This is a genomic window from Mongoliibacter ruber (assembly GCF_003003005.1).
Classification (GTDB): domain Bacteria; phylum Bacteroidota; class Bacteroidia; order Cytophagales; family Cyclobacteriaceae; genus Mongoliibacter; species Mongoliibacter ruber.
In genome coordinates, this window is the sequence record NZ_PVTR01000006.1 from 1 (window position 1) to 220,703 (window position 220,703).

182 protein-coding genes, 7 tRNA genes, 3 pseudogenes and 1 riboswitch are annotated in these 220,703 nt (G+C 39.4%); of the genes and pseudogenes, 88 read left to right on the forward strand and 104 right to left on the reverse strand.

Going from position 1 to position 220,703, the window contains the following annotated elements; all coding sequences use genetic code 11:
- Positions 1-943: 943 nt before the first annotated feature.
- The 8 genes from CLW00_RS10665 to CLW00_RS10695 form a co-directional block, all read right to left on the reverse strand.
- Positions 944-2,461, reverse strand: coding sequence for a M20/M25/M40 family metallo-hydrolase (locus CLW00_RS10665; RefSeq protein WP_106133684.1), 1,518 nt, complete (start codon positions 2,459-2,461; stop codon positions 944-946).
- Positions 2,462-2,940: 479 nt separating this feature from the next.
- Positions 2,941-3,645, reverse strand: a complete 705-nt coding sequence (locus CLW00_RS10670; RefSeq protein ID WP_106133685.1) for an SIMPL domain-containing protein — start codon at positions 3,643-3,645, stop codon at positions 2,941-2,943.
- Between the two features lie 259 nt (positions 3,646-3,904).
- Positions 3,905-4,753: a prephenate dehydrogenase gene (locus tag CLW00_RS10675; RefSeq protein WP_106133686.1), complete on the reverse strand. Its 849-nt coding sequence runs from the start codon at positions 4,751-4,753 to the stop codon at positions 3,905-3,907.
- A 2-nt stretch (positions 4,754-4,755) separates the two neighbouring features.
- Complete coding sequence (locus tag CLW00_RS10680; RefSeq protein WP_106133687.1) at positions 4,756-5,919, reverse strand: pyridoxal phosphate-dependent aminotransferase; 1,164 nt, start codon at positions 5,917-5,919, stop codon at positions 4,756-4,758.
- Positions 5,920-5,928: 9 nt separating this feature from the next.
- Entirely contained in the window at positions 5,929-6,744 is an 816-nt protein-coding gene (locus tag CLW00_RS10685; protein ID WP_106133688.1) for a prephenate dehydratase, read from the reverse strand.
- Between the two features lie 187 nt (positions 6,745-6,931).
- Positions 6,932-9,025, reverse strand: a complete 2,094-nt coding sequence (locus CLW00_RS10690; protein WP_245917238.1) for a S9 family peptidase — start codon at positions 9,023-9,025, stop codon at positions 6,932-6,934.
- Between the two features lie 87 nt (positions 9,026-9,112).
- Positions 9,113-9,280 (reverse strand): hypothetical protein, encoded by a 168-nt coding sequence (locus CLW00_RS21390; RefSeq protein WP_170073209.1) that lies wholly within the window; start codon positions 9,278-9,280, stop codon positions 9,113-9,115.
- A 231-nt stretch (positions 9,281-9,511) separates the two neighbouring features.
- Entirely contained in the window at positions 9,512-10,855 is a 1,344-nt protein-coding gene (locus CLW00_RS10695) for a DUF418 domain-containing protein (protein WP_106133690.1), read from the reverse strand.
- Positions 10,856-11,086: 231 nt separating this feature from the next.
- On the opposite strand from CLW00_RS10695, the gene CLW00_RS10700 reads away from it, so the two are divergent.
- The gene (locus CLW00_RS10700; protein ID WP_106133691.1) at positions 11,087-11,545 is read left to right on the forward strand and encodes a nuclear transport factor 2 family protein; all 459 of its coding nucleotides are present in this window, start codon (positions 11,087-11,089) and stop codon (positions 11,543-11,545) included.
- On the opposite strand, the gene CLW00_RS10705 is transcribed toward CLW00_RS10700, so the two are convergent.
- Positions 11,542-12,120 carry a flavodoxin family protein gene (locus CLW00_RS10705; protein ID WP_106133692.1) on the reverse strand — a complete coding sequence of 193 codons (579 nt, stop codon included), beginning with the start codon at positions 12,118-12,120 and terminating at the stop codon, positions 11,542-11,544. The genes CLW00_RS10700 and CLW00_RS10705 overlap by 4 nt on opposite strands.
- A gap of 215 nt (positions 12,121-12,335) precedes the next feature.
- Between CLW00_RS10705 and CLW00_RS21640 the strand changes: the two genes are divergently transcribed.
- Together CLW00_RS21640 and CLW00_RS21645 are read left to right on the forward strand one after the other, a co-directional pair.
- A complete protein-coding gene (locus CLW00_RS21640) occupies positions 12,336-12,443 on the forward strand; it encodes a GIY-YIG nuclease family protein (protein WP_245917240.1) in 108 nt (35 codons plus the stop codon).
- Positions 12,444-12,476: 33 nt separating this feature from the next.
- Entirely contained in the window at positions 12,477-12,623 is a 147-nt protein-coding gene (locus tag CLW00_RS21645; RefSeq protein WP_245917242.1) for a GIY-YIG nuclease family protein, read from the forward strand.
- 11 nt (positions 12,624-12,634) lie between these two features.
- Here CLW00_RS21645 and CLW00_RS10715 read toward each other — a convergent pair whose 3' ends face one another.
- From CLW00_RS10715 to CLW00_RS10770, 12 genes are all read right to left on the reverse strand, one after another.
- On the reverse strand, positions 12,635-16,366 hold the full coding sequence (locus tag CLW00_RS10715; RefSeq protein ID WP_106133693.1) for a hypothetical protein: 3,732 nt from the start codon (positions 16,364-16,366) through the stop codon (positions 12,635-12,637).
- A gap of 613 nt (positions 16,367-16,979) precedes the next feature.
- Positions 16,980-18,239 carry a DUF418 domain-containing protein gene (locus tag CLW00_RS10720; protein WP_106133694.1) on the reverse strand — a complete coding sequence of 420 codons (1,260 nt, stop codon included), beginning with the start codon at positions 18,237-18,239 and terminating at the stop codon, positions 16,980-16,982.
- Between the two features lie 59 nt (positions 18,240-18,298).
- A complete protein-coding gene (locus tag CLW00_RS10725) occupies positions 18,299-20,023 on the reverse strand; it encodes an amidohydrolase family protein (RefSeq protein ID WP_106133695.1) in 1,725 nt (574 codons plus the stop codon).
- A 241-nt stretch (positions 20,024-20,264) separates the two neighbouring features.
- Positions 20,265-21,002, reverse strand: a complete 738-nt coding sequence (locus CLW00_RS10730) for a hypothetical protein (RefSeq protein ID WP_106133696.1) — start codon at positions 21,000-21,002, stop codon at positions 20,265-20,267.
- A gap of 11 nt (positions 21,003-21,013) precedes the next feature.
- Positions 21,014-23,110 (reverse strand): M3 family metallopeptidase, encoded by a 2,097-nt coding sequence (locus CLW00_RS10735; RefSeq protein ID WP_170073210.1) that lies wholly within the window; start codon positions 23,108-23,110, stop codon positions 21,014-21,016.
- A gap of 10 nt (positions 23,111-23,120) precedes the next feature.
- Positions 23,121-25,217 carry a M3 family metallopeptidase gene (locus CLW00_RS10740; protein WP_106133698.1) on the reverse strand — a complete coding sequence of 699 codons (2,097 nt, stop codon included), beginning with the start codon at positions 25,215-25,217 and terminating at the stop codon, positions 23,121-23,123.
- A 48-nt stretch (positions 25,218-25,265) separates the two neighbouring features.
- Positions 25,266-26,555 carry an agmatine deiminase family protein gene (locus CLW00_RS10745; protein WP_106133699.1) on the reverse strand — a complete coding sequence of 430 codons (1,290 nt, stop codon included), beginning with the start codon at positions 26,553-26,555 and terminating at the stop codon, positions 25,266-25,268.
- 228 nt (positions 26,556-26,783) lie between these two features.
- A complete protein-coding gene (locus tag CLW00_RS10750; RefSeq protein WP_089239324.1) occupies positions 26,784-27,671 on the reverse strand; it encodes a hypothetical protein in 888 nt (295 codons plus the stop codon).
- Between the two features lie 242 nt (positions 27,672-27,913).
- The gene (locus CLW00_RS10755) at positions 27,914-29,200 is read right to left on the reverse strand and encodes a type II toxin-antitoxin system HipA family toxin (RefSeq protein WP_106133700.1); all 1,287 of its coding nucleotides are present in this window, start codon (positions 29,198-29,200) and stop codon (positions 27,914-27,916) included.
- Positions 29,194-29,538, reverse strand: coding sequence for a helix-turn-helix domain-containing protein (locus CLW00_RS10760; protein ID WP_106133701.1), 345 nt, complete (start codon positions 29,536-29,538; stop codon positions 29,194-29,196). The genes CLW00_RS10755 and CLW00_RS10760 overlap by 7 nt, the downstream gene beginning before the upstream one ends.
- Positions 29,539-29,711: 173 nt before the next feature.
- Positions 29,712-30,893, reverse strand: a complete 1,182-nt coding sequence (locus CLW00_RS10765) for an ATP-binding protein (protein ID WP_106133702.1) — start codon at positions 30,891-30,893, stop codon at positions 29,712-29,714.
- Between the two features lie 96 nt (positions 30,894-30,989).
- The gene (locus tag CLW00_RS10770) at positions 30,990-31,202 is read right to left on the reverse strand and encodes an agmatine deiminase family protein (RefSeq protein ID WP_170073211.1); all 213 of its coding nucleotides are present in this window, start codon (positions 31,200-31,202) and stop codon (positions 30,990-30,992) included.
- Between the two features lie 182 nt (positions 31,203-31,384).
- Between CLW00_RS10770 and CLW00_RS10775 the strand changes: the two genes are divergently transcribed.
- A complete protein-coding gene (locus tag CLW00_RS10775; protein WP_106133704.1) occupies positions 31,385-32,947 on the forward strand; it encodes an amidohydrolase family protein in 1,563 nt (520 codons plus the stop codon).
- A gap of 17 nt (positions 32,948-32,964) precedes the next feature.
- Here CLW00_RS10775 and CLW00_RS10780 read toward each other — a convergent pair whose 3' ends face one another.
- Entirely contained in the window at positions 32,965-34,239 is a 1,275-nt protein-coding gene (locus CLW00_RS10780) for a dipeptidase (RefSeq protein WP_106133705.1), read from the reverse strand.
- An 87-nt stretch (positions 34,240-34,326) separates the two neighbouring features.
- Positions 34,327-35,220: a hypothetical protein gene (locus CLW00_RS10785; RefSeq protein ID WP_106133706.1), complete on the reverse strand. Its 894-nt coding sequence runs from the start codon at positions 35,218-35,220 to the stop codon at positions 34,327-34,329.
- Between the two features lie 153 nt (positions 35,221-35,373).
- Here CLW00_RS10785 and CLW00_RS21650 point away from each other — a divergent pair.
- Positions 35,374-35,617, forward strand: a pseudogene (locus CLW00_RS21650) (helix-turn-helix transcriptional regulator).
- 164 nt (positions 35,618-35,781) lie between these two features.
- Here the strand turns inward: CLW00_RS21650 and CLW00_RS10795 are convergent.
- The 6 genes from CLW00_RS10795 to CLW00_RS10820 all read right to left on the reverse strand — a co-directional run bounded on the left by CLW00_RS10795 (position 35,782) and on the right by CLW00_RS10820 (position 42,415).
- Positions 35,782-36,159 carry a GxxExxY protein gene (locus tag CLW00_RS10795; RefSeq protein WP_106133707.1) on the reverse strand — a complete coding sequence of 126 codons (378 nt, stop codon included), beginning with the start codon at positions 36,157-36,159 and terminating at the stop codon, positions 35,782-35,784.
- A 205-nt stretch (positions 36,160-36,364) separates the two neighbouring features.
- The gene (locus CLW00_RS10800; RefSeq protein ID WP_245917244.1) at positions 36,365-36,850 is read right to left on the reverse strand and encodes a YceI family protein; all 486 of its coding nucleotides are present in this window, start codon (positions 36,848-36,850) and stop codon (positions 36,365-36,367) included.
- A gap of 153 nt (positions 36,851-37,003) precedes the next feature.
- Complete coding sequence (locus CLW00_RS10805; protein WP_106133709.1) at positions 37,004-38,554, reverse strand: hypothetical protein; 1,551 nt, start codon at positions 38,552-38,554, stop codon at positions 37,004-37,006.
- Positions 38,555-38,892: 338 nt separating this feature from the next.
- Complete coding sequence (locus CLW00_RS10810; protein ID WP_106133710.1) at positions 38,893-39,522, reverse strand: response regulator; 630 nt, start codon at positions 39,520-39,522, stop codon at positions 38,893-38,895.
- Between the two features lie 409 nt (positions 39,523-39,931).
- Entirely contained in the window at positions 39,932-41,947 is a 2,016-nt protein-coding gene (locus CLW00_RS10815) for a tetratricopeptide repeat-containing sensor histidine kinase (protein WP_106133711.1), read from the reverse strand.
- A 6-nt stretch (positions 41,948-41,953) separates the two neighbouring features.
- A complete protein-coding gene (locus tag CLW00_RS10820) occupies positions 41,954-42,415 on the reverse strand; it encodes a YybH family protein (RefSeq protein ID WP_106133712.1) in 462 nt (153 codons plus the stop codon).
- A gap of 607 nt (positions 42,416-43,022) precedes the next feature.
- Here CLW00_RS10820 and CLW00_RS10825 point away from each other — a divergent pair.
- A complete protein-coding gene (locus tag CLW00_RS10825) occupies positions 43,023-43,379 on the forward strand; it encodes a hypothetical protein (RefSeq protein ID WP_106133713.1) in 357 nt (118 codons plus the stop codon).
- A gap of 87 nt (positions 43,380-43,466) precedes the next feature.
- On the opposite strand, the gene CLW00_RS10830 is transcribed toward CLW00_RS10825, so the two are convergent.
- Positions 43,467-44,972 carry a S10 family peptidase gene (locus CLW00_RS10830; RefSeq protein WP_106133714.1) on the reverse strand — a complete coding sequence of 502 codons (1,506 nt, stop codon included), beginning with the start codon at positions 44,970-44,972 and terminating at the stop codon, positions 43,467-43,469.
- 229 nt (positions 44,973-45,201) lie between these two features.
- On the opposite strand from CLW00_RS10830, the gene CLW00_RS10835 reads away from it, so the two are divergent.
- From CLW00_RS10835 to CLW00_RS10845, 3 genes are all read left to right on the forward strand, one after another.
- Complete coding sequence (locus tag CLW00_RS10835) at positions 45,202-45,552, forward strand: single-stranded DNA-binding protein (protein WP_106133715.1); 351 nt, start codon at positions 45,202-45,204, stop codon at positions 45,550-45,552.
- A 378-nt stretch (positions 45,553-45,930) separates the two neighbouring features.
- Positions 45,931-46,905, forward strand: coding sequence for a 6-phosphofructokinase (pfkA, locus tag CLW00_RS10840; RefSeq protein ID WP_106133716.1), 975 nt, complete (start codon positions 45,931-45,933; stop codon positions 46,903-46,905).
- Between the two features lie 4 nt (positions 46,906-46,909).
- Positions 46,910-47,287 (forward strand): hypothetical protein, encoded by a 378-nt coding sequence (locus CLW00_RS10845; protein WP_106133717.1) that lies wholly within the window; start codon positions 46,910-46,912, stop codon positions 47,285-47,287.
- A 6-nt stretch (positions 47,288-47,293) separates the two neighbouring features.
- Here the strand turns inward: CLW00_RS10845 and miaA are convergent, their stop codons facing one another.
- The gene (miaA, locus tag CLW00_RS10850; RefSeq protein WP_106133718.1) at positions 47,294-48,211 is read right to left on the reverse strand and encodes a tRNA (adenosine(37)-N6)-dimethylallyltransferase MiaA; all 918 of its coding nucleotides are present in this window, start codon (positions 48,209-48,211) and stop codon (positions 47,294-47,296) included.
- Positions 48,212-48,262: 51 nt separating this feature from the next.
- Here miaA and CLW00_RS10855 point away from each other — a divergent pair, with 51 nt between their 5' ends.
- Genes CLW00_RS10855 through CLW00_RS10875 form a run of 5 tightly spaced genes read left to right on the forward strand, consistent with a single transcriptional unit; the run spans position 48,263 to position 52,009 of the window.
- Complete coding sequence (locus CLW00_RS10855) at positions 48,263-49,015, forward strand: response regulator (RefSeq protein WP_106133719.1); 753 nt, start codon at positions 48,263-48,265, stop codon at positions 49,013-49,015.
- Complete coding sequence (locus CLW00_RS10860; protein WP_106133720.1) at positions 49,012-49,389, forward strand: response regulator; 378 nt, start codon at positions 49,012-49,014, stop codon at positions 49,387-49,389. Before CLW00_RS10855 ends, CLW00_RS10860 begins: the two co-directional genes overlap by 4 nt.
- Positions 49,390-49,401: 12 nt before the next feature.
- Positions 49,402-49,680 (forward strand): hypothetical protein, encoded by a 279-nt coding sequence (locus CLW00_RS10865; RefSeq protein WP_106133721.1) that lies wholly within the window; start codon positions 49,402-49,404, stop codon positions 49,678-49,680.
- On the forward strand, positions 49,677-50,441 hold the full coding sequence (locus CLW00_RS10870; RefSeq protein ID WP_106133722.1) for an MBL fold metallo-hydrolase: 765 nt from the start codon (positions 49,677-49,679) through the stop codon (positions 50,439-50,441). Before CLW00_RS10865 ends, CLW00_RS10870 begins: the two co-directional genes overlap by 4 nt.
- Positions 50,441-52,009 carry an NFACT RNA binding domain-containing protein gene (locus tag CLW00_RS10875; RefSeq protein WP_106133723.1) on the forward strand — a complete coding sequence of 523 codons (1,569 nt, stop codon included), beginning with the start codon at positions 50,441-50,443 and terminating at the stop codon, positions 52,007-52,009. Before CLW00_RS10870 ends, CLW00_RS10875 begins: the two co-directional genes overlap by 1 nt.
- A gap of 3 nt (positions 52,010-52,012) precedes the next feature.
- On the opposite strand, the gene CLW00_RS10880 is transcribed toward CLW00_RS10875, so the two are convergent.
- From CLW00_RS10880 to CLW00_RS10910, 6 genes are all read right to left on the reverse strand, one after another.
- On the reverse strand, positions 52,013-52,378 hold the full coding sequence (locus CLW00_RS10880) for a hypothetical protein (RefSeq protein WP_106133724.1): 366 nt from the start codon (positions 52,376-52,378) through the stop codon (positions 52,013-52,015).
- 5 nt (positions 52,379-52,383) lie between these two features.
- Positions 52,384-53,154, reverse strand: a complete 771-nt coding sequence (locus CLW00_RS10885) for a LytR/AlgR family response regulator transcription factor (protein WP_106133725.1) — start codon at positions 53,152-53,154, stop codon at positions 52,384-52,386.
- Positions 53,105-54,157 (reverse strand): sensor histidine kinase, encoded by a 1,053-nt coding sequence (locus tag CLW00_RS10890; protein WP_106133726.1) that lies wholly within the window; start codon positions 54,155-54,157, stop codon positions 53,105-53,107. The genes CLW00_RS10885 and CLW00_RS10890 overlap by 50 nt, the downstream gene beginning before the upstream one ends.
- Positions 54,158-54,281: 124 nt before the next feature.
- Positions 54,282-55,727, reverse strand: coding sequence for a fasciclin domain-containing protein (locus CLW00_RS10895; RefSeq protein ID WP_106133727.1), 1,446 nt, complete (start codon positions 55,725-55,727; stop codon positions 54,282-54,284).
- A 345-nt stretch (positions 55,728-56,072) separates the two neighbouring features.
- Entirely contained in the window at positions 56,073-57,503 is a 1,431-nt protein-coding gene (gene pyk, locus CLW00_RS10905) for a pyruvate kinase (protein WP_106133729.1), read from the reverse strand.
- Positions 57,504-57,516: 13 nt separating this feature from the next.
- Positions 57,517-57,945: an IPExxxVDY family protein gene (locus CLW00_RS10910; RefSeq protein WP_106133730.1), complete on the reverse strand. Its 429-nt coding sequence runs from the start codon at positions 57,943-57,945 to the stop codon at positions 57,517-57,519.
- Between the two features lie 152 nt (positions 57,946-58,097).
- Here CLW00_RS10910 and CLW00_RS10915 point away from each other — a divergent pair, with 152 nt between their 5' ends.
- Genes CLW00_RS10915 through CLW00_RS10935 form a run of 5 tightly spaced genes read left to right on the forward strand, consistent with a single transcriptional unit; the run spans position 58,098 to position 63,411 of the window.
- Positions 58,098-58,334, forward strand: a complete 237-nt coding sequence (locus tag CLW00_RS10915) for an acyl carrier protein (RefSeq protein WP_008629501.1) — start codon at positions 58,098-58,100, stop codon at positions 58,332-58,334.
- Between the two features lie 21 nt (positions 58,335-58,355).
- Positions 58,356-59,609 (forward strand): beta-ketoacyl-ACP synthase II, encoded by a 1,254-nt coding sequence (gene fabF, locus CLW00_RS10920; RefSeq protein WP_106133731.1) that lies wholly within the window; start codon positions 58,356-58,358, stop codon positions 59,607-59,609.
- Between the two features lies 1 nt (position 59,610).
- Entirely contained in the window at positions 59,611-60,351 is a 741-nt protein-coding gene (gene rnc, locus CLW00_RS10925) for a ribonuclease III (RefSeq protein ID WP_245917262.1), read from the forward strand.
- 45 nt (positions 60,352-60,396) lie between these two features.
- Entirely contained in the window at positions 60,397-62,244 is a 1,848-nt protein-coding gene (nadE, locus tag CLW00_RS10930) for an NAD(+) synthase (RefSeq protein ID WP_106133733.1), read from the forward strand.
- A 42-nt stretch (positions 62,245-62,286) separates the two neighbouring features.
- A complete protein-coding gene (locus tag CLW00_RS10935; RefSeq protein ID WP_106133734.1) occupies positions 62,287-63,411 on the forward strand; it encodes a prolipoprotein diacylglyceryl transferase in 1,125 nt (374 codons plus the stop codon).
- On the opposite strand, the gene yidD is transcribed toward CLW00_RS10935, so the two are convergent.
- On the reverse strand, positions 63,393-63,614 hold the full coding sequence (gene yidD / locus CLW00_RS10940) for a membrane protein insertion efficiency factor YidD (RefSeq protein ID WP_106133954.1): 222 nt from the start codon (positions 63,612-63,614) through the stop codon (positions 63,393-63,395). The genes CLW00_RS10935 and yidD overlap by 19 nt on opposite strands.
- 71 nt (positions 63,615-63,685) lie before the next feature.
- Here yidD and CLW00_RS10945 point away from each other — a divergent pair, with 71 nt between their 5' ends.
- Positions 63,686-65,128 (forward strand): BamA/TamA family outer membrane protein, encoded by a 1,443-nt coding sequence (locus CLW00_RS10945; protein ID WP_106133735.1) that lies wholly within the window; start codon positions 63,686-63,688, stop codon positions 65,126-65,128.
- Positions 65,129-65,217: 89 nt separating this feature from the next.
- On the opposite strand, the gene CLW00_RS10950 is transcribed toward CLW00_RS10945, so the two are convergent.
- Entirely contained in the window at positions 65,218-65,940 is a 723-nt protein-coding gene (locus CLW00_RS10950; protein WP_106133736.1) for a class I SAM-dependent methyltransferase, read from the reverse strand.
- Between the two features lie 292 nt (positions 65,941-66,232).
- Between CLW00_RS10950 and CLW00_RS10955 the strand changes: the two genes are divergently transcribed.
- The 4 genes from CLW00_RS10955 (at position 66,233) to CLW00_RS10970 (ending at position 72,675) form a co-directional block, all read left to right on the forward strand.
- A complete protein-coding gene (locus CLW00_RS10955; RefSeq protein ID WP_211300186.1) occupies positions 66,233-67,060 on the forward strand; it encodes a PorV/PorQ family protein in 828 nt (275 codons plus the stop codon).
- Positions 67,057-69,156, forward strand: coding sequence for a helix-hairpin-helix domain-containing protein (locus CLW00_RS10960; RefSeq protein WP_106133737.1), 2,100 nt, complete (start codon positions 67,057-67,059; stop codon positions 69,154-69,156). The genes CLW00_RS10955 and CLW00_RS10960 overlap by 4 nt, the downstream gene beginning before the upstream one ends.
- 65 nt (positions 69,157-69,221) lie before the next feature.
- A complete protein-coding gene (locus tag CLW00_RS10965) occupies positions 69,222-71,666 on the forward strand; it encodes a zinc-dependent metalloprotease (protein WP_106133738.1) in 2,445 nt (814 codons plus the stop codon).
- Between the two features lie 232 nt (positions 71,667-71,898).
- A complete protein-coding gene (locus tag CLW00_RS10970) occupies positions 71,899-72,675 on the forward strand; it encodes a hypothetical protein (protein WP_146131410.1) in 777 nt (258 codons plus the stop codon).
- Positions 72,676-72,697: 22 nt separating this feature from the next.
- Here the strand turns inward: CLW00_RS10970 and CLW00_RS10975 are convergent, their stop codons facing one another.
- The 4 genes from CLW00_RS10975 to CLW00_RS10990 form a co-directional block, all read right to left on the reverse strand.
- The gene (locus tag CLW00_RS10975; RefSeq protein WP_106133740.1) at positions 72,698-72,844 is read right to left on the reverse strand and encodes a DUF2256 domain-containing protein; all 147 of its coding nucleotides are present in this window, start codon (positions 72,842-72,844) and stop codon (positions 72,698-72,700) included.
- Positions 72,841-73,356, reverse strand: a complete 516-nt coding sequence (locus CLW00_RS10980) for a hypothetical protein (protein ID WP_211300187.1) — start codon at positions 73,354-73,356, stop codon at positions 72,841-72,843. Before CLW00_RS10980 ends, CLW00_RS10975 begins: the two co-directional genes overlap by 4 nt.
- Positions 73,357-73,433: 77 nt before the next feature.
- Positions 73,434-73,778 carry a nucleotide pyrophosphohydrolase gene (locus CLW00_RS10985; RefSeq protein WP_211300188.1) on the reverse strand — a complete coding sequence of 115 codons (345 nt, stop codon included), beginning with the start codon at positions 73,776-73,778 and terminating at the stop codon, positions 73,434-73,436.
- Positions 73,775-74,848, reverse strand: coding sequence for a mannose-1-phosphate guanylyltransferase (locus CLW00_RS10990; protein ID WP_106133742.1), 1,074 nt, complete (start codon positions 74,846-74,848; stop codon positions 73,775-73,777). The genes CLW00_RS10985 and CLW00_RS10990 overlap by 4 nt, the downstream gene beginning before the upstream one ends.
- A gap of 390 nt (positions 74,849-75,238) precedes the next feature.
- On the opposite strand from CLW00_RS10990, the gene recQ reads away from it, so the two are divergent.
- From recQ to CLW00_RS11010, 4 genes are all read left to right on the forward strand, one after another.
- Positions 75,239-77,419: a DNA helicase RecQ gene (gene recQ, locus CLW00_RS10995; RefSeq protein WP_106133957.1), complete on the forward strand. Its 2,181-nt coding sequence runs from the start codon at positions 75,239-75,241 to the stop codon at positions 77,417-77,419.
- Positions 77,420-77,433: 14 nt separating this feature from the next.
- Entirely contained in the window at positions 77,434-78,732 is a 1,299-nt protein-coding gene (gene purD / locus CLW00_RS11000) for a phosphoribosylamine--glycine ligase (RefSeq protein WP_106133743.1), read from the forward strand.
- 130 nt (positions 78,733-78,862) lie between these two features.
- Positions 78,863-80,176 (forward strand): PSP1 domain-containing protein, encoded by a 1,314-nt coding sequence (locus tag CLW00_RS11005; protein WP_106133744.1) that lies wholly within the window; start codon positions 78,863-78,865, stop codon positions 80,174-80,176.
- Position 80,177: 1 nt separating this feature from the next.
- The gene (locus CLW00_RS11010; RefSeq protein ID WP_106133958.1) at positions 80,178-80,624 is read left to right on the forward strand and encodes a gliding motility lipoprotein GldH; all 447 of its coding nucleotides are present in this window, start codon (positions 80,178-80,180) and stop codon (positions 80,622-80,624) included.
- Positions 80,625-80,626: 2 nt separating this feature from the next.
- Here the strand turns inward: CLW00_RS11010 and CLW00_RS11015 are convergent, their stop codons facing one another.
- Positions 80,627-84,565, reverse strand: coding sequence for an AAA domain-containing protein (locus CLW00_RS11015; RefSeq protein ID WP_106133745.1), 3,939 nt, complete (start codon positions 84,563-84,565; stop codon positions 80,627-80,629).
- Positions 84,566-84,569: 4 nt separating this feature from the next.
- On the reverse strand, positions 84,570-85,382 hold the full coding sequence (locus CLW00_RS11020) for an SDR family oxidoreductase (RefSeq protein ID WP_106133959.1): 813 nt from the start codon (positions 85,380-85,382) through the stop codon (positions 84,570-84,572).
- Positions 85,383-85,547: 165 nt separating this feature from the next.
- On the opposite strand from CLW00_RS11020, the gene rlmD reads away from it, so the two are divergent.
- From rlmD to CLW00_RS11045, 5 genes are all read left to right on the forward strand, one after another.
- Entirely contained in the window at positions 85,548-86,960 is a 1,413-nt protein-coding gene (rlmD, locus tag CLW00_RS11025) for a 23S rRNA (uracil(1939)-C(5))-methyltransferase RlmD (protein WP_106133746.1), read from the forward strand.
- Entirely contained in the window at positions 86,957-87,334 is a 378-nt protein-coding gene (locus CLW00_RS11030; RefSeq protein WP_106133747.1) for a hypothetical protein, read from the forward strand. Before rlmD ends, CLW00_RS11030 begins: the two co-directional genes overlap by 4 nt.
- A 550-nt stretch (positions 87,335-87,884) precedes the next feature.
- Positions 87,885-88,814: an RraA family protein gene (locus tag CLW00_RS11035; RefSeq protein ID WP_106133748.1), complete on the forward strand. Its 930-nt coding sequence runs from the start codon at positions 87,885-87,887 to the stop codon at positions 88,812-88,814.
- Between the two features lie 37 nt (positions 88,815-88,851).
- Positions 88,852-90,330, forward strand: coding sequence for a mandelate racemase/muconate lactonizing enzyme family protein (locus tag CLW00_RS11040; RefSeq protein ID WP_106133749.1), 1,479 nt, complete (start codon positions 88,852-88,854; stop codon positions 90,328-90,330).
- A gap of 382 nt (positions 90,331-90,712) precedes the next feature.
- Positions 90,713-91,798 (forward strand): bile acid:sodium symporter family protein, encoded by a 1,086-nt coding sequence (locus CLW00_RS11045; RefSeq protein WP_106133750.1) that lies wholly within the window; start codon positions 90,713-90,715, stop codon positions 91,796-91,798.
- 588 nt (positions 91,799-92,386) lie between these two features.
- Here CLW00_RS11045 and CLW00_RS11050 read toward each other — a convergent pair.
- The 7 genes and pseudogenes from CLW00_RS11050 to mce form a co-directional block, all read right to left on the reverse strand.
- Positions 92,387-93,508, reverse strand: a complete 1,122-nt coding sequence (locus CLW00_RS11050; RefSeq protein WP_106133751.1) for an amidohydrolase family protein — start codon at positions 93,506-93,508, stop codon at positions 92,387-92,389.
- Between the two features lie 165 nt (positions 93,509-93,673).
- Positions 93,674-93,844, reverse strand: coding sequence for a helix-hairpin-helix domain-containing protein (locus CLW00_RS11055; protein WP_106133752.1), 171 nt, complete (start codon positions 93,842-93,844; stop codon positions 93,674-93,676).
- 18 nt (positions 93,845-93,862) lie between these two features.
- Positions 93,863-94,357 (reverse strand): annotated as a pseudogene (locus CLW00_RS21850) (ERCC4 domain-containing protein).
- A gap of 89 nt (positions 94,358-94,446) precedes the next feature.
- A complete protein-coding gene (gene thiL / locus CLW00_RS11070) occupies positions 94,447-95,475 on the reverse strand; it encodes a thiamine-phosphate kinase (protein ID WP_106133960.1) in 1,029 nt (342 codons plus the stop codon).
- Positions 95,476-96,020: 545 nt separating this feature from the next.
- Positions 96,021-96,611 (reverse strand): outer membrane beta-barrel protein, encoded by a 591-nt coding sequence (locus CLW00_RS11075; RefSeq protein WP_146131411.1) that lies wholly within the window; start codon positions 96,609-96,611, stop codon positions 96,021-96,023.
- A 33-nt stretch (positions 96,612-96,644) separates the two neighbouring features.
- Positions 96,645-97,226, reverse strand: a complete 582-nt coding sequence (locus CLW00_RS11080; RefSeq protein WP_106133756.1) for a hypothetical protein — start codon at positions 97,224-97,226, stop codon at positions 96,645-96,647.
- Positions 97,227-97,368: 142 nt separating this feature from the next.
- Entirely contained in the window at positions 97,369-97,767 is a 399-nt protein-coding gene (mce, locus tag CLW00_RS11085; RefSeq protein ID WP_106133757.1) for a methylmalonyl-CoA epimerase, read from the reverse strand.
- Between the two features lie 243 nt (positions 97,768-98,010).
- Here mce and CLW00_RS11090 point away from each other — a divergent pair, with 243 nt between their 5' ends.
- The 12 genes from CLW00_RS11090 (at position 98,011) to CLW00_RS11150 (ending at position 113,185) form a co-directional block, all read left to right on the forward strand.
- Positions 98,011-99,360: an FAD-dependent oxidoreductase gene (locus CLW00_RS11090; RefSeq protein WP_106133758.1), complete on the forward strand. Its 1,350-nt coding sequence runs from the start codon at positions 98,011-98,013 to the stop codon at positions 99,358-99,360.
- Between the two features lie 176 nt (positions 99,361-99,536).
- Entirely contained in the window at positions 99,537-99,863 is a 327-nt protein-coding gene (locus tag CLW00_RS11095; RefSeq protein ID WP_106133961.1) for a HesB/IscA family protein, read from the forward strand.
- Between the two features lie 376 nt (positions 99,864-100,239).
- A complete protein-coding gene (locus tag CLW00_RS11100; protein ID WP_106133759.1) occupies positions 100,240-103,287 on the forward strand; it encodes a SusC/RagA family TonB-linked outer membrane protein in 3,048 nt (1,015 codons plus the stop codon).
- Positions 103,288-103,299: 12 nt separating this feature from the next.
- Positions 103,300-104,640 carry a RagB/SusD family nutrient uptake outer membrane protein gene (locus CLW00_RS11105; protein ID WP_106133760.1) on the forward strand — a complete coding sequence of 447 codons (1,341 nt, stop codon included), beginning with the start codon at positions 103,300-103,302 and terminating at the stop codon, positions 104,638-104,640.
- A gap of 110 nt (positions 104,641-104,750) precedes the next feature.
- The gene (gene gcvT, locus CLW00_RS11110; RefSeq protein ID WP_106133761.1) at positions 104,751-105,848 is read left to right on the forward strand and encodes a glycine cleavage system aminomethyltransferase GcvT; all 1,098 of its coding nucleotides are present in this window, start codon (positions 104,751-104,753) and stop codon (positions 105,846-105,848) included.
- Positions 105,849-106,090: 242 nt separating this feature from the next.
- Positions 106,091-106,804, forward strand: a complete 714-nt coding sequence (locus tag CLW00_RS11115) for a 2-phosphosulfolactate phosphatase (RefSeq protein WP_106133762.1) — start codon at positions 106,091-106,093, stop codon at positions 106,802-106,804.
- 122 nt (positions 106,805-106,926) lie between these two features.
- A complete protein-coding gene (locus tag CLW00_RS11120) occupies positions 106,927-107,853 on the forward strand; it encodes a ribose-phosphate pyrophosphokinase (protein WP_106133763.1) in 927 nt (308 codons plus the stop codon).
- Positions 107,854-107,895: 42 nt separating this feature from the next.
- A complete protein-coding gene (locus CLW00_RS11125) occupies positions 107,896-108,468 on the forward strand; it encodes a 50S ribosomal protein L25/general stress protein Ctc (RefSeq protein ID WP_106133764.1) in 573 nt (190 codons plus the stop codon).
- An 82-nt stretch (positions 108,469-108,550) separates the two neighbouring features.
- Positions 108,551-109,111, forward strand: coding sequence for an aminoacyl-tRNA hydrolase (gene pth / locus CLW00_RS11130; RefSeq protein ID WP_106133765.1), 561 nt, complete (start codon positions 108,551-108,553; stop codon positions 109,109-109,111).
- Positions 109,112-109,567: 456 nt separating this feature from the next.
- Positions 109,568-109,666: riboswitch (SAM riboswitch) on the forward strand.
- A 335-nt stretch (positions 109,667-110,001) separates the two neighbouring features.
- Complete coding sequence (locus CLW00_RS11140; RefSeq protein WP_106133767.1) at positions 110,002-111,171, forward strand: trans-sulfuration enzyme family protein; 1,170 nt, start codon at positions 110,002-110,004, stop codon at positions 111,169-111,171.
- A 97-nt stretch (positions 111,172-111,268) separates the two neighbouring features.
- Entirely contained in the window at positions 111,269-112,504 is a 1,236-nt protein-coding gene (locus CLW00_RS11145) for a serpin family protein (protein ID WP_106133768.1), read from the forward strand.
- A gap of 3 nt (positions 112,505-112,507) precedes the next feature.
- On the forward strand, positions 112,508-113,185 hold the full coding sequence (locus CLW00_RS11150; protein ID WP_106133769.1) for a hypothetical protein: 678 nt from the start codon (positions 112,508-112,510) through the stop codon (positions 113,183-113,185).
- 122 nt (positions 113,186-113,307) lie between these two features.
- On the opposite strand, the gene CLW00_RS11155 is transcribed toward CLW00_RS11150, so the two are convergent.
- Positions 113,308-113,574 (reverse strand): ribbon-helix-helix domain-containing protein, encoded by a 267-nt coding sequence (locus CLW00_RS11155; RefSeq protein WP_106133770.1) that lies wholly within the window; start codon positions 113,572-113,574, stop codon positions 113,308-113,310.
- Positions 113,575-113,733: 159 nt separating this feature from the next.
- Between CLW00_RS11155 and CLW00_RS11160 the strand changes: the two genes are divergently transcribed.
- The 5 genes from CLW00_RS11160 (at position 113,734) to CLW00_RS11180 (ending at position 119,334) form a co-directional block, all read left to right on the forward strand.
- Positions 113,734-114,612: a phytanoyl-CoA dioxygenase family protein gene (locus CLW00_RS11160; protein WP_106133771.1), complete on the forward strand. Its 879-nt coding sequence runs from the start codon at positions 113,734-113,736 to the stop codon at positions 114,610-114,612.
- Between the two features lie 12 nt (positions 114,613-114,624).
- Positions 114,625-116,631 carry an alpha-ketoacid dehydrogenase subunit alpha/beta gene (locus CLW00_RS11165; RefSeq protein WP_106133772.1) on the forward strand — a complete coding sequence of 669 codons (2,007 nt, stop codon included), beginning with the start codon at positions 114,625-114,627 and terminating at the stop codon, positions 116,629-116,631.
- A 97-nt stretch (positions 116,632-116,728) separates the two neighbouring features.
- Positions 116,729-117,457 (forward strand): lysophospholipid acyltransferase family protein, encoded by a 729-nt coding sequence (locus tag CLW00_RS11170; RefSeq protein ID WP_106133773.1) that lies wholly within the window; start codon positions 116,729-116,731, stop codon positions 117,455-117,457.
- Positions 117,458-117,605: 148 nt separating this feature from the next.
- Entirely contained in the window at positions 117,606-118,937 is a 1,332-nt protein-coding gene (locus CLW00_RS11175; RefSeq protein WP_245917246.1) for an alpha-L-fucosidase, read from the forward strand.
- 184 nt (positions 118,938-119,121) lie between these two features.
- Complete coding sequence (locus CLW00_RS11180; RefSeq protein WP_211300189.1) at positions 119,122-119,334, forward strand: hypothetical protein; 213 nt, start codon at positions 119,122-119,124, stop codon at positions 119,332-119,334.
- 38 nt (positions 119,335-119,372) lie between these two features.
- Here the strand turns inward: CLW00_RS11180 and CLW00_RS11185 are convergent, their stop codons facing one another.
- On the reverse strand, positions 119,373-120,731 hold the full coding sequence (locus CLW00_RS11185; protein ID WP_106133776.1) for a transglutaminase-like domain-containing protein: 1,359 nt from the start codon (positions 120,729-120,731) through the stop codon (positions 119,373-119,375).
- Positions 120,732-121,114: 383 nt separating this feature from the next.
- Here CLW00_RS11185 and CLW00_RS11190 point away from each other — a divergent pair, with 383 nt between their 5' ends.
- On the forward strand, positions 121,115-121,531 hold the full coding sequence (locus tag CLW00_RS11190) for a rhodanese-like domain-containing protein (protein WP_106133777.1): 417 nt from the start codon (positions 121,115-121,117) through the stop codon (positions 121,529-121,531).
- 30 nt (positions 121,532-121,561) lie between these two features.
- Here CLW00_RS11190 and CLW00_RS11195 read toward each other — a convergent pair whose 3' ends face one another.
- From CLW00_RS11195 to CLW00_RS11210, 4 genes are all read right to left on the reverse strand, one after another.
- On the reverse strand, positions 121,562-122,293 hold the full coding sequence (locus CLW00_RS11195) for a 3-keto-disaccharide hydrolase (protein ID WP_106133778.1): 732 nt from the start codon (positions 122,291-122,293) through the stop codon (positions 121,562-121,564).
- 2 nt (positions 122,294-122,295) lie between these two features.
- The gene (locus tag CLW00_RS11200) at positions 122,296-122,724 is read right to left on the reverse strand and encodes a c-type cytochrome (protein ID WP_106133779.1); all 429 of its coding nucleotides are present in this window, start codon (positions 122,722-122,724) and stop codon (positions 122,296-122,298) included.
- Between the two features lie 15 nt (positions 122,725-122,739).
- Positions 122,740-123,792 (reverse strand): sugar phosphate isomerase/epimerase family protein, encoded by a 1,053-nt coding sequence (locus CLW00_RS11205; protein WP_106133780.1) that lies wholly within the window; start codon positions 123,790-123,792, stop codon positions 122,740-122,742.
- A gap of 107 nt (positions 123,793-123,899) precedes the next feature.
- A complete protein-coding gene (locus tag CLW00_RS11210) occupies positions 123,900-125,069 on the reverse strand; it encodes a Gfo/Idh/MocA family protein (protein ID WP_106133781.1) in 1,170 nt (389 codons plus the stop codon).
- Positions 125,070-125,337: 268 nt separating this feature from the next.
- Here CLW00_RS11210 and CLW00_RS11215 point away from each other — a divergent pair, with 268 nt between their 5' ends.
- Genes CLW00_RS11215 through CLW00_RS11235 form a run of 5 tightly spaced genes read left to right on the forward strand, consistent with a single transcriptional unit; the run spans position 125,338 to position 130,700 of the window.
- Positions 125,338-126,588 carry a nucleoside permease gene (locus tag CLW00_RS11215; protein ID WP_106133782.1) on the forward strand — a complete coding sequence of 417 codons (1,251 nt, stop codon included), beginning with the start codon at positions 125,338-125,340 and terminating at the stop codon, positions 126,586-126,588.
- Positions 126,585-127,457, forward strand: a complete 873-nt coding sequence (locus CLW00_RS11220; protein ID WP_106133783.1) for a hydroxypyruvate isomerase family protein — start codon at positions 126,585-126,587, stop codon at positions 127,455-127,457. Before CLW00_RS11215 ends, CLW00_RS11220 begins: the two co-directional genes overlap by 4 nt.
- A gap of 23 nt (positions 127,458-127,480) precedes the next feature.
- Complete coding sequence (locus CLW00_RS11225) at positions 127,481-129,160, forward strand: GMC oxidoreductase (RefSeq protein WP_106133784.1); 1,680 nt, start codon at positions 127,481-127,483, stop codon at positions 129,158-129,160.
- A 20-nt stretch (positions 129,161-129,180) separates the two neighbouring features.
- Positions 129,181-129,741, forward strand: a complete 561-nt coding sequence (locus CLW00_RS11230) for a gluconate 2-dehydrogenase subunit 3 family protein (RefSeq protein ID WP_106133785.1) — start codon at positions 129,181-129,183, stop codon at positions 129,739-129,741.
- Positions 129,742-129,797: 56 nt separating this feature from the next.
- A complete protein-coding gene (locus tag CLW00_RS11235) occupies positions 129,798-130,700 on the forward strand; it encodes a sugar phosphate isomerase/epimerase family protein (RefSeq protein ID WP_106133786.1) in 903 nt (300 codons plus the stop codon).
- A 172-nt stretch (positions 130,701-130,872) separates the two neighbouring features.
- Here CLW00_RS11235 and CLW00_RS11240 read toward each other — a convergent pair whose 3' ends face one another.
- From CLW00_RS11240 to CLW00_RS11265, 6 genes are all read right to left on the reverse strand, one after another.
- Complete coding sequence (locus CLW00_RS11240) at positions 130,873-131,520, reverse strand: hypothetical protein (protein WP_106133787.1); 648 nt, start codon at positions 131,518-131,520, stop codon at positions 130,873-130,875.
- 674 nt (positions 131,521-132,194) lie between these two features.
- Positions 132,195-132,278: transfer RNA gene (locus CLW00_RS11245), tRNA-Lys, on the reverse strand.
- A gap of 243 nt (positions 132,279-132,521) precedes the next feature.
- Positions 132,522-132,594 (reverse strand) — tRNA-Lys (locus CLW00_RS11250).
- A gap of 51 nt (positions 132,595-132,645) precedes the next feature.
- Positions 132,646-132,719 (reverse strand) — tRNA-Arg (locus CLW00_RS11255).
- A 12-nt stretch (positions 132,720-132,731) separates the two neighbouring features.
- Positions 132,732-132,805, reverse strand: a tRNA-Pro gene (locus tag CLW00_RS11260).
- Positions 132,806-133,122: 317 nt separating this feature from the next.
- Positions 133,123-133,195 (reverse strand) — tRNA-Lys (locus CLW00_RS11265).
- 184 nt (positions 133,196-133,379) lie between these two features.
- Here CLW00_RS11265 and CLW00_RS11270 point away from each other — a divergent pair.
- The gene (locus CLW00_RS11270; protein WP_342747908.1) at positions 133,380-133,997 is read left to right on the forward strand and encodes a hypothetical protein; all 618 of its coding nucleotides are present in this window, start codon (positions 133,380-133,382) and stop codon (positions 133,995-133,997) included.
- On the opposite strand, the gene CLW00_RS11275 is transcribed toward CLW00_RS11270, so the two are convergent.
- From CLW00_RS11275 to CLW00_RS11315, 8 genes are all read right to left on the reverse strand, one after another.
- A complete protein-coding gene (locus CLW00_RS11275) occupies positions 133,998-134,624 on the reverse strand; it encodes an LON peptidase substrate-binding domain-containing protein (protein ID WP_106133789.1) in 627 nt (208 codons plus the stop codon).
- A gap of 26 nt (positions 134,625-134,650) precedes the next feature.
- The gene (locus CLW00_RS11280) at positions 134,651-135,331 is read right to left on the reverse strand and encodes a hypothetical protein (protein WP_106133790.1); all 681 of its coding nucleotides are present in this window, start codon (positions 135,329-135,331) and stop codon (positions 134,651-134,653) included.
- A gap of 119 nt (positions 135,332-135,450) precedes the next feature.
- Entirely contained in the window at positions 135,451-136,458 is a 1,008-nt protein-coding gene (gene gap / locus CLW00_RS11285; RefSeq protein ID WP_106133791.1) for a type I glyceraldehyde-3-phosphate dehydrogenase, read from the reverse strand.
- 360 nt (positions 136,459-136,818) lie between these two features.
- Positions 136,819-139,053 carry an NADP-dependent isocitrate dehydrogenase gene (locus tag CLW00_RS11290; RefSeq protein WP_106133792.1) on the reverse strand — a complete coding sequence of 745 codons (2,235 nt, stop codon included), beginning with the start codon at positions 139,051-139,053 and terminating at the stop codon, positions 136,819-136,821.
- Positions 139,054-139,275: 222 nt separating this feature from the next.
- A complete protein-coding gene (locus CLW00_RS11300; RefSeq protein WP_106133794.1) occupies positions 139,276-140,082 on the reverse strand; it encodes an amidohydrolase in 807 nt (268 codons plus the stop codon).
- A gap of 69 nt (positions 140,083-140,151) precedes the next feature.
- Positions 140,152-140,706, reverse strand: coding sequence for a peptide deformylase (gene def / locus CLW00_RS11305; protein WP_106133795.1), 555 nt, complete (start codon positions 140,704-140,706; stop codon positions 140,152-140,154).
- On the reverse strand, positions 140,703-141,116 hold the full coding sequence (ruvX, locus tag CLW00_RS11310) for a Holliday junction resolvase RuvX (RefSeq protein ID WP_106133796.1): 414 nt from the start codon (positions 141,114-141,116) through the stop codon (positions 140,703-140,705). Before ruvX ends, def begins: the two co-directional genes overlap by 4 nt.
- Positions 141,116-141,877, reverse strand: a complete 762-nt coding sequence (locus CLW00_RS11315; protein WP_106133797.1) for a hemerythrin domain-containing protein — start codon at positions 141,875-141,877, stop codon at positions 141,116-141,118. The genes ruvX and CLW00_RS11315 overlap by 1 nt, the downstream gene beginning before the upstream one ends.
- Before the next feature lie 158 nt (positions 141,878-142,035).
- On the opposite strand from CLW00_RS11315, the gene CLW00_RS11320 reads away from it, so the two are divergent.
- Together CLW00_RS11320 and CLW00_RS11325 are read left to right on the forward strand one after the other, a co-directional pair.
- Entirely contained in the window at positions 142,036-143,673 is a 1,638-nt protein-coding gene (locus CLW00_RS11320; RefSeq protein ID WP_106133798.1) for a S41 family peptidase, read from the forward strand.
- A 156-nt stretch (positions 143,674-143,829) separates the two neighbouring features.
- A complete protein-coding gene (locus CLW00_RS11325; protein ID WP_106133799.1) occupies positions 143,830-144,276 on the forward strand; it encodes a VOC family protein in 447 nt (148 codons plus the stop codon).
- A gap of 42 nt (positions 144,277-144,318) precedes the next feature.
- On the opposite strand, the gene CLW00_RS11330 is transcribed toward CLW00_RS11325, so the two are convergent.
- A complete protein-coding gene (locus CLW00_RS11330) occupies positions 144,319-146,280 on the reverse strand; it encodes a M1 family metallopeptidase (RefSeq protein ID WP_106133800.1) in 1,962 nt (653 codons plus the stop codon).
- Positions 146,281-146,446: 166 nt separating this feature from the next.
- On the opposite strand from CLW00_RS11330, the gene CLW00_RS11335 reads away from it, so the two are divergent.
- Positions 146,447-148,294: a TonB-dependent receptor plug domain-containing protein gene (locus tag CLW00_RS11335; protein ID WP_106133801.1), complete on the forward strand. Its 1,848-nt coding sequence runs from the start codon at positions 146,447-146,449 to the stop codon at positions 148,292-148,294.
- A 193-nt stretch (positions 148,295-148,487) separates the two neighbouring features.
- Here CLW00_RS11335 and CLW00_RS11340 read toward each other — a convergent pair whose 3' ends face one another.
- The 7 genes from CLW00_RS11340 to CLW00_RS11370 form a co-directional block, all read right to left on the reverse strand.
- Entirely contained in the window at positions 148,488-149,102 is a 615-nt protein-coding gene (locus tag CLW00_RS11340; RefSeq protein WP_106133802.1) for a hypothetical protein, read from the reverse strand.
- Positions 149,103-149,300: 198 nt separating this feature from the next.
- On the reverse strand, positions 149,301-149,552 hold the full coding sequence (locus tag CLW00_RS11345) for a GIY-YIG nuclease family protein (protein WP_106133803.1): 252 nt from the start codon (positions 149,550-149,552) through the stop codon (positions 149,301-149,303).
- A 44-nt stretch (positions 149,553-149,596) separates the two neighbouring features.
- Positions 149,597-149,671, reverse strand: a tRNA-Val gene (locus CLW00_RS11350).
- Positions 149,672-149,931: 260 nt separating this feature from the next.
- Positions 149,932-150,006 (reverse strand) — tRNA-Val (locus CLW00_RS11355).
- A gap of 125 nt (positions 150,007-150,131) precedes the next feature.
- Positions 150,132-151,676, reverse strand: a complete 1,545-nt coding sequence (gene amaB, locus CLW00_RS11360) for an L-piperidine-6-carboxylate dehydrogenase (protein WP_106133804.1) — start codon at positions 151,674-151,676, stop codon at positions 150,132-150,134.
- Positions 151,677-151,951: 275 nt separating this feature from the next.
- On the reverse strand, positions 151,952-152,983 hold the full coding sequence (locus CLW00_RS11365) for a DUF4421 domain-containing protein (protein WP_106133805.1): 1,032 nt from the start codon (positions 152,981-152,983) through the stop codon (positions 151,952-151,954).
- 675 nt (positions 152,984-153,658) lie between these two features.
- Entirely contained in the window at positions 153,659-154,861 is a 1,203-nt protein-coding gene (locus CLW00_RS11370; protein WP_106133806.1) for a pyridoxal phosphate-dependent aminotransferase, read from the reverse strand.
- 129 nt (positions 154,862-154,990) lie between these two features.
- Between CLW00_RS11370 and CLW00_RS11375 the strand changes: the two genes are divergently transcribed.
- The 4 genes from CLW00_RS11375 to CLW00_RS11390 all read left to right on the forward strand — a co-directional run bounded on the left by CLW00_RS11375 (position 154,991) and on the right by CLW00_RS11390 (position 157,799).
- Positions 154,991-155,851 (forward strand): toxin-antitoxin system YwqK family antitoxin, encoded by an 861-nt coding sequence (locus CLW00_RS11375; RefSeq protein WP_106133807.1) that lies wholly within the window; start codon positions 154,991-154,993, stop codon positions 155,849-155,851.
- Between the two features lie 82 nt (positions 155,852-155,933).
- Complete coding sequence (locus tag CLW00_RS11380; RefSeq protein WP_106133808.1) at positions 155,934-156,365, forward strand: MarR family winged helix-turn-helix transcriptional regulator; 432 nt, start codon at positions 155,934-155,936, stop codon at positions 156,363-156,365.
- Positions 156,366-156,461: 96 nt separating this feature from the next.
- The gene (locus CLW00_RS11385) at positions 156,462-157,466 is read left to right on the forward strand and encodes an NAD(P)/FAD-dependent oxidoreductase (protein WP_106133809.1); all 1,005 of its coding nucleotides are present in this window, start codon (positions 156,462-156,464) and stop codon (positions 157,464-157,466) included.
- Between the two features lie 12 nt (positions 157,467-157,478).
- The gene (locus tag CLW00_RS11390; protein ID WP_106133810.1) at positions 157,479-157,799 is read left to right on the forward strand and encodes a 2Fe-2S iron-sulfur cluster-binding protein; all 321 of its coding nucleotides are present in this window, start codon (positions 157,479-157,481) and stop codon (positions 157,797-157,799) included.
- A 191-nt stretch (positions 157,800-157,990) separates the two neighbouring features.
- Here CLW00_RS11390 and CLW00_RS11395 read toward each other — a convergent pair whose 3' ends face one another.
- The 8 genes from CLW00_RS11395 to CLW00_RS11430 all read right to left on the reverse strand — a co-directional run bounded on the left by CLW00_RS11395 (position 157,991) and on the right by CLW00_RS11430 (position 169,333).
- A complete protein-coding gene (locus CLW00_RS11395; RefSeq protein ID WP_106133811.1) occupies positions 157,991-159,310 on the reverse strand; it encodes a sensor histidine kinase in 1,320 nt (439 codons plus the stop codon).
- Between the two features lie 7 nt (positions 159,311-159,317).
- Positions 159,318-159,992, reverse strand: coding sequence for a response regulator transcription factor (locus CLW00_RS11400; protein WP_106133812.1), 675 nt, complete (start codon positions 159,990-159,992; stop codon positions 159,318-159,320).
- On the reverse strand, positions 159,989-160,828 hold the full coding sequence (locus CLW00_RS11405) for a TorF family putative porin (RefSeq protein WP_211300190.1): 840 nt from the start codon (positions 160,826-160,828) through the stop codon (positions 159,989-159,991). The genes CLW00_RS11400 and CLW00_RS11405 overlap by 4 nt, the downstream gene beginning before the upstream one ends.
- A 54-nt stretch (positions 160,829-160,882) precedes the next feature.
- On the reverse strand, positions 160,883-161,368 hold the full coding sequence (locus tag CLW00_RS11410; protein ID WP_106133814.1) for a hypothetical protein: 486 nt from the start codon (positions 161,366-161,368) through the stop codon (positions 160,883-160,885).
- A 185-nt stretch (positions 161,369-161,553) separates the two neighbouring features.
- Complete coding sequence (locus CLW00_RS11415) at positions 161,554-163,713, reverse strand: cation:proton antiporter (protein WP_106133815.1); 2,160 nt, start codon at positions 163,711-163,713, stop codon at positions 161,554-161,556.
- 60 nt (positions 163,714-163,773) lie between these two features.
- Positions 163,774-165,660, reverse strand: a complete 1,887-nt coding sequence (locus tag CLW00_RS11420; RefSeq protein ID WP_106133816.1) for a DUF389 domain-containing protein — start codon at positions 165,658-165,660, stop codon at positions 163,774-163,776.
- Between the two features lie 131 nt (positions 165,661-165,791).
- Positions 165,792-167,918 carry a methylmalonyl-CoA mutase gene (gene scpA, locus CLW00_RS11425; protein WP_106133817.1) on the reverse strand — a complete coding sequence of 709 codons (2,127 nt, stop codon included), beginning with the start codon at positions 167,916-167,918 and terminating at the stop codon, positions 165,792-165,794.
- Positions 167,915-169,333 carry a methylmalonyl-CoA mutase family protein gene (locus CLW00_RS11430; RefSeq protein ID WP_106133818.1) on the reverse strand — a complete coding sequence of 473 codons (1,419 nt, stop codon included), beginning with the start codon at positions 169,331-169,333 and terminating at the stop codon, positions 167,915-167,917. The genes scpA and CLW00_RS11430 overlap by 4 nt, the downstream gene beginning before the upstream one ends.
- Before the next feature lie 131 nt (positions 169,334-169,464).
- Between CLW00_RS11430 and CLW00_RS11435 the strand changes: the two genes are divergently transcribed.
- From CLW00_RS11435 to dnaA, 3 genes are all read left to right on the forward strand, one after another.
- A complete protein-coding gene (locus CLW00_RS11435) occupies positions 169,465-170,217 on the forward strand; it encodes a 5'-nucleotidase C-terminal domain-containing protein (protein WP_170073213.1) in 753 nt (250 codons plus the stop codon).
- 1 nt (position 170,218) lies between these two features.
- On the forward strand, positions 170,219-171,130 hold the full coding sequence (locus CLW00_RS11440; RefSeq protein WP_106133820.1) for a bifunctional metallophosphatase/5'-nucleotidase: 912 nt from the start codon (positions 170,219-170,221) through the stop codon (positions 171,128-171,130).
- 116 nt (positions 171,131-171,246) lie between these two features.
- Positions 171,247-172,668 carry a chromosomal replication initiator protein DnaA gene (gene dnaA / locus CLW00_RS11445; RefSeq protein WP_106133821.1) on the forward strand — a complete coding sequence of 474 codons (1,422 nt, stop codon included), beginning with the start codon at positions 171,247-171,249 and terminating at the stop codon, positions 172,666-172,668.
- On the opposite strand, the gene CLW00_RS11450 is transcribed toward dnaA, so the two are convergent.
- Genes CLW00_RS11450 through CLW00_RS11460 form a run of 3 tightly spaced genes read right to left on the reverse strand, consistent with a single transcriptional unit; the run spans position 172,662 to position 174,873 of the window.
- On the reverse strand, positions 172,662-173,420 hold the full coding sequence (locus tag CLW00_RS11450; RefSeq protein WP_106133822.1) for a DUF3298 and DUF4163 domain-containing protein: 759 nt from the start codon (positions 173,418-173,420) through the stop codon (positions 172,662-172,664). The two genes, dnaA and CLW00_RS11450, sit on opposite strands and share 7 nt — an antisense overlap.
- A gap of 1 nt (position 173,421) precedes the next feature.
- The gene (meaB, locus tag CLW00_RS11455) at positions 173,422-174,420 is read right to left on the reverse strand and encodes a methylmalonyl Co-A mutase-associated GTPase MeaB (RefSeq protein WP_106133823.1); all 999 of its coding nucleotides are present in this window, start codon (positions 174,418-174,420) and stop codon (positions 173,422-173,424) included.
- A 36-nt stretch (positions 174,421-174,456) separates the two neighbouring features.
- Positions 174,457-174,873, reverse strand: a complete 417-nt coding sequence (locus CLW00_RS11460) for a hypothetical protein (RefSeq protein ID WP_245917247.1) — start codon at positions 174,871-174,873, stop codon at positions 174,457-174,459.
- 37 nt (positions 174,874-174,910) lie between these two features.
- Here CLW00_RS11460 and CLW00_RS11465 point away from each other — a divergent pair, with 37 nt between their 5' ends.
- From CLW00_RS11465 to CLW00_RS11475, 3 genes are read left to right on the forward strand one after another with little or no spacing between them, the layout of a single operon-like run.
- Complete coding sequence (locus CLW00_RS11465; RefSeq protein ID WP_106133824.1) at positions 174,911-175,447, forward strand: CopD family protein; 537 nt, start codon at positions 174,911-174,913, stop codon at positions 175,445-175,447.
- An 18-nt stretch (positions 175,448-175,465) separates the two neighbouring features.
- The gene (locus CLW00_RS11470; protein WP_106133825.1) at positions 175,466-176,140 is read left to right on the forward strand and encodes an SCO family protein; all 675 of its coding nucleotides are present in this window, start codon (positions 175,466-175,468) and stop codon (positions 176,138-176,140) included.
- Complete coding sequence (locus CLW00_RS11475) at positions 176,133-176,576, forward strand: c-type cytochrome (protein ID WP_106133826.1); 444 nt, start codon at positions 176,133-176,135, stop codon at positions 176,574-176,576. The genes CLW00_RS11470 and CLW00_RS11475 overlap by 8 nt, the downstream gene beginning before the upstream one ends.
- A gap of 6 nt (positions 176,577-176,582) precedes the next feature.
- Here CLW00_RS11475 and CLW00_RS11480 read toward each other — a convergent pair whose 3' ends face one another.
- Positions 176,583-177,017 carry a hypothetical protein gene (locus CLW00_RS11480; protein WP_106133827.1) on the reverse strand — a complete coding sequence of 145 codons (435 nt, stop codon included), beginning with the start codon at positions 177,015-177,017 and terminating at the stop codon, positions 176,583-176,585.
- A gap of 230 nt (positions 177,018-177,247) precedes the next feature.
- Between CLW00_RS11480 and CLW00_RS11485 the strand changes: the two genes are divergently transcribed.
- Complete coding sequence (locus tag CLW00_RS11485; RefSeq protein ID WP_106133828.1) at positions 177,248-178,069, forward strand: aminotransferase class IV; 822 nt, start codon at positions 177,248-177,250, stop codon at positions 178,067-178,069.
- Between the two features lie 14 nt (positions 178,070-178,083).
- Here the strand turns inward: CLW00_RS11485 and CLW00_RS11490 are convergent, their stop codons facing one another.
- Genes CLW00_RS11490 through CLW00_RS11510 form a run of 5 tightly spaced genes read right to left on the reverse strand, consistent with a single transcriptional unit; the run spans position 178,084 to position 185,073 of the window.
- Positions 178,084-178,521 (reverse strand): hypothetical protein, encoded by a 438-nt coding sequence (locus CLW00_RS11490; RefSeq protein ID WP_106133963.1) that lies wholly within the window; start codon positions 178,519-178,521, stop codon positions 178,084-178,086.
- 31 nt (positions 178,522-178,552) lie between these two features.
- The gene (locus tag CLW00_RS11495; RefSeq protein WP_106133829.1) at positions 178,553-179,779 is read right to left on the reverse strand and encodes an ABC transporter permease; all 1,227 of its coding nucleotides are present in this window, start codon (positions 179,777-179,779) and stop codon (positions 178,553-178,555) included.
- Positions 179,776-180,408: an ABC transporter ATP-binding protein gene (locus CLW00_RS11500; RefSeq protein ID WP_106133830.1), complete on the reverse strand. Its 633-nt coding sequence runs from the start codon at positions 180,406-180,408 to the stop codon at positions 179,776-179,778. Before CLW00_RS11500 ends, CLW00_RS11495 begins: the two co-directional genes overlap by 4 nt.
- Positions 180,409-180,410: 2 nt before the next feature.
- The gene (locus tag CLW00_RS11505; protein WP_106133831.1) at positions 180,411-181,589 is read right to left on the reverse strand and encodes a hybrid sensor histidine kinase/response regulator; all 1,179 of its coding nucleotides are present in this window, start codon (positions 181,587-181,589) and stop codon (positions 180,411-180,413) included.
- A gap of 52 nt (positions 181,590-181,641) precedes the next feature.
- Positions 181,642-185,073, reverse strand: a complete 3,432-nt coding sequence (locus CLW00_RS11510; RefSeq protein WP_106133832.1) for an ATP-binding protein — start codon at positions 185,071-185,073, stop codon at positions 181,642-181,644.
- Between the two features lie 128 nt (positions 185,074-185,201).
- Between CLW00_RS11510 and sucD the strand changes: the two genes are divergently transcribed.
- The 4 genes and pseudogenes from sucD (at position 185,202) to CLW00_RS11530 (ending at position 187,868) form a co-directional block, all read left to right on the forward strand.
- Positions 185,202-186,083 (forward strand): succinate--CoA ligase subunit alpha, encoded by an 882-nt coding sequence (gene sucD / locus CLW00_RS11515; protein WP_106133833.1) that lies wholly within the window; start codon positions 185,202-185,204, stop codon positions 186,081-186,083.
- A 297-nt stretch (positions 186,084-186,380) separates the two neighbouring features.
- Positions 186,381-186,539, forward strand: a pseudogene (locus CLW00_RS21655) (DUF4160 domain-containing protein); the annotation flags it as partial.
- A 34-nt stretch (positions 186,540-186,573) separates the two neighbouring features.
- On the forward strand, positions 186,574-186,849 hold the full coding sequence (locus CLW00_RS11525) for a DUF2442 domain-containing protein (RefSeq protein ID WP_106133834.1): 276 nt from the start codon (positions 186,574-186,576) through the stop codon (positions 186,847-186,849).
- Between the two features lie 149 nt (positions 186,850-186,998).
- Positions 186,999-187,868 (forward strand): carboxypeptidase-like regulatory domain-containing protein, encoded by an 870-nt coding sequence (locus CLW00_RS11530; RefSeq protein ID WP_170073214.1) that lies wholly within the window; start codon positions 186,999-187,001, stop codon positions 187,866-187,868.
- A gap of 35 nt (positions 187,869-187,903) precedes the next feature.
- Here CLW00_RS11530 and CLW00_RS11535 read toward each other — a convergent pair whose 3' ends face one another.
- On the reverse strand, positions 187,904-188,176 hold the full coding sequence (locus tag CLW00_RS11535) for a hypothetical protein (RefSeq protein WP_106133836.1): 273 nt from the start codon (positions 188,174-188,176) through the stop codon (positions 187,904-187,906).
- A 164-nt stretch (positions 188,177-188,340) separates the two neighbouring features.
- On the opposite strand from CLW00_RS11535, the gene CLW00_RS11540 reads away from it, so the two are divergent.
- Entirely contained in the window at positions 188,341-189,981 is a 1,641-nt protein-coding gene (locus CLW00_RS11540; RefSeq protein WP_106133837.1) for an ABC-F family ATP-binding cassette domain-containing protein, read from the forward strand.
- Positions 189,982-190,509: 528 nt separating this feature from the next.
- Here the strand turns inward: CLW00_RS11540 and CLW00_RS11545 are convergent.
- The gene (locus CLW00_RS11545) at positions 190,510-191,805 is read right to left on the reverse strand and encodes a serine hydrolase domain-containing protein (RefSeq protein ID WP_106133838.1); all 1,296 of its coding nucleotides are present in this window, start codon (positions 191,803-191,805) and stop codon (positions 190,510-190,512) included.
- A gap of 118 nt (positions 191,806-191,923) precedes the next feature.
- Here CLW00_RS11545 and CLW00_RS11550 point away from each other — a divergent pair, with 118 nt between their 5' ends.
- Positions 191,924-193,711 (forward strand): glycoside hydrolase family 9 protein, encoded by a 1,788-nt coding sequence (locus CLW00_RS11550; protein WP_106133839.1) that lies wholly within the window; start codon positions 191,924-191,926, stop codon positions 193,709-193,711.
- Positions 193,712-194,176: 465 nt separating this feature from the next.
- Here CLW00_RS11550 and CLW00_RS11555 read toward each other — a convergent pair whose 3' ends face one another.
- Both CLW00_RS11555 and CLW00_RS11560 read right to left on the reverse strand, forming a co-directional pair.
- On the reverse strand, positions 194,177-195,673 hold the full coding sequence (locus CLW00_RS11555) for a Do family serine endopeptidase (RefSeq protein ID WP_106133840.1): 1,497 nt from the start codon (positions 195,671-195,673) through the stop codon (positions 194,177-194,179).
- 179 nt (positions 195,674-195,852) lie between these two features.
- Entirely contained in the window at positions 195,853-196,281 is a 429-nt protein-coding gene (locus CLW00_RS11560; RefSeq protein ID WP_106133841.1) for an Hsp20/alpha crystallin family protein, read from the reverse strand.
- Positions 196,282-196,491: 210 nt separating this feature from the next.
- Here CLW00_RS11560 and CLW00_RS11565 point away from each other — a divergent pair, with 210 nt between their 5' ends.
- Entirely contained in the window at positions 196,492-198,987 is a 2,496-nt protein-coding gene (locus CLW00_RS11565) for a mechanosensitive ion channel family protein (RefSeq protein WP_106133842.1), read from the forward strand.
- A gap of 169 nt (positions 198,988-199,156) precedes the next feature.
- Here the strand turns inward: CLW00_RS11565 and rlmB are convergent, their stop codons facing one another.
- Together rlmB and CLW00_RS11575 are read right to left on the reverse strand one after the other, a co-directional pair.
- Positions 199,157-199,933 (reverse strand): 23S rRNA (guanosine(2251)-2'-O)-methyltransferase RlmB, encoded by a 777-nt coding sequence (gene rlmB / locus CLW00_RS11570; protein ID WP_106133843.1) that lies wholly within the window; start codon positions 199,931-199,933, stop codon positions 199,157-199,159.
- Entirely contained in the window at positions 199,906-201,156 is a 1,251-nt protein-coding gene (locus CLW00_RS11575; protein WP_106133844.1) for a GWxTD domain-containing protein, read from the reverse strand. Before CLW00_RS11575 ends, rlmB begins: the two co-directional genes overlap by 28 nt.
- Before the next feature lie 49 nt (positions 201,157-201,205).
- Here CLW00_RS11575 and CLW00_RS11580 point away from each other — a divergent pair, with 49 nt between their 5' ends.
- A complete protein-coding gene (locus CLW00_RS11580; protein WP_106133845.1) occupies positions 201,206-201,982 on the forward strand; it encodes a class I SAM-dependent methyltransferase in 777 nt (258 codons plus the stop codon).
- A 53-nt stretch (positions 201,983-202,035) separates the two neighbouring features.
- On the opposite strand, the gene CLW00_RS11585 is transcribed toward CLW00_RS11580, so the two are convergent.
- Positions 202,036-205,017, reverse strand: coding sequence for a glycosyltransferase family 117 protein (locus CLW00_RS11585; RefSeq protein ID WP_106133846.1), 2,982 nt, complete (start codon positions 205,015-205,017; stop codon positions 202,036-202,038).
- Positions 205,018-205,164: 147 nt separating this feature from the next.
- Here CLW00_RS11585 and trxA point away from each other — a divergent pair, with 147 nt between their 5' ends.
- The 9 genes from trxA to CLW00_RS21395 all read left to right on the forward strand — a co-directional run.
- Entirely contained in the window at positions 205,165-205,485 is a 321-nt protein-coding gene (gene trxA / locus CLW00_RS11590) for a thioredoxin (RefSeq protein ID WP_106133847.1), read from the forward strand.
- Between the two features lie 84 nt (positions 205,486-205,569).
- Positions 205,570-206,991: an MBL fold metallo-hydrolase gene (locus CLW00_RS11595; RefSeq protein ID WP_106133848.1), complete on the forward strand. Its 1,422-nt coding sequence runs from the start codon at positions 205,570-205,572 to the stop codon at positions 206,989-206,991.
- 123 nt (positions 206,992-207,114) lie between these two features.
- The gene (locus tag CLW00_RS11600) at positions 207,115-208,506 is read left to right on the forward strand and encodes an OprD family outer membrane porin (RefSeq protein WP_106133849.1); all 1,392 of its coding nucleotides are present in this window, start codon (positions 207,115-207,117) and stop codon (positions 208,504-208,506) included.
- A gap of 25 nt (positions 208,507-208,531) precedes the next feature.
- The gene (locus CLW00_RS11605; RefSeq protein WP_106133850.1) at positions 208,532-209,113 is read left to right on the forward strand and encodes a YeeE/YedE family protein; all 582 of its coding nucleotides are present in this window, start codon (positions 208,532-208,534) and stop codon (positions 209,111-209,113) included.
- A gap of 11 nt (positions 209,114-209,124) precedes the next feature.
- Complete coding sequence (locus CLW00_RS11610) at positions 209,125-209,607, forward strand: DUF6691 family protein (protein ID WP_106133851.1); 483 nt, start codon at positions 209,125-209,127, stop codon at positions 209,605-209,607.
- 336 nt (positions 209,608-209,943) lie between these two features.
- On the forward strand, positions 209,944-211,116 hold the full coding sequence (locus CLW00_RS11615) for an MFS transporter (RefSeq protein WP_106133852.1): 1,173 nt from the start codon (positions 209,944-209,946) through the stop codon (positions 211,114-211,116).
- A gap of 76 nt (positions 211,117-211,192) precedes the next feature.
- Complete coding sequence (locus CLW00_RS11620; RefSeq protein WP_170073215.1) at positions 211,193-211,909, forward strand: acyl-[acyl-carrier-protein] thioesterase; 717 nt, start codon at positions 211,193-211,195, stop codon at positions 211,907-211,909.
- Between the two features lie 78 nt (positions 211,910-211,987).
- Positions 211,988-213,223 (forward strand): helix-turn-helix domain-containing protein, encoded by a 1,236-nt coding sequence (locus tag CLW00_RS11625; protein WP_106133854.1) that lies wholly within the window; start codon positions 211,988-211,990, stop codon positions 213,221-213,223.
- A gap of 412 nt (positions 213,224-213,635) precedes the next feature.
- Positions 213,636-220,703 (forward strand): MBG domain-containing protein (locus CLW00_RS21395; RefSeq protein ID WP_245917249.1); only part of this gene is annotated, 7,068 nt, incomplete at its 3' end.

The window sequence follows — 220,703 nt, forward strand, 5'->3', positions numbered from 1 at the left end:
TACTTTCATGGAAGAGTACCTAAAACTATTAGAAAAACATGAGGTAGAATTTGATCAACGTTATATTTTTAAGCCTATTGAGTAATATCCTGTACCTAAAGGTACAGCCCCCATTATTTTGACTCTTTTCTACTACCCATATTTTGTCCCTAAAGGGACTAAACGAACCTTGATACTGAAAATGGCCTTCAAAATTATACCAAGAGTCCATAATCGGAACTAACCTAAATATTGAAACTGGCCTTCAAAATAATTCATCGGGTCCCTTTAGGGACTTGAGGTGGGTAGAACCATTGAATTATGAAAAACCTCCGTGCCTTTAGGTACGGAATCCTCTAGCCTGGCTTTTTTTATATCCTGTACCTAAAGGTACAGTACCCCAATATTCAGATAATTTTCTACCCATATTTTGTCCCTAAAGGGACTGAACAAACCTCAATACTGAAACCTATCTTCAAAATAGCACCTCAAGTCCCTAAGGGAACTAACGAACCTTGATACTGAAAATGGCCTTCAAAATTATACCAAGAGTCCATAATCGGAACTAACCTAAATATTGAAAATGGCCTTGAAAATAATTCATCGGGTCCCTTTAGGGACTTTAGGTGGGTAGAATCCTTGAAATATGAAAAACCTCCGTGCCTTTAGGTACAGAATCCTCTAGACTGGCTTTTTTATATCCTGTACCTTAAGGTACAGTAACCCATTAATCTGATAATTTTCTACCCATATTTTGTCCCTAATGGGACTGAACAAGCCTTAATACTGAAACCGGTCTTCAAAACAACACATCAAGTCCCTAAGGGAACTAACAAACCTTAATACTGAAAATGGCCTTCATAATAATGCCAAGAGTCCCTTTAGGGACTTGAGGTGGGTAGAACCATTGAATTATGAAAAACCTCCGTGCCTTTAGGTACGGAATCCTCTATTCTGGTTTTGATTACAAAGGTTGCGTCAATATTGACAGAGCGGTTAAAATCCCCTCTTTATAATTGCCCAACCTGATATTTTCATTGGGACCATGTTGGTTGTTGTCGGAATTAACCGTCGTGACTGTAACTGCAGGAATATTGTCTAAGGCTTCCACAAATGGCGCAATAGGCAAGGAACCTCCGCTTATTCTTTTTCGGATCGGGTCTTCTCCAAATGCCCTTACATAGGCTTTATTTAACCAAATACCTGGCTCAGAATCAAAGGGAGTCCTGAAAGCTTGGTAGGAAATACTTCCCTCCCATTTGATTAATTTAGGGTACTTTACCCGCTCCTCATCTGTTGGTTCTGCGTCCAAAATGTGATACCCCTGATCTTCTATATGTTTTCTAATCAAGGCAAACAGACGTTCGGGGTCAGATTCAGGCACCAATCTTATATCAATCTCAGCAGTGGCATCCGCAGGAACTATTGTCCTTACTTCGTCTCCTACCCATCCCGAAGATAAACCTCTTATGTTTAGCGAAGGGTATTGCAAAGATTCTTGATAGGTATTCCCTACTTTATCAGTGGTTCCTATCCCTATCTTCCTTTTGATTTCATTTTCGTCATCGGGCACTTGAGCAAGGATATCCTTTTCTACTTGGGTAAGGTTGATGCCGTCATAATAACCAGGGATAGTCACCCTGCCCTCATCATCTTTCATGGAAGCCAGCAATTGTGACATTCTAAATGCTGGGTTGGGTGCATAATTCCCGTAGTGGCCGCTATGTTGGGCAGCTCTTGGACCGTAAGTAGTCAAGGTTATCTGTGAAATCCCCCTTGCACCAAAACTAATCGTAGGCATGTTACTCAAATGACGAGGTCCATCCATGATCAACATCATGTCGGCTTTCAAGTCTGCCTTATATTTGTTAACCGCTGCTCCTAGATTTGGTGATCCAATTTCTTCCTCAAAGTCCAAAATGACTTTAACATTGTAATTAGGCATCATTCCCTGTGCTACCATCGCATCCCAAGCAGTTAAAAACATAGCAAAGGGACCTTTATCATCGGAAGCAGATCTTGCAAAAATCCTCCAATCTGCATCATAGCTCTCATCTAATGAAGACATCGGTATCTGCTCCCATTTCCCTTGCGCGTTCATTTTTTTCAGGACTGGCTTGTATGGATCTTCCTGATCCCACTTTTTTCTATCTACAGGCTGCCCATCTATGTGAAAATAAAAAAGCACGGTCTTTTGTGCATTGGGAACATATTTTTGCCCCAAAAGCAATGGAGATGAAGACGTTTCCAATTGCTTTGTAGTCCATTCTCTATTTTCAAGATTTTCCTTACACCATGCCACATTTGCAACCAATTGCTCAGGTATATTAGAATCATTTGGCATGCTTAGGATTTCATTGAGAATGCTTACTCCGGCAGGAAAATGATCCTCAGTGACCCTCTTCAGGTCTATACTGTTTTGGGCAAAAAGCTGCACGTGTAAAAAAACAGCAGATAATAATAAAAGAAATGTCTTTTTCATTGGGATTAATATTAGGGTTAGATTAACCAAAGAAATTTAAAGCTTGTATGCTATATTAAAAAATGGATTTGATAAACGGTATGAGTGAAAAAGGAGAAACGGGCAGTTGAAAAAATAATCAATTAAATCCTGCCCAAGGTTTTTCTATTCTTTAGAAAAAATTGTCTGAAAAGTTGCTTAATCACCCGATGTAAAAATACTGCCCCTCATCATCAAAAAAAATACCCTGTACAGGGTATTTTTTCATTGAATTCGGGCTAAATTTTAATAGAAATTAAAGTATTTCAAGATGAATTGCACTCCTCAAAGGCATGAAAAAATTTCTTTCCTTGTTTTTCTTTGTACCCTTCGCTCCTTTATTGCTAATCTTTTTTATCTCAAAATCACAAAAAGAAGCTCATCAATGAGTTCAAAGTTTCACTGATTTTCAATTTTTCATTAAACAATAACGCCAGTTGATAAGCCTACTAGTTGCAGCATTAATTTTCGAAAGCAAAAGAAACAGTGATACTCTCATTGATTTTTCTTTCTTCAGGCCTGAAAATGGCTTCCGATCTATCTTCCGCCACATCCATTGCCATCATCATTTTGGACTCTCTGGCCATAGGGAAAAAGTCCTTCTGAGTATTGCCATAGCTGACCCGATGAACTTTGATGTCTGAAATCCCCAAGGCACTCGCTATGATTTGGGCTTTGGTTTTGGCATCGGCCACAGCCAATTCAATCAATTCCTTTTCGGAATTTTTGCGGAGTTGGTCAGAAACTGAAAATTGTATGTTAAAACCCATATTACCTGACTGATGGAGGGTTTCGGTTATTTTCACAAGATCATTCCCCAAATCTGAAACCTTTACCCTTACTGACTGAGAGGCAACATACCCACTGTCCTTGCTGGAATTACGGGCGTAAATCCTGTTGACTCCAACATGGTAGTTGTCCACATAGAATTCATAAGTTTTCAATCCTGTCTTTTTGAGGGCATCCTCTATAGATTTGGTTTTCTTGTTGAGAGCATTGGTAGCATCCGACACCTTCATTGATTTTTCGGATATAGAAAGTTGGATCAATGCTTCATCTGGAAGAATTCGGAGCTCACTTTTCCCTTCTACTTCAATCACTTGATTCTGAGCTATAAGCCCAAAGGCAAGCAACATCATTGGCAATAAGATCAAGATCTTTTTCATAACATCTAAATTTTAATTTTTAAACTAAAAGAACTATTCTTTCCCTAGACGCAACTTATTTCAAAAAGTCCTCCACTTTTAATTTGTTTGCAAAAATTAACTTAAACCCAAATTCTTATTTTCAAATCCAAGCGCTGCATAAACCGAGTAAACATCAACACCTATTGTCAACAAGTACCAAATATCAATTCCCTAGATCTTGTATTAATAGTCTGATTCATTAATACAAGATCTTGGTCAATTCATAGAATGAAATTCTCTATTTACCCAAATCAAGAATGTCTCCAATCTTGTTGATACCATTCATTTCTTCCAGCAACTCTGTTCCGTTTTCTTCTGAAATTTTATTTCGAAAGGATTGTAGATTTTGGATATAAGCATCTAATGATTCCAATATGTTTTCTTTATTGGTCACCATAATAGGTGCCCACATAGCTGGCGAACTTTTGGCGAGACGAACGGTAGAAGCAAAACCACTACCTGCCATGTCAAAGATATTTTTATCGTCTTGCATTTTGTCCAAAACTGTTTTACCAAGCATAAATGAGGAGATATGGGACAAATGAGAAACGAAAGCAAGCTGCTTGTCATGCTCTTCTGGATCCATAAAGCGCAATTTCATATTCAAAGCTTCAAAAATATCATAAGCCATACCTTTCAAGTGAACATCTGTTTTTTCCATTTCACAGATGATAAACACCTTTTTGTCCAGAAGATCTTCTTTGGCAGCCTTCGGGCCTGAGTATTCAGTTCCAGCAATAGGGTGACCGGCAAGAAATTGAGCTCTTTTGGGGTGATCAGCAACTGATTTACACAAGGATTCCTTGGTGGATCCAAAGTCGATCACCAAAGTTTGATCGCCGACTTTATCCATTGCTTTGAGGAGAAGACTGTCTAGTGTGTCTACAGGAGTAGCCAAAATAACTACATCAGTATCCTGTGGAATCTCTTCAGAAGATTGGTCAATCATCCCCAAAGTAAGGGCGTCTTCGAGGTTTTTTGTACTAGCATCAAAACCAGTAAATTTTAATTCGGGCTTTGCTTTCCTTAAAGCGAGTGCAAACGAACCTCCTAATAGGCCCAATCCAATGATGTGAATATTTTTCATTTTTAGTATGTAGGTTTGATTGATTTTATTCTATTGATGGCTTCCAGAATCTTTTCCTCCGGCAAGCATAAGGAAAATCGGACATATCCTTTGCCTTGTTCTCCAAAAATTTCTCCCGGGGCAATAAATAGATGCTTATTTTCAAGTAAATCATCTACAAATTCAAGGCTATTCGTTCCTTTAGGAAGCTTGGCCCAGACAAACATGCCTGCACTTTCTTTATCAAAATCCAAATTAAGCAAAGAAACCAGTTCCCAAACGAGCTGCCTTCTGTTGTTATATATTTGGTTGAGCGATTGGTACCAATCACTTCCTAGCTTCAAGGCTTCAATCGCTCCTTTTTGTAAACCAAGAAACATCCCTGAGTCCATGTTGCTTTTGACTTTGGTCACTTCTTGAATCCAGTCCTTCCTACCAAGCACCATCCCTATACGCCACCCAGCCATATTGGCTGATTTGCTCAGTGAATTGAGTTCCAGCGCCACCTCTTCGGCACCACTGACCTGAAAAATGCTCTTTGGCTCATTTTCAAGTACAAAACTGTAGGGATTATCATGGATCAATACGATTTGATGCCTTTTGGCAAAGCGAACCAAATTCTCAAAAACCCTTAAATCTGCCCTTGCCCCACTGGGCATATGAGGATAATTACACCACATAAGTTTGACTTTGGAGAGGTCAAGTTTTTCCAATTCATCAAAATCAGGATACCAATTGGTCGCTGCAGAAAGTGGGTAAGTAATAGCCTTGGCACCCAGCAGTTTGGTCACCGAACTGTATGTAGGGTAGCCTGGATCAGGAATCAATACTTCATCACCTTCCTCCAAAAAAGTCATGGAAATATGCATGATTCCTTCTTTTGACCCCATCAAGGGCAATATTTCTGACTGAGGATCCTTTTGAACACCGTAATGCATGCTGTAAAATGACCCCATAGCATGCCTAAGCTCTGGAATCCCCTGATATCCCTGATACCCATGGCTCCCACTTTGGCCAGTAGCTCCTTGAAGTTCTTTGATGACATCAGGATGAGGTGGAAGGTCTGGGCTGCCAATCCCCATATTGATAACAGGATTACCTGCTTCAATCAGTATCTTCACCTCTTTCAACTTCCTGGAAAAGTAGTATTCTGACACCTCAGCTGTCCTCTTTGCAAATCCTTTCATGTCGTCAATTTATTTTCCACTTTGGTATTCCCCAAAGACTTTTACTTCGCCCCCGCTTTTGATAATCGATTCAATAGCTTTTAGGTATTGTTCATAATTATCAAACTGGGTATCTATAAAAAATGAATAATTCCATGGATTTTCAATGACTGGGATAGACTGAATTTTGGAAAGATTAAGTTCCAAATCACTCATTTGAGCAAGTAATTTTGCCAGGCTACCCCTTTCATTGCTGATGGTTACCTTGATTGAGGCTTTGTTGGGAATTGAGGTAGGAACTGACTTGTCTTTTTGCAATAGGATGAATCTTGTAAAGTTATTTTGGACTGTCTGAATATCCCTTGCCAATATTTCTAGGCCATAAATTTCTGCCGCAATACTGCTTGCAATAGCACCTACACCAATTAATCTCTCTTCCTTGATTCTCTTCGCCACAGTAGCTGTATCCACATCGTCGATCAGGCTAATAGACGGGTAATCCTGGAAAAACTTTTTACACTGTAAAAGGGCCATTGGATGTGAGCGAACTACCTTCAGGTCTTCCACTTTTTGACCTGAGAGGCAGAGTAAGTTATGGGAAATTGGCAGATAGAACTCATCAAATATATGCAGGCTATAACGGTCAATTAGGTCATAATTAGGTAAAATTGCTCCAGCTATCGAGTTTTCAATTGCCATAACACCAAATTGTGTCCCTCCTGTCCGAACACTTTTGGCTACTTCCTCAAAAGTCTTAAAACTTTCCACCGAAGCATCTTCTCCAAAATATTGAATAGCTACTTGATGGTGAAAAGAACCCGGAATTCCCTGAATCGAAATTTTCATTTTTATTTAAGATAAAATAGATGGTTAGCTCCAAAAACCTAAACCTTTTCAGTATAGCTTTGGCGCTTTCATTTCTTGAAAAATAATTGTGTAAAAACCATAAACACTTTAATATGATTACCTATCGCTTTGCTTTTTGCTCCCCCTAAAGTAAAACATAATCGTGGCTCCACATATTTTTACAGCTTTATTTTGTGATACCCAAAATATCAAAAACAAATGCATATTCCCTTGCCACTTCTTTGAGTCTTTCGAACCTACCACTTGCTCCACCGTGTCCTGCATCCATATTTGTGTGTAGAAAAAGGTTGTTTCGATCCGTTTTAAGAGTTCTCAATTTGGCCACCCATTTTGCAGGTTCCCAATATTGGACCTGGGAATCATGTAAACCTGTTGTCGCCAAGATATGTGGATACTCTTTAGCTTCCACATTGTCATAAGGGGAATAGGAAAGCATATATTCGTATTGCTCCTGAATATTCGGATTGCCCCATTCGAGCCACTCGAAAGTCGTCAATGGGATAGATTCATCCATCATGGTAGTCACCACATCCACAAAAGCCACCGCAGCGATCACTCCTCTGTATATTTCAGGCGCCATATTGAGGATACCTCCCATCAGCAATCCACCGGCACTGCCCCCTGAGGCAAAGAGTTTGTCTTTGGCCACATAGCCATTTTCCTGGAGCCACTTAGAACAATCGATAAAGTCATAGAAAGAGTTCTTTTTATTCATCATCTTCCCATCTTCATACCAGTCTCCGCCCATTTCTTGGCCGCCTCTAATGTGCGCAATGGCATATACCATACCTCTATCTAGCAAACTCAGCTTCGAGGTACTGAATGTAGCATCCATAGAATAGCCGTAAGAACCATAAGCGTAAATCCAACCAGGCATGCTGCCATCTTTTTTGAATTTATCCTTTCTATAAACTATAGACATCGGTACACTTTTACCATCTCGGGCGGTAACCATGACCCGCTCAGTTTTGTAATTTTCTTTGTTGAAATCCCCCAAAACAGGCTGTTCTTTCATCAAGTCCTGCGTTCTGGTTTCCATATTGTAGTCATAGACAGAATTTGGAGTAGTCATTGAGGTATAAGAATACCTTACCACATCAGTTTCAAAAGCCGGATTATATCCCAATCCAGCAGAATAAGCAGGTTCTTCGAATGCAATCGAATGTTCTGAATTCCCTTCATACTTGATGATTCTGATTTTTGCCAATCCTTCTAATGTTTCCTGAACAGCCATATACCCCTTGAAATAATCTACATTTTCAAGAAACACATCAGCCCTATTGGGGATCACATCTTCCCAGTTAGAACTTTCGGTAAGAGTTATCGGTGTTTTTACCAGTCGGTAATTGACTGCATTTTTATTGGTATGAATAAAGAATTCATCTCCACCTGCATGGTCCACACTGTATTGCACATTGTCTTCAAGAGGTGCTATGAGTGTAGGTTTGCCCGGATTTTTAGCATCTATGTATAAGGCATAAGAAGCATCTGTCCTCCCTGAACCTATGATGATATATTCTTTGGATTTAGTCATACCGACCCCACAACTCAAGGTCTGATCTTTTTCTTCAAAAATCACTTCGTCTTGGGAAGCATCCTGTCCGAGGACATGTCTTTTGACTTGATAATTTCTCAGCGTGACTGGATCTGGAATAGAATAATAAAACGATTTATTGTCTTCTGCCCATACTGCACTGCTTCTGATGTTTTCGATTTTGTCTGGCAACATCTCTCCAGTACTGAGGTCTTTGATTGTTATAGTATAAAAATTTCGCCCTTGTGTATCTTTGATGATAGCTGCTAGCTTATGGTCATGACTCACTGATGTGAAAAAATTCAAAAACGACTCTCCCTTGGCCAATTCATTGCCGTCCATGATAATTTCTTCCTCAGCATCAAGAGAACCTTTTTTCCTGGCATAAATCGGATATTCTCCCCCTTCAACGTATCTGGAATAGTAGTAATAATCATCCAACTTGTACGGAACCGAAGCATCATCTTCCTTGATGCGGCTTCTGATTTCTTTGAAGAGTTGGTCCTGGAAACCTTTAGTATGTGCCAACATGGTATCCATATAAGCATTTTCTGCATTCAGGTAGTCAATGACTTCCTGATCTTCACGGTCATTAAGCCAATAGTAATTATCCACCCTGATGTGACCATGCTTGGCTGTGAGCTCAAAAGGCTTGACAGCGGCTACTGGAGCTTGAACATCTGGATATTGAAAATCTGATTCTTTTTGCGAACATGCTATACTCATTGTGAGACTTATAATTAGGAGGTTTTTGATTTTATTTTTCATAGACTGTCAACTCTTGCAAGTCAAATTTGGAACAAATGTAATGTATTAATCCTGCATGATGTCTAGAAATTCGTCTCTGCTCATTTTCTCTGATTTGACATTTTCATAAAATAAATTAATCTCTTCAGTTACAGCAGCCACGTAGGCCTCATTGATAATGGGGTGAATTGGATTCTTGATTAAAAACCCATGTTCAATTAATAAATTGAACAAAAAGAATGCTGCATTGACTTGTCGGGTTTTTGAGTAATAATAAATCCAAGGAGAATAAAAGGACTGCGATTCTGATTTATGGAATTTTTTTCTTTTGCTGTTTTTGATTTACTTTTTGCCATAAAATAGAAATAAGGATTACAAGTTAGAGCCAAAGTCAGACTTTTGAAACTAAAGTTCAAAATCAATAAAGTCTTTTATCCAGAAGTCAAAAGAAACAATTCCAATGATTCATTTCCTCACAAAAGGCTGAATCCTGCCATAAGTCAAACATCTCCATAACCACTCAAGAGGTCCAAACATGAAATACCTTAACCATATTGGGCTAACGACCAACTGGAAAATCCAAATTCCAACCACTAAATAGTAAAGCTGGTAATATTCCCATTCGGCATATTGATTTAGGCCATAACCGAAAAAAACCAAGGTGCAGATTACCGAATGCATAATGTAATTGGTGAAGGCTGTCTGACCGACTGCCCTTAAACCATTCATCAACTTGGTAAAATATCCTTTTTGGTACAAAACCATCACCAAAGCCACATGGGCCATCATGATCAATATCCTTTGAAAGTCATAAATCAGAGAAACCCAGTTGATGGAGTGGGTTTCAAAAAACGCCAAAGCAGTTTCTACATTGGGAAAATGAATCGTATTATAGATAAAGGAAAAAATCACCAATGGCAAACCAACACCATAGCCTATCCAAATCGTTTTGATATACTGAGCTTGTGTCCATTTTAAAGTCAGAAATCCCCATTTGTACAAAGCAATACCCAAAAGCATCAAGGCCAACATATCCCAGATTGAAAAAACCAAATACTTAAACTGCCCATCCCAAGCCTTGGGACGGATATGACTGGCCACATCAGCGTAACTTCCTTTCATCAAAGCTGTATTTTCTACTACTTCTTTTTTATTTGGTATCATCTCTTTGCGGATTTCTTCCCAAGCTCCCAACGCCGCCATTTCCTTTTCGCCCAATTCATTACCTGACTCCTGCAAAGCAATGGCTTCCTTGTAATCCAAATATTTCTCCCTGATATTTTGCATAAACAAAGTGTTGGCAATAAATCCTATGACTGCTACTATTGGAACACCTAAGGCCAGGTATTTTGGTTTCATTTTCCTAAACACAAAAGCCAACATCCCAATCAGGCCATAGAAATAAAGTATGTCTCCTATCCATAAAATCAAATGAGCATGGGCAAGACCAAACAAGGTCAGCCAAATCATCCTCTTGTAAAAAAGCCAGGTAGCCGATCTACCTGACTTTTCTTTATTGCTTGTAAAAAGGACAATTCCAGCACCAAAAACCATTGAGAATAGCGCTCTCATTTTTCCTTCAAACAAAATAACATTGATGGCGTGCACCCAAAAATTAGTACTTGAAGTATCTTGATTCCAAGACTCAGAAGAATACTCCTCCATGGAGAAATAAGGAATATTTAAAATAAGAATTCCCAATAGAGCAATTCCTCTGATGATATCAATGATATCTATTCTGTTCACAAGGGCAGAAGGCTTAGAAGCTGGATCGATTTGTTCGACTTCGGTAGTTGTAGGTAAGGACATAGGTTTGGATTTAGGAAAAAGTATCCATAAAAGTAACTATAAATCAGCGGGTTTACTATACCCTAATGATGTGACAACCTCATATGTCCCAGGGATACATTGCCTTTTACAGAGTAGGATTTAAAAGCCACACCAAACTATTCAATCTATCAATTTTTTGTGGAATTTTAAGTAAAGTTGTACCATTCCCTTCCTAATGATTAATTTGAAAGTCAATCAAAACCAACAGAAATGAAAAACTATACTTTCGCATTCATATTGATAATCAATTTCTGTTTTCAGGGATTCTCACAAACGATTGACAAGGAGACAGAAACCTTGGTGCGGGAACTTTCTACAAAAGAGATAAGCGCTATCTTAAACCATGACCATGAAGCCCTAAAGGATATCTGGGCCGAAGATTTTATGGTTAACAACCCTGCAAATATGGTCATCAATGGCAGGTCAATCGTGTTTGAAAGAATGAAAGAAGGCACTATCAATTACAGCGCGTTTGAAAGAGAAATTGAGGGTCTGATGCTTATGGAAAATTCGGTAGTCGAAATGGGGTTGGAAACGGTACACCCGAAAGAAGGGGCTCCTATGGCAGGCCAAAAAGTTCTGAGAAGATATACCAACTTTTGGATAAAGGAAGAAGGTCGATGGATAATAAAGGCCAGGCATGCCAATGTTATTTGCGGAAGCAATTAGTTGTTGGTTTTTAGCACCAACTCCCCAACTCTTCTTCCCAAACCTTCCGCTTTCTTCAGGAAAATATCCTGCACTTCTATTTCTGCAAAATCCCCTTCTCCAGTGATGGCTGAGGCTCCAAAAGCGGCCTCCAATTCATCTCCTCCTACAATAATCATCCCGTGGATCATCATGGCCCTGATCATACCGAACATCACCGCCTCTTCCCCGATAGAAAAACCTCCACCAGTGACGAAAACAGCACCCAGTTTATTTTTCAGGGGTCTTCCTTCGAAAGGCAAGGAGTTGATAAATTCTTGCATTTGTGCAGTCATATTGGCATTGTAAACCGGTGATCCAAGAATAATGGCTGATGCATTTAGCAATTCCTCTTCCAACACTTCAGCTATAGGTTTGAGGATATATTCAACTCCTTGGACTTCTTTTACTCCCTTAGCTACTGCTTCGGCCATGGCTAGGGTTTTACCGGATTCGGAGTGATAGGTGATGAGTATGGTGGAGGGAGATTGGGCGAACAAGTCTTGTGACAAGCCTAGTACAAGGTTCAAAAATAAATAAGTGAATAGTATTTTCATTTACAGCAGATTAAATAGGCACTAAAAACAATAAAAATACCCACTTTTTACGAATTAAAGAAACTCTCAAAAGGGCCTCGGCAAGTTGGACCAGTGGAGCGTTTTTAATTTAAGGAAGAGGGGGGAGGAAATGCGGTCACCAAGCTCGGTTAGTGAGCTTGCCGAACTATGCCGATGTGTATTGTTTTTTTTAATGTAAATAAATTTTTCAAATCATGAAAGCATACACGTACATCTTACTTTGTGGGAACAGTCAATATTATGTTGGCAGTACAAAAAACCTAGAAAAAAGACTTGATGAACATCAATTGGGTTTAGGTTAAAATTTCACAAAAAAGCATCTTCCAGTAAAGTTGATGTATTTTGAAGAATATGATGGTATTGCCCTTGCATTTATAAGAGAGAAACAAATCCAAAACTGGAGCCAAGCAAAAAAGGAAGCTTTGATAAAAGGTGACATTGCTATGTTAAAGAAATTATTCTCTGGTATTTCATTTACTTAAGAATTAAGTCTTTAAGCCTTTACCTCATTATTCTTCCAGAATTTACTTCTGAAAACGGAATACAAACCTCCAATTGTGCCGATGATACCTGTCACATAGGTAGTGGCTTGATCCAGAAAACTTTTATCAAAATAGCTGATCAAGGCTACTGAAATCAACACGAAACTAAACACTGCTATTTGAATGGAATCAGCATTCCCCGTCTTGAATTCAAGGTTTTTAAAGTCATTTTTTTCCTCTCTTGAAATATGCAGCAAAATAAAATACCGGAAAGTGTCACTGAACAAAGTGAACCTGTCTTTGCCGGATTCATAAACAATTACTCCTTTTTGAATGAGCTCTATAATGATAGGTGCTGCTGCATAATTGAGAAATTCATGGACAGCAAACTCATAGGTAACCTTTTTTTCCTCAGTGCTCAATTCAGCCCAAATATTGGTATAGTCCGCTTTAAAAAAACGTTGTCGCAAAAGCAGTTTGGTTTCTAAATCATTTTTGATGACTTCATTTTCATCAATGATTTGGCTGACACGGTCAAAATCCCCTTTAAAATCTCTACTCTTTATGGGAATGTAAGCAAAAACAAAAGAACTGAAAATCTCCGAATAATACAGTTTATCATTTTCATCAATAAGTTTGGAAAGTAAATGCTTCCAAGATACACCCGTGATTAACACTAAGGTTACTTGATTGTCCTGGCAGAACTTCATAAGAGAGGAAAGCCTTTCCAATAGTTTGCTGCCATCAGCTATACAATGCAAATTCTCAATCAGAATGATGTTTTTTGAAACAAGCTCTTCTTTAAGCTCCGCTGATCGGGAGGGCTCAAAATGGTCTAAAACACCAGAAATCTTGCCATCGTAACTGCGTATTTTATCTCTATCTACCCTTAGCAAATCAGCAACAAGTGCTTTATTCTGATCAGAAATAAGGCGGTGAAGAAAAATGAACTTGCACATGTCTTTTGCTTCTGTCCGCTCACCTTCAACCCCTCCAAGTAATCTGCCTTGGACTTCTGCTATGGTTTCTCCCAGTTTCGGGTTAATTCCACCTACAAAAAACATTTTTCGGGCAATGGTTTTGTTTAGCCAGTATATAAGCCAAATCAATAAAATGAGTAAGACAATGCTGACCACGATCAGTATGTTGGCTTCTTTAAAAATCCTATATCCATTTTTGGCAAAAGTTAAAAAATCCGGATTTCTATCCATTTTAGTAAGGATTACCTGCTCAACATGAGCTGTTGGGGGACTGATAAATTCAAGTAATTCTCCTTCTTCTCTAACAGGAATTGTGGAAAAGAGATTTCTCCTCCACTTACCATATTCGCTTGTCCAATTAGAGAAATCAGCAATAGATGTTTCAAAGGACTCTGATTTGTTTTGCCACAGTTCCTTTTCATGAAAAAATGTTTTTGAAAAAAGCATAAATCCCGGGAAGAATCCTATCAAGGTGATCCATACCACAAAAAACCAGGCATAGAGGTGATTGGTTTGTAACCATGGGATCTGTCGTTTGAGCCATGAAACACCTTCGTTGTTCTCAAATTTTGCAAAATACTTTTCAAATCGGATTTTTATTAAAAAACTGATTAAGCAGAATAAAATAAGCAAAATCACAATTAGGTATGCGGAAAATGGATTCCTCATGGCACCATTTAATATGATGGCCAACAAGCCCATAACCAATGAAGTAATACTTAAAAATTTGATAGCATAAAAACGGTTGTTTCTTTCTTCAGTATCTATTTTTTTGGCCTTTATATCCCATTTCATTTCCAAAAAAATAAAATTTAACTGGGTAGATAGAATCAAAAAACAAAGGGCGGAGAAATACAAAGTAAAAACGCTGACTAAAGGATTATGATACAGGCCTAGCATGATCAACATCTGAAGCAAGAACAATAAGATTAATATCAGATAATTTGATCTGTTTTGCTGAGATGGAACCAGATATTTATACTTGAAATCTTCCCATAATCCATAAGGTGACTTTGGTTTGATGGACCATCTTGCAAAATATAAAATGGTCAAAACAAAAAAGTATCCAGCCAAAAGAACTAAAAACTCCATCACGACCAACATAGAAAAAGAATGTTCCAAATGCTCATCTTGCAGATAAATTAACCATATGGATTTGTCGAAATTTTTGATGTCGGGTTTTTGAAGATTCAGTTTGTAAGAATAACCATCAACATATAGAGATAAACCCCAAAGGCCATTTGGAGATTCATTGCTGTTAGCTTGCATAATTCTTTTAAGCAAAAGCCATTTTTCGTTGGATAACAATTGAGACAAATTATCAAATGGTGCCTTTATGAGGTCACTTTTAAAAATGACATCCCCATTGTCCTTCACTAAGACAAATCGATGATTCTTAGATAATGGCCTTAACGTTTCCCAATCAAAAGTTACTGCCCGTACTTCTTCTTTCTCACTGTCAACTTTACTGAGGACAGTTTCAAGCTTTCCGTTGATTCGGGAATAGTGACTTCCAATAAAACCTTTATATTCAAAGCTCTCCCCTTCTGGATGACGTAATGATCCATTTTCCCAGAAATAATAAAAGTATTCTCGATTTGCCAAATTGATAAAAGAACCTTCACCAGGCAACTCCCTGTCTTCCAACGTCAGGTTTTTCATTCTTCCAAAACTGTCAATCGTAAGGTATTCCAGCAAACCTTCACAGCAGTGAGGATTGTCCAAAAGCCTTGTATTGAGATCAACTTGTGCTTTTATCGCATCACTTATTTGACGCTGATAAGCGTGATGTTGATCAGAGCTAAGAGGATGATGGTCTCGCAAAAATGCAAAGCCAAATCCTATGAGCAACATAAAGCCAAGAACAGAAAATCCCACACTGAAAACTTTAAACCTTGTCAACACGTCCCCTTGTCTAAACCCAAAAAATGAAATGACAGGCAGTGAAAAAATCATCAATGCCAATAAAAATAACAACAAAGCCAAGTACGTGAAGTCAACCCTCAGGCCCAATGATTCAAAGTGAGTTTTGCTGATCAGACCTGCAAGGATCAATTTTTCCCCTTCCACCAAAAAAGGGGTGGAATACAAAAGATAGGACTGGTCTTGATGAAGGATTTCCGATTTGTTTATCGCTAGTCCAAGACCTTCTTTTTCGGTCAAAAGGGAAAGTTTTTTACCTGTTTCAGTTGCAGGATAAAGAATCTCACCATCTTCATCAGCCAACAGGATTTTCTCAAAGAAATCATGTTGGGCTGATAAACTCAGTGCATTTTCCAACTGAATTTGTAATGCAATTTTCGGTTCAATTCTTTGTTCATCTTTGGTTTTATTCTGGGAGTTTTGGAAAAAATTCAAACTCACTGGATGTCCTTCTTTCTTAATCACGTACTGACCTTTGGAAAATATTATCTGAAGAGATGGTTGAATGCTGTCATTAAGTTGCCAAAGCTTAAAATCCTCGTATTGTTCTCCTGTAATTGTTTTGAGACTTTTTGCAAATTCCCACCAATCTTCCCTATTCCTGAGCGTTGTTTGATCCAAAACATTTTCCGTAATCAGGTATCGGATAAATTTATCTTCCTGCTCCGCCAAAAAAGTGTTGTAAAATGAAAAAAACTTGGATTTAACCATCTCTAGATTCCTAATGGCTTGATTATCCAATTGCACTTTATTGTTTTGGGATTGCTGGAAAAGCATAAAACCTACCAATACAATCGCCAACAAGAAAAATATCCATATTTTAAGTTTGCGTGCCCCCATGAAAATCAAGATCAAAAATCAATTTAAATATATGAAAAATACTGAAAATCAGAATGTTTACTATACCCTAATGATGTGATACCAGTCTTTCAATTGAAAACCCAATTCTATCAAAAGTTTTTTCAAGAATTAACCCTCCCTCTTCAAATCCCAAAAACCAACTTGTAAAACCCTTTAACCATATTTTCCCAAATCTACTGAACATCATTTTATATCTACAAGGATTCTATCAAACTACACCTTAGGAGATAGAATCATGAGGAGATATAAAATTTTGAATCAGGAAAACGGTTGATTATGACCGAACAAGTAAATGGAATTTGCAATAGAAATCAGGTGTCGAATTTAAGTACCATTTCTCCAACTCTATTTCCCAAACCTATGACCTTAGATTTTTCATTTACAGCAGATTAAATAGACACTAAAAACAATAAATTACCCACTTTTTACGAATTAAGAAAATTCTCAAAAGGGTCTCGGCAAGTTCGACCAGCGCAGCGTTTTTAACTTAAGGAAAAGGGGGAGGAAATGCTTAACTAAGTACTATGTTGCAGCTAACTAAAGTAGGAATTCGAATATTTATTTTTTTTTTTTTTTTGCTTATTACTGCGCTTCAAACTATAGGTTCGGTGGATGCCCTGACTTTTAATGCCTCCACTTTTCCATAAGTCAGCGTCCTCCAAAGCCACTCTAATGGACCAAACCTATACTTACTCAACCACCATTTGCTAAAGGATATTTGGAAACTAAAAATAGCTAAGACCAATAAGATCCCCTGCCACACTTCAAGTTCTCCAAATAACCCAAAAAAACCTGATCTAAAAAGCAACAAAGCGATCACTGAATGTGAAATATAATTGGTAAGTGCCATTCTCCCAACTGCTGAAAAGCCCGAAAACAGTCCTGCAAACTTCCCTCGATTATACAGCAAAATAAAGCCTGAAACATAGGTAAACATCATCACTATGCCACCTAGAATCCCCGTGGCCCTTCCTATAAATGCCCAAAAATCCAAAGAAGCCGGATTGGCATTGGAGAGAGCAAGTAATAGACCTAAGTTTAACAAAATTCCAAAAGGCAAGGATACCCAAAAGACTTTCTTGAGTTGTTGTTCATACTCATTGGTTCGGGCAAAAAAGCCACTTCTACCTATCAATAAACCCATCAAGAACATCACCATACAGGTGGGATAGAAAATAATAATCCCCGATAATAGGAAAAGCCATTGCTCGATGTTCATCCGAATAACTTCGCTGTAAGATCCGGAATTATATGCTTGATATGCTCTTTGGACTAAATCTTGAGTAGCTGCCAATTGCTCCATACTGCCTTTCTCCATTGCCTGCAATGCTTCGGGGTTGGAAGCTAAAATTTGGGGCATCATGCTAATTAAGCCGACAAAAACAATTGGGATCAATAAAAACACAAGCATCCAGATGATGATTTTCTTGGTAGAAGACTTTCTGAACAGGATCAATAAAAATCCAAAGAGTGCATAGTAAAATAGAATATCCCCTTCCCAAATCAATGCAATATGTAATATGGCTATGATCAAAAGCCAGAAAAGCCTCTTCCGAAACAAACTGATATTCTGTTTGCTTACCTCTTTGTCTTTATGTAAGAACACATAGAACCCAAAACCAAATAAGAGCGAAAACAAGACGAAGAATTTTCCAGTAAAAAAGAAGTAAATAAAACCATTGGAAAGTATCTCAACAGTGCTGTTTCCAAAAGAAGGCAACATGATGAATTCTACGCTTGGTTTGAAAAAGGCAGACATGTTGACCAAGAGAATACCAAAAATGGCAAATCCTCTCAAGGAATCTACCAAGTCGATTCTTCTGGATGGTGACAAAGGGGCAAGTGTTTCCATAGTGTATAGGTTTAGGGTTAAACTTTTCCAAAGTTCAAAACTTTGGAAAGTTGTTGAAGTTAAGGCTTCAATGCCTGCAATCGCTTCTCAATTACCTGATTACAGGGATAGATATCTAATGCTTTTTGGTAGTATTGGATAGCATTGGCGGTATCCCCTTGCATCAAAAAGCCTTCTGCATAGCTATCCCATACATTTTGGCTATATGGATGCATGCGCGTATTTAAAGCAAAAATTTCCATTGCTTGATCCAAATCATTTTCCCCTAAAAGATTATAGCTAGCGTAATTGATCAAAAATTCCAAACCAGACAAGTGATATTTTGTTGACATGCTATCCCATTTGTTTTCCAAAGCCAACAACGCTTGTGACATATCTTGAACGGTTTGAAACCAATCCATCAAAGATGGCAATGCTGCTTTATTTTTAGCCTCTTGAAGCATTTCATCCAATGCGTTGCGATCAAACACTTTTCCTCTAAGTACTACACTTTCAATTTCCCGAATAGCATTGATATCATCCAAAGGGTTACTGTTCAAAAGGACCAAACTTGCCGATTTTCCTTTTTCAATTATTCCAATTCGATCATTATTCATCACTTTGGCTGGATTGAGCGTGGCTGTTTGAAGAGCCTGTAATGGTGTCATGCCTGCCTGAACGTAGATTTCCAATTCATCATGCATGCTAAAACCCGGGAAGGCCCAAGGATTGGGATAATCTGTACCTGCTATGATTTGGGCTTTACTTTCAATTAGGATAGTTAAAATCTGAAAGTCATTTTGATACAATTGCTGCATTAACTCTAAGCTTGGCATCATTCGTTGGCTTCCCATGGTCCTTCTTGGTTTCCAGTCCTCAGTTATATAATTAGGCAAATACGAAATCCTAGGGTCTGATGTGAAAACACTATCCTGCATAGACCTAACCCCTCTGTTGGTAACCATGGTTGGAGAAAACCAATGTTTTGATAAGTCCAATTTTTGAAGCTTTTCTTTCATAGCAGAAGAATCAAAAAATTTCAACCCCTTCTGTAATGCCTCAATACGATTGCCAACCTCAAATAAATTATCTACTTCCTTCAATTCACGTAAAGAATAACCCAACTCCTGCAAGCCATACAGGTGTTCAGAGGTAAGCATTCCCGCCGCTAGGGCGTCAATAATAGAAACTGAATCAGGAACATGGCCTGAAAATGGAACGCCTAATTCTATGGCTGTTTTTCCAATTGTAAAAAAGCAAGCACTGTCCAGCCTAGAATAAACCTTGATAAAATCTGCTCCCTGAGCCACCTGACAGCGGACTAAAGCTTCCGCTTCTTCCAGAGTGGTTACCTCAGCAGAACTTGGCCAAATTTTAGGTGCTCCATCGGTCAATACTCCAGCAGAATAGATGTCGATAATAGGCTTACCAGAGGCTCGTTCTTCATCCATTTTCTTCCTGATTTCCATATCCCCCCACATTTCTCTTGCCCCTACTACACCATTGGCTACTAAGAGGTCATTGGTATCTTCATAGTTCCAGTTATTATGCACATGCATATCCCACAGCCCTGGGATCAGGTATTTCCCTGTTCCACCCACCACTTCAGTTCCTGCTTGGGGCTTGATGGTTTTGGTATAAATGGCTGTGATTTCATCACCGTCAATGGAGACTGTTCGGTTAGGAAGCACTTCGCCCGTGACTACGTCTATGACAGTGACATTGGTGATCAAAAGATCATGGGATGGACTGGAGCAAGCAAAAATGATCCATCCTAAGAGAGTGAAAAGTGAGAGTTTTTTCATGTGTTTTTGGTTTTGGGGTTCACGCGGCGAGCGCAAAGGGAAACGCAACGGACGCAACGATTTAATTATATCATTCAGGTGCACTCTCCCAATTTTGAGGACAAGATTCTCTTTTTTTCGTTGCGCTCTCCCGATGCTCGTGACAAGGTGTGCGTGAAACCATTTTCCTAAATTTCCCTGAAATTCATCACGCTCACAATACCCTAATCATGTGATAGCTAGTATTGAAAGCGAAATTTGTTCACCTCAAATGACTTCTAAAAAGCGCTGTCCAAAATTCAAAAGATGGCAACAGAAAGGTCAAGGTTATCATCATTAGTAGCGCCAACAGCCCCCATAAGGGATACTTGGGAAATTTCTTTTCTTTCACCCAATCGTGTATCACAACGGACAATGGAAATAAAACAAATACCAGCACCGTACCTTCCATAAAAAGTGCAGGAGCCATCCATTCAAACAATCTGCCTGTGGCAGGACCTGTAAAAGCCATGGAAGCAAAAAGCATCATGGTACGGTGTAAACTCTTGTTTTTCCGATTGAAAAATCCAATACCCACCATACCTGAGAAAGTAATCAAAGCCAATAAATCATTCGTCCACATGACATTCTGAAGCCATAGCCTTTCTGCATTATTGACATCCAAAAAACCCAAAGCATGCATCCTTGGCGCAAAGCCCATCATCACAGGAATTGCAAATATGACAGCAAGAATGGCAATCACGCCCAATACCCAGCCCAGCCTCATGTGTAGTTTGATGTTTTTGGTATTCACCAAGGCAGACTGTACCAGGAGCAAAATGTACCACAAAGTCATCAACATTCCATGAAGGATTAAATAGATAGGCAATTGCGCCATTTGCAAATGCCTTGGCTGATCAAAAAATGGGCGCAGATAAAACCTAGGACCAAAGCCTAACAACACCAATAGCAGAAGCAGGATGGTGATAATCAAGTAAAAGCGGGAGTTTAGGTGTTTCATTTAAACCTATTCTATTGATCATCAAAACTCTCCAAAAATGCATTTATACTCATATCCCTTCCCATAAAGTTTTTGAATAACTCCCCTGGATGAACAGTACCGCCTTTCGACAATATCTCCTTTTCAAGTCTTGCGGCAGTTGCAGGGTCAAAAATCCCGTTCTTTCTAAACTCATTGAAAATATCCCATGACATCATGTCTGACCAATCGTAGGTATAGAACCCTGATGCATATCCAGAAGAAAAAATTGAATTGAATGAAGGAATGTAACAAGTCCCCTCCACCCAAGGCAAAAAGGAATAATCCTGCATAAAAGAACTTTCCAAATCGCACAAATTTTCCTCAATGGGATTCTGAATACTATGCAGGGCTATATCAAGCACAGCATAGGGAATTATGAATTCCATCGCAGAAATTGCCCTGCCTTCCTTTTGGTTGCTAATGATTTTATCAATCAAATCCTGAGGAATGGGTTGCCCTGTTTGGTAGTGTTTGCCTACCCTAATTAAAAAGTCAGGCTCATAGGTCCATTTTTGTAACAACATAGAAGGCATTTCAACAAAATCAGAATACCTTAGGCTGACACCTGACAAACTTCTATAAGTTACATCAGACAATATCACATGCAATCCATGGCCAAGCTCGTGTAAAAAAGTTTCCAAATCATATAGCTTTAGCAAAGCCGCGGCATCACCGACGGGATTACTGAAGTTGCACAACAAATTCAGCACAGGTATTTCGTTTTCTCCATTTTCCTTGTGCTGCAAACGAATTGTACTCATTCGGGCACCCCCATCTTTGCCTTCTCTTTCGAAAAGGTCTAAATACATCACCGCTTTAATATTTCCCTTAGCATCGAAAATCTCATAAGAAGTTGCATCAGGGTGGAATTTGGGCAACCTATCATTTATCCTTAAATCCAGCCCCCACATATCTTTGACCATGGTAAAACTCTCTTTAACGACATGATCGACAGGTAAAAAAGGTTTTACTTCATCTGAATTGAACTCATATTTTCCGATTCTGTATTTCTTACTAAAATAACTATAATCCCATTCTTGAATGACATCATCAAAGCCCAATGAAGAAGCAAAAGTCCTTACACTTTCAATTTCCCTTTCAGCAATAGGTTTTACCTTGTCTGTATATTGATTGAGAAAATCTTCAACTTGTTTGGGAGTTTCCGCCATTGTTTCCTCAAGTTCATAATGTGAATAAGAATCGTAACCCAGCAATTGAGCCATTTCCAAACGAAGATTCAATATTTCTTTGGCGTTGTTGAGGTTATTAAATTCATTATCATTGTTGGCTATCTGCATCGATTCTCGAAACAGCTTTTCTCTAAGCCCCCTATTTTCTGAGTAGGTCATAAATTGTCCTGCCAGATTTCCATGATAGGAAAAAGCCCAGCCCTCCACTCCTTTTTTGCCCGCATATTCTGCTGCTGCCTCAATGGCCTCATCCGGCAGTCCTGTCAGGTCTTCCTCGTTTAGGAGGTGAAAAAAGGCGCGGTCCCTGTCCTGGGTTACATTTTGTCCAAAAATGACGCTTAACTCCGAAAGTCGGGTTCTAATTTCTTTAAGTCGTCCCTTTTGTGTATCAGGAAGGTCGTTACCACTACGTGCAAAAGAACTGTAGTTATTTTCCAACAGGGTCTTTTCTTCTTGAGATAAGTTTAAGTCATCTCTCTGCAAATACACAGCTTTCACCCGTTCAAAAAGTTTCGTATTCAAGAGTACTTCATTAAAATAGGCTGCATTAAGCTGATTTACCTCTGACACTATGGAGTTCAGTTCAGGATTACTGTAGGTATGTCCCATCAAACTGACATACCTCGCAATTAAAAATCTTTTTTGGCCTAATCTTTCAAATGCATGGATTGTATTTTCAAAAGTGGCAGGTTGTGGGTTGTCAATTAATTTTTGTATTTCTTCCCTTGCTTCTTCAAGGACAGCATTAAATGCAGGAAGAATATGCTCCAAATCTACCTCTTCAAAAGGGATGATGCCGTGGGGTGTTTCGTAGGGTTCCAACAGTGGATTTTGCCCGAATGATTGGCCTCCAACAAGAATAAACCATAATACCGAAAGTGTCACAATATTTTTCATATAAACTAATTTATTCATTGTCGAAACTCTCCAAAAATGCATTTATACTCATATCCCTACCCATAAAGTTTTTGAATAACTCCCCTGGATGAACAGTACCGCCTTTCGACAATATCTCCTTTTCCAGTCTTTTGGCTGTGGCTGGATCGAAAATGCCATTTTTTCTAAACTCATTGAAAATATCCCAAGACATCATGTCTGACCAAGTATAGGTGTAATAACCGGAAGCATACCCATTGGAAAATATGTGACGAAATGATGGAATATAGCATGCGTCTTCTACCGAAGGAAACAAGGAATAGTTTTGGGTAAAGTCCCTTTCCCAACCGCAAAGATCACCTTCAAAAGGCATACGCATATCGTGAAGGGCAATATCGAGGGCAGCATCAGCAATGGTTAACCGCATTTCTGAAAGTGCCCTGCCTTCCTTTTCATTGCGTATGATTTTATCAATCATTTCTTGTGGCAGCGCTTCACCTGTTTGGTAATGCCTGCCCACCCTGATAAGAAAATCCGGTTCATAAGCCCACTTTTCCAGCAACATGGATGGAACCTCTACAAAATCACTATACTTTAAGTTTGTACCAGATAGATTTCTATAGGTTACATCTGACAATATATAATGCAAGGCATGTCCCAATTCATGCAGAAAAGTACTGAGTTCGCTTAAACTTAAAAATGCCTCATTATCTATGGAAGGATTTCTGAAGTTACACACCAGGCCAATCAAAGGTATTTCATTATGCCCGCTTTCTTTATTCTGTGCCCGAATCGCGCCGGCAAATGCTCCACCTACTTTTCCTGCTCTCTCATAAAGGTCAAGATATAATACCGCTTTTACATCACCATTTGCGTCAAAAACCTCGTAAGGAAGCATTTGGGGGTGCATTTTTGGCAAGCTTTGGTTTTCCCTGAACTCGAGTCCCCACATTTCAGATACCATAGAAAAAGTTTCCTCGATGGCATGTCCAACAGGCAACCAAGGCTTAACCTCGTCGGTGTTAAATTCAAAAATCCCCTCCCTGTATTTCCTGTTGAAATAAGCAAAATCCCAATGTCGAATCACATCATTAAAGCCTTGAGAAATGGCAAATGCATGCAGATTTTCTATTTCCTTTTCTGCTATTGGTTTTACCTTGTCCTTGAATGTGTCAAGAAAAGTCATTACTTGCTCGGGTGTTTCTGCCATACTTTCTTCAAGCACATATTCGGCAAAAGAATTGTAACCTAGCAGTTGCGCCATTTCAAGACGAAGGTTCAATAGCTCTTTGGCAATTTCAAGATTATTGAATTCATTGGGATTATTTCCGATTTGCCACGATAACTTCAAAAGCTTTTCTCTTGATGCTCTATTATCTGCGTACCTCATGAAGTCTCCTGTTGAAGGGCCTGAAATTGGGAAAGCCCATCCATCTGTATTTTTACTCTTGGCATATTCTGCAGCTGAAGTGATTACCCTTTCGGGCAGTCCGGCCAGGTCTTCTTCCTGTGTAAGGTGGAAAAATGTACGGTCCCTATCCTGTATAGCATTCTGACCAAAAATGGTGCTCAGTTCAGTCAAACGACTTCTTATCTCTTTCAGACGCTCTTTTTCTTTTTCTGAAAGATCATTGCCATTTCGGGCAAACCAGCGGTAATAGTTCTCCAGCAGGGTCAGTTCCTCCGGAGTCAATGACAAGCTTTCCTTTTGTAGATAAACCTCCTTTACCCTCTCGAAAAGTTTTTCATTGAAAAGCAATTCATTAGAAAAGGCGCTGCTTAGGTGGCTGACCATGCCTACCGTCTGATATATTTCGGGATTGCCATTGACAGCAGCCATTGCATTTGCATAGCCTGATATCATGCCTGTATTTCTCCCAATCTTTGCATATGCGGCGATGGTATTGTTGAATGTGGCGGTCTCTGAGTTATCAATAATGGCCTGTACCTGCTTCCTGTCTTCTTCCAAGGCAACATTAAAGGCAGGTAAAATATGCTCAGTCTCAACCTTTTCCAAAGGAATGATCCCGTGAGGGGTGTTGAAGGTTTCAAGTAAGGGGTTTTGAGCGAGTGAAGGTTTTATGATTAGCAATAGCCCAAAAATAAGAAATGTAAATTTTGTGTTCATTTTATTAATATTTTATGGTTTTTATCAATTCATTAAAAACTTTGATTCTCAATTAGCTTTAGGTACCTGTTTGGTATAGCAATGTATTCCTCCACCTCCCCAGTTATAAACTGTAGCATCTATCCAGACCAATTGTTTATCAGGGTATAAACTTGAAAAAATCTCTTTGACGCGTCCTTCTTTTTCTGTAGAGCTACCAACTGCCAAATAAGTTGGCAAGAGCACCTTATCATTGGAAATCAAAAAATTGAGGTAAGAGGAAGCAGAAAGGTATTGCAGGGTATCTCCTAATGCCACCTTTTGGTGGGGGAGAAAATACTTGTTCCCAATAGTCGAATCACTTATTGCCCAGCCCTCTACAACAATATTAGGCCTGTACCGCAGATCCGGTAAAGGAACTTTGATGATCTTGAATGGTTTTCCATCCTGATCTTTTGCTTTGACCAAAATATCATACGTTTCCTGTAGCCTTCGGTAGTTTTCAGCATGAACAGGATGTACATCTTTTTCTTCTTCATCCACCCAAGCCAGCAAAATGGTATTCGCATTGGCAAATCGGATATATTCATCGGTATGACCGGCGGTACCAATGGCAACATATCCAGGAACAATGAATTCCGTTGGATCACTATCTTCGACCAAACCTTTTCCTACCCAAATAAAATGATGGACCCCTAAAGTACGCTTGAGTTCCTCTTCAATGCTGAGTTTGGACAATTCCGGATTAACCTTAAACATCCAATCCTCATTCAACAAAATACTTCCTTTCCCATTCACCTCTATTGCACCACCATCTAAATTCAAAGGAGAGACAAGCACCTCTAGTCCCTCTCTTGCAGCTATCAAACTGTCCGTTTTTTGATTTCTGTTGAAAAATGAAGCATCGGCCTTAGCTGTGTCCGGATCCACACCTTTCTCGATTAAAAACCGTTCGAAAAAATCCTGAAATGACCACCTATAGTCCACTGCTTTTGTGTCCCCCAGCCCATTGACCAGATACACCGGGCCAACGTCTCTTAGTGCCACAGCTTGCCATACGGGTAAAGATATAAAAGTATATGCTGCAGTATCTAAGCCATTTTCCAATAGGTATTCTTTGAAAACCACAGGATTTTCACTGGTATCTGATACAAAAATGACTGATGTAGAACCTTCAAGTGCGCGTGCTAGATCTACAGCCAATGGAAAAAACTCCGGTTGCCTTTCCGTCCAACCCATTAACATAGCCTCCTGCGGTTCCCATTCAGCAGGATAGTAAAAAATTGCAGGATCCCTTTGTTCTTGCTTGCAGGAGGCAATGATTACTATCAAAAAGACAAAGATTATTGAGTTTTTCATGGTTTGATGATTTTTGTTTCACACAGCGTGAGCAAAGAAAAGCGCAGAGAACGCGGCGATTATAAAACAATCCCGTTGCGCCCGTTGCGTTTTTATCTTTGCGTCCGTTGCGTGAAACCATACCCCTAAATTTCCCTCAATTTCAAGTTGCCTACAATACCCTAATGATGTGACTCGATTTTTAAAAATATACTAACATTAGCTCCTAATTAATAGAATCAACTATTATCACCACTCTTCCATCAAAACTTTGAAATAGGGATGAACTTCTGAGGTAAGTTTATTTTTCAGTTCATCTTCAAACAGTTTCTCTTGGTATTCCCCAAGAAAATCCCAAAGTTTCTTCATAACCTCTACCCCAGCTTCATCATATAGCTGACTAGCCGCCTGAATGAATCGGAATTGGTACCAACCGTAATTTTGGGGAGCTTCCATTACAATTTTCATTCTATTCTCTTCAAAAGTCTCCAAACTCCTATATTGATGGGGAGCTTTATCATTCGCAACCTGGTAATCGGCCAATACTTTTAACCCACTTACCCACTCGGGTCTTTCTGTTTGTGTATAGGCGAAAGCAGCCAGGTTACAAAATATTTCTTCCAGCCATATCCGCTGCGATTCTCTTTGACCATTAAAAAGCCATAGATGAAACAATTCATGGATAGTGCCCAGATCGAAAAAAAACCTGGCACTCATTCCTCCATTTTCCGTTCCATATGTTTCTTCAAATAACTCCTTGTCAGGAGATTGTAGCGTATTGGGATTTGGCAAATGGGCAGCCCAAAAAAAATTATCATCAGAAGACACGATGATAGCATTGTCTGTACGACGCCAATGGGGCATTCCATAAATCAACTGCTTACTGGTATATATCCCCCAATCGTCCTTGTTTAGGACAAGCAAATTTACTTTCAACTCCTTTTCTCCCAGAGTTTTAGAATAGAACCTATTTGCATCATTGGTCAATACACCTAAAAACAAAGGATTATCTTCTGTTTCATGCGAATAGAAGAGATTGATATTACCAGCTTCATAATATCTCAGGTCGGAAAAATCCTGAGAAAAACTTTGAAGGCTTATCAATACCAGAAAGGGGGGAAAAAGAAGCGTCTTCATGGATATAATTTGTTTTTTAGATTTATTTAAGAAATTAATTGATTTGTGACCATGATTTCCAAGTAGTTGGATTCACACAGCGAACACTATGAATTTAATAAAATCCCGTTACGTAATATCCTTCGTGATCGTCGCGTGAAATATCACCCATAAATTTCCCTGAAATTCCAATAGCTAACAATACCCCAATGATGTGATGTGTGAAGTTTTGAGAAGTAGAAAAATTAATCAAAAAGCAGCCCCTACACCAATTTCACCAAAGTAGCAGCAATCGCCTCAGCAAGCTTTGCATTCACCTTATACTTTCCGGCATACTCTATCCAATTGGAAACAATCTCCTGCACTCCTTGGATAATGCCTTGAGGGTTTCGGATGGAGTTTTGCTTGGCAATGGTCAAAAAATCATCCATCACAAAATCTTTCCTTTTGCCATTGATGCTCAAGCAATGCTGACTGACCCAAACACTATCTGGTCTATACGCATGGCAAATATCATAGGCAGGAGAAAGACTCCATTTTCCCTCCTGATCCATCAGAAAAGCAAAGTTCTTGGTATGGTCATCACAGTTGCGGGCCAATACATTAAATACCATCCTGCGGAACAGCTGCTCTGCTTCGGCGTACGTAAGTCTCAGTTGACGCATGGTCTGAAACAACTGCTCATAGCTGTAGCTACTCACATTATTGAAATCAAAATGCTGCAAAGCACAAAAAGTCTGCATATGAAGCTTATCCGTTCCATTCACTCTATCAAAGCGCTTGGTCATAAAATGCGCCCTGCCCTCTTCTTCAATCAGCCTACTTTGAGCCATTTCAATACCCGCATCTATCGCCATGGCATAGTAGGCCATCTCCACTCGTCCATAACCAAATGTCTCTCCAAACTGCGTGTCATTGACCCCGTCAAACTTGATCAACCAGTGTTCAAACCCAGCCTCCTGCAAAGTCTGTCCAGAGCGGATCATCCCTGTGGATTCATTGTACGCGATGATGGCTTTTGGTCTTGCCCCTCCTGCTGAAGTCCCCATCTTCAATACATTCAGCATGACATCTCGCATACCTTGGTCTGTGTGCATTTCAAATTGCTCCCTACTCTCCAACAACTTTTTGGTAGTTTCGATCAGACTCGATAGCTCCAATAATTGCCCTTGCTCTTGAGCCGGCAGCGTAGAAGGCTCAAACTCCAAAGCACCCAAGCCTCTATTTCCGATGAAACAAAGTAATTCTACAGGATTCAAGGAGTTTTCTGGCCTACCATTGCGGGCAAGCCAGCCATTAATCAATTCATTCCCATAGCGATCAGGTAAGGAATCCGCCAACAAGCCAGGAAGACCTTTGAATGTTGCATTTCTCCTCAATTCCGGGAAGCTGTAAATGCGAGTTCCCAGCGGCATCCGAACAGGGGAGATATCCAGTTTCCCTGAGGCAAACCTTCGGTCGTATTCGAAAAAAGCCAACTCCTGACTTTCATCCCATACCACCGCACCTATGCGCTGACCCCAGAGCTTGACAAATGCCGTCCTTACCATCCCAGATCATCTTTTGGTGAAGACTTTTTGCTTTTGGAAGCCCTTTTCCATTTCACTTCGTCTTCTTTGGCGAGCTGCATAGGACTTATAGGCTTAACCTCTTGAAAATGCTCCAACACATACAGTGCATCCAATACCCGCAAAACTTTCAATAGATTGGTCAGGGCAATATTCTCACCCCTTTCCAGTAAACTAAGCGTAGACCGACTGATCGCAGCCCGCTCTGCCACCTCGTCTTGCGTGAGGTTTTGCTCAATCCTGCGGGATTTGACAAAGCCCCCTATTTTTTTGAGAAGCGCTCCATCACTTATATATGATATGTATGAAAAGTCATTCATTATAATATTAATTTAGCTATTATGACTTATTTTTCATACAAATATATAAATTTTATTCAAATCAATAAAAACAATTTGAGTGATATATCATTCATTAATGTATTAAATTGGTTTTAATGAATGATTTTTCATTCATTAAAACCTTCTATTGAACGTCTGTTTAGAACTCACAATCAGTACAGCATTCCAAATAGCCATAAAGGGATTCTTTTGCCATTTCCACTTTCGATATCAAGGGCAAGGTAAGCGTTGGGGATCCCTTGGATCTGGTCGGTGGTTTTGCTGCCTCCCCCTACCTCAAATACATAAGCATCATCCACCATGAAGTCCCCATATTTTGGACTTGTCACTTTATGGACAGCACTCAGTTGGTTAATAAAAAAAGTTTCACGGACATTTCCCACATTAGCCATAGTTGGCGAAAAGAGATGAATAAAGTTGGGGTTTTGAAGGTATATTTTATCGGGCTTCTGAAGATAGCTGATTCCTTTTGTAGCAGACCTAAGCAGCTTAAGGATTTGGGCTTGATCCAAAATGTCCAACAATCTCAATATAGTATTTCGAGGAGTTTCTAATTTTTCTGCCAACTTGTTGATATTGGGTGTAAACGGAACACTTTCACTTAGGACAACTAGTAGCTTTTTTAAAGTCCGAACTGTACTGTGCTGCAATTCTTCAAAAGGAGCAATATCCGTATCAATCACCAGTTGGATTGTCTCCTGAAGTTTTTGTGAATACCCGATTTTGGATTCCAGAAAGAAAGGGAAATAACCAAATTTCAAATAATCCTGAAAATAGGACTGGACAGGTATATTATCCAACAGTTCAGGAGCCAGAGCATGGTGCTTGGTCAAAATATCATCCAAAGTAAAGCTTGAAAGATCTGTTCGGTACTGAAAATTCAGATACTCTCTAAAAGAAAGACCATGTAAATGATAAACAGATGCCCTTCTTGAAAGATCAGCATTACCTCTGGAAATATCAAGGATAGAGGATCCTGTCGCAATGACTTGAATATCATCATAATCATCGTATAGCTGTTTGAGATCTTTTGACCAAAATGCATACCTATGGACTTCATCCAAAAGAAATAGCCGATATCCTAATTCATAGAGTTCATTCACAAACGCTACCAATCTATGCGTTTCGAAATAAAAATCATCAAGGCTAAGGTAAATACCTTTCTTATCGGAAGTTGACAAATATTGCAGTAAAAGGGTGGTTTTCCCTGAACCTCGGTAACCCAAGATCAAAATCAAACTTTGGGTCCAATCAATTTGATGGTACAAATACCTCTTTTGCTTTTCCTTGACAGACTTTGCTTTCCTTTCAGACTTTTTGATCAGTACTTCCATAAAATAGTTTATACATAAAGCAAATTTACAAAATAGTTTTTACAAAAAGCATTTTTCAAAAATAGTTTTTCAAGAAAGCATGATGTAAGCCCTGCTTTACTTCAACCCTCTCCTTTTGGGTTCCTGTTGTGTACTGCAATGAATGCCTCCACCCTGCCAATTCAGCGGCATGGCATCAACGAACACAATTTCACGTCCGGGAAAAGCTTGTTTGAACAATGCTTCAACCTCTTTTTCCCGCTTGACAGAAGCTTCATCTCTGGCATAGGAAGATGTCGCCACTACGCCATTTGTGACCAAAAAATTCACTTGGCTACCAATACCCTAATGATGTGAGGTGAATTATTCCATCAGGTTAATTCTTAAAATTTTTCAGTTATTTATCGAAATATTTATTATTTTAATGTCGGAAAAATATAAGTATTGAAACCATCAATTCCAGAGCAGTACTTAATATCCCTAATGATTGATATAACTTAACCTTTTTTCCCATGAAAATCCACTTCCCAAACCACGTACTTATTTTATTTTCCCTCCTATTGATATTTGGCTATTGTACACCAAAAGGAGAAAATCATAATGATTTTGATGTTGTAATTTTAAATGGGAGAGTTATTGATCCGGAAACTGAGCTAGATGGAATAAGAAATATAGGAATCAAAAATGGGTCAATTAAAATCATTACAGAAAGCACAATAGAAGGATTAAAAACAATCGATGCGGAAGGGCTGGTGGTAGCACCCGGCTTTATTGATCTCCATGCTCATGGGCAAACTTTAACAGCTGATCGAATGCAGGCTTTTGATGGAGTAACTACTGCCCTTGAGTTAGAGTCCGGCATCTTGCCCGTGGATCCGTGGTACAAACAAATGGAAGAGCAAGGAAGAATACTAAACTATGGAACAGCAGCCGCATGGACTTTTGCAAGAATTGAAACTTTAGAAGATATACCTATGGAGCCAAATTTGAAATGGTTTCAGGAAGCATTTTCATTAAGAAGCTGGGTAAGAGATGCTGCAAGTCCATCCCAAATAGAAAATATTATCCGACTGATAGAAGAAGAAGGGATTAAACAAGGCTCAATTGGTATTGGAATCAATGCTGGTTATGCTCCAGGTGGTGGATTCAAGGAGCTTTTGGCCGTTCATCAATTGGCGTCTGATTATGGTGTCCCAACATTTACACATATCAGCGGAGATTTCCCTAATGATCCCAAATCTGCTGCGGAATATGTTGGGCAAATCATTGCATTTTCTGCTGCTACTGGTAGTCAGAGCCATATCTGCCATCTAAACAGTAGTAGTTTGAGAGATGTGAAAACGACAAAAAGCATGATCATAAGCGCCCAAAACTCAGGACTTCCTATTACCACTGAAAGTTATACATATGGAGCTTCGAGCACAACAATAGGTGCTGCTCTTTTCAACGAAGAGGCAAGAGAAAAAAAAGATATCAAGGCTGAGCAGATTGAATTAAATGGAAAGCCCTTAACTGAGGATGAATTTCAAAAAGTCAGAAATGAAAAACCTGGTTCTGTTGTGGTTTTCAGGTTTTTGTATATGCCGAGAGACGAGTCTATTTTGGATGAATCTGTTTTGTTTCCTGGAGGAGTAATTGCTTCGGATGCTATGCCTTGGGTAGATATTGAGACAGACGACTATTTTGATGATAACATATGGCCCTTAAATGAAAATGCCTTCGCACATCCGAGAAGTGCCGGCACTTACACCAGGTTGTTGAGTCACTATGTAAGAGAAAGAGGGGTCTTGAGTATGATGGAAGCAATTGCCAAATCCTCCTTGTATCCAGCAAAGATTTTAGAGCAATCTGTAGATCAGATGAAATACAAGGGACGAATCCAAACCGGAATGGATGCTGATATCATAATTTTCGATGAAAAAACTGTACAGGATAAGGCAACTTTCACAGAGCCTCAATTGCCTGCTGTTGGAATGAAATTCGTACTTGTGAATGGTGAATTGATCATTGAAAATGGGGATTTGGTGTTAGACGCGAGACCTGGAAAAGCCATAAGAAGAACTGTGAATGAATGATTAATTTAATCCGTAATTTAAGGTACCCTTTGCATTTTTTCAGATGTCACTTTAGCAATTCTAGGCCCTTCAATTTTCTGTAGTTCAGCGGACTTTTGTTCCACTGCTTCAAAGATCCTTAAAAAATTCTCTTGGGTTACCTTTTTCAGCTCCTTTTCTGTCCAACCTCTATTGGCCAACTCCAAAAGGATATTCGGAAATGTACTGGCATCCTCTATCCCCTCAATCAAATAACTCATGCCATCAAAATCACTTCCAATACCTATATGATCTACACCGATCATATTTTTCACATAATCAAAATGATCAACAAAATCCTTGACCGTTACTTTAGGATGTGGATTGGCTGCTTCCCAAGCATCCCATTCAGCATCAGCTAATTCAATCTCTTCGTCAGACATCTGGTCAGGATTAGAGTATTTTTCTTGAAAGGCCTTTCCAATGCTATCGAGCTTCACCAAAAAATAATCATGGGCTTCCTGGGTAGTAAAATAGTTGACCGGTGTCAACATAATCAATCCTCCGTTTTCCTTCAATTTCAAAAGTACCTGATCTGAGGCATTTCTTTCAGTATCGGTAAGGGCTCTTGCATTGGCATGGCTGAATATGACTGGAGCCCTCGTGATTTCCAGTACATCCAGCATTCCTTTTTCTGTAATATGGGAAAGGTCGATCATGATACCGAGGCGGTTCATTTCCAATACCAACTCTTTCCCATAATCGCTCAGACCATCATGAATGGGTTCATCGAAAGCCCCATCCGCAATGTTATTGTTGTTATAAGCCAAAATCACAGAGCGTAAACCCAATCGGTATAATATCCTCAATCTCCCCAGATCATCCACCAATTCATAGGTATGCTCCATGGATGGAATGATGGCAATCTTGCCACTTTTCATCACCTGCCTGACTTCAGAAGAAGTAACTGCTACTTTGAAATCAGCAGCATACTTCTTCTCTATTCTATAGATCAAATCCCAACCTTGCAGATATTCATTCATCTCTTTGCCTCTACCAAAAATATTGGTCAGCAGTGCCCCCACACCTCCTTTTCGAAGTCGGGGAATATCAATATGGCCATCCGAAATGGTATCTAATTTATAGTCATCCAACTCTCTCGGACATGCTTTACACCAGACATAATGGATCAATAAATCATTGTGTCCATCAATAAGCGGAGCTTCCCTCAGTACTTTGGCAACCAGATCTTCATGACTTAGCTCTACATGGCTAGTGCAGGAAATCAAAAGGATTAAAATCAACCAATAAGTTTTAACTTGCTCAAAATTCATAAAACCAATAGTTTTTATTAAGGCAATTGCAAATTTCCTAATTCATTGATAAAGTTTTCAAACTGAATCATTATCTCTAAAATTCGATTACCATTTCTTCAATAAGCTTTCAAAAAAAGGATGCACATCATCACGTAATCCGGACAACAATGCATCATCGTCCAAAGTCTCTTGGTTATTCAAAAGAAACAACCAAAGATTGATTAATACATCTGCCCCACCTTCATTATAAAGCTTCCTAGCAGCATCATGAAACCTGTACTGATACCATGCATAATTCCGAGGAGACTGCGTTCCTATTTCCCAATAATTATCTTGAAACTGTTCAAGGGATCTGAAGGTATAATTGGATTGGTCTTCTTTGGACCAATACATGGGTAAAAGTTCTAAAGCCCCAAGGAATTCTCCTTTTTCTTCCGCAATAAAAGTATGTAGCATCAGGTTACACAGTATCTCTGAAAGCCAGTTTCTTTGGGTATTAAGGCCTGCTTTTGAAGCCCATGCATGCCCGAGTTCGTGGACAGGCAATAAATCAAAAAAGTACCTGCTACTTACTTCATCATTTAGACTATAAGTCATTGGGAAAAGCTCCTTGTAAGGTGAGGATAATGAAGAAAAGTCAGGAAGCTGAATCCTCCAAAATGTATTATCCTCTGCAGCAACTACTAATCTTTTTTCGTTAGGAATAAAGTGAGGCATTCCATAAATCAAATTTGGGTCAGTGTAATGTGACCAATCCTCCTTAGAAAGCACATAGATCTTGAATTCAACTTCCAAGTCCTCTAAGGTTCTTTTGAAAAAACTGTTGGCTTCATAACAGATTTCACCTGAAAACTGGGCAGAAACTTCCTGATCCTGACTGTAAAAAACAGCCATTTCGCCAATACTCCATTCCAAGAGTAAAGGATTATCTTGGGCTTTGCTTAAGGAACAAAATCCCTGCAAAACCAGGTAGAGTATTAAAAACTTATTTTTCATCATCAAGTATTTAAAAGACCTCAAAATTAAAGGGTTAAAACAAGTTTAACCCCCTAAAACTAGTCAATTAAATAGCAATCAAAAATACCCCAATCATGTGATAAACCGAGTTTTATAAATTGAATATAATTGATGAATTTTGTTAGTAATAAAAAAATGAATAGGCTTAAAAACATGCATCAAGGAGAGATTTTAATAGAAGAGTTTCTAATTCCTCTAGAAATTTCTGCTTACAGATTGGCCAAAGAGACATTTATTCCTCAAACGATTAAGCAAGTTCTTCGGAACGAGCCCCAAGTTTAGGCTAAGGTTACAGAATGATTATGATCTTGAGGAAGAACAATACCAAAAAATAAATGAACTGGATAAAATCATTCCAATCGAGGATTCTACTGCTTGAGCTTTTTTGTTTCTCGCAACGGACGCAAAGATAAACGCAGAGGACGCAACGAGTCACATTTTCAACTTCGTTTCGCACTTTGCGTAATTCCATGATGATCGTTACGTGAACTCTTTTCCAGTTTCAAAAGAAATTAAAATGCAGGGTTTAGTTGAACCAATAAACTATAGGTTATTGGCTAACCTATGAATCCCATCTTTCAGGTATTTTACATTAAAATTTAACAGCAATCCCAGCTTCTTAGCTGAAAGTTTCAAATAGGTCAAAGTTTGAGCAAAGTGGACAGGGGCTAAGCCATCATTGGCTTTGACTTCTATGATGACTTTATTTTCTACCAGCAAATCTAAACGAAACCCTGCTTCAAACTTTATTTCTTTGTAAATTAATGGAACCGGCACTTGGGATACTACGAAAACACCAGCCTGAATCAATTCATACTCTAAAGCTTTTTCATAAACAGACTCTAGTAATCCTGGTCCCAAGTTTCTATGAATTTCAAAAGCCTTATCTAAAATTACCTTAGCGATTTCATTTTCTGACATAATTATGAGTGTTTGATATTCATTAAAAAAACAAATCATAAACCAATTAACCAATTTGGTGTAATAGTTTATCCGAATATTTAAACGATTAAATTTTTCTCGCAACGAACGCAAAGATAAACGCAACGGACGCAACGAGTCACATTTTCAACTTCGTTGCGCCCGTTGCGTAATTCCGTAGCGGTCGTTGCGTGAAACAAAAAACCTAAAATTCCACCACCACCCTCACTTCATCCGAAAGCACCAAACTCTTCTCCCCCAACCCATAATCCAAGCGATCAATTGTGAACTCACCTTTAAACATCTGCTGTTTTCCTGTTTGGGATAAAGTAAATGGGATTTCAATTTCTCTTTTCACACCCCTGATCTGCAACTCAAAAATCCCAATAAAAGCATTTTTCCCTTTAGACCGAAAAGACTTTGATTCCAAACTGATGAAAGAAAATTTTTCGATATGAAAATACTCTCGTCCATGTAGGTGCTTGTCCCTTAACTTGATTCCAGTTTGGATACTCTCTGGGTTTGCTTTTCCTCGAATACTCGATTGAGTCAACTTCTTTGGATCAAAATCAACCATTACTTCCCAGTCTGAGATCAATCCATCCACAGTAATCCCTGCGTTTTTGATTTTGAATTGGATGGGATTTTCTGGCTTGAAAGATTGTGCAGAAAGTAGAAACGGTACTATCAAAAAGAATATTAGCGTTAAAATTAACAAACGACTTCTAAAGTCAATTTTCCCACTTAAGTAATTAAAGTTCTCGCGACGAACGCAACATTTACGCAACGATCCCCACGGGGCTACAACAATATCTAAATATCCAATATCCATCAATATCAATGTTTAAAGCGTCAACAAATAAGCAATCAACGCCTTCTTGTCCATTTCATTCAACTCCATCCCAAATTCATGTCCCTTGACCGCCTTGGTCTTCACATCATGGGGCTTGAAGGCTGTAGGTACATAATCATCTTTCAATCTTGCCGAATCAAACAAGTCCTCCAAATTGGCTAAGGAAGCATCATGCAGGAATGGTCCTCTGTACCATAAACCCAATAAAGAAGGTACTTTGTAATAACCCGTCCCTCTTCTGGTCTTCATGGTGTATCCCGGATCTGTACCCACAGAAATACCGAAGATATCATACTTGTCATAATGTGCATCAGGCACCTCAAACCCATCCGTGGGAGTCAGTTTATTGTTGGTAAAAAGCGGTGGGGTGTGACAGGTTACACAACCTTGCTCGGCAAAAATGATTTTACCGCTTTCGCTCAATTCAGATGGTTTATTCGGGTTTTTAGGTGGACTGAGTGAATAAATATATTTGGCTAAAGCATATAGCTGGGCATCTGAGTGCCGGTCATAAGTACCTGGAAAAAAAATAGGTTCTCCGCTATTGAGCCTTTCTTTGGTCAAACCAATTGGATTGTAATCACCATAGAAATTCAGGAAATCCAAAGCCTGGTTCATGGAAATATACCGCATCATGTCCTCAATGTTCCGATGTTGTCCTAGGCCTCCGTGATCCAAGTACTTCCTGTCCTTGACCCCTATCAGGTTTGGCGCCTGGGGAGGAAAGAGGATACTGGTTCCTTGCCTACCAAATGCGCCTTCTGGGACAGCCCTATAAGCTTCCAGGATGGCTTCTTTTCCAGCGGCCAAGAGTTTGCCATGGGGGTCACCTTCGGCAAAAGGACTTGCAAACAAAAAACTGGTGATATTTTGTATAGCCCTTTCAGAAGCACCGTCAGTTTCCAAGGCAAAAGCAAAAGCCTTGTCACCAGGCCAGTTTCCCTGCGCACCTTTGAGTAGTGAACCATCATCCATCACGCGGGTATGGCACATGGCACAAGAGAGATTGCCAAGGTAAACCTTCCCCTTTCCAGCTACTACCCACTGGGCAAATGGCATGATACCCTCAGGAGTCAAGGGCATTTCTGTAGCAGTGTAAAAATCAATATTGCGGACATGCTTTGTACTGATCACTGCACCCAAAGTGTCAATTGGATAATCAAAAAGTAGTTCTCCTGCCTTGATATAATCCTCCTCTGTCAGCAATTTACTTTCATCCAATACAATCTCTGCCTCCTGTTCATGCAACCATTCCCAATACCCTTCCGGTTCATGGTCAGGATGGTAGACAGGATAAGTCTTGTAGATGACCCTTTCAGGGAGATTATAATAAAACTCCTCCGATACTGGCTGTGCTGAATATTCCGGATTTGAATTGGGCAGCTCCCAATCCTTCATGGCTTCATCCGTCCAGATGCGGGGGATATCTGAAAAAGAAAAATAGGAAGCATCTTGTTTGCTCAACCCAAAAGCTAGCAGAGGTAGCAGCATGCAGCCATACAGCCACAAGGGGAGTCTAGAAAGCCATTCTTTGATTTTCATCTTAACACTTTATTTTCAATCACTTACACAAGTTACAGCTTTCAAAAGTCCTTCACAATACCCTAATCAGGGGATTAGACCTGGCAGGTCTCAACCAATACCCTAATCCCGATACTCGGGACAAGTTATCTAATCGTATTTACTCATATCTTTTTTTAATCAATCTCAAACGCCTGCTACTCTTCAAACTTCGAGGTCACAAAAAGACTTCAAAGGTTTGCAGTACCCGACCTTTGGGGTTTCCAAAACCCCGAAGGTCTTATTTAATAAAAATCAACCTTTAGCATTTTGTGTTTCCCGATAAAAACCGTCGAGGTCAAAAAAGACCTCAAAAGTCTTTAAACCAACCCTTCATTAATCGCCTTAGAAACTGCCTCTGTTTGGCAATGTACCTGAAGCTTTTCGTAAATATGCTTGATGTGGGTACGGACGGTATCAATACTGATTTTGCAGTCGGCAGCGATCAGTTTGAAACTATTCCCTTTGCTCAGTGAAAGCAAGACATCCTTTTCTCTCTCTGTAAGCCCATAATTCACCACTTGAGAGGTCCTTTGCATAGATTGAATGACCAACTTGGCCACAGTTGGTGACATAGGTGCTCCACCTTCCAATAACTCCTCAACTGCGGAAAACAGGCGGGTAGAAATGAATTTTTTCAGTAAATACCCGGAAGCCCCAGCTTTGATAGCATTCAGGATATTTTCAGAATCATCAAAAACAGTAAGTATCAAAATCAAAGTCGATGGGTATAGTTGCTTGACAATCTTTGTCGCTTCAATACCTGATCTTCCCGGCATTTCAATATCCATCAAGATCAAATCAGGCATATGGGCCTTCACATCTTCCTCCACATCATTGGCGTGTCCAAATGCTCCCAACAATTCCATATCTTCATTCAGTTTCACCAAACTGACGATGCTTTCCTTTAATAGATCGTTATCTTCGTATAATAAAACCTTAGTAGACATGTTTTCTTTCCTTTAAATGGAAAAATACCTGTGATGAACTAAATGGAAATATGTTTCCCGATGTGAAATTAAATATGCTTTGCCACGTGAGGCAGGTTAGTGAAATGTAAAGAAAATAGGCCAAAGGCGCAGAGTTATTGGTATCTATGGAATGTGTGAAATTGTATTCTACACTTTAGTCACTTTGTTCCTACCCAATTAAAATTGGATTTGCACCCTATTCCCGTCATATTTCACACGGTATATTTCTATCTTTTCTCTACCACTGATCAGCATTATTTCAACTATATTTCTATACTATTTCTACCTTATTTCACGAAGTATATTTCGACCATAATTCCTCTTAATTACAATTTGATGGAACAACCACTAAATATCCTCATTTACATTTTAAAAATAAATCCCCCAATCATGTGATAGGTGCTCTAAGTTGAATTGATGTCCCAGAATTGGGTAAGCTATGAATGATCATGTTACCCCCCAACATTTCAGCTCTTTGGTGCATATTGAAGAGGCCGTTGCCTTTTTTGATTGTATTCATATCAAAGCCTTTTCCATCATCCTTGATGAACAAAACCAATTCTCCATTAACGACTTCGAGTCTAATCTGAAGATGCTTACTTTCAGCATATTTGGCGGCATTGTTTACTGCTTCTTTAAAAATCAGAAATATGCTTCTTCTCCTTTCAGGATCCAATTTCACTTCGGAGGCCCTTTCTGTGATATCAAAAGAATATGCGATTTCTTTGGGTTCTAGAATCTCACCTGCAAACTCCTGCATCTTGTTGAGCAGTTGATCTACATTGTCATTGTTGGGATGAATCGACCACACAATATCTCCCAATTTATCCATCATTGATGCTGTTTGGGTATTGATTTTGGTAAAGATTGTTTTGTTAGAAGCGTCTTCTTTCTGCAATGCCATCTGAGACAAAATCTGAATACTCGATAGGGTGCTTCCCAAATCATCATGCAAATCCCTTGCAATAGAGTTCCTGAGCTTTTCTACTTCCAAAAGTCTTTTGGTTCGCCCTATTACCCTGAATTTATTAACCAAAACTCCCGCAATCAAAATCAAAAAAACAAAAACCGCAATAATTAAATTTTGATTGGCTTTACGTTTTGCCAATTCAGCCTTATCCAATTCTTTTTCTGCCTTGAGTAAGCTGATTTCATTCTCTTTGATGTCCAAGGCAAATTTCGACTCCAACTCTTTGAGTTGAGTTTGCAATCCTCCTATGCCCAATGAGTCTCTGTGTGCAAATTCATTGGTTTGCGCTTCCAATGCTTCCTGAAATTTACCCTGGGCTTGGTAGTATTCTTTAAGATTTTTGTAAGCAGTGATGGCATTGCTATGGTTTTTTTGACCAGTGGCCACTGAAGTAGCAGCCAGAAGACTTTGGTAGGCTTCTTCTTGCTGATTAAGAATACTTTGTAATTTCCCCATATCAGCCAAAATCACAGCATCATGTTTATCTATTCCAGCTTCTTTTAATAAATCTTTAGCTTTTTGAAAACACTGTAATGAAAGGCTGTATTCTTTCAATTTTTCATAATTCTTACCCAGATTGATCAAGTTCAGCCCTATATTTTCTTTCAAACCGAGTTCTTCATTGATCACCATAGCCTCGGATAAATAGGTTATTGCATCTTCAAATGCTCCTTTATCAGTAAAAACAGTTCCTAAATTCCCGAAAATAACTGCCTCTCCTCTCCTATCACCTGAGAGTTTTCTATACTCCAGAGATTTCAAATAATTTTTTTCAGATTTCTCATAGTCTTTCAAGCTGTAAAACAGATTACCAAGACTGTTATAGACAAAAGCCAGCCCTACCTTATTCTTAGTCTTTTCAAAAATCTCCAAAGCTTTATAACTGGATTCCATTCTTGATTTCTGATCGTCCATGCCACTGTAGAGGTTGGCCATATTGAGATGCAGTCCAGCTACATTGTCCAAACCAATTATATCGGGATCAAGTGCTGCGGCTTTTTGGTAATTAATCAAGGCTTCTGCATGATTGCCAATTCTGTTATAGTGAATGCCCAGACCGTTGTGGTAATTGTAAGCAAACTTCTGATCATCAGGCCTAGCAGTCAAGTATGTCTCAGCCAATCCAAAATAATAACCAACACTATCCACATTACCCACTGCGGAGTAGTTACCACCCAGCCTGATTGCTGCCTGTCCTTTTACCCTATCAAAAGAAGGATCTTCTCTCATTCCCAAGAGATTTCGGTAGGTCTTGATGGACATTTTCAGGTCAGACCTTTCCAGGTTTACCCCCATGCTAAAAAGTGCATTCGCATGTGTAGTATCAAAATTATTTTGTGAAATTATCTGCTGCAGGCTATCTAATAGTGCGGTCTGGGCAGCCCCTCCACCGACAATAAAAATGAAACATGAAATCAGTACCCACTTTTTCATAAAGATTTATGGAATTTGATTAAAAATCAATGTTTTAATTTTCCAGGCTCCACTTTCATCTTTTCCCCAGTGAACCAATGTTCTTGCTCTATATTGCCAAGCTTCTCCTGTTTTTGGCAGCCAGTCCACTTCAAATTGTCCATACTCCACCATGAGCTCACCATGTTGTTCCACATAATGGCTTTTATGCCTGTATTTACTTTCTTGATTGCTTTCAAAAAGTTCCCTGTAAAAAATCTCTATTGCCTTTTTACCAATATTTTCAGGAAGCTCAGGGGGTACATTTAACCCATCTTCCAAATAAAAATCAGCGCAGGCTTCAGCATCCATGTTCTCCCAAGCATAGGTGAAATCTTCCCAAAGATCAGTTACAATTATCTCTTTTATTCGATCCTGAGCATGACTTGAATGTAGTATTACAAACAATCCTAAAAACAACATTGCTGAAAAAGAATCAAGAAATTTCATGGCATTGAAATTTTGAACCTATCGAATATAGCATAATTCACTGTGATATCATGTACTTGTATCAAAATAAAATTTCTTAAAAATAAGATATCCAGAAATTTATTTATACAATTAACTATATCAGCTTTCATCCCAGTAGAATAAACCATTGATTTCGAAACAACATCAATAAATAACTTGGATCTATTAGTCTCTGTTTAACCACTAACCCTTGTTCAATTGATTTGTGGCATTGTCACAGGTGGTCATATACTCTTTTATAAGGATTTATCATTAGTCAGATTCTCATCACAATGATTATCTAAGATAACTTTCATTCTATCATGAAAATATTGAATAAACTACCCTTTTGATAGGGAACTTAAAAATAAGATTTTAAAAAAATGGGGAAAAAACCTGTGTCAACCTCACCCCATACCGTTGACTTTTAATCAAAAAATTTGGTTGAAATCAAACAATGAAAACTCAAAATGTGCTTTAAAACAGTTTAAATATACTTTTATGATTTTAGGCACCATTGCTGGTTTATAGTGTTCAGATCAAACGGGGTGGTCGATTCTCCCTGTTCAAATTCAAATAAATACTATTAACTAAACCAATTACAATTATGAAAACCAAATTATTTCTTCCAGGAATTCTCGTTTTAGGTCTTGCAGCTGCCCCTATGGTAGCGATATCAAGCCCTGTTAATGCAACAGCTATCGAAACAAGTTTCGATCAGGAAAGACAAGAGAAACAAGACAAAGACAAAGTTAAAATTGAAAAAGACAAACTGCCTCAGCGGGTACAGGATGCTATCAAAAATGATAGACAGACCGGTGAAGCTACAATCAAGGAAGCTTGGCAAATGACGGGTGATGATGGTCAAGTATATTATGCCATCAAATTCGATCATAACGGCAACGAAATGTCCAAAAAATATGATGCTATGGGCAAAGAAAAGAAAGATAAAAAAGACGATTAATCTTATTTGAACCACTAACAACAAAGCACCGGCAAATTGCCGGTGCTTTTCTTTTTGCTAATTATTCAGATCAGTATTCTAAAAATTTTACTTGCTTGTGTCCTTTATAAAATCTGCAAGGTCCTTTTTGAATTTCACTAAAGAAGGCATGTGGGTGTAAAACATGTGGCCAGCTTCATAATATGTCATGATGATGTTGTCTCTGATTTCTGGTCTAAGGTTCATTTGGTCAACAGTGTGCTCAACACCATAAAACACAGTTGCCAAGTCATAATAACCATTCATCATCAACACCTTGAGATTTGGATCTTTATTCATTGCATCAGCCATATCTATTGCTGTATTGATGGAAATCTGAGTTCCCCATCCTTCATTTCCCCTATGTGACCAATCCCATTTAAACCCTGGAGAAGCATATGCAGAAGTTTTGTAAGTGAGGTCTTTACTTACTCCCAAGTCTCTGTGGAAATAATCAAGAAAACCGGCTGTATAAGCAGGTGAAATAGCATCACTTTGTGGATCTGTGATAGAGAACTGGTTCTGAGGCATGGGGTTGATCCCTTTAAATCTCGAGTCAAGTCTACCCACTGTCATACCTTCTTCTCGCAACAACTCATTGAAAAACTCATTCGCCCTCATTCTAAGGTTATTTCTCTTCCAAATGTCAGATGAAATCCCCGTGTATTTTTCCATCTTTGAAGCAATCGCACCCTTTTCTGAATCAGTCAGTCTACCACCTTTAAATAAGGCTGGCATATATTCTTCTTCGGTAAACTTCCTTACTTCATCTACAAATCCCTCTAGATCTTCACCCTTATTACTCAATTTATCATGATACCAAGCTGTGGCAGCATAAGAAGGGAAGTGGACTAAATAAGATGTGCTTTCCTGAACTGGGAATGCCAAAGACCTGATATCAAATACGGAAGAAACCATAACTACACCATTAAGTGCATATCCTTTGTCCAAAAGATACTTCATCACACCTGCATTCCTGAGTGTACCATAACTCTCCCCTAAAATATATTTAGGTGACTGTAAACGGTCATATTCTTTCAAAAACTGCATGATAAACAAGCTTGTTGACCTTATATCCTGATCCACACCCCAAAAATCTTTTCCTTCAGCATCCCCTACTTGCTTACTTAAGCCCGTACCTATAGGGTCCATCATCACCACATCGGCAATATCCAAAATAGAGTGTTCATTGTTTACCAATTCATAAGGAGCGGCAGGAGTATATCCAGGATCTTCAACTTTAATTCTTTTAGGCCCCATTACACCCATATGTAGCCAATAAGAGGAGGAGCCAGGCCCACCATTGTATGCAAAAATGATTGGCCTTTTGGAAGGTCCATCTTCTTTGAAATATGCAGTGAAGCCATGTAAGGCGATAGGTTTATTATTTTCATCTCTCAACAGCATGGTGCCAGCACGGGTCTTGAGACTATGTGTCGTTCCACCTACTGTGACAGATTGGGTAGAGGTAAAAACCTGTGCTTCAGGAATCTCCTTGGAAGAAGCCTTTTCCTGGGCATAGGAAATTGATATCCCCAGAAATAGCATTAGTACAAATAAGTTGAGTTTTCTCATATAGCGTTGATAAGTTTAATTTGAAATCTCAATCTACGTAATAATACACAAAAGGGGAACAAATGACTCTGCTTCTACAAAAGTGGCATTTTGGCCCATTTAGCTGGATTAATCGGATATAAACGGATATATCCGATTAAGCTTGGGACTTTTTTAAAAAGTCTTTGGAAATTTAAAACAAGCTTTAAAAGAAGCGAGGTTTTATTTTCAATTAACACTTAAAAAAATCATGAGCAGTATGAGAAATAGGGTACAGCTGATCGGGAGATTGGGTACCAAACCAGAGGTTAAGGAATTTGATGGTGGCAAAATCAAGGCTACTTTCAGGATGGCAACCAAGGATTTCTACAAAAATCAAAAAGGAGAAACTGTAGAAGAAACGACATGGCACAATGTGGTGGCATGGGATAAATCGGCAGAAACAATTCAGAAATATACCGACAAAGGTTCGGAGATAGCTGTGGATGGGAAAATTTCCAATCGGTCTTGGGAAGATAAGGATGGGAATAAGAAATACATGACCGAAATTGTTGCTGACTCTGTAATGCTTCTTGGCGAAAGAGTAGCCAAAATGGCTTGATAGTATCCAAGGCCGTCAGTATTTTTTAATAAACTGAAACCCTTGAAACCCTCAACTGACGGCCTTACCTTTTTAAATTAAAGAATATGATTATCTGCAATCATGCCACTAATCAATTAAACGAGGGTTTTTTGGCAAAGGGATACTAATAGACATTGGATATTTATCGATATTGGTTCGGAATCACAGGTTAATTCTATTATTTAGATTCTACTGGTATGAAAGCGGATATACATATTAAAGAAATATGAAAAACCTCTTACAAGCACTCCAAGCCACTATTTTTTTATACCTCCAAATTCTCCCTAAAGAAATTAGACTTTCTTGCCATTTGCTTCCAATAATGAGTATTTTTGGGGCTGAAAAAGCCTATTAACCATGAAAAAAATAGCTGTTTTAACTTCCGGCGGAGATGCTCCAGGAATGAACGCATGTATAAGGGCAGTGGTGAGAACTGCCATTTTTAAAGACATCGAAATCTACGGTATCAGCTACGGATACGAGGGTATGATGAAAGGTCAAATCAAAAGAATGCATTCCTACTCTGTGAGTAATATTATCCAGAGAGGTGGAACGATGTTGAAATCTGCAAGAAGTGATGAATTCAGGACCAAAGAAGGTAGAAAAAAAGCCTATGATCAATTGACTAACCTTGGTATTGAAGGTCTGATTGTAATTGGCGGAGATGGAACATTCACTGGTGCCAAAGTGTTTTTTGAAGAATTTGGTATACCTACAGTAGGTTGTCCAGGTACTATTGACAATGATATCTATGGCACTGATTACACTATTGGCTTTGACACTGCTGTAAATACTGCATTAGAAGCTATAGATAAAATCAGGGATACTGCAGCGGCACATGACAGGATATTTTTTGTGGAAGTGATGGGAAGGGATTCTGGATACATTGCCTTAGAATGCGGTATTGGAGGTGGAGCTGAGTTTGTGATGATTCCCGAGACGGCAACTGATCTCAAGCAAGTCACCAAATCGCTTAAGAACTTAAGGAAATCGAAGTCTTCTTCTATCATTGTAGTGGCAGAAGGAGATGAAGAAGGTGGGGCAGATGAAATCATGGAAAAAGTAAAAACCAAAATCAACGACCCCGAAAAAGAATTTAAAGTAACAACCTTGGGCCACATTCAAAGAGGTGGAAATCCTACTGCCAGAGATAGGGTATTGGCATCTAGATGTGGAATGGCAGCAGTGGAGGGTATTCTTTCTGGCGAAAAAAACTGCATGGCAGGCATCGTCAATGGAGAAGTCACCTACACTTCTTTCGAAGACTGTATCACCAAAACCAAGAATTTGAAGGATGATCACCTTAAGTTGATCGAAATACTAAGCATCTAATTTTATGGGCTTCATACCAATCATAGCAACACTAAGTGCTGCCATTATTCTCTTCTTTTTGACGGTAAATATCAGTCTTAACTCTAAAAAAGAGAAAATCATAAACCTCCAGAAGGAAATTCTGGAGGCTTTGAAAAAACTCGGTTTGTTGGAAAGCGAATTTGATGAGAATCAGATGAGTCAGCTCCTGCAACTTAGAACCATTTTCAACAATGCAAAAGTTAAATTAGAGAAAGAAAAGACTGATGAATTTGTCCATTCCGTGCAGAACCCATACCGTAGCCTTAAGCTCGTACTCTTGCAATACAACAATACTATCAGTAAGAAACCCTACAGCTTTGTGGCAAAACTGATGGGACATCAAGAAATCAAATTAAGATAATCCGTATCAAGCTATTGTCGTCAGCTCTTTGATATAACTTTCTATGTCATGAAGGTCGTCTGGATGGAACCACTTATATTCCTGATCCCTTCTGAACCATGTGAGCTGTCTCTTGGCATACCTTCTAGAATTCCTCTTGAGAAGTCGAACTGCTTCTTCTTTGTCATATTCACCTTCCAAAAACCCAAAAATCTCGCTATACCCTACAGTCTGCAGCGCGTTTAGGTGACGGAAAGGAAACAATGATTCAGCCTCCTCAAATAAGCCTTTGGCTATCATTTGATCCATTCTCAAGTCAATTCTTTCATATAGTTCTTCGCGATTTCTTTCAAGACCAATCTTAATGATCTGAAAGGGCCTACTGACTTTTTTCTTTTGTCTAAAGGCACTATAAGTTTGACCTGTTCCCCTGCACACTTCCAAGGCCCTCATCAGTCTTTGGGGATTTTTTTGATCAACTATTTCAAAATATTGTGGATCATGCAGTTTCACCTGATCTTGCAGGTACTTTAATCCATTCTTTTGATATTCCAAAATAATGGAAGCCCTTATATCTGGAGCAATATCAGGCATGTCATCCAATCCATTACAAACCACATCTACATACAAACCAGATCCTCCGGTTAAAATAACAGTATCATTAACATGGAAAATTTGATCCAATAGCCTCAAGACATCATTTTCGTATTCTTTTACGTCATATTGGTCTTGAATTGATTTGAAATCAACCAAGTGGTGAACTGCTCTTGACATTTCCTCCCGAGAAGGCTTTGCCGTACCTAATTCTGTTTCTTGATAAAACTGCCTACTGTCTGCTGAAATGATCTCTGTATTGAGGCGCTTCGCCAACTGTATACAAAGTTCCGTTTTACCTACTCCGGTCGGACCGGCTATTACGATTAAATATTTATTTCCCTTCTCCAAACCAATTTTTGCTTCGTACTTACTATACTTGTCAAAAGTATTACAAAACGCATGAAAAATAAAAAGGTATTGATTGTGGACGATAATGCACTCAATAGGCGAGTGTTTGAAAACATAATCGGTCAAATGTACCTCTACGAGTCCGCGGAAAATGGTCGAAGTGCTATAGAAAAGCTAAAGGAAAGCACCTTTGATTTGATTTTGATGGATATTCAGATGCCTTTGATCGATGGAATCAATACATTGAAAACCATAGTTTCAGATCAACTCTCCAATGCCCCAGTAGTGGCGGTATCAGCATTTGCCAGCAACACTGACAGAGACTACTTCCTTTCTACTGGTTTTGATGATTTCATTCCAAAGCCGGTAAAACCAAAAATACTGCTCGAAACCATTCATAGACTGGTTCATAAAAATGAACCTATTCAACAAGATGAACCATCTAATTGGGAAAATTTTGAAATTATCGACTTAAAAGTTATCAATCAGTTGATGAAATATAATAATGCTGAAAACATCAAACTTGTATATGAGGATTTTTTTGACGAGTCCGAAAGGCTGCTTTCTGATATAGAAAGACTAATAAGATCAGAAAATTTCTCAGAAATAGGTGGCAAACTCCATATATTAAAGGGTAATTCAGGTACCTTAGGAGCCTTGCAGATGTATAAATTCTCAGAGTCATTTGAAAAAAACATAAAAAAAAGCAATTTTGACACTACCTTTAAGGAGTATTTATATTTACGCAAGCTTTACACCTCCTTTAAGAATCATTTTCAATCAAATCAATTATTTTATCAATGACACAGTCAAAAAAAGTGCTTGTAGCAGAAGATAGTTCAGTAATAATCAATCTAACTAAAAATGTTTTGATGTTCGAGAAATACGAAATCAAAGCCGTGAAAAATGGCCTGCAAGTATTGGAGTCAATTGAAAAGGAACACTTTGACCTTATATTGATGGATATCAACATGCCGGTAATGGACGGAATTGAGTGTACCAAGGCAATCCGTCAGCTAGAAAACAAAGAAAAAGCTTCTATTCCTATCGTTGCCATCACTGGGAATTACAAAAATTATACTTTGGATGATTTCAAAAAAGCAGGCTTGAATGATTACGTTCAAAAACCACTTGACTATGACTTATTATTGGCGACAGTAAAGAAACATCTATCCTAGAATACAGTTTATATGGTGATTAAGTATTCCAAAAGTTTTCTCGATAAGCTCGAAAATATTTTCGCTGCCTCAGATTACATTTTGCGATACGAAAAAGGAAATTTCAAATCAGGTTACTGCGTTCTCAAGGATTCCAGAATAGTCATCATCAATAAGTACTATACCCTGGATGGAAAAATCAACACCCTAGTGGATATCATCAAAGAGATAGGGTTCAATCCCAAGGACTTTGAGGACAAAAAGATTCAAGACTTGATATCAGAATTACAGCAAACAGAACTAAAACTTTGAGAGTTACATTTTTAGGTACAGGCACTTCACAGGGAGTACCGGTAATCGGATGCGATTGTACGGTCTGTAGCTCGTTAGATTTCAGAGATAAAAGAACCCGCACTTCGATTTTTATAGAAACAGGAGATATAAATATTGCTGTTGATACTGGCCCCGATTTTAGGATTCAAATACTCAGAGAAAGAATAAAAAAACTTGATGCAATTCTGTACACCCACGAACACAAAGACCATACTGCGGGGATGGATGATATCAGACCATTTAATTTTTCTCAAAAAAAAGACATGCCAATTTATGGCACTAAAAAAGTATTGGCTCAGATTAAGAGAGAATTTGCTTATGTCTTTGAAGAAGTCAAATACCCTGGAGTCCCTTCTGTAATTCCGTTTGAAATAGAAAATAAGGCCTTCGAAGTGGAAGGAATTCACATAATGCCTATCAAGGTGATGCATTACAGGCTTCCTGTTTTTGGCTTTAGAATTGCTGATTTCACTTATATCACAGATGCAAAGACAATAGACCCTGAGGAATTAGATAAAATTAGAGGCAGTAAAGTCCTTGTGGTAAACGCCCTTCAAAAAACACATCATATTTCACATTTCACCTTGGATGAAGCCATTGAACTTGTTGAAGAAATTAAACCAGAAATGGCTTATTTCACCCATATCAGTCACAAACTAGGAACACAGCATGAGATTGAAAAACAACTACCAGCCAATATCCGACTTGCATATGATGGCCTGAAAATCGATATTATCTGATGCATTTAAACTACCATTTTTTAAAATTCTTATGTCCTGCCTTAAAGCAATCTCTTTTAGGCAAAAAAATCCATGAATGCTTTTCCCAGAACAAAGATGAACTGGTCATCGGATGCAGTGACAGTCAAAACCAAATATACATTAGAGCAAACCTTCTTCCGGTAATTTCAGCTTTATCATTTCCGGAAGATTTCAAAAGAAGTAAGCGCAACACCATCTCACTTTTTCCAAACATCATTGATCAGGAGATCACAGATGTGGAGGTTTTCAAAAATGAAAGGGCTTTTTCAGTCTCTCTACAAAATGGTATTCGACTGGTTTTCAAACTTCACGGCACGAGAAGCAACGTCTTGATATATGAAGAAGGAAAAAGTCTACCAATTCTACTGTTTAGAAATGAATTGAAAGATGATAAAAACATTCATTTTGAAGACCTGAATGTTGAGTTAGACTTAAGCCATGAAAAATTTGTTGAATTGGAGGGAAATGCTTCCAAATTCATCCCAACTTTGGGGAAGATCCCAAGAAATTGGCTCAAGTCTCAAGGATATATTGAGGCCGATTTGTCAAAAAAGTGGGGTTTACTGCAAGATCTTTTGGACTTAATGGATTCTCCTTTGTATAGCATCATCAAAGAGACTAATGAATACCATCTAAGCCTACTTCCAGAACAAGTAGCCATTTACCAATCAGCAGACCCAATAGCTGCCTGTAATGAGCTTTTTAGGTACAAGGTAATCATTCAATCATTCGAAAAAGAAAAAAAACAGTGGCAAAGGACTTTTGAAGACCAGAGAAAAAAAGCCCTGGCTTACATAAAAAAGACTGGTTCCAAACTTCATGAAATAGAACATGAGACTTCGCCTTCGCAAGTTGCTGACATAATCATGGCCAACCTCCACCAAATCACTCCTGGGACGGAGGAAATTAGCCTTTTCAACTTTTATGCAAACAAGGATGAAACTTTCAGATTGAAAAAAAACATCAGCCCTCAAAAATTCGCAGAAACTCTTTATAGAAAATCTAAAAACAGGAAAAAAGAGCTACAACACCTGCAAGAAAATCTTGAACTGAAGGAAAAGCAACTTGCTCAAACCGAAAAATGGTTGGCAGAAGTTGATTCATTTAGCCAGTTTAGAGAGCTGAAGCATTTTTTGAAAGAAAATCACCTGATCAAACAACAAAAAGACAAAGAGGAGCAAGTTCCTTTCAAACGTTTTGAAATTGATGGGTTTGAAATTTTGGTAGGAAAGTCAGCAAAAGCAAACGATGAGCTTTTGCGGTATTTTGCATGGAAAGATGACCTGTGGCTTCATGCCAAAGACGTATCAGGTTCCCATGTACTTATCAAGTATAGGTCAGGCATCAATTTTCCAAAAACTGTCATTGAGAGGGCCGCAGAATTTGCAGCATATTATTCCAAAAACAAAAATGAAACTTTGGCAGCGGTAATGTATACGCCATCAAAGTACGTACGGAAGGTAAAAGGAAGTGCTCCAGGTGCAGTAATGGTTGACAAAGAAAGTGTAATCATGGTACCTCCAAGAGGGCCTCAAGAAGAAGATTAAGGATTAATTTTGATAATTCTGTCTCCTCGGAGGGCCTAGGCTTATCTTGTTAAAACCTCTCACCAAGACAACTGTACCGGCAATCCCAATAGCTCCACCTGTGTAGAGCAAAGCTTCTCCAAGTTCAGGCCTAGTACCCAAAAGTTGACCTCCAATAATCGTTACCGTATAGCCCAATGTAGCTACAAGAATCCCACTTTTAAGCTGTCGCTGAGAATTGTAAAGGTTCAAGTTGATATCGTAAACTTCCTTTTCCAATAAAAGCACGGTCTTTTCAAGGCTATCAATTCGAGAAGGTTCTACTTGCTGTGCCCAAGAATAAATATGCCCTATTAGGATAAAAATGATAACTAAGTAATATTTTTTCATTCTAATTATTGATTGATCCAATTTTTAAACTCATTGACTCTTTCCCTTGCCACAACTATTTTAGTATCACTTACAGCTGTCATTGACAACAATAACCTCCCATTGATATAAGGCTTCATTTCAACAAGTCCATCCAAATGGATAATTGTAGACCTATTGATCCGGTGAAACTTCATAGGATCCAACATTCCCTCTTCCAATTCTTGAAGACTGTGGTCAATTAGGTACTTTTTTGATCCCTCTTTTTCTACCAAATAGGTAACTCCTCCTTCAGAGTAAAAGTAAGAAATCTCTTCGACAGGTATAAATTTAACTCGCTTCCCTATTTTACTCAAAAACCGTTTTTTATAAGGTTTCACTTGATAATTGTGTAGCATTTGCTCAAAAAACTCAGAGTTCATTTGAGGTTGTACTTGAGAACCATTAAGGCTTTCCAGCTTTTCAAAGGATTGAATCATTCTTTTTTCATCAATTGGCTTTAATATATAGTCTACACAATTGTGTTCAAAAGACCGAAGTGCATACTCATCATATGCTGTGATAAAAATAATGGGGAAACTAGGGTTGGTATCTTTGAAAGCTTTAAAACTTAAACCATCTGCAAGATGTATATCACAAAGCATCAGGTCGATTTTCTGTTCTTTTTTGAAAAATGTCTGGAGTTCTCTTACACTTTGTGCTCTAAAGGCAATCTCCCATGCAGGCCTATGCTGTTGTATGATTCTTTCAATTCTCTTGAGAGCTAATGGTTCGTCTTCTATTATTGCTGTCCTCATAAGTTTTGATTAGTGGCAATTCAACTTCAAAATAGTCTGCTTTTGCAGTAATATGAATACTACTTCCTAAAAACTTATATCTATCAGATATGTTTCGAAGCCCGATCCCTGTGGAGTCTTCCACAACTTCCTTTGCTTGGATTTTATTGGTAATCTTAATCTTGTTGCAGTCAGATTTTATCTCAACCTCCAAAGGTTCTGAAATTGTAAAATAATTGTGTTTAACGACGTTTTCGACCAATAATTGCAAAACGGCAGGTGGAAGAAAAGCACTTTTACAAGACTCATCCACATCCATTTTGAAGGTCAGAGAATCTTCAAATCTGATGATTAATAAATCTAAATAATTTTTTAAAAATTCCAGTTCTTCCTTCAAACTTACCAGTTCCTTGTCCTTATTGCTCAGGATATACCTATAAATCACAGAGAGCTTTTGTAGGTAAGCATCCGCCGCATTTACATCTTCGTGGATCAAGGCGGACAGTGCGCTCAAGTTATTGAAGAAAAAATGAGGGTTGATCTGAGAATTGAGGGATTCCAGTTTTGCTGCCATATTCAGGGTATGCAACTTTTCGGCTTCTACAGCTTTTTCCTTCAGTTTTCTACTGAAAAAGTAAATGGCATTGACACAGTTTAGGAAAAGATTAATCCTAAAAGCAAATCCTGTAGTGAGCAAAAGATTGGGCCAAGAGTAACTGAATGGTTCGCCGAATAAAAGTCCTGTTGAAAATACCGACAATAGGCTGATAGCACTGACAGCTATTAGACTGGAAAAAAATTGAACCAGTAAAGGGTGGTATTTGTCAAACCTGGAAGCCAGATATTTTTCAATGGCCCAATTGGCAAACCAAACTGCATAACATAAGATGAGAATGATATAAAATAACCTACTTGATTCAAGTTCCGCTTGGTATAACCTGTCTCCTTCAAGTATTTGGATATTCAAAAATGAATAAGTCGCAAGCAGGGCTGGGAATACAGATTTGAAGCGGTGGTTAAACATTTGAAAATGCTTTAAGGTAATTTTATAAACGTAGTAAAAATGTGAATCAGATTGAGTAGAAATTAAAAAAGTCCGGTAAATAAAAAGGTGAAGGAGTTACCTTCACCTTTTTATAATATTAAGATTAATCCAAATCTGGAAGTAAAACGCCATCAATGACATGTACTACTCCGTTTTCTACCACTACATCGGCAGCCACTACTGAGTAGGTGTTTCCTGCAGCGTCAGTCACCGTAACATCGGCACCGGATCTTGTAACTGTCAAGTTCTCGCCAGCCAATGTAGGTACTTCATTATCGCCTTCAGCTAGATCAAAGGAAAAAGCTACAGCTGGCACTACATGGAATTGTAATACTTTAGTCACAGCTTCAGCTCCTAGTTCTTCTATCAAAGCCTCAAGAGAGCTCAACTCTAAAGCTTCAAGTAAGTCTGCAAATGCATCGTTGGTTGGTGCAAATACTGTTACATCTTCAGCTGTCAACAATGCCTCGTCCAAATTAGCTGCTAATACCGCCTCTATTAAGATGGTCAAATCAGCTGCAATTGCCGCTTCAACAATATTAGGTATATCCAATTCCGGAAGAAGTACACCGTCAATCACATGTACAACACCATTTTCTATCGCTACGTCTGCGGCTATAACATTAACTGTATTTCCAGCTGCGTCCGTTACCGTTACACCGTCATTACCCGCATTTACTGTTAATTCTTGACCACTTAAGGTTGGGAATACGTTGGTTGCTTCTAAGTCAGATGAAAAAGCTACAGCAGGTACAACGTGGAATCCAAGAACTGTTTCTAAATTCTCAATCCCCCCAATTCTTGCGACCAATTGATTTAAATCTTCTGCGTTGAACGCTTCAAGTGCATCTGCAAAAGCATCATCACTAGGAGCAAAAACCGTGATGGCATCTGCACCAAGCAAAGCATCAGCCAACCCATCGACTGCCGTTACCGCTGCCAACAAAGTATTCAATCCGGCTTCCGTAGCAGCATCTACCAAATTTGGAGCTGGACCATCTTCCATTTCTAATTCAGGTAACAATACCCTATCAATCACATGAACTACGCCGTTGGCAATCTCTACATCGGCTGTTACTACATTGGCAGATGCACCAGTAGCATCTACTACTGTCACGTTACCGCCACTTACATTGACATCTATAGATTGTCCAGCTAGAGTGGTGAAGGTGTTAGATGCCGCAAGATCAGTAGAAAAAGCTACCGCTGGTACTACATGAAAGCCTAAAACAGTTTCAAGGTTTTCAGCACCGCCTAATCTGTCGACCAATTCATTTAAGTTACTTGCTTCAAAAGCTTCCAATGCATTTTCAAAAGCGCCATTGGTAGGAGCAAAAACTGTAATTGCTTCTGCATTCAACAAAGCAGGAGCCAAACCTGGAACAGCTTGAACCGCCGCAACCAAAGTAGTTAATCCAGCTTCGTTTGCCGCCTCTACTAAATTAGGTGCATCTGGTTCTTGCATTGGTGGTTGATCATCTTCATCATTACAGGCTACAATCGCAAAAAAGAATGCGCCTAAAAACAGAAATCGAAATAATTTTTCCATAGTTGATTATGTTTAGTTTAATGTATAAACATGTATTTCCTTAAAAGGATATCCATATTTTTTGAACTGTGGTTTCAAAAAGCTGAACTGTTGAATTGTAAGGTTGAATTGTCACCTTCAGAGTATCTTCCAAACCCAAACCATGCCAAAGTCCGCTTGATTTAGGAATACCTCCCTCATTTACAGGCCTATGTTTCGTTTCCGATTGACTCCAAATAAAAAAAGCTGCCCTTTGAAAAAAAAGACAGCTTTTATAAAATAAATACTTTGTGCTCAAAAACTAGGGATCATAAGAAATTGAGATTTCAAATTGAAATAACCTTAAAACCCCTTTCAGTTAGGGCCTTATTCTACTTCGTGGATTTTCAACATATTGGTTCTACCTTTTGCTTTCAATGGCATACTCGCTGTATTGATGATCATGTCACCTTTTTTGACATACCCATCTTTTTTCAATTGATCTTGGATATCCATAAAAGTCGCATCTGTAGAAACGTTGCTTTTATAATAATATGTCCTGACACCCCAAACAAGACTGAGTTGATTCATCAGCTTTTTGTTCCTTGTAAATACGATCAGATTTGCCAAAGGCCTAAAAGATGCCAATCTCAAAGCTGTCATTCCTGAACTGGTAATTCCAACCAAAGCTTTGGCCTTTACATTTCTTGACAATCTAGCTGCCATGAGGGTAAGGTTTTTGGAATAAAAGTTTTTATCGTCCTCAGGTATTTTGTATAGGTGATGAAATACATCCGAATTCGTCTCACAATAATTGATAATACTGCTCATTGCTTTGACAGAATTGACTGGGAATTGTCCAGAGGCAGTTTCAGCTGACAACATTACTGCATCAGCTCCATCTAATACAGCGGTTGCTACATCGTTGGTTTCAGCCCTTGTAGGTCTTGGGTGAGTGGTCATACTTTCCAGCATTTGGGTAGCAATGATTACCGGCTTGCATGCCAACTTACATTTCTGAACCATTTTCTTTTGCCAGAGCGGCACCGTTTCCATAGGAACTTCCACACCCAAGTCACCACGTGCTACCATAATAGCATCTGTAGCCTCAATGATTTCATCTATGTTTAGAAGTGCTTCCGGCTTTTCGATTTTGGCAACAATTTTACAGTCTTTGCCAGCTGCCTGAATTCTTTCCCTAAGGTCAATGATATCATCTGCAGTTCTTACAAATGAAAGAGCAATCCAGTCCACATCCTGCTCTAAACCAAAAGCTAAATCTTCAATGTCCTTTTCAGTAAGAGAAGGGGCTGATACTTTAGTGTTTGGAAGGTTGATACCTTTTCTTGATTTTAAGACTCCACCATGGATGACTACGCATCTTACATTCTTGCCGTCTGTATTGTTGACTGCAAGTTCGATGTTACCATCATCAATAAGGATTCTATCTCCCCCTTTTACATCATTGGGGAGATTTTGGTAAACTGTACTGACCAACTCAGCATTCCCGACCACAGGGTCATTTGTAATAGTGATCTTTTGGCCTGCTTTGATCAGGACACCTCCACCTTCCATTTCACCTACACGGATTTTTGGTCCTTGCAAATCCTGAAGAATTCCCAATTTTAGGTCTTTCTCTTCATTTAACTGTCTTATCATTTTGATCACCTCAGCATGGATACTGTGATCTCCATGCGAAAAATTAAGCCTAAATACATTTGCTCCTGCAGAAGCAAGACTTGCCAAAGTATCTGGGTTATTGGAAGCTGGGCCTATTGTTGCTAAAATTTTTGTTTTGTTGTAAAGTGCAATACTCATATTTAATTCGGAATTAATAGGTTAGTAGATTTTCTTTCGATTTAATTTTTGAAATGTCTAATTTGACTACATTTTGAATGAGTTTTATCTGACTTAGGCGCTCAATATACGCAATTATATCCAATTGGAATGTCTGATCCTGCAGTAGCAGGAAGTAGTCCATAATTTTAAGCTCGGGTACCAAATAGGCTCCATTCGAAAGAGGAGAGAGGGATTTATTTTTTAAAAGCTGCACAAATCCATGCTCCTTATCTTCCATATATCTGGAAATTTCCATTTTTGGACTACCTATAAAATCAAGGACAAAATCATCACTTTTGACCAACTTCATATCCATATACTTATTCAGCAACCAAGCCATTTTATAGTCCTTGTGAGGAGCCACAAGCCCCAAAAGTTCAAAATCATAATGGTGTTCGACTACAAGCTTAATTTTCTTCATTAAGGGAAGAATTTAGAAAAAACAAAGTTAGAAATATTCCCTCAACTTCCTTGATCAGATTGCACAAGTTGAATTTACTTCTCCCATTTTCTTGGCAATAAGGTTTTAAATATATTTCTTTGCGAAGTGTTTTAAATTAAACTGTTCAAAAAATGTCTGAAATAGCACAAAAAGTAAAAGCCATTATCGTTGATAAATTAGGCGTTGAAGAATCTGAGGTTACTCCAGAGGCAAGTTTCACCAACGATCTTGGTGCTGACTCTCTAGATACCGTAGAGCTCATCATGGAATTCGAAAAAGAATTCAACATTTCTATTCCGGATGATCAAGCAGAGCAAATTGGCACTGTAGGTCAAGCTATCAGTTATCTGGAAGCAAACGTTAAATAATAAATCACTTATAATTCATTTATGAATTTAAGAAGAGTTGTAGTAACAGGTTTAGGTGCCCTTACACCAATTGGTAATACCGTTGATGAGTTTTGGAACGGTCTATCAAATGGTGTGAGCGGTGCTGCGCCTATTACTAGATTCGATGCCTCCCTTTTCAAGACACAATTTGCCTGTGAGGTCAAGGGTCTGAATGTAGACCAGTTTATTGACAGAAAAGAGGCGAGAAAAATGGATCTTTTTACCCAAATGGGTTTGATTGCCGCTGATCAGGCAATTGTAGATGCAGGATTAGACTTAGAAAAAATCAATCTTCACAGAGCTGGTGTTATCATGGGTTCTGGAATAGGCGGTCTACGCTCCTTCCAGGATGAAGTTACGGATTTTGTCAAAGGTGATGGAACCCCAAGGTTCAATCCCTTCTTTATCCCAAAGATGATTGCAGATATCTGTGCAGGTTTTATTTCAATAAAATATGGCTTCAGAGGCCCCAATTTTGTAACTGTATCAGCTTGCGCTTCCGCTACTAATGCAATTATTGATGCTTTCAACTATATTAGGTTGGGTAAGGCTGATATTTTCGTAACAGGTGGAACAGAAGCAACTGTTACAGAAGCCGGAGTTGGTGGTTTTAATGCGCTTAAAGCATTATCCCAAAGAAACGATTCCCCTACTACGGCATCAAGACCGTTTGACAAAGACAGAGATGGCTTTGTTCTTGGTGAGGGAGCGGGTTGTCTTATCCTTGAGGATTACGATCATGCAAAAGCGCGGGGAGCCAAAATATACGCTGAAATAGTCGGTGGTGGAATGACAGCTGATGCTTATCATATCACAGCTCCGCATCCTGATGGTGAAGGCGCTACAAATGTAATGCTACTTGCATTGGAAGATGCGGGAATGAAGCCTGAAGATATTGACTATGTCAATGTCCATGGAACTTCCACTCCTCTCGGTGATGTCAGCGAAGTCAAAGCCATCCAAAAAGTATTTGGAGAACATGCTTATAATATCAATATAAGCAGTACGAAATCTATGACGGGTCACCTACTTGGCGCTGCGGGCGCTGTCGAAGCCATTGCTTCCATACTCGCCATTCAGCATAGCCTTGTCCCTCCTACCATCAATCACTTTACTGATGATGAAGGTTTTGATTCCAGATTGAATTTGACATTCAATAAAGCTCAAAAGAGAGATGTCGCGGCTGCGCTAAGTAATACATTTGGATTTGGTGGACACAATGCCTCCATCATTTTCAAAAAAATCAGTGAGTAAATTGAAACTTTCCAGATTACTCCGATTACAGGCTGTATTTTATAACAAAAAAGAAAAAAGGCTTGCTGCCTCCATAAAACATATGGTAGGGAGCAAGCCTTTCAATTTGAATTTATATAAACTTACTCTGAAACATGCGTCTATTTCGGAGGAAAGTATCAACGGCTTAAAAATCTCCAATGAAAGACTGGAATACCTTGGCGATGCAGTATTGGGGGCAGTTGTAGCTGAATTTCTCTTCATGAAATTCCCTTTTCGTGATGAGGGTTTCCTGACCGAAACCAGGTCTAGAATGGTCAATAGAGAAGCGCTCAACCAAATTGCCATCAAGATTGGTCTAGCCAAAATAATACAGAATGAGTATACAGGTAAAAATCTGAATGCCCATAAATCAATATTTGGTGATACTCTCGAGGCTCTTGTTGGTGCAGTATATTTGGATAGAGGCTATATTTTTTGTAAAAAATTCATTCTGAAGCGCATCATCATTCATTTTGATGTAGATGATATCATCAGTACCACCACCAATTTCAAGAGTAAAATTATAGAGTGGTCTCAAAAAGAGAACAAAGAAGTTGACTTCAAGATGATTTCTGTCAATGGAAACCAAAGATTCAAGGAGTTTTTGGTGGCATTGTATGTAGACGGCGAATCTTTGGCAGAAGGTAAAGGAGCCACCAAGAAGAAGGCAGAGCAAGAAGCCGCTAAAAATGCCTGTGAAAAACTTAATATCGCCATCTAGAACACTATCTTTGATTTTGGTGTTTTTTTGTTTTCTAAAGATTTTATGTCAAGTATAAAAATTGCCTGTGCCACCCTCAACCAAACCCCGTTGGATTGGAAGGGTAATCTCGAACACATCAAAACAGCTATCAAAGAAGCGCAACTAGAAAAAGCGGACTTGATTTGCTTCCCCGAATTAGCCATTACGGGGTATGGAAGTGAAGACCTCTTTTTGAGTTACTGGTTTCCCCAAAAAGCTGTAAAACAACTTCAAAAGCTCCTTCCCTTTTGCGGTGACATCACTGTTGCTGTAGGACTTCCCATTAGAATTCAAGAAAAGGTTTACAATTGCGTCGCTATCATCGAAAATCATGAATTGAAAGGCTTTGTTGCCAAACAGTTTATGGCTATTGATGGTGTGCATTATGAATTCAGGTGGTTTACCCCTTGGGAAGCCAACAAGACAACTTCATTTGATTTCTTTGGAAAAGACATACCGCTTGGTGATATCATTTTTGAGAAAAATGGATTCCGCTATGGGTTTGAGATTTGTGAAGATGCATGGCGTGGGGATGTTAGACCCGGATATAGACTGAAAGACCGGGGGGTCCACATGATTTTCAACCCTTCTGCAAGTCATTTTGCAATGGGCAAAACAAAACAGCGTGAAGAACTTGTCAGGAAAAGTTCCCAGCTTTTCAACGCCACATATTTCTATATCAATTTGCTTGGAAATGAAGCCGGGAGGATGATTTTTGATGGGGAGATAATGGTGGCAGACAAAGGCAAATTACTACTCAAAAATGAATTACTTTCGTTCAAGGACCATCAGGTTCAGTATTTTGAACTTGGCGATGCTGCAAAAGGACTCGCTGAAATCAAAAGTGAATCAAATAAAAACGAAGAGTTTGTACAAGCTGCTTCATTGGGTCTTTATGACTATTTAAGAAAAAGTAAAAGTAAAGGCTTTGTACTTTCTTTGAGTGGTGGGGCTGATTCCTCCACTGTAGCGATTTTGGTCGCCGAGATGGTAAGAAGAGGTATCGCCGAATTAGGTGTTTCTGTTTTTCTCAATAAATTAGGCTCTTCTTACATCCCTCAGTCGGAAAATTCAGAAAAAGAAATCGTCGGACAACTGTTGACTACTGCCTATCAAGCATCTGACAATTCCTCTTTCGCTACCTTTCAATCGGCAAAAAACCTGGCTGAGAGTATAGGGGCACAATTCAAGCACTGGGAAATCGGCGATGAAGTGAAAGGTTACACAGAAAAAATAGAAAAGGCAATCGGCCGCAGGTTGACTTGGAAAACTGATGATATTGCGCTTCAAAATATTCAGGCCAGGGCACGTTCTCCGATCATTTGGATGCTTGCCAATATCAATCAGGCCTTGTTGCTAAGCACTTCCAATAGAAGTGAGGGTGATGTAGGCTACACCACCATGGACGGAGATACCAGTGGCAGCATTTCACCAATTGCAGCAGTGGATAAATATTTCATCATAAAGTGGCTGAAATGGGCAGAAAAATCGCTGGGCTACCCAGGCCTAGAAAAAGTAAATGGCCTGCAACCAACAGCCGAATTACGTCCTTCTGACAATCAGCAAACTGATGAAAAGGACTTAATGCCATATGCTATAATCGTAGAAATTGAGAGACTGGCTATAAGAGACAGGCGTTCACCTTTGGATGTTTTCCTGATTCTCAATGAGGAATTGGAAATTGAAAGTGGTACGCTCAAGGATTACATTAAGAAATTCTTCCGGCTTTGGTCCAGAAATCAGTGGAAACGTGAGCGCTTGGCTCCTTCATTTCACCTCGATGAATTCAATGTGGACCCCAAGACATGGTATAGGTTCCCTATTCTTTCAGGAGGATACGAAGAAGAGTTAAAAGAATTGGATAATTATTAAAATAAGGTAATTTCACAACCTTGCATACAAAAATCAAATAGCATGTTGAGCATAGAAAGCGTCTTGAATTATATCGTCTGGAGTCCAAACCCTTCAGTTTTCTCAGGCTTTGAAAGATTGAGATGGTACAGTTTACTTTTTGCTTTGGGCTTTATCATTTCCCAGCAAATCATGATTTATATCTACAACAAAGAAGGTCATGATCCTAGGCTGGTAGACAAACTCACCATTTACATGGTACTTTCAACCATAATTGGTGCAAGGTTGGGACATGTTCTTTTCTATGAACCCGAAAAATACCTCAGCAATCCGATTGACATCCTAAAAGTATGGGAAGGTGGATTGGCCAGCCATGGTGCAGCTATTGCCATATTGATCGCCTTATATATGTATGCGAGAAAAGTCCCTGCTCAAAGTTACCTTTGGGTAGTAGATCGTATCGTAATCGTGGTGGCCATGACAGGTGCCTTGATTAGAATAGGTAATTTGATGAATTCTGAAATAGGAGGAAAACCTACTGATACGGACAGCGGATTTGTATTTGCACGTGATGCTGAGGAAATCCTGGAAACCTTAAGGATCCCGGTTTTAGAGGTCAACGCATACAAGCCCGACAACAGAGACAGCGAGTTGAAAGGAAGTGGTATAGTGCCCGTGAATTTTGACATTAAGGTAGAAAAAGGCGCTTACGAAGAGGCAGATCTCAAAAGAACACTGGAAACAGACGTGAAATACGTTTTGACAAGGTTTAGGAGTTCTCAAAAATACCTTGCAGAAAACCCTGACACTCCGCTCAATTACCAGTTTCAGGATAAGGGAGACCATTATTTGGTTACCGTTTTCACCTCGGGAATATCCAGACACCCTACTCAGATTTATGAAGCGATTTCTTATTTCATTATCTTTTTGATATTATATGGGATATGGCACCGTTATCAGTCAAGAATTCCAGACGGGCTTTTCTTGGGTCTATTCCTAATCAGTGTATTTGGTATGCGATTCGTTTGGGAATTTCTCAAAGAAAATCAGGTGGAATTTGAAGAAGGCTTACAACTGAATATGGGACAAACCCTTAGTATCCCATTGGTAATAGGAGGGATAATCCTTGTTGTTTTGGCAATGAAAAAAGGATTTAAGCCTGAAAGTACTCAAGGAACAGGATCGTGACCATGACCTCCCCAAGGGTGGCAACTTGAAATCCGCTTGATTCCCAACCAGCCACCTTTGATCACTCCATGTTTAAGAATGGCTTCCTTCGTATATTGACTACAGGTAGGCGAATACCTACATGCTGATGGAAACAAAGGAGAAATCAAGTATTGGTAAACCAATACCGGGAAAATGGCGATTTTTCTGATGATGACTTTCAATTTCAAATATTTAAAAATATAAAAGAATCAGCTCAATATAAGTTCCCTAAAAACTACATCCAATTGCTGTGATGAAATCTTTACCCATATTAATTGTCTTACTTCTGTTGTCTTTGATAACGGTGAGCAATGTATATGGGCAAGAAAATGAGACCGTAACTGATATTTTGTCCCAAAACCCAGATAGGGTTGTAATCAACAATATTTTTATCATTGGGAATAAAAAAACCAAGAAAAATATCATCCTGAGAGAAATTGACCTTCAGACGGGAATGTATTACGAATGGGAAGAATTGATTTCTTTGATCCAAGAGGATCAGAAAAAAGTATATAACCTCCAGCTTTTTAACAAAGTAGAAATCACCCCATTGATTACGGGTTCTGACCAAATAGAGCTATTAGTGTCCGTAACGGAAAGATGGTACATCATACCCAATGTAATCCTCAATCTGGCAGATAGAAACCTTGCCGAATGGTGGACCAACCAAAACAGATCTCTCTCCAGGGTCAATTATGGTGGTCGTCTAGTTCACAATAATGTTGGGGGTAGGAATGAAAAGCTCCGTATAGGTGGTCAAATGGGCTTCATCAGGACTTTTGAAGTTTTGTATAACAAACCATACATTGACAAAAAGCAAAAGCATGGTTTGGCCGTACAAGCCACCTATTTTACCCAAAGAAATCTTCAGGTGCGCTCCTCAGACAATCGGCAGGTCTTTTACAGCAGTGAAGACGAATCTGTCCTTAGAAGAAATCGATCAGCTTACTTGCGCTACACGTACCGCGGAAGTTTTTACAACTTTCACTATGTCACTGCTGGGTACAACAGTACTTGGATAGATGATGAAGTCTTTACCCAAAATCCTGATTTTTTCCTCCACGGTTCTAACTCCCTCCAGTATTTTGTGCTCGGATACAATTACAGACATGATAAACGGGACAATATCCTCTATGCCACCCAGGGTCAGGTCCTTAACTTGTCTTTGATGAGGTATGGGCTTTTTGGCGGTGATGATGTACAGGATTGGGAATTCACCATGAATGCCAACAAGTACACAAAAATCAATGAAAAGCTCCATGTAGTCAGTGGCCTTTCTTTCAATGCATTCCTTGGACAGCGGCAGCCATTCACTTTGGTAAGGGGGATTGGGTATAATCCCTATTTTATCAGAGGATATGAACTCAATGTGGTAGAAGGGCAACAAACCATAGTGCATAAAAATAGCTTGAGATTTAAAATCCTTGACTTAGGCTACAATATCGGTGATTATGTACCCCTAGAAGAATTCGCCTACTTCCCTATCAAACTATACCTCAGTGGGAACTTTGACCATGGCTATGTCACAGATAGAAACAATATTCCGGAAAACATGCGATTAACTAACCAATACCTATTCGGGTATGGACTTGGGCTGGATTTGGTAACATTATATGATATGGTATTTAGAATGGAATACTCCATCAATAGTCAAAATGATGGTGCTTTTTTCCTGAATATAAGGGCACCTTTTTAAGAATTTACGAAATGCGATTTACCCGAGGTCTAATAGGTTAACAAATCTATCCTGCCTTTATTGAAATCAAATGAAACTCCAAGTTTTCCTCAATACAAACTCAGAATCGTCTCACTATAAGATGCTGGTTGAAGGTTGATGATACCCTCAGGCTCTGACATCATTTCCTGATAACTCAATTTATCTACCCTCTCAAATAAATCCTCATCAACTTCAAACTTTCGAGAATCAGGCTCAGCTTTGAAACGGACATACCCCAGACCATAATCGGTATTGATAACCCCTACATCCAATAAGTCAGGGTATTTTTCCAAAAGGTATGCAATGGTCTTCCACACATCGCCACACCATTCCCCGGTCCATCCTTCTAACTCACCCTGTTGTTCTTCTGTGGGAAAAACATCTGCAAAGACAGAAGCCGCTTCATGGGGTGGATAGCAGTCGTGAAGGATAATGATGCCATCAATATTGAGGTAAACCAAGGTATTGAGCACATCATTTAAAGAAGCCCTGAAATTATGCAAGCCATCGACAAGGACCACATCCAGTTGATCTAAATTTTGTAAGTAGTCTTGTTGGGTCTCAAAAAATACATCGCTCTCAAGACGAAAATAATTAGCCTTGAAGTTGGCAGGCCATTTAAAGAGCCATTTTAACCTTCTTCCAATAGCAATTTTAAAAACCGGATCCACTGCAATCTTATTTTTTGCACGTATCGGCAAAAAAGATTTGCCTTTCTGGCAGCCAATTTCAAGGTAGTTTTCAAAATCTGTTTTGTGGAAAATATTTTGTATCAATTCAACTCTATCCATCCCTTGCTTATGTTTTAAAATCTTGAAGAATCTTTAAAATAGGCAAAAATGAAAGGAACATTAAATTTGAACGGACCTTTCTTGACTAAAAATTCTTATAGTCCAAACCAATCAACCATGGATCCAAACGCTGCAAGTTGACATGGTTTTTTAACGAATTCAAATGAATAAAGAGCTCATCGGATCTTGACACCGAAATTAAACGGATAATATCAGCCGTTCTCTTTTATCTGGAAATCAGCTTTTTTAAATTTAATCTATAGGCTTTTTGTTGAATCATTTTTTATATGAGATGGGAAGACTAATCCTAATATACCTTTTATGCGCAGCCTTGGTGAATGCGGAGGCTTCTGCTCAATCCGGTCTGGAAACACTACCAAAAGGTGCGCGAAGCATGGGGATGGCAAATGCACACGTGACCGTAGAAGATGCATGGAGTATTTTCAACAATATAGGTGCACTTACAGGAATCGAGCAATCTCAGGCTTTTTTTGCATATGACCACAGGGGCAATCTAAGTGAATTGACCACCTTGGCTGCAGGCGCTGTATTCAAGTCGGAGTTATTTTCATACGGACTTTCTGTATCAACTTACGGTGAGGAATTCTTTTCTCAAAGCCAAATCGGACTGGGAATAGCTCAGAAACTGGGAATTGCAAGTATAGGGGTAAAAGCCAACTACTTCCAGACCAGCATCGAAGGCTTTGGCACTGGAAGGTCTGCAGTTTTAGAATTTGGAGGATTGGCAGAATTGACGCCAGAGTTATTTTTCGGCGCTCACATATACAACCTCACAGGATCAAGGTTTGGCAAAAACTCCATTGATCAATTGCCAACTGTAATCAAGTCAGGAATCTCTTACCGACCGTCTGAAAATGTAATGGTCAACCTTGAGGCAGAAAAAGACATCTTGCTCCCCCCTACCCTGAAAGTCGGATTGGAGTATAGTCTACACCAAAAAGTATGGGCAAGGGCAGGCATCAACAATCAGCCCAACAGGCTTTGTTTTGGAATCGGTTTCCGCGCAAAATCCTTCCATCTCGATTTTGCAGTCAATCAAAACCTCTATTTGGGAAGCACCCAGCATTTTTCTTTCAACTACCTCTTTTCTCAAAAATGAAAAAATGCTGCAGCCTCATTTTCTTGTTCTTTTTATCTTCCAATGTATTGATCGGCCAAACCTATAGAAAAGGTGAAATCAATATTGAAATGCTGGTAGAAGACCTCTTTGGTATGCAACGGGATGACCAAGACTATGAAGACCTGTATGAAAACATTCTCCAACTATTTCTCAACCCTATCAATCTCAACCGGACCAGTCCTGAAGAACTTAAATCCATCTTTATCCTCAGTCCTTCCCAAATCAATAGTTTTTTTGAATATCAAAGTGATGTTGGAAAGTTGATATCCCTTTATGAATTACAGTCCATCCCTCATTTTGACTTAGAAACAATTTACAAAATACTTCCTTTTGTGGTCTTAGACGCTTCAGGAAAAAAGCAAGGACCATTACTGGATAGGATAGCGAATTCAAAAGATGCCTATTTTATCATGAGGCAAAACAGGATATGGGAAACCCGGCGAGGCTTTACCACTCCTGACACTTTAAACAATGGAAGGCTCACCAGCCGGTATATGGGTGATCCAAATAACCTGTATGCCAGATTTAGGATACAACACAGCAAAGATTTCAGTCTTGGTTTTACATTAGACAAGGATCCTGGGGAGCAGTTTATATGGGATCCAGAAACCAGAAGGTATGGTTTCAATTTTTTCTCGTATCACTTTACCTTGTACAATCAAGGAAAATGGAAAGCGATCACTATCGGAGATTATCAAATGCAAACAGGGCAAGGCTTGGTGTTTGGTGCTGGATTCGCAGTGGGGAAAGGAGGAGAAACAATCACCACAATTAGGCGAAGTACCGTTGGGATTAGACCTTATACCGCGGCATTGGAATTTGGTTTTTTCCGTGGTGCGGCAGCAAGTTATCAAGCCGGCCCCTTACAAATCACTTTAATGGCTTCCAATGCCCCGAGGGACGGGAACCTAAGCTTACGACTCGATACCCTAGAGAGAGAAGAAGCATTTATCAGTTCTTTGCAAAGCTCAGGATTACACAGAACCCCAACAGAAATCGGCTACAGGAGACAAGTAAAGGAGCAGAATGCAGGAGCAAACCTCCACTTCCAAAGCAGGAGTAAAAATCTACAAATCGGAAGCAACAGCCTCTTTACTCGGTTTAGTCAGCCATTTGAAAGAAGGCCGCAAGTCTATAATCAGTTCGAGTTTTCGGGTCAGGAAAACCACATCCATAGCCTGTATTTCGCCTATAATTTCCAGAATTATTTCTTTTTTGGTGAAAGTGCCATTTCAAAAAGTGGTGGCAAAGGAAACGTGTTTGGAATGATGAGCAGCTTACACCCTAAACTTTCTCTTTCCTTACTTTGGAGAAGCTTTGATCGTGATTTTCACAGCTTTTATGGCAATGCATTTTCAGAAGGCAGCAGGCCTATCAACGAAAGAGGAATATACCTTGGTCTCAATTTCAAACCCAACCGAAAATACAACTGGTCATTCTACTACGACCAATTCAGTTTCCCCTGGCTCAAATTCCGAACCTACGCCCCTTCTCAGGGGTATGAGTGGCTTAGCAGAATCACCTACAGTCCAAGCAGGAAAACGCTCCTTTTTGCACAAATCAGAGAAGAATTCAAAGCCAGAAATATAAGTGAATATCCAGTATTCCAATCTCCCTATCTCCTAGACCAAGGGAAAAAGTGGAATTATGTCTTCAACTTGGACTACGGCCTTAATCCCAATTGGAGTATCAAATCCAGGGTAATGGGTTCATCTTTTCATTTCAACAATAAGGTAACCCGAGGATTTGCGATTTCTCAAGACATCAACGCTGACTTCCAAAAATGGAGATTCAGCGGGAGACTAGCCCTTTTTGACACGGATGATTTTGACAACCGGCAATTTTTGTATGAAAGAAATGTGCTTTGGCTATTTTCTATCCCCGCACTTAACGGACAAGGCCTCAGATATTACCTCCTTAGCCAATACAGGGTAAATCCAAAGTTGAGTTTTTGGGCCAGATTTTCCAGAACACAATTTACAGACCGCGACATTATAGGTACAGGACTACAGCAAATACAAGGAAACCGCATCACGGAAACAGTTTTTCAGCTCCGATACCAATTCAACAGATAAAATTCTACTATCGGTAAACTTCTACTTAAATGTTTTTGATAAATTGGCAGTAAAACCACCTTAACATGAAAAAAACCTTTACGCTATTATTGACACTGATGATTTTGGTGTCTGTTCAACTTGCTGCCCAATCGGTAGACAGGTCAAAGCTCGATAAAAAAGAAGGATTTTTTACCTTCTACACAGATGAGGACAAGGGTAAAATTTACCTCGAAGTAGATAAACTAGATTATGAATTTCTATATGTCAATTCCCTTCCAGCTGGAGTAGGCTCCAACGATTTGGGTTTGGACAAAGGGCAGTTGGGGAGAACCCGTGTCGTAGAATTCAGAAAAGCCGGAAATAAAATATTTCTGGTGCACAAAAACTATGACTTCAGAGCCTCTTATACAGACAATCCTGATGAAGCCAAATCTGTGCAAGATGCCTTTGCAGAATCCGTCCTCTGGGGATTTGAAATCGCTGATGGAAAAGATGGGAATTACCTAGTAGATGCTACCGCTTTCTATCTTCAGGATGCGCACATGGTAGGGGAGAAATTAGGCAATGCCAAACAGGGCACTTACAAACCTGATGCGTCCAGAAGTGCTATTCACTATCCAATGACCAAGAATTTCCCTAAAAACTCAGAGGTTGAGGCTATTGTAACGGTAACAGGAACACCGAGTGGTTCCTATATTCGCTCCGTAACACCTTCCCCTGAAGCTGTATCAGTGAGGCAAAGACATTCGTTTATTGAGCTGCCCGATGATGGTTATCAGCCAAGAGAATTTGATCCAAGAGCTGGATATTTTCACATTTCATACATGGACTTCACCACGGCCATAGGTGAACCCATCGTCAAAAAATTCATCTCTAGACATAGATTGGAAAAGAAAGATCCTGATGCGGAAATTTCCGAACCAGTGAAACCCATTGTGTATTACCTGGATAGAGGAACACCAGAACCTGTTAGATCGGCCTTGCTAGAAGGCGGCAACTGGTGGGCAGATGCTTTTGAAGCCGCTGGTTTCAAAAATGCCTACCGTGTAGAATTGATGCCAGAGGGGGCAGACTTGATGGATGTAAGGTACAATGTCATCCAGTGGGTTCATCGTTCTACGAGGGGATGGTCTTATGGCTCATCTGTGAGAGACCCACGTACAGGCGAGATCATCAAAGGTCATGTTTCACTTGGTTCATTGAGAGTAAGACAGGATTACTTGATTGCTCAGGGACTTTTACAACCATTTGAAGATGGAAAACCAGCTGATCCCAAAATGCTGGAAATGGCTTTGGCCAGATTGAGACAGCTTTCAGCTCATGAAATTGGACATACCATAGGCTTGGCGCATGCTTATGCTTCTGCCCCTACCAATAGGGCTTCTGTCATGGATTACCCATACCCATTCATTACCATGGACGACTCAGGAAATCTGGATTTTTCCAACGCATATGATGACAAAATTGGCGAGTGGGATAAATGGGCTATCAAATATGGCTATGCTACTGTACCAGAAGGCAAGAATGAACAAGAATTCTTGAGTAAAATGCTCGAAGACACCTATGCTGCAGGCCATACCTTTATTTCAGATGTAGATGCTAGACATCCAAGTGGCAGTCACCCAAAAGCACATCTTTGGGCCAATGGAGACTCAGCACCGGAAGAGTTATTGAGAATGATGGAAATCAGAAAAAACCGATTGGAGACCTTTGGAAGAAATGTCATAGAAGATGGACAGCCCGAAGCTTTGATGGAGGAAGTATTGGCACCACTCTACCTCATGCACCGCTACCAAATAGAGGCTACTTCAAAACTAATCGGAGGACTTGATTACACTTATAAGGTAAAGGGAGACAACCAGAGAACACAGTCCAGGTTGGATGCAAAAACACAAAACGAAGCACTTGAAGCTTTGATGACGGCCATTTCTCCACAGCAACTTAGCTTGCCTACGAGTATCATTGACCTTATCCCTCCAAGACCTATGGGATATTCTAGAAACAGAGAAACTTTCCCTTCTAGAACAGGATTGAATTTCGATCCTTTAGCTCCTGCTGAAAATGTAGTAGATATGACTTTGGGATTTTTGTTGGAAGCAGGTCGCGCCAACAGGCTTGCACAACAAGCAGCATTTGACAGCAGCCTGCCTTCTTTCAACAGCTATCTCAACAAGCTTTCCAATAGTCTAATCATCAAAGACATCCCAAACACCTATGAGGGTCAAGTAATGCTGATGAGTGAAAACAAACTAGTAGACCACCTGATCAAGCTTGCAAAAGATCCTGGAGCAAATTCTATCGTAAAAGCTGATACAAGGGCGAAACTGGAAAGTATAAAAATCCTGAAATCCGAAAGTGCTAAAAACAAAAGTACCTCAGCTGCCAATCATGGCGTCTATTTGGCTTCAAAAATTGAAGCCTTCTTGAACCTTCCCGAGGAATTATCAACCCCTGCCCCTATCTCTGTGCCTGACGGTGCACCAATAGGCACGGATGACATGTCCTGTGATTTTGAGTTCGATTTTTGAAAAAATAAAAAAACATAAAGTATAAAAGCATGATCCGATCTCTCGACGTAAACCTTCGAGAGATCGGATTAAAAAAACTTGAAACCCCAACATTTTTGAATAGGCTTTAAATCCTTTCCATTTCCTAAAGGGAGATATTACAAATGAAAGTCAGCAGTTTATTTTTTCTCTTCAGACCTTGTATCTTAAAATAAATTAAAAGTTTTTTCATATTTTATTCAATTATTAATAATTGAAACCAATTAAACAATTAGAAGAGTCTGATACATTATTTAAGATGGGTTTTAAAAAACAATTTTTCATAATCGCAATTTTGCTTGTGATTGGGCGGAATGACTTATCTGCCCAAACGCTAAGGGCAACCTATGTTGGAATAGAATTGGGTTCAGCGCTCCAAATGGGAAATGTTGAGCGTACTGATTTACATGGTTTAAGGTTAAAAAACACCATTAATCCACAAATAAGAATTATAGCAAATTTTGAGCTAACCGAAAGTCTATATCTAAAGTCAGGTCTGGGACTGATGACTTATAGCACAAATATTTCCTTTGAATCCTATTCGGATCCGGTCTTAATAAGAGAAGTTCCAAACATATCGTTGGGCCTGGAAAAAGAAATCGTAAAATCCGGTAAATTCAAACCCTATTTGGGTTTTGATATTTTTATCAATTCAAGGCCAAAAATGAATAGCATCGAGATCAACTCCCCCGAAGGGGCCAAACTCATTCCTGCCAGTGAAACAGAAGATATTCTTGTACACCAGGCGTCAATTACTTCTTCATCATCTTCCTTTATCATTTATTTGATGCCTTCAATAGGGATAAACTATCAAATTAATAATAAAATCCTTGCTACTTTGTCCGGGTCTTATGGTTGGAATATTTCAGAACCCTTAATTGTTTTTGATTACAGCTCTTTGAGATTAAATGGTAATGCTCATAGTTTCCAGGGTTCTTATTCAGGAAACCTTTTTGCTCTTCAGGTAGGATTGAGGTACAGATTAAAATGATACAACAAAAAAGGGTCGGCAATTAAACCGACCCTTTGTTACTTTTCAATCCTGCACATTTCTTAGAGCAATATTTCACACTTTCCCAATTCTTTTCCCACTTTTTCCTCCAGGCAAATGGCCTGTTGCATACAGGGCATACCTTAGTGGGTAAATGTGCTTTTTTCATGTACTGATTGGTCCTCTCACAAATTGATAGTCAACAACCACATCTTTCCATTCGTTGTCACTAAAATCGTAGAGCGATTGATTCAGTGTCACTTCCAAGGTCAACTGATCAAGTAGTTTTATGGATACGATTTCACCAAACTCAACAACACTTGGAAGCTGTTCTATAATCTGGAATTGATCTGTTGCATCATCCAGCTCAACTTTAAGTACTACATTCTCAGCTGCAAACCTAACAATAGGCACTCCTCCCTGTTCGGTAAGTACTGTAGGAGAATAAAAAGCGAAAAACATCTGATCATCAATATCTTCCACAAAAGTCATCCTATTGTTTTGAGAGCTAATTAATCCTTCTAGCTGTACGAGAAAATCTTGTGAGGATTCTCCGCTATTAGTTAACGCTATCGGTTGATCCATGGCAATTGCCTGAAGGTTATAATTGCCATAAAAAAATCTGGCAGGTTCTTCCTGATCATCTTGACATGCGGTCATTGCAAGTAATAAAAAAGACATTAAACTAAATAAAAGATGTTTGTTCTTCATAGGTTCTATTTTTCAGTGTTGAGGTATAGCAATACATAAAAAAACGCCTACTTCAGTTTATTGTTTTGTTTGTGCCTGTCCTTATCCCTAATATTCTTTTTTTCGAAATTCTTTTTCAAGGCCTCGGTCAGGTCTACACCGGTCTGATTGGCAAGACAAATCAGCACCCATAACACATCCGCCATCTCATCTGCCATATCCTTACCTTCCTCGGACGCTTTGAACGATTGTTCACCATACTTTCTAGCCATAATTCGAGCCAATTCCCCTACTTCTTCCATCAGTATCGCTGTATTGGTAAGTTCATTGAAGTACCTGACACCAACCGTATTGATCCATTCATCTACCAGTTTTTGGGCTTGGCTAATAGTAATATCTTTGTCTTCAATCATACGTAATCTTCTCCTTTATTTTTAGCATCATTGACAAAAGTCCTAAATTTCTTTTCCGCATCAAGTTTGCAGATGAGTAGTACATTTTCGCTTTCATTGATAAGGTAATTATCCAAACCTTGAACAACCACCAGCTTTTTGGAATCTACTTTTATATAGCTGTTTTGGGTATCATACAAAATCGCATTGGCTTCTATGACATTATTTGATTGATCTTTTTTCCGATTTTCATGAAGGCTCATCCAAGAACCCAGGTCAGACCATCCAAAATCCCCCAAGACCATGAAAACCTTATCTGATTTTTCCATGATTCCATAATCAATGGAAATATTTTTGACTAGAGAATAAGCCTTTTTGATGTAGCTTTCTTCTTCCTCAGTCCCATAAAAAGCTAATCCATCTTCAAAAACTTCTGCTACTTCCGGCATATATGTTTCAAAGGCCGCAATTGCGCTTTGTGCTTTCCACACAAACATCCCTGAATTCCATACAAAGTCACCGCTCTCCAAGAAAGTTTTGGCTAGCTTAAGGTTCGGTTTTTCAGTGAAAGTTTTCACTTTTTTGACCTGATCACCAGGTTTGGAAATATACTGTATATAACCATATCCCGTTTCTGGCCTATTGGGTTTTATCCCTATTGTAATCAACTTGTTTCCTTCTTGACAAGCCACTAGTGCAATGTCAATTTTTTCCCGAAACTTATCTTCCTGTACGATCAAATGATCTGCAGGTGTGACAATTACTTTGGCCTCAGGATTGGATTTTGCGATCTTATACGTGGCATAGGCTACACATGTAGCTGTGTTTCTCCTCAAAGGTTCAGTTAAAATTTGATTTTCAGGTATTTCAGGTAATTGCTCTTTGACTAGTTCCAAATAGTGTTTGTTGGTCACCACATAAAACATCTCCGCTGGAGCTACCTTATTGAACCTATCGAAAGTCATCTGCAACAGTGAACGACCTGTACCGAGAATATCCAAAAATTGCTTGGGTCTATTATTTCTGCTGTAAGGCCAAAACCGGGAACCTATCCCCCCAGCCATGACCACTATATATGTATTGTCTTGCATCAATTTTGGGCTATATTGCTTTTTCTATTCGGTATGAATATGGATATAAGCTTTCAAATATTTTAATTTACATCCAACCAGTCATGTAAAACTTATAATTGGCATAAAGATCGAGATTCGTAAGGCATAAAAATACAAACTGCTATGGCAGATTAGCAGAATTCGAAATTACATGTTTGAAATTACGAGACATCGATGCTGTTCATTATCGAATTTAGCCAATAATCTCTCAAAATGCCTCACTTGAAAAGCTTTTTTATCTGCATTCTTAATATTTTTTCTTAACTTCAAAAATACCGTACTTAATCATTAAATTTGTCTATAAGGACATCAAAAACCTTTACCACTGTTTATTTTACAAGAAAGTGGGACATTAAAAGCTATTTTAAAGTGGAGCAATCAGTCAAAGAAAATCTTAAAAGAATATTTGGGTTCAGCCAATTTAGGGGCAACCAAGAAATGATTGTCGACAATGTACTCAGGGGGAACAATACTTTTGTCATTATGCCGACAGGTGCTGGAAAATCCCTTTGTTACCAATTACCCGCCGTTATTCAAGAAGGGACAGCTATAGTCATTTCGCCCTTGATCGCCTTAATGAAAAATCAAGTGGATCAGCTAAATGCATTTGGAATAAATGCTTATTTCCTGAATTCTACACTAAATAAATCCGAAACGACCAAGGTAAAAAAAGAGGTCCTTTCTGGAAAAACAAAGCTCCTTTATGTAGCACCTGAATCTTTGACAAAAGAAGAAAATGTACTCTTCCTCAAAGAAGCTAAATTGAGTTTTGTAGCCATAGATGAAGCGCATTGTATCTCAGAATGGGGACATGATTTTCGTCCGGAATACAGAAAAATCAAATCTATCATTGGTCAAATCGGCGAAAACCTACCTATTGTCGCATTGACTGCCACTGCCACTCCTAAAGTGCAGGTAGACATTCAGCGCAACCTACAGATGGAAGAAGCTGATATTTTCAAATCTTCCTTCAACAGAACCAATCTGTATTACGAAGTAAGGCCAAAGGTAAAAAATGAGACAAAAAAACAGATCATCAAGTACATAAAATCCCAAAAAGGCAAATCTGGAATTATTTATTGCCTTAGCAGGAAAAAAGTACAGGAAATTGCTGACTTACTCAAGGTCAACGGTATCAAGGCAGCACCATACCATGCTGGCTTAGATCAGAATGTTCGGGTAAAAAACCAGGATGATTTTCTAAATGAGGAAGTAGATGTCATTGTGGCCACCATCGCCTTTGGGATGGGCATAGATAAGCCGGATGTGCGCTATGTGATTCACTATGATGTACCCAAATCACTCGAAGGATATTACCAGGAAACTGGAAGAGCAGGCCGTGATGGACTTGAGGGTCATTGTCTGATGTTTTACAAGTATGACGACATCATCAAGTTAGAAAAATTCAATAAAGATAAGCCAGTTACCGAAAGGGAAAATGCCAAAATCCTCCTGCAGGAAATGGCAGCCTATGCAGAAAGCTCCATTTGTAGGAGAAAATTCTTATTGCATTATTTCGGAGAGATGCTCGAAGAGGATTGCGGGCATTGTGACAACTGCAAAAAGCCTAAAGAGAAATTTGATGGTATTTCCCACCTTGAGTCCGTGATCAGTGCTGTAAAAGAAACAAGCAACCGATTCAACATGGACCATATTGTCAATGTGGTGAGGGGGGAATCTAACGATTATATAAAAAGCTATAAGCATGACAAGCTAAAAGTTTTTGGAATAGGAAAAGAAGAGGACGAAAGGTCCTGGAAAACGGTAGTCAGGCAAGCCATGATTGCCGGATTTTTGGAGAAAGACATAGAAAACTATGGTGTCATTAAAATAGCCAAGAAAGGAGAAGAGTTTTTAAAGGCTCCTCATTCTTTCCCGATTTACAAGGACCATAATTTTGAGGAGATGATTCAGAATGAAACGCCTGATGACGTTCCAGGAGGAGGCGGCAAGGCTTACGACGAAAAATTATTTGAGCTTCTTAAAGCTGAGCGTAAAAAAGTTGCAAAGGCAAAAGGATTACCGCCTTATGTGATTTTTCAAGACCCCTCATTGGAGGAGATGGCCACAGTTTATCCAACAAGTAAAGATGAATTGGCCCAAATCAACGGAGTTGGTATGGGAAAAGTCGCTAAATTTGGAGCACCTTTTCTTAAACTTATTGAAAATTACGTAGAAGAAAATGAAATTATAACTGCCTCTGACGTAGTTGTCAAAACGGCAGGAAACAGATCAAAGGTTAAAATTTCTATTATTCAGCAAGTAGACAGAAAAGTCAATTTGGATGAAATTGCCGACAATTTGAATATTTCCATGACTGAATTGCTTCAGGAAATAGAACAGATCATCTATAGTGGCACCAAGTTGAATATTAATTATTACATTGAAAACATCATGGACGAGGAGAGAGAGGATACTCTCCAAGATTATTTCATGACAGCTGAATCAGACAACATACGAGTGGCCCTGAATGAACTGGAAGACGAAGATTTTGGCGAAGAAGAGATCCGCGTATACAGAATCAAATTCATTTCTGACCACGCCAATTAAACTGAAATTACTAGATGAACATATTATTGCTAGGCAGCGGAGGCAGAGAGCATGCTTTCGCTTGGAAAATTGTAGACAGCCCAAAATGCAACAAACTTTTTGTAGCTCCGGGAAATGCCGGGACTTCACAAATCGCTGAAAATGTTGATATTTCTCCAAATGACTTTGAAAAACTAAGTTCTTTTGTTTTAGAAAAAAACATTTCACTCGTAGTAGTAGGTCCAGAAGAACCCCTTGTCAAAGGAATAGTGGATTATTTTGAAGGCAATGAAAAAGTAAGTCACATCCCGGTAATTGGCCCTAGCCAAAAGGGAGCTCATTTGGAAGGTTCGAAGGATTTTTCCAAAAAATTCATGGAAAAACATGGTGTTCCCACCGCTGCATCCAAGACTTTCACGAAAGAAACCTTAAACGAAGGGCTGCAATACCTCAACACCCAATCATTGCCAATTGTACTCAAAGCTGATGGATTGGCGGCTGGAAAAGGTGTTTTGATCTGTCAGACTATAGAGGAAGCTCAAAAATCACTGAAGGAAATGCTTGTAGACAACAAGTTTGGAGAAGCGTCCAGCAAAGTTGTCATCGAACAATATCTCGACGGAATTGAACTTTCTGTTTTTGTGGCCACTGATGGATTAAGTTACAGGATCTTACCCGAAGCGAAAGACTACAAAAGAATTGGTGAAAATGACCAAGGTCTCAATACCGGTGGAATGGGAGCTGTCAGTCCTGTGCCTTTTGCTGACACTGAATTTCTATCTAAGGTTGAGGAAAGGGTAGTGAAACCAACCATCAACGGGTTGAATGCAGAAGGAATAAAATATACTGGATTTTTATTCATCGGTTTGATGAACATCCAAGGCGAGCCATTTGTCATTGAGTACAATGTCAGGATGGGAGACCCGGAAACTCAGGCTGTACTACCAAGGATTAAAAGCGATTTCTTGGATATGCTGGTTCACATGGGAGAAAAAACCTTAGGCAACTATACCTTAGATATCCATCCTTTTGCAGCGACTACTGTAGTATTGGTCGCCGGAGGATATCCTGAATCTTACAAAAAAGGTGATAGGATTGAAGGTTTGGAAATAGCAAATGCTGAGGAAAACAGCATTCTTTTTCACGCAGGTACTAAATTAGGCGAGGAAAATAGCGTACTTACAAACGGAGGCCGGGTAATGGCAGTGACGGGAACAGGTGAAGAAGTAGGGACAGCATTGGAAAATGCCTATAACACCGTTTCAAAAGTCTGCTGGAAAGATCTATACTTTAGAAAAGATATAGGTCAAGACATATTGAAATTATTAAAGTAATCCAAATCAAAGAGGAGTCTTACTCCCTTAATATATAAATATGGCAGGATGTAGTAGCTGCTCTACCACTTCAGGAAGTAGTGGGGGGTGCCAAAATAATGGTACTTGTGGTACGAGCGATTGTAATAAAATGAATTCATTTGATTGGTTGTCCCATATGGGTATACCAACTGTAGATAAGTTTGACGTTGTTGAGATCAAGTTCAAAGGTGGTCGGAAAGAATATTTCAGAAATGTAGATTTTCTACACCTGACGACTGGAGACCCTGTGGTAGTAGACGTACCAAACGGTCATCACATTGGATACGTGTCCCTTCAAGGAGAACTCGTCAGACTGCAAATGCAGAAGAGAAAAATCAAAAATGACGACGATATACTCAGGATATATAGAGTCGCTACCCAGAAGGATATAGAAAAATGGGAAGATTCCAAAAACAGGGAAATCCCCACTCTTTATAGAAGTAAGCAAATTATAGATGAATTGGGACTGAAGATGAAGCTCTCTGATGTAGAGTTCCAGGCTGATAGTTCAAAAGCTACCTTTTATTACTCAGCAGATGACCGGGTAGATTTCAGGGAATTGATCAAGCACCTTGCTTCTGAGTTTAAAATCAGGGTTGAAATGAGGCAAATCAGCCTCAGGCAGGAAGCCGGGAGGTTAGGTGGAATTGGAGTATGTGGCAGGGAATTGTGTTGTTCTACCTGGATCCATGATTTCAAAAGCGTATCCACTGCAGCAGCCAGGTACCAAAACTTATCCCTAAATCCAGGCAAACTCTCAGGTCAGTGCGGAAGACTCAAATGCTGTCTCAATTATGAACTGGACACCTATATGCAGGCACTAAAAGATGTGCCTACTATAGAAAAACCATTGCAGACCGAAACGGGACCAGCAAGACTTCAAAAGACAGATATTTTCAGGAAATTGATGTGGTTTAGCTACAACAATGATAACAACTGGCACACAATTACTTGTGAAAGGGCCAAAGAAATCCAAGAACTTAACGAGAAGGGAATCATTCCTTTTGATCTGTTAAACAATAAGGCCAAGGAGTTTGATGATGAAGCTATCAAATCCACCTTGGAACTTGAGCGATTGGATAAAAAATTCACGACTAAAAAGAAAAAGAAAAAACGTAAAAAGCCTAATCCAGGCGCTCCTGGGGAAAATCCAAATACCCGAAACGAAAACAGAGAGGCCTCTTCGCCAAGGAATACTGACAACCCTACTGCACCAAATAGAACACAAAGGGGAAACAGGAACAATAAACCTGGAACCAGAAATCCTAACGAAAGAAATAAAGGTGCAAACCGCCCTAAAGGCAATGCCGACAAACCTAACAACCCCGAGGGCAATAACGGTGATAATCAAGCAAAACCTAAAAACAGAGGCCGAAAAAGATTCCCGCCTAGAAACAAAGGTGATCAGAATAAAGACCAATAAAATGAAACTGAGACTTTTTTACTTTCTGACAGTCATGATACTATGGTCTTGTGACAGTGAAAGGGTATTTGAAAAATATCAGGGAATGGAAACGCAATACTGGCACATCAACGACACTGTCTCTTTCTATTTTGAAAGTCCATTGGAAGCAAGTGCCTCACTGATTGCAGTAAAATACAATCAGGATTACGAATTCAGGAATTTGTACCTGAGGTATTTTCTTATGGACTCTATGGGAAATGAGGTGGAATCGCAATTGGTCAATATCCCCCTTTTTGAAAGTACCAGTGGAAAACCACTTGGGGAAGGATTTGGAAGCACATTTACACGATTTGACACCTTACCCTTGGAACTGGGCGAAAATTACCACAGCATCCATTTTGTCCAGTATATGCGTGTGGATCAGCTCAAAGGAATTGAGGCAGTAGGCCTGAAACGTACCAAGTAATATCAACTAAAAAGAGGTTGGCCCATCCAATATTGCCTACTGAAAGCAAAGTGGTATGGCCAGCCTTTTTCCCGTAGTTGTAAAGGGTGATAGACAAAAGCCTCTTTGGCACTGACTGCACCATAAAGACGCTGATCATCTGTCAACATTGCGCTTTCAGATTTACCTTCTTTTTTACCTACCATATCCATCCATTGAGATGCGCTGTACTTTTCCAATTCAACATCTCCGTGTAGACCTTCAAGCCGGTTTTTCAGAAACCACGAATACTCGTACCCCTGAGCACCTTCTTCTGGGAATGTGGGTGTTTCTCCTGCTACGATCCCCTCTATAAAGGCAATATAATCTTTTAGCATAGCGATACCTTGATTCTTCAATTGCTGCTGACTAAAATCTCTGGAATGCAAACTGGTCACAAGATGTATCTTCTTTCTTGCACGGGTGATGGCAACGTTTAGCCTATTGATTCCGCCTTTTTTGGACAACATTCCAAAATTGGCAATCAGCCGACCTTTCTTATTTCTAGCATAGCCGACAGAAAAAACCACCTGATCAAATTCGTCTCCCTGCACATTTTCGATGTTTTTGACCTGAACATTTTGGAGTTTGATATACCTATTTGCTTCCAACTCTTCTTTGATCAGCTCCATTTGAAAAAAGTTAAAAGTGATGATACCAATTGTATCGTTTGGGTTCTCTTTTTGAAGGGTTTTGACGATGGAAATTACCTCAGAAACCTCCAAAGTATTCACTTGATTTTCCCAAAGCCCTTCTACCCTATGCAGACTAAAAGGAATATTTTTTTCATTGACCAATGTCCTTTGGGTCAGCATTTCAAGTTTTCCTTCATAAAATTCTTTATTGGAAAAATAGATAAGCTCTGACTGAAGACTACGGTAATGTCCTTGAAGCCAGAATTTCTGAAAGTAGTTGGAAGCCAAATCAAGTAAGGAATCTGTTTCAACCTCTACTCCTTCTTCTTCTGTCTCCAACCTAATCTGATATAGGTCAAATGGCTGAAGCTGTTGAGAATCTCCGGCGATCACAACCTGCTTTCCCCTTAGCATCGCTGGGAATCCTCGCTCTACATAGCATTGAGAAGATTCATCAAATATCACCAAATCAAATACCTGTTCCATGGGGAATAGCGCTGAAACCGTTTCTGGAGAGGCCAACCAACATGGCATAAGTTGAAAAATCTCTGTTTCACACTCCTGAATCAGTTTCTTTATGCTCCAAATCCGTTTTTTCTTACTCACTTGATGGCCAAGATTACGGTATGTAAGAAGATTTCCAAGCCTGTTAAACTCCAGCTTTTGAAAAGTCTTTTCCCTCAGTCTCAATTCAGCTATATGTTTGGAAATCTTCCACTTTTCCGATACAGCCGCTAAGAACTCCTCTTGGAGATTTAATGCCTTTGGTGTACTGATCTCGCGAAGCACTGGATACTTTTTTTCTATGTGATCTATCCATGCATGTTTCAATCCTGATAGAAAAAACCCTGAAATTTCAGTCACAGAATTTTCCGGAAAATGATCCAGCAATTTTTCTATCAGCTCTATTTCAAAGACATCAAGGTTCTGCCTCAGACCATCAAAAGCTACCAAGTCATCGAATGCCCTTGGAAGGCTTTTAATCAAAAAGTCAATTTCTTCTCCCAGACTTTGTACGAAAAGGTGCTGGATCTGAATTTTGGAAAAATACAACCGCCACCTTGAAAGGTTTGCCTCCAAAGCTAATACTTCCCCCATCAAACTATGAAGCCTTTTTTCACCACTATTGTTATCCTTTAGCATGGCAAAAATAAAGTCGCCCATCATGCCCCAATCATGAAGCTGAAGCCGCGCCTTGACCGCTTCAATATGAATTCGCCCAAAGTGATTGAATTCTGTAAAACTGAAAGGCCTCTCCGGAAGGTGCAGCCAATTTTTACCGGCCAGAAGGGTCAGTTGATGGTTGAGGTTCAACCTGTTTTCTAGTTTGGAGATCAAAGCATTGATGCCATCGTCATCCCTTTCGAGCTGATTGACTTGAAGCAATTCAAAAACTCTTTCAAACCTGTTTTTCCTCCATGGCCATTGAATATTTGTCAGCCACTTATTTTGGCTTCTGGCATACTGCATTGCCAAGGTCAGGCAATTTTCCACCTCATTATCTTTGCTATGCCACTCCACACCCTCTCCAGAGAGGAGCTTTTTTATGATATCTATTTTGTGCTCAAACCACAACAAATCAAATTCTTTGGGATCATGGTCTTGAATAGAAATTAAGAGCCTCATTATTTCAGGATCCTTAATTTCTCCAATCAAATAATTGAGGTTCTTCTTTTGCTCCAAAAGGGTGAAAAGGAACGAGGAATCGAAGCCTGTATGCCTTTGAAATGCACCCGAAATATCCGTTTTAAATTCCTTGATCTCCTCAAGTATTTCTACAAGTCTATTTTGAGAACTTGGGCCAAAACTGCTGAAATCTACCCTATGCAGCCAAAAAGAATCCGTTTGTTGGTACTTTCTATAGTATACCGTGTATTCATGTAGATTACGCAAAAAAGCGTCTACTTTATCAAAAGTCAACCTTTTGTAATGTTGGGTCATGTCAAAATGCGTATCCTCCAAAGATGAACTGAGGTACAACTCTTTGATGGGGACATCGCATTCCTCTGTGTTGAACAGCGCCTTTCTATATTCCTCAAAGTACTCCGAAGAGTTTTCGATTGTTCTCGACAACATTGAAAATTGTCTTTCAAGCTGAATGGCATCTATGGTCCTGTTGAGTTCCTGATAGCGGTCAATGGATTGAATCTGAGCTTCAAGTTTTTGATAAAGATTCTTTCTATCTGCCTTGAAATCATGTACCAATCCTAAAAACGAAGCAAAACCCTGACTGGAAAGTCTTTCAAATACTACATCCAGCGCAGCCCTTTTCTGTGAAACAATAAGTACCTTTTTCCCCCTACTGATATAATCCAAAGCCAGGTTACTGATCAATTGAGACTTGCCTGTACCTGGAGGCCCCTCCACCACGCAAGAATAACCCGACCGGACAGCCTTGAGTACTTTTTCCTGACTTGCATCCACTGGAAAAACTGTATAAAGCTGATCCTCTCTGCCGCTGCCTGGGTTATCTTCTTTGGCATAGGTATGCTCGAACAAATGCTCCAAATCCGGAAAATCTGCATGCTCAAGTAAGTACTCATAGTCCTCAATCAAAAAACTTGTCTTTTGAGAAAAATGACCTAATACAGCATAAGGCTTGAGTTCAAGTTTTCCCAAGGCCAACCTCTCTTCATCTAAAGCTTTATTTACATCGGGAAAACGAAGTAATTTGTCTTCGTAGAGTTCAGCTTTAAAGTTGACAGGAAGTTGACTTTTGGCAAATTCATAAAGTTGGTTCCGAAATTCAGTCGCATCCTTTGAAAATTCAGCAAGAGGATTTTCATCACCATTCAATTTTGGCTTTTCCTGTAAGGAATGTGCCAGAGCTAAAATGAAGGTCTTGTTAAACTCAGGTTCTTGTCCCGAAGTTTTTCGGAGTATCCAATTTTTCCCATCATTGACCAAACTGACCGGAAAAAAAATCAAAGGACAACGGATCATTTGCCCGTTCATTAACTTCCCTTCCACATAAGGCCAGGCCACAAACAGACTTTTTTCCCCTGTTTCAGATTCCGCTGTTTCAGCCAGATGCGCTAATCTTTTGAGTCTTAGTGAAGCCTTATTGCTACTTGCACTCCTGACATCAATGACTGGAGTCAAAGGGATACTTTTTTTTCTCCCAATCAAATCCCGAATAATTTCGAAATCAGCCTGCCCATTCAAAAAATCCACATCCTTTAGGTCAATCATCTGACTGACTGCCAACTTAGGCAGATACAGAGACCTGTTTCTACTAGAAAGGTCTACCAACCGGTGAAGATATGTCTGAAGGGTGTTTTTGAGCATAGGTTTATTTAAATGGGGAGTCCTTTTCCTTGGCCATGGTCTTATAAACCAAATTATCCATAGTCCCCGGTATCCACTTATTCAGAAATACTGCCAATTTTCCCTGATTGGTTAAAACCAAGTCTCTTTTTCTCTTAATTGTAGCTTTTACAATCTCGTCTGCCACTTCTTCTGCACTCATCATTTTATTCTCTTCTCTTGGTGATTCTCCCTGAATTTGCCCCTGGGCTGTCAAGGCATTGTTCCTGATATTGGAAGAAGTAAACCCGGGACTTGCGACCAATATGTGTACCCCTCTCTTCATTACTTCAGTACGCAAAGATTCAAAAAAACCATTCATGGCATACTTACTCGCTGTGTAAGCAGTACGGGCAGGCGTGCCTCGGTAGCCATTGATTGATGAGACAGCAACTATACTGCCTTGATTTTTAAGTATTTCAGGTAAACAATATTTGGTGGCATAGACTGCTCCATAAAAGTTGGTATCCATTACCTTTTTGAACACCTCCAAGTCCAAATCCTCAAAAAGTGCACGCATTGAAATCCCTGCGTTGTTGATCAAAATATCAATTCTCCCAAACCTTTTGACAGTTTCAAGCACCACTTCCTCATTGTCAGCTTCAATTGCAGCATCCGCCAAGATTCCCATGACTTCAATCCCTTCCTGCTGCAGTCTGTGCAGGGTATTGTCTATTTTGACCTGCTTCCTTCCAGTGATGACGACTTTAGCCCCTTCTTTGCCAAAAGCCATGGCACATGCCTCACCGATCCCTGAGGTTGCGCCTGTGACGATGACTACTTTTCCTTTCAATTTCATTTTTATGCCCATTTATGGGATAAAGATAAAAATATAGGCGGGAGGAGTGAAAGTAAAATGTCTTTTGGCCAAAATAATATTCCCAAAGCCTACAGATTTATCGACTTTCAGGAATCTTATTTGGAAAATCAAAAGGGCTAATGCTTTTTTCTTAATTTTGCGCCCATGTCAAGAAAGATGAAAAATAAAGTGGTCACTGACCTGAAGATAGAAAGAATTGCCACTGAAGGGAAATGTGTAGGCCATCATGATGGCAAAGTGGTTTTTGTAAAGGATGTGGCGCCTGGAGATGTGGTAGATGTCAGAATCACCAGGGGCAAAAGTTCCTTCATGGAGGGTGAACCAATCCATTTTCACGAATATTCAAAAGACAGAGTCGAGGCATTTTGCTCTCATTTTGGCACTTGTGGCGGCTGCAAATGGCAACACATCAATTATGACCTGCAAAAAAGTTACAAAAGACAACAAGTAGTCGATCAGTTTAGCCGAATCGGCAAGGTGGAAAACATGCCAGAGGTTTTGCCTATATTAGGTTCAGAAAACACCCGATACTATAGGAATAAGCTTGATTTCACCTTTTCCAACAACAGATGGTTGACTCGGGAGGAGATTGACTCGGGAGCAGAATTTGAAAGAAATGCCTTGGGATTCCATATCCCAAAGATGTTTGATAAAATCGTAGACATCGAGCACTGTTACTTGCAAGGAAATATCTCCAATGATGTCAGAAATGAACTTCGGGAATTTGCTTTGGACAATAACCTGTCTTTTTATGACATCAGAAATCAAGTCGGCTTGCTCCGTAACCTGATCATCAGAACGAGTAGTACTGGAGAAAGCATGATCATTGTGCAGTTTGGGGCGGATACTCAAGAAGAAATTGAAATGGTGATGGCATTTTTAAAAGACAGATTCCCTGAAATCACCGCTTTATTGTATATCGTCAACCTGAAGAAAAACGAAACATTCAATGACCTTGATGTAGTCACTTACGCAGGTAGAGCCTTTATTGAAGAAGAAATGGAAGGGCTGAAATTCAGAATTGGTCCTAAGTCATTTTACCAAACCAATTCAGAACAGGCATATGAATTGTATAAAGTAACCCGGGATTTTGCAGAACTTGAAGGAAATGAAGTTGTGTATGATTTGTACACCGGTACCGGAACCATAGCTAATTTTGTAGCCAAACAAGCAAAACAAGTCATCGGAATTGAATATGTGGAAGCTGCGATTGAGGATGCCAAACTCAATTCTAAAGTAAATGGCATAGACAACACACTCTTTTATGCTGGGGATATGAAAGACATGCTCAATAATGAATTTATCGCTAAGCATGCCAAACCCGATGTCATCATCACCGATCCGCCAAGGGCTGGAATGCACGAAGATGTGGTCAATATGCTACTCCAACTCGAAGCTCCTAAGATTGTGTATGTGAGTTGCAACCCCGCTACCCAAGCTAGAGATGTGGCATTATTGTCAGAAAAATACAGCCTTGACAAAATTCAGCCTGTGGATATGTTTCCACAGACCTATCATGTAGAAAATGTAGTACGTTTAACTTTGAAAAAATCATGATTTCAGACTTCAACGATCCAGAATTGAATGGAAAATACTTGGGTACCATCACTAAAGATTTTGTAAAAGTGGCTGAAGTACTCAAGGAAGCTTCTTATCAGGTACGCAGCAGGAAATTTTCCAAGTATCCGATTTTCCCCATTTCCAAGGAAGACCAACCCATCGGTCAGCTGTTTTTAGGTAAAGAAGAAAAGAAACTTGACTGGAATTACTATATCACTTATTTGGATGAGTTTCTTCAACGTAAGCTGATTTCTGAGGAATTGCTCGAAGATTTTGAGAAAGCCTACAAAGACCCTGATGAGTTTTGCTGCCTTTTTGTGGTAGATGGCAATTTCACCAGTTTTGTGTATGTGCCGTATCCTGAGGATTGAGGGGAAAAAATTACTTCATTCATTATTTTTGATTTACAAAATACGATTTACGAGGCCTTTCGAGAATCATAACTTCCTAATATTTTGAAGCCGATCTTGGTTTGCCTATACTCGGTACAGGCTTTGGTTCTCTTCATCCTTCATCCTTCCTCCTTTATCCTTTATCCTTTATCCTTTATTCTTTATCCCTCATCCACGGCCGGGTGCCCACTCGGACGGGCTTCATCCTTTCCCATTTCATCCCTGTTTTTGGCAAAAAGCTTAATTCACCATTGATCTTCTTTTGGCCAAAAAATAATATCGTCATTATCCTTAAATCCCTAGGTTGCACCTAGGGCTATTCAAAATTCGATCACTTCGTGATCCGGAAGATGCCTTCACCAATTTCAATCCTTCTTTCATTTTATTCATCCTTTCCTCCCCTCACCTCATATCCCAATCACTCAAACCCCAATTCTTCCGTATTTCCCATATTTAACCATCATTTCTATAATTTTTCATTAACTTAATTGCTAATTCCTATTGATAATAACCCATAAACCTATTAACTATGAAAAAATGCTTTTTGGCAATTTGCTGTATAATGGCAATGCCTGTTTTACTGCATGCCCAACAAATCTCCCCTACTCCCGATCAAATCAAAAAGATCACACCTGAATGGACAGGAGAACGATTCCCAGATGGAAGACCAAAAGTTCCCGATGCTTTATTAGAAAGGCTGGAAAAAATATCTGTAGAAGAAGCTTGGGGATACCTTAGAAATAAGGGGTACCACAACCAATTTGAAAATGATTGGATCACTATTCAAGATGACAGAGTAATGACCGGTAGGGCCCTCACAGCCCAATTCATGCCTTTGAGACCCGATGTAAACGATGTGGTCAAAGAAATTGGAAAGGAGGAAGACCGCGTACAATCAGGGGGAACCAATTCATGGCCAATCGATGAATTGCAAGAAAAAGACATTTATGTAGCAGACAGTTATGGTAAAATCGTAGATGGCACCCTGATCGGAGACAACCTTGGCAATGCTATTTATGCAAAATCCCAAAGAGGTGTAATTTTCTATGGTTCAGTCAGAGATATGGCTGGCTTAAGTGAAATCGACGGATTCAACGGCTGGATCAAAGGACATGACCCTTCTTACATCCAACAGATGATGCTCACCACAATCAATTATCCCATCCGAATTGGGAGGGCTTCTGTAGTGCCTGGAGACGCTGTTCTCGCCAATAAATACGGCGTTATTTTTATACCTTCTCACCTTTTGGCTGACTTGGTTATCAATTCAGAGTTTGTCATGCTCCGTGACAAATTCGGCATCCAAAGACTCAAAGAAGGCAAATACAGTCCAGGCGAAATTGACAGCCGCTGGTCAGAAACCATCGTTCAGGACTTTTTGCAGTGGATCAATACCCAGACTGACCTTCCGATGAGCCGTCAAGAATTGGATGAATTTCTCAAGGAAAGAAATTGGTAGCGCTTAAATATTACACTTAACATAAACCTAAAAACCTATGAAAACCATTTTGCAAGATGTCATTGAAAAACACAAGAAAGAAGAAGAAACAAAAGCCAGTCAAATCACCAAAAATACCGAAAAGGAAAACAGTCGTAGAGATTTTTTCAGAAAAGCAGCTCTAGGTGGTATTGGTTTGGGAGCTATGATGGGAGCTTCCATGGAAGATACATTGGCCCACACCACGTCAAAAGTGAATAGATTTTCCGCTCCATCTGATTTGAAAATCACAGATATGCGAGTAGCAGTGATCAAAAATGTAGGACGAACCCCAATCATCCGAATCGATACCAACCAGGGGATTTATGGTCTGGGGGATGTGCGTGATGGTGGCGATGAGCGTTATGCCTTGATGCTCAAAAGCCGCATATTGGGAGAAAACCCCTGCAACGTAGAAAAACTTTTCAAAATCATCCGTCAGTTTGGCCATCATGGTCGACAAGCAGGGGGAGTCTGTGCAGTAGAAATGGCGCTTTGGGACCTTTGCGGAAAAGCTTACGGAGTACCGGCATGGCAACTCTTGGGTGGAAGATACAGGGACACAGTCAGGTTATACGCCGATACTCCCGGATTTAATGACCCCAAAGAATTTGCTGCGGTAATGAAAGAGCGAACGGAAGTGCAAGGATTCACATGGTTAAAAATGGACCTGGGCATTCATTTGGTAGCAGACCAAAGAGATGCTTTGAACAACTCCAAATTCTGGAATGGCGCCAAAGGTCAGTACGACACCCGGGATTACATGAGTTATGGTAGCACCCTTCATCCTTTCACCCATGTCCAGATCAATGAAAAAGGTTTGGAAGGCTTGGCTGAATATGTCGAAAATGTTAGAAGTGCAGTTGGTTATGAAATTCCTCTTTCCGCTGATCATTTTGGACACTTCGATATCAACAATTCCATCAGGTTTGGGAAAGCCATGGACAAATACCGCCTCGCTTGGTTGGAAGACATGGTGCCATGGATGTACACTGATCAATGGAGAACCGTTTCTGATGCATTGGAGACACCTACGTGTACGGGAGAAGATATTTACATGCTCAATGGCTTCAAGCCCCTGATAGATGCACGTGCTGTAGATGTGGTTCACCCAGATCTCGGTACTTCAGGAGGGTTGTTGGAAACCAAAAAAATCGGGGATTATGCCGAAGAACAAGGGGTGGCCATGGCCATGCACATGGCAGGCTCGCCCATTTGTTTTATGGCCAATGTACATTGCGCTGCAGCAACCCAAAACTTCCTTTCTTTAGAACACCATTCTGTAGATACCCCTTGGTGGGAAAAACTGGTCACCATGACAGGCTCGCAGCCCATGATTACCAAGGGCTTTGCCAATGTTCCTTTAGATGCACCTGGACTTGGTGTGGATTTGAACGAAGAAGTTATCAGAGAACACCTTCATCCTGATGCTCCGGGATATTTTGAACCCACCCCTGAATGGGATCAAAAGCGATCTTGGGATAGACTTTGGAGTTGATCTAACGCCTAATCATGAAGCCTTTCTCTTAAGCAATTATTTCTTTGTGCCTTGGTGTCCGAGTGGCCTGATTCAAAATAGCCACAAAGACACTACGGCACAAAGAATTTCCCCGACCTCGTTTATCTTTTAAATGTATATCCGCTTTCATACCAGTAGAATCTAAATAATAGAATTAACCTGTGATTTCGAACCAATATCTATAAATATCCAATATCTATTAGTATCCGTTTGCCAATAAACCCTCGTTTAATTGACTAGTGGCATGATTGAGGATAATCATAATATCCAATATCTACAAGTATCGGAGTGTCAAATGACATCATTGTATTTAGTAGGTAGCAGAATAGCGAATACTCATATTCTTTATAAAAAACCCTAAATGCCTACCTCCATCTATAAATTTTGTTTTGTTGCAGCGGGGATCCTATTCCTTCTTGCAGCCATCAACCAATATTTTCTTTTCATACCCTACCCTGGTGTAATCTGGATCTTGTTTTGGGTACTATTAGGTATTGGAATACGTGGTCAGGAAGCCTTAAAAGGTTATACCTATACAGTAATGATTTTTGCAGCAGTGACTGCTGCGATGTTTTATCCAAACTGGTTTACTACTTGGGGAGGCTTTACCCTTAGTGGCTTGATAGTCCCGCTACTACAATTAATTATGTTTGGTATGGGAACCTCCATGAGCCTAAAGGATTTTCATGGAGTCATCAAAATGCCTCGAGGAGTTCTAGCAGGGGTTTTATGTCAATTCACCATCATGCCCTTTATCGGTTTTGCCTTGGCCAAAGGAAGTGGCCTACCTCCTGAGATTGCTGCAGGAATCATATTGGTAGGTTGTTCACCAAGTGGGATGGCCTCCAATGTGATGAGTTTTTTGGCCAAAGCCAATTTGGCGCTTTCCATTACCATTACTGCAGTAACTACCATGCTGGCACCCTTCGTCACGCCGGCTTTGATGGGTTGGCTGGCAGGGGAATTTGTAGAAGTGGACATCCTCAAGATGATGATGGACATTGTCAAAATCGTGATTATCCCTATTGGTGCAGGACTGCTTTTCAACAGGTTTTTCAGTGGCAAAGTCAAATGGCTGGATGATGCCATGCCGCTTTTGTCTATGATTGCCATAGGGGTCATCATTGTAATCATCACCGCTGCCGGGAGGGACTCATTATTATCTATTGGCCCAATATTGATTGGCTTGGTCGTCATCCATAACCTGAGTGGGTATACCCTTGGGTATTGGGCAGGTAAACTCTTCCGCATGGATGAAAGAGACTGCCGAACCATAGCCCTTGAAGTAGGCATGCAAAACGGAGGCCTTGCCTCAGGCATCGCCAAGGAAATGGGCAAAATCGCCACCGTAGGTTTGGCCCCTGCTGTCTTTGGACCATTTATGAACATTACGGGTTCAGTGCTGGCTTCGTATTGGCATAAGAAGGGGGTGAAGGGGGAGAAGTAATTTTAGGTATAAAATATTTGTAGATACCTCCCATTCGAGAGATAGGGTGGATATCAATCAAAAGTATTGGTCTTAATTAAAATTTCCTCAGAGAGGACAGAAAAAGTACAATAATCTAATAAAAATCCCAAACCTTTAATATTTACATCATTTTAGCTTTTTTAAGAATGGCATGAGCTTTCACCAACTCCTTACTAAAATCTACAGTAGAGCTTTTCGAAATAGATTTCTCAGCCATTTTAACAAATTTTTCAGCTTCCTTCTCTTTTTATACAGGGATACTTTTGATAGTCAATGCCATAATCATTAAAATTTACTACAAGATTCAATAACTGTTTTGAATAAAACAAATCATGTTTTAAGTAATGTCATTACAATGTAATCTTCAGGATAGTTATTTTTTTGGTTAACCAATTATGTTAAGCATAGCACTGAACACAATGTTAGTATCCACCACTACTTTCATAAGTCAAGTTGCTTTTTTGTTTTTTGCTACCTCCTTTTTTTGCCTCAGCGTCCAAGTCATCTGAGAATTTAAAAATTTTGGATTTACACAATTATAACTTGTAAAGAAATTCTTTAAACCCCTCAATCCGGAAACCTACTACCATCGATTCCTGGAATGATCTTAATGGCATTTTTGTAGTAGAGTTTCTTTAAGACTTCATCTGGCAAACCCAAACCGTACATGGCCCAAAAAGCATGGTATTTTTTGTAATAGGGAAAATATTCGTCCTCGGTTTCCAAGACCCTGAAGTAGGTATAAAACTCTTCTTTGTTGTATGAATCTTTCCCAAAAAGCACCCGATCTTGATATTTTTCAAAGAAGGCCCTTGCTCTTTTCGGTTGCCTCCCAAACTCCGCGATCACGGCTCCTATTCCAAAATACACATTGGAATATTTTTCCAAATGGGCTTCAGCAGCATCAAGGTTGTTGGCCATCCATCCCATGTGCGCATTGACAAAGGTTGTGTTGGGATGCTTTGCAAATACATGGTGCTGCTCGGCAATGATCTGCTCAAAAGGAGCTGGATTGGTATCACTTCGCTTTCTTCCAGGATTGAGTTTGAGTTCAAGCCAACGCTCATTATTGGCATCCATAGGTTCCCAAAAAGCCGCCGGATCGCCCGCATGTATCAATACCGGTATACCCAATTCACCTGCTTTTGCCCACACAGGATCAAGGTCAGGATGGTCTACAGGAACACGGTTTCCATTGATGTCATTGACCGACAAACCAAGGCTTTTGAAGATTTTCAAACCATTGGCTCCATTTTCAACATCTTTTTGCAAGTCAGCAACCGCTTTTGCAGACCAACCTGGAGTCCCAAAGTCATTGAAGGAAAGGTTGGTAAATACTATAAACCTACCCGGTGCGACACCATTCATCCTACGGATCATGGAATACATGTACTCCTGACGGTCAATATCATCTCCATTTCGCGCATAGCCTCTTCCGCTAAGGTTGACCATTACACCCATGTTCAATTCGTCCATTTCAGGAACAAGTTTATTGGTGATCAATTCCTGACTGACATTCCATTGGTGACTATGGATATCAATAAAAGGGAATTTGGCTCTTTGGACAGGATTCTCAGGCACTACCAAAGTAGAAGGAGGATTGTATTCCTCAAAACTCATCTCTTGGGCGAATAGGTTGCCAATGGCAAAGGTGAGTAAAAAAAGAATTGACAATAGTTTGAGTTTCATACGGGTAAAAGGTCTTGGTTCTAAGAAATGTTTTCTGTGTTCGAAAACTTCAAAAAATCCTGTACTTATCCGCGCCACTCGTCAAAAAAATACATGGCAGGTTTCCTAAACCTGCCATGTCTGACCTATCCCTTGTAAACACTTGGTTCATCCTCTTCTCTACCATCACTCACCTAAAACCATTCTCATTTGTCTGGCAATGGTCTTTCCTATTCCTTCCACTTTAACCAATTCCGATTCAGGGGAAATGAAAACATTTTGAAGACTTCCAAAATATTGGATCAAACGCTCTGCCCGATCGGCTCCAATTCCCGGAAACCCCTCTAGAACATGCACGTTCTGCTTAAAAAAAGATCAGTTTTTTTTGAATTTAGGTTTCAGCCTAGGAAAAAATCTAAAATCATTCAACTTATCCTTGGTAAGCTGTTTGTAGCTTTGAAGCATGATTGAAATGGTCTGCTTTTGAGATTTTGACCTTATAACAGGAATTTTAAAGACCAAAGAAATGGAGATAATGATCCCTTGGATGGCATTTTTCTTAAACCCCGTTTCTCTAAACTCTTTTTCTTTTCCTTCCAGAATCAAACAAGATTTAATGTTTGAATTGGCCTACTTAGCAATTTGTTTAAAAAGCCTACCATCCTTGACAGAAGCACAAAAATCTGCTATTGATTTTCTTTCAACCAACAAATCATTATCCAAAAGATAGTCTCCAACAAGCAAACGTTCTTTTCTGACAATTATATTTTTACAATCAAGGATTTGATCAACGATTGTTTGTGGCTCCCTATCATCTTTAACAATCTGTAAAGGATAGAATTTAGTGTCTTTTAAAAAAATTTTCCATATTGATACATGCTGCTATCAATTAAAAATACACAACAACAATTATTTTCAAAAAGGAGAGGGCTTTTTGCCCTTTCCTTTTTGAAAATATCTTAAAAATGCTTCCAGCCTTGTGCCTTCAAGGCAACAGCGGGTCCTGATTTGGTGACCAGGTTTTTGCCATCTTCTTCCTTGTTGACATAGCCGATAAAGTGTATGTCCGGATGCTTTTCCAGCTTTTTGAAATCTTCCTGTGTGATGGTAAAGAGCAATTCGTAATCTTCTCCTCCATTCAGTACGCAGGTCGTCGGATCCATATTCAGTTCTACAGCCGTATCATAAGTCTGTTTGTCTATTGGAAGTTTGTCTTCATAAATAGTGACTCCTACTTTGGAAGACTTACAGATATGAAAAAGCTCAGAAGCCAAACCATCCGACACATCGAGCATACTGGTCGGAACCACTCCCATTTCCCTCAACTCATGGATGATATCCATTCTGGCGTCAGGACGGAGTTGCCTTGCTGTTACAATTTGGTACTTATCTAACTCAGGCTGCATATTCGGATTGGCCAAAAACACCTGTTTTTCTCTTTCCAATACCTGCAAACCTATAAATGCGCCTCCCAAGTCACCTGTCACGCAGATGATGTCATTTTCCTTGGCACCAGAACGGTAACTCAATTGTTCCTTTTGGGCTTCACCAATGGCGGTAATGGAAATAACCAAACCAGACCTTGAAGAAGTGGTATCTCCTCCAATCAAGTCTACTCCAAAGTGTTCACAAGCTGCATTGATCCCAGAATACAAGGCCTCCACAGCTTCTACCGAAAACCTGTTGGTGATCGCAATACTTACTGTAATTTGTTTTGGAATGGCATTCATGGCAGCCACGTCAGATATATTGACAGCAACAGCCTTGAATCCCACATGCGGCAGAGGAGCATATGACAGGTCAAAATGTACCCCTTCTAAAAGCAAATCTGTGGTCACTACCTTTACATGGTCGCCAGCCGCTATTACTGCAGCATCGTCACCGATTCCTTTTAAAGTAGATTCTTGATTGATTTTAACCTTTTGATGGAGACGGTCTATCAGACCAAACTCTCCCAATTCACCTATTTCTGTTCTTTTTTCAGACATAATAAATTCTTTCATAATGGCAGAGATAAAAAATCCGCCTTTCGCTATTGCCTGCAAAATTAAGCTTTATAATTTAAACCTAGGTATTGGTTTTATGATGAATCGATGAATTGACTAACTGAGGGACTACCAATGACAGATTTGTAGGGTTCGTCACCCTGAGATTTTAACATTTAGGAAATGTACAGAAAAAAGAATGACATCTCTTGCTGCGTCATTCTGATCCCGATCTTTATCGGGATCAGAATCTCCTACCTTACAGCTTATGAGACTCTTCCTCCGTATAGCTATCGGGATCAGGGTGACGAGCCCTAGTTTATGTCATTGGTAGTGAAGCGAAAGCCTGCCCCGTCCCGTCCCGATAAATATGGGGATATCGGGATATCGGGATATCGGGACGGGACGGGGCATCATCCTTTGACAGTAGGAGATCCCTCGCAATACTGCGGGACAGGCTTTCACTACGTTCAGGATGACGTACACCAACTGTCATTTCCTTTCTGTAAATGCTAAATTTTAAATACTCAGAATGCCACTGGAGAATGTTATTCCTTTTTTCCAAAAAACGACGAAGTGGTAAACACTAACCTTAGTCCTATATGATAAACTCCGGAATTCTGATCTGAACTCAGCCCTCTCGCCTGAAACATGGGGTTGATCAAAATCTTGTTACTATCATTGATACTGACTTGATAACCAATCCCAAAACCATATCCAGTATCAAAGGTATTTTCTTCCATATTCCAGGAAATATTGGGGCCTCCATTGAAAAAAACACGAGGAGAAACATTCCATTTCAGGTAAAAAGGTGCTGTAATTAAATTTTCCCAGTCATTATACTCTACAATATCTGGAAAGTTGGGATTGCCCCCTGCCCGGATTAAAAACCTGGAACGTGAGTAAGTAAGCCCTGTTTCAACATCAAATTTTGGGGAAATCGTCCGGATATAAGTGACCCCAATCGCGAAATACTCCCTAGGATAAAAACCTGGCCCTCCTATATACTCCCTACCTTCAAGAGAAAAATATCCAAATTCAACATTTCCGCCCCAATGGTTTTTTTGGGCCTTCGTTTCAGTGACAAATAAAACCAGAAAGAAAATTCCCAAGATTAAGATAACTTTTAAATTGTCCATAGGCTTAGCTGTTTATTTGGTTGAGAGCATATTTTATTCATTAGACGACTCAAAAACAAATATCGTCCTGATTCCCAACTGCGTGTTTCCATCCCAATTAGTCGGGAAATATGGGTTCGCATTAAACGTCGGTCCAATCAATAAAGCATACTTTTCTCCCAAATTGAATTCTTTGCCTACAACCAAAGAAAACCCTAACCGAAAAAATCCAAAGGATTCATTGGAGGAATGTACCAAGTTGGGGCCAGCTTGAAAAAAGAACCTTTGGGGAAGCCATAGCCTCAAATTAGCAGGTATTATCCAATAATTCATGGCAGTATTGTAAGGCGGGGCTGGTGCTCCCTGTGGGAGTATTGGAACTACCCTGAATTGATTATTGGTATATATTATTCCTGTTTCGAATTCCCATTTTTCTGAAATGGGTTTCATATAAAGCAAACCAATATCAAAAAAATATCTCCCTTCAAATATTGGCGCAAAGTCTGCAAAACTCGGTATGTAACCAGGATTACCGTAAGACGCCTGAACACCAAACCTTGACTTTCCGGTACCTTGGGCAAAACCCGATCCAGCACAAATCATAAAAGCAGCAATGATAAAAATGGATTTTTTCATATATTATTTAGAATAAATATGTTGTGAGAATATCGTCAGGCTGACAAAAGTATCACTCTCACGCTACCCCAATATCACTTAATATCCAAATATCAACTAATATCATTTTAATCTATTTAGTACCTCAATAAATTCGAATAATCTATTTCTCTTGACACAATTCCACCAATACCCCATTCGTGGATTTTGGATGCAGAAAGACTACAAGTTTATTATCAGCGCCCTCTTTTGGCGTTTCATTCAATATTTCAAATCCGGCTTTCTTTAATCTCTCGACCTCTGCATAGATATCGGCCACGTCAAAGGCTATATGGTGAATTCCTTCAGATTTCTTGGTGATAAATTTGGCTATTGGACTGTCTTCTCTGGTGGCTTCCAAAAGCTCGATTTTGGTCTCACCTACCTGAAAAAACGATGTTTTCACCCCCTCTCCCTCAACCGATTCTTCTTTGTAAGATTCTTTTCCTAGCAACCTTTTAAAAAGTTCATTGGATTTTTTCAAATCAGCTACCGCAATTCCCAAGTGTTCTATTTTTCTCATAACAATATATTTCTACCCAGATCAATCAAATTTACACTAAAAAATTAAAAGTCAGATTAATCAATGGAGTTTTCAACACTCAGATTACAGCCATTAAACGTGAGTCTTTGAATCCATTTTACTCTGCATCAATCTGCAAAATCTGCGGGAGATTTTATATTCTCACCTTCAAAATTCCATTTTTCTACAAATGAATCTAAAGAAAAACTTAACTTCATCATCCTTACCAAATCTATTTTTAAAATGTCTAAGACCAAAGTAATTGTGATCGGTGGGGATGCCGCCGGAATGAGTGCAGCCTCCAAAATCAGAAGGTCTCATGAAGATTGGGAAATCGTGGTATATGAAAAAAGCCCCCACACTTCTTACTCTGCTTGTGGTATGCCTTATTATATAGCTGGAAAAGTTTCATCTGAGGAGGACTTGGTTGCTAGAAGTCCAGAGACTTTTAGGGACAAGTACAACATAAAGGCCCATACCTTTCACGAAGTCATTCAGGTAGACCCTCCTCAACAAAAAGTATTGGTCAAAAACCTTCAGACTGAAGAATCATTTTGGGACAGTTATGATAAACTCTTAATTGCCACAGGGGCTTCTCCAAAAAAACCTGCCCTACCAGCAGTGGATTCAGATGGTGTATTTTGCCTTTCTACCCTACAAAGCGGCATAAACACATTCGAATACATCAAAAAACATAAGCCTAAAAAAGCTGTGATCGTAGGTGGTGGCTATCTGGGAGTAGAGATGGCGGAAGCATTATTGGAAAAGGGGTTGAATGTCACCCTGATAGACCGTAACCACTATATCATGAAGACTTTGGACCAGGATATGTCGGAAGATATTTGTGGTCTTATGAAGAAAAAAGGCATTACCTTATTGCTAAGTGAGAATCTTACCGCTTTTGAGGCAAATGAAAGTGGAAAAGTAACTTGCATTCTTACAGATAAGAGAAAAATCGAAGCAGAATTGGTCATTCTGGGAATGGGGGTAACGCCAAATAGTGAATTGGCCAAACTTGCAGGGATCAAGCTTTGTGACACAGCAGCCATACAGGTCAATGACCGTATGGAAACGTCTGCCCCCAATGTCTGGGCTGCGGGAGACTGCGCTTCATCATACCATATACTCAAAAAAAAGCACCAATTTATTGCACTAGGCACCATCGCCAATAAACATGGGCTGATCGCAGGAAGCAATATGTCAGAAGAAACTTTATCATTCCCTGGAGTAATTGGTACAGCTATTACCAAATTTTTGGAATTGGAAATATCCAGAACCGGGCTTTCTGAAACGGAGGCAAAAGCTCTGGAAATTGACTATGAGACGGCTACTATCAAAAGTTCAAACTTTGCCGGTTATTATCCAGAAAGTGGGGAAATCAAAGTGAAGTTATTGGTTGAAAAAGGTAGTCGTAGAATCATCGGGGGACAAATAATAGGTCAGAAAGGCAGTGGAAAACGAATAGACTGTATAGCTGCCTGTATTATGGGAAAGCAAACTGCTTTTGACTTGGCCATGATGGATTTGGCTTATGTTCCACCGCTATCTACAGTGTGGGACCCCATACAAATTGCCGCAAGGAGGTTAATGTAGAAAGTTTTTTTTGGCTCAGATAAAAATTTACTGATCAAATTCATCCAATCTCATTGCATTTTGAGCAGCTATTTGTTACTTTATTGCAACAAATTTATCTTTGTGTTCGAATTATTTTCTGACACAGGGTGTTAAGAATCTGTTTGAAAGTTGAAAATTTATTAAATGATAAAAATATGATAGTCGTTTCAGAAAAGGCCAAAGAGAGAATTCTTGAGTTGAGGAGAGAAGAAGGCCGAAATGATAGTGAAAATATAAGGGTTTCGGTGAAAGGCGGAGGTTGTTCAGGCCTCATGTATGACCTTGGTTTTGACAATAGCACTGTTGAGACAGACCATGTCTTTGAAGACAAAGGCGTTAAAATCATTGTGGACAGAAAAAGTCTGTTGTACTTGGCGGGTACAACTTTAGAATTTTCTGACGGATTAAATGGCAAAGGCTTTCAATTTGTCAATCCAAATGCCTCAAGGACTTGTGGATGCGGTGAAAGTTTCTCGATTTAAAAATATTTAAATAATACAATTAAAACCGGATTTAAAAGTCCGGTTTTTTTTATGTCTTTTCATTTGACTTATTCCAAAATATTAATATCAATTCACCTTAATATAATATAAAATTTCTATTGCAAACGTGTTCGAAAGCTAAAACCTGTACAATTACATAGAGATTTATTGAAAATTTTTTAAGAAAAAATTAATGTATTTAAATAACATTCTTTATTTATAAAATTCAAATTAAAGCAATTTAACCAGTCCTTTATTTAAAAATAGTTTTGTTTTATTTCAAATTAACCCATACATCTAATTAATATTTTTTGTACTTTTCTAGACCAAAATATCCTTTTTTCTTAATCTTTTATTAAACAAAACCATTTCGTTTATGATTAAAACTTTACTAAGCGCTGTGATTTTAGTTCTCCTTTTGGGGAGCACCGGATATGCACAGACACAGACAGTAACAGGTACTGTGGTTTCCGCCGAAGATGATTTACCCCTTCCGGGTGTAAATGTCAGAATCAAAGGAACTACTACAGGAACTGTAACAGACCTTGATGGATTGTACTCCATTCAAGCAGAAGCTGATCAAACCCTCGTATTCTCTTATATAGGATTTGACACGCAAGAGGCGGCCATAGGCAATAGAAATGTAGTTGATGTGGTATTACAGTTGGATTCCAAGACACTTGGCGAGGTGGTTGTAGTCGGCTATGGTACACAATCCCGAAGAGATTTGACAGGATCTGTAGGCAGTGTAAAGGGCGACGATATCAATAGGATGCCAGTAGCTTCTTTGGATGGAGCTATGCAAGGACGGGCTGCCGGAGTATTCGTTCAATCTCCGTCCGGGACGCCGGGAGCTGGGATTTCCATGCAAATCAGAGGTAACACTTCCCTCTCAGCCAGTAGTCAGCCACTTTATGTAATTGATGGGATTCCGATTATTTCAGAAGACCTCTCAGGTTTGTTTTCTGGTGGACAAGCTACCAACTCACTTGCTGATATTAATCCAGCGGACATTGAATCCATAGAGATTTTGAAAGATGCGTCAGCAGCTGCTATTTATGGGTCAAGAGGTGCTAACGGAGTTGTCTTGATCACTACCAAAAGAGGTAAATCAGGTGATGCTAAAATCGATATTAACGGTTTTTATGGTTTCCAGAGGATCACCAATGAGATTGACATGCACAGTTCACAAGAATTCTTGAACCTGATGAACGATGCTGCAAGACAAGACAACAGGGCCTTAGGTACCAATTATCCCGAAAACTATGTGTCAGATTTGTGGGGTTTCGATCCAAATGATCAAGACCTTCAAAACACCCGATGGTTCCAGGAAATCTTTAGAGATGCACCTATCCAAAGCTATGATGTAGCAGTATCAGGTGGCACGGATAAAACACAATACTACACCAGTTTAGCCTACTTCAATCAAGAGGGCGTTCAGCTTGGAACAGGTTTCGAAAGAATTTCAGCAAGACTCAATGTAGACACACAAGCCAAAAAATGGCTGAAAGTAGGCACCAGCATGACCTTGAATAGAACTATTCAGGACAGAACTATCAATGACAACTCACTTTATGGTGTAGTAATCAACTCTTTAGCAGGCGATCCTTTGATGCCCGTAAGACAGGAAGATGGCTCATATTCAGATCCATTTGATTATTTCGGATGGTGGATGTTGGACAATCCGGTATTGATTGCTGAAAACTATTACAGATTTACCAGAACGGTTAGAGGTCTAGCCAATACATATGCAGAAGCCAAATTGGCAGAAGGACTTACTTTAAGATCATCTTTGGGTATTGATTACACATATTTGGAAGATGAAGCTTATACTCCAATCATTTCAAGAGAATCGGTAAATGGTAATTTTAATGGATTTGGGAATTACGGAAATACTCAAGATTTTACCTGGATTGCGGAAAACTACCTTTCTTACACCAAAACTATTGGTGGTGGACTGCACAATATCAACGCAGTTTTGGGTAATTCTTACCAAGCTTCCAGTAGATCTTTTTCTTCGATCTCAGCACAAGGATTCCCGAGTGATCAGTTCACCAAGCTAGCTGTAGCTGCGAGAGTCACTGCAGCCTCTACTTCTGGTACCAACTGGGGGATTTCATCTTACTTCTTTAGGGGTAATTATAATTATGCCGATAAATTGCTAGCTACATTCACCGTTAGGGCCGATGGTTCCTCAAGGTTTGGTGAAAATTTCCGATTCGGTATTTTCCCTTCCGGTTCAATTGCTTACAGACTTAGCGAAGAAGCGTTCATGAAGGACCAAACTGTTGTTTCTGACTTAAAAGTCAGGGCTTCTTACGGTGTAGTAGGTAATCAGGATGGCATTGGGAATTTTGCATCAAGAGGCTTGTTTGGTGTGGGTGCATATAGGCAAATACCTTCACTAGTCCCTACTTCACTGAGTAATTCTAACCTCACATGGGAGAGTACTACCCAAGCCAACATTGGTTTAGATTTCGGAGTTTTAAACGACAGGATCACCTTGACCGCTGATGCGTTTGTCAAAACTACCGACGACCTATTACTCAACAGGCTTGTACCCGGTATTTCAGGTTTCAAGTTTGTAACTGAAAATATTGGAAAAGTAGAAAACAGGGGCTTGGAGCTCGCTGTGAGAGGTGTTATTTTGACTGGTCCTGTTGAATGGAGTTCTTCATTCAATATTTCTTGGATCAGAAATAAGGTATTGGAACTTGAAGTGGATGAGCAGATCTTAAATGATTCACATATTTTGGCTATAGGCCATCCGATAGGCACATATTTCTTGATTGATCAAGAAGGTGTGGATCCTGAAACCGGCGACATGAGATGGGTTGACGTCAATGGAGATGGTCAGATCAACTCAGCTGATAGAAGAATCGTGGGAAATGCACAGCCAAAATACTTTGGTGGATGGGACAACAGTTTTAGGTACAAAGGATTTGACTTGAACGTGTTTTTCCAATTCACAGTAGGAAATCAAATCTTTAACCATTCAAGAGCCTCGTATGAAAACTTAGGCTGGAGTAGAATCGGAACAGGCTTTCCACTTCCTGATGGAAACAACCACCGATTGGCTGATGAAAGATGGATGGAGCCAGGAGATGTTACAGATATCCCTAGGGCTTCCTTGACAAATGTAAACTGGAGAGAATACTCTTCAAGATGGCTGGAAGATGGTTCATTCTTAAGGTTGAGAATGCTCACTTTAGGCTACAACTTCAATCCTGCCATTATGGATAGGATTGGCGTTAGAAGCTTAAGGGTATTTGCGCAAGCTCAAAACTTACTCACTTTCACCAGGTATACTGGATTTGATCCTGAGGTAAGCCAAAATGCCAGAGACCCAAGGGTAGCTGGTTCTGACTTCGGTACATTCCCGCAGACCAGAAGTATTTCACTTGGTTTTAATATTGGCCTATAATCAAAAGCAATCATGAAAAAGATATATATCATCATATTGGCTGTTTTCACTGTTGCATCTTGTGACATTTTAGAGCCAGAACCACTTACATCTTTGGATGCAAGTGCAGCATTAGTGGACGGCGCTTCCGCAAATGCCATCCTATTGGGAGCTTACTCCAGGATGCAGAACATCAATTATTACGGGTTGGAATATGTACTCAACAATGACCTCATTGCAGACAATGCCAGGTATCAGGGATTCTTCGATTCCCAACTGGAAATTGACCAACGTGCGGTGCCTTTCACCAATCTATGGGTAACTCAAGCCTGGCCAAATATCTACCGGGTGATCAACATAGCTAACCTCCTTATTGCAGAAGTACCGGAATTGGAAGATCCTGGATTCAGTAATAGAAACAGAGTATTAGGTGAAGCTTATGCTATCAGAGCTTTGGCCTACTTTGACCTACTGAGGGTTTATGGAGAGTTCTTTAACGAAGGTTCCAGCTTTGGTGTCCCTATTTTATTAGAGCCTATCGAAAACAATGATTTCAACCTAATTCCTGATTTAGGGAGAAATTCAGTAAGCGAAACTTATGCGCAAATTCTAAGTGATTTGGACAATGGAATCGAACGACTAGAAGGTTTTAGTGACCGTGGCAGGGTAAATTTATGGGCTGCACTTAGCCTAAGAGCAAGAATCAACCTCTACAGAGAAAATTATGCTGCAGCATATGAAGATGCCAATAGAGTAATCACAGAAGGTCCTTTCTCTTTGCTTCCAAATGTATCAGAAATCTATGAAGCAACTGAACCTACTTCTGAATCAATATTTGAAGTTGAGTACAATGATCAAGATCAAAGCAGTTTTAATACTTACATTATCAGAAGGGATGAATACAATGTTGACCCGAGCTTAAGAGAAGCTTTTGAAGATGGTGACGCAAGGGCTGAGTTGTTTACATTTAGTAGGAACTCATTCAGGTCAGCCAAATACCCTGATGCTACCAATTCAAATAATGCCAAAGTATTTAGATTGGCTGAAATTCATTTCATCAGGTCCGAAGCTGCGGTTTTTGCAAATAATGACCCTAATGCAGGAACAGATGACTTGAATATTGTCCGTGAAAGGGCAGGACTAGGTCCTTTGGGATCCATGGGAAGCATTTCAGAATATGTAGATGCACTTTTGCAGGAAAGAAGATCCGAACTCAATTATGAAGGTCATAGGTTCTTTGACTTAGTAAGGCATGATAGGATCGGAACAGTTTTAGGTATGCCTGATTTTAGAAAAGTCTGGCCTATCCCAAGAGATGAATTACAGGTTTCCGGTGGCACTTTAGTGCAAAACCCGGGATATGAAACACTGTAAGACTTATTAATATTCAAAAAACGGCTACCTTCTGAAGGTGGCCGTTTTTATTTCACCTTAGTATTAAAGCTTTTATTACCTTTGCTGCAATAGAAAAATAAACCCCAAACATGACAGAAATTATCAAGAAAATTCAGCTAAATGACCTTCACGAAGCACTTGGAGGCAAAATGGTGCCTTTTGCAGGATACAATATGCCTGTCAGGTACTCTTCCGATATCGAAGAACATAAGACTGTCAGAGAAGGCGTAGGCGTTTTTGATGTATCTCATATGGGTGAATTTTTGGTGAAAGGACCAAAGGCGCTGGAATTGATCCAAAAAGTCACTTCAAATGATGCCTCCAAACTTGTGAATGGACAAGCGCAGTATTCATGTTTCCCAAATGATAAAGGAGGTATTGTAGACGATCTGATTGTCTACAAATTTGAAGATGAAAAATACATGCTCGTAGTCAATGCTTCCAATATCGAAAAGGATTGGAACTGGATCAATCAGCACAATGACATCGGCGCTGAATTGGAGAACATTTCCGATAACTTGTCACTATTTGCTGTACAGGGGCCAAAAGCAATCGAAGCAGTTCAATCCATTACTCCTGTTGATCTTTCCTCTATTAAATTCTACCACTTCACTGTTGGCGAATTTGCGGGAGTTAAAGACGTGATTATTTCAGGAACCGGATACACAGGTGCAGGGGGTTTCGAGATTTATGTGAAAAACGAAGATGCCGAAAAAGTATGGCAGGCTATATTCGAGGCTGGGAAAGATTTTGGAATCAAACCAATCGGACTCGGAGCAAGAGATACATTAAGGTTAGAAATGGGATATTGCCTGTATGGAAATGACATTACGGATGAGACATCTCCACTAGAAGCAGGACTCGGATGGATCACCAAATTCTCGAAAGATTTCATCAACAGCGAAAACCTAAAGACACAAAAAGAAAAAGGTGTACAAAGAAAATTGGTTGGCTTTATACTTCAGGAAAAAGGGATTCCAAGAGCACATTACACCATCACGAATGCTCAGGGCGAAGAAATCGGTGAAGTTACTTCAGGCACAATGTCTCCTTCAATGGGAGTAGGTGTGGGGCTCGGATATGTTAAAACTGAATTGGCAAGCCCTGGGACAGAAATCTTCATTTCGGTAAGGAATAAAAGCATTCCTGCTAAAATCGAAAAATTACCTTTGTACAAAAAACCATAAATTGGAAAGTAAGATGCCCTGGGTGCAAATGCTACACTCAGGGTTTTTATTTGAAATAACTATGTCCCTCCAGAATTAAAGTTGATGCGCTTTCGTCACTAGTTTCTTTAGGAATAGCTAAAATGAGCACATTTTAGCAAAAATATAATGATCTATTTAATTGATCTTAATCGGCCAAAAAGCCAATCCCTCCCACCCCGAAATCCTTATCTTAAGGAAAATTAATAAAATCACCCCCAAAAATGAGAAAAGTTGAAGTTTGCTTAAGCCCCGAATTACTGCATCTCTATGATGTAGATGACAAAATTGTAGTTATTGTAGATATTTTTCGAGCCACCTCCACCATGATAGCCGCTTTGGCAAGTGGTGTAACAGGCATAGTCCCTGTGATGGATTTGGAAACTTGTAAAAGTTACAAGGAAAAAGGGTACATAATAGCCGGAGAGAGAGATGGGCAGAAAGCCCCTGGTTTTGAAATGGGAAACTCTCCAATAGCATACCTTGAAGGTGACTTCTTGGGTAAGAAAATAGCCATGACTACTACAAATGGTACAGTTGCCATTGAAAAAACAAAAAATGCAGCCCATTCTATTCTTATTGGAGCGTTTGTCAACATCTCAGCTACAACAAGATTCATTCAAAATCAAAAAAAGGATGTATTGATCTTATGCGCAGGTTGGAAAGGGAAGTTCAACCTTGAAGACTCCCTATATTCCGGAGCATTGGTGAGTAAGCTTCACCCTCACTTTCGTACAGACTGTGACAGTGCCATAGCCTTGAAAAGTTTGTTTGAGAGCAATTCACACCGACTTCAACTATTTATTGGACAAGCCTCTCATGCCAAGAGATTACAAAATCATGGTATAGAAAAGGATATTGACTTTTGTTTGGAAATGGACAAATATGATTTCACTGCCCTACTTCAAGGGAATGAAATTTCAATACACAAAGCATAAAGGTTGAAAAACAGAACAAAATTTCATAAACATCTTCTTCCAATTCAGAATGAGGGCAAATTTAATTACCTTTACAAGCATTCTGAAATCAATCATTTCACTGCAAAATCTACTCTACTATCATGACCGAGGTCAAATTATTTTCCGGTACAAACAGCAACGAATTAGCTGAAAAAATTTCCAAACATTACGGTAAAAGATTAGGAGACCTAACCATCTCCAAGTTTAGTGACGGTGAAATGTCGCCCAGCTTCAATGAATCTGTCAGAGGTTGTACTGTTTTCTTAATCCAATCAACCAATCCTTCTGCTGACAATCTATTAGAACTATGTTTGATGATAGATGCTGCCAAGAGAGCAAGTGCATACAAAGTCTGTACAGTAATCCCTTATTATGGATATGCAAGACAAGACAGAAAAGACAGACCTCGGGTATCTATCGCTGCCAAACTGATAGCCAACATGTTGACATCAGCAGGAGCAGACAGGATTATGACTTGTGACCTCCATGCTGGACAAATTCAGGGCTTTTTTGATATTCCTTTGGATCATTTGAATGGATCAGCTATCTTTGTGCCCTATTTGGAAGGGCTGAACCTGGACAACCTTATTTTCGCAGCCCCAGATGTGGGTGGTGTGGCAAGAGCGAGGTCTTATGCAAAGCATTTTGAAGTAGAAATGGTAGTCTGTGATAAGCACAGAAAAAGAGCCAATGAAGTGGCCTCCATGCAAGTAATAGGTGATGTTGAAGGAAAAGACGTTATCCTAATTGATGATTTGGTTGATACTGCAGGTACACTTTGTAAGGCAGCCCAGATTATCATGGATAAAGGTGCAAATTCCGTAAGGGCAATTGCTACACATGGTGTACTCTCCGGAAAAGCCTACGAAAACATTGAAAACTCAGTTTTGAAAGAATTGGTCATTACAGATACCATTCCATTGAAACAAAAGTCTTCAAAAATCAGAGTGCTATCAGTAGCTGATTTGTTTGCCAAAGCCATCCATGCGGTGACAGGAAACACATCTATAAGTGCACTCTTTATTTAAAAAGAAAAAATTTTATTCAATTATATACTTAAATCAAAACTTATGAAATCACTAGAGATTATAGGGTTTAAAAGAGCAAATCTCGACGGTGCAGACCTAAAGCAGATCCGTGAAGAAGGCAATGTTCCATGTGTAGTTTACGGACCTGCGATTAAAGAGCAGATTCATTTCTATACACCAGCCATTTTGTTTAAAGACTTGGTGTACACTCCTGATGTGCATATGGTAGACCTTAACGTAGAAGGCACCATCATGAAAGCAGTATTGAAAGATGCTCAGTTCCACCCGGTTTCTGAGGTTTTACTTCACGCTGATTTCTTGGCTTTCAGCGATGACAGAGCTATCAAATTTGAAATCCCTATATCCATTAAAGGTACATCACCTGGTATCATAAAAGGTGGTAAACTAGAGATCAAAACAAGAAAATTAGCTGTTAAAGGTTTGGCTTCAAACCTTCCAGACAAAATTGAAGTTGATATTTCTAATCTTGATCTTGGAAAATCATTCAAAGTTTCTGAATTGAAAGCAGAAGGTTTTGAGATTTTGACAAGCCCTAATGTTTCTATCGTTACTATCGGTATTCCTAGAGCACTTAGAGGTAAGAAAGCTGAATAAGCTGATTCAAACATGTATTATCCAAAATCCTGCTTATTACTTAAGCAGGATTTTTTATTTTTAACACCTGATTATTTATCATATGAAATATCTAATAGTCGGCTTAGGAAATATCGGGCCTGAATATGAATTAACCAGACACAATGTAGGTTTTTTGACCTTGGACAGGCTAGCTGACCAATTCGGAGCACAATGGAAAAGCGGTAGACTAGCATTTACTGCCGAATTCAAACATAAAGGAAGGTCTTTCTATTTGATCAAGCCCACCACCTATATGAACTTGAGTGGGAAAGCTGTCAATTATTGGATGAAAGAATTGAATATTGCCAAAGAAAATATTTTGGTTGTTGTCGATGATGTAGCACTGCCTTTTGGTAAGCTGAGGATGAGAGGAAAAGGCTCTTCAGCAGGCCACAACGGATTAAAGAACATTGAAGCTTTGACAGGTGGACAAGATTATCCAAGGCTGAAATTTGGCATTGGAGACGACTTCCCCAAAGGCAGACAGGTAGATTATGTATTGGGAAGGTGGTCCCAAAACGAAATCAATGAATTACCGATTTTTATGGATAAAGCTGTAGAAATGATCATTGCCTTTGGTACTATAGGCATCAATATGACTATGACTCAGTTTAATGAATGATAAAATGATATATACTTCGTGATATAAAATTGAAATACACTTCGTGAAATAAATTGATATATGCCCCTACCTGCGGCAGGCGGGTTCGGTGAAATAACCTCAACTTACAAACGCTTTTCATGGCTCCTAAACACGCCAAATGCAGAATATTATTTCTACCGTATTTCTATTTTATGTATACCCGCTTTCATACCAGTAGAATCTAAATAATAGAATTAACCTGTGATTTCGAACCAATATAGAATAAATATCCAGTCTCTATTAGTATCAGTTTGCCAAAAAACAATCGTTTAATTGATTAGTGGCATGATTACGGATAATCATATTTTATTTATACTATATTTCAATAGTATTTCAACCAAATTTCAATAGTATTTTTATCAATTGAGAAAGTATTAAGAGTAAATTTTTGATTTCAACTTTTTCAAAACTTACTTTGCAATCACTTCAGGAAAAGATTTATAAAGAAGAGGTAAGAGATCAGGCTCAGAGACCCTCTGGCAACCATCCGCTAGGAAAGGTGCCAAGACCTGCCCAAAAAGGGAACTATAAACCGGAAATTATGCGATTGATTCAGCTTTTCATCTTATTTAATAAATTCATTCTGATACACGGTTTTGGTATCAAATACGAAGTACGATGTATCAAGAATGGGAACATGGCTAATTCCAATATTGGTCATGCTATAAAACAGGCAAATACCACTTCTTTAACTCCCCTAGCACAAGATCAGAATTCCAGCTTATCTCAATCTCACTTTATTTATTTCAACCTTATCCCGGATCACTTCGCTCTCGGGACTTACGCTAAAGCTCCAGTTTCTACTCTATTTCTATAATAATTCTATCGTATCTGAATTATATTTCAACCATACTCAATTGTAATATTCCATGTCACATTTCGAAACCGACGCCATCCGCATTGCCGCTTCCAAATCAAACCAAAGAGAGCACTCTGCACCGCTATATCTTTCTTCCAGTTTTACATTTGATTCCGCTGAGGAAGCAAGAGCGATGTTCGCAGAAGAGATCGAAGGTAATATCTATTCACGTTATGCGAACCCAAACTCTACAGACCTGATCCAGAAAGTTTGTGCAGCAGAGGGCACAGAAGATGGTATTGCAACAGCTTCTGGCATGGCGGCTATGTTTGGCAGTATGGCAGCCCTGCTACAGCAAGGGGATCATATTTTGGCATCCAGGTCGTTATTTGGCTCTACCCACCAACTCTTAACCAGGGTATTTCCGAAATGGGGAATAAGTTCTACCTATGGCGATATTTCGGATATAAAAAACTGGGAAAAGCTCATTCAGCCCAATACCAAAATGTTGTTTATTGAAACACCTTCCAATCCAGGTTTGGAAATCATCGACTTGGAATGGGCAGGGAAATTTGCGGCCACACATAAACTGATTTTAGTTGTGGACAATTGTTTTGCAACCCCCTATTTACAACAACCAGCAAAATGGGGAGCGCATATTGTCACCCATTCTGCAACCAAATTTATCGACGGACAGGGTCGTGTCTTGGGTGGATTGATATTGGGCAATAAAGAATTGATCCAAGATGTTCAGTTTTTTGCTCGTCATACAGGCCCTTCCATATCACCTTTCAATGCATGGATTTTGGCAAAAAGTATGGAAACCTTAGCCGTCAGGATGGATAGACATTGTGAAAGTGCTCTGAGAATCGCTGAATATTTTGAAAGCAATTCCGAACTGGAAAATGTCAAGTACCCTTTTTTGAAAAGTCATCCTCAGTATGAATTGGCCAAAAAACAGATGAAACTCGGTGGTGGTATTATTACACTTTCACTAAAGGGCGGTATTTCCAGAGCCCAACGATTTATTGACCAATTGCAAATGATATCTGTGACCGCCAATCTCGGTGACAGCCGCAGCATCATCACGCATCCTGCCTCCACTACGCATAGCAAGTTGAGCGAAGAGGAAAGGGCCAAAGTAGGTATTTCAGATGGTCTTATTCGCTTGTCTGTAGGGCTTGAGCATCACGAAGATATAACCAAGGATATAGAAAGGGCTTTGGAAAAATCGAAGTAAGCCAATATAGGCACCATCAAGTGCTACATTTTGACATCAATGTGTAGCACTTCTGCCCCTTCTGGCGTCTTGTACATGTAACCAAGCTTTACACGCCATGAAAACGCCTGTCATCTTCGCGCTCTCCTTACTTTTCCTAAGCATTTCATGTATTGAAAATCAGGAACAAATTCCCAGAGAGGCCAATCTTCGAACGCTCTCTCAAGAAGAAATAGAATTGTCAGGTGCCTGTTCTTCATTTGCTATTGACTTGTTTCATCAGCTGAATGATGAAAATGAGCCTAACCAATTTTTCAGCCCATACAGTATCCATCAAGCATTGTCAATGACCATGAATGGCAATGCCAATCCTGTACTCCAGGAATATATCAAAACGCTTCGTTATGATAACCTCAGCGTAGAAGAAGCCAATAGAGGCTCCAGGGACTTAAGACAGTTTCTTACCCAAGTAGACCTGACGATTGCCAATGCCATCTGGTACAAGGAAGAATATCAAGTGAAAGCTCCGTTTGTAACTACTGCTAAAGACTATTATGACGCGGAAGTCGCTCCTCTTCAGATGATGGATCCCAATTCAGTTAAAATCATCAACAACTGGGTAGAACAAAAAACTAAGGGCATGATCAGGGATATTCTGGATATGATCCCTCCCAATGCAGTCATGTATTTGGTCAATGCCATCCACTTCAAGGCAGATTGGAAATATCAGTTTGACGCTAAAAAAACTAAAAAGGAAGCATTTTACCCAAGACCTTCCTCCTCCGTGCAGGTGGAAATGATGGATTCCAATGAACCTGCTACTTTCAAAACCTACTTGGGCAATGGTTACCGGTATCTAGAAATCCCATACAGCACGGGTCAATACAATATGGCTGTTCTGTTCAATGAATCAGGTGATTTGACGCAAGTAGCCTCTGCTTTGAATATGGAAAATTACAGCAAATGGATCAATGAAAGCCAGGAAGCAAATTTTATATTGAAAATGCCCAAATTCAAAATGGGCTATAAAATGGAAAATATGGCGAACGACTTAGCTGATATGGGATTGGTGACACCTTTTGGATTTCATGAGGACAACTTTACTGAATTGTTTGACAATCCTACTGACTTATTGAAAATATCCCGTGTAATTCATGATGCAATGATCGAGGTCGATGAAAAAGGAAGCGAAGCTGCGGCTGCCACTGTCGTCGAAGTCATCGAACGCTTTAGCGCCGGCCCTTCTGCACCTTCAGTCATTACCTTGGATAAACCCTTTATTTTTATGATCCAAGAAAAACACAGTGGTGCAATTTTATTCATGGGTAAACTTGGTGATCCCTCAAAACTATAATTCATGCGTAATTCAGTTCCACTTTTAGTGATTTTGGGGTTAATCACTTTATTGTCCTGCACTGATGAACCCGAGCTCTCCACAAGCACTTGTGGGGATGCTTTTGTATACAACAGTGGAACAGATAGTTTCACTTTGCGAGCAGTGCCTAGAAGTGTATGGATAGAATTGGAAGACCCTGAAAATCCAGAAGTTCAAATTGCGGCTTTGTTTGCTGAATATACTTTTTTGGATGACACCACATTTCCTCAGGGGAATTATTTGAACAGGTTTCCTGCACTTCTCAAAAGCACGAGTTGTGAAAGCCTATATGAAGCATTGGAAATCCTCAATCAAGATGAAAAGATTGCTGCAGCAACGCCAAGGCTGAAGCTGGAAGGACCGGGTATTTTTGACAATACGCCCTGGATACTGGTGAATACAGTTTCTATTCAACCTTTTGATGCCAGTGATGATGCTATGATAGTGGAATGGGCAGAAATTCAAGGCTTGGAATTAAAAAATGAATCATTTGGCACCTTGAGGTTTCGGGTAAAAGAAGTCAGAAGTGGCTTTGAACCCTTGGAAATCGCCATAAAAGCCCAAAACGAGCTCGATGTAAAATGGGCTTTGGCTGATTTCATAGTGCCTATATTTCGGGGTTCTCATGCAAAAAAAAAATTAACTATTTTGCAGGTCTAGAAATTCTCTATCATAATCTTTACTGTGATGTAAAACTCTAATAATATAAATACCTTTCGGACTGCAATAACCCAAATCTATAAATTCCAAATTCAAAAATTGAAACCAAATCTTTTTCAGCTTCATTTGAAAGTATAATTTTCACCATCAGAAGATATCTTACTTTTGACTTTTTCGATAATATCTTTAACTGAACTTTGACTTTCATCTGATTCGATCCCTTTTTGGATCGGATCTTTCAACTCCAAAAATTTATTAACCCGAACTTGATCTTGGCTGATCAAATGACGAATATATTCGGATTCATTTGTGAAATCACCATTCTCAATTTGGGATTTGATCCATTGATCCTGCTTCTTAGTAAAAGATAAGGTTTTTCTTACAATCATAATTTGCACCAATAGTATGAATATAGATGCAATATAATGAATATTTCACACGACCTTTTCCTTTAATTGATAACTAAAAACCAACATCACTACATTTAAGAAAAAACCATTTTTTACCTCCCTCCTTTTTCTTACTTTTTAGTCCAATCCAAAATACCTATGAAAGACCTATCCAAAATCCATCAACCCATTACAGAATTATTTCCTCAGCCAAAATCTTCAAGAGATTGGGAAAAATACAGGCTAAGTCAGGAGCAACTGGATTTTTTCCATGAAAATGGCTACCTCAGCGGAATCAAATTACTTGATGAGCATCAAATAGAGGTGTTGCGCTCGGAACTGGAAAAGTTACAAGACCCTGAACATCCCCTCAACCACCTTTTCCACGAATACCATAGCAATGAATCTGATGATCCAAACACCGTCCTTTTCCATTCTTTAGGGCATTGGAGGATTTCACCTGCCTTTCATGATGTCATTTGGAATCCTGCTTTTGTGATGGCCGCTTACCAATTGCTTGGAGAAAGAGGTTTGAGATTTTGGCATGACCAATTGTTTTGTAAACCTGCCAAACACGGTGGTGTGGTGGCTTGGCATCAAGACTATTCTTACTGGACCAGAACCATCAAAATGCAGCATTTGACTTGTTGGTGTGGACTCGATGATGCAGATGAAGAAAATGGCTGTTTACACTATATCCCAAAAAGCCATACATGGGGCCTATTGGAAAAACCTGCCTTGGCAGGAGATATGGATGGATTGAAAGCCTTTATGACCGAGGATCAATTGAAAAACTTTAAACCCATTGCCATTCCTTTGAAAGCTGGATATGCAACTTTTCACCACCCCTTGATGGTCCATGGCAGTTATGCCAACCGCTCCGAAAGAAGCCGTAGGGCATTTGTATTGAATGCTTTTGCAGACGGTACCATTTCCAATTCAGATGAAGAATTGCTCAAAGGAGTTCCTGTAATATCAAAAGGTGAAAAAATGGAAGGGCAATTTTTTCCCTTGCTATTTTCGGCTAATTTGGTGTAAAATTTCAGCACTATGACCAACCCAAATGTAGCCGAGAGCCCCATTTTGTTCAAAAAAGGAAGATTTAAAAAGGAAACTTTACTTAAGTTGTATGAATCCCTCTTGATGCCTCGAAGGATAGAGGAAAAAATGCTCATACTACTTCGTCAGGGTAAAATCTCAAAATGGTTTAGCGGTTGGGGACAGGAAGCTATATCCATTGGAGCCGTAGAAGCCTTGTCAAAAGATGAATTTATCCTGCCCATGCACCGAAACTTAGGGATTTTCACAGGCAGAGGCATCCCACTCGAAAGACTTTTCGCTCAGTTTCAGGGTAAAAAATCTGGATTTACCAAAGGCCGTGACAGGTCATTTCACTTTGGATCTACAGAACACCATATTGTGGGAATGATTTCGCATTTAGGTCCGCAAATGGCTATTGCTGATGGCATAGCGTTGGCACATAAACTTTCGAAGGAAAAGAAAGTATGCCTCGTGTTTACTGGTGACGGAGCAAGTTCGGAAGGAGATTTCCATGAAGGACTCAATGTAGCGGCAGTTTGGAAATTACCAGTGATTTTTGTGGTTGAGCATAATGGATACGGCTTGTCCACCCCAAGTGAGGAACAGTTTGCTTTCAAGCAATTTATAGACAAAGGCCCAGGATATGGCATGGAGTCTGTGAAAATTGACGGAAATAATATCCTTGAAGTTTATCAGACTATCCAAAATCTGGCCAGTGATATCAGAAAAAATCCAAGACCTGTCTTGGTAGAAGCAGTTACCTTTAGGATGCGGGGTCATGAAGAGGCCTCTGGAACCAAATATGTCCCAAAAGAACTCATGTCAACTTGGGCGATGAAAGATCCTGTTGAAAATTACGAGAGATTTTTAGAGGAAAATGGAATTCTAACTTTAGAAGAAAAAAGTCGCATAAATGACAAAATCAAAATAGCCATCAATGAAGGTCTTGAAAAAGCATTTGCTGAAGAAAACATAATCCCTAATTCAGAAGAAGAATTTAACGATTTATTTGCACCTTTTACGCAGAGAGTAATCCCAGCGGCTGAAAGTTTGAAATCAGAAAAACGTTTTGTAGATGCGATTTCGGATGCTTTGAAGCAATCCATGGAAAAATATCCAAACTTAGTCCTTATGGGGCAGGATATTGGAGACTATGGTGGTGTTTTCAAAATTACAGATGGATTTGTGGTGCAATTCGGGAGAGACAGGGTTAGAAATACACCTTTGTGTGAGAGCGCTATCATCGGCACTGCATTAGGACTTTCTATTCAAGGCTATAAAGCAATGGTGGAAATGCAATTTGCAGATTTTGTATCAGTAGGTTTCAATCAAATCGTCAATAATCTTGCAAAGATCCATTACCGTTGGGGCCAAAATGCAGATGTGGTAGTACGTATGCCGACAGGAGCCGGTGTGGCAGCGGGTCCTTTTCATTCCCAATCCAATGAGGCCTGGTTTTTCCATACTCCAGGATTAAAAATCGTCTATCCATCCAATCCTTACGATGCCAAAGGTTTGCTAAATGCTGCGTTGGAAGACCCTAACCCTTATTTGTACTTTGAGCATAAAGCTTTGTATCGATCTCTTTCCGAAACTATACCTGACGATTATTACACCATTGAAATAGGGAAAGCACAGCTTGTCAGAAACGGTAATACTGTCAGCATCATCACCTATGGTATGGGTGTGCATTGGGCCAACACTATAGTAGATGAAATGGAATGTGATGCAGACATTGTTGACCTGAGGACACTTTTACCTTGGGATAAAGAAGCTGTACAACAAAGTGTCAAAAAAACCGGCAAAGTCATTTTTCTACAAGAAGACTGTTTGACCGGTGGTATTGGCGCTGAAATATGCGCATGGATCTCAGAAAATTGTTTTGAATACCTGGATGCACCGGTAATGAGAGAAGGCAGCCTTGACACCCCAGTTCCATTTGCACCTTCCCTCGAAAAAAACTTCCTCCCTGTAGAAAGATTCAAGAAAAAGCTACAAGATCTAATTGTCTATTAAAAAAGAAACCCCTGAGAACCGATCTCAGGGGTTGTTTGCAAGCAAAGAGTGAAAGATTTTATTACGATACTCCAAAAGTAACCAAAGTCTAAGGATTATGAAAATCTTCCAATGGATTTATACAGTTTATGCCGCTGTATTATTTGTTGTTTTGATGTTGGCATTCAGTTTATTTATCATTTTGCCTTTGGTCATCAGTCCAAGGGGAGGCAAGGTATCTTTCGTGTTTATCCGCCTTTGGGCATCAACGTGGTCTTTTTTGGTGGGGATCAGGTATGAAGTGCATGGCAGGGAATTTATCAAGCCCCTTCAACCTTATATTTATATTTTCAATCACAGGTCATTCATAGATGCTCCTGTGATACCGATGGCCATCCGGCAAGAGGTCAGAGCAATTGGGAAAAAAGAGCTTTCCAAAGTCCCTGTTTTTGGTTTGATTGTATCCAGAGTAGCCGTTTGGGTTGACAGGAAAGATGCCTCATCAAGAAAAGCTTCTGTAGCTGTATTGTTGGGTATTTTGAAAAAAGGAATCTCAATAGTTGTCGCGCCGGAAGGTACAAGAAACAATACTTCCCAAGCTTTACTTCCTTTTCAGCGTGGAGCCTTTAGAATTGCTATAGAAACAGGAACACCTATCATGCCTATGGCAGTAATAGGAGCAGATAAAATAATGCCGCGGGGGTCACTACTCATGAGACCAGGTAAAGTAAAGGTTTACTTTTCAACTCCTATTGAACCCAAAAAATACCAAAATGAAGAAGGCTATATAGCCTTGGCCGATAAATGTTTCAATCGACTTGAAGCAATGATTTTGACACATGAATAAAAATACAACCTACTTTGTCTTTGGACAATTGCTCTAAAGATCATTCTTTTTCAAAGTCGCGTATTATTTTGACCATTAACCCATTATATTTTTAAATGATGGTAAAAATTCACTACATTTTTCATCAATTAAAACCCAAACACCCGAAATGATGAAAAGGAAACCACTCGTTTTAATATTGCTCATTACCTTGGTATTGAGTACCCCTGTTTTTTCCCAAAAAGACTATGTACCCTCACCGGAAAATCTCAAAAATAGGGAATGGTTTCAGGACAATAAATATGGACTCTTTGTACACTGGGGTGTTTATTCTGTGATGGCTGGAGGCGGCGATATGGGCATTGCCGAATGGATCATGAATCAAAAACAAATCCCAATCGTGGCCTATGAAAATCTCCCTGGCTTTTTTAATCCAATAGCATTCGATGCGGAAGAATGGGTAGCTACTGTCAAAAAAGCCGGGATGCGGTACATCACCATTACCTCAAAACACCATGACGGTTTTGCAATGTATGACTCAAAGGTCTCTGACTATAATATTGTCAACAGTACACCATTTAAAAGAGATGTTTTGAAGGAGTTGAAAGATGCCTGTGATAAAGAAGGCATCAAACTATTTTTCTACTACTCACAACTGGACTGGCACCATCCTGATTACTATCCTAGAGGCAACACCGGGAAGGGATATACAGGGCGTCCTGACTCTGGCGAATGGAGAAAATACATTGATTATATGAAGGATCAATTGACCGAGCTGTTGACCAATTACGGGGAAATTGGAGGGATCTGGTTTGATGGTCAATGGGATAAATATGAAGAAAACTGGTATTTGGATGAGATCTACAGCCATATTCACAGTATTCAGCCAGGAGCCCTTATTGGTTCCAACCACCATTTGGCTCCTTTTCCTGGAGAAGATTTCCAAATGTTTGAAAGAGATCTACCTGGTGAAAACACCATGGGATTCAATAAAGGCGCTGAAATTTCTCAAGATATCCCTTTAGAAATGTGCGAAACCATGAATGGAAGTTGGGGCTATAACATCAAAGATAGAAGGTTCAAAAGTTCCTCTCAATTGTTAGAGACCATGATCAGAGCCGCTGGTTATGGTGCCAACTTTTTACTCAATACCGGCCCACTTCCTGACGGAACGATTCAGTCAGAAAATGTAGACACGCTAATGGTAATGTCCAAATGGCTGGATAAATATGGAGAGACTATCTATGGGACCCGAAAAGGCCCTATTACACCTAGAGCTTGGGGAGTAAGCACGCAAAAAGACAATAAGGTTTTTATTCATTTGCTTGCTTGGAAAGATGAATCCATCCTAATCCCAACAATTGGAAACAAAGTGAAAACCGCGAAATTCTTTGCTGACAATAGTAACATAAAGTATTCTGAGAGCAAAGAAGGGATTTTACTGACAGTGCCATATGATAAAAGGAAGCCTTTGGAGACAATTGTGGTGCTGGAATATTGAAAAATGAGGTGGTTTTAACTTGAAGTAGTCTCCATTTGAGAAGATATGGATTGAAAAAAATTGAAACTCGAGAATATTGTGATCCTCTATTTGTATAAGTGATGACTAGATATCATATCAATTTTGATTACATTAGATTTCAATAGAGAATTATTCACGTACAAAAACCACCTTTATGAAATTTATGAAAAATTTAAAATCCTTGCTCCTTCTCGTATTTGCAATGGGATTTCTATTCGCAGTTGCTACTACCAGCTGTGGCCCCAAAAAAGCTGAATCTGACACAGAACAAGTAGAAGAACATCCTTCAGAGAGCGAAGAGCATCCATCAGAGGACGAACATCCATCGGGAGGTGACGAACACCCATCAGGAGGCGATGAACATCCGTCCAATTGATAAAAAAGTAATGGCAGCCAAAAGGCTGCCATTTTTTTTTATAATTGCTTCCTTACAAAGGAAAAGGTAGTTTTAGGAAAAAGCTCTCCACTTTCTGACTCCATTATTGGATAGGCTAAAAAATTAATAGGCCCTGACTTAGGTCCTGGTTCTACTACGAGATCTCTGCCCTGACTTAACTCAATCCTATTTGCAGGGTGTCTGCCAAAATAATATGTCGCCAAGGCGGTGTATTTGTTACCCTCAGAAATATCTACTGGCCACCACTTCCCTTCTGCATAGAATTCTGCCCAACAATGATACCCGTCAATCCCTCCATCATCCCTATCAGAAGGAATAGATGCTCCAATTGAAAAACGTGCAGGGATATCTATTGACCTTGCCAAAGAGATAAAAAGCGAATGAAATTCAGTACAGTTTCCTGTCTTTGAATCACAGGCGAGAACGGAGTTTCCAGTTCCGTATTCACCAAATTTCATATAACGCATATTGTCTATGATGTAATCGTACAATGCCCTTGCGTGTACCAATTTACCTTGACTTTCTTTTCCTTTGATAGCTTCCTCCGCTATTTCGCTAAACCTCCCTCCTATTGGCATCAATAAATTTGGTTGAAGGTATCTGGCATCGACTTCACCCTTTACTTCGTATGGATTCTTCTCTTTCCTTTTTACATCATAAATAAGTTCAATCCTCTTACCGGAATCTTCAGGTGATAATTCTAAGTAAACTACTTTGTTACCGAATTCTTTTTCATCCAGAATTTTATGCGTGACAGGAATGTCCATTGAAATAAGGTCAACCTGTTGAAAATTGTCTGTTTTAGCAAGTGGAATCCAAGCCTTTGCAGTTTGGGTTATTTGAGGAATCACAGCTTCATACTTGAATTCAAAATCATCTGTCCCCTCGACTACTCCCAGTAATTCTGTAGATGCTGCCTCCACAGGTACTCTTCTCCAAGTCTTATCTACTACTTGTTTCCATGTATAAAATGGCTTCCCATTCAATTTATGTAAAGAAGTCTCTGTCACAGTCATATTGCCAGGTTGTCCCTCAAGAAAAAAATCCACATCATACACATCCCCTTTTTCATCGGCAAGATCCACACAGGCAAAATGTTTTTGCGGACCGAGATTGGAAAGATATTCAGTATGCACCCTCACGAGTTTCAATCTTAACTCATGTTTTTCATCATTGATCAAAAAGAATCCATCATTGGATTTTGTCTCTTTTTCGATATAAGCTTTAATCCCTTCCTCTATTTCTTCAATTGAAACTTTCTCTGTGGTAGTCTCTGCACCAACATCAGTTTCTTTTTTTTGCTCACCTTTATTGCAAGATGAAAAAATCAGAAATATACAAAGCAGAGAAATATTCAGAATTTTAGTTGACTCCATGGGCAGTATCCAGTATTTGATTTATATAACAAGATTGAAAGAATCTGTACTTTTTCCAATTCAATTACAGATTTTGATTTATGTATATCCGCTTTCATAACAGTAGAATCTAAAAAATAGAATTAACCTGTGAATTCGAACCAATATAAATAAATATCCAACTCGCCTCCCAGAGCGCAGGTATCTATTAGTATCAGTTTGCCATAAAACAATCGTTTAATTTATTAGTGGCATGATTGCGGATAATCATATTTTGATTTTTATGAATATATGTTGTCAAAATCCAAATGCTTTATGTCTAGACTCCTTACCTATGTCCTTGAGTCCAATTCTCTCAATTTTTAAAAGAATTTATTTAAATTTGAAATTCAACCATCTATCATATGAAGAATAAGATAAACATTTTACTTGGTCTTGGCATTTTTCTTTTATCTCTTGGAGCATGCGAGGTCAAATCCCAAAAAGACCAATCATCAGAACAGGTTGCTGTTCAAAATGTAGATTCGGATACCTTCCTGAAGTTAATCTCAGAGGGGGATGGCATCCTGATAGATGTAAGGACTGAAGAGGAGATGTCAAATGGCGTCATCGGTGATCCTGTTAAAATCGATTTTTCCGATAAGGATTTTTACCAAGAACTAGATCAATTGCCTAAGGATACAGAAATCTACTTTTATTGCGCTGTTGGTGGCAGAAGCGGTAAGGCTGCCGAATACCTGATCAGCAAGGGATATCAAAATGTATACAACTTAAAAGGGGGCTACGACGAATGGGTAAAAAATGGTTATCCTAAAAATTAAAAAAGCCGGAATTTCATCCGGCTTAATTTTTTATAATTCTTTTACTCTGATATTTCTAAACCAGACTTCATCTCCATGGTCTTGAAGAGCAATTTTACCCTTACGGTATTTTGCAAAACCAGGCATGTCTTTGAATTTAGAACTTGCCACCATTTCTTCCCATTCAGGAGTCCATAGGCTGGTAGACACTACCATCACACCGTTCAAGTGCAATTCAAGTTCTCCGTTATTGACAATGATTTCAGCTAGATTCCATTCACCAATAGGTTTTACAGTCTCCTCACTTGACTCGATCAAGTCATAAAGGTCTCCTGCTCTGTGAGATACTATTTTGGCATCTGGGTGTCCATCATTATCAAGAATCTGCATTTCCAAGCCAGTCATCCATGGATAGGAATATTCTTCTGATTCATGTACCAGAAAAATGATCCCACTGTTGCCGTCTTTTGCAATCTTCCACTCTAATTGGAAGTGAAAATTTTCAAACTCATCTACAGTCACAATATCACCAGCATCTCCAGGCTCCCAGTTATCTTTATTGGCAGCGTCTAAGTATAAATTCCCGTTTTCAATTTTCCAGGCATTACCGACTTCTCCTCCACCATATTTTTTCCAACCTTCGAAGGTGTTTCCGTCAAATAGATTTCTCCATTCACTTTCTTCAACTTCAATCTCGGTAGATTCTGCTGTCTGTTCAGATGGTCCTCCACATGCGAATGTCAGCGCAGCACCTATCATCAGCAAGGATCCTAAGTTTTTCATGACTATTTCTTAAGAAGTAAAACGTATTTTACAACTGCTTCTACATCATCATTATCCAAGTGAGGATGAGCAGGCATAGGAACTTCACCCCATACGCCTACATTACCCTTAATAACTCTGGAAGTCAACAATTCAACATTTTCAGCTGTATTTTCATACTTTTCGGCTACATCAGCATAAGAAGGACCGACAATCTTTCTTTCGACCATATGGCATGCCGTACAGCCCGCCTCTTTGGCTTTGGCAGAACCTGCTACAAAAACAGGATCGTCTTTGTACTTATCTTCAAGACTTTGAGTGGCTGCTGGTGCTGGAGAAGAAGTTGTACTTGTAGTCTCTGAAGTAGAGGAACTTGAACCTCCACCACCGCATGCATAAGTAAATGAGGCAATCGCTATCATTCCGAATGCCAAAGATTTAATTGATTTCATATTTGATTAAATTGATTAGATACCTAAAATTTTCTTGTTAAACTCTTCATCAGCACCCCTACCTGCAAAGTCGTCAAATGCTTTTTCGGTTACTCTGATTAAGTGGTCAGAAATAAACTGTGCTCCTTCTATTGCTCCTTGTTCAGGATGCTTGATGGCACATTCCCATTCTAACACCGCCCAACCATCAAAGTCATACTGTGAAAGTTTGCTAAAGATACCACTAAAATCTACTTGTCCATCACCAAGAGAACGGAATCTTCCAGCCCTATCTACCCAGCCTTGGAACCCACCATATACTCCCTGCTTGCCTGTAGGGTTGAATTCCGCATCTTTTACGTGGAACATTTTGATTCTTTCATGATAAAAATCAATGAATTGAAGGTAGTCCAAGCACTGCAATACAAAATGACTTGGATCATATAAAATATTCGCTCTTTTGTGGTTGTCTACTTTTTCCAAAAACATCTCAAAAGTAATCCCATCATGCAAATCTTCTCCTGGATGAAGCTCATAACATACGTCTACACCGTGATTATCAAATTCATCTAGAATAGGCTTCCACCTCTTTGCGAGTTCGGTAAATCCTGTATCGACCAAGCCTGCTGGTCTTTGGGGCCAAGGATATACCGTATGCCACATCAATGCACCCGAGAAAGTCGCATGTGCAGTTAACCCTAAGTTTGCTGACGCCTTGGCTGCAAACTTTAGTTGTTGGCTTGCCCATTCAGCTTTGCCTTTAAGATTACCTGCAAGGTTTGAAGGAGCAAAACCGTCAAAAAGCTCATTATAAGCGGGGTGAACGGCCACCAACTGACCTTGTAGGTGAGTTGAAAGCTCAGTGATTTCCAAACCTGCATCATTGACTATTCCTTTTATTTCATCCGCATAGGTTTTACTTTCTGCTGCTTTTTGAAGGTCTATCATTCGGCTATCCCACGAAGGAATCTGTACGCCTTTATAGCCGACATTGGACATCCATTCGCAGATGGACTTAAGTGAATTAAACGGGGCCACATCATCAGCAAATTGTGCTAAAAATATCGCCGGTCCTTTTATGGTTTTCATAGGTCTATTGATTTTTGATATTTAAAGTTATTAGATTTTATCTCTTAAAAGAAAAAAAACTGGTATTCTGGCAGATCGCTCAATACAAAACACCAGGGAATTTCAATTTATTTTTCCACAATAAATGGCGTCCATTTCTGGTCTGAAGCCGAACTGGCAAGAACGAGTTCTATAAATGCCATTCCTCTGATCCCATCTTCCGCTCCAGGGAAATCCCGCCATTCAGCCTTAGGTTCTTCACCTTTTCTCAGTGCATAAATACAACGTGCAAAATTTCTATAAATGTTGGCAAAGGCCTCTATATAGCCTTCTGGGTGACCTGCTGGAGTTCTTGTATTTTCATTTGCCATAGAACCCAGATAACCTGTACCAGCCCTGTAGGTCTCTGCAGCTTTATTAGGCCATCTTACGACCAATGAATTATTGTCCTCTTGTTGCCATTCCAACCCTCCTTTATCTCCATAAACACGTATTTTGAGGTTATTTTCACAGCCAGTATCTACTTGAGATGCTGTCAGAATACCTGAAGCATTATTTTCAAATCTCATCAAAACCGCTCCATCATCGTCTATCGGCCTACCTTCCACCTTGATATCCAGGTCTGCACAGATTTTGGCTACCTGCATACCTGTGACATATTCAGCAAGATTAAACGCATGGGTTCCGATATCACCAAAGCAACCTGCTTTCCCATTTCTAGCAGGATCTGTACGCCACTCCGCTTGTTTGTTGTTCTCGTGTTCGAGCAATTTGTAAAGCCAGCCTTGTGGGTACTCTACATATACTTTCTTGACCGTTCCGATCTCACCATTGGCGATCATCTGCTTCATCTGCTTGATCATCGGGTACCCGGTGTAGGTATGGGTCAAGCAAAATAACTTATCACTCTTTTTAATAATCTTGTACAGTTCTTTTGCCTCATCATAAGTCAGTGTCATGGGCTTGTCCAATACCACATGGAAGCCATTTTCCAAGGCTTTTTTGGTGGGATCAAAGTGGACATTATTTGGTGTAACAATACTGATTATGTCTATCCTTTCACCCTCAGGAAGTAGAAGTTCCTTCTGAATCATCTCGTCATATGAGGAATAAACCCTAGAAGGATCGATCATAAGTTCTTCACCCGCTTGTTTAGATTTGTCCGGATTACTGCTGAAAGCACCTGCTGTGAGTTCGATCAAACCGTCCATCAGAGCTGCACTTCTATGAATTGCACCAATAAATGCACCCGGACCTCCTCCGACCATTCCCATTTTGAGTTTCTTTTGTATTGCCATTTCTATTTGGTTTAATGGTTTCAGTATAAATTTATTTTGGGATAATTTTCTGTAAGATAAATCATGTATTTGAATCGCTTAAATACCATTTTAAATAATTGATCAATAGCGGTAAGATGTTATGAATGGTAAAAGAATGAAACACCAATTTACTTACTTGAACTTATATTTTAAAATCCTTAAAAATAAAGTAAAAAACCTTAATTTTAGCAGGTAACACACATTATAACCTCCCTCAAGAAGGTATTTACTCCAAAAAACATTCCGAATGAACCTTGCAATCAGATCAAAACTTTCTTTTATGATGTTTCTTGAATTTTTTATTTGGGGCTCATGGTTTGTTACAATGGGGACATTTTTGGGAATGAACTTACAGGCTTCCGGAGCCCAAACCGGGGCTGCATTTTCCACTCAATCGTTTGGGGCAATCATCGCTCCTTTCGTAATTGGCTTGATTGCTGACCGGTACTTTAATGCCGAAAAGATATTGGGACTGCTTCATTTAGGGGGAGCTGCTCTTATGTTTATGATGTACCAGTCTGAAACCTTTTTGATCTTTTATCCAGCAGTATTCATATACATGATTTTGTATATGCCTACTTTGGCTTTGGTCAACTCAGTATCTTTCAGACAAATGCAAGATCCCGAAAGAGAATTTGCCTCCATAAGGGTGTGGGGCACTATCGGTTGGATCTCAGCAGGCTTGGTTATCAGTTATTTGTTTCACTGGGACTCTGTCGAAGGAATGTCCGAAGGACTTTTGCGCAATACATTTCTTATGGCCTCAATTGCATCAGTCGTGTTAGGTTTTTTTAGTTTTACTTTACCAAAAACGCCACCCCGAGCCGAAAGGGGAAAGCAGGTGTCGATCTCGGAAATAATGGGATTGGATGCCTTAAAGCTATTAAAAGACCGTAACTACTTGGTTTTCTTCATTTCTTCCATATTGATATGCATCCCACTGGCATTTTACTATCAAAATGCCAATCCTTTTCTGGCTGAGATAGGGGTGACAGATCCTACAGGGAAAATGACTATTGGTCAAGTCTCAGAAGCACTTTTCTTATTACTGCTCCCTGTATTTTTCAAAAGATTTGGCTTCAAAGCGACGCTATTGGTTGGGATGATGGCATGGGTAGTAAGGTATGCACTGTTTGCATTTGGTGATGCCGGATCTGGCCTTTGGATGTTGATCATTGGCATAGCCTTACATGGAATATGCTATGATTTCTTTTTTGTTTCAGGTCAAATCTACACGGATTCAAAGGCAGATGCCAAAATCCAATCTGCTGCTCAGGGAATGATCACCTTGGCCACCTATGGCATTGGTATGCTAATTGGATTTGCTATTGCCGGACAAGTCACTGATATATATTTACATGCAGATGGATCACATGATTGGAATTCTATATGGCTGATTCCCGCAGGGATTGCTATATTAGTGGTTCTATTTTTCTTGATCCTTTTCAAAAATGAAGTATTAAGTAAAAAAACAGATTCTCAACCTATTCACAAATGACCAAAATAACCAGAAGAAACAGCTTGAAAAAGATGGCCTTAGGCACCGTAGCCTTTGGAAGTCTTTCAGCTCTAGAAGCAAAAGGCACCTCAATTCCACCTCCTCTCAAGGGTAATGTCAACCATGCTGTCTGTCATTGGCCTTTCAATCCCATGAGTCTCGAAGACTTATGTGTTGCAGTCAAAGAAATTGGCTTTAATGCCATTGACCTGGTGGGACCAAACAACTGGCATATCCTCAAAAAACATGGAGTAGAATGCTCATTATGTAATGGTGCTGAGCTAGGCATAGACAAAGGATGGAATGATCCACAATACCATGAACAGCTAATTGCAAACTATACAGATGTAATTCCAAAAGTAGCTGAAGCTGGCTATAAAAACCTTATTTGTTTTAGTGGAAACAGAAGAGGTATGGACGATGAAACCGGGATGAAAAACTGCGCCGAGGGTTTGAAAAAAATCATAGGCATCGCTGAGGAGCATGGTGTTACTTTGATCATGGAGCTTCTCAACAGCCGGGTAGACCACCCTGACTATATGTGTGATAAAAGCGCGTGGGGAATAGAACTATGTAAAATGGTCGGGTCAGAAAACCTTAAACTTCTTTACGACATTTACCACATGCAAATTATGGAGGGTGACCTTATCAGGTCTATCAAAAATAATCATCAGTACTTTGGTCATTACCACACCGCTGGAAATCCCGGAAGAAATGAAATAAATGATTCGCAGGAAATCTATTACCCTGCAATTGTCAAGGCAGTATTGGATACCGGGTATGATGGCTATTTCTGCCAAGAATTCATTCCTACCCGTGAAGATAAAATCGCTTCTTTGAAAGAAGCCATTGAAATTTGTGACTTATAATAAACTCAATATTTAGATTAATTATGGCAGATAATTCGTATGACGCAATCGTTGTTGGATCCGGAATCAGTGGAGGATGGGCAGCGAAAGAATTGACTGAAAAAGGATTGAAGGTCCTTTTACTAGAAAGAGGACAGAATGTAGAGCACGTAAAAGATTACAAAAGTGCCACTCAGGCTCCTTGGGAAATACCACACAGGGGTAGAAGAACCGTCGAAATGACGGAAAATCACCCAAATCTCAGAAGAGACTATGTGTTAAATGAGCAAAATGTAGATTGGTGGGCTCATGAAGATGATTCTCCATACGTGGAAAAGAAGCCATTTACATGGTTCAGAGGGTACCAAGTCGGTGGGAGATCTCTCTTGTGGGGTAGACAAAGCTATAGACTTGGAGACATAGATTTTGAAGCTAACCTTAAAGAAGGAATAGCTGTCGACTGGCCTGTAAGGTACAAAGACCTTGCTCCATGGTATAGCTACGTCGAGAAATTTGCAGGTATCTCAGGTAATAAAGACGGACTTGCACAACTTCCAGACGGTGAATTTCAGCCTCCTATGCCACTTAACTGCGTGGAAAAGGATGTAGCTGAAAGGGTAAAGAAAGCTTTTGATGGAAAGCGTCTGGTAACCATCGGGAGAGTTGCCAACCTCACCCAGCCGCTTGAAGGCAGGGTACAATGCCAGTTTAGAAACAAGTGTTGGTTAGGCTGTCCATTTGGAGGGTATTTCAGTACACAATCTTCCACCCTACCGGCGGCCATGAAAACAGGCAACCTTACGCTTAGACCATGGTCAATTGTAACCAAACTCATTTATGATAAGGACACCAAAAAAGCCACAGGTGTAGAAGTGCTTGATGCTGAAACAAATGAGACTTATGAATTCAATTCTAAAATTGTATTCCTATGTGCTTCAGCATTCAACTCCACGGCTATCTTGATGCGAAGTGCCACAGATATATGGCCAGAAGGATTGGGCAGTAGTTCTGGAGAACTTGGTCACAATGTAATGGATCACCACTTCAGACTTGGCGCAAATGGAATTTTCGAAGGCTATGAAGACAAATACTATTTTGGAAGAAGACCAAACGGTGTTTATATCCCAAGATTTAGAAATGTCGATGGCGATAAAAGAGACTACCTAAGAGGTTTTGGATATCAAGGAGCTGCAAGTAGGTCAGGATGGAGCAGAAATGTTGCTGAAATCAACTTTGGAGCACCTTTGAAAGAAGCTTTGAGTGAGCCGGGACCTTGGAGTATGGGGATTACTGCATTTGGAGAAATTCTCCCTTATCATGAAAACACCATCAAGTTGAGTAAGGATGTCAAGGATAAGTGGGGTCTATCAGTCTTGGAAATGAATGCCGAGATTAAAGAAAACGAAAAGAAGATGAGGGTAGACATGATGAATGATGCGGCTGAAATGCTTGAGGCTGCAGGTTTGAAAAATGTCAACTCATTTGATGCAGGGTATACATTTGGTCAGGGGATTCATGAAATGGGTACCGCTAGGATGGGTAGAGATCCAAAAACCTCTGTACTAAATGGCAACAACCAAGTATGGGATGCCAAAAATGTATTTGTTACTGATGGAGCCTGTATGACTTCTGCAGCTGCACAGAACCCTTCCCTTACTTATATGGCCTTAACCGCAAGAGCTGCAGATTTTGCTGTAAGCGAATTGAAGAAAGGCAACCTATAACCTTTAAATGAAATTATATTATGGCAATGAATAGAAGAGATGCAATAAAGAGTTTCGCCTTGATGATGGGGGGAGCTATGGTAGGTGCCAATGCTATACTTACAGGTTGTGCACCGGAGGACCAAATAGTTGGACTGGAGTTCTCCGAAAAAGATATCGCTTTTTTGGATGAAATTGGGGAAGCAATTATCCCAACCACTGACACACCTGGTGCCAAAGCCACAGGTATCGGGGCATTCATGGTAATGATGGTCAAGGACACTTACAACAGTGAGCAACAACAGACATTTGTAGATGGTCTCAATTTCCTTAAAAAGGATTTCAAAGAAACCAAAGGAACTGATTTTATGGAGGCAAGTGTAGAAGAAAGAACAGCCTACCTCAATGAGCTCAAAGCAAAAGCCGGAGAGAGCGAAGACAAAAAAGCTACTGCCATCATTGGAATGGTGCAGGACTTAACTGTCCTCGGTTACTTTACATCTGAAATCGGTGCTACTCAACAATTGAGGTACTATGAAGCTCCTGGAAGGTATGAACCTTGTATAGATTACAAACCTGGTGACAGGGCATATGCTATTTAATTGACAAACTAAAAAAGAGACTGCGGAAACGCAGTCTTTTTGCATAAAACCAGACTATGAAAAACAGAAGAAAATTCATCCAATTAAGTGCGCTTTTCGGGGCAGGAGCAATGCTGCCATTACAGTTTTGCAGTTCTCCAAAAAGTGACTCCAAGGAGGCCACAGGAGCTATGATCGGCAGTGCTGAGGGAACATTAAAGGACTTTGGCTTACAACTATATTCTGTCAAAGAAAACATGGCAGAAGACGCAAGGGCCACAATATCCACGGTTGCAGGTTTTGGTTATACCCAGCTAGAGGGGTTTGATGGTGGCAAAGGTATATTTTGGGGAATGTCCAATAAAGAGTTTAAAAGCTTTGTAGATGATCTGGGAGTAGAATTCATCGCCTCCCATTGCAACACATTCGAAAATCTGGAAAGCTTAGCTGAAGAGGCTGGGGAAATTGGGATGAAATACTTGATCAACCCCTACATAGGTCCTCAAAAATCCATAGACGAATACAAACGAATGGCAGATGCCTTCAATAAGCAGGGTGAAATATGCAAGCAAAACGGGCTTAGGTTTGCTTATCACAACCATGGTTACACTTTCACAGAACTTGAAGGGCAAATCCCACAGGATGTATTAATAGAAAATACAGATGCAGACTTGGTAGACTTCGAAATGGACACCTACTGGGTGTACACAGCTGGGTATGATCCCGAGGAATACATTAAAAAATATCCGGGAAGATTTACCCTTGGACATGTGAAAGATAAATCAGGGGATCTCCCTTTTGAAGAAGCCAATGGGTCTACAATAATCGGGAGTGGTATTATGGATTTCAAGTCTATCCTTAGAACAGGAAAAGACCATGGAATGGATTACTTCATTGTGGAGCAAGAAAGATTTGAAGGTACCAATCCTATGGAAGCTGCCGAGAAAAATGCTACCTATATGAAAAGTTTTGTGTTCTAAAAATCAGTACACATTCTCAATGTTTGACAATCATGCCATGGATAAACCCTAGCAATTGTAAGCGTGAGAAACTTACTTTTATTCCAGGAAATATTCCAGAATTTCAACTTCAAATTGAGGCAACTGATTTTTCTATCCGACACCCCCATCCCAAAGAATGGGGGTGTTTGGTTTATTCTTCTTTGGTTTGGGACCTATTTGAATAAATCAAGAAATAAATAATCCCCAAGAGGATAATCAAGGCTGCCAATTCAAATTGCGACCATATTTTAGAACGGTTCACAACCCTATCAGAATTCATAGCTAATTTCTGACCTTCATCCATCTGAATTTGAGAAAGCTTTTCAAGGTCTTTTAAGGCACGTTCTATATACGCATTATATTCTCTCACCTTAACTTCATTTATCCCGTCAGCATCCGTGTAAATCATGTCATAATCGGCTATTCTTAGGTTATCCATGATGATCCGCTTGAAGTCAGTCAGAAAAACATCTTCTATTTCTGTCAACTTTGTCTTTTCAAACTCTCTCACCAATCTCAAAATCCTTAGTTCATAATCGGTAATTTCCTGTATAGTGTTGCTGTAGTCACTTTCAAACTCACAATGATTGATCAGTAACTTAATCCGGAACAATTTCTCCGAAATGGAAAATATATAACTTTCCACTACCAAGCGGTCTTCATAAAAAGAAATAAAACTATCACCCAATTCATTGAAATTTTTCCTTTCAAAAAGATTTTTACCAAATATCAATACAATTAAAAATGTAAGGACAATAGCAATTTTCACTTTACTACTTTGATATTTTTTCTTGCTCATATGAGTCACGAATTAATTTGGATGTATTGTTTTTCCTTCGAAAAACAGCTTTTGAGTAGGCTTACCTATTATGATACAATTAATATTTTTGGGATTAAATAACCTAAAAAAAGCAACATTATTAATACCTAATCTTTGTGGGGTATGCATAAGTATGTATTAATCTCAAAAAAATTGGATGAACCTCTGTGAGACTTGCCTCATTTCAAAAAGGAAATAATTTAAGCACACAGTTATTGTAATAAAATTCAATATGATTATCCGCAATCATGTCACTTATCAATTAAACGAGTTTTTTTTTGGCAAAGGGATACTAATAGATACCTGCCATCCGTGAGACGAGTTGGATCCGCCACGGCAAACAGGTTATTTATTGATATTGGTTCTATACCAAAAGTTAAATCTATTAAATAGATTCTTCTGATATGAAAGCGAATATACATGTTGGCAATAGATAAAAAACAAAAAACCTCCCTGTTAAGGAGGTTTTATACTAATTCCGCTGGGGCTTCCCGATATTGACTCGCTTCGCTTCGTCTTATCGGGATAAACTTCTCGCCCTTTGACGTGAAGCTTAACTTCTGTGATCCCGCTGGGGCTTCCCGATATTGACTCGCTTCGCTTTGTCTTATCGGGATAAACTTCTCGCCCTTTGACGTGAAGCTTAACTTCTGTGATCCCGCTGGGGCTCGAACCCAGGACCCTAACATTAAAAGTGTTATGCTCTACCATCCCGATAGCTATCGGGATACGGAATCATAATTGGTGTAATAAATAGAGCATCTCCTTTAGGGAGATGCTCTCAAGAGTGATCCTGTCAGGACTCGAACCTGAAACCTTCCCGATCAAAATCGGGATGCTCTATACAGTTGATATTAAACAAAAAAACCTCTTTACAAGAGGCTTTTTGGTGATCCCGCTGGGGCTTCCCGATATCGACTCGCTTCACTTCGTCTTATCGGGATAAACTTCTCGCCCTTTGACGTGAAGCTTAACTTCTGTGATCCCGCTGGGGCTCGAACCCAGGACCCTAACATTAAAAGTGTTATGCTCTACCAGCTGAGCTACGGAATCATAATTGGTGTAATAAATAGAGCATCTCCTTTGGGGAGATGCTCTCAAGAGTGATCCTGTCAGGACTCGAACCTGAAACCTACTGCTTAGAAGGCAGTTGCTCTATCCAGTTGAGCTACAGGACCTGGATAAATAAGTCGGGGTGGCAGGATTCGAACCTACGACCTCCTCGTCCCAAACGAGGCGCGATACCGGGCTACGCTACACCCCGAACTTTAATCAAACTCTTTTAAAAAGCACTTTTGCTTTTTCTTGGTAAACCCGCTGGGGCTCCCCGATATTGACTCGCTTCGCTTCGTCTTATCGGGATAAACTTATCGCCCTTTGACGTGAAGTTTAAACTTCTGTGATCCCGCTGGGGCTTCCCGATATTGACTCGCTTCGCTTCGTCTTATCAGATAAACTTCTCGCCCTTTGACGTGAAGTTTAAACTTCTGTGATCCCGCTGGGGCTTCCCGATATTGACTCGCTTCGCTTCGTCTTATCGGGATAAACTTCTCGCCCTTTGACGTGAAGTTTAAACTTCTGTGATCCCGCTGGGGCTCGAACCCAGGACCCTAACATTAAAAGTGTTATGCTCTACCAGCTGAGCTACGGAATCTATTACGTTTTGACTTGTTTTTTTTTAAATCATTGTCGTAATTGGACTGCAAATTTAAGCGACTGAATTGAAAATGCAAAGTATAACGAGAATCTTTCTGACAAAATTTATAATATTTTTTATCACCTTTTTACAAAGCTTTAATTGTCAGGCCGATATATTAAAGCTCAATAAAGCAGATTCTTTGTTTATTGAGCAAAACTACCAAGAAGCTTTTGTGATCTATGAAGATTTGCTTCAAAATGATGAAACTTACACTCCGGCAATGCTCCTAAAAATGGCATTTATTGCTGAAGGCATTGGTGATTATTCACAAGCCTCATTTTATTTGGCCAAATATTATGACGAAAATCCCAATCAAAGGGTAATCACCAAAATCAAAGCGTTGACCGAACAAAGTAGTCTTATGGGATATGAGCTTAGTGATAGAGATAGGTTTTTAAAGTTTATCACAGACCTTCAAACTGAGATCACAGCAACTCTTAGCGTCCTATTGATAATATCTCTTATCCTCTTACTTTTTTACAACAAGCAAGCGGTAAAGGCTAAATATTACTTGCCAACCATTTTCTTAATGACCTTGGTATTTGTTGCAAACAATTTTTTTGATGCTCAAAAAACAGGGATAATTACAGGAAGTCCTACATTGGTCATGGATAAGCCCACTGCAGGCGGCAAATTAATCAATGTAGTAGATCCTGGACATAGGGTTGTCATCAAATCTTCGAAGGATATCTGGTATGAGGTAAGGTGGGGCGAAAATAAAGCTTATGTCAAAAAAGAGAATATCACCCGATTGTAGTTAAAAATCAAGCGGATCCAAATTCTTAAAATGACCATTCATTTTAATCTTAGATTTTACCAATTCAAGTTCCCTCATGACAGGGATAATTCGTCTTAAGTGCCTGATTAAATATGATATTCTATCTGACTCTGCTTCCATTTGAATAAGTTCATACTCTTCTTCTATTTTCAGCCCTATTTTATGGGCTAAAGTAAATGAATTGACCAAACTGGATGTAAGGTCCACTTCATGTCCTATCAACCTGAAAAACTCTTTTAGAAAAAAAACGAACTCATCATAGAGGGCTTTATTTACTTTTAGAATATTAGACTTATACACGACCATCCCACCTGCATATAATTTTCCCTTCTTGGGATTGTCAAAGGTGGTGATCTCAAAAATCCTGGTTCCGATAGTCTTAATATCCATCCTTCCATCTTCGTAAACCTTTGTAATCTCCTGAAGCTTTACTTCAGTACCTAATGGCTTTAACTGGTCTAAAAACACAGCAATACCCATCAAGCCATCCCCTTCCTTGATATCCTGTATCAATTGCCTGTATCTGGGCTCAAAAATATGGAGATTCAGCTGCTCCCCTGGAAAGGGAACTAATTTGAGTGGAAATAGTGGTAAATAATCTGACATACCATATTCAACTACCTATTTCCTGATTAGTTTTGCCTCTCTACTTTATCGTCCAAAACTTTTTGTAAAGTGAGTATCTGATCAGGGGACATGTATAAATTTTTTATTTTGTCTTTATAGTCGTCCTCAAAGTTCTCGTTATTTAAGATATAATTTTTGTTGGCTAAGATATGATGTCCCATTCCACAGCCAATCGCATAGCCATCGGCAGTTAACTCTGCTTCAATCACTCTTTTGTTGGAAAGAAAGTACCTAGCTCCAAAATGCATCATATTGGCTGAAGACCTATTGAGATAATCCATCACATGCCCTAATTCATGCCCTATCCAGCCCACCAAAGCATCATAAGGAACTTGTTCTATAGGATAATAGCCCTCTGCAAACTCAAGCTGACGGGTTACTTTAATCTTATACCTTCTACTGTTCTTGCCATTGACAAATAGTGAAAAAAGATAGGGTTGAGCTTGCATAACTGCTCCTTTGATTTTTTCCCTGTACACAAAATCAATTGATACATCCTCCAATTCCGGAAAATAGGAAAGCGCTTCTATTGTAGCCTCAGCTATTTCAACAGGTATACTCTTATTTTGGTACTCAATAAATTCATCATCTACATTGGAATCATCTGTTTGAGAAAAGCTTGTAAGGGGTGATATAAACATGTAGAAGCTCCCAAATAGGAACAGCAAGGAAACGAGATACTTCATAGGTGTTTTTTTGGTACTTGAATGGAATAGTATATGAAAAAAACCATAATAATCCAAAAATCGTTCTGTTCAAAAAAAAAGGGAGGCTAACCTCCCTTTGTCTTTTCATTTTCTATTTCTCAACCTTTTGCTGCTATGTAAGTCAAAAGATCTACAACTTTATTGGAGTAACCCCACTCGTTGTCATACCAAGACACAACCTTTACGAATGTGTCACTCAATTGAATACCTGCATTTTTATCAAAAATGGAAGTTCTAGGATCGCCATTGAAGTCTGTAGAAACCACTGAGTCTTCAGTGTAGCCTAAAATTCCTTTAAGACTACCTTCTGAAGCCTCCTTCATTTTGGCACTGATTTCTTCGTAAGAAGCTGGATTTTTCAATCTTACTGTCAAGTCTACAACAGAAACGTTTGGAGTTGGCACTCTGAATGCCATGCCTGTTAACTTACCATTCAATTCAGGAATGACTTTCCCAACAGCTTTAGCTGCACCTGTCGACGATGGAATGATATTTTGAGCTGCACCTCTACCGCCTCTCCAGTCTTTCGCTGAAGGACTGTCTACAGTCTTTTGCGTAGCTGTGGTAGCATGAACTGTAGTCATCAACCCTTCTTCAATACCCCAATTGTCATTCAATACTTTGGCAATTGGTGCCAAGCAATTGGTAGTACAAGATGCATTGGATACAAAGTTCATATCAGAGGTATATTTCTCTTCATTTACTCCCATTACAAACATAGGCGTATCATCCTTGGAAGGAGCTGACATAATGACTTTTTTGGCTCCCGCATCTAAATGACCCTGTGCTGTTTCTTTGGTCAAGAAAATCCCAGTTGACTCAACTACAAAATCAGCACCTACTTCACCCCATTTTAGGTTCGCAGGACTCTTTTCAGAAGAAACTCTGATTTCTTTACCATTCACTATAAGTTTTCCATCGCTTACTTCAACAGTACCGTCAAAAACTCCGTGGGTGGAATCATACTTCAACATGTAAGCGATGTAATCTACATCAATAAGGTCATTGATAGCGACTACTTCTACATCACTTCTTGTCTGTGCTGCTCTAAAAACAAGTCTTCCGATTCTTCCGAATCCGTTGATTCCTACTTTAATTTTGCTCATAGTTATTTTATTTATTGTTGTATTGGTTATACTCTAAAAAGAAACTAGGATTGTGTCGAATCCATTTATACATGTAATTTAAGAGTTTATTACCCTAAAAATACCAAATAAATCCCGGCTACCAAAATATTTAAGCTATTGAGAATGAACCTTTTAAAATACAATCGATTGCGGATAATTTGATGAAAAATCAAAGGATTGATTATCAGCAATATAAAAAAAAGTGTTTTTTTGATTAATTGGTAAAAATTCCAATAACCTCATCGCCCTACACAGGATTTATAGCTTTGCACTTTTTGAAAATACCCAATAAGGAAACGTGAAATCAAAAAAAGCTGACCTTCCGATCAGCTTTTTTTATTAACCTGTTATTTTATCAAGTATCCTATTTAAAGTAGGACTAGGCCGCATTACTTTTTCAGTTTTATCCGCATCGGGCCTGAAATATCCGCCAATATCCACTTTAATGCCTTGGGCATCATTAAGCTCCTTAATAATGGTTTTTTCATTATCGATCAGTTCTATAGCAACAGGAGTGAAAATAGCTTTCAAATCTTCATCTTTATCCTGTGCAGCAAGAGCTTCTGCCCAATACATCGCCAAGTAGAAATGACTTCCTCTATTGTCCAGTTCCTTCACTTTTCTGGATGGCGATTTATTCTCCTGCAAGAATTTACCTGTTGCTTGGTCCAAAGTTTCACCGAGTACTTTGGCTCTATCATTATTAAATGTGACTGAGAGGTGCTCCAATGACACCGCAAGCGCTAGAAACTCACCCAGTGAATCCCATCTTAGGTGATTTTCCTCTACCAATTGCTCCACATGCTTAGGTGCAGAACCACCCGCTCCTGTTTCAAACAAACCTCCACCATTCATCAAAGGTACAACAGAGAGCATTTTTGCACTGGTTCCCAATTCCAAAATCGGGAATAGGTCAGTTAAATAATCTCTCAGTACATTACCCGTTACAGAAATGGTATCTTTCCCTTCTTTGATTCTTTCCAGAGAAAACCGGGTAGCCTCCACTGGGCTCATTGTATGTATTTCAAGACCTTCAGTATCGTGATGAGGAAGGTATTGGTTAACTTTCTCAATTAACTGAGCATCGTGAGCCCTGTTTTTATCCAACCAGAATACAGCAGGAACTCCAGTAGCTCTTGCCCTGTTTACCGCTAGTTTTACCCAATCCTGGATAGGAGCATCTTTGGTTTGACACATTCTCCAAATATCTCCAGCCTCTACTTCATGTGATATCAATATCTCACCTGAAGCAGAAACAACATTAACTGTACCTTTAAATGGAATTTCAAAGGTTTTGTCATGAGACCCATATTCTTCAGCTTTTTGAGCCATCAATCCAACATTGGGCACGGAACCCATTGTAGACGGGTCGAAAGCGCCGTTTTTCTTACAAAAATCAATAGTCTCTTGGTACACTCCAGCATAAGACCTGTCTGGAATGACAGCTTTGGTATCTTGAAGCTTTCCAGCTTTGTTCCACATTTGCCCTGATGTTCGGATCATGGCTGGCATAGATGCATCTATGATCACATCACTAGGGACATGTAAGTTGGTAATCCCCTTGTCTGAATTGACCATCGCCAATGCTGGACCTTCAGCAAGACAGGCTTCTATATCGGCTTCTATTGCAGCTTTTTGATCTGCCGGTAGGCTCTGTATTTTAGCCATCAGGTCTCCAAAACCATTTTTGACATCCACACCTAGTGATTTGAGCACCGCCTCATGTTTTTGGAAAACCGGGGCAAAGAAGACCTTCACAGCATGGCCAAAAATGATCGGGTCAGAAACCTTCATCATGGTTGCTTTCATGTGAAGAGAAAACAAAACACCGCTATTCTTGGCTTCTTCTTTCTGTTCCAATAAGAAGCTTTTAAGCGCTTCAACACTCAGAACAGATGCATCTATAACCTCTCCTTCCAAAAGAGAAAGGCCCTTTTTCAACATCTTTACAGAACCATCTGAGCCATGTAACTCAATAGAAACAGTGTCAGCCTTAGACAATGTCAGGGATTTTTCACTTCCATAAAAATCACCCTGGCTCATACTGACTACGTGAGATTTGGAGTCAGCACTCCAAGGCCCCATGCTGTGCGGGTTGTTTTTAGCATACTGCTTCACTGCTTGAGGCGCTCTTCTGTCCGAATTACCTTCTCTTAAAACAGGGTTTACAGCACTACCCTTTACCTTATCATATTTGGCCTTGATCTCATTTTCTTCTTCAGATTGCGGGTTATCTGGATAATCCGGCAAATTGTAGCCTTTGGCTTGAAGCTCCTTAATGGCAGCAATCAATTGTGGTATGGAAGCAGAAATATTAGGAAGCTTTACAATGTTGGCCTCTGGTGTTTTTGCAACCTCACCTAATTCACTCAAATAATCCTTGATACGCTGCTCTTCAGTCAATCGCTCAGGAAATTGAGCAATAATCCTTCCGGACAAAGAAATATCTCTGGTTTCGACTTCTACACCTGCAGACCCTGTAAAGGATTTGATGATGGGAAGTAAAGAATAAGTGGCCAAGGCAGGAGCCTCGTCGGTCAGCGTATAAAGAATTTTTGCTGTCTTAGTGGTCATTTTCTGTTAATTCAGATCAGTTGTACAATTTATTTATTTCGTCCTAACAAAAGTTCATGTTAGTAAATTTACAGTTAAGACAAATCTCGTTTCTAAAATTCGCGGGTCAAATTAATGAATTTATCCCAGTTTTTACGGTTCATTATATCAGTAGAATTTTTACTGTATTGAGTAGCATATTCATTGGAAAAGTGGTGATGCATCCGGGACAATCAGCTGACTTCAGTCCAATTTGAAGTTGTCACTATCCATCCATGCTGGGAATTTCTCCCTAAACTCTGTAAGTGATTCATAATCCAATTCAACTACAAGGATCTCTTCTTTTTCCTGAGAAAAACAAAGCGTTTCCCCTTTGAAATTATAAGCACCTGAGTGTCCGGAATAAGGGACCAAATTCCCATCCCTCCCGATTCTATTGACCCCTACAGCGTAGCTTAGATTTTCAATAGCCCTGGCTTGAAGCAAAACATCCCAGGCATTGATCCTAGGGGCAGGCCAGCTGGCTACATAAAAAACCAAATCATATGCTAGTTTATTATCCTCCAATACTCTATTTCTACTCCAAACCGGAAACCTTAGATCATAGCAGACCTGAGGCATAATTTTCCATCCTTTCCATTCAAAAATTATTTGTTCAGTACCCATGGCATAATGATCATCCTCATCTGCCATTCTAAACAAGTGCCTTTTGTCGTAAAAGCCAAGATCTCCATTGGGTTTGGCCCATACCAGCCTGTTATAAAAAAAACCTCCATCTTGAACCACAAAACTTCCCGTGACCAAAGCCTGAGACTTTCGCGCCATTTGCTTAAGCCATCTGGTGGTTTGAAGGTTCATTGCTTCGGCAACTTCTTCAGCCTCCATTGTAAAACCCGTGGTAAACATCTCAGGCAATACAATCATGTCTACAATCTCGTCCAAGCCCGAAATTTTTTCCTCTAGCATAGCCATATTGGCCACTTTATCTTTCCAGTAAAGATCAGTCTGTACCAATGCTACTTTGAGAAATTCTGAGATGTTGTTTTCCATTTTGGCTATTGGGTAAGGTTGTCAATCAGCTATCCATCCGGTTTTCGGGAAGGTCAGTATATAGGGATTTTACTTCAAAGGGTAAATCATCCTGTAATCAGTAGACACTTTGCCTTTACTGATTTCGATCAACTTACTTTTAACCATCCTTTTCTTAAGGCCTTTCAAATAATCTACAAAGAGAATGCCTTCGAGATGGTCATATTCATGCTGAATCACCCTTGCAGTCATCCCTGAAAACTCTTCTTCTTTGAGGTTCCAGTTTTCATCGAAATATTCGAGTGTCAATTTTTCAGGTCGAATAATTTCAGCCCTTACATCCGGTATGCTGAGGCAACCTTCTTCAAAACCATAATTGTCACCGTATTCATCTAGAATAATCGGGTTGATAAAAACTCTTCTGATACCTTTCTCTTCATCATCTTCATCCAGCATCAAAGTACTGTCTATGACAAATAGCCGTACACCCTTATTGATCTGTGGCGCAGCAAGCCCTACCCCACTTGCGTGGTCCATCGTGGCATACATGTCCTCGATGAGTTTTTGGATATCTTCCCCTTCATTAATTTCTTCAGCTTCTTTCTTTAATATAGGATTGCCGTAGGCTACTATAGGATAAATCATTGTTGTTCTAAATAAGATTGTAAGATAATGGCAGCACTGACTTTATCCAGATTGCCTGCTTTTTCCTTTCTGTCTTTCTTTTTGCTTCCCATTGCAATCATGCTTTGCATGGCCATCTTTGAAGTATACCGCTCATCCACAAAGACTATTTTTTTTTCAGGAAACAACTTACTCAAACGATCCTTGAGACTTATGACGCGTGGAGTCATTTCATTTGGATTGCCATCAAGATGAATTGGATAACCCAATACAATTGTTTCCACGTCCTCTTTATTGAAATAGTCCTGGAGAAAATCAGTAAGCTTAGAAGTCTCTACAGTTTGGAGTGGGTTTGCAAGAATTTTAAGAGTATCTGTAACTGCAATCCCCGTCCTTTTGGTTCCCAAATCAATGGCTAAAATTCTACCCATCAGTTCTCGGAAATTTTTTTGCGTACATTTCTCAAAACATCTTTCTCAAGCTCAATGGCTTTGGGGAAGAGTAGTCCGTCCTCGATCTGCGCGTGGATGATCAGTTCTTTTTCAAATACCTGAAGTTCATTATAAAGCACTTTCATGCTAACAGGAGCATTTTCAGGAAGAAAATAATTATTGGTCAATTTCCTGATTCCCTCCATTTCATCGTCGTGCACTTCATGAGCATCAGCCAATGAAGCTATTGGGCTTTGCTCTAAGATTTTCACTGAATCTTTTAATATAAATTCTCCTTCTTCAATGTTGTGCAAGAGTTCTATCCGATTGAAAACCCTACTTTCCTCTTCATGAATATGATGAATAAAATCATCAACAAATAAAGGAAACAGTATTCTGAGGTCAGCAAGAATTGAACTATACTCCTTTTCAGGCACCTGAATTCCAGCAATCATATTAGATAAAAACGGTAATTCTTGCCGCAAAAAGTAATAATGCTTTTTCTTAAGGTAAGCCACTAGAACTTCAATTGGTCTTAAAAACAGCTCTTCTTGACTAGGCTCCTTTCTTATCGCCCAAGATTCCAACTCATGAATAAGTTGCTTGGGTTTGATTCTGTGCTTTTCACAAACGTCTTGAAGTGAGCTCTGCTCGTACTGAAAAAAGCTAATCCCGAAGTAATGCAAAACTGCCGCAAATACATAATTACCTGAAACAAGTTCTTTGATGGGTCTTTTTTCAATATCTTTATGATTCAACATATTAACAAAATTAATTTATTTTGGCTAAAAAAGGTTAATCACCTCATCAAAATTGAATTTATAGCGTTTATAAAAACGAAATAGCCTCATATCCTGTTAGAATATATATTTGGCTACAGTCAACAGGAATAAGTTTATCAAATTAATCGGAGGATACAGTGAGCGAAATTAAAAACACCAAACAGCAAATTAGGCTACCATTGATATTAGCCCTTGCAATTTCAGCAGGCATTTGGATAGGAGCTACATTTGCAGAACCCAAATCAGACCGCAATGATCTTAAAGCAGCTTTATATAAGTTGCAGGAAATCATCACCTATATCAACAGAGATTATGTGGATTCTGTCAACACCAACGAATTGGTAGAACATGGCATTCAGAAAATGTTGGAAAAATTAGATCCACATTCTTCCTATATACCAGCCAAAGATGCTTCTCTGGCAAAATCTCAATTGGATGGAGAGTTTGATGGCATTGGCGTGGAATTCGGTATCATCCGAGACACAATTTATGTTGTTGCCCCTTTGACCGGCGGTCCTTCTGAAAAGTTAGGGATACAATCTGGAGATCAGATCATCAAAGTTGACGGCAAAAATGTAGCTGGTACAGGAATTACCAATAGAGATGTGTTTGACCTCTTAAGGGGTCCTAAAAACAGTAAGGTCAATATTGATATCAAAAGAAAAAATGAAAGGGACCTTCTTACTTATGAAGTCACCAGAGATAAAATACCTCAATATAGCATCAATGCATCCTACATGGCTACCAATGACATTGGATACATCAAAGTAACTAGATTTGCGGCTACCACCCATGAGGAATTCAAAAAAGCTCTTAGAGAGCTTAAGGATCAGGGTATGAAAAAACTCATCCTTGATTTACAGGGTAATCCGGGTGGATATATGGGTGCAGCCATCAATATGGCTGATGAAATATTGGACAACAATGCATTGATAGTATCCCAAGAAGGGAAAATGAGTAGGTATAACCAAAAAGCCTATGCTGTGAAACCGGGTACATTTGAGGACGGAACGATTATCGTATTGATCAATGAAGGCAGTGCATCCGCATCAGAGATTCTTGCAGGGGCAGTTCAGGACAATGACAGGGGCTTGATCGTAGGGAGACGCTCCTTCGGTAAAGGCTTGGTACAAATGCCAATCGACCTATCAGATGGTGCAGAATTGAGATTGACAATTGCCAGATACTATACCCCTTCCGGAAGATCCATCCAAAAACCATATGGAGATGATGAGGATTATAGCGCCGATTGGTCTTATCGTTTGGAGCATGGGGAATTTTTCTCCGCTGACAGCATCAAGTTCAATGATAGTCTTAAATATGAAACAATCAGTGGTAGGACTGTATACGGTGGGGGTGGAATCATGCCTGATTACTTTGTCCCGCTAGATACGACTATGGCAAGTGCTTATGTAAACAGACTTATGAACTCTGACGCATCTAGGGAATATATACTCGACTACCTTGACAACAATAAAAAGAAATTTGAAGGCATGTCTTTCGAAGAGTATTATAAAAACTTCCAGATCACTGAGAATATGTTGCAGGATTTAATTAAAGTAGGAGAAAAAAATAAAGTAAAATTCAACGAGAAGGATTTCAATAAGTCCAAAGAATACCTAAAAATCCTGATCAAGGCAAACATGGGCAGAAACATATATGATGATAATGCTTTTTATAAAATCATTAATGAAACTGTCAATGAATCCTTTATTCAAGCATTAAACTTATTTGACGAAGCCAAAGAAATAGCTTTGGCCGGCCGTAAAGAATAAAGAACTTCTAGCAGATAACAAGCAAAAAGGGATTGGTCATCTGACCAATCCCTTTTTTTATGCCTTTTATACCTAAGTATCTACGACAATCAAGAAACACGATGTCGGGAGATTTGGATTTCTTATATTAGCTATCTAGCAATAACCCTAAGACCTATGAAAAACACTATTTTCTTATTTGGCCTAATTTTGACATTTACCCTAATTAATTTCAACACCATGGCGCAAGCAAAAATCACCCACATAGCAGTCTATGTGGAAGACATCAAAAGAAGTTCAGATTTTTACTCAAAAGTTTTTGAATTCAAAGAATTGGATGAGCCCTTTAAAGATGGGGTCCATGTATGGTACGACATCGGCAACAACTTGTCTATGCATATCATTCAAGCACCTTGGGAACCTATCACCATCAATAAAAACAACCATATTTGCTTTAGCGTCCCGGATATGGAGGCCTTTATATCAAAGCTTAAAAAACTAGATGTAACATTTGGTGATTGGCCAGGAAATGAAGGGGAGATTAATATCAGACCTGATGGCATTCAACAAATATATATCCAAGACCCAGATGGCTACTGGATAGAGATAAATGATGAATATTAATAAAAAAGGGCGGCTGAAATTTCAACTGCCCTTTTTTATTCATCAATCTGCATAAATAGCAGAAGGCCATTTGTCATTTGCAGAATTGACATCCGCCATGACTTTATCCGGATCTATTTCTATTGAGGCTACCTTTTTATCCACCCTCAGGAGATGATTCCACTGATTGCCTTTAAACCATATTTCCACTGGAAGCATTCTACGCTCTTTTTCACCATCTTCATAAGTGATTTCCAACAAAACCGGCATAGGCATTTCGCCATGATTGGATAGTGAAACCACATAATTGGCACCGTATGGATATACGCCATCTATACCAATATCAATAGTCGCATTACTATAAAACCAACCTTTCCAATACCAATCGAGGTTTTCGCCAACTGCATTTTCAAAATGATTGAAAAAGTCATTAGGCTGTGGATGTTTATATGCCCAAGTATTGATATAAGACTTGAATGCTTTATCAAATCTCTCATGTCCTATCACATACTCCCTAAGCATGATCATCCCAAGTGCCGGCTTAAAGTAAGCTGACATCCCAAGGTTGTTGGATTGCGTCCTGTCTGGGTGGGTTGCAATCGGTTCTCGGTCTTTATTGGTCAGTTGGTTGATGTACCTTCTGGTTTGAATCAGGTTGTTGGTGTACTCACCCTCATTGAATGCCAGATAACTGTAATAATTGATAAAAGTATTGAATCCCTCATCCATCCATGCATGTCTTCTTTCATTGGTACCTACAATCATCGGGAACCAATTGTGCCCAAATTCATGGTCAGTTACACCCCACAAAGAAGCACCTTTGGACCTGAAGCTACAAAAATTCAACCCAGGATACTCCATGCCATTGATTTCCGCTGCCACATTTACAGCCACAGGATATGGGTATTCGTACCACATTTCCGAATAATGTTCTACTGAGGCTTTTCCATACTCCGTAGACCTGCCCCATGCTTCATCTCCATCACTTTCTTTTGGATAGACTGATTGTGCCATGGCTTTTTTTCCGCTTGGCAAGTTGATCCTCGCCGCATCCCAGATAAAAGCCTTAGAAGAAGCAAATGCCACATCCCGAGTATTGTTCATTTTAAAATGCCAAGTCTGCGTTCCTTCTTGCTTAGGTCTGTTGTTAGCATAATCGGTAATTTCATCAGGAGAAATGATGTAAACGCGTTCATCACTTTCTGATGCTTCTTTCATTCTTCTTTGTTGCTCTTTAGTCAATACTTGACCAGGATTCATCAATTCACCTGATGCGACTACAATATGATCAAATGGAACAGTGACCTTGTATTCAAAATCCCCATAGCCCAAATAAAACTCACCGGCCCCCAAGTATGGATCAGTATTCCATCCCGTCACATCATCAAAAACAGCCACTTTCGGATACCATTGTGCCATAGCATAAATGAATCCATCTTTGACTTTTACCCTTCCCATTCTATCCATGCCTTTTTCGGGAATTTTATATTCAAAATCCATAGAGACTGAGGCCTGCCCACCGTTGGCCGGAATTGGCTCGGCAAATGTCACTCTCATTCTGGTGTCACTGATCAAATAGTCATTGGAGACAGGTTTATTCCTACCGGAAACCTGCGCCTTGAGATTTTCAATGGTGAATCCACCATCAATGTCTCCATTGTACCTATTTCCTTGGACTGGAGTAGTAAGTGTACCTCTTGAATCAGGGGTAAACCTATTTTGCTCCAAGTAAAGCCAGACAAAATCTAAATTTTCAGGACTATTATTCTTATACGTGATCACGATATTCCCTTTTATCGTGTGGTTTTCCTCATCTAATGCCACGTCAATCATATAATCAGCCTGGTTTTGCCAATACGAAGGACCTGGCTTACCCGAAGCTGTTCTGTAGGCGGAACCCTGCCTGTAACCAAATTCAGTGAAAGCTTCATCTTTATTGTCAAAAACTTGCTGGCCGAATGCTCCCGTAGTAAATGTGATTAAAATCACTGCAGCAAAAATTCTTGCAAAACTAATTCTTCTCATAAATTTTAATTTTGTATCTGCGGGCTAAAATAAAGAATGGAAATTGAAAGAAAAATTCATTTTCAAAAGACCCTGATAACTATTTTCCAAATTTTTCTTAAAAAGCAGAGATTTGTGTTCAATAATGAATTGGTATTAACTTGCCATGCTATAAACCACAATAAATATGAAAATATTTTCTACTGCGATTCTATTTATCTCTTTCATTATTGGTGCAAAAGCACATCAAGATAATGACAGCACCTCTGTAGACTTGGGAGAAGTGATCATTATGGAAAACCGGATAGGGATTCCGTTTAACAAAATCTCCAGGAATATTTCGGTAATTTCAAGAAAAGAAATCGAAACAACACCTGCCAGAAGCATACAAGAAGTGCTTTCCTTCACTCCTGGGGTAGATGTAAGGCAGCGAGGTGTAAGTGGTGTGCAAGCCAATATCGGGATTAGAGGGGGAAGCTTTGAACAGACCTTGATGTTGCTGAACGGAATCAAACTTAGCGATCCTCAGACAGGACACCATATGATGAACATACCTGTTCCTTTGCAGTCCATCCAACGGATAGAAGTGTTGAAAGGCCCTGGGTCTCGAATATTTGGGCAAAATGCTTATGCAGGAGCCATCAACATCATCACTACCCTTCCTGAAACCAAAAGCTTACAGATCCAAGGATTTGGTGGTGATTTCGGTATGAGGGGTGGACACATCATTTCATCTCTTCCAATCGGAAACTACAGACAAACCCTATCTGTTTCGCATGATGCATCAGACGGACATCAGTACAACAGTGACTTCAAAGTGACCAATATATTTTATGAATCCGGTATTGAATTCAATGATAAGCACGAATTCAATACGATGATTGGATTCACAGATCGGGAGTTTGGGGCAAATGGCTTCTATACTGATGCATTTCCTGACCAATGGGAAAGTGTTCAGACACTATTGTCCTCCATTAGCCATACTTTCGATCACAACAATTTGTATATTCAAACCAGAGCGTATTGGAGAAGAAATATCGATGAATTCCGACTGAGGAGAAATGAACCAGAATTTTTTACAAATAACCATATTTCAGATGTAGTAGCACTGGAAATAAACAGTGCCTACACATCAGATTGGGGAACAACAGGCTTTGGAGTAGAAGGAAGACAAGAAAGTATAGACAGCAATAATCTTGGTCAAAGATCAAGAGATTTTTTAGGTGTTTTCGCAGAACATAGAATCGAACTGGGTGAAAAAACAGATATCAGGGCAGGTCTTTATTCAAATTACTATAGTGAATATGGATGGAGACATTTCCCTGGTGCCGAAATAGGATTCCAATTAAACAATAGCAACCGCCTTTATGGGAATTTTGGAATCAGTTATAGGATACCATCCTATACAGAACTTTACTATGAAGACGCTAGCAATACAAGTACTCCCAACTTATCACCAGAAGAGGCTACGAATTATGAATTTGGCTGGAAATTATCAAAATCACGACTGAAAGCTGAAGTAGTCTTTTTCCATAGATACACTCAAAATTTGATCGATTACACAAGACTCCCAAGCGATCAAAGTCCTAACCCAAACCGATGGACACCAGGGAATGTAAGTGAGGTGACATTCAATGGAATAGAAACAGCCATCAAATACGCAGTCAACATTGGCGGCACCAATGCAAAGCTACAAGAGGTTTCTTTGAGTTACAATTACATCAATGCTGGCTTGGTACAACAAGAAGGTGTGCAGTCTAGATTTGCGTTAAACTCTTTAAGAAATCAGTTTATAGCAGGTATACAGGCTGAGTTTCTTCAAAGAGCAGAATTCACCTTGAAAAGCCGCTATATAGAAAGGATAGCCCTAGACCCATATTTCTTACTGGATGCAAGGATTGATTACAACAGGCTTAAAACCTTCGGACTATTTGTGGAAGTGTCCAACATCACCAATACCGATTATATCGAAGCCGGATTTGTGCAGATGCCAGGGAGATGGGTAAAGGCAGGTTTTAGTTTAAATCTGTTTTAAGATTAGGCAAAAAAGAAAAATAATATCTGACTGTTTTTTTAAGTAAAATAAAAAATAGATCAGTATTCACTATAAAAGAAAATCAAATGGAGACTAACTCAAGTGTATAGAAAATGAAGAACCATATTTAAGACTTTTTGTTCCATCTTTTGAAAAGGTTCAATTTAAATCAAAAACAAATTCCCGGAAAGTTTCAATTTCCATTAATAAGGATATGCTGAAAAAGAGCTTCAACTTCTTTTTGGATGACCTTGGGATCTAAACTATTATTTTCCAAATGCTGGGAGGAAACCTCCAATTGAGCCAACAAAATCGCTCCATCAGTCTGATAAAGAGAATATCTTGTCAACAAATTATGTTCTGAACCTAAACCTAGTCCACCCATTGAATATGGATCTGTCAATTCCCTATATTGTAATTGAGTTACCAAGGGACTTATTTTAAAAGGTTTTCTATTAAGGATTTCCATATCCAAAAAATAACCAATTCCTAAATTATCATTCAAACGCTGGATATTTCGTTTTAGAGAAAAATCATTGACACCATTGGCTATGAGCTCCATCTCATTTTCATCAATATCCCAAATCTCATGAAACCCTCTTTGTTGAACCGCTATTCTCATAGATTCTAAAACAGAATTATAGTCTTTTTGACTCAACTCTCTTGAAGGGAAATTTATCAAAATAATTTCTGACAAAATTAAATCCACGAATGGCTCAACTTCAATTTTCTCGATGGCTTTGATGTGTCCTCTTGGACTGCAAGAGAAGAAAATAAAAAATAAACCCCAAAACAATAATTTCCTCATTTCAGAAATTTAAACTCTTTAAATCAATTACTTTGAAATTTGATTCACGAAAAGGAAAGAAAAAAGTTGGCCTACAAGATGCATAAAACGAAAAAAGCCTCGTCTGAGGCTTGGTGGGAGTTGAGCCCCGAAAGCTTTCGGGGGAACCCCCGACACCTCCCGCTGCAAAGCGCGGGATGCTCTGAACCATCTGAGCTATTAATGTTTCGATAATAAATTTTGAATTCTTTTTTTGCTTTTCCAGCCTTTAATCTGAATCTCCCTTTTGTAGGCTTGCGATTTATCTGTATACTTTTCCAGATACATTATTTTCCAATCCTTCGCCTTAGACGTAAAGCCAGAATGTGCAGTTAGATGCTTTCTTAATCTTTCTTCAATGGTTTCTGTGGTATGGCCTACATAATATTTATCAAGAAATTTGGAATACAGTATGTAAACAATTGCTTCCATAAAAAATAGATTGATCAAAAAAAGCCTCGTCTGAGGCTTGTATGTGGGAGTTGAGGGATTCGAACCCCCGACCCTCTGCTTGTAAGGCAGATGCTCTGAACCAACTGAGCTAAACTCCCATTATTTATTTGTTCTGAACTCGAACTCCCGACACCTTCCGACCGTAAGTCGGAATGCTCTGAACCAACTGAGCTAAACTCCCAAATTTTACTCGTACTGAATTTGAACCCACGGTCTTTCCGACCTTAAGTCGAAATAATTTGAACCAACTGAGCTAAACTTCAAATATCTTTCAAAAATTGATCCTAAAAACAGAATCTTCCGATTGTAGTCGGTATGTTTTGAAACATATCAAAGAATTCATCAAGTAACATTTTTGTGGGAGTTGAGGGATTCGAACCCCCGACCCTCTGCTTGTAAGGCAGATGCTCTGAACCAACTGAGCTAAACTCCCGCAATGATTTCATTTGCTTCTCAAATGGATTGCAAATGTAGAGGTTATTTTTTTTGATACAAATTTGAATCTCAAAAAATAACCTCTCTTAAATTCAACGCCCTGAAAATGAACCTTATATTTTTCTATATATCAAACTTGATTCCCTGAGCCAATGGCAATGTCGTACTATAATTGATGGTATTGGTCTGTCTACGCATATAGGCTTTCCACGCATCTGATCCGGACTCTCTACCTCCTCCAGTTTCTTTTTCTCCTCCAAATGCTCCTCCTATCTCCGCTCCTGATGTCCCAATATTGACATTGGCAATGCCGCAATCTGAACCTGCTGCTGACAAAAATGCTTCTGCTTCACGCATATTCAGCGTCATGATTGCTGAGGACAGCCCCTGGGGAACTGCATTTTGCATCTCAATAGCTTGATCTAGTGAATCATATCTCATAAGATAAAGTATTGGTGCAAAAGTCTCATGTTGTACCATTTCAAAGTGATTTTCAGCTTCGATGATACATGGCTTCACGTAACATCCAGACTCATAACCCTCTCCTTGTAATACTCCTCCAGCTACCAATTCCTTCCCTCCTTCTGCTTTTACTTTTTCTATTGAAGAAAGATACATTTGTACAGCATCCATATCGATCAATGGCCCCACGTGATTTTTTTCATCAAGTGGATTCCCAATGACCAATTTTCCATAAGCAGAAACCAACCTGTTTTTGACCTCATCATACACCGAGTCTTGGACTATCAATCTCCTTGTAGTTGTACAACGCTGCCCCGCTGTGCCAACTGCACCAAACAAAGCACCTCTTATGGCAATATCCATATCAGCATTTTCTGTAATGATAATGGCATTGTTCCCTCCAAGTTCAAGCAATGATCTCCCAAGCCTGCCTGCAACCTCTTGCGCGACGATTTTACCCATTCTGGTAGAACCTGTAGCTGAAACAAGCGGCACTCTGGCATCTTTGCTTAAAAACTCACCTACTTTATAATCTCCATTGATTAGAGAAGAAATCCCTTCAGGAAGATCGTTGTCTTTCAAAACCTTTGAAATAATATGCTGGCAGGCAATTGCAGAAATCGGTGCTTTCTCGGAAGGTTTCCACACGCATACATCCCCACATACCATGGCTATCATACTATTCCATGACCAAACTGCCACAGGAAAATTGAACGCAGAAATAATCCCGACTATTCCTATTGGATGCCATTGTTCATACATCCTATGTGAAGGCCTTTCGGAATGCATGGTAAGGCCATATAGCTGTCTGGACAATCCAACTGCAAAGTCACAGATATCTATCATTTCTTGTACTTCGCCCAAACCTTCTTGGTAAGACTTGCCCATTTCATACGAAACAAGCTTACCCAGGTCTTCTTTATGCTCTCTTAAAGCATTTCCGATTTGTCTTACTATCTCACCACGCTGGGGAGCTGGCATTTTCCGCCATACTTGATATGCATCCCCTGCTTTGGCTATCACTTCCTCATATTCATCTCTACCAGTTACTTGAACCTTACCAATCAATTTACCATCAGCAGGAGAAAATGAAGATATAAAAACTCCTCCACTATCGAGCCATTGGCCTCCAGTAGAAGTACCTAGGTTTTCAGGTTGAACATCAAGTCTCTTTAAGGCCTCTTGAATACCGAATTTATCAGACATAAATATTTGGGTTTTTGAATTATGAAAATGTAAATATGACTACCTATCTCAATACCAGTGTATTAAAAAAGGTATATTATAATAATTGTTTCTAGCACAACGTCCTATGTTATCCAGCACCTCAACGAGAAAAGGCATTCAATTTTGGACGAGATATCTGTATAGTCTTTATTACTTACTCGTAGAAATGCAGATATACTTAAACGTAAATCTAACAATATCTCTAAAAAGGAAGGTATGAAATCCAGACATAAAATGTGTCAAACTGACAAATTCTACATTCCTAGTATTGTCTTTGGGTTGGCAAAATCCAAATAAGGTTTGAGCTTTTTACCTGGCTGAAACCTATAAATAAAATTGATTCGATAATTACCAGTCATAATCCTGACACTTGCATCACCTATATCCACAAGCCCAATATTATTGTGCACATAGTTGGTATTGATTGACCATTTAGCAGAATTATAGCCAACAAAACCTCTTAAGAAATAATTATGGCTAAAGCCCCAATTAAATACCGGATCATTGTCATTTTCAAAAGAAGAGTATCCAAAATTATAATTGATGGAGGCTACCCCTGTAATGAAAAAATGCTTGAACAAAACTAGGGTGCCAGCATAACCGACATTTGGCCCAAGTTGAAAATAACTGATAAATGGCTGTCCTGTCAAAAAAGGGATATCATCAAATATCAAATTTTCCTCGCCTCTTTGCAGTACCCTACCCCCATACATCTCAAAACCTGCCATAAAACTTCCAGCTGACCTTTTCTGCCATGCACTTTGCTGAAAAGCAGCATTTAAAGACAGGTTTTCTCCATTCAATAGTCTTTGGACATTGGCTCCTATCTTCCTGAGCCTAAGATCAGGTGCCAAGAAGTTTTCATCCACATTAGGAGAGCTTAATGTACTGCCCTGAACCCTGTATCCGGTATAAAACTGTCCGAACAAATCAAAAATCCAATTCTTCGGATAGGCATGCGCTTGTAAATCTAAATAGGTGGTAGTCACATCTTGTCTTCCTGGATTCATAAACCCAAACCCTAAAGCAAGATTCAATGTAAAGTCATTATAAGTGGCGCCTACGCCAAGATTGAGGGTAGAATTAGGCTCAAAAACCCTTGTAACACCATCTTTCACCATCAAGGAGGTGTATTTTCTAGAAGTGTAAAGACGGGAACTCAAAAGCCCTGGGTACTCTTCAAAATATTCTGATTTCTCGGACTCATTTGCACGATCCTCTTCTTGGGCTATAAGATTAGATGTCGCCAAAACCAGAATCAAAAAAAAGATTAACCCTCTACCCATACTAAACAAATGATAATAATGAAAGATTGTTTAATCAATGTTAAGAAACAATTTGGATATAAAAACAAATGGAGGTTAGAAAAAATAACTTTCATAATAACCTCCATTCAAACTAATAAGAAAATGTGTAGCGGAAAAAGTTGCTTAATCACCCGTCACAAATATATGCAATAATTATTATTTAATGCAAGGAATACCACTTGGTATTTTTTGATTTTTTAATGAAAAATTTACATTGCTCGTTTTGAGGCTTTTGCAGTCTCTATAAATGCGCTCAAACGAAATTAAAAAAGACATCATAATTTTCAGCCCATAATTTCTTTTGAAAAACAGTGGATTTTAGCTTCAATAAAACATAAAGCATTATAAATTAATTATTTGCAAACTAAATACATTGACAATAATTGCCTCAGTATACAATATGAGTTTAATTTGTAAAAAATACACAAAGAACAATTAACTGATTTGCTGGCTAAACACCGCCATTAAGAATATAACTTAAATTAAATTTTTATTAGAATATTTATATTTTAAAAAAATGGAGATAAAAATTCTGCAATGATTTACTAAGTATTTTTTAACCTTGTTCTACAAGTTGCAAAGATCAAGCCGCACAGAAACAAAAAAAGGTGCGTTGCCGCACCTTTTTTAACTGAATCACATTTGTAAGTGATATTATTTTAAATTTGACAAGGCCTCTTTTATTCTTTTTAAAGCCTCGACCAATTCATCTTCTGATGCTGCATAAGATATTCTAACACAGTCAGGGGCTCCAAAAGCAGCTCCGGTCACCAATGATACATTCGCTTTTTCTAGGATATACAAACAAAGATCATCTGCATTTCCAATTTTATAATCACCTACTGAAGTACCAAAGAATGCTGAAACATCAGGGAAGAAGTAGAATGCACCTTCAGGCACGTGCGTTTTGATACCTGGAATATCTTTAAGAAGACCCAGTACCAATTCTCTTCTGTTAAAATATGCCTGCTCCATTTCTTTTGAAGCCGAATGATCACCATCGATTGCCGCTAATGCAGCTCTTTGAGCGATACCGGTACCTCCAGAGGTAAATTGACCCTGCATTTTCTCACATGCTTTGGCAATAAAAAGAGGTGCACAGATATAGCCTACTCTCCACCCTGTCATGGCATACCCTTTGGAAAATCCATTGACAGTTATGGTTCTTTCAAACATCCCTGGAAATGATGCTATGCTGGCATGCTTCCCTGTAAAGTTGATCAATTCATAAATCTCATCGGCTATTACAAAAAGATCTTTTTTCTTCTTCACCACATCAGCAATATCCTCCAACTCTTCTTTGCTAAATACTGAACCTGTAGGATTACAAGGTGAAGAGTATATAATTGCCTTGGTTTTATCAGTCAAGACTTCTTCAAGTTGCTTTGCAGTGGCTTTAAAGTTATTCTCAAGATTTCCCTCTATCAATACAGGTACACCCCCAGCCAATTTGATGATTTCAGCATAACTCACCCAATACGGAGAAAAGATCACGACTTCATCACCTTCATTGAGCATACACATAAAAACATTGGCGATAGAATGCTTTGCACCGGTAGAAACAACGATATTTTCAGCTTTAGCATCAGCTATTTGGTTGACATCTCTAAGTTTCTTGGCAATAGCTTCCCTCAAATCCTGATACCCGGCTACAGGCGGGTACGCAAAATACTTCCCTTCGTCGATTGCTGATTTGGCGGCTTCTTGTATGTGTTTGGGAGTTTTAAAGTCCGGTTCACCGAGGCTCAAACTAATAATATCAATACCTTGCCCTTTTAGTTCTCTGGCTTTTTTTGCCATTGCCAAGGTGGCTGATTCTTCCATCTGATTGATGCGATCTGATAATATGCTATTCATTTTATGGTTGATTTAATAGATTCGCCAAAATTAAGGATAACAATGATTAATTCTAAGAGTAAGCGGAATTTGATTCTTGATTTGTAACTTTGTAGCAAAATAATTGAACCCTAGTTGCGTTTGTGTAACATGAAGTATTTCACCCTTTTATTTCTTTCTATGCTCTTGTCTTTGTCAGCCTTTGCGCAAAAGGACAAGAAAAAGGAAAAGGAAGCCGATCCAGATTCTACTGGTGTGGTCTCAGATAGGCTTCAACCTACTTCTTTACCTCTTTTGCTCTTTGATGACAATGAGAAAAAGGAAAAAAAGAAGAAGCAAAAGAAGAAAAAGAGAAAAAATATTTTCTACGGTGTAAAAACCAAAAAAGGAAGAATGAAAAATACCTTGAGAAATCAAGTGACTTATGTCTTTTTCTTTTATACCACAGAAACGCAAAAAAACGACCCTTATATCAGAGATATTCATTGGTACGACACCAAGGACAAAATGATCAGATCAAAGGATTTTGACCCTGGAAGGGGATATTTGCTTCATGGGCCTTATGAGAAAGTGATTGATGAGAACCTGATCGAAGAGGGTCATTTTTATTTTGGAAAAAAACACGGTACATGGCTTTCATTTAACGACAAGCACGTTCTTCAAGACAAACTTCATTTTTCCGAAGGGTGGCCAAAAGATTCCAGGGTTACTTATTACAACCGTGCTGATAATAAAATAGAAAAACTCACTCCTATAGAGTATGAGTTGAAAGAAGGAAATTTTTTCCACTTTTATGAAGATGGTCAAGTCGCTGTGACAGGAGAATACCGCTACGGGGAAAAGGTCGGCTTGTGGACTGAGTATTGGGACTCTAAAACCAAAGTCATCAGAAAAAGGGAAATCCAATACCAAGAAATCCCATTTTCAAAGGACTTTAGGCCATATATTCGTGCAGAATGGGACAAAGATGGCAACCTTATTTACCGAAAAGACGGCTTAGGCTCCAATTAATCACTTCAATTTCCCTATAGATTTTATAGACTATTGTTTTCAAAGAAAAATAGTCCTTATATTTGTTGTACTAATTATATGTATGACACAGGAGCAATTCAGTAAATATTCATTTTTGTTGGACCGTACTGCCAGAAGGGTCAAACAATACGCGCAAAGAAAATTCAAACTGAGTGACTTTGACATTACTGTAGACCAATGGTTGGTAATGAAAAACCTCTCTGAAAATGAGCTTCTTAGCCAGTCTGAATTGGCAACCCTGGTATTCAAGGATCAACCTACACTTACGCGAATAGTTGATATCCTGACTAAAAAAAACTACGTCGAAAGACAACCTCACCCTCTGGATAGAAGAAGTTTTCAATTGATATTGACTCCTGCTGGAGAAGAAAAGGTGAAAGCACTTAAACCTAAGATTGCTTCAATAAGAGAGAAGGCTTGGGAGAACCTGAATGAGTCCGACTTTCAGGAATTCAAAAGGATCCTAAATACAATATATGCCAATCTAGAATAGTAATAATTGATAATGCTTTAAATTACTTGTCATACTAATTATATTTGCACGAACATTTCAAACCCTGAAAGGTTTCATCTTAAAAATATCTATATCATGATCACTACCGACATTTGTATCATAGGAGCTGGACCAGTAGGTCTGTTTTCAGTTTTTGAAGCGGGCCTTCTCAAGATGCGTTGTCATTTGATTGACTACCTTCCACAAGTTGGCGGGCAGCTGTCTGAGATATATCCGCAAAAGCCTATTTATGACATCCCTGGATATCCAGAAGTCAAAGCGCAGGAATTGGTGGATAATCTAATGGAACAGATCAAACCTTTCAAACCTACCTTCACCCTAGGTGAGAGAGTGGACCACCTAGCCAAGCAAAGTGATGGTTCATTTATAGTCACTACCAATGACAAAACCCAGGTACATGCCCAAGTCATCGTGATAGCGGGTGGTCTTGGAGTTTTTGAACCAAGAAAACCTGCATTGGAAAAATTGGATCATTTTGAAGGAAAAGGTGTCACCTACATGGTGAAAAATCCGGAAACTTTCAGAGATAAAAAAGTTGTCTTGGCTGGTGGTGGAGATTCTGCATTAGATTGGGCCATATATCTTTCAAAAGTAGCCCAAAGGGTGACATTGGTCCATAGAAATGAAACTTTCAGGGGAGCACCTGATTCTGCAGCCAAGGTATTTGACCTTGCCAATGAAGGGAAAATTGACCTAATCTTATCCGCTAACTTGAAAGAATTAGGTGGAAATGGTCACTTGAATACAGTGAAGCTGGAAAATAAGAGTAAAGAGGAAATTACAATTGATACTGATTATTTGATCCCTCTTTTTGGATTGAGTCCAAAATTAGGCCCAATTGCTGATTGGGGATTGAATATTGATAAAAATGCAATTGAAGTAGATACAAGAGACTACTCTACCGGAGTGGAAAGAATATATGCAATCGGAGATATCAACACATATCCCGGAAAACTAAAATTAATTCTCTGCGGGTTCCATGAAGCTGCCATTATGATGCATGCTGCATTCAAATATGTATACCCTGATCAAAAACTAAGTTTCAAATACACCACCGTCAACGGAGTCAACTCATTCTAATATTTTTGTAAAATGGTAAAATTCACAGTAGAAGACCATGACGGTAACCGTCAGGAAATCGAAGCTCCTGATGACATGGGGCTTAGCCTAATGGAAATTTTGAAGGCTTCAGAATATCCGGTTTTGGCAACATGCGGAGGAATGGCACTTTGTGCCACCTGCCACGTGGAAGTTTTAGAAGGGGAAGATGAATTAAGCGAAGCAACAGATACTGAGCTGGATCAATTGGAAACGCTACCTGAGTATTTCCCTACCAGTCGTTTGGCCTGTCAGGTTCGTATCAGTCCTCTCCTAGAAGGATCAGTAATCAAGCTCAGAGGAGAAGATAACTAAATATGTATATACGGAATGATGGTGGAAAAAAACACCTGATTTTTGATTCAAATTGATACTAGTGGTGTAAGATCCGCCACGGTGGACAAGTTGTTTGTAGATACCCGCCTACCACTAATACTAGAATTTGAGCATACAGCCAAAGCATCATATAACTAAAAAAGCTCTTTCAATAAATTGAAAGAGCTTTTTTATTGAATAGGGAAGGCAAATTCAATTCTTGTGCCTTTTTCAGTGTTTTGGATTTTTAGGTCTACGTTCAAATACACAGCAATCTTAAACATCAACTGCATCCCAAATCCAGATTTATCTTTTTCAGCATCTTTTAAGAAGACCAATCCTTCCTTTACTTGTTTCAAAATTTCATCTGGAATACCAAACCCTGTGTCACTTACCACTATGGTATACTTACCTTCCATTAATTCACCAAATACCCGGATACATCCTCCTCTGGGTGTATACTTAATGGCATTGCTGATGGCATTTCTTACCATCATCAGTAAAAGGGACTGATTTGTATTTTTTAATACATACGGAGGGTTTTGATCAAGCTTCAAATCAATGGACTTATCCTTGGCAATCCCCTCCCAGTCTTCGAAAAGCTCAGCCAAAAGCTCATTACATTTAACAGATTCAGTCTTTATAAATTGTGCATTATTCACTTTTGATATCAACAACAGCGCATTGACTGTCTTTTTCATGTGAGAAATCGTCCCCTGCATGTCCACAAGTTTCTCCATTTGGACGTGGTCAATTTCTTCACTTCCAAACATGGCTTCTACCTTTGATTGCAAGATGGAAATGGGAGTTTTAAGTTCATGAGAAGCATGCGAAATAAAGATCCTTTCCTGATTAAAGGCCTTCTGTATTCTCCTCATCATAGCAGAGATAGCCAAATCCAAAGTCTCAAATTCCTCTGTATTAGTCACAATCTTATCGTGTACAAATTGTTGGGGTTCCTTGATACTAGAAAGTTTTTTACCGACGATTAAATGAAATGGAGCCATAATCCTTTGGGAAAATCTATAATCCAACAAAAAAGAGAGGATCAGAAAAATAAGGATCACGCTTACAAATATCCGAAACACTATTTCCTTGAAGTCTTGAATAGTTTCTAGACTACGCCCTATTTCCATCAAATACACTTCATCTTCGGCCAGAAATGTGGAAGCCAAAACCCTGTATGATACAGAAGTCTCGTCGAGAATTCTTTGTTCTACAAAAATGGTGTCTGAAGCATAAAGGAAGTTTACTCTCTCTATAAGAATGTATTCTTCCTTAAGGAGGTTGTAACTGCCATATCCAATATCCCGATTTTCTTCCGAAATAAACCTTTCAATTCCATCTTGTTCAATGATGGCTATTACTTCTTCTTTTTTTTCTTGAAGAAGTCTATCCGTATTATTGACAGCCAAAAATTCAATTAAATACGGTCCAGAAATCAAAAACACCATCAATAATACTCCTTTGGATAAAAAATTATAAATCAGGAATTTAGCTGATAGCTTCATAGGGGTTTCAAATTTTCACCTTGTACCCAAGTCCTCTTACAGTCTCAAGCCAATCTGTAGAACCAAAAGCACCGAGTTTTTTACGGATATTCTTAATGTGCACATCAATATAGTTGGATTGGTAGTCATCATCCAAATGATCTCCCCAAAGATGTTCGGCTAACTGAAATCTGTTGAGGACTCTGTTTTTATTAATCACCAAAAATTGCAGAAGGGAGAACTCTTTGCCTGTCAACTTAATTTCATCAGCAAGGTAATGAACAGACTTGGCAGATAGGTCAATTGTAAAATCATTGATCGAAATCCGATCTTTTTTAAAACCACTCTTCCTTCTTAGAATTGCCTGCATTCTGGCTTTCAACTCCAAAAGAGAAAACGGTTTGGAAAGGTAATCATCAGCTCCCATTTGAAGGCCTTTGATTTTGTCGTCCACTTCTGATCTTGCTGTTAGGATAATTACAGAAGGCATGTCCTTGCATTTACCAATTTCTTCCAACAGATCCATCCCATCTCCATCAGGTAATCCAAGGTCTAAAAGGATAAAATCATATGGATTCACAGCTATGCTTTCGGAGGCCTCTTTGACTCGCGAAGCCACATCACAGATATAATTATCTGCATCTAGAAAATATTTTATCTCCTTCACCAATTGCGGTTCATCTTCTACCAATAATACTCTCATTTCTTTTTCTTGATATTTTTTTTGACAGGTATGGAGTACGAGGCTTGGGCAAGAAACATAAACCTTGGCTGTGAGGGATCAAACATCGGAACATTAAAAGGGCGAACATACCTAGACTGAAACTCCAATTCAAATAGGCCTTTTGTAAAGGTCAGCGGCAGTGAAAACTCAAAACTTTGAATACCAAACTTACCTAAATCATCCTGTTCTTCAGGAAGCACTTCGAAGTTACCCATTTGGTAAAAGTTATTTGTGCCAGCCATTAGTGATAGCTTAGGTTCAAAGGAAACTACTATAGCATTAAACAACCTCTGATCAATTTCGAAATAGCGGGAATGGTGACTGGTGAAAAAGTAGTCAATACCTTCATTGAACAAAATCTGCGTTTGAAAACTACTATACAAAGGACCCCATTCCCAACCGAAGCTTCCTTGCAAAAAGGCAAGGTTTTGAATCCCGGCAATAGCACTTTCTCCGGCAACCAAGAACTGCGAATAACTGATATTTATATCTGTTTTTTCACTCAAGTCAGTAGCATAGCCTAAGGAAAGTGCATATTGCCAGGGTAGGTTCTCTTCCATGAATTTCAAGGCGGAGAGGTTGACATAGACCCCACTTCGAAAATAGTACATCAGGTCAGTAGAAATTACCGGAATATCAAGACCGAAATCCCTTCCCATGAACGTGAATGCATTTTGGAACCTGGTATTGACTATGATAAAATCATAACCAATGCTTTCAATGGATGCTGTTTGGACAGAATCCTGATCCTGGGCAGCAAGCTGCCCCTTAAATGAGACTAAAAACAGTAATATAAAACCAAGCTTCTTTATCATCAGCTCTTAATAAGTAATTTAATCCAAGATATTTTAAAGATATTTCCCAGATAATCAACCACCGGGTTTCCCAGGAGGATTGTTTGGTCTGTTAGGTGGGGAATTAGGTCTGCCAGGGGGTGTATTAGGCCTCTTAGGAGCGGGTCTATTGGGTCTGACTACAGGTGCATTTGGTCGTGATTGGGGAACATTGACTGATGGCCTTGCTTGAGCAGGAAGCTCAGGTTTGCCGACCCCATCGGGTCTTCCGTTATTCCCTTTTCCGTTATTTCCATTGCTCCCTCTAGCCGCAGCCCTTTCTTTTCCTATCTCTGAATTACCTCGAGCCGGACTGGCATTTGCTCTTTCTCTCATCAAAGTACTCCTTCTTGCAGCACTTGAAACACTCAATCCTTTCTCTCTACCTGCTGTAGGGGATTCCTTTGCTTTCTCTTGAATTACATTAACCTTCTCAGGTTTTGTTACTGTTTCATTCTCATTGCCTTGACCTTGGGCTGATACAGCCCATAACATCAAAACCATGATCCTAAACAACTTCATAGGTTTCCTTTGTTTTGTTTTCAAAGAACGTGAATTCAGACTAAACTCCAAATCACTAAGCCTTTGAACAGGCTAATTTTATTGAAATTATATCTAAAACGCATGATTAAAACTTTCAATCAATATTCAAATGTATAGCGGGAAGATGAAGACTAAATGAAGAAATCATTTTTTGCCCTTGAGGATTACTTTTTGTTGAAAAGTCTAGAAACTGACTTCGTAAAACTATCAAGATGGTTTGTCCCAGAGATTATAGGATTTATCAAAAGTGTTCCCCCCAGTTTCTTCATCTCGTTTTCATCTACTGATACTTGCATGGGATACAAAAGGATGAAGTTAGAATTGAAGAAATACTTATTCAAGTATCTTGGAAGCTTCTCCATCGTTGGATCAAAGGAATTACCATCACCTCTACTCATGATCACTAGCAACGCGTCATCATCTTTCATATCTCGGGAAATAATCAAAAAATCTTCCCAATCTTCAAATTCGATGAAATCTGCTTCAATTGTGTATTTTTTCTGAACCTGTGAGATATACTTTATCGAATCTTTGGCAGCATAGAAAACAAGCCTCGCACCTGTATTCCTACCTATATTCCAAACCCTCAATAACCAAAAAACAAAGCCTACTTCCTTTTCTGCTTCAGGTGGTACCACTACAACATACCTACTAATGGTATTAAGAGGTTGAATACTTTTATAGATTAAAGTAGTAGTATTGACTTTGCTCAACAATCCTTCCGTAAGTTTTCCTAAAAATGAGCCAGATATTTCCTGATTGTTGTGCAATCCAAGAATTAAGTCAGTAGCCTTTATCTCCTTCGCCACATTGGAAATTGCCTGTACTACATTGGAGTCATACCTGATGACCTCTGTGAGGATATTATCAGTCGCTGCTGCACTTACACTTGCTTTTTCCAGAAGCTTTTTGGCATGTTTTTCTTTGGAAGGATCCACCGAATCTGAAGGCACAATGTTAAGAGCTGTCAATGCATTTTTGGCAGAATGGTTTTTGATAGTAACACCCAAATGGATCAATTCTTCAATATTTTCAGGGTAATTTATTGGGATGAGTATTTTTTCTTCATTTTCATCCTTCTCTTCTTCACTTTCACTTTCCTCTTCCAGCACTAATTGTGCAGCACCTTTCTGCGCCACTAAAGATGCTACCGTACAAGTGACCAAAATCATTAAAATAGTACCATTCAGTACACTTTCACTCAACAAACGGATAGGTTCACCATCCTCCGTTTCACCTAAAATCACCCTGTACCCAACCAAAACTGCCGCAAGTGTGGCCGCCGCTTGCGCATTGCTCAAACCAAAAATCACATCTCGCTGAGCTTTGCTGAAGCTGAAAGTCTTCTGCGTAAGCCATGCTGCCAAAAATTTTGAAGTCATGGCTATGACAGTCATCACAACCGCTACCAATATGGTCTCCAAATCGTTGAAAAACACCCTATAATCTATCAGCATCCCTACTCCTATCAAAAAGAAAGGAATAAATAAGGCATTCCCCACAAATTCAACCCTATTCATCAATGGAGAAGTATGAGGGATAAGTCTATTGAGGGCAAGACCCGCCAAAAATGCACCGATTATCGCTTCTATTCCCGCTGCCTCAGCAAGAAATGCAGCCATAAAAACCAATGCCAACACAAATATGTACTGTGAAATATTGTCATCATATTTCTTAAAAAACCATCTTCCTATCAATGGAAAAAGAAATATGACTATTGCAGCAAATATCACTATTGATATACTGAGCCTCCACCAAAAATCATTTCCCATTTCTCCGGAATGCATGCCTACAATAACTGCAAGCACTAATAATGCAAGTGTATCCGTAATCACTGTTCCACCTACGGTGATGTTTACTGCCTTATTTTTAACCACTCCCAATTTGCTGATAATGGGGTAGGCTATCAATGTATGTGAGGCAAACATCGAGGCCAGCAAGATGGCCGTTGGCAAAGCAAATCCAAGAATATAAATCCCTCCCAAGGTTCCTAATACCATTGGGATGATGAATGTGTAAAGTCCGAAAACAACACTTTTTCCACTGTTTTTCTTGAAATCTCCCATATCGATTTCAAGACCTGCCAAAAACATGATATACAAAAGCCCAACAGTGCCAAACAAGACCACACTACTATCCCGCTCAAGCAAGTTAAACCCATTTGGGCCTATCACCGCTCCTGCTATAATCAACCCGATCAATTGTGGAATTCGGATTCGGTTTAATAAAATAGGTGCAAACAAGATGATGAATAGGATACTTGCAAAAATCAAAACCGGATTGGTCCAAGGCAACGAAAAATTCAAATCAGACAATAAGAGCATAAATCAGAAGTTTCATAAATATACGTTTAGATTGGACTTTTGTGGCAGGGCAAAAAAAATCTATAGCTTAATGGCTACTGAAAGTTCTAACTCAATCTCTTCACCTAAAATCTCCTGAACCTCCTTTTTCACTTCCTCCAGCTCAAAAGTGTCCAATGGTGATTCAGATACTATGGTCATGGACAAACGCATGGGATTGACTTGAATCACCCTTACTTCCCTGAGTTTTCCCTGAGGAATCTCGGCTCCACTAAGCCTTTGGATCAGCTTGTTTTCCTTTACCATTTTAGAAAAACCAAAACCCAATGGCGCACTGATCAATACCACAAAAAACATAGAGATCATCAAGCCCTTTTTGGCAAGTCTAAATGGACTGAATCCCAAAAAAAGAAAAGTCAAGGCTCCAGCCAGAACCATTCCTGCAAGGTTGGTCCCGAGAAGCAGTAGTGCTCCAAAAAAAACAGACCAGTCTCCCCAGCCTAAGCCTATCCCAGACACTGCCAGTGGTGGCACCAAAGCCACTGCTATGGCCACCCCTGCCAAGGTTTTGGCAACTTCTTTTTTGGCATGTGCATAAGCACCAGCTACTCCAGAGGCAGCTGCAATTCCCAAATCAAGGAGATTGGGGCGGATCCTAGCGACAATTTCACTGTTTGCTGTATTCAAAGGGGTTATCCAAGTAATCAAAACTGCAAACAGATATCCAACTGCCAACCCATAGGTAATGGTAATCAGGCTGTTTTTGATGAGGTTGTTTTCCTGTCTCAATACACCCATGGAAAGGGAAATAATGGGCGACATCAAAGGCGCCAGGATCATAGCACCAATGATCACTGGAGAGGAATCCCCAAAAAGTCCAAAGGTGGCTATAATCGTCGAAAGCGCCATCAATACCATATAACTGGTGGACAATGTCGAATTTTCTCTAAGCGCAGAAAAAAGCCATTTGAACTCTTCCGTAGTAGCATGATTGCTAATGGGAAGAAACCTTTTGAGTAATTCTCTTTTCAACTCTCCGGTTGGTAGATTTTGGATTTTGAAAACCCTCTTCTTCTCAACCTCTTTATTGGTATCCAAAAGCTTACCTGGCACTATACCTAATGCTTTTGGTTTGACCTCAAGCTCTATTTCCTTAGAACTAGCGACCATACCATCTGCAGCAAAATCCAGTACAGAATTACTCGAAATCTTAACCCAGTCTGTTTTGATATGTGCCACATAATCCGGCATCGAGGTTTTGCTTTTTTTTCTGAAAATACTGGTAAAGCCAAACTTCACTATTTCCCAATAACTTTTTGGAGCCAAAATCAAGCAATGCATCAAACCGTCATTTGGATTCGAATCTTCAATGATTCTTCTTGATAGAATGGAGCTTTTTCCATGTTGAACCACCAATATCCCTAACCCGGCAGTGTCTATTTTTTTTAGGTCTTCCGAATCAGTTTTGCATTCAATAATGTAATCCTGTAATTTGACTTTTCTGAAAGATTTAAAAAAATTCTTGATCCGTCCGGTAAGTTTTGCAAAGGCTCCTTTTTCCACACCTGAACCATAAAGCAAGCTGAAAGTATTGCCAATAATCAGCTTATTCAGTACGGGTTCCCCATTTGCATAGAGTAAATCTACTTCAAGCAATTCATCAGTCTTAAGTATGTTTTCTACAGCTACTTCTAAATCTGATGAAATTCCAAATCCCTGCAAACCTTCTTTCATTTTTGGATGGGGAAGAAAACCTACTTTCCAGTGATTTTCTATGATGTCATCAATAAATTCTCTCAGCTGCTGATCGGAGAGATAGCATACTAAAAAATCATCATCTGTAAATGTAAAAGTCCTGTAATCCTTATATGCTACTTTGATTTTCAAGTTGTTTTCAAAAAGAGGGAGTACCTCTTTTTCGACCTCTTCCAAAATCGAATCATCATATATGAGTGTAATTGATTTCATGTTTCTATAATTCGTTTATCGGTGGCCTCACCCACAGATATCAGCAGGAAGTTGGAAACTTAAAAGAAGGAATCAACTCATGCGAATCTATTCCTTCTCAATCAGTTTTGTGTTTTCAATACGAAATAATTTTAACCGCTATCCTTCATAAGTTGTTCTAGAATCTCCGTGGCTGCTTTGGACAAAATTGTACCCGGCCCAAATACAGCCGCGACACCGGCTTTATAAAGAAACTCATAATCTTTAGGCGGAATTACTCCTCCTGCTATGACCATGATATCCTCTCTCCCAAGTTTTTTCAGTTCCTCAATCAAGGCAGGCACGAGCGTTTTGTGCCCGGCTGCGAGTGAGGAAGCCCCTACAATATGGACATCGTTTTCTACCGCCTGCATGGCCACCTCTTCAGGAGTCTGAAACAAAGGCCCTATATCCACGTCAAAACCTAAGTCGGCAAAACCGGTAGCAATCACTTTTGCCCCCCTATCATGCCCGTCTTGACCCATCTTCGCCACCATTATCCTTGGTCTTCTTCCTTCCAAAGCGGCAAACTTATCTGCAAGTGCCTTGGCTTCCATGAAGACTTGATCATCTTTTGCCTCTCCAGAATATACTCCGGAGATGGACTTCACGCTTGCTTTATGCCTGCCAAATTCTTCTTCCATAGCCATAGATATTTCACCTAAAGTAGCCCTTTTTCTTGCAGCGTTTACTGCCAAAGTCAACAAATTGCCATCTCCGGACTTTGCTGCTTTAGTGATGGCGCTCAAAGATTCTTGTACCTCTCCCTGATTTCGATCTGCTTTCAGTTTATTAAGGCCCTCAATCTGGGATCTTCTCACAGAATCATTGTCGACTTCCATTATTTCAAAGTCAGAGACTTCATCTGTTTGATACCTGTTGACTCCCACAATCACATCCTTGCCACTGTCAATTCTTGCCTGCTTTCTTGCAGCGGCTTCTTCGATCCTCATTTTAGGAATTCCAGCTTCTATGGCTTTGGCCATTCCTCCAAGGTTTTCAACCTCTTCAATCAGTTCCCAAGCCTTTTCTACAAGTTGGTCTGTCAGATACTCTACATAAGCTGACCCTCCCCAAGGATCCACCACCTTGGTGATCTTTGTTTCTTCCTGGAGATACAACTGGGTATTTCTAGCAATTCTTGCTGAAAAATCAGTTGGCAAAGCTATGGCTTCATCGAAGGAATTGGTATGCAAAGACTGGGTATGCCCCAAGACAGCCGCCATGGCTTCTACCGCAGTTCTTGTGACATTATTGAAAGCGTCTTGCTCAGTCAAAGACCAACCAGAGGTTTGACAGTGTGTTCTAAGCGCTAAGGATTTTGGGTTTTTGGGATTAAATTGATTTACAATCCTAGACCATAGCAATCGTCCTGCCCTCATTTTAGCAATCTCCATAAAATGATTCATTCCAATCGCCCAAAAGAAGGAAAGTCTAGGGGCAAACTCGTCTATATCCAAACCTGCAGCTACTCCTGTTCTGAGGTACTCAAGTCCATCTGCCAAAGTATAGGCCAGTTCAAGTTCAGCGGTAGCGCCTGCTTCCTGCATGTGGTAACCTGAAATGGAAATAGAATTAAATTTGGGCATATTCTGTGCAGTATATTCGAAAATATCCGCAATGATACGCATGGAAGGTTGAGGGGGATAGATATAGGTATTTCTTACCATGAACTCCTTTAGGATATCATTTTGAATTGTCCCAGTCAATTGTTCGGGTTTGACACCTTGCTCTTCGGCCGCCACAATAAAAAAAGCCAAAATGGGGATCACTGCTCCATTCATCGTCATAGAGACGGACATTTGATCCAATGGAATCCCGTCAAAAAGCATTTTCATATCCAACACAGAATCAATCGCTACTCCAGCCTTCCCTACATCACCCACCACCCGGCGGTGATCAGAATCGTAACCTCTATGTGTGGCTAAATCAAATGCAACCGAAAGCCCTTTCTGGCCTGCTGCAAGATTCCTACGGTAAAAGGCATTTGACTCCTCAGCTGTAGAAAATCCGGCATATTGCCTGATTGTCCATGGCCTCATCACGTACATGGTGCTATAAGGCCCTCTCAGGTAAGGAGGTATGCCGGCTGCAAAACCTAAGTGTTCTATATTTTTTAGCTGCTGCATTTCAAATACAGGAGGAACGATAATTTTTTCGGCTGTCTCCCAATTTCCATCTGAATTTAGAGGTGCATAGGAGTGTGTATTGTGTCCAAGTTTGGTTATGTCTGGTCTCATTGTTTGGCTAGATTAGGATATTCAATCAAAAAACTCTCTCTCAAGGGCAATAATTGCCAATTTTCTTCCTCCCACATTAAATTGTCGACTGGCAATTTTTCACTCATTTGGTATTTATTTACACCTACTTTGGTTTTACGGACCGTAGTCAAATCTTCCATCTTGGCATATCTGGCAGCTTTTACCAAATCCTGCAATTGATGAGATTCATAGGTACTCCACCACCCTTCCTTTGATTCAAGTATCTCAAGTTCAAACTTAACTTTTGCAATAACCTGAGCGGTAACACACTCAATAAAATAACTCCCTGCTACAGGATCCATAATTTTATCTAAGTAAGATTCTTCTTTGAGGATGCTGGAAATGTTTCTTGCCATTCTTTCCGAAAAAGTATTGATCTCACCTTTTACTTCATCATGTACCCTCACCCATAGCGCATCACAACTGCCCAGGACAGCAGACATTGCCTCAGTAGTGTTTCTCAACATATTGGTGTGCACATCACTCTTTGACTTTGTCCAGAAACTCGTACTGACAACAAGTTTGACATCTTCTGTTTTCACTTCAACTTGATACAAATCAGCCAATTGATGAAAAAGTATCTTAAAAGCCCGGAGTTTTGATATTTCAAGAAAATAATCAGACCCTGAGGCAGCGTGCAGTAATGTATTGGATAACATTTGCTCTGGTTCAATTCCCTTTTCTGTCAAGCCATCAATCAATTCTATATAACCACCAAGGGGTAAAAACAATTGCTGAACAAGACTTGCCCCAGAATTATGATAGTAAGCCGAATCAATACACAGCGTTTTAAAAAAAGGATAATCCTCACTTATGGAAAGTGCTTTTGAAACTGACTCGACTATTGAACCTAATGAATTTTTTTCAGCTAAGCAGGATGTGATTGGATCCCACAGCAAGCCCCCTCTTAGGGATTCATGACTTTTACCCAAAGTATGATACCAGTTCAAAAAACTACCTAAAACAGACACCTGTGCTTTTTCTATTTTTAGGTAAAGCTCAATGTATTCAAGATCTACATTTTCTAAAAGCACATCAAAATTTACCCCTTCCTTCACCGAAAGTAACAATGCATCCGCTCCTGTCATCAGCGCTTGCAAAATCCTCTTATTATCTGTTGCCTCCTGATTTATGTTTATAGCAAAAATATTCGACCAATACCTGGGGGACATTCCTGGAATATCGGATGGTTTATTGAGACGGTTGTGGTATTGTTGCAACCATTGAGTTTCTTTAAGATCTTCTTCGGTATAAAATGGAAACAAGTCTATGCCATCAAATCCATTGGTGACCAATGTTTTCTGAAAATCCTTGCCTTTGATGTCTTTAGTAGCCTGATTAATCCATTCTTCCTTGGTAACTTTCTGGAAGTCAGTAAAAAGATTTTGTTTCATATTTGGGTTTGGTTATGGCTTTTGCTAAAAGTTACTTTTTGAGACCTTCCCAAAAGGGAATTCATGTATCTTTAGCATCAAAAATAAGACTTACAAGTTTGAAAAACGACTATTTGATATCAATTCGAAAAATGGGGAAGCTTAAAAGTATTTATTCTTGGAGCATATATTTAGGTTTCTCGTTATTGATTGCCTGTGCGCCCCAACTTCAGAAAAGTGCGCAGGTCACTTTTCTCCCATTGGATTCAAATGTGGCTGTTCATCCCGAGATGGAAGATTTTGTCAGTCCCTACAGGGAAAACCTGGAGGCTGAAATGGGGAAGGTAATCGGTGAGACTACCTCTGAGATCAACAAGGCCGGCTCTGGTGAAACTGCTTTGGGAAACCTGATCACAGACTTGCAAAAAGAGCATGCTGAGCAAACATTCGGCTACTCAATTGATATTTCTGCCATGAACAATGGTGGTATAAGAAACATACTTCCAATGGGTGAAATTACACTTGGAAATATTTATGAACTTTCTCCATTTGACAATTACTTATACATCCTTGAGCTTGATTCTGAAAGGTTGAGAAAACTCGCTGAATACGCCGTAAGCAGAAAAAGCCTTGGCTTATCAGGCCTCTATGTTGAAAGCGAAGGAGGTAAATTGGTAAGGTATCTCGTGAATGGTAAGCAGGTAGAGGACGATAAAACCTACCTTTTGGCTGTCAATGACTACATGGCTTCAGGAGGAGACAACATGGATTTCTTGATAGATGCACCTAGAAAAGAACAGACTGATATCGTGCTGAGGGATTTATTGATCGAACGCATCAAAGCCCTCACTGAAAAAGGGGAGAAAATATCAGCAAGAATAGAAGGAAGACAAAAACTCGACTGAAATGAAAAGAAGAGATTTTATACTTAAATCATTGATTACAGGGCTAGGCCTAACATACTCCGGAAACTTAGCTTTGGCTGGAGCACTTCCGGGTGACAAAAGGTTAAGCATTCTACACACCAATGACATGCATTCGAGAATTGACCCTTTTCCGGATGATGGTGGCAGGAATGCCAATCAGGGAGGAATGACTAAATTGGCCAACCTGGTTTCCAGAATCCGAACAGAGGAAGACAGCCTTTTACTTTTGGATGCCGGAGATGTATTTCAAGGTACGCCCTATTTCAATTTCTACGGAGGTGAATTGGAGTTCAAATTGATGAGTAAAATGGGGTATGATGCTTCTACAATAGGGAATCATGAGTTTGATAATGGTCTTGAAGGTATTTTAGCACAATTACCAAATGCCCAATTTTCGCATATTTGTTCTAATTACGACTTTTCGAAAACAATCCTTCAGGACAAGATTCTACCCTATGAGATTTTTCGAAAAAACGGGATAAAAGTCGGTGTCTTCGGGTTGGGAATCGAGTTGGATGGTTTAGTGGGAAAGAAAAATTACGGGAACACATTATACCTAGACCCTGTATCGATTGCTGAGGAAATGGTTTCTGAATTAAAATCAAAAAAATGTGACCTGATCATCTGCCTTTCACACCTGGGCTATTCCTATAGAAGTGGGAAAATTGATGACCTTAAATTAGCCTCCGCTGTCAGTGGAATTGACCTAATTCTTGGTGGACATACCCATACCTTTCTCGACGAACCTACGAGGGTAGTAAACGCAGAAGGATTTGATACTATAGTACATCAAGTAGGAACTGGAGCCTTAAGACTTGGCAAGGTGGATTTTGTATTTTCCAAAGACAATAAAGTAAAATTAGCCTCGGTCAGGAGTTTACCTATTTATTAAAAAGTCAACTGGTTTTTGATTTTTTATTTAAATATATTTTCCCCAAATTTGATGCCCCCTTATTTGCGAGGAAAAGGGATTTTAATTCTTTTAAGCATAGTTACTTTAGTATATTAATGAGTTCAGAGGCTAACGCAGTTTGGAGTGAATGTTTACGTGTTATAGAACAACACGTGAATGATCAAAGCTATTCTACCTGGTTCAAGCCTATCAATCCTGTCAGACTGGAAGGTAGTAGCCTGACGATTCAGGTTCCAAGTCAATTTTTCTATGAATGGTTAGAGGATAATTATGTTCAAGTACTCAAACTTGCCATTAAAGCCACTTTAGGACCTAATGGAAGGTTAGAATATGCAGTAGTCGTGGATAAAGGGAATTCCCAAAACCAACCTTATGTTGTTTCTTACCCACAGGGCAATTCTTCATTTCCCAATAAAAAGGCACCTGAAGTAACTGATCACAAAAGTCCTTTTGAAATGCAATCACTCAACAGTGATATGCTTTTACAATCCAACCTCAACCCAAACTATACTTTCAACACTTATATTGAAGGAGATTGCAACAGGTTGGCTCGCTCTGCTGGATTCGCTGTGGCTACCAAGCCTGGAATCACTTCATTCAATCCACTGATGGTCTATGGTGGTGTAGGTTTGGGTAAAACACACTTGGTTCAAGCCATAGGGAATGAGATAAAAAATTGTCCCGAGGAGAAATTTGTACTCTACGTTTCATCAGAAAAATTTGTAAACCAATTTATGGATTCCATTAAAGATGGAAACGTGAAAAGCTTTACAAATTTCTATATGCAAGTAGATGTTCTGATTATTGACGATATACAGTTTCTTGCTGGAAAAGACAGAACTCAGGAAATGTTTTTCCACATCTTCAATCATTTGCATCAAAGCAAAAAACAGATTATCATGACTTCCGATCGTCCGCCAAAAGACCTCAAAGGTTTGGAGGAGCGTTTGTTGTCAAGATTTAAGTGGGGACTGACTGCAGATCTTCAAATGCCTGATTTTGAAACCAGGGTAGCTATCATCAAAAGGAAAATGCAATCTGAAGGCATTTACATCCCTGATGATGTCATAGAATACCTTGCCTATACTGTGGACACCAATGTCCGTGAACTTGAAGGTGTCATGATTTCGCTGATTGCCCATGCTTCATTAAACAGAGTAGAAATAGACCTTTCTTTGGCGAAAACGATTATGAAAAACATCGTCAAAGATATAGAAACTGAGGTAGGCATTGATTTTATCCAAAAAACAGTTTCCGATTATTTCGAGATCAAAATCGAAGATTTAAAAGCTAAAACAAGGAAAAAAGAAATTGTCACAGCCAGACAGGTTGCCATGTATTTTTCCAAAGAATTTACCAACCATTCACTCAAATCAATCGGTTATCACTTTGGCGGTAGAGACCACAGTACTGTGATACATGCCGTTCAGACAGTAAATGATATTATGGAAACGGATACTGCCTTCAGAAATTCTGTCAACGAACTGAAGAAGAAATTCAAAATGCGGTCTTACTGATCGTAAAGACTATCATTGAGTAAGTGCCCAACTTCTTCTATTGGAAACCTCAACATGGTAGGACCTTGGGCATATGATGCAATTTCATAGGGGTTGAAATATAAAACCAAGTCATCCTGCTCCAGACCTATTGCAACCGGAAGAAAAAAATCACTGTCGTTTTTGAGAAAAAACCTTCCATCCTCTTCTAAGCTAACACCTTCCTTGACTTCATGATACTCTCGAAAGGCATTTTCAGCTATTTGTAAAAGCCCCTCCTGGTCTTGGATCAATTCATTGTTTTTTATCAAGAAACCCTCTTCCTTATTGATGTTGACATATTGTCTAAAAGAATTGGGATGAGCACCTCCTGTATAGGAATAGGCATCGAAACTAATAGAAAGCAGCTTGTTGTTTTGGAAAGTGACAGCAGCAATGACTTCTATCTCCCAACTTTGGACAAATGAACCTTCTTGGGCATATTCTGAAAATGAATTCAAAAATTCTTGTACGGCGAATTGTAATGATTGGCTTGAATCTGAATCTGTATAGCTCAACATCATTACCAATTGTTGGTCGATATACTCATTGATAATAGATGCTGTCATGTTATCATTTGTGAAAAAGGGGTAATCCAGAATCACATTGGCACATTCATTTTCAATACAAACACTATCTTCAAAGCTCCTTTGATCATATATCATACTTTCTACATTCTCTTTTTCAGAGCATGCAGCAATAATCAAGATAATCATCACCAAAATTTTACTCATCTTACCTTTCTTTAATTTGTATAAAGTTATCTACCAATAACCTTCCGAAGGCAATGGCTGATGCATTCCCGTTACGGACATCCTCAAGGGAAGAGCTGATCAACTCTTTGATTTTAGGATTTTGATAAAACCTGCTTTCTAACAAATACCTGATATGCTCATGCATCCAATTCACCCTTTGTGAAGCACGATTACTTTCAAAGAAGCCATTTGACATCATTTTTTCTATGTATTCTTGGATCATTTGCCAAACTTCCTTCAGGCCATCTCCTGTTACTGCCGAACTGACTTTCACTTTAGGATACCATCCATTTTCCTTAGCCGGAAAAAGGTGAAGTGCATTTGCATACTCTCTTTGTGCTCTTTTTGCAGCTTCTACATTGTCTCCATCGGCTTTGTTGATGACTAGGGCATCACACATTTCAATGATCCCCTTTTTGATTCCCTGCAGTTCGTCTCCAGCACCTGCAAGCATCAAAAGCAAGAAAAAGTCAACCATTCCTCTTACGGCGATTTCTGATTGCCCCACGCCTACTGTCTCAATAAAAATCACTCCAAAACCCGCTGCTTCACACAATAACATTGCCTCTCTAGTCTTAGCACTCACCCCTCCAAGCGTACTCCCAGCCGGACTGGGACGGATATAAGCCCTTTTATCGGCAGAAAGCTTTTCCATTCTTGTTTTATCTCCAAGAATACTCCCTCCTGATCTTTGGCTACTGGGGTCTACAGCCAGTACAGCCAGCTTGTATCCTGCTTCCAGAAGTATATCTCCGAAACTTTCTATAAAGGTACTCTTACCCACTCCCGGTACGCCAGTGATTCCAATCCTTATTGACTTTCCTGAATGGGGAATAACTTGTTCCATGACCTTTTCAGCGAGCAACTGATCAGACTCCAAAGTGCTTTCTACTAAAGTAATTGCCCTACTCAGGACCATTCGGTCTCCTTTGAGTACTCCCGAAACATATTGATCTACTGAAAGTCTATTTCTTTTCAAATCCTCTATATTTTTTCAAATACTAAATATAACTAATTAACGGAAGGGATTCTTTGTAAACTTCACATCTCCCATTGCAGATTTTTCATATTTGGCAATACAATAATTTTGTAAAGCTTCATTGAAATATGGTTCATTACCTTTTAGGCTTTGAGGAACATTGGCTTTATCCCGAAAGAAAAAAACCTTGGTATTTCCATATTTGGTATGGGGCATATAATCTCCATACTGTCTCATTTCAGCCCAAAGACTATCTGAAGTATAAACGGCATAAACCCTAATGACAGGACCTGTATTGTTTTCATTTCTATAAAATGAAACCTCTTGAAAATCCCCTTTCAAATCCCCAACGCCGGGCTGCATCATCGTATCTGCCATAATCCATAGAACTATGACTACAACGATCCCTCCAATAAAATAAAACAGTTTCTTACCTTGCATATTCAGTCTCATTCAATTTAATGCTTTAATTTAGAGGAAAAAATCAACAATGGCCTTCGAATATATCAAAGCCCTACACATCATTTTTGTAATCACTTGGTTTGCAGGACTCTTCTATATAGTGAGATTATTTATCTACCAAACAGAAGCTTTGGAAAAACCCGAAGCTGAAAGAATAATCTTAGCACCTCAGCTCAACATCATGTCAAACCGGTTATGGATGATCATTACATGGCCATCGGCTATTCTCACGCTGATTTTTGGGTTTTGGGTTTTGTACTACCGCTGGGGTTACATGCAGTTGGGATTTATGCACGCCAAGTTAGGATTTGTCTTCATTCTCTACATTTATCACTTTATTTGCCACAAGATCTACAAAGATTTGCAAAATGGCATCACAAAATGGACCTCAACGCAGTTAAGAATATGGAACGAAGTTGCAACTATTTTACTGTTTGCAATTGTTTTCTTAATAGTGTTGAAAAGCCTCGTCAGCGTGGCATGGGGTATTGCCGGTTTGGTAGTCCTCAGTGTTGTAATGATGATTGGTATAAAATGGTATAAAAGAGTAAGGGAAAAGAGTTAAAAACATATGATTCATATCATGAAAAGAATACATCTAATTTCATTTGTCATAATTTCCATTTCGATCCTTGTAAGCAGTTGCGATTCAGGCAGCTCTGAAAGAGAAAGTGACCAGAACAAAGCGCTTCCAATACTTGGCAACTCACACGTCAATGAATTTGAAATGGAAGGTAAAATTGTCAAAGACACTGTCTATCATAAAATCGGTCAGTTTCAATTCACCAATCAAGAGGGTAAGGAAATCAGCAATTCATCGACAGATGGAAAAGTTTACGTTGCAGACTTTTTTTTCACAACCTGTCCGACCATCTGTCCTATCATGAAGACCCAAATGCTAAGGGTTTACGATAAATTTAAAGACCAGCCTGACTTTATGATTCTAAGTCATACTTTGGATCCAGAGCATGACACTGAAGAGCTGCTCAATGATTTTGCTGCCAAAATCGGTGTTGAAGATGACAATACTTGGCATTTTCTTACAGGTGATCAGGAAAAGATTTTTGAAATAGGCCAGACCAGCTATCTTACCACTGCCATGGCTGAGAAAGATGAACCAGGAGGAATTCTTCACTCTGGAGCCTTTGTATTGGTAGATCAAAAAGGCAGAATTCGCGGAGTTTATGACGGAACCAAAGAAGATCAAGTCAATAGATTGATGCGGGATATACCTAAATTATTACCAGCGAATGAGTAAAAGTATATTTTCTTATGCATTTCTTCTTTCCTTTTTTGGATTGATGGCTTGTCAATCAGGGTCTCAAAAAGACGAGGGGTCCCTTGCCTCGATCAGAGACAGCAAAGTACTTCAGTATGCAATTGAAGGAAAAGTCTTGTACGAAAACTATTGTGCTAACTGTCATCAAAAAGACGGAACAGGCTTAGGAAAATTAATTCCCCCTTTGAACCCCTCTGATTACATGAAAGAAGATGTGGGTAGGACTGCGCGAATCATCAAGCACGGACAAAAGGGAGAAATAATGGTTAACGGAGTAATCTACGATCAAGTAATGCCCTCTAATCCAAGACTTACAAATATGGAAATCGCTCAAATAATGACTTATATCTACAATATTTGGGGCAACAAAGAGGGTGTTATTGATGCAAATGCTGTTGGAAAGTATCTTGAATAAGAGAAATTAGTTTTTGGATTCCAAAACACTTCTCGCTTCGGCCATAGTAGAGCGGATGTCTTGATTTACTTTTTCTACCATCTCTTTTTGACCTATAAGGTACTCCCTGTAATCTTCATCAGAAACTTCTTCAGCGGCAGGTTTATACTGACGCATCCATACAAACATCCCGTCAAACGCTTGATCCATCCTTTCTGCGAGGGATTCCAGCTCCTGTATTTTTTCAGTATTGCCTAGAGAGTCTTCCTGTTGTAGGTTTTCTGAAATTTTCAGAATATCCTTTCTCATAGACTTAAGTTCCCCCATCTTGGGCATCACTTCATCGTGAATGGCTATGACTTCATCTCGAAGCTCCTCTGTACTATTGTCTGATTGACTACAGGAAAATGAAATTAACACTATACAAATAACACAGCTTACACTGTTAAAAATGTTTTTCATAATTAGGTGGTTTGACATATGCAAAGTAGTACTTATTTTATAAAAACAATAATTTATTTACAAATACAATATTTGGATAAATATAATCCATTTTTAAACTGTTATAGTTATTAATTAAAGACTTTTTTTCTAGCGGTAAAAAAATATTTCTTTCAAAAAAAATTATTCTTGTAATCTGATATGAATAGCAATCGATTCCTTATTTTTAAAAGAACAATCAAATCATAAATATGAAAGAGTTTTGCTTTGCCCAAGATCAAATTATCGCTTCAGTCAATGCTAGCATTCACCCGATGGATATCGGACTGATCAGAGGGTATGGGATTTTCGATTTTTTCAGGACTTCCAACTACAAGCCACTGTTTTTAAGTGATTATCTTGATAGATTCATCAGGTCAGCAGAAAAAACATACCTGCCTTTACAATATTCCAAGGCAGAATTAGAGAAAATAATCCTTGAGCTCATTGATAAAAATGACTTGGCAAACGGAGGAATCCGGATGGTTCTATCAGGTGGGGTATCTGAAAACCATTTTTCACCTACAGACGGAAGCTTGTTTATATTCAATGAGGATTTGGATTTTCCATCAAATGTGAAGTACGAAAATGGAATCAAACTCCTACCTATAGAACACGTCAGGTACATTGCTGATATCAAAACGACCAACTATGCCTTTCCTGTATGGCACAGCAAAATCTGGAAAAGTGAGGGTGCCGAAGATGTATTGTACCATTTGAATGGATATATTTCTGAAAGTTCCCGCTCTAATATTTTTGTGATTAAAGATGGGGAAATCGCTACTCCTGACAAAGACATCCTGCATGGCATTACCAGAAAGCGTGTATTGGAACTTGCTGGTAATGTAGCCATCAGGCCAATAGGTTATGATGAGTTACTCAATGCTGATGAAGCTTTCATCACCTCTACCACTAAGAAGATATTGCCCGTAAGTCAAATAGGCACCAAACAAATAGGAAGTGGGAAAGTGGGTGAAAAGACCTTGGAATTAATTAAAAAGTTTGCGGAAATGGAACAAAAAAGCTCTCAATAATGAGAGCTTTTTTATCAGTTTAGCAATTCTGCATTTTTCAATATATACATCAGCTTTTCAGGATCTGAATCGTTCAATGTGAGCGTTCCTCTTACTTTTACTCTTTTGGAGGTATACTTGATTGGATTTTTCATCAACACCTCCATTACTGTCTCAGGCCCACCTGATCCACAGAAAAAACACTCCGCCAGCGGTAAGGAGGATAAGATGATATGCTCAGGCTTAAACATACCCTCAAATGGAATGATGTAGCCATCTGCTTCTACGGTTTTACCTTCAAGATTTTTGATCTTATCTCCAAAAACAGGAATGTATAATTCTCCAAATTCATCTTGACCTATTTTATAGGTCACTTCAGAAAGGTCTCTCCAAACATTATTTGATGATTGGGCATAACTGATGCCTATGGCCAAAACAAATATAGTGGATAGGACAGTTCTCTTTAATAACATACTTTTATAATTAAGGGTGGTTGATCTCATTTTATGACTTTGTAAGCTGTTTGGCAATATCTGTTTGATATGCATTGTATGCCGGGATAAGCGAAGCCAAAATACCGACCACGATAGCATATCCCAATATGTATAATTCCTCTACAAGGAAAACCGAAGCACTTAGGCTACTGATGGCACCTTGTTCGTTTAGACTAACGATAATACTTAGGAAAAGGTGCCCCATTATCATTCCGACTAAGGCTCCCAAGAAAGTCAAAATCACTCCCTCCAAAATAATATGTAAGAATAATTGACCACTTGATGCTCCAAGAGCCCTCATGACTGCAAGATCGTATTTGCGCTCTTTAAGTGAATTGAACAACGCAATAAATATACTTAGGCCAGCAATAACAATAATCACGATAGCAAGCCCTTGAACCAACTTGATGCCTATACCCAAAAGTTCAAATAACCTTGATATCTCAAAAGAAGGGGATGCTGCTTGTAAGTTGGTCCTGCTATTGATCATCCGGGGAAGTTGTACAGCTGCCATTGGATTTCGGTATTGTACCAAAAGAGAGGTAAGCTCCCTATCCTCATCACCGGGATCTGGAAAACCTGAAATAGCGACTTCAGCTTCAAACTTTTCATGGTCATGTTCTTCGTCATGGGTATACCATACTGATTCAATGCTGGTCAATACCAATTTATCCAGTACGTTACCCATAGGATTAAGTATACCTGTCACTGTATAAGGATGTTCATCGTGTTCGTGACTGCTACTGCCTATACCATGTGACCCTATGAAATTGTCGCCAACTTTCAGTTCCAGCTTTTCGGCAACTTCATGGCCTAGGACAACGTCAAAAGGTTTTTTCCATCTCTCTCCTGCCTCAAGTCCTGCTTCATACAGGTCCAAGTAATCGTAATTGGTCCCTACAATCCTGTATCCTTGATAATTGTCGCCCAATCCAAGCGGGATTATATTTTTGATTAACCTGTTCCTTGTAAGTGCTGTGGCATCATCAAGATCGATATTTCCTGTGGGGAAATCAATATGATACACACTCGACAGAATCAATTGCAATGGGCTTCCTTTTGCACCGACTACCAAATCAATCCCTTGGGAATCTTTGGTCATTTTATTCTCAAACTGATCCTGTATCAGGATAAGAACAGTAATGATCGCCAATCCCAGGGCTAGTAATAAAATATTCAGGCCAGTATTCAGTGGCTTTGCTACCAAGTACTTCCAACTTAATTTCAACATGTTCATACCAGACCTCCCATTGTAATTTGGTTAGAAATATGATCTTTCACACGCTGATCATGCGTAACGATAACCAATGCAGCATTGAACTTCTCAGCCTGCTCTTTAAGCAACTTTACCACCGTAGCGGCATTGGCATCATCTAAGCTTGCAGTCGGTTCATCCGCAAGGATTACCTTTGGGCTGTTGGCAAGTGCCCTAGCGATGGATACCCGCTGAGCTTCCCCTTCAGAAAGGGTAGTTACTTTTGATTTTTTCTTATCGTAGATGCCTAATTCTTTAAGGATACCATCTATTTTTTCACTTGGTTTTCCAGAGAAAAAATTAGCCAACTTTAAATTTTCTTCCACCGTCAATGGAGACAAGATATGAGGCTTTTGGAAAATGATACCGATGTTTTTACCCCTAAACTTGTCGAGTTTGGCTCCCTTCAATGAATAGAGAGAAGTGCCATCTATATGGATTTCTCCATTTAAAGGTTTCAAAAGACCTCCAAGCATATTAAGAACAGTAGTTTTTCCACTGCCTGACTTCCCGATAATCAGCAATTGCTCCCCAGGAGCAAGATTGATGTCGGGTATATTGAATTTTTGTTTTTCTTGGTAATAAAATTCCAGATTTTTTGCTTCAAGCATATCTATTTGGTAATTGGTATGGAGACGTAGAAAGTAGTTCCTTTGCCAGGCTTGCTTTCAAAAGTGATCTCACCTTTTAATACGTCTATACATTTTTTTACTATTGACAATCCTAAACCTGAACCTTCGATTATCCCGACATTTTTGGCCCTGAAAAACCTATCGAATAACTGATCGTGCTCTTTTTCCGGTATGCCTATTCCATGATCCCGGATCAAACTTTTCAGTACTCCATTTTCTTCATACACTTCAAAATCGACTTCTTGACCATCTTTTGAATACTTGACTGCATTGGAAAGCAAATTTTCAAATATCTGATATAAGAGGTCAGTATCAGAAATGATCGTCTTTGGCAATTTACCTTGTTTGAAATTGATTTTCACATCATTTTCACTCCCGGCCTTTACCACATCCACAACCTCGGTAAACATGGCCATCAAAAACAATTTGTGAGGCTTGTAATCAATCTTATTGGCATCGGCTTTACCAAAAAACAAAACTGAGGTCAAAAGACTATTTAAACTTCGGACAGAATTTTCAATTTTATTGGCATGCTTTTCTATTTTGACTCTGAAAGGATGATCTTTTTCTGCATACTTCTGCAATAATTGGGCGGAACTTAAAATCGAAGTGAGTGGCGTTTTGAAGCCATGGGAAACGTTCAGTACAATTCTTGACTTTAATTCACCGATTTCTCTTTCCTTTTCCAACGCTCTTGTCAGTTCTTTGTTTGCTTCAGCCAAATCAGCTGTTCTTTGCTTGACTTTTTCCTCAAGCTCATTGTTCAGCTTTTGAAGTTCCTTTTCCTTTCTGTCTTTAAATATGGCCAATTCGATCACCATATTCAGTTCCCTAATATTAAAGGGCTTAATTACATAAGCTGAGGGATTAGTACCAACCACCTTTGACAAGGTCTCAGCATCAGAACTAGCACTTAGGTATACAACTGGGATGTCATATTTTTCATTGATGATTTCAGTGGTTCGAATGCCATCAAGTTCTCCGGCTAAATTGATATCCATCATCACTATATCTGCGGTACTTTCTTCCAGTATTTCAAGTGCTCTTTCACCTGAGTCCGAAATCCCTATAATTTGATGGTTGTTTTTTTCGAGAGCTTTTTTGAGCAAAAGCGCGGAGACGTGGTCATCTTCAGTGATCAATATCCTTAATGGAAACATATATTCAGTAAATATGAAGATGCAAATTACTAGATTAATCCAATTTCAAAAATCAATTTGAATAAAGCGGTAACAAAACTGTCACACAGGTACCCTCTCCCTTTTTACTTTCCACACTAATGTTTCCTTTGAGCAATGAAATCAGGTTCTTAGTGATAACCAAGCCCAATCCCGAACCTTCATATTCACGACCATAGCCTCCACTTTCTTGTTCAAAGGGTATAAATAGTTTTGTCAGGAAATCTTCACTGATTCCAACGCCCTCATCTTTCACCTGAAAGAACAAGTGCCTGTCATTTTCTTTGATAGTTACGGTAATCATACCTTTCTCAGAATATTTTATCGCATTTCCCACCAGGTTATTTACAATCATTTCCAAATACCTTTGGTCAATTGAGGTCTCAAAAGATGGCGTTTCATACCTGACCCTAAGCAGCAAACCTTTCTTGACAGCTAAGGATTTCAGCGGGACCAAAACCTTGCTTAAGAAGTCATTGATATTGGTTTCTTTGAAGACCAAATCCATTTTATTGGCCTCTATTTTTGATAAATCCAAGATACTGTTGATGGTCTCCAAAAGTCTTTCTCCTGATTCTCTGATGATCTCCAGTTGATTGATCAATTCTTCATCATCTTTTCTTTCGATAATGATGTTTTCGGCAGTTCCCATAATCCCGTTCAATGGAGTTCTGATCTCATGACTCATATTAGCCAAAAAGTTTGTTTTTAACCTACTGGATTCTTCTGCCTTTTCTTTTGCCTCTTTGAGACTTTCTTCATACTCCTTTTTTGTACTGATATCTCTAAAAACACTCAAAAATACCTTTTTCCCTTCTACGCTCGAGTCTAGGTAGGTAATGTAAAACTCAACATCTTTGAGACCTGACTTGAAAGGCATTTTCATATCAGTCTTGACTACATCACCTCCTGACTCCTTTAACATGTCTAGTAAAAGGACCCTTTGGTCGTAATAGTAATCAGGATCAGTGAAAAAATCAGTCACATTAGGTTCCGTCACCTCGCTGATATCCAATCCTGACAAAGTGGTCATGGCAGGATTCGCAAAAATAACCTTACCTCCCTCTACCGATATCACCAAACCATCTTGGGAGCTATTCCATACATTTTTGAACTGATCTTCATTTACTTTAGCTTCTGCGGTCTTTTCATCAATTTTTTTCTTCAATGCGCCCTGCTTTTTCACCTGACTAAGTAAAGTACTGAGTAAAAATCCAATGCCTAAGAATGTCAACAAAACCACAACCACAAACCAAGATTGAAGGTACATGGGTTTGCGTATAATGAATCTTTCCGAGCTTACTACTTCGGACATATCCAGACCCCGAAGTCCAGCTTTGAGGTGCAGCTGATACTCTCCCGGCGGAAGGTTATTGAAGTATAGTGTATTATCTATAGGGTTGATCAATTCGACCCAATCCTCATCATATCCCTCCAGCTTGTAGGAAACCACAAGGTCCGAAACCTGTAAGAAAGAAATGGCATCATAGTCTATACGTATCGAATTCTCTGAATAGGGAATATCATCGAGTTTAAATCTTTTGCCAGGAGAATTGATGAGGTTGATTCCACCCATGCTCACAAAAGGTTTGAAATCCCACCTCAGATCATCATCTGGCTGATAGATGGAAAGTCCTCTTTGAGTCCCAATGTAGATTTTCCCATCTGTACCCTCCTTGAATGCACCACGATTTATTTCAGTCCCTGAGAGCCCATTTCTTTCATCAAAATTCCGTAGGATTTCCCCATTGTACTTATATACCCCTCTATCGGTGCCTATCCAAATATTGCCTCGGGAATCTTTGAGTAATGCATAAACAGGTCGATTAATACGTAATCCGTTGATTTGAAAAAAGTCAAACTCCCCATTTTTCCATAATTTCAAACCCTCCTCAGTACCGAAAAGCACAGAATCCCCCAGGTCCAAAAAGTCGAAACCAACCACAGTCAGCATATCTTTATCCTCATAAAGGCCATCTTTGAGGACATTACTTCCACCTTGCATATAGACCATACGCCCGTCAGAGAGCTTGTTGACTTTTCTGAAAAACGCCTCTTGTTGATCCAATTTATCCAAAAACAACTGGGTGATATCATTGTCAAAATGACTGTCAGCCTGATTGTAAATGGATGAAAGGTAAACACGGTCCCTACTGACCACAAATAAGGAGTCCCCTATGGCTGACACCGCTGTTACAAATTTCTCAAAAGGACTTGGTGTAAAATTCAGGTCATTGGTCTTGGGGTTATACCTACCCAAACCCTCCAGATTGGATGAAAACCATATAATACCATTTTTATCTCTGGAAAAATTGGTGATTCTATTTCTTGGCTGTCCACGCAACTTTTGGTCTTCCACGACAGTACTTACATTTCCTTCTGAAAAAATCTGTAAGCCATTATTGAATCCAAGTAAAAAAACTCCCGGCTCTAATTCATTTATAGCTGTCACTTCATCATCTAGCAATGGGTTGAATTTAAAATTCTGAAACCTCAATGATTTGATATTCAACACACCCCTATGAGACCCCAACCAGAGAATATCTTGCCTATCGACATAGGCGTAATAGATATTATACGATTTCAATTCATCAAAAGCATCTATTTCTACAATACTCTCTTTGTCCAGATCGAGTTTATAAAGATGTGAATTATAGTGAAAAAACACGATACCTTCAACGACTTGCAAACCACTATAATCTATCAGACTATAAATATTCCTCACAAAGCCAGAATGATGGATTTTTTCGGGTTGATCGATCTCTTTACCTGAAGCGAGGTAATCTTTTCCCAAGAAAAAAAACAATTCCCTACTCGCATCATATTCGATATGGCTGACAGGAGCTGGTAAGTCTATCCCTTTGAAGTCGAAATCGGACAGGCCATTTTCATCAAGAACGACAGCCTTATTTCTAAAAAGCAATAAAAATGAATCCTCCTTTCTCAAAACTGACTGAAATGCACCTAACTCATTGTGGGGAAGACTGTAATAGGACCACTGCTTATTTTTAAAAACTGACAACGTCGTATCGGACTGTAAAAAAACACATAAATGGTTGCCCTCTCCCACTGTCAGCAATTTGTGTTGAATTTGAGAATTAGAGGCCAAGAGCTCTTCAGGAAACTCATATTCCCTCCACTCAAAGTAATCCCATAAAAAGGCTTTAATAGGCCCAAATTGATTATAAACCCATATTTTACCATCACCATCCTTAAGCAAACCTACTTTAAATGAAAGTTGGTTTGCAATAGTTTCAGGAAGTGTATGAGTAGAAAAACCATCTGAAAAAAACACCCCTTGAGCGGTATTAAACCACATTTTTCCTGTATCATCCTGTACAATTTCAAAAACATTATCCGTAGGAAGTTCAAGGCCTCTGATAAATCTATTGAACTGAAAGACCTGAGCAAAGGCAAGCTGAAAAATCAGGAAATTGAGAATAAGGAGTAATAAACTTTTTTTCATAAGTGCTTCAAATGCCGTCTAAAATAGAAAAAGATACGCACACTGTAAATTAATTAGATATTGTTTCGCTTTTCTTTTTGTCAACGGGCTTAATCTTTTATTTTTGTCCAAACTTAAAAAATCAAAACATGAGTGTTTTAGTAAATAAGGATTCAAAAGTAATTGTGCAGGGCTTTACAGGCTCTGAAGGTTCATTCCATGCACAGCAAATGATAGAATACGGTACCAATGTGGTAGGTGGTGTTACACCGGGAAAAGGTGGCAGTACCCATCTTGAAAAGCCGGTTTTCAATTCTGTGGAAGAAGCAGTGGAAAAAACAGGTGCCAACACATCAATTATTTTTGTTCCACCGGCATTTGCAGCCGACGCCATTATGGAAGCAGCTGATGCAGGCATAAAAGTGATTATCGCTATTACGGAAGGTATTCCGGTTGCCGACATGATGAAGGCAAAACCATATATCAAAGAAAGAGGTGCTACCCTTGTTGGTCCAAACTGTCCAGGTGTCATCACCCCAGGAGAGGCCAAAGTAGGTATCATGCCAGGATTTGTATTCAAGCCAGGTAGAGTGGGTATTGTGTCCAAATCAGGAACCTTGACCTATGAAGCAGCTGATCAAATTGCAAAGGCAGGCTTAGGTGTATCTACTGCTATCGGTATCGGCGGTGATCCAATCATCGGAAGCTCTACCAAAGACGCAGTAAAACTTTTGATGGAAGATCCAGAGACTGATGCAATTGTCATGATTGGTGAGATCGGTGGTAACTATGAGGCAGATGCTGCCAAGTGGATCAGAGAAAATGGCAACAAAAAGCCAGTTGTAGGCTTTATCGCTGGACAGACTGCACCTCCGGGACGTAGAATGGGTCATGCTGGTGCCATCATTGGCGGTGCTGATGATACTGCTGCAGCTAAGATGCGCATCATGGCCGAAAACGGTATTCACGTAGCTGAATCACCTGCAGAAATCGGAGCTGTAATGGCTAGGGTTCTGGGTGTAGATGCCTAAGAGAAAGAAAAATAGTTAATAGTTAATAGTTAATAGTTAATAGTTAATAGTTAATAGTTAATAGTTAATAGTTAATAGTTAATTAGTAAAAAAACCGTCAAGAATATGTTCTTGGCGGTTTTTTCATGTGATTATGTTAAATCCTTTGTCTGATTTGAATTACAAAGCTTATTACCAAATATATTTTTTTGCTATTTTTACATAAAAATGCCTGAAATAAGCAGATTCTATGGAATAATTATTTACATGTTTGCCAAAGACCATAATCCTCCTCATTTTCATGCAAAGTACTGAGAACATAAAGGTATTTTTAATATCAAAACAGGAGAACTGATGGAAGGCGAACTACCAAAGAAAGCTCTACGTTTAGTTGAAGACTGGATAGAATTAAACAGGCAAGAATTGATGGAAAACTGGAAAACTGGAAAACTGCCCAAACGGATTTTCCTGAGTTAAAAAAAATTAATCCTTTACAGTAAAAAAACTAACAATGCACGCCATAAAAGAAATAATACATATTGAGCCTTTCAAATTAACATTGAAATTTGAATCTGGGGAAATCAGAAAAGTTGATCTTCGAGACAAATTAATGGAGTGGGGAAAAAATCCCGACTCAAAATTTGCGGAACTAAAAGACCCTAACTGTTTCCTGAAAGTAAAACTTGACTTGGAATTTGAAACATTGGTTTGGGACAATGGTATAGATCTTTGCCCTGATGTCCTATATCACATAAGCGAAGAAAAGAAAGATAAAAGTGTCGCTTAGCATTAAACTTTTACAAAGTTCCACTAATTCTACATATGCAAGCAAAAGTGTAAAGAACAATAACCTGTCAGGTTTAAACTTTTTTAACTCACAACTCCTTCTTCAAAACCGTATTTTTCGGAAAAATTCATAACATGAAATGTTTTTCAATGCTTCTTTTCCTAGTGTTGTATTCATTTGTATCACTGGGGCAAAATAACATTATTATTGGCCAAGTAATAGATGCAGACTCTGGTGAACCACTGAGCTTTAGCAGTGTAGGTTGGGTCAATCAAAATAAAGGCACTGTATCCGATCAAGTTGGGAAATTTAGACTGGAAACGTTAACCGAGCATCAAGATCAAATATTAAGGATTTCTAAAATGGGGTATAAAACCTTAAACTTTTCGCTGGAAGAAATCCTGAAAAACTGCAGTTTAAGAGAATGCCCTATGGTGTTTGAGTTGTCTCAAACCGCCACAGAATTACCTGAATTCACTTTGGAAGCTGAGGGAGATTTTAAGAATGTAGTTTGGGGAAAGGCAAATAGAAAATCGATTTTTGGCCTGACTTATAACCCAAAAGATAGAAAACCCGAAGAAAATCTAGGTAGGGAAATCGGCCTTCAAATAGACACCAAAGGAAAAAAAATCAAACTAGAGCAGGTGAAAATTACTCTTTCATCATTACAGTTTGAAAAATCTACCTTTCGGGTAAATATTTATACCGAAACAGGCGAGAATGAATTCGTGGCTATGCCCCAGAATAGGGAAATTTTTTGGCAATTAGAAAGGAAAAATACTGGTGATTTCATGCTAGATCTAAGCGAATTCAACATATTATTGAAAGGAAAACACCTCATCGGTATCGAGTGGGTCAGGTATGAAAAAATGTATGGAAGCGGAATCATTTCTATGACTACAGGATATCCATTTGGAAAGTCGTTCTTAAAAAATTCAAGTCAAAATCAGTGGGAAATTATAAAAGGAGCGCCATCAATTGAAGTAGATGGCGCTGTAGTACAATTGGAATCCAATTGATATTTAAACTGATGGTTTTGACCTTTATCTGGCTTTTATTCTTCCTCTACTTTATCCAAACCATGTTTTTGCTCAAACTGGTTTCTTTTTATTTCAAACCTTTCAATTTCCGTATTGACAAGATCAAGAGATTCATTGTAGCGGGAAAACAAATCACCCATGTTTTTTTCCATTTCCGAAAAATTGAACGACATGGCATCCATCTGTAACTGAGAAGCTTTTTCTACCATCGCCACCTGACTGTTTTTCAAGTCTTCCAAAAGCCTAATGGCCCTATCCATTTTCTCTAATTTTGCTCTGTTATCCATTGTATATTCATTTGGTTAATCAAGCTAAATAGTGCAAAGACCGTTCCGAAGAGGCCTTAAAGTGTAAATAGGCAATTCGAGACATTCCCTGCCTTACTAATTTTCCAATCTTTTAATATTTGAATTTTCAATTACTTACCTTTGCCGCTTCAATTCCAATACTCATGATCTCAGTTGACAATATTACCGTCATACATGGCGGACACGCTTTATTCAGTGACATTTCTTTTTCCATTAATCCGACGGACAAAATCGCCCTTATGGGTAAAAATGGTGCGGGAAAATCTACCATGCTCAAAATCATTGCAGGTGCAACCAAGCCATCCAAAGGAGGCGTTTCAGCCCCAAAAGATGCAGTAATTGCCTACTTGCCCCAACACCTGTTGACCGCAGATGATTGTACCGTTTTTGATGAAACTGCCAAGGCATTTGCTTCTTACCTTGACTTGAAGACCGAAATCGATCAACTCAATGAGGAACTGACGGTAAGAACAGATTATGAATCTGAGGAATATTACAAAATCATAGAAAGGGTATCCGAACTCTCAGAAAAATTTTACTCTATAGAAGAAGTGAATTATGAGGAAGAGATAGAAAAAGTCTTATTGGGACTAGGTTTCGAGAGGGCAGATTTCCAAAGACCAAGTTCTGAGTTTTCAGGAGGTTGGCGGATGCGGATAGAACTGGCAAAAATTCTTTTGCAAAAGCCTGACCTGATTCTTTTGGATGAACCTACCAATCACCTTGATATAGAATCCATCCAATGGCTGGAAGAGTTTTTGACTGAAAAAGCCAAGGCAGTAGTAGTCATCTCCCACGACAGGGCTTTTGTGGACAATGTAACCAACAGAACCATAGAGGTGACAATGGGTAGGATTTATGACTATAAAGCCAAATATTCCCATTACCTGGAACTTAGAAAAGAAAGAAGAGAACAGCAACAAAAACAATTTGAAGAACAGCAGAGGTTTATTGCTGATACACAACAGTTTATTGACCGATTCAAAGGTACCTATTCCAAAACCCTACAGGTACAGTCAAGGGTGAAGATGTTGGAGAAACTGGATATCGTAGAAGTGGACGAAGTGGATTCTTCTGCTTTGAAATTGCGCTTCCCTCCTTCCCCAAGGTCTGGAAAATACCCAGTCATCGTAGAAGGTCTCACCAAAGCTTACGGTGACCATGTGGTCTTCAAAGATGCCAACATGACCATTGCACAGGGACAAAAAGTTTCCTTTGTGGGGAAAAACGGAGAAGGTAAATCCACCATGATCAAAGCCATCATGGGTGAGATTGACTTCGAAGGGAAGTGTGAATTGGGTCATAATGCATTAGTCGGCTATTTTGCACAAAACCAAGCTTCACTATTGGATGAAAGTCTGACCATTTTTGAAACCATCGATCAAATCGCTGTTGGGGAGATACGCGGAAAAATCAAAGACCTATTGGGTGCATTTATGTTCAAAGGGGATGACATCAACAAAAAGGTCAAAGTGCTTTCAGGAGGCGAAAAAACCAGATTGGCTATGATCAAGCTTTTGTTGGAACCCGTTAACCTTCTGATTCTCGATGAACCTACCAATCATTTGGATATGAAAACCAAGGACATCATCAAGGATGCGCTTAAGGCTTTTGATGGCACTTTGATTTTGGTTTCTCACGACAGGGATTTCTTAGATGGCTTGGCGACCAAAGTTTTCGAATTCGGCAACAAACGTGTCAAAGAACACTTTGAAGACATCAATGGATTTTTGAGAAATAAGAAATTGGAGAATTTGAGGGAGGTGGAAAGAAAATCTAAATGATATATGCTTCGTGATATCGAAGTGAAACGGAGATCCCGAAAGCGAAGCGATTCGGGATAAATGGATATATGCCTTCGGCGATATTAAAAAGATATTAGCCTGTGGCGATATTGGTGGATATGTGCTGCGCGATATTGAAGCGAAGCGGAAACCTCGAGAGGGAAGGGATTCAGGATAATGGATATATGCTTGCCCGATATAAAATAGAAATATGCCTGCGGCGATATAAGAATTGAGTTGCTGACCTTCTTTTAAATTTTAAGCGGGTCTTTTGAAAAATATTGAGGTTATTGGAGGAGGTCAGTCAAGGCCTAAAATAAATCTGGATTATTTTATCAAACATAAATCTTTATTTATCCAAAAATCACCTGTTTCCCAGGAGTAAAGTTCCATTGATTTAATCAATTCTTATTGACAAAAAAACCTAGCGCTAATCGCCGAATATTATCTCAACCTTATTTCAATCTATATCTACTTTATTTCAACCTTATTTCACGAAGTATATTTCTAATTAATTTCAATAGTAATTCAATCCCCCAAACTATTAACCATCTGCCTAAACTTCCAGTCCGTATCCTCATTGGGGGAATCTCGTGTTTGCTTCATCAAAATGCCAATAGTGTTGGTCTCAGGATCAGCAAAATACTGGGTATTGAAGTATCCTCCCCAGTCAAAAGTCCCCTGGCTTCCGATTCCTCCCTCAGAGACTCCTGTTTCGGTGACTACACCAAAAGCTAACCCATAATGCTTGGAACCTGACCAAAGATCCCCGATCTGATTGGCCATAATGGTTTTGATTGTTAATGGACTTAAAATTCGTTGTCCATTAAATACCCCTTCATTAAGGTACATCTGAAGAAAATGTGCATAATCCTGAGCAGTACTGGAAAGTCCTGCGCCCCCGGAAAAGAAGCGTTTTGCACCTTTCTTCGGGTAATCAACATCATAATACTTCCCTTCATACTTTACCCAATTCTTGTTTTCTTTTTTATGCACGGTGACCAATCGATTCGCTTTGGAATCAGGCAGGTAAAACCAAGTATCCTCCATTCCCAGTGGATCAAAAATCCTATCTTTCAAAAATTGGTCAAAGGGTTTGCCTGAAATGATTTCAACAAAATAACCCAAAACATCCAAGCCTTCTGAGTAAGTGAACTTTTCTCCGGGATGATGATGCAAAGGAAGGCTTGCCAGTTTCTTAACGCTTTGTTCAATACTTATATCAGACGTGGTATAAAGGTCAACGACTCCAGCTTTCTGGTATAGCATCTTCATACGCTCATCACCGTCAATGATCCCATATCCCAAACCAGATGTATGCGTCAGCAAGTGTCTGATGGTAATTTCTTTATTGGCTGCAAGGGCAGTAAAGGTGGTATCCTCGTACTTAAACTGTTGCAGGATTTTTGGATTCTTGAATTCCGGAATCCATTTGGATATAGGATCGTCTAATTTAAAATGCCCTTCCTCCCACAGCATCATCACAGCAGTTGATGTGATGGCTTTGGTCTGGGAAGCTATGCGAAAAATAGCATCCTTCTCCATACCTTTATTGCCTTGTACATCCGCTTTTCCCTTAGCTTCATAGTAGATAATTTTACCATTTTTGGAAATCAAAGCCACCAATCCCGGCACATCATTGTCCTGAATAGCCTTTTCCAACATGTCATCTATTCTCTGAACTCTTTGGTTTTGCTCTGTGGAAAGCGTTCCAAAAGGAACCTCAGACATACTGGACGCTTGTCCTGAGTGTACGATTTGTCCCTTTACTTGAATAGGAATGGCAATCAAAAGGAAAAGAAGTATGTGTGATAAGGTTTTCATCTTTTTTGGATTAGGTCACAACAATTTACTACCGCTTGTGAGATAAAAAAATTTAATCATATCGGAATTTCTTAGATTAATATGATGACTAGGACTTACCTATAACAGACTCAAGCCAATGATCGCTACTAAATTATTGTTTTTACTCCATCTGGTATTTGCTCCCTTGCAGGAAAAAGACCAAGAACTGTATATCCGAATCAATCAATTGGGCTATTTGCCAGAAGATACCAAGGTAGCTGTTCTTTTCAGTCACCAGGCAAAAGTTGAAACACTCTCTTTGGTAAATGCAGAATCTGAAAAAGAGATCATCAAAATCAAGCCTTCAAAGGTCAATAAAGACAATTGGGGTGGGTTTCATTACTGGGAGGCGGATTTTAGTAAGGTCAAATCTGAGGGGGATTTTTACTTGATCAGTAATAAAAGCAAACATAGATCTCCCGTATTCAGGATTGGGGAAAATACATATCAGAACCATCAGGAAACCCTGTTGGAGTTTATGCGCCAACAGCGCTGCGGCTACAATCCCACTTTGGACATGGTCTGTCACCAAAAGGACGGCAGGTCTTTTTTCGGACCTATGCCGGACAGTACTTTTGTGGATCTCAGTGGCGGTTGGCATGATGCAGGTGATCAGCTGAAATACCTGATTACTTCAAGCTATGCAACTGCGCATATATTGATGGCCTATGAGATGTATCCGGATAGATTTGAAGACAAGGTAAATGCCCTCGGCCAGCCCATTCCCAACGGCATTCCTGATATTCTGGATGAAGCCAAATGGGGCTTGGATTGGCTGCACAAAATGCACCCTGCACCCGATCAACTTTTTCATCAGGTGGCTGATGATAGAGACCATAGGGGTTTCAAGATTCCAAATCAAGATAATTCAGATTACGGGTGGGGCGAAAACTCCTATCGTGTAGGCTACTTTGCTACTGGTAAACCACAGGGTCTGATGAGCTATCAGAGCGAGGCAACAGGAGTAGCCAATCTTGCAGGAAGGAGTGCTGCGGCTATGGCATTGGCCGCCCGAATATGGGAGAAAGACTTAGATGACCCAATTTTCGCAGCCAAATGCAGAGAGGCCGCAAAATCCCTTTATGCCTTAGGTAGAGCAAAAGAAGGTTATCAGCAAGGAAATTCTTACGGTGCACCTTACAGGTATAATGAAGAAACTTGGGCTGATGATATGGAGTGGGCCGCGGCTGAACTTTTCAAGCTCACGGGACAAAACGATTACCTCGATCAAGCGAAGGAATATGCCTTAAAAAGCAATACAGAGGACAGTTGGACAGTCCGGGATTCAGCTGCCCACTACCAACTTTATCCATTTATCAACCTTGGGCATTACTCCTTACATAGCTTAGTAGACGAGGATTTTAAAAAAACCTTGGAAGGCTACTATCTGGACGGAATCAAATACACTTTGGCCAGAGCCGAGAGCAATCCTTTCCACATAGGTATTCCATTTATCTGGTGCAGCAATAACCTACTTACCTCTTTGGTCACACAGGTGATTTTATATGAAAAAATGAGTGGTGATAAAAGCTTTGAACCTTTTCTTACTTCTCAGAGGGATTGGTTGTTTGGAAAAAATCCTTGGGGTACTTCGATGTTCACGGGAATCCCTGATGGAGGTGAATATCCTGTCGAAGTGCATACAAGTCTATTTGTGTTGTTAGGCTTGGAAGTTCCCGGAGGCTTGGTAGATGGCCCGATTTCAAAACACATTTATGACAACCTCATTGGACTGACCCTCTTGAATCCTGATAAATTTGAGAAAGTACAAAATGAAAAAGTTGTCTATCACGATGATGTAGGCGATTATAGCACCAATGAACCCACCATGGACGGCACCGCCGGTGCCATTCTGATGATGACCCATTTTAGTGGGGAAAGGTAAATTGATTCAGCCTGGTCCAATGACTTAGTCTGGTTCAAGACTTAGTCTTGGACCCAAATCCTCCCATTCTTCTGAAAACCCAAAGCCTTAGCCCTATTTATAGGTTTTGTTTCTCGCGGCGAACACAACGATGACGCAGCGGACGCAGCAAGCATCTATTAAATCTCATATTATTGCTGGTTTAAGACCTTTATTGATTTTCTGTTCAATCGCCTAGAATCAGGTATTACCATTCTCTAAACCCTTTGCTTCTTAGCGTCTTAGCGTGAAATAATTTTTTCCCGATTTGGGACAAATTCCGCAATACTTGGCTTTCTTATTTCTATGCGAGACATACCCCCTCTGCGCTCCTTCGCACCTCTTAAGACTCTGCGTGAACCCTACCCAAGCCCTTTCAAAAAAATAAAAAAGGTCAGCCCAATGGACTAACCTTTCTTTCAAACACAAAACAACTTAACACTTTATCTAATCTATTTTAATTTCGAAGTAATATTCTTGACCATTAGGATACACACCCAATACAACAATTTCTTCTCCTTGATTGTTTTTCAAAATTTCCGAAAGATCTTCGGCTCCTGTAATTCTGTACCTGCCATCAGATCCTATCACCGAAGTAATGATAAACCCTACTTTGGCACCTGATTTTTTCCAAGTATCATTGTCTATCGTCACAATTGCAGCACCTCCCTGAATATTTAGTCTCGTTTTGGCATCTGCTTTCACATCTTCAAATGTCACACCGCTGAAAGTCGTTCTCCTTGGTGCTTCTTTTCTAATGATTTTGGTGTCTCCGGTAATGTTTTTCAAAGTGGCTTTGGTAGTCTGCTCTTGACCTTTTCTTAAGTATCTGACATCTACTTTGTCACCAGGTCTTTTTCTCGCTACCATTTCTTGTAGTTGGGCTACGTTATGAGTTTCAGAGCCATCTACACCAATAATGATATCGCCTTTTTTCAATCCGGCTTCTTCTCCACCTGAACCTTCATTTACCTCACTGATATATACTCCTCTGCTGACATCAAATTTTTCTCCAAGGTATTCCTCCAATTCTGGACTCACATCTCTGATCTGAACACCTAAAAGACCCCTTTGAACTGCACCAAACTCCAATAAATCATCCATTACTTTTTTCACAATAGATGTCGGAACAGCAAATGCATAGCCATTGAATGTGCCCGTACGGGAAGCAATAGCAGTATTGATACCTATCAACTCTCCCGCTAGGTTGACCAATGCACCACCTGAGTTACCTGGGTTGACTACTGCATCTGTCTGAAGGAAAGATTCTATCTGTAAGTTATTTTCCATGTCTCTCAGAATACCGATGTTTCTTGCTTTGGCACTGATAATCCCAGCAGTCACGGTAGAAGTAAGGTCAAATGGATTACCTACAGCCAATACCCACTCTCCTACATTCACTTGATCAGAATCACCAAACCTTACAAAAGGAAGACCTTTCGCTTCAATTTTGATCAAGGCCAAATCAGTAGTAGGATCTGTACCGATCACCCTTGCTGAGTACCTTGTATTGTCTTCTAATGAAATGTCAATTCGGCTGGCATTTTCTATTACGTGGTTGTTGGTTACAATATACCCATCCTCAGATATGATTACTCCAGAACCTGAACTTCGGCCTTCTCTGGGCGCACCTCCCCTGTCAGGAGACCTAAAGCCAAAGAATTCCTCAAAAGGATCGGCTCCTCTTTGTCTTTGAGATACTGTAACACTACTTCTGACGTGCACCACAGCAGGTGTCACCATCTGAGCAGATGCCACAAAATTGATCCCATCAGGTACCGTAAACTTGTCATTGGATAACCAATTGACCAAACTTGTATCTTGTTTGTCTGTAAAATTGTTAGCGGAATTTTGCTTCGAAAGGTAACTTGCACCTGCCAAGGCAACTACTCCTCCAATCAATGAAGCGAGAATGATTCCAAGGAAGAACTGCTTTTTATTCATTTTATGGGTTTTTAAGTTATGCTTGTTTGCACGTAATTTTTCTCTAAGAGATCGCAAATACCAGACATTTTATTTAAATGTATCTGGCTTTTAACAAGGATTAACGAGCCATTATTGAGCATTAGAGCCAAACTGATACAATCTAAACAAAAAAACAGGACGGGGGTTTCTCTAATTCCCTATTTTACTTCTATTGTAGCCTTATTTATTTTCTTTTCAGTCTTTGGAAGTGTGACTTTCAATAGGCCATCTTCGTATTTTGCCGAAATATTCTCTACCTGTACATCTTCTGGAAGGTAGAATGATCTGCTGAATGATCCAAAATGGGTCTCAATTGAATGAAAATTCTTCCCTTCTTTTTTCTCTTCCATTTTCCTTTCTCCAGAAATGGTAAGCCTTCCATCTACAATTTCCAAATGAAAATCTGACTTCTTCATTCCCGGAACAGAAACATGGACATCATACTTATCATTTTCTTCAGCAATATCCACAGCAGGGGTAAATTGTTTCACATTTTGGCCAATGCTGTCATTGAAGAATTTATCCAACATGCTTGAAAATGTAGTTGGATATTGGGTTTCGAGGTTGTTGTATCTTGCGAGTTTCATTTGATAGAATGTTTTGGTAAATAGATTGAAATTATCACAATAATTCTTTCATAAATTGTATACCAAAGAAGATTATATGTCAGTATGGCTTTAAAATAGGTAAAAACCTATGAAAACAAGCCAATATGGCATATAAAACATCACTCGCGCCTTACAGATATGACGTTTAGCCATTCAATTCAAATTTTGACTATCTTTAAAATAAAAACTATGCGGGCTTTTAATTTGACCGGGATTCTACTTGTATTGCTGTTGACGCTGATTTTTAGGCCAACAAATGCTCAAGAAGCACAAAGCGAAAGGTCGATTGATACCATTCTTGTAAACAATCCTTCAGTAGACACTGTGTATGCAAATAGCCGGCAGTCAATTCCTACTTTGGAAGCCAGTATACAAAAAACCCAGGAATACACTTTTAAAATTGGGAGAATCACAAGAATACTCAAAAAAGACTTCGACACTTTAAGTATAAACAATATCATTCCGCCTACAGAAAGGTTTATCAACACCGTTGAATCACGACTCTTGGACCCGGACTCAAGGATCAACCTGAGGTATATAAATGCGCTGATAAATTGGCATGACGGCACCGCTGACGGATTGGTCCAAGCCGAAAGAATTATAAATAACAGGATCCAAGAATTGGCCATTGTCAAACAGAAACTCGACTCAATAAGGCAAGATCCCATTTTTACCAGCAAGCTAAGAGATACCACACTACTTCCCGAGTACCAGCGAACCATCAACACACTTCGATCTAATTTCGAAAAATCTGATAGCAGTCTTAATGTACAAAGGCTCAAAGCCGCTACATATCAATCCAGGGTATCAAACTTCAGCATCCGCATAAACGAGATAGACGAGAGGCTACATGCCGAAAAGAGAAATCTTGAAAATGCCCTTTTCTCTAAAGAGACAAATTTCATCTGGGAACCTAAAGACCTTCCAAACACCGAAAGGCTTTCCCATGTGTTTAGAGATTCTCTCAGATTCAATATTATCATTTTACAGGGATACATTGCAAACCACCTCGGTATCAGCTTCTTTTTATTGGTTTTGGTGTTTTTGATCTATTATTGGCTCAGTACCAACCTGAAAAAAATTAGGAGTGAAAAGGAATTTGCAACCATTATCCTAAGCAGGGTGCGTTATGTAACTATATACCCAAGGCTGTCAAGTCTATTGCTAATCTTGGCGATAGCTCCGTTTTTCTATCCAAATCCTCCGATTTCATTTTTTGCCTTGATATTGATTATAATGGTTGGGATTTCAGGAATATTGTTGTCACGAAGAATCGGCAAAAGTGGAATGAAGGTATGGCTGATGATATTTGGGCTTTTCCTCATCAGCACGGCTAGCAACTTATACTGGGAGATTGCTTTTCAAGAAAGATGGCACCTTTTGTTTTTCAGCACTATCGGCATTCTACTGGGATTCAGGCTAATCAAGTTACAGAAACAGGATAGTGAATTAATCCCGAAATATGTCCATATCCTAGCCAAAATCTATATTGCTTTTTGTTCTGTGTCTATTTTTGCGAATGTTTTAGGCAGATTTAGCTTGGGTAAGATGATCGGAATCACAGCTACCATAAGCTTGATGCATGCCATCAGTTTGATCATTTTCATCATCATTATCAAAGAATTAATCTATCTTCAAATAGAAGTGAGCAGGAAAAATGAAAGTGAGTTGACATCGGTGATTGACTTTTATGATATCCAGAAAAGAATAAACAGCATGTTTTCCTACTTGGCCATCACCATTTGGGCATTCTACTTTTTTGCGAGCATGAATATATTGGAAACACTTCTGGAATGGTCAGGCAATTTCTTGTCCCAACCGCGAAGTATTCTGAATGCATCCTTTACCTTCGCTCAAATAGCTGTGTTTTTCTTGGTTGTATACATTGCTACTTTTTTGGCAAACACCGTTGCATACATTGCCAATATTAAAGACCAGCAAAATGAAAGTACAAGAAACAAAAAGCTTGGGTCTTCTATTCTCCTGATTCGTCTTGCAGTATTGACAATTGGTTTTTTGATTGCCATTGCAGCATCCGGAATTCCTGTAGATAAAATAGCCATTGTCCTTGGTGCGCTTTCCGTCGGTATAGGTTTTGGTTTACAGACAATAGTCAATAACCTGGTTTCTGGGGTTATTCTCGCATTTGAAAGACCTATTCAAATCGGAGATGTCATTCAAGTGGGGTCTATTGAGGGAATTGTTAGAGAAATCGGTATTCGCGCCAGTAAAATCAAAAACTGGGATGGTGCAGAAGTCATCATTCCAAACGGAGACCTTTTAGCCCAGCAACTGACCAACTGGACCTTATCCGATAAGCAAAGAAGAATAGAATTGATTATTGGTGTCAGTTACAATGCCGACATGGACAAAGTGACCGAGCTAATCCAGAAAGAATTGGACAGAGATGAAATCCTTAAAAAGCCGATAGCCAGAGTTTACATGCAGACCTTTGGAGACAATTCGGTAAACTTCAGGGTTCTATTTTGGGTCAATGATATTGACATTTGGGTAATTCTCCGAGATCAGGTAATGCGCGGGATTTGGAAGGCGTTCAAGGATCATGGTGTAGAAATCCCATTCCCTCAAAGGGATTTGCATGTCAAAAGTTTCCCTGGCTTGATCAAAGAAACAATCTCAAAGCCTTTCCCGAAAGATGAGCCCGATGAAGACAAAAAAACCTGATAGAGACATCTCTATCAGGTTTTCCTATACCTGTCTGATATATTAATATGCCAATAGCCTTATGTTTCTTATTAATTGATATCTAGTAGTATGAGAAATCGAATTAAGAAATCATTGCCTGTTTCAAAATTTTAAGCGGTTAACGTATTCCTACAAACACTCAGATTAGTCAGTTTCTCCTTTGCCTAATACCTTCATAAATTACTACTGCAGCGGAAACAGAAACATTCAAACTTTCAATATTTCCTGCCAGAGGTATTTTTACGAATTCATCTGATATGCCAATCAATTCTTGAGAGATCCCATCTTCTTCAGAACCCATGATCAAAGCAGTAGGTAAAGTATAATCGGCCTCATACATGAGTCTTTCGGTCTTTTCAGTGACACTCACGATATTCAACCCCATTTTTTTGAGGTCTTTTACTGTGTAATAAAGGTTTTTTGCCCTGCAAACCGGAAGATGGTTGAGTGCTCCTGCAGAAGTTTTTACTGCATCAGAATTGATCTGAGCACTGCCTTTTTCAGGTATCACAATGGCATGCACACCTGCGCAATCAGCTGTTCTAGCAATAGCACCAAAATTTCTCACATCCGTAATCCTGTCCAAGACCAAAATCATCGGAGCAATACCTTTAGAGAAGCATTCTTCGATCACATTGTCCAGAGATGCATATTGGATTGCAGACATGTGGGCTACTACACCTTGATGGTTTTTTCTTGTAATCCTGTTGAGTTTGCCATCCGGAACCCTCACGACCGGAATTCTTTCCTGCTTGGCCAATTTTAAAAGTTCTTTGACCAGTTCATTGTTGACTTCCTTGTCTACAAGAATCTTGTCAATATCCTTTTGTGCACTGATGGCCTCCATGACCGCCCTTGTTCCAAAAATAAAATCTTTTTCGTTTTCTCCTTTATTGATCAGAAATCCATCTGTCCGCTTCTCCATAATGTAATGCTTTTGAACCACTCCGGCTGTAGGCTTCTTGAGCGGTTAAGTATATAATAATTTGGGGTCAAAATATTTTTGACGCGTGCAAAGGTAAAAGTAATTTTCGAATTAGAGTTAGCAATGAGATAAGACCAGATTTCACCATTCATTTTAAAAGACACTTCATTAGGTGGCCCCATCACGGTGTAGACCATGCCTCGGTCTGTTTTCCAACCTTCTTTGAAATCTGTAAATAATATATTTGCAAACTCGATTTGCTTGAAGTACTCTCTGATCAACTTTTTAGCTTGGTCTTCATCTTTCGTCAATCCTATCCAGTATTGATCTAGCGCAATTTTTTTATCTTCAGCCTCATTGAGGGCTTCATGCTCTTTTCTCGTTGATATATAGGCCACCATTTCTACCATTTCATCATAGTCTTGTACTTTGGGGAAAGCATCATTTACTGTTCTAAGCATCATCCCTTTTGTGGAATTGGTGTCGGATTGAATGAAATAATAGCCATCATCTTCAAATTTTTTAGGGGTATTCAATAAGAAATCACCTTGATAATTGACAGTTACCTCTCGGGGAACTGCAGCTGGCCTGATTTCCATGGGAGGCAATGGCACATCAAAAGTAGCAGGGTAATGAAATTTATGTAAACTGACTGGTCCTGCACCTTTGAATTCGAGCGCATCATTTTTAACCATAAAATTTTGATCAAAAGGGATTTGATCACCATAGTAAGCCCAAAAATCAGGATAGCCAAAAACAAATGGGCTGATCAAATCTGCATGGTAATAATACTCATCACCTTGTCTTGTATCTGTTGCTCGCAGCAATGCGAAAGCCATTTCCTGATCTTCGGGTATGGTTACTGTCTTTTCAAAATAAAAATGAAAATTAGTCTCCCTGACTAGGTCCGCCTCAGTCAGATTGACCATGTTCTGTGCAGTAATAGGCTCTTGAAAGGATGAAAGAATACCATATGAGAAGTTATAGACTCCAAACTCAATGTTTTCTTCGATTTTTTCTACAGGCATCTGCAACACAAAAGACCTTTCACCTTCTTTGACGGGGATCACTTTTGGAGCAATTCTTGAATACCTTGAATACCTCAAAGACTGATTCAGCTGCTCGAGGGTCTGCTGGGCATTTGCAAGAAATGGAAAGGCAATAAGGATAAGAATTAGTCCTGAAATGGGGTTAAATTTTGAACTGATTTTTTGTCTGATCATCTGCTTTTAAAAATTAAGCTTATTTTTGCTCAAATTAATGAAATTTTAAATGGCTACCTATACAACGGAAATCACTTCTGATAAGTTGGTGAGTGATAATCCCATCCACCAAAGACTTTTAAAGGCATATATCGCTGCAAAACCGATGGTAAAAGGAGACTTATTGGAAGTCGGCTGCGGGGAAGGAAGGGGCGTAGAAGTGCTATTGAAGCATGTAGACTCCTACCTTGGATTGGACAAGATTCAGGAGGTAATCGAAAGTCTTTCCTCAAAATACCCAAAAGCACTGTTTCAGCAAGCTGTCATTCCACCTTTTAAAGATATCGAAGATAACAGTTTTGACACAGTGGTAAGCTTTCAGGTGATAGAGCATATCGAAAATGACAAACTTTTTTTACAGGAAATCTACCGTGTTCTACGACCAGGTGGAAAGGCTATCATTTCAACTCCAAATATCAGACATACGCTTTCGAGAAATCCATGGCACATCCGGGAGTACACCGCTCCACAATTGCAGCGCTTGTGCGAAGCTATTTTTGATGAGGTAGAAACAATGGGTATAGGAGGCAACTCCAAAGTTTGGAATTACCATGAAGCCAACAGGAAATCTGTCAATAAGATTATGCGCTTTGATATTTTAAATCTCCAATATAGACTTCCTGCAGCAGTCTTGAGATGGCCTTATGAAGTACTGAACAGAATTAATAGAAACAAACTTCACAAACAGCAAGGACAACAAGTCACGGATATTACTGAAAGGGATTATCAACTTGTAGCCCATCCTGATAAAGGTTTAGACCTTTTTTATGTATTGAAAAAGTCATAAAAAAATCCGAACCGATAGTATCAGTCCGGATTTTTGATTGCAAACCAAACAAATTATCTTCTATCGATCATGGAACCGCCTGAGGAAGGCCCCATGATTCTCTCTAAACCGTTTTTAAGCTGATTGGCCAATTCGTCATATCCTCTTTCGTTGAGAAGAGGTATGAAATATTTCAGCATCTCTATTGATATCATAGCTTCTCTGTCAAACTCTCTGTTTTCTCTGGTGTAAAACTCCAGCATTTGAATAGACTTATGGGAAATCTTTTCAATGATATCCAAAGCTAGATCGTCCTCTCCTACTTCAAATAATAAAGGCACCATCTGTCCACTAGCCAAATCATATGGTATGGCATCATGGGGCATTTTTTCAAGACTGAATTTCATGATTTCAGCGGCCCTGTCCATATCATCCTCGTCCAAGAGTGCTATCGCTATGGCATTGATGGCCGAGCGGTGATTGGAGGTAAATCTTCTGAATTCATCATCGAAATAGTTATCAGGATTATCCATTCCCCTGAAGGCAAATTCCTCCATGACGTTTTTAAATGCCAGATCCGTATTTACCAGTTCTGACCTCATATTTTGAGGTTTTCTCACAGGAAGCAACCTATAAGTCAAACCTTCCATCACCACATAATCTTCAATATCCAATCCAATGGTAGCCAAAGAAGTGTTGTTGAAATAGATCGGTCTTTCCCAATTATTGGTCGTAATCAAATCTACCAGCATCAAGTTGCCCCTTGTCATGTAGTTGCCCTTAACCCTGAGGTTAATCTGATCTGCCATCAGGCTTTCCATACCTTCTGGAATGAGGCCTTGACCATAAACTTTTTCTAAGTCGACATCCAAGATCAGGTTTTTGGAAGGCACCATATTGTATGTGCTTCTACCTCCACCGGATAGTTTGAGCAGATCACTGTTGTTTTTGAGAAGTCTTAAGTATTCCCTTGATGAAATAGCTTCTAGGTTTTCTCTTTCCATGACATAGAGGACATCATTGGTACCTTTTTTATAATTTTCATACTGAAGAGAAAAAGGCAATCCTTCTGATTCATATGCAGGCTTGGACAACTGATCCACGTACCAATCTGTATCAAAATAACTCAGAACCACTACCCTCACATCTGTCCTAAACCCTTCTACTTCCTGCACATACCAAAGTGGGAATGTATCATTGTCCCCTCCTGTAAACAGAATAGCGTTTGGTGCACAGGATGAAAGAAAGTTTCTGGCAGAATCTACCGAGAAATACCTTCCCTGACGGTTGTGATCATCCCAGTTTTGACTCGCCATCATGACAGGTATTGGGAAAGTTATTGCCGTAGCTATGACGCCAGCCACAGCTAGATTCTTATTCAATTTCCCTATCCAATGTGCCAAAGCCATTACACCGATACCGATCCAGATGGCAAAGGCATAAAAACTACCCACATAAATATAATCTCTTTCCCTAGGCTCTACAGGAGGTGAATTCAGGTACAGTACCAAAACAGCCCCCATCATCAGGAAAAGCATAGTGGTGACATAGAACGAGCGGGGATCATTTTTAGCCTGAAATATCAAGCCCAAGATTCCCAAAAGAAGCGGCAACATCAAATAATTGTTATGCGCTTTGTTCTCTTTGATATAGTCAGGGAATTTGTCCGAAAAGAAATCAGCAATCCCTAACCAAGGAGCATCTGAGAAATCACTCTCACGCCCTGAGAAATTCCACATAAAATACCTCCAATACATATGTCCCAACTGATGCGAAAACATAAAGTAGAGGTTATCTCCAAAAGTAGGTTTTTCACCTTCTCTCAAGCCAAGTTTTGACCTGTAAAGTTGCTTATGCCTTTCTTGAGTAGAGTAAATTCTTGGCAAAATCGTTGTTCTGGAAGGATCATAAATATTGACAGTAGAATAATCCACGATTTCATACTTATCTTTTCCTTTTAGGTAAATAGGAGCACCCTCTTCCTGATCAATCAATTCTGCATCAAAATATTGCCCATGCATCAATGGCCTGTAGCCGTATTGCTCTCTTTTAAGATAAGAAACGTAGCTGATGATATCTTTTGGGGCGTTTTGGTTGATAACTGTATCCTGATTGGCCCTCACCACTATCATGGCATAAGAACCATAGCCTATCATGATAAAAGTCAGGGAAACCAATATGGTATTCAAGACAACCTTGCCATTTTTGATAGAGTAAATGATTCCATAAATCAAAGACCCCACAAACAAGGTGATAAAAACAACTACTCCTGAACCAAATGGTAACCCAATGCTATTGACAAAGAAAATCTCCATTGCTCCTGCCATGCTTGGCAGCCCTGGGATGATGATGTTATTGATAATAATCAATGCCAAGCCGCCTAATGCCAAAGCTATAATTCCACCCTTAAGATTGGGGTTTCTGTATTTTTTGAAATAATAAATCAAAGCCAAAGCAGGCAATGTCACCAAGTTGAGCAAGTGAACACCTATGGATAGGCCGACCAAATAGGCGATGAAGATCATCCACCTGTTTTCATCCCTTGGATCTTCGATTACATCCCATTTCAAAAACGCCCAAATAACGATCGCTGTAAAAAAGGAAGACATGGCATATACCTCAGCCTCAACTGCTGAAAACCAGAAGCTGTCGGTAAAGGTGTAAACCAATGCGCCGACCATTCCAGCGCCCATCAGGGTGATAACTTCTCCTTTGCTTTCTTTTCCTTTTACTACACCAAATAGCTTTCTACCAAAGAGGGTGATGGACCAAAAGAGAAATAAAATCGTCAATCCTGAAAAAACAGCACTACCAATATTCATCCAGTAGGCCACCGACAAGCCATCTCCAAAAGCCAAAAACCCAAACATTCTGTATGTCAGGAGAAAGAAAGGGGCTCCTGGAGGGTGAGGCACCTGAAGCTTATAGGAAACCGCGATAAATTCACCCGGATCCCAAAAACTTGCTGTCTGTTCGACTGTAAGCGCATATACCAAAGTGGCTACGAGAAAAACCAGCCAACCCATCAGGTTATTGACCTTTTTGTAATCAAGCATTGTTTGTGAATAAAGTTGTGATCGGCGAAAATAAGCAATAATTAATAATTGAGGGGTATTTTAACAGCATTTAAGGGTTTGTGATAAAAATTACTGTAGACACTATTTCAATTAGGTACTTTTGTAGTATAATTTAACATTAAAGCCATGAACGAGAAAGCAAAAACATTCAGCGAATTGATAAGTGGAGACACTCCAGTCTTGGTGGACTTTTTCGCCACTTGGTGTGGTCCTTGTCAGATGATGCAGCCTATCTTGGAAGATACTTCCAAGCAGTTGGGAGATGCTGTCAAAATCATCAAAGTAGATGTGGACAAAAATCAGCTTGCGGCAAGTAAATTCCAAGTAAGAGGAGTACCAACCCTTATACTTTTTCATAAAGGTGAGGTTGTATGGAGAGAATCAGGAGTAGTGCCAGCACATCAGCTTACCAATATCATCAAACAAAAAATTACAGTAAACATATAATTTCGCTTAAGTGACAAAAGTCATTCAAGACAAACCCATAAGTAACTAACATTGTATCATCAATCAATAAAACAGAAATAAACTATGATCATCGAACAAATATACACAGGATGCTTAGCGCAAGGAGCTTATTACATTGAATCAGATGGAGAAGCTGCTATCATTGATCCATTAAGAGAAGTTCAGCCTTATATCGAAAAAGCTGAAAGAAGAAATGCGAAAATCAAATATGTTTTCGAAACGCATTTCCATGCTGATTTCGTTTCTGGCCACCAAGACCTTTCTTCTAAGACCGGTGCTCCAATTGTATTTGGACCTACAGGTATGAAAATGGGCTTTGACGCTATCATCGCTGAAGATGGACAGGAATTCCCTCTTGGGAAAGCCAAATTCAAAGTGATCCACACTCCTGGACATACTATGGAAAGTACTTGTTTCCTTTTGATAAATGAAGAAGGAAAAGAAGAAGCCCTATTTACTGGTGACACCTTATTTATAGGAGATGTAGGCCGTCCTGATTTGGCCCAAAAGGTAATCAAAGACCTTACTCAAGATAAATTGGCCGCTCACCTTTATGATTCTTTGAGAAACAAAATCATGCCTTTGGCGGATGACATCATTGTCTATCCAGCGCACGGAGCGGGAAGTGCTTGTGGTAAAAATATGAGTAAAGAGACCACAGATACCTTAGGCAACCAAAAGAAAACAAACTACGCCTTGCAGGAAATGACCAAAGAGGAATTTATCAAAGAAGTCACAACAGGCTTGACCCCTCCTCCTTCTTATTTCCCTCAGAATGTCATGATGAACATCCAAGGATACGATTCTATCGACGAGGTATTGACAAGAGGCATCAACCCACTAAGTCCAGCGGCCTTTGAAGCAGCTGCAAATGAGACCGGTGCTGTGATTTTGGACACAAGAGATGCGCAAGTATTTGCCAAAGGCTTTATTCCAAACTCTATAAATATTGGCATCGATGGAAGCTTTGCTGTATGGGTAGGTGCTTTGGTTCCAGATTTGAAACAAGAAATCCTAATCGTAGCAGAAGACGGTAGAGAAGAAGAAGTTGTCACCAGATTGGCAAGAGTGGGATATGACCACGCCATCGGATTCTTGAAAGGTGGATTTGATTCTTGGAAAAACGACAACAGAGAAGTGGACAATATCCACTCAATTTCCACAGCGGAGCTTGCTTCACTCATGGAAAAAGACGAAAATATCAACATTCTGGATGTGAGAAAAAACTCTGAATTCCTTAGTGAACATGTATTAGGAGCTGAAAATGCACCATTGGATTATATCAACGACAGCATGACCAAAGTCAATAAAGACAAAACTTACTACGTGCATTGCGCAGGCGGTTACAGGTCAATGATCTTTGCTTCAATCCTCAAAGCAAGAGGTTTCGATAACTTGATCGATATCAAAGGAGGCTTTGCAGCCATCAAAGACGCTGACGAAATCAAGGTAAGTGACTACGTTTGTCCTACTACCCTTTTGTAAAATAATTAAAACTCAGTAAATAAAGTGAAATGGCAAGATGTAAGGTCTTGCCATTTTTAGTTTGCTAAAAGATAAGGTGATAATTGTCACAGTTTTGGTAGTTAAAAATGAAGAATTTTGAAAATGTCTAAGATGCTGGGTTTTGTTCTTTTGTTGTCATGGTCTATGCCTCTGACAGCTCAGGAATTTTCAGATTCTAAGGACAGTACTGTGGTATCTTCTGGCAAGCTGGCAGATGAATTAAAAAAAGGAAAGGTGGACTTCCACCTGAAATCCTTCTTTATGGCCACCCAGAACCGAGGCGAGCTATTGAACTATTCAACCCTTGCCGCGGGTGCGGGAATAGGATACACAAGTCCGGAATGGAAAGGTTTTCAAGCCAGATTTAATGGCTTCTTCACCTTTCAGCTCTTTGAAAACAATATCAGAATAGCAGATCCTGCTACAGGTGCTGGAAACAGGTACGAAATCTTGTTGTATGACATGAATGATGTCCGCAACACCAACAAGCTAGACAGGTTAGAAGAATTATATATCTCATACAGGTATAAAAAACTAAGCCTGAAACTCGGCCGCCAACGTGTTCAGAGTCCGCTGCTAAACGAACAGGACAACAGAATGAGACCTAATGTATTTGGCGGATTGTCGGCCACATATGCTGCAAAAGATCTCAAAATCACAGGCATGTGGATAGAGTCTGTCACCATAAGGGGGACAGTAGATTGGTATCAGATCGAAGATTCTTATGGTGTTTATCCTTTTGGACGGAATCCTTTAGGACAGCCTTCTGGTTATAAGGGAAATATTCAATCAAAAGGTATAGCTATACTAGGTGCTCAGTATCATAAAAGTGGATTGACTGCACAAGTCTGGAACTACTATGCCGAAAACGTATTCAATATTAGTTTCGCCCAATTGGATTATCAGAAAAGTCTTGACAATGGGCTCAGGATACACATGGGAGCACAAGGCTTTCATCAGTTTGCAGTAAGAGATGGCGGCAATGAAGATGTACAAAAAGCTTATATCATGCCTGAGGAGAAAGTAAATGCCTTTGGTGGTAAGATGGGGGTTTTCTACAGAAAACATAATCTCTCTGTCAACTTTCTCAGCATTGGAGACGGAGGTAGATTTTTGTTTCCCCGAGAATGGGGAAGGGAAAATTTATTCGCCAGTCTAAATAGAGAACGCTACGAAGGAAGCGGAGATATGAGAGCGTATGTACTGAAATACGACATCGCAACACCAGTTGAGGGATTGTTCACACAATTTGGCGCAGGGCTTATCAACCATTCCGAAGTAGATAATTTCAGATCCAACAAGTACGGTATTCCTTCCTACTATCATTTCACAGGATTGGCTGAATACAAATTCAAAGATTACTTTGAAGGGTTAAACCTTCAATTGTTGGTAGTGAATAAAACAGCAAAAGACGGAGCTTCGATTCCAGATAACCTCAGGATCAATAGGGTTGACTTATGGAACTTCAATCTTATTATGGATTATAAATTTTAAAAAAAGAAAAACAAACAATAGAAAAATGGAACAATTTATAGAATGGATTACACAACCTTGGCCTTGGTGGGTCGCAGGTCCTTTAATAGGATTGACAGTACCGATTTTACTGATCATCGGAAACAAATCTTTTGGGATTTCCTCTTCGCTTAGACACGTATGCGCCATGTGTGCACCAGCCAATATCCCTTTTTTCACATACAATTGGAGAAAAGAAATGTGGAACATGATGTTTGTATTTGGGGTATTGATAGGTGGGTTCATAGCCGCTACATTTATTTCCAATCCAGAAACAATTGTGGTTGCTGAATCTACCCAAAGAGACCTTGCAGCTTTAGGAATCACTGATTATTCCAGATTGCTTCCTGTTGAGATCTTCAATTGGGACAACCTTTTCACCCTAAAAGGTTTGATTTTCTTCGTATTTGGTGGATTTATGGTCGGTTTTGGAACTAGATACGCTGGAGGATGTACCTCTGGACATGCCATCATGGGGATCTCCTCACTTCAATGGCCCTCTGTCGTAGCAACAATTTTCTTTATGCTAGGCGGCTTTATTACAACTCATTTCTTGTTAGGACCTTTAATGGCTTTAGCTGGATTCTAAAAACACACAAAATGAAAACAATAGAAAAAAATAAAATTGCTAAAGATGCTGTTTGTGACGCCCCAAACATGCAAGAAAGCGGTGAAAACTTATTGAAATACCTTATTGTGGGTGTTTTATTTGGGATCATATTTGTAAAGGCTGAGGTAGTTTCCTGGTTCAGAATTCAGGAAATGTTCAGGCTTCAATCCTTTCACATGTATGGAATAATCGGTTCGGCTATAGCAGTCGGTGCACTTTCCATTTTCTTGATCAAAAAATTTAACATCAAATCACTGAAAGGTGAAGTGATCAACATACCGAAAAAAGAATTCAGAAAAGGTCAGATCATTGGCGGGTTCATTTTCGGATTGGGTTGGGCAATCACAGGTGCATGTCCTGGACCACTCTATGCGCAAATAGGAACTGGCTTTACAGTTGTAGCTGTAACATTGCTCTCCGCTATTGCAGGAACATGGGTATACGGTAGATTTGCCGATAAGCTACCCAACTAATCCAATTGTTAAAAAACAAAGAGCTGCCTTGAATAAGGGCAGCTTTTTTTATTTAAAGCTCAATCAAATACTCTCTTGATAATAGCCCGTATCATAAGGATGGCCGCAGCAATCACCGAGCCTGCAATTACAAATTCCATAAAATGTGATTTTACCTAAGTAACCTTCAAGCAAAGGCATTGTTTAGGCAATAGTATTTTTTAATCATTGATTTTTATATTCATTTCACATGCTATCCACGATAAAACGTCAACTGGGAAAGCTTTACATAAAACCCAATTAATCTTTGGTTTTTTCGGCTTAGATTGCAGTCTCAAACCTAAGAAATTGCCACAAATGAATCAACTCTCAAAAAGAAGGATTGCCATAGGCAGCCTATTTTTTTTGGCTGGACTAAGCTTTGCTTCCTGGGCATCCCGAATACCGGATGTTCAGCTCAAATTTTCTTTTTCAGAAGCACAATTAGGCACACTACTTTTGGGGCTTCCTATCGGAGCAATGGTGGCTCTACCCTTGGCGGGATGGGCTGTGCATCGGTTTGGCAGCAAGATTGTCGTCATACTTTCCGCTGTTGGGTATTCGGTTTTTCTTCCATTGATAGGTTTCAGCGATAGTCTCCTCGTATTGATACCTGTGGTGGTAGTATTTGGAATGCTGGGAAACACCATGAATATATCCCTCAATACCCAAGCATTGGCCTTGGAGGATAATTATGGCAGGAGTATACTGGCTTCCTTGCATGGTTTATGGAGTTTAGCGGGATTTACTGGTGCAGGAATTGGCGCCATGATGATATATTTTGACCTACTGCCCAGATTCCACTTTCTGATTATCTCTTGCATCACACTGCTTATTATATTGTTGACACATTCATTTCTGGTCCAAGACAAAAGAAGTGGTGGCGGTTCGGGCATGGTTTTCAAAATGCCTGAAGGTCTTTTGTTACGAATTGGTGGAATTGCTTTTTTAGGTATGCTGAGCGAAGGTTGCATGTTTGATTGGAGTGGGGTTTATTTCAAAAAGGTGGTTGAAATCGAAGCCCGGTTTGTTGCACTTGGATACGTAGCCTTTATGGGAGCTATGGCCGGAGGAAGATTTGTAATTGACAAGCTGATCAACCGTTTTGGTAGGATTCTGATCATCAGATTGAGTGGCTTTTTTATCTTCAGTGGACTGATGATCTCGGTAATATTTCCATACCCACTGCCCGCTACTTTGGGGTTTTTGGTAGTAGGACTTGGCGTAGCTGCTATAGTCCCCACCTCATATAGCATAGCAGGTCGATCCAAGGATTACCCTCCGAGTGTAGCCTTGGCCATTATATCTACAATTTCCTTTTTTGGATTTCTTATCGGGCCACCAATGATTGGTTTTATTGCTGAATTGCTTTCCTTGAAAGTCTCCTTTGTATTAGTAGCTTTTGCAGGGTTGGGAATCACCCTTTTATCCAGTATCAAAATGGATGTTTTCGAAAGTCTGAAAAGAGTCACAAAAGATAGTGCTGTATAAAACCTGCATTAAAAAGAACTTGTTTAACAGTTTGGAAAATTATCCTTAAGTTTAAATAAGGTAAAAAATACTGCCAATGAATCCCAAAAAACCTTTTCAATTTGAAAAAACATTCGAAGTACTCTCCTTTCAGATAGACCCCTTAGGAAACCTGAGATGGGCTGCTTTGGGAGATCTACTGCAGGAGACTGCCTGGAAACATGCTGACAGTAGAGGCTTTGGTCAAAAACTTTTTGAAGCGAATCTGGTGTGGGTTTTGTCAAGACTGGAAATCAAAGTCCACCATATGCCCACTTGGGGAGAAGAAATAGTAGTAAAAACCGCAGGAAGGGGAATTCACAAGCTTTTTGCTTTGAGGGAATTCGAGGTGTGTAATTCCAAGGGTGAGGTTATAGCGGAAGCCAATTCTGCTTGGTTACTTCTCAACACACAAACTAAAAGGCCACAAAGACCCAATCAGGTATTGCCTTCGGAACTGTTTGATGAGGTAGAGGATACACATCACTTGCCTCTGAAAATCGACAAAACCGAAAATCTTGAAAAGCCAATTCCTATTGTAGTCCGTGCCTCAGATTTGGACATGAATAACCATGTCAACAATGTCAGTTATATTCGATGGGTGGAAGATTATGCCTATGAATTTGATTTGAGCTTCAATTATTTAGCAATTAATTACCTTTCAGAAGCAAAAATCGGTGAAACGGTTGATATAAAAGGCAATTTTAACCTTGAAAAAATCACATTACAAGGCGATAACCCAGTTAAACAAATTTTTATTGCAATAATCAGCTAATCCCGAGAATTTCACTTTAATTTGACTAAGTTGGGCAAGATTTCACAACACACCCACTTAATCACGTATTTGTAATCCATGGGATTTGATCTATTACTAATCATAATTCTATTGGCTTTAGGCACCGTAAACAGCCTTTTCTTAATTATAAAAAAAGATGAGGGATATCTCCCAAACACCATGTTTGGCTGGTCTTTATTGTTCTACAATATATTTATCCTGAGTTATTTTCTATGGTTTGAGGCTGGCTATGTCTTAGAAGTTCCTCATTTGCTTAGGTCAGTAAGTCCATTGATGTATTTGGGGGCTCCTTTCTTTTACTTTTTCATCAGAAATGTCTTATTTGATCTAAAAGGTTTTCAAAAATATGACTGGGTACATTTCCTTCCCGTAGTTTTTCATTTTTTGGAATTGATTCCATTTTACCTGGAATCCCAAGAAGTGAAATATGCCATAGCTGAAATAATCGTAGAATCACCCAATCAGCGTAATTATATTGGCCATGGGCTTATACCTGTCTCTTTTCACTACACGCTAAGGATAGTATTACAAACCGGTTACTTTTTTTATTGCATATACCTGATTTATAGGGTAAAACCCTCTTTTCTCACTAGGATAGATAGTGAAAAAATGAGAAACTGGTTATTTATTACTGTCTTTTTTATGGGCTGGGTTGTCATTTCCAACCTGATTTATGCCATTTTGGTCAACCTCAGCAATCTAACTGATGCCGATTTCAGCCTTCTTCTCACATACACGGTCAATATTTCTCTTTTAGGAATTTTGCTTTTAAACCTATACATAAATTTCAAACCAGAATTGGTTTATCGTTATGATCCGAGAGAAGACTTTGGAGAAATTGGAATATTGAACGAGGAGGAAACCTTATCAGAAGAATCAGTTAACAAAAGCTCAGCAGAGAATGAAGAGATCCTAAATGCTTTAGAAGACGATTCTCAAAATTCAAATAGGAATCAACTTCAACTGATTAGAACTGTTCTAGAAACAGATCAATTATTTTTGGAAAAGAATGTCAATATCAAAGTTCTGGCAGAAAAAATCAGCCTTCCCCTTAAAACCACTTCCCATTTATTTAAAACTGAATATGGTAAAGGTTTCAATGAAGTAGCCAATGAATACAGGATCTTGCAGGCAATTAAACAAATAGAAGAGGGATACCTTGACCAATATACTTTGGAGTCTTTGGGCAGTGAAGTAGGATTTAATTCTCGTACAACATTTTTTAACGCATTCAAAAAACACCAAAACTGTAGCCCTACGGAGTATTGGAAAAATTTTCAGAACATGGACTAAATACCTGAATTTGTTTCCTACTTCATGTTACTGGATTTCATTACCTGTCTGGTCATTTATTACGCAAAAAGTTCAAAAAAAGAACACAACTACATTTCACATCTATTATTTTACAATACACTCAATTTATTTTTAAATTTTTCAACCTAACGATTTTGCATTTCATTTTTATTTTTTAGCACTTCTCTGACTTAGCGTTTCAAAAACCGATTCTGAAACATACACTTTTTGAATAATGGGTGGGATATGGTGTCATTTACTTTATCAAGTACAACAAGATACTTTAAAAAATCACCCGAAATTAATTCTATCAATGAAAATTCTATCAATTAAAAAATTTGATTCTTTAGGTTTAAATTACCCATCCTACATACAGATGGCCTTATTTTTCAACAATAAATCCATCTTAAAAATGCTGGTTTATTTTTGGGCATTTTTGTTTTTCCAAAGTGGTGCTTTGGCTGTAAATAATGAAAACAGTATTGAGGAATCATACCCAACATCTAATAAGTCCACCATACTTATTAATGATAATTCCCAAAAAACAGTTTATGCCAACAGTATTTCCGGGAATGACTCTAACGACGGTTTGACACCAGAGTCTGCAAAGAAAACCTTTCATTCCGCATATTTAGCGGCTGAATCAAATGATACTATTGATCTCACGGGAACATTTACATGGACTGATGCCGGTGAATCAGGTGATGTGCAGTGGTTAGGCTATATGATAGAAAAAAGCCTAACCATAAGAGGTCAAAGTGCACAAAATACCATTGTACAAGCTCACGAAAGTCCGAATTCATCTGATAGGAGAGTTTTTGGGATTACTGCATTCGATGTTGTTTTTGAAAATCTCACTATAAGACATGGGACAGCGGCTGCATTTACATCTGGTGCTCAAAGAGATAGCCAAGGAGGGGCAATTGGATATCCAAGACTTAATTATTCTTCTACTGATTACAGTTTAACAGTAAGAAATTGTGTTTTAACAGCTAACAGAGCTAATCCAAATAGTTTTGGAACAAACCATGTAGTAATTTTCTCAACCGGGAATTTTTTAATGGAGAATTCTACGGTTCACAGTAATACATCAACAAAAACCGAAACATATTTCGTGTTTCTTAATGTACAAACTTCTCTATCTATATCAAGAATAATCAGGAATTCTACTTTTTCAAATAACACTACCTCAGATGCAAATAAAACGACTACTGCGGATGTGTTTTTGGATAGATCCAGACTTACCATTGAGCATTGTACTTTTTTTAATAGCAACAGTTCAATACGATCACATGTAGGAAATATTTCAATAGTTAATACCATTGCCTATGGGAATACTGACACAAAGGATTTATTTTTTCCATCTAATGGAACTACTATAAATATTAGAAATTCAATAGTTCAATCACTTGATGCAACCACTAATACCCCAACAATTATTAACAGTGAAATTGGTGATCAACCTAATTTAAATTTGAGCCCTACACTTCAACTTAATGAAAGCAAATTAGGTACACCAACTTTTGCTGTTTTAGAAAACAGTATTGCCATTGATGCTGCGGATTCTGATTTTTCCAATTCACCCAATGACACAGACCAAAGAGGATTATTGCCAAATGGAATTCGAGACATTGGAGCTTTTGAATTTGAGGGTTTAGTAACACCGCCCTATGCTGGTGGGTCGGGCACTGAGTTTGATCCTTATCAGATCAGTGATTGGACACATTTGCACAATATCAGAGAAGATTTGGAGGCTTATTTTATCCTGAACAATAATTTAGATGAGACCTCATCAGGCTACGAAACCTATGCTTCATCGACGGCTAATAATAATAAAGGTTGGTTACCTATTGGAGATAATCTAACTCGATTTTCAGGCAAATTTGACGGTAAAAATCATACTATAAAAGGACTTACTATAAATCGGGGTAGCACAGCTAATATTGGGCTCTTCAGTGTGGCAGAATTATATGCAGACTTTAAAAATGTTGGTTTAATCGATGTTTCCATAATTGGAGGATCAAATGTCGGAGGATTGATAGGTAGTATAGGTTCTAAGTTTTCTAAAATTTCTAACGTATTTGTTACGGGAAATGTCACAGGTGTGAGCGGAGTTGGAGGGCTTCTTGGACGAGGCTCAAGTCTAAACATTTCAAATTCCTACACTGATGTTGCTGTTGAAGCAACACATGCTAGTTTACCACGTGCAGGAGGTTTTATTGGATATACAAGCGCTAGAACTAATTTTAGTTATTGTTACTCTGTAGGATCAGTATCAAGCCTTACTACAGCAACAACTGGTGGATTTATAGGGTCCAATTCCAATTTCGATAATTCTAGCTTGGAAATATATTGGGACATTGAGACTTCCGGGCAAACAAGTAGCATTGATGGAATAGGAAAAACCACCGCTGAGATGAAGGCCTTGGCTACATTTACAGGATGGAACTTTACTCCTGATACTGGAATATGGAACATCAAGCAAGCTGATTCAGACGAAGGGTTTAGTTCCTACCCCTACTTGCAAGGCTTTTCTTACGATATACCTGAAGCTGAACCGGTGGTTAATCCGATACCTGGACTAGAGCTCCTACTATATGCCGGAGGATCCGGGACACCTGAAGATCCTTTCCAAATCAGCAATTGGAAACATTTGAATAATGTGAGAGAAAATCTTTCGGCACATTTCATCCTCAAAAATAACCTTGATGAAGCATCAACAGACTATGAGACTTATGCTTCTGCTACTGCTAATGACAATGCGGGATGGTTACCTATCGGAGGGTCAGTTAGATTTTCAGGCAATTTTGACGGCAAGAATTATACTATTAAAGGACTTACAGTCAATCGAAGTAGCACCGACGATATTGGACTATTCGGTATTATTACAGGGGCTTTGGGGTCTAATATAGTCTTGAAGAATGTAGGGTTAATTGATGTCTCGATAATTGGTAATCGAAGAGTTGGAGGATTGATCGGTCGTAGTATCTCGTATGTAGAAATTTCGGGAGTTTATGTTACGGGAACGGTCAAAGGAGTAAGCGAGATTGGAGGACTTATTGGACGAACTGAAATTATAAATATTTCAAACTCTTATACTGATGTGGCTGTTGAAGCTTCAAATACTACTACCCCGAATATTGGTGGTTTCGTTGGGTTTACAAGATCGAATAGTGTAATTAGTAATTCTTATTCTAAAGGATTTGTAAAAAGTACCACCACTAATACAACTGGCGGATTTACAGGGTCAGGAACTGCTACTGTGAGTGATTCTTATTGGGACACTGAGACTTCTGGGCAAACAAATAGCATTGATGGAATAGGAAAAACCTCCGCTGAGATGAAGACTCAGTCTACTTTTTCAAGTTGGGACTTCACTTCAGAAGGCTTTTGGAATATGCAACAGCCAGAAAATGGCTTTAAATCCTATCCTTACTTGCAGGGTTTTATCTACGATGAAATCGGGACAGATCCTGAGCTAAACCCGATTCCTGGATTGGAAGAAGTATTATATGCCGGTGGATCAGGTACATCTGAAGATCCTTACCAGATTGAAGACTGGGGACATCTACACAACATCAGAAAAGATTTAGGGGCATACTTTATTCTGAACAATAATATAGACGAGACTTCATCAGGCTACGAAACCTATGCTTCAGCCACAGCTAACGGCAATCAGGGTTGGCTTCCAATAGGTAGTGGTTCATCTCAATTTACAGGTTACCTTGATGGAAAAAATCACTTTGTTAAGGGATTAACAATCAATAGACCTGAAACAGATTATGTAGGACTATTTTCTGAAACAGAAGGAGGCCAGGTAAATAATTTAGGACTTATTGATGTCTCCATTGTTGGGAAAGATTTCGTAGGAGGTTTAATCGGTTCAAAAATAGCCGGAAATTTTTCCAAGTTATATGTGAAAGGGAGTGTTTCAGGAGTAAACCAAGTTGGGGGACTTGCCGGGCGACAGCATAGTGGAGGTTCTCTAAATAATTCCTACACAGACGTTGAAGTCTTCTCCTCCGGAATTCATCTTGGTGGGTTTGTTGGATTAAACAACGATGGAGGAACGATCAATACTAGCTACTCTGTAGGAAAAGTAACAGGTTCTGGTTCAGATATAGGGGGTTTTACAGGTTTTATGGATAATGGCGGACGTGCGCAAAATTGCTTCTGGGACACCGAAACCTCAGGTCTGTTATCCAGTGCTGGCGGAACTGGAAAGACTACAGCTGAAATGAAAATGCTGGAAACTTTCTCTGGATGGAATTTCTCTACTGAAAATGGAGCTTGGAGCATCAAAGAAACTGAAAATAATGAGGGGTATATTTCCTATCCTTACTTGCAAAGCTTTTCATACGATATACCTGAAACTGAACCGGAAATTAACCCAATTCCAGGATTGGAAGAAATAGTAATCGTAATCACTCCTTCAGGCAACAACATCCTTCATGTAAAAAAAGGTGGCGCTGGTACTTTCGAAGGTGACTCATGGGAGAATGCAATCCCCGAACTGGCTCATGCGCTGAATTGGGCAAGAGAAAACCGCGAAAATGATTTGTGGTCTTCTGCCGAACCCCTTCAGATATGGGTAGCCGGCGGAACTTACCTTCCACTTTACAATGCCGCAGATGGATTTTTTGATTCAGATGGAGATAGAGACAACTCCTTTGTGATGGTGAGGGATGTACAACTTTTCGGAGGTTTTGCTGGAACGGAAATCAGCCTGGAAGAACGAGATCTTGCTCTAAAGGCAAATACCAGTATTCTCAGTGGAGACTTATTGGGTAATGACGGAAAAGGCTTCTTAAACTTTTTAGACAATGCCCATCACGTCCTGATTTCGGCGGGCAATGTGGGTGTGGCCAGTTTAGATGGATTTACTGTAAGTGGCGGAAATTCGAATGGGTTAAACAATAAATTGGTTTTTGGAAGAAACATTGCAAGGGTACGTGGGGCCGGGATGATTATTGTTTTCTCGTCACCTGAAATACGAAATGTGATTTTTTCAGAAAATACAGCTTCCGTTGATGGTGGGGGGATTTATAATGCTAACTCACAGTCCAATTTCACCAATGTGCTTATTGCGAACAATAGGGCAAATGATGGTGCAGGAGTGTATAATAATTTCAGTTCTGGGACTTATACCAATGTTACCATTGCAAACAATCAAGCTGCTCAAGAAGGAGGAGGTATTAAAAATGTGTTTAGTTCAAATTCAACACTCCGCAATGTAGTAGTATTGGGAAATGAGGCAAATACAAGTCCCGGAATCTTTCTTCATTCAGGTCCTTTAGAGGATTCTCAAATTACTTCCTCATTTAGTTTGATACAGGGCTTTACTTCACAAAACGATGGCAACATCGATGCAACAAGTATTTCACCTGAGGCTATATTCGAAGATTTTGAAAATAGCGACTATAGCCTGAAAGCCGGTGCATTGCCAATCAATGCAGGCGATCCGGATACTGAGCTCGCTCTCTTCTTAGGCGGGCCTGATGTACCTGTAGATTTAAACGGGAATGCAAGGGTGATTGCAGGTGTAATTGACATGGGAGCCTATGAGCGCCAGCAATTGCCACAAACACTCACCATCAATACACCTCCCTCTTTGACTTATGGCGATAGCGATTTAACATTTGATGTCACTACCACTTCAGGTTTGCAAGTGACTTATTCTGTTGTTGAAAATGATTTCGTTTCTGTGAGTTCCGGTGGTTCTTCACTGAACGCAATCAAAGCTACCGAGAGCTTGGTTGAAATTATGGTTTCGGTAGCTGGAAATGATACTTATGACCCTGCCAGTACCACAGTTTCAATACCTGTAGGAAAACTTCAATTGGAAATCGGAGATCCAATACTTACTCCCAAGGAATTTGATGGGACAAACATAGCTTTCCTGGACTTGGGTCCTTTATTAAATTTGATTGATGGGGATGATATAGAGGTAAGCTTTACAGCAAACTATAATAACTCCGCTGTTGGAACAGGGAAAACAGTTACTGTTCAGTATGAAGTTTCAGGCAATGATGCAGAAAATTATATTTCTCTAAAGGAATTCATCAGCAATGATGGGGTCATAAACCTTGCAACAATCACCGGAATCGAGCTCAACAAGGAAAGCTTTGTCTTCGACGGTTCGGCTAAGTCTTTGGCGATTGAAGGAACACTTCCTGAAGGAACTTCAGTGGATTACAGCAACAACAGTAGAACAGATGTTGGAAACCAGACGGTAACGGCAACGATCAGCGGTTTAAATTACAGAGAACTAGAACTGACTGCAGACCTAACTATTACTCCGGCTACTTTAACAATTACTGCTTTGGCAGACCAAGGTAAAGTCTACGGTACCAACGATCCTGAATTGACCTTTAAGGCGACAGGTTTCGAAAGTGAAGATGATGAATCCATATTAACAGGAACTTTAGCAAGAGCAGCCGGAGAAGATGTTGGTGTTTATGCCATCAATCAGGGGACACTTTCAGCTAGTGACAACTACAGCATCGAATTCACAGGGGCTGATTTCAATATCACTACCAAAACTTTGACTGTGATGGCCAACCCAGAACAAAGCAAAGTCTACGGTGCCAACGATCCTGCATTGACTTTCAAGGCAACTGGTTTTGTAAACGAAGATGATGAATCTATCATTTCGGGAACCTTGACCAGGGCAGCCGGAGAAGATGTTGGTGTTTATGCCATCAATCAGGGAACACTTTCAGCTGGTGACAACTACAGCATCGAATTCACAGGGGCTGATTTCAATATCACTACCAAAACTCTGACTGTGATGGCCAACCCAGAACAAAGCAAAGTCTATGGTGCCAACGATCCTGCATTGACTTTCAAGGCAACTGGTTTTGTAAACGAAGATGATGAATCTATCATTTCGGGAACCTTGACCAGGGCAGCCGGAGAAGATGTTGGTGTTTATGCCATCAATCAGGGAACACTTTCAGCTGGTGACAACTACAGCATCGAATTCACAGGGGCTGATTTCAATATCACTACCAAAACTTTGACTGTGATGGCCAATCCAGATCAGAGCAAAGTCTATGGTGCCAACGATCCTGCATTGACTTTCAAGGCAACTGGTTTTGTAAACGAAGATGATGAATCTATCATTTCGGGAACCTTGACCAGAGCAGCCGGAGAAGATATTGGTGTTTACGCCATCAATCAGGGAACACTTTCAGCTGGCGACAACTACAGCATCGAATTCACAGGGGCTGATTTCAATATCACTACCAAAACTTTGACTGTGATGGCCAACCCAGAACAAAGCAAAGTCTATGGTGCCAACGATCCTGCATTGACTTTCAAGGCAACTGGTTTCGAAAGTGAGGATGATGAATCCATATTTACAGGAACTTTAGCAAGAGCAGCCGGAGAAGATGTTGGCGCTTATGCCATCAATCAGGGAACACTTTCAGCTGGTGACAACTACAGCATCGAATTCACAGGGGCTGATTTCAATATC

What these genes read in the sequence shown, in the direction of transcription:
- CLW00_RS10665 (WP_106133684.1), bottom strand. Translation starts at nt 2,461, where the DNA reads ATGAAAAAGACATTTCTTTTATTATTATCTGCTGTTTTTTTACACGTG.
- CLW00_RS10670 (WP_106133685.1), bottom strand. Translation starts at nt 3,645, where the DNA reads ATGAAAAAGATCTTGATCTTATTGCCAATGATGTTGCTTGCCTTTGGG.
- CLW00_RS10675 (WP_106133686.1), bottom strand. Translation starts at nt 4,753, where the DNA reads ATGAAAAATATTCACATCATTGGATTGGGCCTATTAGGAGGTTCGTTT.
- CLW00_RS10680 (WP_106133687.1), bottom strand. Translation starts at nt 5,919, where the DNA reads ATGAAAGGATTTGCAAAGAGGACAGCTGAGGTGTCAGAATACTACTTT.
- CLW00_RS10685 (WP_106133688.1), bottom strand. Translation starts at nt 6,744, where the DNA reads ATGAAAATTTCGATTCAGGGAATTCCGGGTTCTTTTCACCATCAAGTA.
- CLW00_RS10690 (WP_245917238.1), bottom strand. Translation starts at nt 9,025, where the DNA reads ATGAGTATAGCATGTTCGCAAAAAGAATCAGATTTTCAATATCCAGAT.
- CLW00_RS10695 (WP_106133690.1), bottom strand. Translation starts at nt 10,855, where the DNA reads ATGTCCTTACCTACAACTACCGAAGTCGAACAAATCGATCCAGCTTCT.
- CLW00_RS10700 (WP_106133691.1), top strand. Translation starts at nt 11,087, where the DNA reads ATGAAAAACTATACTTTCGCATTCATATTGATAATCAATTTCTGTTTT.
- CLW00_RS10705 (WP_106133692.1), bottom strand. Translation starts at nt 12,120, where the DNA reads ATGAAAATACTATTCACTTATTTATTTTTGAACCTTGTACTAGGCTTG.
- CLW00_RS21640 (WP_245917240.1), top strand. Translation starts at nt 12,336, where the DNA reads ATGAAAGCATACACGTACATCTTACTTTGTGGGAACAGTCAATATTAT.
- CLW00_RS21645 (WP_245917242.1), top strand. Translation starts at nt 12,477, where the DNA reads ATGTATTTTGAAGAATATGATGGTATTGCCCTTGCATTTATAAGAGAG.
- CLW00_RS10715 (WP_106133693.1), bottom strand. Translation starts at nt 16,366, where the DNA reads ATGGGGGCACGCAAACTTAAAATATGGATATTTTTCTTGTTGGCGATT.
- CLW00_RS10720 (WP_106133694.1), bottom strand. Translation starts at nt 18,239, where the DNA reads ATGGAAACACTTGCCCCTTTGTCACCATCCAGAAGAATCGACTTGGTA.
- CLW00_RS10725 (WP_106133695.1), bottom strand. Translation starts at nt 20,023, where the DNA reads ATGAAAAAACTCTCACTTTTCACTCTCTTAGGATGGATCATTTTTGCT.
- CLW00_RS10730 (WP_106133696.1), bottom strand. Translation starts at nt 21,002, where the DNA reads ATGAAACACCTAAACTCCCGCTTTTACTTGATTATCACCATCCTGCTT.
- CLW00_RS10735 (WP_170073210.1), bottom strand. Translation starts at nt 23,110, where the DNA reads ATGAAAAATATTGTGACACTTTCGGTATTATGGTTTATTCTTGTTGGA.
- CLW00_RS10740 (WP_106133698.1), bottom strand. Translation starts at nt 25,217, where the DNA reads ATGAACACAAAATTTACATTTCTTATTTTTGGGCTATTGCTAATCATA.
- CLW00_RS10745 (WP_106133699.1), bottom strand. Translation starts at nt 26,555, where the DNA reads ATGAAAAACTCAATAATCTTTGTCTTTTTGATAGTAATCATTGCCTCC.
- CLW00_RS10750 (WP_089239324.1), bottom strand. Translation starts at nt 27,671, where the DNA reads ATGAAGACGCTTCTTTTTCCCCCCTTTCTGGTATTGATAAGCCTTCAA.
- CLW00_RS10755 (WP_106133700.1), bottom strand. Translation starts at nt 29,200, where the DNA reads ATGGTAAGGACGGCATTTGTCAAGCTCTGGGGTCAGCGCATAGGTGCG.
- CLW00_RS10760 (WP_106133701.1), bottom strand. Translation starts at nt 29,538, where the DNA reads ATGAATGACTTTTCATACATATCATATATAAGTGATGGAGCGCTTCTC.
- CLW00_RS10765 (WP_106133702.1), bottom strand. Translation starts at nt 30,893, where the DNA reads ATGGAAGTACTGATCAAAAAGTCTGAAAGGAAAGCAAAGTCTGTCAAG.
- CLW00_RS10775 (WP_106133704.1), top strand. Translation starts at nt 31,385, where the DNA reads ATGAAAATCCACTTCCCAAACCACGTACTTATTTTATTTTCCCTCCTA.
- CLW00_RS10780 (WP_106133705.1), bottom strand. Translation starts at nt 34,239, where the DNA reads ATGAATTTTGAGCAAGTTAAAACTTATTGGTTGATTTTAATCCTTTTG.
- CLW00_RS10785 (WP_106133706.1), bottom strand. Translation starts at nt 35,220, where the DNA reads ATGATGAAAAATAAGTTTTTAATACTCTACCTGGTTTTGCAGGGATTT.
- CLW00_RS10795 (WP_106133707.1), bottom strand. Translation starts at nt 36,159, where the DNA reads ATGTCAGAAAATGAAATCGCTAAGGTAATTTTAGATAAGGCTTTTGAA.
- CLW00_RS10805 (WP_106133709.1), bottom strand. Translation starts at nt 38,554, where the DNA reads ATGAAAATCAAAGAATGGCTTTCTAGACTCCCCTTGTGGCTGTATGGC.
- CLW00_RS10810 (WP_106133710.1), bottom strand. Translation starts at nt 39,522, where the DNA reads ATGTCTACTAAGGTTTTATTATACGAAGATAACGATCTATTAAAGGAA.
- CLW00_RS10815 (WP_106133711.1), bottom strand. Translation starts at nt 41,947, where the DNA reads ATGAAAAAGTGGGTACTGATTTCATGTTTCATTTTTATTGTCGGTGGA.
- CLW00_RS10820 (WP_106133712.1), bottom strand. Translation starts at nt 42,415, where the DNA reads ATGAAATTTCTTGATTCTTTTTCAGCAATGTTGTTTTTAGGATTGTTT.
- CLW00_RS10825 (WP_106133713.1), top strand. Translation starts at nt 43,023, where the DNA reads ATGAAAACCAAATTATTTCTTCCAGGAATTCTCGTTTTAGGTCTTGCA.
- CLW00_RS10830 (WP_106133714.1), bottom strand. Translation starts at nt 44,972, where the DNA reads ATGAGAAAACTCAACTTATTTGTACTAATGCTATTTCTGGGGATATCA.
- CLW00_RS10835 (WP_106133715.1), top strand. Translation starts at nt 45,202, where the DNA reads ATGAGCAGTATGAGAAATAGGGTACAGCTGATCGGGAGATTGGGTACC.
- pfkA (WP_106133716.1), top strand. Translation starts at nt 45,931, where the DNA reads ATGAAAAAAATAGCTGTTTTAACTTCCGGCGGAGATGCTCCAGGAATG.
- CLW00_RS10845 (WP_106133717.1), top strand. Translation starts at nt 46,910, where the DNA reads ATGGGCTTCATACCAATCATAGCAACACTAAGTGCTGCCATTATTCTC.
- CLW00_RS10855 (WP_106133719.1), top strand. Translation starts at nt 48,263, where the DNA reads ATGAAAAATAAAAAGGTATTGATTGTGGACGATAATGCACTCAATAGG.
- CLW00_RS10860 (WP_106133720.1), top strand. Translation starts at nt 49,012, where the DNA reads ATGACACAGTCAAAAAAAGTGCTTGTAGCAGAAGATAGTTCAGTAATA.
- CLW00_RS10865 (WP_106133721.1), top strand. Translation starts at nt 49,402, where the DNA reads ATGGTGATTAAGTATTCCAAAAGTTTTCTCGATAAGCTCGAAAATATT.
- CLW00_RS10875 (WP_106133723.1), top strand. Translation starts at nt 50,441, where the DNA reads ATGCATTTAAACTACCATTTTTTAAAATTCTTATGTCCTGCCTTAAAG.
- CLW00_RS10880 (WP_106133724.1), bottom strand. Translation starts at nt 52,378, where the DNA reads ATGAAAAAATATTACTTAGTTATCATTTTTATCCTAATAGGGCATATT.
- CLW00_RS10885 (WP_106133725.1), bottom strand. Translation starts at nt 53,154, where the DNA reads ATGAGGACAGCAATAATAGAAGACGAACCATTAGCTCTCAAGAGAATT.
- CLW00_RS10890 (WP_106133726.1), bottom strand. Translation starts at nt 54,157, where the DNA reads ATGTTTAACCACCGCTTCAAATCTGTATTCCCAGCCCTGCTTGCGACT.
- CLW00_RS10895 (WP_106133727.1), bottom strand. Translation starts at nt 55,727, where the DNA reads ATGGAAAAATTATTTCGATTTCTGTTTTTAGGCGCATTCTTTTTTGCG.
- pyk (WP_106133729.1), bottom strand. Translation starts at nt 57,503, where the DNA reads ATGAGTATTGCACTTTACAACAAAACAAAAATTTTAGCAACAATAGGC.
- CLW00_RS10910 (WP_106133730.1), bottom strand. Translation starts at nt 57,945, where the DNA reads ATGAAGAAAATTAAGCTTGTAGTCGAACACCATTATGATTTTGAACTT.
- CLW00_RS10915 (WP_008629501.1), top strand. Translation starts at nt 58,098, where the DNA reads ATGTCTGAAATAGCACAAAAAGTAAAAGCCATTATCGTTGATAAATTA.
- fabF (WP_106133731.1), top strand. Translation starts at nt 58,356, where the DNA reads ATGAATTTAAGAAGAGTTGTAGTAACAGGTTTAGGTGCCCTTACACCA.
- nadE (WP_106133733.1), top strand. Translation starts at nt 60,397, where the DNA reads ATGTCAAGTATAAAAATTGCCTGTGCCACCCTCAACCAAACCCCGTTG.
- CLW00_RS10935 (WP_106133734.1), top strand. Translation starts at nt 62,287, where the DNA reads ATGTTGAGCATAGAAAGCGTCTTGAATTATATCGTCTGGAGTCCAAAC.
- CLW00_RS10945 (WP_106133735.1), top strand. Translation starts at nt 63,686, where the DNA reads ATGAAATCTTTACCCATATTAATTGTCTTACTTCTGTTGTCTTTGATA.
- CLW00_RS10950 (WP_106133736.1), bottom strand. Translation starts at nt 65,940, where the DNA reads ATGGATAGAGTTGAATTGATACAAAATATTTTCCACAAAACAGATTTT.
- CLW00_RS10955 (WP_211300186.1), top strand. Translation starts at nt 66,233, where the DNA reads ATGGGAAGACTAATCCTAATATACCTTTTATGCGCAGCCTTGGTGAAT.
- CLW00_RS10960 (WP_106133737.1), top strand. Translation starts at nt 67,057, where the DNA reads ATGAAAAAATGCTGCAGCCTCATTTTCTTGTTCTTTTTATCTTCCAAT.
- CLW00_RS10965 (WP_106133738.1), top strand. Translation starts at nt 69,222, where the DNA reads ATGAAAAAAACCTTTACGCTATTATTGACACTGATGATTTTGGTGTCT.
- CLW00_RS10975 (WP_106133740.1), bottom strand. Translation starts at nt 72,844, where the DNA reads ATGAAAAAAGCACATTTACCCACTAAGGTATGCCCTGTATGCAACAGG.
- CLW00_RS10980 (WP_211300187.1), bottom strand. Translation starts at nt 73,356, where the DNA reads ATGTCTTTTTTATTACTTGCAATGACCGCATGTCAAGATGATCAGGAA.
- CLW00_RS10985 (WP_211300188.1), bottom strand. Translation starts at nt 73,778, where the DNA reads ATGATTGAAGACAAAGATATTACTATTAGCCAAGCCCAAAAACTGGTA.
- CLW00_RS10990 (WP_106133742.1), bottom strand. Translation starts at nt 74,848, where the DNA reads ATGCAAGACAATACATATATAGTGGTCATGGCTGGGGGGATAGGTTCC.
- purD (WP_106133743.1), top strand. Translation starts at nt 77,434, where the DNA reads ATGAACATATTATTGCTAGGCAGCGGAGGCAGAGAGCATGCTTTCGCT.
- CLW00_RS11005 (WP_106133744.1), top strand. Translation starts at nt 78,863, where the DNA reads ATGAATTCATTTGATTGGTTGTCCCATATGGGTATACCAACTGTAGAT.
- CLW00_RS11010 (WP_106133958.1), top strand. Translation starts at nt 80,178, where the DNA reads ATGAAACTGAGACTTTTTTACTTTCTGACAGTCATGATACTATGGTCT.
- CLW00_RS11015 (WP_106133745.1), bottom strand. Translation starts at nt 84,565, where the DNA reads ATGCTCAAAAACACCCTTCAGACATATCTTCACCGGTTGGTAGACCTT.
- CLW00_RS11020 (WP_106133959.1), bottom strand. Translation starts at nt 85,382, where the DNA reads ATGAAATTGAAAGGAAAAGTAGTCATCGTCACAGGCGCAACCTCAGGG.
- rlmD (WP_106133746.1), top strand. Translation starts at nt 85,548, where the DNA reads ATGTCAAGAAAGATGAAAAATAAAGTGGTCACTGACCTGAAGATAGAA.
- CLW00_RS11030 (WP_106133747.1), top strand. Translation starts at nt 86,957, where the DNA reads ATGATTTCAGACTTCAACGATCCAGAATTGAATGGAAAATACTTGGGT.
- CLW00_RS11035 (WP_106133748.1), top strand. Translation starts at nt 87,885, where the DNA reads ATGAAAAAATGCTTTTTGGCAATTTGCTGTATAATGGCAATGCCTGTT.
- CLW00_RS11040 (WP_106133749.1), top strand. Translation starts at nt 88,852, where the DNA reads ATGAAAACCATTTTGCAAGATGTCATTGAAAAACACAAGAAAGAAGAA.
- CLW00_RS11045 (WP_106133750.1), top strand. Translation starts at nt 90,713, where the DNA reads ATGCCTACCTCCATCTATAAATTTTGTTTTGTTGCAGCGGGGATCCTA.
- CLW00_RS11050 (WP_106133751.1), bottom strand. Translation starts at nt 93,508, where the DNA reads ATGAAACTCAAACTATTGTCAATTCTTTTTTTACTCACCTTTGCCATT.
- thiL (WP_106133960.1), bottom strand. Translation starts at nt 95,475, where the DNA reads ATGTCTGAAAAAAGAACAGAAATAGGTGAATTGGGAGAGTTTGGTCTG.
- CLW00_RS11075 (WP_146131411.1), bottom strand. Translation starts at nt 96,611, where the DNA reads ATGGACAATTTAAAAGTTATCTTAATCTTGGGAATTTTCTTTCTGGTT.
- CLW00_RS11080 (WP_106133756.1), bottom strand. Translation starts at nt 97,226, where the DNA reads ATGAAAAAATCCATTTTTATCATTGCTGCTTTTATGATTTGTGCTGGA.
- mce (WP_106133757.1), bottom strand. Translation starts at nt 97,767, where the DNA reads ATGAGAAAAATAGAACACTTGGGAATTGCGGTAGCTGATTTGAAAAAA.
- CLW00_RS11090 (WP_106133758.1), top strand. Translation starts at nt 98,011, where the DNA reads ATGTCTAAGACCAAAGTAATTGTGATCGGTGGGGATGCCGCCGGAATG.
- CLW00_RS11095 (WP_106133961.1), top strand. Translation starts at nt 99,537, where the DNA reads ATGATAGTCGTTTCAGAAAAGGCCAAAGAGAGAATTCTTGAGTTGAGG.
- CLW00_RS11100 (WP_106133759.1), top strand. Translation starts at nt 100,240, where the DNA reads ATGATTAAAACTTTACTAAGCGCTGTGATTTTAGTTCTCCTTTTGGGG.
- CLW00_RS11105 (WP_106133760.1), top strand. Translation starts at nt 103,300, where the DNA reads ATGAAAAAGATATATATCATCATATTGGCTGTTTTCACTGTTGCATCT.
- gcvT (WP_106133761.1), top strand. Translation starts at nt 104,751, where the DNA reads ATGACAGAAATTATCAAGAAAATTCAGCTAAATGACCTTCACGAAGCA.
- CLW00_RS11115 (WP_106133762.1), top strand. Translation starts at nt 106,091, where the DNA reads ATGAGAAAAGTTGAAGTTTGCTTAAGCCCCGAATTACTGCATCTCTAT.
- CLW00_RS11120 (WP_106133763.1), top strand. Translation starts at nt 106,927, where the DNA reads ATGACCGAGGTCAAATTATTTTCCGGTACAAACAGCAACGAATTAGCT.
- CLW00_RS11125 (WP_106133764.1), top strand. Translation starts at nt 107,896, where the DNA reads ATGAAATCACTAGAGATTATAGGGTTTAAAAGAGCAAATCTCGACGGT.
- pth (WP_106133765.1), top strand. Translation starts at nt 108,551, where the DNA reads ATGAAATATCTAATAGTCGGCTTAGGAAATATCGGGCCTGAATATGAA.
- CLW00_RS11140 (WP_106133767.1), top strand. Translation starts at nt 110,002, where the DNA reads ATGTCACATTTCGAAACCGACGCCATCCGCATTGCCGCTTCCAAATCA.
- CLW00_RS11145 (WP_106133768.1), top strand. Translation starts at nt 111,269, where the DNA reads ATGAAAACGCCTGTCATCTTCGCGCTCTCCTTACTTTTCCTAAGCATT.
- CLW00_RS11150 (WP_106133769.1), top strand. Translation starts at nt 112,508, where the DNA reads ATGCGTAATTCAGTTCCACTTTTAGTGATTTTGGGGTTAATCACTTTA.
- CLW00_RS11155 (WP_106133770.1), bottom strand. Translation starts at nt 113,574, where the DNA reads ATGATTGTAAGAAAAACCTTATCTTTTACTAAGAAGCAGGATCAATGG.
- CLW00_RS11160 (WP_106133771.1), top strand. Translation starts at nt 113,734, where the DNA reads ATGAAAGACCTATCCAAAATCCATCAACCCATTACAGAATTATTTCCT.
- CLW00_RS11165 (WP_106133772.1), top strand. Translation starts at nt 114,625, where the DNA reads ATGACCAACCCAAATGTAGCCGAGAGCCCCATTTTGTTCAAAAAAGGA.
- CLW00_RS11170 (WP_106133773.1), top strand. Translation starts at nt 116,729, where the DNA reads ATGAAAATCTTCCAATGGATTTATACAGTTTATGCCGCTGTATTATTT.
- CLW00_RS11175 (WP_245917246.1), top strand. Translation starts at nt 117,606, where the DNA reads ATGATGAAAAGGAAACCACTCGTTTTAATATTGCTCATTACCTTGGTA.
- CLW00_RS11180 (WP_211300189.1), top strand. Translation starts at nt 119,122, where the DNA reads ATGAAAAATTTAAAATCCTTGCTCCTTCTCGTATTTGCAATGGGATTT.
- CLW00_RS11185 (WP_106133776.1), bottom strand. Translation starts at nt 120,731, where the DNA reads ATGGAGTCAACTAAAATTCTGAATATTTCTCTGCTTTGTATATTTCTG.
- CLW00_RS11190 (WP_106133777.1), top strand. Translation starts at nt 121,115, where the DNA reads ATGAAGAATAAGATAAACATTTTACTTGGTCTTGGCATTTTTCTTTTA.
- CLW00_RS11195 (WP_106133778.1), bottom strand. Translation starts at nt 122,293, where the DNA reads ATGAAAAACTTAGGATCCTTGCTGATGATAGGTGCTGCGCTGACATTC.
- CLW00_RS11200 (WP_106133779.1), bottom strand. Translation starts at nt 122,724, where the DNA reads ATGAAATCAATTAAATCTTTGGCATTCGGAATGATAGCGATTGCCTCA.
- CLW00_RS11205 (WP_106133780.1), bottom strand. Translation starts at nt 123,792, where the DNA reads ATGAAAACCATAAAAGGACCGGCGATATTTTTAGCACAATTTGCTGAT.
- CLW00_RS11210 (WP_106133781.1), bottom strand. Translation starts at nt 125,069, where the DNA reads ATGGCAATACAAAAGAAACTCAAAATGGGAATGGTCGGAGGAGGTCCG.
- CLW00_RS11215 (WP_106133782.1), top strand. Translation starts at nt 125,338, where the DNA reads ATGAACCTTGCAATCAGATCAAAACTTTCTTTTATGATGTTTCTTGAA.
- CLW00_RS11220 (WP_106133783.1), top strand. Translation starts at nt 126,585, where the DNA reads ATGACCAAAATAACCAGAAGAAACAGCTTGAAAAAGATGGCCTTAGGC.
- CLW00_RS11225 (WP_106133784.1), top strand. Translation starts at nt 127,481, where the DNA reads ATGGCAGATAATTCGTATGACGCAATCGTTGTTGGATCCGGAATCAGT.
- CLW00_RS11230 (WP_106133785.1), top strand. Translation starts at nt 129,181, where the DNA reads ATGGCAATGAATAGAAGAGATGCAATAAAGAGTTTCGCCTTGATGATG.
- CLW00_RS11235 (WP_106133786.1), top strand. Translation starts at nt 129,798, where the DNA reads ATGAAAAACAGAAGAAAATTCATCCAATTAAGTGCGCTTTTCGGGGCA.
- CLW00_RS11240 (WP_106133787.1), bottom strand. Translation starts at nt 131,520, where the DNA reads ATGAGCAAGAAAAAATATCAAAGTAGTAAAGTGAAAATTGCTATTGTC.
- CLW00_RS11275 (WP_106133789.1), bottom strand. Translation starts at nt 134,624, where the DNA reads ATGTCAGATTATTTACCACTATTTCCACTCAAATTAGTTCCCTTTCCA.
- CLW00_RS11280 (WP_106133790.1), bottom strand. Translation starts at nt 135,331, where the DNA reads ATGAAGTATCTCGTTTCCTTGCTGTTCCTATTTGGGAGCTTCTACATG.
- gap (WP_106133791.1), bottom strand. Translation starts at nt 136,458, where the DNA reads ATGAGCAAAATTAAAGTAGGAATCAACGGATTCGGAAGAATCGGAAGA.
- CLW00_RS11290 (WP_106133792.1), bottom strand. Translation starts at nt 139,053, where the DNA reads ATGACCACTAAGACAGCAAAAATTCTTTATACGCTGACCGACGAGGCT.
- CLW00_RS11300 (WP_106133794.1), bottom strand. Translation starts at nt 140,082, where the DNA reads ATGGAAAACAACATCTCAGAATTTCTCAAAGTAGCATTGGTACAGACT.
- def (WP_106133795.1), bottom strand. Translation starts at nt 140,706, where the DNA reads ATGATTTATCCTATAGTAGCCTACGGCAATCCTATATTAAAGAAAGAA.
- ruvX (WP_106133796.1), bottom strand. Translation starts at nt 141,116, where the DNA reads ATGGGTAGAATTTTAGCCATTGATTTGGGAACCAAAAGGACGGGGATT.
- CLW00_RS11315 (WP_106133797.1), bottom strand. Translation starts at nt 141,877, where the DNA reads ATGTTGAATCATAAAGATATTGAAAAAAGACCCATCAAAGAACTTGTT.
- CLW00_RS11325 (WP_106133799.1), top strand. Translation starts at nt 143,830, where the DNA reads ATGAAAAACACTATTTTCTTATTTGGCCTAATTTTGACATTTACCCTA.
- CLW00_RS11330 (WP_106133800.1), bottom strand. Translation starts at nt 146,280, where the DNA reads ATGAGAAGAATTAGTTTTGCAAGAATTTTTGCTGCAGTGATTTTAATC.
- CLW00_RS11335 (WP_106133801.1), top strand. Translation starts at nt 146,447, where the DNA reads ATGAAAATATTTTCTACTGCGATTCTATTTATCTCTTTCATTATTGGT.
- CLW00_RS11340 (WP_106133802.1), bottom strand. Translation starts at nt 149,102, where the DNA reads ATGAGGAAATTATTGTTTTGGGGTTTATTTTTTATTTTCTTCTCTTGC.
- CLW00_RS11345 (WP_106133803.1), bottom strand. Translation starts at nt 149,552, where the DNA reads ATGGAAGCAATTGTTTACATACTGTATTCCAAATTTCTTGATAAATAT.
- amaB (WP_106133804.1), bottom strand. Translation starts at nt 151,676, where the DNA reads ATGTCTGATAAATTCGGTATTCAAGAGGCCTTAAAGAGACTTGATGTT.
- CLW00_RS11365 (WP_106133805.1), bottom strand. Translation starts at nt 152,983, where the DNA reads ATGGGTAGAGGGTTAATCTTTTTTTTGATTCTGGTTTTGGCGACATCT.
- CLW00_RS11370 (WP_106133806.1), bottom strand. Translation starts at nt 154,861, where the DNA reads ATGAATAGCATATTATCAGATCGCATCAATCAGATGGAAGAATCAGCC.
- CLW00_RS11375 (WP_106133807.1), top strand. Translation starts at nt 154,991, where the DNA reads ATGAAGTATTTCACCCTTTTATTTCTTTCTATGCTCTTGTCTTTGTCA.
- CLW00_RS11380 (WP_106133808.1), top strand. Translation starts at nt 155,934, where the DNA reads ATGACACAGGAGCAATTCAGTAAATATTCATTTTTGTTGGACCGTACT.
- CLW00_RS11385 (WP_106133809.1), top strand. Translation starts at nt 156,462, where the DNA reads ATGATCACTACCGACATTTGTATCATAGGAGCTGGACCAGTAGGTCTG.
- CLW00_RS11390 (WP_106133810.1), top strand. Translation starts at nt 157,479, where the DNA reads ATGGTAAAATTCACAGTAGAAGACCATGACGGTAACCGTCAGGAAATC.
- CLW00_RS11395 (WP_106133811.1), bottom strand. Translation starts at nt 159,310, where the DNA reads ATGAAGCTATCAGCTAAATTCCTGATTTATAATTTTTTATCCAAAGGA.
- CLW00_RS11400 (WP_106133812.1), bottom strand. Translation starts at nt 159,992, where the DNA reads ATGAGAGTATTATTGGTAGAAGATGAACCGCAATTGGTGAAGGAGATA.
- CLW00_RS11405 (WP_211300190.1), bottom strand. Translation starts at nt 160,828, where the DNA reads ATGATAAAGAAGCTTGGTTTTATATTACTGTTTTTAGTCTCATTTAAG.
- CLW00_RS11410 (WP_106133814.1), bottom strand. Translation starts at nt 161,368, where the DNA reads ATGAAGTTGTTTAGGATCATGGTTTTGATGTTATGGGCTGTATCAGCC.
- CLW00_RS11415 (WP_106133815.1), bottom strand. Translation starts at nt 163,713, where the DNA reads ATGCTCTTATTGTCTGATTTGAATTTTTCGTTGCCTTGGACCAATCCG.
- CLW00_RS11420 (WP_106133816.1), bottom strand. Translation starts at nt 165,660, where the DNA reads ATGAAATCAATTACACTCATATATGATGATTCGATTTTGGAAGAGGTC.
- scpA (WP_106133817.1), bottom strand. Translation starts at nt 167,918, where the DNA reads ATGAGACCAGACATAACCAAACTTGGACACAATACACACTCCTATGCA.
- CLW00_RS11430 (WP_106133818.1), bottom strand. Translation starts at nt 169,333, where the DNA reads ATGAAACAAAATCTTTTTACTGACTTCCAGAAAGTTACCAAGGAAGAA.
- CLW00_RS11435 (WP_170073213.1), top strand. Translation starts at nt 169,465, where the DNA reads ATGGGGAAGCTTAAAAGTATTTATTCTTGGAGCATATATTTAGGTTTC.
- CLW00_RS11440 (WP_106133820.1), top strand. Translation starts at nt 170,219, where the DNA reads ATGAAAAGAAGAGATTTTATACTTAAATCATTGATTACAGGGCTAGGC.
- dnaA (WP_106133821.1), top strand. Translation starts at nt 171,247, where the DNA reads ATGAGTTCAGAGGCTAACGCAGTTTGGAGTGAATGTTTACGTGTTATA.
- CLW00_RS11450 (WP_106133822.1), bottom strand. Translation starts at nt 173,420, where the DNA reads ATGAGTAAAATTTTGGTGATGATTATCTTGATTATTGCTGCATGCTCT.
- CLW00_RS11460 (WP_245917247.1), bottom strand. Translation starts at nt 174,873, where the DNA reads ATGAGACTGAATATGCAAGGTAAGAAACTGTTTTATTTTATTGGAGGG.
- CLW00_RS11465 (WP_106133824.1), top strand. Translation starts at nt 174,911, where the DNA reads ATGGCCTTCGAATATATCAAAGCCCTACACATCATTTTTGTAATCACT.
- CLW00_RS11470 (WP_106133825.1), top strand. Translation starts at nt 175,466, where the DNA reads ATGAAAAGAATACATCTAATTTCATTTGTCATAATTTCCATTTCGATC.
- CLW00_RS11475 (WP_106133826.1), top strand. Translation starts at nt 176,133, where the DNA reads ATGAGTAAAAGTATATTTTCTTATGCATTTCTTCTTTCCTTTTTTGGA.
- CLW00_RS11480 (WP_106133827.1), bottom strand. Translation starts at nt 177,017, where the DNA reads ATGAAAAACATTTTTAACAGTGTAAGCTGTGTTATTTGTATAGTGTTA.
- CLW00_RS11485 (WP_106133828.1), top strand. Translation starts at nt 177,248, where the DNA reads ATGAAAGAGTTTTGCTTTGCCCAAGATCAAATTATCGCTTCAGTCAAT.
- CLW00_RS11490 (WP_106133963.1), bottom strand. Translation starts at nt 178,521, where the DNA reads ATGTTATTAAAGAGAACTGTCCTATCCACTATATTTGTTTTGGCCATA.
- CLW00_RS11495 (WP_106133829.1), bottom strand. Translation starts at nt 179,779, where the DNA reads ATGAACATGTTGAAATTAAGTTGGAAGTACTTGGTAGCAAAGCCACTG.
- CLW00_RS11500 (WP_106133830.1), bottom strand. Translation starts at nt 180,408, where the DNA reads ATGCTTGAAGCAAAAAATCTGGAATTTTATTACCAAGAAAAACAAAAA.
- CLW00_RS11505 (WP_106133831.1), bottom strand. Translation starts at nt 181,589, where the DNA reads ATGTTTCCATTAAGGATATTGATCACTGAAGATGACCACGTCTCCGCG.
- CLW00_RS11510 (WP_106133832.1), bottom strand. Translation starts at nt 185,073, where the DNA reads ATGAAAAAAAGTTTATTACTCCTTATTCTCAATTTCCTGATTTTTCAG.
- sucD (WP_106133833.1), top strand. Translation starts at nt 185,202, where the DNA reads ATGAGTGTTTTAGTAAATAAGGATTCAAAAGTAATTGTGCAGGGCTTT.
- CLW00_RS11525 (WP_106133834.1), top strand. Translation starts at nt 186,574, where the DNA reads ATGCACGCCATAAAAGAAATAATACATATTGAGCCTTTCAAATTAACA.
- CLW00_RS11530 (WP_170073214.1), top strand. Translation starts at nt 186,999, where the DNA reads ATGCTTCTTTTCCTAGTGTTGTATTCATTTGTATCACTGGGGCAAAAT.
- CLW00_RS11535 (WP_106133836.1), bottom strand. Translation starts at nt 188,176, where the DNA reads ATGGATAACAGAGCAAAATTAGAGAAAATGGATAGGGCCATTAGGCTT.
- CLW00_RS11540 (WP_106133837.1), top strand. Translation starts at nt 188,341, where the DNA reads ATGATCTCAGTTGACAATATTACCGTCATACATGGCGGACACGCTTTA.
- CLW00_RS11545 (WP_106133838.1), bottom strand. Translation starts at nt 191,805, where the DNA reads ATGAAAACCTTATCACACATACTTCTTTTCCTTTTGATTGCCATTCCT.
- CLW00_RS11550 (WP_106133839.1), top strand. Translation starts at nt 191,924, where the DNA reads ATGATCGCTACTAAATTATTGTTTTTACTCCATCTGGTATTTGCTCCC.
- CLW00_RS11555 (WP_106133840.1), bottom strand. Translation starts at nt 195,673, where the DNA reads ATGAATAAAAAGCAGTTCTTCCTTGGAATCATTCTCGCTTCATTGATT.
- CLW00_RS11560 (WP_106133841.1), bottom strand. Translation starts at nt 196,281, where the DNA reads ATGAAACTCGCAAGATACAACAACCTCGAAACCCAATATCCAACTACA.
- CLW00_RS11565 (WP_106133842.1), top strand. Translation starts at nt 196,492, where the DNA reads ATGCGGGCTTTTAATTTGACCGGGATTCTACTTGTATTGCTGTTGACG.
- rlmB (WP_106133843.1), bottom strand. Translation starts at nt 199,933, where the DNA reads ATGGAGAAGCGGACAGATGGATTTCTGATCAATAAAGGAGAAAACGAA.
- CLW00_RS11575 (WP_106133844.1), bottom strand. Translation starts at nt 201,156, where the DNA reads ATGATCAGACAAAAAATCAGTTCAAAATTTAACCCCATTTCAGGACTA.
- CLW00_RS11580 (WP_106133845.1), top strand. Translation starts at nt 201,206, where the DNA reads ATGGCTACCTATACAACGGAAATCACTTCTGATAAGTTGGTGAGTGAT.
- CLW00_RS11585 (WP_106133846.1), bottom strand. Translation starts at nt 205,017, where the DNA reads ATGCTTGATTACAAAAAGGTCAATAACCTGATGGGTTGGCTGGTTTTT.
- trxA (WP_106133847.1), top strand. Translation starts at nt 205,165, where the DNA reads ATGAACGAGAAAGCAAAAACATTCAGCGAATTGATAAGTGGAGACACT.
- CLW00_RS11595 (WP_106133848.1), top strand. Translation starts at nt 205,570, where the DNA reads ATGATCATCGAACAAATATACACAGGATGCTTAGCGCAAGGAGCTTAT.
- CLW00_RS11600 (WP_106133849.1), top strand. Translation starts at nt 207,115, where the DNA reads ATGTCTAAGATGCTGGGTTTTGTTCTTTTGTTGTCATGGTCTATGCCT.
- CLW00_RS11605 (WP_106133850.1), top strand. Translation starts at nt 208,532, where the DNA reads ATGGAACAATTTATAGAATGGATTACACAACCTTGGCCTTGGTGGGTC.
- CLW00_RS11610 (WP_106133851.1), top strand. Translation starts at nt 209,125, where the DNA reads ATGAAAACAATAGAAAAAAATAAAATTGCTAAAGATGCTGTTTGTGAC.
- CLW00_RS11615 (WP_106133852.1), top strand. Translation starts at nt 209,944, where the DNA reads ATGAATCAACTCTCAAAAAGAAGGATTGCCATAGGCAGCCTATTTTTT.
- CLW00_RS11620 (WP_170073215.1), top strand. Translation starts at nt 211,193, where the DNA reads ATGAATCCCAAAAAACCTTTTCAATTTGAAAAAACATTCGAAGTACTC.
- CLW00_RS11625 (WP_106133854.1), top strand. Translation starts at nt 211,988, where the DNA reads ATGGGATTTGATCTATTACTAATCATAATTCTATTGGCTTTAGGCACC.